Below are 227,792 nucleotides of genomic sequence, written 5' to 3'. Positions count from 1 at the left end.
AGAAACTAAAGTCGCCTTCGATGTATAAAGTTTTACTATTAAATGACGATTACACGCCCATGGAATTTGTGGTGATGGTCATTCAGGAGTATTTTAATAAGGATCATGAGACAGCTACACGGATCATGTTGCAGGTTCATTTGGTTGGTAAAGGTATTTGCGGTTTATTTACACGTGATGTTGCAGCAACAAAAGTGCATCAAGTTATAGAGCTCTCGCGCGAAGCGGGTCACCCACTACAGTGCACTATGGAGGAAGCATGATTGCCCAGGAATTAGAAGTCAGTTTGCACATGGCGTTTGTTGATGCGCGAGCTTCAAGACATGAATTTATTACGGTGGAGCATTTGCTTGCCGCCTTACTAGACAACGCGACTGCAGTGGAGGTTTTAAAAGCCTGCGCTGTCAATATTGCTGAGCTTCGTGCTCAGCTCAAAAATTTTATTAACGACAATACGCCTGTGGTTCCGGGCAGCGATGAAGTTGATACCCAGCCAACCCTAGGTTTTCAGCGAGTGATCCAGCGTGCCATCATGCACGTGCAATCCACTTCAAATGGGAAGAAGGAAGTTACCGGGGCAAATGTACTCGTAGCTATCTTTGGTGAAAAAGATTCTCATGCAGTGTATTTCTTGCAACAGCAAGGTGTCACTCGTTTGGATGTGGTGAACTTTATTAGTCACGGTGTGCGTAAAGATCAAGCTGAGAGTGTGAAGCCTGCTGAGGCTGCCCAAGAGACCGAGGATGCATCGTCTGGCGGCAAGGAGAGCCCCTTAGAGCAATACACCCAGAACCTTAATGTGCTGGCTAAGCAGGGTAAGATTGATCCGCTGATTGGGCGCGATAGTGAAGTTGAGCGCGTGATTCAAGTACTGTGCCGTCGCCGTAAAAATAATCCGCTATTGGTGGGTGAGGCGGGTGTGGGTAAGACTGCGATTGCTGAAGGTTTAGCTTGGAGAATTGTGAAGGGTGATGTCCCTGAGATCTTGGCTGATGCCACAGTCTATTCATTAGATATGGGTGCGCTATTGGCGGGTACCAAGTACCGCGGTGATTTTGAGCAACGTTTGAAGAGTGTTCTCAAGTCTTTAAAAGACAGCGCCCATGGTGTTTTATTTATCGATGAGATTCACACCTTAATTGGTGCGGGTGCTGCATCGGGCGGCACATTGGATGCGAGCAATTTACTCAAGCCTGCTCTATCGAATGGCCAGCTCAAGTGTATCGGTGCAACCACCTTTACTGAGTACCGTGGCATTTTCGAAAAAGATGCAGCTCTGTCGCGTCGCTTCCAGAAAGTGGATGTGGTTGAGCCAACTGTTGATCAGACCGTACAAATCTTGCGTGGCTTGAAGTCACGCTTTGAAGAGCACCACGGTGTTAAGTACGCTTCCGCTGCATTGGTTGCTGCAGCCGAATTATCTTCACGCTACATTAATGATCGCCATTTGCCGGACAAAGCAATTGATGTGATTGATGAGGCCGGTGCAGCGCAACGTATCTTGCCGAAGTCCAAACAGAAGAAAACCATTGGTCGTCCTGAGATTGAAGAGATCGTCGCGAAAATCGCTCGCATACCGCCACAATCTGTCACTGTGGACGATCGTAGCAAGCTTCAGACCTTAGATCGGGATATCAAGAGTGTGGTGTTCGGTCAAGATCCTGCCATTGAGGCTCTAGCGAGCGCAATCAAGATGACTCGTGCTGGTCTTGGCAAAATCGATAGACCAATTGGTTCATTCCTGTTCTCAGGTCCAACTGGTGTGGGTAAGACAGAGGTTGCGAAGCAGCTTGCTTATATATTAGGTATCGAGCTCCTGCGCTTTGATATGTCTGAGTACATGGAGCGTCATGCTGTCAGCCGCTTAATTGGCGCTCCTCCAGGATATGTAGGCTTTGATCAAGGTGGTTTGCTCACTGAGGCCGTTAATAAGAAGCCGCATTGTGTTCTCTTGCTTGACGAGGTTGAAAAAGCACATCCAGATATTTTCAATATCCTCTTGCAGGTCATGGATCACGGTACTCTCACCGATAACAACGGTCGTAAAACCGATTTCCGTAATGTCATCATCATCATGACAACCAATGCTGGTGCTGAAGCAATGCAGAAGTCCACCATTGGCTTTACTAATGCCCGCGAGTCTGGTGATGAGATGGCGGATATTAAGAAGTTCTTCACACCAGAATTCCGTAATCGTTTAGATGCAATTGTTTCCTTTAAGGCGCTGGATGAGACCATCATCATGCGCGTGGTGGATAAGTTCTTGATGCAGTTAGAGGAGCAACTCCATGAGAAGAAGGTGGATGCTACATTTAGCCCAGCATTGCGTGCGCATTTAGCTAAGCATGGCTTTGATCCGCTCATGGGCGCAAGACCAATGCAGCGAATTATTCAAGATACGGTACGCAAAGCACTTGCCGATGAATTGCTATTTGGTAAGTTGGCGCAGGGTGGTCATGTGGATGTCGATATTGATGCCGATGGCAAAGTTCAACTTCAGTTTGATGCCCCAGTAGTTCCGGGTAAGCGCCCAAAAGCTGATGTAGCGCCGGTTGAAGAAATTTGATGCTTCTGAAGTCTGGATGATCTAGTTAGGAAAAACTGAAGGGATTGAGCTTGGTGCAGTACCAAGTTCAATCCCTCAACCATTTTTATCAGTACCAGCTTCGATAGGCGCTACTAGAGCTCAATTGCTCACTCGGCAATAAAGGTATTTTCTAGTTTTCCAATTCCGCCCATTTCAACCACAACCACATCACCGTTTACTAAATATTTTGGTGGTTTAAATCCAATGCCAACTCCTACTGGGGTGCCAGTGGCAATGAGATCACCTGGATACAGAGTGATGCCTGCTGAAACTGTAGCAATCATATTGGGAATATCAAAAATCAAATCCTTGGTATTGGAATTTTGTCGCAATTCTCCATTGACCCAGCATTTGACAGATATATCGTTTGCATCTACTTGATCTGCTGTCACAACCCAAGGGCCCATGGGGCAGAAGGTATCAAAACTTTTTCCCAGAAACCACTGTTTATGACGTTGTTGCCAGTCGCGAGCAGTGACGTCATTGATTGCGGTATAACCCCAAACATGGTTCATTGCATCTGCTTCGCTAATACCTTTTCCACCTTTACCAATCACAATGGTTAGCTCAGCCTCGTAATCAATGGCTGTGGATACGGCAGTAGGAATGATGACATTCGTGTTAGGACCGGTTACGGATTCTGGTGGTTTGGTAAAGAATATGGCGTGACTAGGAATATCTTCCCCCGGTTTTGCACTGCTATCAAAACCGCTATTAGAAAATTCTTTGGCATGCTCATGGTAATTTTTGCCAACGCAAAAAATATTTCTGCGGGGTCTGGGAACTGGTGCAAGTAGTCGAATATCGCTAAATGCATAAGTAGCTATGGGCTTTGGTAACTGACCCTTTAAATCAGCGCGCAAAAGAGCGACAACACCATCCTCGCTGAGGTTCACTCCAAGATCAAATTCTTCAACTGTTGTGCCGTCAGGTGAAATCGATCCAACCCGTGTTTTGCTGGGTTCGCTAATTAAAGAAAAGGCTGCATATTTCATATTTTTCTCCATTTGGGGTTTGTCTCTAGGGGCCCCCTTGTTTATTTAACTCAATCAAACTTATAGTAGGATAAATAATAACCACATAACTAACACGAAGAGGCAGAAATGAATATTAGCCGCCAACTGATTTGCTTAGCTAGTTGCTTGCTCTTGACTTCAGCATTTGCGCAAACATCTGAATCATGGCCTACAAAATCCATCAATATGGTCGTACCATTTCCACCAGGTGGCGTAGCGGATACCGTGGGGAGGCCTGTTGCTGATGCCCTTTCCAGGATTCTAGGTCAGCCAGTAGTTGTTGAGAATAAACCGGGTGCTGGCGGAGGAATTGGCATGGCGGCAGTAGCTAAATCGAAACCTGATGGTTACACCATTTTGATGGCCCTATCTTCAATCTCCATCATTCCTGAGGCGGATAAAATTGTTGGGCGTGAGCAATCTTTTCAGTTAAATCAATTAAAGCCAATAGCGCGCTTTACTGCCGATCCGACCGTTTTAGTGGTTAGGGCAGATAGTCCATGGAAAGATTACAAGTCTTTTGCCGCTGCTATGCGCTCTAATCCTGGTAAATATAACTTTGGCTCTTCTGGAAATTACGGCACGATGCATGTGCCCATGGAAATGCTCAAGTCTTCCGAAAAGTTCTATATGGTACATATACCTTACACAGGAGCGGGCCCAGCTATCGTGGGTCTATTGGGTGGTCATGTTGATGCAATTGCTACAGGACCTTCCTCAATTGTTTCACAGATAAAAGCTGGCAAAGTCCGCGCTCTTGCACATTGGGGTGATGGTAGATTGGCTAGCATGCCTGACGTGCCTAGCTTTAAAGAAATGGGAGTGAAGATTGAATTTTCTCAATGGGCTGGGCTCTTTGTTCCTAGCGCCACCCCAGAAAATATCACCAATCGCTTACGTGAGGCAGCTAAGCAAGCCGCTAATGATGAACGCGTTCGCTCGGTGATTAATGCTGCTGGAAGCCCCATCCAATATCTAGATGCACCTGAGTTCAAGGTTTATTGGGACAAAGAGTCTGCTCAAATGGGCGACATCGTTAAGAAAATTGGTAAGGTGGAGTGACGGCTTAATTAACTGCGGCCTGTACTTCCAAACCCGCCAGCCCCACGACTACTCTCAGTAAACTTCTCAACGACTTTGAGTTCCACCTGTTGTACTGGCATCACTACCAGTTGCGCTAAGCGCTCCATGGGCTCGAGTTTGAATGCTGTAGAGCCACGATTCCAAGTACTCACCATCAGTTGGCCCTGGTAATCCGAATCGATCAATCCCACTAAATTTCCGAGAACGATTCCATGTTTATGGCCAAGACCAGAACGCGGCAGGATAAATGCAGCATAGCGTGGATCTTCTACATAAATCGCTAAACCTGTTGGGACGAGGATTGTTTGTCCAGGAGCAATTTCAATTGCTTCATCAATGCAGGCGCGCAGATCTAATCCAGCACTACCAGGAGTTCCATATGCGGGTAATTGGTCGCGCATACGCTCATCGAGAATTTTGACTTGAAGTTGTTGCATGGGATTTCCTAAAACTGGGTTTGATTGTTATATTTTTTTAGCAACTAGTTGAATGAGCTGACGTGCAAGTTGAAGCTTTTCGGCTTTCGCCATTTTCTTGCTACCGCTTGCATCGACGATGAGTAGTTGGTTGAGATCGCTGCCAAAAGTATCTGGACCAATATTACCGATAATCATCGGAATGCCTTTACGTTTACGCTTTTCTTCCGCATACTTTTGGAGCTCAGTAGACTCTGCTGCAAAGCCAACGCAGTAGGGATATGGCTTCCCACCTTTAGTTTTAACCGTTTTTACTACATCAGCAAGAATGTCGGGGTTGGCGACAAATTCTAAATTTGGAGCTTGTTTACCTTGGCGCTTAATTTTCTCTTTTGCAGGCTTGGCAATACCCCAATCAGCTACTGCAGCTACTGCAAAGAAAATATCGTAGTCAGTCGATTGCATGGTGGCTGCATGCATTTCTTTGGCACTAACTACATTGGTGCGGGTAATTTTTCCTGCTGCCTCTAATGGTGTGGTGAGATCGCATGGGCCTGCTACTAAGTGTACTTCTGCGCCAGCCTCAAGAGCTGCGCGGGCAATAGCAAAGCCCATCTTGCCTGAGCTACGGTTAGTGATACCTCGCACTGGATCAATGGCTTCAAAAGTGGGTCCAGCTGTAATCAGTACACGTTTTCCAAGGAGTGGCTTCTTCTGAAAGAAAGCAATCAATTGCTCGGTGATCTCTGCGGGCTCAAGCATGCGCCCAAAGCCGACTTCACCACATGCTTGGAACCCGCTTGCAGGGCCGAGTAAGGTGACTTTGTCTGCAATGAGCCGCTCTGCGCTTCTTTGTGTGGCAGCATGCTCCCACATTTGCTTGTTCATGGCGGGGGCCAGGAGTAGTGGGCAATCTCTTGCCAAGCACAAGGTGCTGAGCAAGTCATCAGCCAATCCGAGGGAAAGTTTAGCCATCAGATCCGCACTTGCGGGCGCAATCAAAATCGCATCGGCAGATCTAGAGAGTTCAATATGCGCCATATTGTTAGCAATGCTGCTATCCCATTGGCTGGTATAAACGGGATTGCCCGTGAGTGCCTGCATCGTGACAGGTGTTACAAATTGCTGAGCAGCTTCTGTCATCACCACTTGGACGCTGGCACCTTCTTGCATCAATTGTCGTGCTAGCTCGGCAGATTTATAGGCCGCAATGCCACCAGAAATGCCGAGAACGATTTTCTTATTTAAAAGTGATTGCATGACGCCAGCTTAAAGGGATTGGGAGGTTTTGCCAAATGACTTGCGCAACTCGCCCCAAATGATGAGAGCTGCACCAATACAAATGGCGCTATCCGCAATATTGAAGGCTGGCCAATGCCAATTAGCATAATGCAGGTCAATAAAGTCCACCACAGCGCCATACATGATGCGGTCTAAGACATTCCCTAGTGCACCGCCTAGGATGAGGCTCAAAGCCCAGCAGAGTATCTTGTCGCCCAAGCTCTTTCGTAGTAGCCAAAAAATGTAAGCAGACGCCGCTAACCCAAGGATCGTAAAGAACCAACGTTGCCATCCAGAGCTTTGCGCTAAAAATGAAAACGCTGCTCCTGGATTAAATAGTAACAACCAGTTCATAAATGGCAAAACAGGTTCAGGCACGCCCAGCTGTAAATTACTCAAGGCAGACCATTTACTCAGCTGGTCTAGCAATAGCGTAACGGTTGCAATCGCTAGATAACGGAGAAAAGAGAGATTTGTGCTCATGATGTGATGGCGATCTTTTTACTATGTTACTTATGCAAATAGACGGGATTCACCGCTTCCGAAAAGATTACTGATGCAGCGACCACATAACTCTGGATGTTCAGTGTTGAGGCCAATATCTTGAGTGTGATGCCAGCAACGACCACATTTCTTATATTGACTACCGCGAACAAGCACTTCGAGACCTGCATTGCTGAGTTCTAGATTGGCGCTAGAGGTGATGGTCACAAAACGCAGATCGTCTTCGAGAGAATGCAGAATTGCAAAATCAACATCAGCTACTTTGATAGTCAGCTCGGCTTGCAGTGAAGAACCTACATTGCCTGCTTCACGCTCAATCTCAATGGCCTTGGTTATCTCGGAGCGGATTTCTCGAACACGATTCCATTTGGCAAGGAGCTCAGTAGCCTGGGTAATTTCTGGGAAGGTGCCGAACTCTTCCATGAAGATGGATTCGCTTGGTTTCTCATTCGCACCATGCGGGAAAGACAGCCAAGCTTCTTCAGCGGTAAACGAGAGGAAAGGAGCAAGCCACTTCAGTAAGTTGCGAGTGATGTGGAAAAGGGCGTTCTGCGCTGCACGACGCTCTCTCGAATCTGGGGCGCTCGTATAGAGGCGGTCTTTCAGAATATCTAAGTAGAAGCCACCCAAATCTTCTGAGCAGAAAGTGAGCATACGCGCTACAGCAGGCTGGAACTCGTAAGCTTTATAGTGCGCTTGTACATCTTGCTGCAACTGATTAGCCAGTGCAACAGCATAACGATCAATCTCTAGCCATTCGCTTGCAGGCATTGCATGCTGGCTTGGGTCAAAGTCAGATAGGTTAGCCAACAAGAAGCGTAATGTATTGCGAATACGGCGATAGCTTTCCACTACACGTTTCAGAATTTCATCGGAGATGGTCATCTCCCCAGAGTAGTCAGTAGAAGCTACCCACAAACGAATAATCTCCGCACCCAACTTATCAGCAACTTGTTGTGGGGCAATCACATTACCTACCGACTTACTCATCTTGCGGCCTTGGCCATCAACGGTAAAGCCGTGTGTCAACAGCGCCTTGTAAGGCGGCTTACCATCGAGCATGGCACCAGTCAGTAAAGAAGAGTGGAACCAGCCGCGATGTTGGTCTGAGCCCTCTAGATAAAGGTCAGCTAAACGACCATCTGCATTTTCAGCTTCAGGACGATAAAGTTCCGCACGATGTGAGCCACGAATCACGTGCCAATGCGTAGTGCCAGAGTCAAACCACACATCCAAGGTATCGCGATTCTTTTCATATTGAGCTGCTTCTTCACCCAGTAGTTCAGCTACTTCCAGTTTTTGCCAAGCCTCAATACCTTCTTTTTCAACACGCTTCGCAATTTCTTCGAGCAATTCAACGGTGCGAGGATGTGGCTCGCCACTTTCTTTGTGAACAAAGAAAGCCATTGGTACACCCCATTGGCGTTGACGAGACAAGGTCCAATCAGGACGGTTGGCAATCATGCTGTTTAAGCGCTGCTTGCCCCATGCCGGGAAGAACTCAGTGCTTTCAATGCCGGCTAAGGCTAATTCACGCAGACTGGCTTTGCCATCGGATGGTTTTTTATCCATACTCGCAAACCACTGCGAAGTCGCACGATAAATAATCGGCGACTTGTGACGCCAGCAATGCATGTAAGAGTGAGTATAGGTCTTATCTCGCAAGAGGCTGCCTGCTTCACGCATGGCTTCAACAATCTTCGGATTGGCTTTCCAAATATATTCATTGGCAAAGAGCGGCAACCAAGAGGCGTAGACACCATTGCCCATGACTGGATTCAAGATATCCTTATCTGCGAGTTTGTTGGCTTTGCAAGACTTAAAGTCTTCCTCACCATAGGCTGGTGCAGAGTGCACAACACCAGTACCAGTATCGAGCGTGACGTACTCGGCAGGATAGATTGGTGAAAGACGCTTATAACCATCATGCAATGGTGCTAGCGGGTGCCAGAAAGAAATCTTGGCTAACTGATTACCTAAACAAGTGGCGATGACTTTGCCCTCGAGACCAAAATCTTCCAAACAAGTTTCCACACGATCTTCTGCCATGATGAGTAACTTGTCACCAGTGTCGACTAAAGCGTAGCTGAGTTCAGGGTGAACATTCAATGCTTGATTAGAAGGAATAGTCCAAGGAGTTGTTGTCCAGATCACAATCATTCCAGGCTTGGCTGGGATCTCACTTAGACCAAATGCTTTGGCGAGTTGTGGACGCTGCCCATCATCAAAAGCAAATCCCACATCTACTGTTGGGTCAGTCTTGTCTTGGTATTCCACTTCAGCTTCTGCTAATGCGGAGCCGCAGTCGAAACACCAGTTCACTGGTTTGAGGCCGCGGAAAACATATCCCTTTTCCCAGATCTTCCCAAGTGCACGAATTTCATCGGCCTCATTACGGAAGTTCATGGTCAGGTAAGGATTATTCCAGTCACCCAAAACACCCAGGCGCTCAAAGTCGATCTTTTGCTTGTCTACCTGCACTTTTGCATACGCACGTGCTTTAGCTTGTACTTCAGCCGTCGGCAGATTTTTGCCAAACTGTTTCTCAATCTGAATCTCAATCGGCATACCGTGGCAATCCCAGCCGGGAACATAGGCAGAGTCGAAGCCCATTAACCAGCGGGACTTTACGATCATGTCCTTGAGAATCTTATTAACCGCATGACCAATATGAATATCACCATTTGCATAAGGGGGGCCATCATGCAAAATGAACTTCGGTTGATTGGCATGCGCTGCACGAATCTTTTCGTAGAGTTTATTTTTCTGCCACTGTGCAACCCATTGTGGTTCACGTTTCGGCAAATCTCCCCGCATCGGAAACGATGTTTCTAAAAGATTAACGGGGTAAGAGTTTTCTTTTTCAGACATAAGATTTTTTCAGGAAATAATTTCTGGCATGCGCTGCATCAGATGCAATCGCTTTGGTAAGTGTATCGAGATCAGAGTACTTCGCCTCATCACGGATTTTTTCTAAGAGCTCCACGGTAATAATTTTTCCGTAGACATTGGCGTTGTAATCAAAGATATGGGTCTCAAGCAATACGCGACCTTCATCTTCCACTGTCGGCCTCACGCCTAGACTGGCTACCGCAGGCAGTGGCTTCTCTCCAAGTCCCAGGACTTGTGCAGTAAAGATCCCGGAGCAGGCAGGTTTACGGTGATGCAAGTGATTAGCAACGGCGAGATTCAGTGTGGGGAAGCCTAAAGTGCGGCCCAGCTTTTGCCCATGAATGACGTGGCCAGAGATACCGTAAGGACGACCTAGTAATTTACTAGCTTGATCCATATCCCCATCAGCCAAGGCATTGCGCAATGCTGAGCTAGAAATTCTTTCGCCATCTTCTTGTACGGTGTGAATACTAGAAACTTCAAAACCAAATTGTTCGCCTGCCGCTTTCAGGCTTGCAAAGTTGCCAGCGCGTTTTGCGCCATAGCAAAAGTCATCACCAATCAAAATCCATTTGGCATTGAGCTGCTTCACAATAATTTCAGAAACAAATTCTTCAGGAGTCAGGCGGGCGAATGCGGAATTAAAGTGCTCCACTACTATGCGATCGATACCAATGTTGGCAAAGGCAGCAAGCTTGTCACGCAAATTGAGAATTCTTGGAGGCGCTTGTTCTGGAGAAAAGAATTCTTTAGGGTGCGGTTCGAAAGTCATGACGCAACTAACTAAGCCGCGTTCTTGCGCGCCATCTTTCAGTTCTTTGAGCAGGGCGTGATGACCCCTGTGCACGCCATCGAAATTGCCGATGGTTAAGGCACAAGCCGGTCCTGCGGAAAACTGGGTAGGGCCACGGAATACGTTCACTAAATCACTTTCAGGGTCGCTTTCGGGGTAACCATCAATTATATTGTGGGCATGCCATCTATCGTCACCTTAATCTCTGGCCGCGGATCTAATTTCGAGGCTATCGTCAAAACAGCTCAAAAAGAGCAGTGGCCGGTTACTTTTGCCGGGGTTATTGCAAACCACTCTGCCGCCAAAGGCCTTGATTTTGCTCGATCTCAGGGCATTCCGGCCTTTGCCATCGAACATCGGGAGCACGCTACTCGAGAGTCCTTTGATGCCGCTCTCATGGCGAAAATCGATGAATTAGGCGCTGATTTAGTGGTTCTAGCGGGTTTTATGAGGATTCTGAGTCCAGGCTTTATTCGCCATTTCGAAGGTCGCCTGATCAATATTCACCCCGCCTTGCTACCAGCCTTCCCAGGATTGCATACCCATGAGCGCGCTTTGGCTGCTGGAGTAACTGAACATGGCGCTAGCGTGCATTTTGTTACCGAGGGTGTGGATGAGGGCCCCATCATCTGCCAAGCCTCAGTTCCAGTGCTTCCCAGTGATGATGCGGATAGCTTGGCAGCGCGAGTTTTGGCTGCTGAGCATCAGATTTACCCGCGGGCCGTAAAATGGTACCTAGATGGACGATTGCGAATAGAAGGTAATCAAGTTCAGGTTAAACCACCGGAGTCGCAATTAATAAAATTATGAGTAAAGAACGTTCATCCCGTGCAGCTAGCGCTGGCAGTAAATCTGGATCAAGATCCGAGTCACGCTTAGGCCCACAAAAAAGTTATGCCGCTAAATCAAAAGATCCCTTGCGTCGCCCAGAGCGTCGCAATGCGAGTGGCAACATCATTGCACCAGAAGGCCAAAAAAACTTTTCTAATGCGAAGGCTTTGCCTCAGCATGCAATTCATTTAGAGCGTCTGCTTCCAGAGTTGCTGAATTTCGAACAACCAGCTGACCGTGTAGTGAGTCGCTATTTTCGCTCTGAGCCTCAGCTGGGTAACCGTGATCGCGCCTTGATTGCAGAAAGTGCTTTTGCGATCCTGCGTCGCAAAAATGAGTTCTCGCAATTTGCTTCCAGCGGCGAGGGTTCGCAGGCTAGACGCTTAGCCCTATTGGGTTTGCTGTCCGCTTTGTCTGAAGGTGGCTTAGGTTCTGCTAACCGTGCTGAGAGTGCTATTGCCGACTTAGCTCACGTATTGAAGACAGGCGAGTACGAATGGTTGCAACGTTTTGCCACGGTCGATCCATCAGCACTCAATCCCTTAGTTCAGAATAATTTGCCTGAATGGCTTTGGGATGCGTTTGGAAAATATCCCGGTGAAGAATCACGTGAAGCATTAGCTAAGTCACTCATGCATCCAGCCCTTTTGGATTTGCGTGCCAACACCATGAAAACGACTCGCGAGCAATTGCTGGCCGAGATGAATGCTTTAGGTGGTCGATATCAAGCTATCCCAACTCCGTATGCGCCGGATGGTGTTCGCATTATGGGTAAGCCCGCCTTACAAAATACTGTCAGCTTTAAGACGGGCATGTTTGAGGTTCAAGATGAAGGTAGTCAGTTATTGGCTTACTTACTTGCGCCTAAGCGTGGCGAGATGGTGGTGGACTTTTGTGCTGGCGCCGGCGGTAAGACTTTAGCCATTGGAGCGATCATGCGCTCTACTGGCCGTTTATATGCCTTGGATACATCAGAGCGTCGGTTAGCTAATTTAAAGCCTAGACAAGCCCGCAGCGGCCTCTCTAATGTTCATCCCGTGTGGATTGATAGTGAGAATGACTCCAAGATCAAGCGCTTGGCTGGGAAGATTGATCGCGTCCTAGTGGATGCTCCTTGTAGTGGCATGGGTACTTTGCGACGTAACCCGGATCTCAAATGGCGCCAGACTCCAGAAGGCGTTCTGGAGCTCAATCAAAAGCAGATGAATATTTTGGCCTCTGCAAGCCGCTTACTTAAGCCAGGTGGCCGCTTGGTTTACGCAACTTGCAGCCTGTTGCCACAAGAAAACCAGCAAATTGCAGAGGATTTCTTGGCAAAGCATCCTAATTTTGAGGTTGTTCCAGCAGCTGAAGTTCTTAAGCCATTGTTTCCAAAGGATAAAATTCCTTTAGGATGCAGTCCTGATAACCCTTGGTGGCAGTTATGGCCCCATATTCATGGGACTGATGGTTTCTTTGGGGCTGTTTTTCAGAGAAAAGCAGCCGTTTCTGCGCTAACTGTCGATAAAGGTGATGAAAAGTCGGTAAAAGTCAAAAGCAAGAAAGCGGATAAAGAACTAAAATAAGGTTTTAGACCTTTCTGGGAATCCCCTTTTGAACACAGCTTCTAGTTTTGATTTATTCCTGAATTGGCTTTCCAATGGTTATTTAAATTGGGCTTGGTGGCAAATCCTTGTTTTTACCCTGGTTGCCACCCACATCACCATTGCTGCGGTGACTATTTTCCTGCATCGTTGCCAGGCGCACCGAGCTTTGGAACTGCATCCATTCATGTCCCACTTCTTCCGGTTTTGGCTATGGCTAACCACTGGTATGGTGACCAAAGAGTGGGCAGCGATTCATCGCAAGCATCACGCTAAGTGTGAGACTGCAGATGATCCACATAGCCCACAAGTTTTGGGTATCAATACCGTGCTTTCTCGTGGTGCTGAGTTATATAAAAATGAGTCACGCAATCAAGAGACCTTAGATAAGTTTGGTCACGGTACTCCGGATGATTGGCTTGAGCGCAATATCTATGCAAAGTATTCATGGCAAGGCGTAGCTTTGATGTTGATCATCGACGTACTCTTATTCGGCGCAATTGGCTTGACTGTGTGGGCAGTGCAGATGCTGTGGATTCCGATTACTGCCGCTGGAGTTATTAATGGCATTGGCCACTTCTGGGGTTACCGTAATTATGATTGCGAAGATGCTTCAAGAAATATCATTCCTTGGGGTATTTTGATTGGTGGAGAAGAGTTGCATAACAACCACCATACCTTCGCTACAAGCGCTAAGCTTTCTAGTAAATGGTATGAGTTTGATATTGGTTGGATGTATATTCAAATCATGAGTGCTGTTGGTTTGGCGAAAGTAAAAAAGACTTCTCCTAAGCCCGTGCTGAGCGACTTACGCCCTGCAGATCAAAACACACTCGAAGCCATCATTGCCAACCGTTATGAAATCATGGCACGCTACAGTAAGACCTTGAGTACTTTCTTTAATAATGAAGTTCAGCACATGCAGGTATTGGCGGCTCACTTAAAAGATGCCCGTGCTTGGCTGGGTAAAGATGAATCTCGTTTGACTGTAGAAGAAAAAATTAAACTTGAAGAGCTGATGGCAACTAATGCGCAGTTACGAAAGATGATTGAGATGCGTCGTGACTTGCATGCTATCTGGGGTCGATCTAACGCCACTGGCGATCAACTACTGACTCAGTTGCATGTATGGTGTCAGCACGCTGAAGAGAGTGGTTTATCGAGTCTGCGTGACTTCTCTTTGAGGTTGCGTCGCTACGCTTAAGAGAAAAATCTAGGCAATAAAAAACCCGCTGATGTAGCGGGTTTTTTATTTGCTACAAATAAATATCGAATCGATAAATTACTTGAGCTTGGTTTCTTTGTAAGCAACGTGCTTGCGAATAGTTGGATCAAACTTCATGATCTCCATTTTTTCAGGCTTAGTACGCTTGTTTTTTGATGTTGTATAGAAGTGACCAGTACCAGCTGATGACTCTAATTTAATTTTTTCTCTGCCGCCTTTAGCCATTTGTGCGCTCCTTAAATTTCGCCACGTGCACGGAGATCGGACAACACGGCATCAATACCGTTCTTGTCGATAACGCGCAAACCAGCATTGGTTAAGCGCAAGCTAATCCAACGGTTTTCAGATTCAACCCAGAAGCGACGATTTTGCAAATTCGGCAAAAAGCGACGTTTCGTTTTATTGTTTGCATGGGATACATTGTTGCCAACCATCGGCTTCTTCCCAGTGACTTGGCAAACTTTTGCCATGACATAACTCCATTAATTGCGAAAAAAGAAGATTGTATCAGTCTCCGAGTACTTTGATCTAGCCCTAAATGGCTTTAGTTTTGAGGGTGAGGAAAAATTGTTCTCAATATGGTTCAAAACAGACCATTAAGTTAGTATTCACTTCTATTTAAGGTCATTTTTCATAAGACCCTCATCTGAAAATGAGAAAAACCCACCATGACTTACGATGCAATGATCAAGTAGGGGGATATCTACCAGCTGCAAGGCTTTAGCTAGTGTTTTGGTCAATTCTCGATCAGCAATGCTGGGTTGTGGGTTTCCGCTGGGGTGGTTATGTGCCACGATTAGAGCGCTAGCGTTCCTAGCAAGAGCTTCCTTGAGGATTTCTCGCGGGTACACCGCGGTGTGGCTTAGAGAGCCTCTAAAGAGCTCCTGGCACTCAATCAGTCGTAGGCGGGAGTCTAGGTATAGGCATAGGAAGACTTCGTGTGGCAAGCGTCCAAATCTGGCCTGCAAGAACTCTCGGACGTAGCCTGGTGAGCTCAGGACAGACTCCTGGGAAAGACTTTCCTCAAGGCTGCGCTTGACCAGCTCGTAGGCCGCCTGGATTTGCGACCACTTAGAAATGCCCATGCCATGAATCTGGGTTAATTCTTCAGGGGTGCAGGACATGAGGCGCGGCAAATTGCCGAAATGGTGGAGCAGGTCCTCTGCTAGAGCTACGGCAGTTTTGCCTTTGACGCCAACGCGCAGAAAGATCGCCAGTAATTCGGCGTCACTAAGGGCTGCCGCACCAAGAGCACGCAGTTTTTCGCGAGGCTGCTCCATTTTTGGCCAATCCGTAATCGGCAGGTGCACGCTACGGTCAGGCCTAGATACAATTACCTTATGACTAAGCTTACGGTTTTGCCCAACTCCTTCCTGACCCTCAACTATCGGCTGACTTTGCCTAGTGGGGATGACTACATCAATACTTTTATCGATCGCCCTGCGACGGTGTTGATGGGTTCTGGACAATTTGCGCCTTGTTTTGAAAAGGTATTAATCGGATTGGGTGTGGGTGATAAGAAAAGTGCCTTATTGCCCCCAGAAGAAAGCTTTGGGGAGCGTAAAGAAGAATTAATTCAGTGGGTTTCTTTGAACGCGCTCAAAGCAGGTCGCGATGATGATGCGGAATTCAATCCTGGTGATGTCATTGAATTTAATGCGCCTGGTGGCGCCCAATACGCAGGTGTATTGCAATCGATTAACGAAGAGGGTGCTTGGTTTGATTTCAATCACCCACTTGCTGGAAGGCCTGTTACCTTCGAAGCTCAAATTGTTGCGATTTTGTAGCCGATGAATAAGCAAACTATTACTCAAACAGGCGCAGACAGCGCTGGTGAAATTTTGATGGCACAGCCCCGTGGCTTTTGTGCGGGTGTTGATCGTGCAATCAATATTGTGAATGAAGCGCTTACACGCTTTGGTGCTCCAATTTATGTACGTCATGAGATTGTTCACAATGCTTATGTCGTGAACGAACTGCGTGAAAAAGGCGCTGTGTTTGTTGAAGAGCTGCATGAAGTTCCTAAAGGCGGCATTGTGGTGTTTAGTGCCCATGGTGTCTCTCAAGAAGTTCGTCAAGATGCTGAGACGCGTGGCTTGCAGGTATATGACGCAACTTGCCCCTTGGTTACAAAGGTGCATGTTGAGGTCATCAAGATGTGTAAGGATGGTTTTACAGTGTTGATGATTGGCCATGCGGGGCACCCGGAGGTCGAAGGTACGATGGGGCAGGTTAAGGAAGGTGTTCATTTGATTGAGAAAGTGGCAGATATTGCTAAGCTGCCTTTTACTGAGAATGAAAAAATTGCTTTTGTCACGCAAACGACACTCTCCGTCGATGAGACGAAAGAAATCGTCGATGCCTTAATTCAAAAATTCCCGCATATCGTGCAACCCCGCAAGCAAGATATTTGTTATGCCACTCAAAATCGCCAAGATGCTGTGAAATTTATGGCTCCTCAAGTTGAGGTAGTTATTGTGGTCGGAAGCAAGGCCAGCTCGAACTCGAATCGCCTGCGTGAATTGGCTGAAAAACTGGGTGTACCAGCCTACATGGTCGATGCACCAGAGCAGCTTCAGGCTGAATGGTTTATTGGTAAGAGGCGCGTAGGACTCACTGCAGGCGCATCAGCCCCTGAAAGCCTGGCCCTCTCGATTGTGGCAAAGATACAAGAATTTGGGCCGCGCAGCATTCGTAATCTAGAAGGCGTAGTGGAGGATGTCATATTCTCACTGCCAAAGAATTTAGTGGGCTAGCAAGTATCACCATAGTTGGGGTGATTGCCGCATTAAAAGATAAAGGGGCTTAGAGCCCCTTTATTACATTTAATCTGAGTATTGTTTAGCTAACTTGCTTGAGCAACTCTCTCAAGATCTTGCACATCTGACGGATTTCATCATCAGAAACATTGAGTGCTGGCATAAAGCGCAACAGATTGGGTCTTGGCGAGTTAATTAATAGCCCTTCTGGAGTTCTATCGCGAGCTAGTTCAACCAGTTTGGCGCCAATATCACTACTCAACATCAGGGCGCGTAATAGTCCTTCACCGCGCTCACCATCCAGATTAAATTCTGCGGAGATGGCAAGGAGTTCCTTGCTAAGCAACTCACCCTTGGCGCGAACAGACTCTAGGAAGCCTGGTGCCAATAATTGCTCGATCACGCTGATACCTACTGCGACCATCAGTGGATTGCCGTTATAGGTGCCACCCTGATCACCAGGTACAAAACAAGCAACTGCATCGGTTGCCATCAATGCAGCTAATGGCACGCCACCACCAATACCCTTGCCCAAGGTCATGATGTCTGGTTCGATGCCATAGTGCTGATAAGCAAAGAGAGTGCCAGTACGACCGCAGCCGGCTTGTACTTCATCGACGATCAACAGAATATTATTTTCTTTGGTGAATTTACGCAGGCTTTGCATAAACTCTTTAGTGGTGGGGATCACGCCACCTTCACCTTGTACCGGCTCAAGCATGACCGCGACTGTTTTATCGGTTACCAGTTTTTTGACGGAATCCAAATCATTTAAATCTGCTTTTGGAAATCCAGGAACTTGTGGGGCAAACATCGTGTCCCAGCCCGGTTTACCGGATGCGCTCATTGTCGCTAATGTACGACCATGAAAACTGTGATCAAAAGTAATGATTTCAAAGGCGCCTGATTTATTCAGCTGCCCCCATTTGCGTGCCAACTTAATCGCGCCCTCATTGGCTTCAGCTCCGCTATTTGCAAAGAATACTTTGTTAAAACAGCTATTCTCAGTCAGAAGATTCGATAAGCGAATCATTGGCTCGTTATAAAACGCTGGACTTGGATTGATGAGTTTTTTTGCTTGCACGTTGAGCGCTTCAATCATGCCGGGGTTGCTATGACCGAGACAGTTCACTGCCCAGCCTTGCAAGAAATCCAAATAACGCTTGCCATTGTTATCAGTCAGCCATGAGCCCTTACCCTCAACCATCGTCACCTCTGGTCGTGGGGTAATAAACATCACTGAGTGGGCATCTACGGATTGGGCTGGCTTATTCATATCGTATGCAAAGTGAAATCAAATGAGGTTTCTATTATCACGCTTAGCAGGCTAGTTTGTCGCGAGGTCAGCTGCACTGGTAAAGGAGTCTGCAAAGAATTCCTCTTCGGGCAAGCTGCACTGGGATGCAAAGTCCTGGCGGGCCGCATTGACCACTACAGGGGCGCCGCAGGCATAGACCTGGTAAGGGCTCATATTGAGATGGTCGGCCATCACGGCTTGGTGCACAAAGCCTGTGCGCCCAGTCCATTGGTCCTCCGGTAGTGCATCTGATATGACCGGGATGTACTTGAAGTCAGGAATATCTTTTGCCCATGCCTCACAGAGCTCATTAAGGTAGAGGTCGCTAGGGCGCCGTCCGCCCCAATACAGATGAATCGGGCGCTGGATCTTTTTGAGCCGCATTTGCTCGATGATGGATTTAATCGGTGCAAAGCCAGTACCCGCCGCAACAAAGATGATGGGTTTCTTAGAATCTTCTCTTAAAAAGAAGCTGCCCAATGGACCTTCAAAACGCAGAATATCTTTCTCTTTTAAAGCGGGGTCTTTTGCACCAAAGACTGGATCGGTAAAGAGCCCGCCCGGCAAGTGTCGAATATGTAGCTCGAGTGGACCCTCTTGATCAGGGGCATTGGCAATGGAATAAGCACGGCGCTGACCATCTTTGAGTAGAAACTCTAAATACTGGCCAGCTAAAAATTGAAAGCGCTCGGCAGCTGGTAATTGCAATTGAAGAATAGCCACATCTTCACTCGGTTTTACGATGGTGTTGACGCGACAAGGTACTTTTCGAATGGCGATATCACCAGCACCCTGAACTTCACGAGCTTCAATGAGAAGGTCTGATTTAGGGTGGGCGCAGCAAAACAAGGTGCCACCGGTGGCTTCATCAGTCGGGCTTAAGGCTGCGGCGCTATGCTGACCATGCTCTACCTGACCTTCCAGAATCTTGCCTTTACAGGATCCACAGGCACCATTTTTACAACCATAGGGCAGGGTGATGCCCTGCTGTAAGGCTGCCTCCAGGAGGGTCTCATCCTTCTGCACAGTAAATTGTTTGCCGCTCGCCTTGAGCGTGACTAGATAAGACACTCTCATTCCTTTCAATAAATCGTTACGATGTGATCTATGCAATCTTTTGGTAAATCTCGAATCCTGATCGTTGGCTGCGGTGACATTGGTCTGCGCGTTGCTAAGCAGCTCGCTCGAAGTCATCGCGTGTATGCCTTAACTTCCCAGAAAACCCGTTTTCAGGAGTTGAGGGCGGTTGGCGCGATTCCGATTTTGGGGGATCTGGATAAGCCCGATAGCTTGTGGCGTTTAAGTGGATTAGCGCAAACCGTGATCCACTTAGCACCACCCCAAAATACAGGTCATCGTGATTGCCGAACTCGCAACCTCCTCCGAATTTTAGCCCAAGGCTCCAATACTGTTGGGCGCCTGATTTATGTGAGTACCACGGGTGTTTATGGTGATCACGCGGGTGCCAAGGTAAGTGAAGTAACACCAGTTAAACCCCAAAGCGAGCGAGCCAAGCGACGGGTAGATGCAGAAAACTGCCTACGTCTTTGGGCCCCAGCTCATGGAGTCGCCCTCACTATTCTGCGTGTACCTGGCATCTACGCTGCCGACCGCTTGCCGGTTGAGCGCATCCAGGCGGGAACGCCCGCCTTAATTGCGGCGGAGGATGCCTACTCGAACCATATTCAGAGTGATGACTTGGCAAGATTGGTTTGTGCCGCCGTCTATCACGGCAAGCCACAGCGTGTCATTAACGCCTGTGACGGTGGTGAAACCAAGATGGGTGATTACTTTGATGAAGTAGCTGATGCGTTCGGTTTGGAGCGACCACCCAGATTACCAGCTGAGCAGTTGGAGAAAATCGTATCCCCTATGCTGTGGTCGTTTATGCGGGAGTCACGGCGCGTAACGAATGTGCGACTCTCGGAATTGAAAACCCCGCTACGCTATCCCAGCGTCGCAGAGTTTCTAAAAACTATTTCCAAGCATCCTTAAGTCCGACCGTACGATTAAATACCGGTTGTCCTGGTTTTGAATCGCTTTGATCCGCAACAAAGTAGCCATGGCGCTCAAACTGAAAGCGATCTTCTGCTTTAGCGTCTTTCATACAAGGTTCTAAGTACGCAGTAATCGTTTCCTTCGAGTGAGGATTGATTGCCTCAAGGAAATTTTTATCTCCACTATCGGGGTGCGGGTCATTAAATAGGTGATCGTAAAGGCGCACTTGTGCAGGCACAGCCTCTGCCGCGCTGACCCAATGAATATTGCCCTTCACCTTGTAATTATTTGACCCAGAGGTACCACTCTTACTATCTGGAAAGTGCGTTGCATTAACTTGAATCACATTACCATTCGCATCCACTTCAAAGCCGGTGCACTCAATTACAAAGCCATGACGCAAACGCACGCGTCCACCAACTTGATCACCAATTGGTGGATAGAGTCTGAAGAATCCTTTGATTGGCTCTTTCATAAAATCATCTTCTTCAATCCACAATTCTTTTGTGAAATGAAACTCGCGATTACCCCACTCGGGGTGTTGTGGATGGCGCGGTGCTGAGCAAGGTTCACTCGCGGACGCATCCCAGTTCTCAATAACGAGCTTGAGTGGCTTAAGGACCGCTGTGGCCCTTGGAGCCTTGGCCTCAAGATCATCCCGTAAGGCTTGATCTAGGGTGCTCATGTCAATCCAACTATCCGCTTTAGAGACACCAATGCGTTCACAGAACAGACGAATACTCTCAGGCGTATAACCTCTGCGACGAATACCTACGATGGTTGGCATCCGTGGATCATCCCAGCTATCCACATGTTTTTCTTCCACCAATTGCAGTAGCTTGCGCTTGCTAGTGATGGTGTAAGTTAAGTTGAGGCGAGCAAACTCGTATTGATGTGGAACGGGATTTTTGAAGATCCCCAGCTCCGCTAATGAGGCAACAATCCAATCGTAGAGCGGGCGATTATTTTCAAACTCCAAAGTGCAAATAGAGTGCGACACATTTTCTAGGGCATCAGAAATGCAGTGTGTGAAGTCATATAAAGGATAGATGCACCACTTGCTGCCAGTGCGGTGGTGATCCGTATGACGAATACGATAAACCACGGGATCGCGCATCACGATATTCGGATGCGCCATGTCGATCTTTAAGCGCAGTACATGCTCACCATCTTTGTATTTACCATCACGCATCTCGCGAAATAAAGCTAGGTTTTCATCGGGCGTGCGATCGCGGTACGGACTATTCTTTCCAACTTGGCCAAAATTTCCACGATTAGTGTGGATGTCATCCGCACTCTGACTATCAACATAGGCTTTGCCATTTTGAATCAGAATTTCGGCAAACTCATAGAGTTGATCAAAGTAATCACTCGCGTGATACAAATGTGTGCCCCAATCAAATCCAAGCCATTTGACTGCATCCAAAATGCTGTCAGCGTACTCAATATCTTCTTTGACTGGATTGGTGTCGTCTAAGCGCATATTACAACGCGCACCACCTGATTGATTGTTGTAATCAGCTGCTAAGCCAAAGTTCAGGCAAATACTTTTAGCATGGCCAATATGAAGATAGCCATTGGGTTCCGGTGGAAAGCGCGTAATGATGGAGGGGATAGCTTGACCATCTCGATTGCTACGGTTCTGGTAGGCGCCACTTGCCAGGTCATGATCGATGATCTGGCGCAAAAAGTTGGAGGGCTCAGCAAGAGTGCCGGCAGGCGTTTTAGATGGTTTGCTATCTTGGGACATGCGCTCATTGTAGAGAAAACCCCCGCCTATAAAGAAAAAAGCCCGCAAACTGCTGCGGGCTCGTTTCTGGGAAGTGCTCGAGAATTACTCTTCTACGAAAGCCTCTTCACGGGTTTTCTTAACCGCAGGCAAGGCCACGATCACAACTAAGAGGGCTGCTGCGATGAGCAAGCCTAAAGAGAGTGGACGGGTTAAGAAGGTTGTGAAGTCACCACGTGACAGCAAGAGGGCGCGACGGAAGTTCTCTTCCATCATCGGCCCAAGCACGAAGCCAAGGAGAAGTGGAGGAGGCTCACAACCTAACTTGAAGAAGAGGTAACCAATTAAACCAAAGGCTGCGGTGACATAAACGTCAAATACAGTGTTGTTGACGGTATACACACCGATACAGCAGAACACCAAAATTGCTGGGTAGAGAAAGCGATAAGGAATCTTCAAGAGCTTTACCCAAATACCGATGAGTGGCAAGTTCAAGAGAATCAACATCACGTTACCGATCCACATCGAGGCAATCAGACCCCAGAACAAGGCTGGGTTGCTAGTCATCACTTGTGGACCAGGCTGAATGTTATGAATCGTCATCGCACCAACCATCAAGGCCATCACAGCATTCGGTGGGATACCTAAGGTCAGCAATGGGATGAAGGAGGTTTGAGCGGCAGCATTGTTTGCTGCTTCAGGACCTGCTACACCCTCAATCGCACCCTTACCAAATTCGTGGCTGTACTTAGAAGACTTCTTTTCAACTGAGTAGGCGCCAAAGGCTGCCAAAGCAGCACCACCGCCTGGCAGAATCCCCAGAATAGAGCCAATAGTTGTGCCGCGCAAGATCGAAGGAATCATGCGCTTGATATCAGTCTTGGTCGGCATCATGGTGGTGAGTTTGTTGAGGAAGCCCTCGTCATCACCAGTCTTTTCCAGATTGCCCATAATTTCCGCAAAACCAAAGACGCCCATAGCAACGGCCACGAATCCAATGCCATCACTCAATTCAGGGATGTCAAAAGCATAGCGTGACACACCAGAGTTCACGTCAGTACCAATCAGGCCCATCAAGAGACCGAGGATGATCATGCCGATCGCTTTAATTAAAGAGCCTGAGGCCAGTACGACCGCACCAATCAGTCCTAGAACCATTAAGGAGAAGTACTCAGCAGGGCCGAACTTAAATGCTAACTGGGAGAGTGGTGCAGCAAATGCAGCCAAAACTAATGTTGCTACGCAACCAGCAAAGAATGAACCCATACCAGCAGTAAAGAGGGCTACACCTGCTCGACCATTTCTGGCCATTTGGTAACCGTCAATCGCCGTCACTACCGAGGACGTTTCCCCTGGGATGTTGAGCAAAATCGCAGTAGTAGAGCCACCGTACTGTGAGCCGTAGTAAATACCGGCCAACATAATTAAAGCTGCAATTGGAGGCAATGCATAGGTGGCTGGCAGAAGCATCGCAATGGTTGCGATTGGGCCTAAGCCTGGCAAAACGCCAATTAATGTACCTAAAATACAGCCAATCAGGCAGTACATCAGGTTTTGTAAGGTAAACGCTGTATCGAAACCGAGCGCTAAATTAGCAAATAAATCCATTTTGAAGAGTCCCGGTTCGTTATTGTTGCAAGAAGAAAGGTAGCAGTGGGAACTGAAGCTTAAGACCCAAAACGAAGACTGAGTAAGTGAAGGTTACTAAAAAGGCGGCATTAATTGTGGTGCCTTTCCAGGTAAATTCCTTACTCGCGCTTGCCGATACAAATACCAGAACCACTACAGCCACTAAAAAGCCCATTTTAGGGAGCAGCAAGCCGTACAGGACTACCGCACCAGTAATTTGCGCAATGATCTTCCAGTTGAACTTGGGAATAGACTCAATTGCAGCTTTAGCGCCCATAGACTTAATTAGCACTAGGAGCCCTAAAAGCGTCATCAATATGCCAAGCCAAAATGGAAAGTAGCCAGGACCCATTTTCGCGGCGGTACCCATAGGGTACTGAGTGGCCACTATGGTGAAGAACAGGCCGATAACCATATACATGATTCCGGCACCAAAATCCCGTTGATTGCGAATTTTCAAGTTGAGCTCCTTATATCGACTTAAAGGTCGATCTATTTATTAACGTTACGGGATTGTAAGGCAGGATTGAGGTGGTTTACCAAGGGTTTGCCCCCGACTAGTGCCAATGCGATAATTATTCGCATGAAAGTCTCTCAAATTCGCCAGGCGTACCTGGACTACTTCGCCCAAAAAGGTCATCAAATCGTCCCATCTAGCCCAGTGGTGCCTGGAGACGACCCGACACTGTTATTTACTAATGCGGGGATGAACCAGTTTAAGGACGTATTTTTAGGCTTTGATAAGCGCCCGTATAACCGAGCCACAAGCGCTCAGAAATGTATTCGTGCTGGTGGTAAGCACAATGACTTGGATAACGTTGGCTATACAGCCCGTCATCACACCTTCTTTGAAATGCTGGGTAACTTCTCCTTTGGGGATTATTTCAAGAAAGATGCCATTCAGTTTGCTTGGGGTTTGCTGACTGAGGTCTTTCAACTGCCAAAAGAAAAGCTGCTCGTCACGATTTATGCGGAAGACGATGAGGCTTATGAGATTTGGAACAAACAAATCGGCGTTCCGGCAGAGCGCATCATTCGCATCGGTGATAACAAAGGCGCTCGTTACGCTTCAGACAACTTCTGGATGATGGGTGATACAGGACCCTGCGGCCCTTGTACTGAAATCTTCTATGACCACGGCCCACATATTGCTGGTGGCCCTCCTGGTAGCCCTGATGAAGATGGCGATCGCTATATTGAGATCTGGAATAACGTATTCATGCAGTTCAATCGCGATGAAGCGGGCAATATGAATCCATTGCCCAAGCCAAGCGTCGATACGGGTATGGGCCTTGAGCGTATTGCGGCAGTGTTACAGCACGTGCACTCGAACTATGAGATTGATCTCTTTGTGAATTTGCTCAAAGCAGCTAAAGAGGCTGTTGATGCAGCAGGTGGTGAGAATTGCGATCTAAGCAGTCCATCCCTTAAAGTCATTGCCGATCACATTCGCGCTTGTAGTTTTATAGTGGTGGATGGTGTGATTCCGGGTAATGCAGGTCGTGGCTATGTCCTTCGTCGAATTACACGCCGTGCGATTCGTCATGGTTATAAATTGGGCGCACGAAAACCTTTCTTTTATCAACTTGTTCCCGCCCTCGTAAAAGAGATGGGTCAGGCTTATCCAGAGTTGCAGGCGGCGCAAGATAAAGTGAGTGAAGTGATTAAGCAGGAAGAAGAGCGCTTCTTTCAGACTATCGCCAATGGTATGGAGATTTTGGAGGGCGCGCTTGCTAGTGGCGCTAAGACGGTTGATGGTGAGACTGCCTTCCGTTTGCACGACACTTTTGGATTCCCATTGGATCTGACTGCTGACGTGTGCCGCGAGCGCGATGTTACGGTTGATGCTGAAGGCTTTGATTTAGCAATGCAAAAGCAGCGCGATCAAGCAAGGGCGGCCGGTAAGTTCAAAGTGGCTCAAGGCTTAGAGTATTCCGGTAAGCCAACTCAGTTTCATGGCTACGACACCTTGAAGCATGAGGGTGCCAAAGTCACCGCGCTCTATGTTGATGGTTCTGCAGTGCAGTCCATCAAGGCTGGTGATGCAGCCGTGATTGTGTTAGACAACACGCCTTTTTACGCTGAGTCTGGTGGACAGGTTGGAGACAAGGGTGAGTTAAGCAATGAAGTAGTTCGCTTTGCAGTTGAAGATACTTTCAAGATTCAGGCAGATGTTTTTGGGCATCAGGGCGAAGTGCAAGAGGGGGAGCTCAAGGTGGGCGATGCGCTGAACGCCTTGGTAGATGCTCAGCAAAGAACAGAAACGATGCGAAACCATAGTGCTACGCATATTTTGCATAAAGCATTGCGTGAAGTCTTGGGTGACCATGTGCAGCAAAAAGGTTCTCTGGTAGATGCTAGTAAAACCCGTTTTGACTTTACTCACAACGCACCCATTACTGCTCAAGAAATTCGTCGGGTAGAAGATATTGTGAATGCCGAGATTTTGGCTAATACTGCGACCTCTGGAAAAGTGATGTCCTTAGACGATGCTCAGAAAACTGGTGCCACGATGCTCTTCGGCGAAAAGTATGCAGACGAAGTGCGCGTACTAGAAATCGGTACTTCTAAAGAGTTATGTGGCGGAACTCACGTTGGACGTACGGGTGATATCGGAAGCTTAAAGATTGTTTCTGAAGGTGGGGTTGCGGCTGGCATCCGTCGCGTTGAGGCGGTGACTGGCAAAAATGCCCTGAACTTCTTACAAGGTTTAGAAGACAAAATTAATGAAGCGGCTGCAGTGCTCAAAACTCATCCCGGCGATTTAGTGAGTCGTGTTACTCAACTTCAAGATAGTTTGCGTCAGGCTGAGCGTGAGTTGGATAAGGTCAATTCCAAGCTCGCTGCTAGCCAAGGTGATGAGTTGGCAACGCAAGCAGTTGATGTCAATGGCCTCAAGGTATTGGCCGCTCGCTTAGATGGTGCTGATGCGCAAGTCTTGCGTGAGACCATGGATGCCCTGAAAGCAAAGTTAAAGACTGCAGCAATTGTCTTGGCTTCAGTGCAGGGTGATAAGGTGAGCCTGATTGCTGGCGTGACTGCGGATTCGATTGCTAAGGTAAAAGCAGGGGACTTAGTGAACTTCGTTGCCCAGCAAGTTGGCGGTAAGGGCGGTGGCAAACCGGAGATGGCGATGGCCGGCGGAACTGACCCAAGCAAGTTGGGTGCGGCATTGGCTGGCGTAAAAGATTGGGTGGCATCTAAATGAGCGATGTGATCGAATTTAATCTCGAGGTTGATGCGATTGGTATGAATTGCCCGCTCCCAATCTTGCGCACCAAGAAAGCCCTAGCGACTATGCAATCAGGCGAGGTTCTGAAAGTGAAGGCTACGGATGCTGGTGCCGCCCATGACTTTCCTGCATTTGCAAAGCAGACCGGTAATGAACTGCTCTCTAGCACTACAGAGGGTGATGTTCTAGTGTTCTTTTTAAAAAGAAGATAAAGCTGATTTAGTATTTCCGGCTCTTAGCCCTAAAGAAAAAGGCAGAAAGTGATTTCTGCCTTTTTACTTTTCTCGCCAAAGAGATTGACTATGAACCTTAGCTTAAAGAGCGGCTCTTTAAGTAAGCTGCAAACTCAGTACTGACTTCTGGATGCCGCAATGCAAATTCTACTGAAGCCTTGAGGTAGCCTAGCTTGCTACCGCAGTCATAGCGCACCCCATCGTATTCATAAGCAAAGACTGGCTCTTCTTTAAGTAATGAGGCAATCGCATCAGTAAGCTGGATTTCACCACCGGCACCGGGTTTGAGATTACGAATGTGATTAAAGATATCTGAAGAGAGAACATAGCGACCCACTACTGCTAAGTTGGATGGCGCATCCTTAGGCTGTGGTTTTTCCACAATGCCATTTAAGCGATAGATACCTTTGGATACTTCTGCTCCGGAAATAATGCCGTAGGAGCTACTTTTAGAGGGGTCGATTTTCTCCACCGCTAAGACGGAGCCATTTTGCTCATCAAATACTTTGAGCATTTGCTTTAGTACTGGTGGCTGACCATCGAGCAAGTCATCCGCCAGGATGATGGCAAAAGGCTCATCACGTACGAGCTTTTCTGCGCATAGGACTGCATGACCCAAGCCCAATGCCTCTGGTTGACGGACATAGACGCAATCCACATGGCTGGGCTTAACGCTACGAACAATCTCCAGTAAAGCAGTTTTATTCTTGGCTTCGAGTTCAGCCTCCAACTCATAAGCTTTATCAAAGTGGTCCTCAATTGCACGCTTACTACGACCGGTTACAAAAATCATTTCAGTAATGCCTGCCGCAATGGCCTCCTCAACCGCATACTGAATAAGCGGCTTATCCACCACATTGAGCATCTCTTTGGGGCTAGCCTTGGTGGCTGGCAAGAAGCGTGTGCCCAATCCTGCAACAGGGAAGACAGCTTTGGTAACGGCTTTAGTGCTTAATGGCATTGCAATTCCGATCAGTTTTATTGATGCTTTATTTCAGTCGTTCTAATTGTGCAACAAGCTTCTCATGGTTTTGCTCAAAGCCAGCTAGACGTTGTTTTTCTTGGGCAACCACCTCTTCTGGGGCGCGAGCTACAAAGCTTTCGTTACCAAGTTTGCTGCGTGCTTTGGTAATCTCATTAGCTAAGCGCTCGATTTCTTTACTTAGGCGAATTCTTTCGGCTGCCACATCCACTTCAATTTTGAGTAATAACTTCAGATTGCCAACTAGGGCCATTGGTGCGCCAGGGGCATCCTTTTCTAAAGCAGACTCATCATCGTAGATTTTGACTTCAGAAAGCTTGGCCAAAGCAGTCAGGTACGGACTTGCATTTTTCAAGAAATCTTGCGGGCCACTAATCCAGAGGGGAACTTTAAGTGCAGGAGAAACTTGCATCTCGCCACGTAGATTGCGGCAGGCATCCACAATTGATTTAATCTGGGCGACCCAAGCTTCGCTTTGCTCGTCAATCTTATCGAGTTGAGCAACTGGGTATGGTTGCAGCGCAATAGTTTGCTTATCTTGTTTGGCTAGCTCTTTACCAACCTTCGGTCCAACAGTTTGCCAAAGGCTTTCGGTAATGAATGGAATGAGTGGATGCGCCATGCGCAAGATGGTTTCTAAAACACGTAAGAGGGTACGACGAGTGGCGCGTTGTTGTGCAGGCGTTCCAGTTTGGAGTTGTACCTTGGCTAACTCTAGATACCAATCGCAATACTCATCCCAAACAAATTGATAGATGCTCGTAGCAATATTGTCAAAGCGATAGTTTTGGAAGCCTTTAGCAACATCAGCTTCGGTTCTTTGTAGTAAAGAGACAATCCATCGATCTGCTGGAGAGAAATCTAGCTGCCCTTCTGGACCGCATTGGCTGTCACACGGTGCAAAGCCGTTCTCTTGCTCATTGCCAGGGCAATTCATGAGAACAAAACGAGTGGCATTCCAAAGTTTGTTGCAGAAGTTGCGATAGCCTTCACAGCGCTTCTGGTCAAAATTAATATTTCGCCCAAGTGACGCAAGGGAGGCGAAGGTGAAGCGCAGAGCATCTGTACCAAATGCAGGAATGCCTTCTGGAAACTCTTTCTTAGTTTTTTTACCAATGCTTTCAGCTTGCTTGGGATTCATCAAACCGGTTGTGCGTTTAGCAACTAGATCTTCAATCTTGATGCCATCAATGAGGTCAATGGGATCCAAAGTATTGCCTTTGGATTTACTCATTTTCTGACCTTCAGCATCACGGACTAAGCCGTGCACGTATACGGTATGGAAAGGTACCTTGCCAGTGAAATGGCATGTCATCATGACCATTCTGGCTACCCAGAAGAAAATAATGTCAAAACCAGTAACCAAGACTGATGACGGTAAGAAATGGTTTAAGGCAGGCGTTTCTTCTGGCCAACCTAATGAGCTAAATGGCACCAACGCGGAGCTAAACCAAGTGTCCAAGACATCAGGGTCACGAGTGAGTTGGCCGGTATAGCCGGCAGTAGCAGCCTTAGTTTTAGCTTCTTCTTCAGAGCGAGCTACAAAGATCTGCCCATCATAGCCATACCAGGCCGGGATTTGATGGCCCCACCAGAGTTGGCGTGAGATACACCAGTCCTGAATATTTTCCAACCACTGAGAGTAGGTGCTAATCCAGTTTTCAGGAACTAGTTTGATGTCACCATTTTTGACTGCATCTAGCGCAGCGCCAGCAATAGAAGAGCCTGGTTGATATTGGTTATCTGGACTTGGTTTGGAAACTGCGACAAACCACTGGTCAGTGAGCATCGGCTCAATAATGGTTTGGGTACGATCACCACGTGGCACCATTAATTTATGTGGCTGCACTTTTTCTAATAGGCCAGATGCATCTAAGTCAGCAACGATTTGTTTGCGGGCAGTAAAGCGCTCAAGACCTTGATACACCGCAGGTGCATTCTCATTAACCTTGGCATCGAGAGTCAAGATATTGATGAGTGGCAATTGATGGCGTTGTCCAACGGCGTAGTCGTTGAAGTCATGCGCAGGCGTTACTTTAACTACACCAGTACCAAAGGCTAAATCAACATAGTCATCGGCAATGATCGGAATCTCACGATTGCACAGCGGAAGTTGCACCGATTTACCAATAAGGTGTTTATAGCGCTCGTCTTCTGGGTTGACCATGACGGCTACGTCGCCCAATAAAGTCTCTGGGCGTGTGGTAGCAACGGTCAGGTGTCCGGAGCCATCTGCCAATGGATAGCGGATGTGCCACATCGAGCCATCTTCTTCTTCGCTTACCACTTCTAAATCGGAGACGGCAGTTCCTAAAACTGGATCCCAGTTCACTAAACGTTTACCGCGGTAAATTAATCCTTGCTCATGTAAACGAACAAATACTTCTACAACCGCTTTGGACATCTTGCTGTCCATCGTGAAATATTCTTTACCCCAGTCAATCGAGGCGCCTAGGCGACGAATCTGCCGGGTAATCGTGTTGCCAGAAGTTTCTTTCCACTCCCACACTTTTTCTAAGAATTTCTCACGACCTAAATCATGGCGAGAAATCTTCTGTGCATCGAGTTGACGCTCAACGACAATTTGCGTAGCGATACCAGCATGGTCTGTACCTGGAACCCACAAGGTATTTTTGCCAGACATGCGCGCATGTCGCACTAAGCCATCCATGATGGTTTGATTAAACGCGTGACCCATATGCAAGGTGCCAGTCACATTCGGTGGCGGCAGCTGAATCGAGAAATCCCCCTTGCCCTCGTCTAGGGTGGCGTCGGCAATGCCTCGGCGTTCCCATTCCGGACCCCAATAAGCTTCAATCGGGGCGGGTTCGTAGGATTTGGCTAGTTCGTCTAAAGAACTAGTTAATGGGGAGTCGGGTGAATTAGGGGTATTCGAAGCATTTGGCATAAGAGGCAAATTATAATTGGGGCGATGTACTCAGACCTACTCGCAAACCTTAATCCAGAACAACGCGAGGCAGTGACCCTCCCGCCGGTAAATGAAAATGGCCAGGCCCAGTCAGCCCTGATTTTGGCTGGCGCTGGTAGCGGAAAGACCCGCGTCCTCACGACCCGTATAGCTTGGTTGATCCAAACAGGCCAGGTTTCGCCGATTGGGGTCTTGGCGGTGACCTTTACCAATAAGGCCGCTAAAGAGATGATGTTACGTCTGAGTGCCATGCTGCCCATTAACACCCGAGGCATGTGGATCGGTACTTTCCATGGTCTTTGCAACCGTTTATTGCGTGCGCATCACAAAGAAGCGGGTTTGCCGTCCACTTTTCAGATTTTGGATACCCAAGATCAGCTTTCTGCCATTAAGCGGCTTTTGAAGGGTTTAAAGGTCGATGATGAGAAATATCCCCCTAAGCAGTTGCAATATTTCATTGCCCACGCCAAAGAGCGTGGTCAGCGGGCCAAAGAATTATCGGTAGGGGATGACTTCCAGGCCAAGATGGCCCAGTTGTACGAGGCTTATGACGAGCAGTGCCAGCGTGAAGGCGTAGTCGACTTTGCAGAACTCTTGTTACGCAGTTATGAATTACTCAAACATAACGAGTCCATTCGGACGCACTACCAAGAACGTTTCCGTCATATCTTGATTGATGAGTTCCAAGATACCAATGCCTTGCAATACGCTTGGCTCAAATTACTCTCTGGTCACGACGCTAGTCGTGTCAATGTCAGTGGCATGGGAAGTAGTGCGGTGTTTGCGGTAGGTGATGATGATCAAAGTATTTATGCTTTCCGTGGCGCAGATGTTGAGAACATGCGTCTGTATGAAAAGCAATACCACCCGATGATGGTCAAGCTTGAACAGAACTACCGCTCGCATGGTCACATCTTGGATACCGCTAATTACCTCATCTCTAACAACACAGATCGTCTTGGTAAAAACTTGCGTACTGATGCAGGTCATGGCGAGCCTGTTCGCATCTATGATGCGCCGAGTGATCACGCTGAAGCTGCATGGCTTGTAGATGAAATCAAAGCCTTAGTCAGTAGCGGTATCAAGCGTACTGAAATTGCCCTGCTCTATAGAAGTAATGCTCAGTCACGCATTATTGAGCACGCCTTATTTTCTGCGGCGATTCCGTATCGCGTGTATGGTGGACTTCGCTTCTTCGAGCGTGCAGAGATTAAGCATGCCTTAGCGTATTTACGTCTGCTAGAAAATCCAAATGACGACACTTCTTTCTCGCGCGTAGTCAATTTCCCGACACGCGGTATTGGGGCGAGATCGATTGAGGCTGTCCAAGATGCAGCTCGTGCACAAAATAGTTCTTTGTATTTGGCGGCATCGACATTAGACGGCAAAGCTGGTGCCTCCTTGGGTGGCTTTGTACGCCTCGTTGATCACATGCGTGAAGCTACTCGTCACAACACCTTGCCTGAGACAGTGGAATTCGTGATTCAAAATAGCGGCCTGATTCAGCACTATCTCTCAGAGCGCGAAGGTCAGGACCGCGTAGAAAACTTACAAGAATTAATTAACGCTGCAACCGCATTTATTGCGGAAGAAGGTTATGGTCAAGATGCCACTGCTGCCACACTGCCGGGTGAGAATGCGCCTGGCGTAGTCGAGGTCTCACCATTAGCCGCATTCCTCTCGCATGCTTCACTTGAAGCCGGTGATAATCAAGCTCAGGCAGGCCAAGACGCTGTGCAGTTGATGACGGTGCACTCTGCTAAGGGCTTGGAGTTCATCTCTGTATTTATTACTGGCTTAGAAGAGGGATTATTTCCGCATGAGAACAGTATTAATGAGCAGCATGGTTTGGAAGAAGAGCGACGCTTAATGTACGTTGCGATTACTCGCGCAAAAGAACGTCTTTATCTATCCCATACGCAGTCACGGATGTTGCACGGTCAAGTTCGTTACAACATGCCATCTCGCTTCTTGGAAGAGTTGCCATCGGATTCACTGAAGTGGCTCACTCCCAAAGTGAAAGATGCTCGTTGGGGTGGTACTAGCAATGGCAATGGTGGCCGCTCTGGGTCGACTTGGCAAGATGGTTATACCCGTCAGCGCGAGCTTGGATCGAATGATTTCTTTGATAGCGGTAACGAGCGTGAGCGACCTGCAAGGCAAATTGGCCGAGTAGGCTCTGCCTCAACCGCCGTGACCAGAATGGCCTCGCCACCTCGTGGCAACTACCCATTTACGATTGGGCAAAATGTATTCCATACCAAGTTTGGTGAAGGGCGCGTTACAGGCCTAGAGGGTAATGACGCTGATGCGCGTGCTCAGGTGAATTTCAAGCGCCATGGCGTTAAATGGCTACAGCTCAGCATTGCCAAGCTGGCTGCGATCGATTAAGCGATTAAGGTAGCTGATTCTTTTTCAGCAAAGCATGCTTTCCAGGTGGCGAAGAAAGAGCAGTGCATTACTGTGAGACCCGCCATGGAAATAGGGGCGACGATAAATGATGCGGCTTGACCTAAGTCGAGAGCATCGAAGATGGAGCCAATCGTTAAAGGAATGGCGATTAAGATCGCGCCCCAAATCGCGAGATATAAAAAGAATGCGCCTCGATTAGTCCAGCAAGCAACAGCACTGGAAAAGAGTGCTTGCGCTATAGACATATCAGCCCAAGCAACGAGAACGGGAGAAAACCACATCAACATTGCCACTGGCACATAAAGCAGGCCACCAAAAAAGAGAATCAGATAAATCTGATTGATGGCTTCTGAGGTAATGGGCTTGTCATTAGTCATTAGTGGAATGAGCAACTCAAAATCTACCAACAAACTTAAGATAAAGCTTAGAGCAAGTATGAGTGCGGCATAGACCAAACCCAATTGGAGAATGCGTTTGCGAATCAAGGGAGTAGATTGCAGTGCAATCACGTATACCGAGGGTCGAATGCGTTCTTTTTGAATCGCCAGGCGGCAGGCAGTCATAAAGCCCACTGATAAGGTAGGTGTGAGTAATAAGACGGCAAAAATACCAATCACGGGTACGAGTACTGCAAGTTGTGCTGCAAATATGTACATGAATACCAGCATCAAAAAACCCAAAGGATTTTGTTTAAAAAGCCAAATGCCTTGACGTATCCAGGTGTAACCCTCTTTTGGAGTAACGGAATTGAGTTTCATATTACCTTGCGACTTAAAAGAATATTTTCAAAATGACGGGGGTCGTGCGGGGTAAGCATTTGCGCATCACGTGGCAAATAAAAATCCCACAGGCGGGAGATCCAAAAACGCAGAGCTGCAGCGCGCAACATGAGTGGCCAACTTGTTTGTTCTTCAGTGGTGAGTGGTCGAACAGATTGATATGCATCCATCAGCGCCTTGAAGCGAGCAGGATCTAAATCTTGTTTATTGTCAGCAAGACACCAGTCATTTGCAGTAACTGCTAAATCAAATAACCACTTATCTGTTCCAGCGAAATAAAAGTCGAAGAAACCACCCAGCTGATCTTGAGAGCTATCATTTGCACCCTGAGGATCAAATAGCACATTATCCCTAAAGAGGTCGCAATGACTTGCCCCTTGTGGCAATGATGTATAGGCCTCAGAGGCAAAGAATTGCTCTTGAGTTAAGAGCTCGCTAGTCAGTAATTCTTTTTGTGTGTCACTTAAGTGTGACAACACTTGAGGAACTGTTTTTTGCCACCAAGCAAGACTGCGAAGATTCTCTTGAGTGTGCTTAAAGTCGCTGCTGGCCAAATGCATTTTCGCTAAATACTCGCCAACCAAGGCGCAATGCTTGGCTTCGGGAGCAAGCCTAGAAAGGCCGGGAAGCTTGCTCACAATAGCTGCGGGTTTCCCTTTAAGGGTAAATAAAATTTGCCCCCGCTTATTTTCAAGCGGCTTTGGTACGGGAATACTTTTATTGGCCAAGTGGCGCATTAGCTCTAGGTAGTACGGAAGTTGCTCTGCAGAGAGTCTTTCAAAAATAGTCAAAACATATTCTTGTTTCTTGCCATCTTTCTCGGTGTCGAGAAAGAAATTGGAATTCTCAATGCCACCATGAATTCCACGAATATCAATGGCCTGCCCAATATCAAAGTCCCTCGAGATCCAAGTAGAGATATCGCTTAGTTCAATGGGAGTAAAGACGGCCATGAGTAAAGATTAAAAAGGAACTCTGATACTCGGTACGCTGATCAGGTCAGTTTCTTTTGGTACGCCAGGCATGACTGTTGCCGGAGGGGCCATTTCGTAGTTGGTATAACGCGTCTTCACATCTACCTGTGTGGGTGCATTGGTATCTTTGTATTCAGTAATTTCAGTGCCGGTAGCTTCTTTGTGTTGAAAGCTCGGTTTGCGACCTTCAGGCGCGCTGGTGGCTTGAGAGGCACTCACCGGAGGCGCTAAGGGCTGATTATTAATGCGCTGTAACTCGGAGGGGCTCAGCGCTTGAGAATTGTTTTGGGCGTGTGCCAAATTCAGGCCAAAAGAAGCAAAAGCTACTAAAAAGCTTGTCAGAACAAGGGTTTGGCTCAAAGAAGAGTGGAGTAAGTTAGTTAAAGCATGCATCATTTTTCACCTTTTTAGGCCTCTTTTCAGGAGGATTTGATCCTGATCTGTAGGCGGTTAGCAACTAGATTGTACGATTGCGGTATGACTAAACATAGACTCTTGTTGGTAGACGGCTCTAGCTACCTCTATCGCGCCTTTCATGCCATGCCAGACCTCAGAAATGGGGCAGGCGACCCAACGGGAGCTATCTATGGGATGGTAAATATGATGCGCCGGGCTCGCTCAGAACTCAAGGCTGATCACATTGCCTGTGTTTTTGACGCCAAAGGTAAGACTTTCCGGGACGAAATGTATCCCGAGTACAAGGCGCATCGATCCCCTATGCCTGAAGATTTGGTAAAGCAGATTGAGCCAATCCATGCCATGGTGAAAGCGTTGGGCTGGCCAGTATTAATGGTTTCTGGGGTTGAGGCCGATGATGTGATTGCCACCTTAGCTAGCCAAGCAACCCAAGCTGGCTGGGAAACGATTATTTCTACTGGTGATAAAGATTTGGCCCAGTTGGTGAACGCTTCTGTCACCTTAATTAATACGATGACTAATGAGAGGTTGGATATCAATGGCGTCATTGAAAAATTCGGAGTGCCTCCAGAGCGCATCGTAGATTACCTTTCCATCATTGGTGATGCGGTTGACAACGTGCCAGGCGTTCCTAAAGCCGGCCCTAAAACGGCAAACAAATGGTTAGCCGAGTTTGGTGATTTGGATAACTTGATAGCAAACGCTGACCAAGTAAAGGGTGTTGTTGGCGAGAACTTGCGAAATAGTTTGGAGTGGCTGCCACAAGCGCGTCAACTTATTACCGTCAAAACCGATTGCGATTTATCGCCCCATCTTCCAGGCTTGGATGACCTGCATGCGAAACCAGAGGATGCACCACTCTTGCGCGAGTTATTTGAACGCTATGCATTTAAGACTTGGTTGCGTGATGTGGAGAGGCAGTTGGGGGGTGTGACTCCTGAGTCCGTTAGAGATTTTGATTTGGCCGGTAGCCCCATCAAAAATACTACCGAAGAAAATGTAAAAAGCGAGGCTAAGAGATTTGGCCCCACTGCTACAGAAGCGACAACTGCCTTGTCGCAAGAAACAACGGATCTGCAAGGTGCGATTGCAAAACACTATGAGTGTGTAGTGGATCAAGTGACACTGGATCGTTGGATTAAAAAAATTGAAGGCGCTGCTCTTACGGCGGTTGATACGGAGACTACGAGCTTAGATGCACTGGCTGCTGAGTTAGTTGGTATCTCGCTTTGTGTTGCCCCTGGGGAGGCTTGTTACATTCCGGTAGCACATCGCAATGGAGAGGCTCAGCTCAGCCGTGAATTGGTTTTGGCGCGTATGAAGCCCTGGCTAGAAAGCGCTACCCATCTCAAGGTGGGGCAAAACCTGAAGTACGACAGTCACATCCTTGCAAACTACGACATTACTTTGCGCGGCATTGCTTTTGACACCATGTTGGAATCTTATGTGCTTGAATCGCATATGCCGCACAACATGGATAACTTAGCTGAGCGACATCTTGGCATGAAGACCATTAAGTATGAAGCGGTATGCGGTAAAGGTGTCCATCAGATTGGCTTTGATCAAGTAGATCTAAAGATCGCCACCGACTACGCCGCAGAAGATGCTGACATTACCTTGCGATTACATCAAGTATTGTGGCCACAAATTCAGGCAAGCCCTGGCCTTCTTTACATTTATGAAGATATCGAGATGCCAGCAATGCGGGTTCTGGGCATCATGGAGCGTAATGGAATTCGGATTGACTCTGCCTTGCTATCTCAGCAAGGTCAAGAAGTTGGCAAACGTCTGTTAGCTCTAGAGGGAGAGATTCATAAGCTAGCTGGGCAACCATTTAATATTCAATCTCCTAAGCAGATCGCAGAGATTTTATTTGGGCAGTTAGAGCTCCCTGTAATTAAGAAGACACCATCCGGTGCGCCATCGACTGATGAGGAAGTGCTGCAAAAGTTGGCAGAAGACTATCCCTTGCCTGCGCGTATCTTGGATTACCGTAGTCTCGCTAAATTGATGTCGACCTACATCGAGAAGCTCCCACGTATGGCAGACCCTAAAACAGGGCGCGTTCACACGAGTTTTTCTCAGGCAACTGCGGTAACGGGGCGTTTGGCTTCAAGCGATCCGAACTTGCAGAATATTCCTGTGCGCACGGAAGAAGGTCGTCGAATTCGGGAGGCGTTCATTCCGGCTGATGGTTGTAAGTTGCTTTCAGCAGACTATTCACAAATTGAATTGCGCATCATGGCGCACATTGCTGAGGATGAAAACCTATTGGCTGCATTCGCTGCTGGTAAGGATGTGCACCAAGCAACTGCCGCTGAGATTTTTGGCGTGCCGCTCGAGAGCGTTAATTCTGAGCAGCGTCGCTATGCCAAGGTCATTAACTTTGGATTAATTTATGGCATGAGTGCCTTTGGTCTAGCCGGTAATTTAGGTATTGAGCGCTCAGCAGCCCAAAACTATATTGCCAAATACTTTGATCGTTATCCAGGGGTTGCTCAGTATATGGAGCGCACTCGCCTGGAGGCTAGGGAGAATGGTTATGTTGAAACGGTCTTTGGTAGACGACTATGGCTCCCAGAAATTAAGAGTAGCGGTCCTCGCCGCCAGGGTGCAGAGCGGGCTGCAATTAATGCGCCAATGCAGGGAACGGCAGCCGACTTGATTAAATTGGCTATGATTGCTGTCGAAAACTGGTTGGAAAAAGAGCAGCTCAAGACTCGCATGCTGCTCCAGGTTCATGATGAGCTGGTATTTGATGTGCCACTGGATGAGCTGGCGCTTTTGCAAGCAAAACTACCTGATTTGATGTGTAAAGTAGCTGAGCTGAAGGTTCCGCTGGTGGTGGGTATTGGGATTGGCGATAATTGGGAAGAAGCGCACTAAATTAGGAGACTAAGAGATGACAACAAAAAAAGATCAGAATTCAAAAATGGTGTCTGGCGATAGAAGAGGTTTTATGAAAGCCTCTGCCATTACAGCAACCACTATAGGAATTGGTTTTGTAGCCGCTTCTGAGCCAGTCATGGCCGCAGCGATCGAAACCGATTTCAACGGTATTAAAGCTGGTGAGCAAATGATTCCAGTGGGAAGTTTTCAGATGCCCGCTTATGTTTCTCGTCCAGAAAAAGCCAAAGGTAATTTGCCGATTGTGATTATTGCCAGCGAAATATTTGGTGTACACGAATATATTGCTGACGTTACTAGACGTTTTGCTAAATTGGGTTACCTGGCCATTGCCCCAGAATTCTTTACACGCGCTGGCGATCCGAACACTTACGGCACTATTGCTGAGATTCAAAAAAATATCGTTGCCCCAACTGGTGATACTCAAGTTCTTAATGACTTACAGGCAGCTTTAGTATGGGCCGGCAAGAACGGCGGCAACTTGAAAAAGGTTGGTGTTACTGGATTTTGCTGGGGTGGTCGTATTACTTGGCTATCAGCCACACTGCCTCAGGTTAAGGCTGGTGTAGCTTGGTACGGCCGCGTCATTGGTGAAAAAACAGAGGGTAATCCGCGCCATCCAGTCGATATTGCTGCTGAGCTCAAGGCACCAGTGCTTGGCTTGTATGGCGGCGCTGATACTGGCATCTCCCTAGAGAGTGTTGAGCAAATGCGTGAAGCGCTTGCAAAAGCAGCCCCCAAAAATCCAGCAGCCAAAGCATCTCGTTTTGAAATCTACCCTGATGCACCGCATGCTTTCCATGCTGACTACCGCGCTACCTATCGCGAAGGTCCTGCAAAAGATGGCTGGGAAAAATGCATTGCCTGGTTTAAACAAAACGGGGTTGCCTAATTCCCATGTCAGTACTGCAAAGCATTTTGTTGGTAACAGCGCTAGCGGGAACCACTAGCGTTCTCATTGCCGCAAGTTTTTCTTTGTCTTTGCTATCAAAGATGGTTCATAGCATGGTGAGTGTGTCAGTAGGTATTTTGCTGGCCACCGCCTTGCTACATTCATTACCTGAGGCATTCACGATGCCGGGTGTGAACCCTCAGCTCTTATTTGCTACCTTGCTTGCAGGCCTCTTGGGCTTTTTCTTGCTCGAGAAAATTTCTTTATTACGTCATAGCCATCATCACGAAGGGGATGGCCATGATCATCACCATGGTCATGATGCAGAAGTCGCAGGTAGAAGCGGTTGGATGATTTTGGTCGGCGATGGCATACACAATTTTGTTGATGGTGTCTTGATTGCCGCCGCCTTTATGGCGGATTACCAGGTGGGTATCTTTACTGCGATTGCCATCATTGCTCATGAGATCCCGCAAGAGATTGGTGATTTCATCGTATTACTGAATGCTGGATTTACCCGTACTCGTGCTTTGATGTACAACTTGATTTGTGGCTTAGCTGCGGTATTGGGTGGCGTATTGGCTTACTTCTTTTTGGAGAGGGCTCATACGGCAATGCCTTACTTATTGGTCATCGCCTCAAGTAGTTTTATTTATATTGCGGTGAGCGATCTGATTCCACAAATGCACCGGCGCCCACATTGGGCTGAGTCCTTACGTCAAACGATTTTGATTGCAGGCGGCGTTGGCTTGGTCATTCTGCTCTCACTCTTGCATTAAAGAGCTACTGGTCGGCCTGGGTCGGCACACCATTCGCTCCAGCTACCTGCGTAAACACGTGAACCCTTGAGGCCAGCGATTTCCATAGCTAGAAGGTTATGACAAGCCGTCACTCCGGAGCCACATTGATGAATGACGTCAGAAGCTTTGGTTGAGCCCAAGAGATCTACAAAGTCTTTGAAGAGTTGCTCTGGGGCCTTAAAACTTTTTCTTGAAAGATTTTCTCTGAAGCAGTAATTAACTGCGTCGGGAATATGTCCGCCAACAGGATCTAAGGTTTCATTTTGACCATGGAAGCGATCATTTGCACGAGCATCAACAATGAGATTTGTTTTAGCTTTGAGATTGTGTACAACCTCCTCTACTGTCACTAAGCCAACATAAGGCATTGAGGGCACCGGCGTTGTTGTTGGATTTGCTTCGCGTGGCAATGTGCCGATGGGGCCATTCCAGGCATCTAGGCCACCATCTAAGACTTGAACATGGGCATGGCCAGTAGCTTTGAGCATCCACCAGAGGCGACTGGCATATACAGAACCCTGATTGTCGTAGGCAATCACCAAGGTGTTTGGGTCAATGCCGAGGCGAGATTTGGTTTGGGCCCAGGCTTCTGGGGTGGGAAGTGGGTGACGACCATTTTTACCTGTCTTTTCACCAGATAAATTGTGGTCTAGATCAACATACAGTGCGCCTGGAATATGGCCTTCTAAATAAGACTTGCGACCGGCTAGTGGGTCGACTAAATCAAAGCGGCAATCACAGACCAATACATTCTCACCACTGTTAATCATTTCTTCTAACTGGTTTGCAGTAATGAGTGGCGTCATGATGGCTTCCTATAGGGGGCGAAGTGGAGGTTACTGAATTATGCGCCTTGATAGTTCATGGCACGACGGTACCATTCATGAAAATGTTGCATACCGTCTTCCATGGGGCTTTGGTATGGCCCCACTTCATTTTGACCACGGGCTAGCAGGGCAGCGCGACCCGCATCCATGCGCTCTGCAATTTCATCATCCTCAATGCAGGTTTCCATATAGGCTGCGCGTTCTGCTTCTACGAATTCTCGTTCAAAGAGTGCGATTTCTTCTGGGTAATAAAATTCCACCACATTACGTGTTTTATTAGGGCCCAATGGATGTAATGTAGAAACACATAAAACACCTGGGTACCACTCGACCATCACATTGGGATAGTAGGTAAGCCAGATAGCGCCATGTCGTGGTGTCTTGCCTTGATGATGGCGCAACACTGCCTCATGCCACTTTTGATAGATGGGTGAGCCAGGTTTCTCTAAGTTCTTGTGAATACCAACCGTCTGCACGCTGTGCCAGTCACCGAATTCCCAGCGTAAGTCCTCGCAGGAAACAAACTTACCCAAGCCTGGATGAAACGGTACAACGTGATAGTCCTCAAGGTAGACCTCAATAAAAGTCTTCCAGTTGTAATTGCACTCATGGACCTCAACATGGTCTAGAACGTAGCCTTCAAAGTTGAGATCATCAGCTACACCAAGCTTAGCCAGATCGGTACGCACATCACGTGGACCTTCAAATAGAAGTCCTTGCCAATTTTGCAAAGGTGATTTACCGAGATTGAGGCAGGGCTTATCTTCAAAATGGGGTGCGCCCATGAGTTGACCGTTTAAATCGTAGGTCCAGCGATGCAAGGGGCAAACAATGTTGTCTGCTCTACCTTTGCCATTCAGCATGAGTGCTTGGCGATGACGGCAGACATTGGAGAGGAGTTCAACGCCCACTTGGTTTCGGACCAATAAGCGGCCCTCATTCTCGGATGCCAAGGTTTGGTAGGAACCTATCTCGGAAACCATGAGTTCGTGACCAACATAGCCTGGCCCCTGCTTAAAAAGCAGTTCAATTTCACGCTGATAGAGATCAACGTCAAAATAGGCCGAAACCGGCAGTTGTAAGTTGGACGGCGCAAGCTGCTGCGCGGTAGCCAGATTAGTCATTCTCCCCACCCCCGAAAACGTCAGCCGAAGCTAAGCGGAATAACCAATCCAACTATCGACGGATCGATATTGGAAAGGAAGGAAGCGATTATACCCATCTGACCCCCATCTCGCTTTAATATATGGGACTACATCTCTTAGAAATTTGAAGGAAATAAGCCAATGCCAGCAAAGAAATCTGAAGATCAGAAGTCCGGTCTTGAGCTACAAATCGACCCTAATTTGCGTTATGAGCAGGCTGTTAAGGAGTTGGAAAAGCTGATTTCTGACATGGAATCAGGCAAATTCTCTTTGGAAGAGACGCTTTTGGCTTATCAACGTGGCGCAGCACTCCTAAAACATTGCCAGGCCATGCTTGCTCAAGTTGAGCAGCAAGTTCGGGTATTCGAGGCTTAAGCTGCCCTAAGACTTTACCTTTATGAACAACGTACTTTCATTTGAAGATTGGGTTCGTGCTCACGGGCAGCGAACTGAATTGGCTCTCGATAGTTGGCTTGATGCAGCGAATGCCAACCCCGCACGTTTGCATGAAGCTATGCGTTATGCCGCTCAAGGTGGCGGTAAGCGCATTCGTCCTTTGTTGGTTTATGCCGCTGGTGAGCTAGGTGATGATTTCAATGAAGAGAAAAATACTGCTTTAGATTCCGCTGCGTTTGCAATTGAATGTATTCATGCCTATTCCTTGGTGCATGATGATTTGCCTTGTATGGATGACGATGATTTACGCCGTGGACGTCCTACTGTGCACAAGGCTTATGACGAGGCGACCGCTTTATTAGTTGGTGATGCATTGCAAACTCGCGCATTTGAGGTTTTGGCAAACACGCAGTGCGATGCTGATACGCGCTTGGCAATGATCGGTGCATTGGCTAGTGCGTCTGGTTCGCGCGGTATGGCTGGTGGTCAGGCGATTGATCTGGAGAGCGTGGGCAAAAAATTAGACTTAGCTGGCTTAAAGCAAATGCATGCTATGAAAACAGGTGCTCTGCTTTCTTGCTCGGTTCAGATGGGTGGTATTGCGGCCAAGTTGAATCCAACTCAAATGCAGCATCTCAAAAACTACTCTGAAGCCTTAGGCTTAGCTTTTCAAATTGTGGATGATGTTTTAGATGCCACTGCAGATAGTCAAACCTTGGGTAAAACCGCAGGAAAAGATGCGGCAAATGACAAGCCGACCTATGTGACCTTGATGGGTTTAGACTATGCCAAGCAAGCAGCAGCCGATTTACAAGAAACGGCGATTGCTAGCTTAGAGAGTTTTGGCGCTAAAGCCGGGGCCCTGAAAGATTTGGCTCTATTAGTGGTTAACAGAGGCAAATAAGATTACTAAAGATTTGATGACTTTAAATTCCATTCATTCCCCTACAGACCTCAAAAAACTTTCGCGCGAGCAGCTCCCTGCGCTTGCAGATGAATTACGTCAGTTTGTTTTGGATTCAGTATCTAAGACGGGCGGACATCTTTCCTCTAACTTAGGCACGGTCGAGTTATCCATTGCCTTGCACTATGTATTTGACACACCGCATGATCGGATTGTGTGGGATGTGGGTCATCAAAGTTATCCACACAAAATTTTGACTGGTCGTCGTGAGCGAATGAGTAGCTTGCGCCAGTTGGATGGTTTGTCAGGCTTTCCACGTCGTGCTGAAAGTGAATACGATGCCTTTGGTACCGGCCACTCTTCAACGAGTATTTCTGCGGCGATGGGCATGGCTCGCGCTTTTCAAACTAAGGGTGAGAAGCAAGTTGCTGTTGCGGTGATTGGCGATAGCGCCATGACTGGTGGAATGGCATTTGAAGCCATGAACAATGCGGGTGTGTATGAAGACCTTCCATTAGTAGTCATTCTGAATGACAACGATATGTCGATCTCGCCAGCGGTTGGCGCTCTCAATCGACACCTCGCTAGACTATTGAGTGGCAATATTTACTCTGCAACGAAGAAGGGTATTGATAGTGTTTTATCTATTGCGCCGCCTTTGCGGGAGTTTGCTAAACGCTTAGAAGATCATGCTAAGGGCATGGTTTCTCCATCCACTATTTTTGAAGAGTTTGGTTTTAATTACTTTGGCCCAATCGATGGCCATGATTTAGACGCTCTTATTCCGATGTTGCAAAATGTTCGCCGCTTGGCGCTTGAGGGGCGCGGCCCCCAGTTCTTGCATGTAGTCACCCGCAAAGGTCAGGGCTATGAGTTGGCTGAAGCAGACCCAGTGCTGTATCACGGCCCAAGTAAGTTCAATCCGGAAGAGGGTGTGAAGAAGTCTGCCGCGCCTTCTCAAAAAACCTTTACTCAAGTGTTTGGTGAATGGCTGTGCGATATGGCGCACGCTGATCCATTACTTATTGGCATTACACCTGCAATGCGTGAAGGCTCTGGTCTAGCGGAATTTGAAAAGAATTTTCCCAAGCGTTATTACGATGTGGGTATCGCTGAGCAGCATGCAGTCACGTTTGCTGCTGGCATGGCATGCGAAGGTATGAAACCCGTAGTGGCGATTTACTCAACATTCCTGCAGCGCGCTTACGATCAACTGATTCATGATGTCGCGATTCAGGATCTGCCAGTCTTGTTTGCTTTAGATCGTGCCGGCTTGGTTGGTGCAGATGGTGCAACCCATGCTGGTGCATATGACATCCCGTTCTTACGTTGCATTCCGAATATGTTGGTCTTGACACCGGCAGATGAAGCGGAGTGCCGTGATTTATTGACGACTGCATTTCATCAGCCGCATCCTAGCGCTGTGCGCTATCCGCGAGGTGCTGGTGTTGGAACCATTCCTTCAAAAGAATTACGCACTGTGCCACTAGGTAAAGGTGAAGTGCGTCGTAAGTCGAGTACGCTTGCGGGTCAGCGCATAGCGATCTTGGCTTTTGGAACTTTGCTCTACCCAGCACTTGAAGTGGCTGAACAAATCGATGCCTCAGTTGCCAATATGCGCTTTGTTAAACCATTGGATCTTGAGCTACTCAAATCCTTGGCACAAGACCATGATTATTTTGTGACGATTGAAGATGGTGCGATTCAGGGTGGTGCTGGTAGTGCGTGCTTAGAGGCACTTTCTGCAATGGGGATAAACAAACCCCTTTTGCAATTAGGTCTTCCTGATGTATTCGTGGAGCATGGCGATTACAAACTCCTGATGAGTCAGTGTGGCCTGGACGTTGCGGGGATTGCAAAGGCTATTTCCCAACGTTTTCTACTTAAAACTGCAACAAATCCTGTAGCCGTGGGCAAATAAGTCATCTCTCAAGCCATGCTAGACATTCAGTTCTCGCATGATGAGCGTATTTTGTCTTTAGTAGTTTAGGTTGAGAATTTTGAATCGATTCACAACCATAGTGCCTACGCCAAAATTAGTCTGAATAAGTAATAAATTCAGCAATAATCTAGGTAAGATTATTGCTCGCCAAATCCCAGCGGGGTTTGATATCGAAAGCACCTGAAGTAGTTGAGCCATTATTTTCTGCCAACATACGCAGCGCTCCAGCAAATGCAATCATCACGCCGTTATCAGTACATAGATCGACTGGCGGATAGTGCACTTCAAATCGATTCTTCTTAGCGCTCGCATTAAGAGCTGCGCGTAATTGCAAATTGGCACCCACACCGCCTGCCAGCACTAGATGTTTGCAGCCAGTTTGCTTCAGTGCCTTCTCTGATTTACTGACGAGTACTGCAACTAAGGAATCGACAAAGCTTCGCGCAAGATCCGCATGAAAAGTTGCTATCTCATCTGGATCAGTAATGTCTAATGCCTCAAATTTTTTCACCTGGTTCAGCACTGCTGTTTTGAGTCCGGAGAAAGAAAAGTCCAAATCCCCTGAGTGCAGCATTGGCTTGGGCAAATCAAATCTTCCGGATTGCCCTTTTTCTGCCAATTTAGAGATAGCAGCTCCGCCCGGGTAGTCCAAGCCGAGTAATTTGGCTGTTTTATCAAAGGCTTCGCCAGCAGCGTCGTCCAAGGTTTCACCTAGAAGTTGGTACTTACCAACTCCGCTCACCAGCATCAGCTGGGTATGTCCGCCTGAGACTAGGAGGGCGATAAAGGGGAATTCCGGTACAGAGATCCCTAAAAGTGGTGAAAGCAGGTGTCCTTCAAGGTGATGCACCCCAATTGAGGGAAGATTGAGGCCCTGGGCAAGGGATTTGGCAAAAGCACTACCTACGAGCAGTGCGCCAGCCAATCCAGGCCCCTGGGTATAGGCGACCGCATCAAGATCCTTTAATTTGAGTCCAGCCTCATGCAAAGTGTCGTCCAGAAGAGGTAAAACCCGTTTTATGTGGTCTCTAGAGGCTAATTCCGGGACAACACCTCCGTAGTCCCGATGCATTGCAATTTGGGAGTGCAGCGCCTGTCCTAGGATGCCCTGATGGGCTGGGGCGTGGTTTTCCCAGGGGGCGGTGTCGTATACGGCCACCCCGGTCTCGTCACAAGAAGTTTCTATGCCTAAAACAATCATTTTTGTATTTGGTCGTGCTAGAATCGCATTTCAGTTAATTTATCGATATTTTTCGAGCATATACGAGTTAAACAAGTATGACTACAGTCCGCCTCCGTGAGAACGAACCTTTTGAAGTGGCATTGCGCCGTTTCAAGCGCACCATTGAAAAGAATGGCCTTTTGACAGACTTGCGTGCACGCGAGTTCTACGAGAAGCCAACGGCTGAACGTAAGCGTAAAAAGGCTGCTGCTGCTAAACGCCATTACAAGCGTATTCGCAGCCAGATGTTGCCTAAAAAGCTTTACTAATCGAATTTAAAAGCTCTCCTCACCGAGAGGCTTTGAAACCCGCTGACGGTGAAACGCAGCGGGTTTTTGCTTTTGAATCGCCAGCAATGTATGAGATATTGAATACAGGGGAAAAATACCATGAGTCTGAAAGATCAAATTACTGAAGATATGAAAAACGCGATGCGTGCAAAAGCAGTGGCGCGTCTTGGAACGATTCGCCTTCTATTAGCAGCCATCAAACAGCGTGAAGTGGATGATCGCATTGTGATGGATGATGCCAGTGTCATCGCTACCATTGAGAAGATGATTAAGCAGCGCAAAGATTCGATTTCTCAATTTGAGAAAGCCAATCGTGATGATTTAGTTGCAATTGAGGCAGCCGAGATGGTCATCCTGCAAGACTACTTGCCAGCACAGTTATCTGATGCAGAAGTAGCGGTAGCGGTAGCTGCAGCAGTGGCATCCACTGGTGCTGCTGGTCCGCAAGATATGGGTAAAGTGATTGGCGTTCTCAAAGGTCAATTGGCTGGTAAGGCTGATATGGGTAAAGTTTCTGGTTTAGTAAAAGCGGCACTAGCTAAGTAAGTTCACAAGCTCAGCCTCATCCCATACTGATGGCTCTCATACCCCAATCCTTCATTGCCGATTTACTAAATCGGGTCGACATCGTGGATGTGGTTGGGCAGCACGTGAAGTTAAAAAAAGCGGGTGCGAACTTTCAAGGTTTGTGCCCCTTCCATTCAGAAAAATCCCCTTCATTTTCTGTATCACCTACCAAGCAGTTCTATCACTGCTTTGGTTGTGGGGCGCACGGTTCTGCTATTAGTTTTCTGATGGAATATTCTGGTCTTGGTTATGTAGATGCTATTGAAGACTTGGCGCGTTCCGCAGGATTGGATGTGCCGCGTGAAGAGCGCACTGCAAATGATATTGCCCGCCAACAGCAGACCATGGCATTGAGTGAAGTGATGAGTGCAGCTGCCGATTGGTATCGTCAGCAACTCAAAGTTGCTCCGCGTGCAGTGGAATATCTCAAAGGGCGTGGCCTTACTGGTGAGATCGCTAAACGGTATGCCTTGGGCTATGCGCCCGATGGTTGGCAAGGCCTGGAGGCAATCTTTGGGACTTATGCCAATGATGAAGTAGCGAAGACTTTGCTGGAGGGTGGCTTACTCATCCAGAGTGAGCAGACCGAAAATAGCCAAACTGCCAGACGCTACGATCGCTTTCGTGATCGCATCATGTTTCCGATTCGCAATTCTAAGGGGCAGACCATTGGCTTTGGTGGACGCATCTTGGATCAAGGTGAGCCCAAGTATTTAAATTCTCCTGAGACACCATTGTTCTCTAAAGGTAATACCTTGTACGGCCTGTTCGAAGCTAGACAGGCTATCCGCTCGCAAGAATATGTTCTTGTATGCGAGGGTTATATGGATGTTGTAGCACTCGCGCAATTAGGTTTTCCTAATGCCGTAGCTACATTAGGTACGGCCTGTACTGCAAACCACGTGCGCATGTTGTTGCGCCAAACCGATAAAGTCGTGTTTTCATTTGATGGTGACTCTGCTGGGCAGCGTGCGGCGCAACGTGCGCTGGAAGCATGCCTCCCATTAATGTCCGATGATAAAGAAATTCGCTTCTTGTTTTTACCTACAGAACACGACCCCGATAGTTATGTCCGAGCCTATGGTGCACCTGCCTTTGAAAAAGTCATCAAAGAAGCGATGTCGATCTCAAGCTTCTTCTTTAAGATTGCAAGTCAAGACCACGAGTTAACAACGCCTGAGGGAAGAGCGCAAACACATCATGCAGCAAAACCAATGTTGCTATCCATGCCGCCAATTGCTCTGCGTACGCAAATATTGCGTGAGCTGGCTATTCGCACTAATTCAACACCTGCAGAGTTAGAGTCTTTTTGTGGATTGACGATAGTGCCTGCACCAGTGCAGCAGGGTTCTTATGCAATAACAAATCAACGCGCACCTAATTTTGTGCAAGCTAATAGCGGTAACCGGACCCAGGGCGCGCCTTGGCAGGCCTCTAAGGGTTCAGCGAAAAGAGCGCCTGTACTCAACATTCCACCTCCGCAAGCTCCTACAGATTTGGCGGAGCAGATGTTGCGAGTCTTGATTCAGTTTCCCCATTTAGGAAAAGCTTTGGATGCTAATAAGAGGACGCTTGCTTTACAGGCTTCCGCGCTGCGCTCAGAAAAAGCATTGGAGCTCATGAAGGATTTATTGACTCAATGTGATCAGGTTGAATTGATTCCCGGTGAAAACGGTAAGCCACCAGCAGTAGGTGCCGGCGCATTTGCTTTATTCCAAGAGCAGCTATCTCGCAGCGAGTTGGCTCCGCTCTATGAGGTGTTAAGAAAGCGGGTCATGGGCTCCGATTTAGAGATTGAAGGAGCGATGGCAGATTTAGATGGCGCCTTTAAAAAGCTGGAGCTTACCCACCTGAAAACAGAAATGACAGAAATTGCTCAAAAGATTGCTGGCAGCATTGCTACAGAGCAAGATCGAGCTCGATATCGCGAACTGGGCGAAAGACTGAAATTCTCCTAGGAATTTTCTGATTTAAGCCCAGAAAAACCCGAAATTTACCCCGTATTTTGAGTATGGATGGGGGTAAAAAAGTCACAATCGACTATAATCCTCTATTCCCAGAAAAAAAACGATTTAATTCAGCCACTTGCGCTTTATTTTGAAGAAATTTGGGGCAAGTGGACTAGTGGCTGCGCCTAAGCAGTCGAGAACAATCATCAGTAACGTGAGTAAGTGCTAATAAATGCCTAATACCAAGAAAAAACCAGCAGCTAAACCAGCCAAGCCAGTAGCGAAAGCCAAAGCAGCAGCCAAGCCAGTGGCCAAAGCCAAGGCGCCTGCTAAACCAGTGGCCAAAGCCAAAGTACCATCTAAACCAGCCAAGCCAGTAGCGAAAGCCAAAGCACCAGCAAAGCCAGCTGCTAAAGGAAAAGCGCCTGCTAAACCAGTAGCTAAAGCTAAAGCACCAGTAAAAGCAGCCAAGCCAGCAGCTAAAGCAAAGACGCCCGCTAAACCAGTTAAGCCAGTAGCTAAAACTAAAGTACCAGCTAAGCCAGTGAAGGCCCCCGCTAAAGCAGCAAAAGCTCCAACAAAGACCGCAGCAAAGCCAGTAGCGAAAGTTAAAGCTGTTGCTCCTAAGCTTGAGTTAAAGCCAGCCAAGGCCGCTAAAGCGGTTAAGGAAGTTCCGGAAGCTAAAGAAGCTAAGGGTAAAAAAGCAAAAGTAGTTGAGCCTGGGACTGAGCTTGTTAAGACTGAGGAGGTAAAAAAAGGTCGTAAACCCAAAGCGGATGCTCCTGCAGAAGGTGCTGAGCCAGTTCTGACTGATCGTCAAAAAGCGCGTGAGCGTAAGGCCAAAGAAAAGGCACTCTTAAAAGAATTCGCAGCACAACAGTTAGGCTCTGAAGAGCAGCAAGAATTACGTCGTACTCGTCTGAAGACATTGATCAAGATGGGTAAGTCCAAGGGTTACTTAACTCACGGCGAGATGAATGACGTGATGTCAGATGAGTTGTCAGATGCCGATGCATTAGAAACATTGATCAGCCTCTTAAACGATATCAACATTACTGTGTATGAGCAGGCCCCAGATGCTGAGACGCTCCTCCTTAATGAAAATGCTTCTGCAACCACTTCCGAAGAAGAGGCTGAAGAAGAGGCAGAAGCCGCTTTAGCTACTGTCGACTCAGAGTTTGGTCGTACAACTGATCCAGTGCGTATGTATATGCGCGAGATGGGTACTGTGGATTTGCTGACTCGCGAAGGCGAAATCGTAATTGCGAAAAAGATTGAAGCAGGTCTTAAAGATATGGTGATGGCCTTGGCCGCTTGCCCTGTCACCATTGGTGAGATCTTGGCTAACGTAGACAAGATTGCTAGCGGCGAGATGGAGATTGATCAATTTGTAGATGGATTAGTTGATCCTAACGCTGAAGATATTAAGCTTGGACCGGAAGAGCCAGAGATTGACCCAGATGCTGAAGTGGGTGACGAAGAAGGCGTTGAAGATGAAGGTGGCGGTGGCGGCGGCGCAGCTACTGCAAACGCTAAGCAACTAGAGGAGTTAAAGCAGATCTCTCTAGAGAAGTTTGCAATTGTGCGTACCCAGTCTGACAAGATGCGTCGTGCTTTTGATAAGGAGGGTTATAACTGCCCGGCTTATATCAAGGCGCAAGAAGCTATTCGTGGTGAGTTACTTGGTTTCCGCTTGACTGCAAAGAGTGTCGAGAAGTTATGTGACACCATGCGCTCACAAGTGGATCAAGTTTGGAAGCTCGAGCGGGGCATTGTGAGCTTGTTGGTAGACAAGGTAGGCGTTAATCGTGGCGAAGTATTAAAAGACTTCCCAAAAATGTCGATGAATCTAGAGTGGGTAAACAAGCTACTCAAAGAAAACAAGCCGTACACAGCATTGCTACAGCGTAACGTTCCAGCGATTCAGGAATTGCAGCAGAAGTTAATCGATATTCAGACGCGGGTTGTATTACCACTTCCAGAATTAAAAGAAGTAAACAAGCAGATGACTGCTGGTGAGAAGCGTGCGCGTGAAGCTAAACGTGAGATGACTGTCGCCAACTTACGCTTGGTAATCTCGATTGCTAAGAAATACACCAACCGCGGTTTGCAGTTCTTGGACTTGATTCAGGAAGGTAATATCGGTTTGATGAAGGCGGTAGATAAGTTTGAATACCGTCGTGGTTATAAGTTCTCTACCTATGCAACCTGGTGGATTCGTCAGGCGATTACCCGTTCTATTGCTGACCAAGCACGTACGATCCGTATCCCAGTCCATATGATTGAGACGATCAATAAGATGAACCGTATTAGCCGTCAAATCTTGCAAGAGACTGGACATGAGCCAGATGCTGCAACCTTGGCTCTCAAAATGGAAATTCCTGAGGATAAGATTCGCAAGATTATGAAGATTGCTAAAGAGCCAATCTCCATGGAGACACCAATTGGTGACGATGCGGACTCAAACCTGGGTGATTTCATTGAGGATAGCAATACCTTGGCTCCAGCTGAAGCAGCCTTGCATGAATCGATGCGCGATGTAGTGAAGGATGTCTTGGATTCATTAACACCACGCGAAGCAAAAGTATTGCGTATGCGCTTTGGTGTTGAGATGAGCACAGACCATACCCTCGAAGAAGTGGGTAAGCAGTTTGACGTGACTCGTGAGCGTATTCGTCAGATTGAAGCCAAGGCCTTGAGAAAGATGCGTCATCCAAGCCGTAGCGACAAACTCAAGACCTTCCTCGAAGAGGATTGATAAAGAATTTTTTAAGTGATGCAAGCCTTAAGTCTACCTACATCCTGTGAAGTTCGTCACGGTTGAATCGGAAGTTTTTAGGAAGACGTCCTCGGAATTTTTTTAGTTTGAGAAAACGCTCTTTAAGCGAAATTTTATTTTTCATAAAAGAATCTTACTTAACTAGCATTGCTAAGTGTAATAACCCTATTAGTTGTAATAAATAGGGCGCAGTTTTAGGGCCTATAGCTCAGTTGGTTAGAGCAGAGGACTCATAAGAAAGAAGCCCTAGGGGTCTTGTAACAAAGACCTCAATAGATTCAAGAGGTTAGTGGTGAATTAGGCGGTATATATTCACTACACACCGCTTACACACCGGAGCAAAAACCGAGGTGTGTAGTAAATGCGGTTTTAGTGTGGTTTTGAAGTAAAAAACATCAGCAGTAAGGTGTGTAGTAAACGTAAAGTTTTAGGGCCCATAGCTCAGTTGGTTAGAGCAGAGGACTCATAGCGAAAGTTGTGCCTTATGCGTGGAAACTGCATAAGGGATGGTGTCAAATTCGGAGAAAGCTAAATGTAGCCAAAAGCTGCACAAGCTAACGCCGAGCGAAGCTTAGTAGAAATACTTTGAACGTGTAGAGACTAGACGGCACCCATCTAAGTCGAGCAATCGATATGATGAAGGCATAGTCCAGGGAGTAATGAAAATTACACAAACCGGAATCCTTTGGTCCCAGGTTCAAGTCCTGGTGGGCCCACCAGAAAAGCAAACCCCAGTTAGAGATAGCTGGGGTTTTGTCTTTTTGAGCGTTACTTTAAGTAACGCTTGTTAAGATCATGTACCTATGCTAATATGCATGAAATTTCAATAAAAAATCATGCAAAAAGAGCCTGTAAAACCTCCCTTAAATACTTCGCCTGAATTACGCAATAGCGCATTGGGGAGACTTCTCTCGCGTCTTAAGAAGGGTCATGTTTATAGAAGAGAGGATCTTTTAGGAGACTCCAATGCGGTTGACCGTCATTTAAAACAATTGGTTGATGCGGGTGATTTAGAAAAGCTGGCGCAAGGGCTGTATTACGTACCTAAGTCCTCCACTTTTGGCAGGGTGCCTCCGAAAGACGATGAGCTAGTAGAAGCTTTTTTAAAAGACGAGAACTTTTTGTTACTTTCACCTAATAGCTACAACTCCTTGGGTCTAGGAACAACCCAGCTCTATAACAAAACTGTGGTGTACAACCATAAACGCCATGGCGTCTTTAAATTGGGTAATAGAAGTTTTGAATTTCGGGTAAAACCGCGCTTTCCAAAAAAGCTGGATAAAGAATTCTTATTGGTGGATCTATTGAATAACCTAGATTCGCTTGCCGAGAATAAAGATGATGTATTGGCTAAGGCAGAGAAGCAGTTAAATAAGTTTGAAACTGCTAAATTGCAAAAAACAGTTAGTGCTTATGGGGCAGGGAGAACGAAGAAGCGGGTTTCATCTTGGTTGCGTGATACGCAGAGAGCGAGTACTTAGTGCTTTTGCATGAACATAAGGATTTCAAAGATCTGATTGCTACTGAATCAGATAATATGGGTATTGATCCCACATTGGTTGAAAAGGATTATTGGATCATGCATTGCCTTTGGGGATTGCAGCAACAAGGATTTACATTTGAATTGAAGGGTGGAACTTCATTATCCAAGGGGTTTGGATTAATCCATCGCTTTTCCGAAGATATTGATATCCGCATTGAGCCGCCAGTAGGCATGGATGTTAAGACTGGCAAAAATCAAGATAAAGAAGCGCACATAAAATCTCGATCTGACTTTTACGACTGGGTTGCCAGTAAGATGAAGATTCTTGGTATACAAGATGTTGTGCGAGATCATGCATTTGATGACTCAGAAAAAATGCGCAGTGGTGGGGTCCGCTTAAATTACCAATCAATAATGCCATCGTTGGGTGGTTTAAAGCATGGTGTTTTATTAGTGTTAGGCTTTGACGATACGGCACCCAATCAGCCGGTAGATATTTCATCATGGGCATACGATTATGCAATTAAGTACATCAAAGACATTGATGATAATAGAGCCAAAAATGTCTTGTGTTACTTGCCTGAATATACTTTTGTGGAAAAACTGCAAACAATCTCTACGAAGTATCGCCAATACAAAGATGGCAAAGGATTTCCTAAGAACTTCCTAAGGCATTACTACGACGTATATTGTTTATTGGATTACCCATCAGTGTTGGAATTTATTAAGACTGATAGGTATCAGACTAGGAAGGTAGAGCGTTTTCCCAAGTCCGATAACTTAATCATTTCTCAAAACCCAGCTTTTCTTCTGAGTGATTCGGAAGACCGAAAGTTGTTTGAATCAGAATATCAAAAAGTAGCTAGCCTATATTACAAAGGCCAGCCAAATTTTCCTGATCTATTAAATCGGATAAGTCAGCATCTAAAGGCTTTGTAGGTAAATCCATTTTGGAGCAACGAAGTGCTAGATAGTTGCTCCAAAATTCCTTTGGTTTTCGAAACCAAAGAGCGAGATAGTGTTTGTTGTGATCTTATTAATCTAGTCACACAAAAGCTCACACACCGATATTTAGGCGACGTAAGCTCTTGAAATCCTAGTGGTTTTCTTTGGATGTCTGCTCTCATAATCCTTTGGTCCCAGGTTCAAGTCCTGGTGGGCCCACCAGAAAAGCAAACCCTCATCAGAAATGGTGGGGGTTTTGTCTTTTGAGTGTTACTTAAAGTAACGGCTCATCAATATTTTTTCTTTACTGCTAAATAATACTTTTGATTAATTCTAGATCCTAAGTGTAAGAAACTTAGATTGAATTCTTTTTATAAATAGCAAACAAATCATCATGTCCAATTTCACAGTGTTGAGATTTGGAACGTTGCTCGCCCCATTGTTTCGCAATTTCATGGCTAACCAAGTGAGTCTCAACTACTGCCTTTGCAGTGCCGGCTGCTAATTCTTGAATTAATGAGGCGTCATTCGGATTAAGTATCCAAGGACTTGATCCGGTTTCTACGTGAAACCCTTCTTTTTTTAGTAACTGCTCCATTGTTTTAAAGGCTAAAGGCCCTAAAGCATTTCCAAAGCCCTTATCTGAACCTTGGTGATGATGAAATGCCTCAAGAATTTCGGTATCCCTGGGGTCTGATGGTAGCCAGGTTTCCTCGCCGTTATAAGTTAAAACTGTATAAATGGAGGTTTTTAACACGCTACAAAATTGAACTAACCAGTCCAATGCGATTAAATCAAAAAAAGCTGCTGCAGTAATTAAATCTGCTGATTCGAAGAGTTTAGACTGAAGATTACTAGCAAGATCTTTTTGTAAAAATTGCACAGTGATCTCATAATTATTTTTAACTAAAGTTACGGGTCTAGTGACATCGTTATCATGGTCTTTATTGTGCGCTTTATCAGTGATGTAATCTGCCCATATACAAATTTTTTCACGAGCTGCTGTTAAAAGCAGTGGATCGTAATCAATTAGCGTCCAATTTTGATTGTGGTGAATTAATGGTGCGAGGGCACGAAGATTGGAGCCTGTGCCTGATCCTAAGTCGACAATATGAATTGGGCCGTTCTTGAGGTTACTAATTTTCTCCAGATACCTAAGTACTTGCTCTTGTAAAACAGGATTTCGTGAGCGATGGTCTGCGCTTTCACGTAAGCTTAACCAATCAGTTGAAAATGAAGTCATAAGTGTAATTAAAATAAATAGATGCAGTCCTGATTATGGATGCTGTAATCCCAATTGGATATTGACCATTTCATTAAATTGACTACTTTTCTCACAAAGAGATTGATAGGTTCCAGCCTCGACAATCTTACCGGCCTTCATCACTAAAATCATATTTGCATTTTTAATGGTGCTGAGCCTGTGTGCAATGACTAAGGTGGTCCGAGAACGTATCACCTCATTCATTGCCTTAATTAAGCTTTCTTCAGTAGCGCTATCTAATGCGCTAGTAGCCTCATCTAAAACGAGAATAGGGGGATCCTTCAGTAAAGCACGTGCAATGGAAAGACGTTGCCTCTCGCCTCCAGATAAAATTCGCCCTCTTTCACCGATAATAGTATCAAAACCCTCAGTCCGATTTTCAATAAAATCAAGAGCTTGCGCTCGTTGACAGGCTTGTCGTATCTCTTCTTCACTCGCGTTTGGCGCACCAACCAGAAGGTTTTCAGCAATAGAGCGATTAAATAACAAGGGCTCCTGAAAGACCACGCCAATATTTCTGCGCAGTGCTGTTAGATCAAATTTTTTGACATCAATACCATCAATAGTAATCCGTCCAGACTGGGCATCAAAGGCGCGATACAGCAGGCTCAGCACAGTAGACTTTCCAGCCCCAGAAACGCCAACCAGAGCAATTGTCTCACCTGGATTTGCAGTAAAACTCACCCCATCAATCGCTTTATTCCGATTGTTATAACTAAAGAAGACTTCATTAAATTCGATCAAACCAACACATCGCCCCGGATCTATTGCATTCGGAGTATTTTGAATATCTGGAGATGTATCCAAGATGTTAAAAAACTGCTGTAATCTGGGAGCGTCTATTGCTAACTTATTGGCAAACGTTACTATTTGTTCTAGGCGACCAATAAAAATGCCTGCAAAAGCAATAAAGGTAACTATTTCACCTAATGTTATTAGTGACTTCGTGTAAAGCCATGATCCTAAAACAACGATACAGAGAATACTGAGTGTTGTTGCAGATTTTGTGAGTACCGTTACTATTGCCCACCATGACAGAACGGGCAACTGAGCATTCAGCACCTTTTGGCTGATGCTCTTCAGGGCCTTCACTTCAAGCTGAATTCTAGAAAAACTCTGTACTAGCGCAATATTACTGAGGGTGTCAGAGGCTAATTCCGCTAAATCTGAATGGTGGCTTTCAATGGCTTGCTGAAGATCTTGAGTTTTTCGTAAGATAAAGTGGGTCAGCAATCCAAAAAATAGACAGAGACCAATGAGCACTAAAGCCAGTCGCCAATTCATGTATAGCGCTAGTGGAATGAGTATGACTAGAGAGATGAAAGCGGCTAGATGTTCACGGAAAAAACTTAGCCATAACCACCAAAGGGTGTCTGTGCCTGCGATCATGATTTTCATCAAACGACCAGAGTGAGTTTGTGACTGCTGTTTCAGAGGCATATGTAATACATGCTCGAAATATTCACCAAAAACTTTGTGGCGTTGTCGGTGTGCTAGACGATCGGAAAATAGGGCAACGAGTGTTGAAGTGCCAATCGTAAAAAATCCAAAAAGTATCCAAATCACTAGTAAAGGTGCAACTTCATTCCATAAGGAGGTAGCTTGCGATGTTTCAGTACTAGCTAGTGTGTTAACAACCTTGCCAAACAATATCGGTTCTGCAAAAAGCGTAATAGCAAGTGCCGCATTAGCAAGTGCCAAAATCCAAGCAAGCCTACTATCAGAGTCAAGTTTTTTTAATGCACGTGTATAGGTTCTAACAAGGCTCATGAGGATGCTTAATTACTGTGGTGATGATGTAAAGCTTTTAGGCGGAGGGGTATCAATTCCTCTGGCGTAGTAATTTCTTCTGGAGAGGATAAAAGTTTATATTTCATCATGAGATTACCTAGCCAGGACTGCGACGTTATCACTGCTAATGGTATCGACACTAATAAGCCGCCAAAAAATAACAAACCAAAGTAGGTAGTATCTCTATGGCTGAGATACAGCGTCAAGAATAGAGTAATTCCTAATGCCGTATGTGGCCAAAATTGCTTGACTGCATTCCAAATGTTGACGGTATGGTCATCCCTCGCCTGTGCTGCCCAACCTCCTTGACGTCCCAAGGCAAGATTCATCATAAAAATAGTGTGATTAAGCCAGGCAATAGGAGTCATCAATAGAGAAAACATCGTTTCAAGTAGGAGGCTAACGATAAAACGCCATCGACCACCAAAGCGATGGGATTCTTTTGTACTGAGTAAGACATTGAGAGCCCCGGCAACTTTTGGTAGGTACCACATCAAAAGAGTAAGCCAAATAAAGGTATGAAAATAAACTCCGCTGGCAGTTTCTTGAATGGATGGAAAAGTAGCGATAGAGAGAGTACAGATAATCATCAGCGCAATCCATGCTGGTGAGCCCAGAAACATAAATATTGCTAAAACAAGTTGTATCCTACTAATTAACTTGAGATTGGGAAGGGTGAGGAGATGAATGTATTGAAGATTTCCTTCGCACCATCTTAAATCTCGACGAATATATTCCGTCAGGGTTGGCGGATTTTCTTCCCAGCTACTATCTTCACATGGATAAACGCGTACTTCAAAATCAGCACGACGCATGAGTACTGCTTCGACTAAATCATGGCTAAGTATCTGTTTCGTATACCCTGAAGCAGTCTTAATCTCTGAAAGCTGACAGCGCTGCATAAAAGGATCAAGGCGAATAATTGCGTTATGACCCCAATAAGGACCAAAATCAGATTGCCACCATGCTGAGCCCATGGTGTATGAGCGCATTCCAAGACGCATGCCGTATTGAAAAAGACGAGTGAAGGCACTGCTTGATGGTAGACCAATAACAAGACCTTGCAATATCCCTAGTTGCGGATTCGATTGCATCATTTGAACGAGTCTTTTCATTGCCGTAGCCGTCATAAAGCTATCAGCATCCAGCGTGATGGCAAAGTGATGCAATTTTCCATACTTCTGACAAAAGTTAGCAATATTTCCTGCCTTATATCCTTCATTATTTTCGCGACAGCGATAGACGATATTAATTCTTTGTCCATACTCTTTATTTAATTTCTCGAAAAGCGCACTCTCAGATTGTCTAATGGTTTCAGTAGTGCTGTCGCTAAGGATATAAACATAGAAATATTTTTCAATGCCTGCATTGATTAGACTTTCAATCATAATTTGCAGATTACGAACTACCCTTGATGACTCTTCATTTCGAATGCACAGTAAAAGAGCTGTAGAACTATTTAAAGGACTATCTTCGCAATCTTGCATATTTCTAGGTAGAACGATAGAAAGTGGATTCTTTACTAAAAGACAAATTAAAAAGCCAATAACTGCATTCCAGAAACCAATCACCATCCAGGGTAAGGTGAGCGAAAAAAGGACTACTAATGACCAGAGAATTGGGGTGGGGAAATGCTGATGTAGTGTCTGATAAAAAAGCCACAGCAGGAATACTGATGTGAGTATGAAAAGTAAGCAGAAAATAGCTCGACGAATCGACACTGCTTTTATGGGGTGTTTATTTACTGAGATCTTCAATTTATCCTAAGCTCACCTATACTATGAACAACGCATCAGCAGTATAGGTTAGCAAGCACATTTTCACTTTTCCTACTAAGGATTTTTACGTGGATCATCCTTTGGACTCAGTCGTCAGTCAATCTTTGTGGTATGTGGCTCCTGAACGTATTGAGATTCGCTCAGAAATTCTTGGCCCCTTGCCTAAAAATAATGTTCAAGTGCGTACTTTATTTAGTGCGCTCAGTCGTGGTACAGAATCTCTCGTATTTAAAGGGCTTATCCCCGAGAGTGAATACAGTCGTATGGGGGCGCCATTTATGGGTGGCAAGCTCCCATTTCCAGTCAAGTATGGGTATTCCAATGTAGGTAGGGTCGAGCTTGGCCCCCCTGAACTAATCGGACAGCTTGTATTTAGCCTCATGCCCCACCAATCGATTTTTCAAGCCGATGCTAACAATATCCTAGTGATTCCTAGAGAAATCCCAGCCCAACGTGCAGTGTTAGCCGCCAATATGGAAACAGCTTTAAACGCTGTTTGGGATGCATCTCCAGGGCCTGGTGACCGTATTGTGATTATTGGTGCGGGTGTACTCGGTTGCTTAATCGCCTATTTATGTGGGCATCTTCCTGGTGCTGAAGTAACCTTAGTCGACATCAACTCTGAGCGTGAAGATATCGCAAAAAAACTGGGTGTTCAGTTTAGCCCTCCTGAATTAGCGCCAAAAGATTGTGATCTGGTGATTCACTGTAGTGCGAGTGCCGCCGGCCTTTCAACTGCAATTTCGTCAGCAGGTGAGGAAGCAATAATTCTCGAACTGAGTTGGTATGGCTCAAACAAAGTTGATGTGTCTTTGGGCGGCGCTTTTCATAGTCGTCAGTTAAAACTCCAGTCTAGCCAGGTTGGACATATCTCTTTATCTCGCAGACCACGCTGGAACCATCGTCGTAGACTTGCCGCTGCACTAGCAATGTTGAGCGACTCTCGTTTAGATGTTCTCCTGACTAAGCCAATCAGCTTTGAAGCCTTACCATCAGAGCTACCACAGATCTTTAGCGCTCAGAGTTCTGCGCTGTGCTGTTTGATTCAATATTAATAAGGAAAAATATATGTTTACAGTTGAAGTTCGCGATCACATCATGATTGCCCATTCTTTTAAAGGTGAAGTTTTCGGGCCGGCACAAGCTTTGCATGGCGCAACTTTCGTAGTTGATGCTGCTTTCATTTCACAAGAGCTTGATGAAAACGGTATTGTGATTGATATTGGCTGCGCCTTAGATGTTCTGAAGGCAACTTTAAAGCCCTTAAATTATGCCAACCTAGATATTCTTCCGCAATTTAAAGGTATGAATACAACTACAGAATTTTTAACTAAATATATCTTTGATCAACTCGCTACAGCAGCGAAAGCAAATAGTTTGGGTCGTCCGATGAGCGAATTACACGCCATTCGCGTGACTATTTCAGAATCACATATAGCAAGAGCGTGGTACGAAGGTAAGCTGCATTGAGTACAACATCTCCTTCATGTGTGAATGCTTTCGTTTTCGCATACCCTGGAGATTTACAAACAGTCAGCGGCGGCTACATATACGATCGTTATATTATTAAAGAGCTAAGTACTCAGGGTTGGGAGATAGAGTTGCTGAGTCTAGGGCCTAGTTTTCCTTTCCCAGATCAGGAAACGCTCAATAAAGCAGGGCACCTTTTATCTCAGATAGAGCCTGGCAAGCCCATTGTTATAGATGGTTTAGCGCTTGGTGTCATGCCAGAGGCCATTGCTCAGGCGTCCGTTAATCATCCTATTATTGCTCTGATACACCATCCATTAGCTTTTGAGTCTGGTTTGACTACAGATCAACAAGTAAAGTTTCAGAGGAGCGAGAAATTAGCGCTTTCATATGCGAATCACGTGATTGCGAACAGTCCATTGACGGCTCAAACTCTGATGGAATCATTTGGGGTTGATGGCAAAAAAATAACTACCGTAATTCCGGGAACAAATCAGGTATCCCCTCCTTTGTATCAAGTGAGGAGTCACTTTACAAGTCAAAACGAGTTCAAGTGGCTCTCTGTCGGGAGCATCATTCCCCGTAAGGGTTTTGACATTTTGATCGCAGCCCTTGCCCCCTTAAATGAAATGCCATGGAGTTTGTCTATTGTTGGCGATAACACTCGTGATGTGAAAGCCTACTCTGATTTGCTTAAGAGCATTGCACATTTTCAATTGCAGGACCGAATACATATTCATGGTGTTGTCGATAGCATGCACTTAGATTCTTTGTATCGAGAGGCTGATGGGTTTGTGCTCGCCTCCCTGTTTGAGGGCTACGGGATGGCATATGCTGAAGCTCTGTCATATGCACTTCCAGTCGTGGGAACCAGTGGTGGCGCAATTAGTCAGACTATTCCAGACTCTGCCGGGATACTGATTCCTCCGGGTGATGTAACAAGTCTTACAGCAGCTTTGAAGCTGGTAATGCTTGATTCGCATCGATGCGAGCAATTGTCTTTAGGTGCAAAAGAAGCTGCCGAAAAACTACCTACTTGGATAGAATCTGCAAAAGTATTTGCAGATGTTATTAAAGCCTATAGAGCTAATTAGTTGGATTGTTGATTAATTTAACTTAGTGCGTGATGAGCTGAGGTCGCAGTCAAAAAGCACATCACTACCCAGTAAATGTGTTTTTACATTTAACCGTGATGCTTGATCCATGTGTTCAATCGCTTTTAAATTAAAGCTAGCTCTTCCAGAACCCATAATAATTGGGGCAACAATGACATGAAGGCGGTCTAAGCAATTTGCTTGCAAAAAACGAGAAACGGTTTCTGCGCCTCCCTCAATCAAAATCCTCTTGAGACCCTCTAGACTTAAGCTTTTTAAGATCATTACCGGTTCAATATGACCCTTGGTAATAGGTAATGAAATGATTTTTACTCCCTCAGGGGGTTCTAAATTGAGTCCATCTGAAACAATCCATAATCTTTTAGCGTCATCATTCTCCCAAATACGTGCCTTTGGGTCTAGCCTCCCTTTGGGGTCAATGACAACACGTGCTGGATTTTTTCCCTCGACGAGCCTTACGTTGAGCTGTGGGTCATCTGCCAATACGGTTCCAACTCCAACAACAACCGCATCTACGAGCGCCCTTAACTGATGAAGGTGCATAAGGCCGGAGTGGCCGTTAATGTACCTGGATTGACCGGTAACAGTGGCAATACGTCCATCAATGGTTTGTCCCAACTGACCAACCACCATCATTGAGTCAATCGTGGATATTCTGATGGGATCAAAAACGGCTTTGAGTGTTGAATTTGCGATTGCTTGAGATGAAAAAAATTGGCTCAAAAAAATAGGCCACTGCTCAATTGCCTCTGTATCGAGCTCTACTTTTATATCTTGAGAATTTGGCTCTAGAGTGGTCACAAAGAAGCTTCTTTAAGGTGATGAAATGCGGTAAAACTAATTTACCATAAGGTGTAATAATTAGTTTATTCATACTTTTCTACTTTCACCAACATGTTAATGCTTGATCCCCTGATAGAAGTTGACCGAGTCATTTCAGAGCTCCGTAGAGGCGGTATGGTTCGTGTAGAGCATTTGGGCAGCAGTATCGTAATGCTGGCAGTGGATGCCTTGAATGCCGACAATTTCAAATTACTGTCACAGTTTGATGCTAGCCCTCTTGGCCTAGTCTTAACCGGTACCCGACTCAATGTCTTGGGTATCGATAAATCAGATCGACCAATTAGCGTTTTAACTGTCGCAGACGGTCTTTCAATTGAGCTGGTTGAATTTCTGGCTAATCCATTATCTATGATGATGAGTCCTCCCAACTTAGATGGTCTCAGTATTAGAGATGCCAATTCATTAGAGGCCTCTTGTATTACTCTCGCCAAATTATCTAGATTACTACCAGCTGCGCTAGTGATTCAGAATTTGCCATTGACAGATATTCCAACGGTCAAAGCATCTTTAATTGATGACTATATGAAAAATGCAGCCAATTCTCTTACGCAAGTGAGTCAGGCTCGTGTACCGCTAGAGAACGCTGAGGATGCTCAAGTGATTGCCTTTCGTCCTCGAGATGGCGGCATAGAACATCTCGCTATCATGATCGGTAAGATTGACCCACTCAAACCAGTATTAGTTCGTTTGCATTCAGAATGCTTTACCGGCGACCTGGTCGGATCCTTGCGTTGCGATTGTGGAAGTCAGCTGAGGGGTGCTATTTCAGAAATGTCCAAATCAGGTAGCGGCATTCTTTTATATCTCGCGCAAGAGGGGCGTGGAATCGGCCTCGTTAATAAACTTCGAGCTTATCAACTTCAAGATTCAGGGTTTGATACCGTGGATGCTAATCTTCAACTTGGTTTTGATGCGGATGAGCGCAACTATCTTCCAGCTGCACAAATGCTCCAGATGCTTGGAGTCCATAAAGTTCGACTCATGACAAATAATCCTGCAAAAGTAGATTCATTGCAAAAGTGTGGCATTGAAGTAACCGAGAGGGTTCCTCACATCTATCCCTCAAATAAGCATAACGACGAATATCTTCGTGTGAAAGCCAAAAAAAGCGGACACTTATTTGAGATTTAGTGCTTTCAAGAAAATCAGGCTTCGGTAAATAAGCTAAGCCTAGTTCTTTTTATCAAACCAGATTCTTTGAAAAATACCATCCCGCTTGATGATGAGGTGATTAAGGCCGGCTACGATATGTAAGAGTACGATTGCTATGAGCGTCATTGCTAGCAGTCCATGAATTTGGAAGATCTGCTTGGCAATCAGTTCGCTCTTCGGTATGCCTGGCATGGCTGGCAGTGAGTATCCTCCTAGAGTAATTAAAGCTGGATATGCTGTAACGCCGGCCCACCCCAGCATAGGCACCATAAATAATAAGCCGTAAAGCGTGTAGTGCACTATCGATGCAACTTTGACCAAAGAAGGCGAGACGGTATTGGGATAGGGGGGTGTTTTAGAATTTAGCTTGAGACAAAATCTAAAGATCGTAACCAGTAAGACTGTAAAGCCGATCAATTTATGCCATCCATAGAGTGTATTGGTTAGGTTGTCCCATAAATTAGCTGCAGCCCTTTGGGTCATCCAAAAGCCTAAAATTACCAGAGCGAGTATGGCCAATGCTGTAAACCAATGTATTACGCGAGCATAGCTTGAGTATCTATTAGTCATCGCTTCCCTCATAATTTGTGATGAATTCTAGCTTGAGTCTCAATACCCAAAAAAGCTTAAATTTACGACTTCAGCATGTATTTAATTTACATGATTTGATACAAATAGGGGGGGTGGTAGTTCGGTTTAGCCAACTTTGGGTGACTTTTTTTGGGCGTTACTTTAAGTAACGGTTGCAAATCATGTAAATAGTAATTTGGAGCAAGGAATTACCAGATGATTGCTCCAAAAATCCTGTGGTTTCGAAAACCAAAGAGCGAGCCAGTGTTTGTTGTGATCTTGTTAATCTAGTCACACAAAAGCTCACACACCGATATTTAGGAGAAGTAAGCTCTTGAAATCCTAGTGGTTTTCTTTGAGTGTCTGCTCTCATAATCCTTTGGTCCCAGGTTCAAGTCTTGGTGGGCCCACCAATGAAATCAACGACTTAGGGAGAAATTCCTAAGTCGTTTTTCTTTCTATGCCGCTAAGTGTGTAAGCAATCTCCCGATATCTTCTGCTGTAAATCCAATAGATATATATGGGTCTTCAGTTCGAGTAATGAGCTACTGTTGGTTTGTTGTGTGTATTTTCAGGAGTTGCATCAGCTATTAAAGGCGATTGATGGCAAGAGCTTGATTGGCGGTTGACACTATTTTTCTATTACAGTCTTAGTGAGAGTTAAAAAATTGTTGTTTTTATTTTAAGGCTTAGCCCCATGCTCAAGAAAGCACTCAAGCGAACTACGCTATTACTGATGGCTTTAATCGTACTGGCTGGAATCGTATTCTGGACTCCAGATAAATCTAGGGTAGAACTTGAAAACGTCTATGGCTCTCCAAAAAATAGCTATCTCACTGCCTTAGGGGTCAAAATATATTATCAAGATACGGGACCTGCTAAAAATTCCATCCCAATTTTATTCTTGCATGGCTTTGGATCCAGTTCGCACACTTGGGATGTCTGGGCGAAGGATTTGAGTAGCGAATACCGCGTGATCTCCGTCGATCTTCCGGGCTTTGGATTGACGGGGGAGGACCCCAGTGGGATCTACACGGATCAGAGAAGTGTTGAGGTCATAGAGGCTTTTCTGAAGGAGCTTCAGATTCCAAAGGTAGTCCTAGTGGGCAATTCTATGGGGGGTAAATTTGCCTGGCAATTTGCTGCCCAATACCCAGACCAAGCAAGTAAGTTGGTGTTAATTTCACCAGATGGCTATGCAAGTCCTGGAATCGAGTACGGCAAAAAGACTGAAATATCCGCGATTGCGAACCTCTATCGTTAATTCTTTTCGAAGTCATTCTTAGTAATGAATCTAGAACCGGCTTACGCCAATCCTAAATCCTTAAATGAAGATTTAGTAAATCGCTATCACGACTTAATGCTTGCACCAGGGGTGAGGGGCGCTATTTTGGATCGAATGCAGCAAACAGTTTTGCAGGATCCAGTACCATTCCTATCGAAGATTCAGACGCCCACTCTATTAATGTGGGGCGAGAAGGATACTTTTATTCCAGTCTCTAACTCTGAAGATTATTTAAAGGTAATGCCGAATGTAACAAGAGTCATCCTACCCAATATTGGTCATTTGCCTCAAGAAGAGCAAGCTAGGGTTGGCCTCCAAACCCTAAAAGAGTTTTTATAAATCAGGCAACGTCGGCTAATTGGCTTAACCGGGCTCATTCCAAAGTCCGATAACTTAATTTTTCCTCAAACCCAGCTTTTATTCTAAAAGTAGCTAGCCTATATTACAAAGGCTAGCAAAGTTTTTCTGAGCTGCTAAATAAGATTAGCGATGGTTTGTTTTTTATATTTTATGATTTGATAGCAATCAAAATTAATCCAAAAAATGATCAAAAGATTATTTTTTCCAAACACTTGCTAACCATGGCTGTTGTTCAATGGGTAGTCCACTTGGCCTATAGAAATGTTCAATTTCGGTGAACTGTGCATTGGTCATAAAAGATCTCCAAGTTGCTAGATCGTGATAAGAGGCAAAGCGATCTCCGTACCAACTTTCCTCGTTGTTACCGCGAGGATTCGAGCTAAAAAGAATGCCATTGGGTTTTAAGCATGCCCATAAATTACTTAACACCATAGGCAATAGCTTATTAGGAATATGAAATAGTGAAGCATTGGCAAAAATACCGTCGAATGTATTGTCTGGCAAAGATAGGTTAAAAAAATCCTGGACTAAAATTTCGCAACCACTTTTAGTTCTAGCTATTTGAGCGGCTTGTTGACTACCTTCAAGCCCAATAGCGACATGACCAAGTTTGGTAAAGGTTTGAAGATCTCTTCCTGGGCCACATCCAAAATCAAGAATATGAAACGGTGGCTCAGTCTTGATTGCTCTTAATAGAGCATCAATATTTTGACTGACATCATGATCTTTTGTACCCTCGTAATAAGAAAAGGCGTTTTGATCATAATGCGCAATGGTTTTTTGTGAGATTAAAGCAGATTCATTTGCAAGATTTTTGAATGAAGACATAGTGAGTTGCCAGAAATATCGCTGTTAGAGTTGATGCTTAAATTAAGACTATTCTTTTGACGCCTCGATTACTATGCTTAAGCTTATCTCATCGCCAACAAATGGTACATATTTTCCTAAATCAAATTCTGAGCGGCTTAACTTCGCGCTTGCGTTAGCCCCGCACATATATTTAAAGGTAATAAAGTTACGGCTACAGGCAAAGTTGCTTACTTCAAGATTAATGGGCTTGGTGATACCCTTGATGGTTAGCTCGCCTGATAGCGATGTAATGGCCTGATTATTAAATATAAGCTTATCGGATGTGAATTTAGCTACAGGAAACTTTTCTGAATAAAAGTAATCTTCGGTTCTCAGTAGCTTATTAAAGGTATCGGAGCCTGTGCTGACTGAGCCGGTCTCAATTGCAATATTTATAATGCCGCCATCCATTTGATCATTGAGCGTAATGGTGCCATTCACCTTATCAAAACGACTAGTTTGAATTGAATAACCCAAATGCTTGTAGCTAAAGCTAACAAAGGTGTGCTCAGGATCAGTAATATAAACTTCTGCTGCTTGGACTGAAGAGGTTACTAAGGCCAGGAGAAGGGCATTTATATAAAAAAAGTTCATTAGACATTTTAGGTGTTCATATGAGTATGTGCTGAAAAATCATGCTATCCCCAACTGCAGGCCTAAATGCCATATTTTTTCGGTATTTCCGTCAACCGAAGCATCAATACAGTTTTCAAAAGATAAGCAAGTGCAAGCATAAAATCAATTTATATGAGTTAATTCATGTAATGAACGCTTGCATCAATCGTAATCCTGAAATTACCACATAAATAATCTTAAGCAATGCCTCTCCGCAATTCACCAAGTCAAATACGAGACCTAGATGATCTAAGTCAATTAAGTGATATTGTTTCTGACAAGCGTAGGGGTCAACGCTCATTAGCCAAGAAGTCAAGGCGTAATCGACATTACGAAAAGCAATTTATTCGCAATACGGTTCTGCGTGCACCTATCAATTCATCTGAAGAGCAAGTGGATTCTTAAGCGGTATTTGTATATTTAATTAATTCAATAGGAAGAATCATGTTTAGTCACATTATGCTGGGTGCAAATGATTTAGAAGTTTCAAGAGGCTTCTATGATGCTGCTCTAGGAGCGTTGGGTATAAAGGCTGGGAGCTTTAGTCATGACAAATACTTTTATCGCGGTCCCGGTGGTGTCTTTGCAATTACCAAGCCTATCGATGGTAATGAAGCGACTCATGCCAATGGCGGCACAATTGGTTTTAGTGCTAAATCAATGGCTGATGTAGATGCATTCCATGCCATTGGCGTTGCTCATGGTGGAACTTCCTGTGAGGGTGATCCAGGCTATCGAGAGGGTGTCGCTGGCACTATTTATATTGCTTGGCTCAGAGATCCTGCTGGCAACAAAATCTGCGCAATGCATAGACCACCCAAATAAAAGCTTGCTTCGCTTGGCTAAAACTCCAGGGTAAGTTGTGGGCTTGCTTCTGTAGTTTTCACTTTAGAGCTCTTGCGGTCAGTCATTTTTGCTCGAGACGCATGTTTATCAATCACTGATTTTTTTCCAGCCCGAACGTCTGATAAGTTACGCCTAGCATGTAAGCGATCCTTAGATGCTTTTGTAGCAATAGCAAGATCCACTATTGGCTGCGGAATATCTTTACCTACATAAATGCCGATATTTTTTTGCTCTTCTTGAGTCATCTGCCACGGCTCAAAAAGCCATAAATCCGGTACTTGACGCATGCGGGGAAGCCACTTTCTAACAAAAAAGCCCTTTTGATCATGATCTTGCGCTTGCTTAATTGGGTTATAAACACGCGTCAGATTGATTCCGGTCGTACCTGATTGCATTTGTAGTTGACTCCAGTGTATTCCGGGCTCGTAGTCCAAAAACTGGGTAGCCAACCAATCCCCTACTGGTTTCCAGTGCAACCACAGTGGATAGGCTGCAACTGAGACCAGCATTGCGCGCATTCTAAAATTAAGCCATCCCGTTTCACGCAGCATACCGACACAGGCGTCCACCATGGGCCAACCCGTCTTGCCATCCTTTAAGGCATTAAAGTGGTCGTCATTAAATTCATTCTCGCGTAATGCATCATATCCACGGTGCATATTTCGCCACTCGATTTCAGGTTCGCTCTCCAGCTTTTGAATGAAATGACAGTGCCAATATAAGCGACTCATGAAAGCAACTAAGCCTGATTTTCTTCTGCTTGCATCTGGCGACATTTGAAGCAGCTCTTCGTTGGTTGCCTGTACCACTTCCCTGATGCTAAGACACCCATAACTTAGATATACCGACAATCGGGAGCATGCATCTGGCGCTGATAGAGGTGATGAGATCCCGCCTCGGTACCACATGCTCCTCTGCTTCAAAAAACTATTGAGCGTTTTGAGTGCATGAGATCTTCCGCCGCGTTGTCTTAGGGGTGGATTATGTTTCAGGTGCACAGGCGCCTGCATCATGGACGGCGTCAAATAAGGAGCGCTAGAGTTCGGTGTTAGCGCGCTAGAGAGTGGTGCCCTCCAAAATTGAATCGTCGGAAGTTCACATAAAGGTGCTTCCATATGCTTTTGCCAATGAGCATGCCATTCATTACGATTTTTTAACCCTCTTGCGACACCAAACTGGGGATACTCACCCCACTGAATGCCATGAGACTGACACCATTTACCAACCTCTTGATCTCTGGAATACGTAAATCCATTGCCAGTTTCTTGATGAGAATGCAAACCTTGAAAAGTGCTGGCTTGCCAAATTTTACTCAGCACTTCAGTGACTTCACCTTCATGCACCTCCAAAGTGCCACCAAGTAAATGCAGTTGGGCGCCTAGATCATGAAGACATTCTCGAATGAACTCAAAATGTTGGAGAGCCACATCTGGCTGCATCCATAATGTTGGCTCAAGCACATAAATGCAGCGAATGGGGCCAAGCTTTGCAGCCTCGACAAGAGCGGCATGGTCCTCACAGCGCAAATCACGCTTAAACCAAACCAGTTGATAACTCATAATTCAGCAGTATTAGAAATTAATCTTTTTAAAAGACAGTTATTAATCATAAAAGCCTTTGGCTAATTTTGCATAACTAGTAAGATTACTTTATGGCGCCACTTTGCTAACCTAAGGGCTCTACTAAGACCGTAGCCTTTTACTCTTACGGGCCCGTTCAAAAAAATCATCTGGCTTTAAACGAACCCACTTTATAAAATCTGCCATGTCGGTTTGTAGCTTGAGTTGTTCGACGGTGTTGTATTGACGTGCTAGCTCGGTTTCGGTGAGGACAGCATGGATCTGTCGATGGCAAATACGATGTAATACCGCCGTTTGACGACCCCCATGGGACTTAGGAACCAGATGGTGCTCATCACGTTGAGATTTTGGAACGGCTCTATCACAAAGTGGGCAGATCAATAATTCTGATTGTTGATCTGGTGTATTACTCAACTCAGACAGAATCAATTTTTTCTTGATGCGTCCGGTCATAACATGAGTAGCCTAAAAACCAGGTTTGCTTATTAGGTTGCTAAATCAACAATCACAAATCCTACTGCGACAATATGCGCCAAGGTAATAACAACAGATAAACCATGCAACACTAAAAAACGCTGCTTTAGTTTTGCATCTGTAGCTGCATTAATTGCAGGCATTAAGATTTGACGAGTGGGAAGGGTAGATAAAGCAATGAGTGCCAATATGCTGGCACTAAATAAGCTACTCGCTAGGGCTAGTAATGCTGCAATGAGTGATGCGATCATCACAAAAATATAAAAGGAAGGAAAGGCCTTGCGTATTAATGTACGTGCCTCTGCTGGTGGTAAAGATTTAAGTAAAAAAGCAGCAAAGCTCGCGGAAAAAAATAACATGCCTCCAAAAAGTAAGGAGGAAGTTAATAAAGCAGATATGTGAAGAATGGTTTCAAACAAAGGGTAGCCTCGAGATTAGGTGGGCGGTAAGCAGTGCTGTTGTGATAAAAATGCAATTAAAAAATAGTAATGCATTGCGGTGAATTAAGTTGGACCTTGAACTGCGTAATGATTTCAGCAGATCAGTGAAGTGCCGAGCTGATCTTTAAGTTTCTTGCTCTTTTTTCCGCTGATTTTTTTCTCGCTCTTTTCGGAGATCGCGTAATTGCCACCAAGCAAATAGTAAAACCCCTCCAAACACCATTACCACTTCAATCAAAATAACAGAACCAAAGCTACTCATATATTTCCTAAATCCTATGTAGTCATTTTAGGATCTGTAATACAAGCCTTCATCGCCTTTAACTCTATAGTCTTGAACCATTCAGGCTTTGCTTTTGGATTCATAACTAATTCATTAACTTGCCGATTTGAAGCATTTTTAGAAATGAAGTCGGCTTGGCAGCCGCAATAAGCGGTAAAGTCTTCTTCAGTAAGCGCTTTGCCTTTAATGCCTTGATGCTCAGCTACTTGCTCACGAGCACAATTCTTTTGATAGTCTTTAGAGATTGCCTGGGCGTATGACTGGTTAGACACAAGCAAGAAAAATCCCAAGAGTGCAAAACTTCGAAATATAGACATAGTGCTTTTCCTTTAGAGTTGCCTCGATTAACTAGCGGCTATTCTTGGATAGCGCACCAAGGTGAAATTTGAGTTTGGCCACCATCTTGGCTAACCCAAACTTTATAACGAAACACGGTCAAGTGCATTTAGGGTTGCCTAAAAAGGGTTATGAGCCCAATAAATGGTTCAAATGACGCTTGGCATACGCTTTGCGGGCATCAATTAATGCTAAGACCAAATTATTAAGAAACTGTTTGAACTGTGTCATTTAAAGATCCTTTAGTTATATGCATTAGGGTTAATACTTAGTTAGTATGCGCTCAATTTTTTGATATTGCAGAGCCGTAAAAACCCCTTTGTTAGTAGTTTTAAACATAAAAGCTCTGATAGGTAGAGAATGATTCATGTCTTCCGACTCGTATTCAGGGTCCTTAAGTCGCTTTTGGGCGACTTCTTTTTTGAGGTGGATACATAGAGAGCGCGAAGAACCAAACTAGAGACACAAAAAGTAAAAAAACTAGACCCCACCTCCAGATTTGATTTCAGAAATTACCTTCATAGCCAAAAATGAAATTCATACAAAAAATGCGACAGTTTTATGACGAGATAGTCAGTTACATCAGGGCATGTTTAAGATGAGCGCTGTGATTGAGTCCGGCATAGCTCCATATTCTGAATACCTAGAGCGAGAGCTTCGATCTGATCATGCGGGTGAAACAGGCGCTGTCTTTATTTATAAAGGAATCATTGCTATTGCAACCCTGTTTAAGGATCAGGAGTTCATCTGTTTTGCAAAAGAACATGGAGCTACTGAGGCAGAGCACTTGCGGCTAATAGAGGCTATCTTTGAGGAGAAGTATCGTAGCCGTTTGTTAGGGCCATGGCGGATAGCGGGATGGCTAACAGGAGCCATACCAGCACTATTTGGCAGAAAAGCAGTCTATGCCACTATTGATGCAGTTGAGACATTTGTAGAGCAGCACTACCAAGATCAGATTAATCACCTCAAAACACATGGCGGCCATGAGCAATTACTTGAGCTCTTAATCCGTTGCCAAGCCGATGAGATTGATCATAAAAATGAGGCACGATCAAAAGTCTCCCCCTCACTACCCTTAGCTCTAAGAGCATGGTGCGCTATGGTGGGTAGCGGCTCGGCGGCGGCAGTTGTGCTGGCAAAACGTATCTAAAAAATTAATGAATGTAGTGAATTACTAAAGGTAAAAATACAATGATTCAGATTCAGGTCTGGGCTGACTTTGAATGTCCATACAGTTATTTTCAAACTATTGTTCTTGAAAAAATACAAGCGCAGCATCAAGATAGAGTGGAGATAGTGTGGAGGGCATTTGAGTTAACTCCAGTCGATGGCAATATTTTGCCGTCAAAGTTCTATATCAATACTTTTGATGAGGCCAAGCTAGAGCCCATTGTTGTAAATGAGGGGCTTGAGCTCTTAGCGCCAAAATTTCTGACCTATACATGGCTTGCACAAGAGAGTGTGTACTTTGCTAATTCGCAGGGGTTATCACTAAAGCTTGCTAGAGCATTATTCGATGCGTTCTTTTTAGAAGGACTTGATATTGGTAATGAAGAGGTGGTCATGCAAATTGCTTCCCAGAGTGGAATTGATTGCCAACTATTAAGGCAGGCTCTTGAAAGCGGTGAGCTGACTAAGCACGTCATGTCTGATGAACAAGAATTTAAGACCTATGGTTTCCAGGGCTTGCCAGCAATGTTAATCGGTGAGAAAGATTTTTCGCCCAAAAGCTTTATGCCCATCACTGGATATAAAACATTTGATGAATTATCTGCAATTGTTTTGAGTCTTAATATCTAAGAGCGCCACTGGTCACTTAAATTCTACATAGCCTACTAGTTGGATCTCCTACGTTTATTCCATGTATAGGGTTCGCCGTTTGGGAATTTACCGTCAGAGATGCCGTCCACTCCAAACTTTCCCGCAATTTCAAGATCGTTAAATTTGATCGTAACAAACTCACCAAGCTGCTTAGCCCATTCCATAGCTTCATCAAGGGTTTTGAATTCATGGGTATTCGAATTATGTTCTATCGTTATCACTTCAAGCTAGGCTATGTTCATGGGATTTAGAATGTTTAGTAGTTTCTAGCTTAGCCTGCTTTAATAGGTTAGAGTTTTTTCATTTGGGCGCTACATTAAGTAATTCTTTCTATGGCAGCATCTGTAGACTATGGACATAAGCTTTGATCAGATTTTTACGATCAATAATAAACTTTGAGTTAAGAGGTTTAAAGTGTTCTCAGGTCTAGGAAGCACCTTAGAGTCGCGTTGGGCAGGCCAAATACTCTTTGTACCCATTCTGTAATAAATATTTAATAAACCACCACTAATATTAATTTTTATCTTTTCAAGAGACTTAGATGGCAACGTACAGCATCTATCATGCAGGTATATCCTTAAATACCTTTCAAAAGTTCACCCTAGCGCAAGAAATTACCAAGATTCATGCAAATGTCACAGGTGCTGAGGCTTACTTTGCTCAAGTTATCTTTAAAGAGCTAGATCTTCATGACTGTTTTATCGGGGGCGTCTTGCTCGATGAGCCCCATATCTTTTTAAGTGGCCAGATTAGAAATGGCCGAAGTGAGCAGATCAAAAAGCAACTGTTAGTTGAGATCGAAATTGCGATTCAAAAAATCACCAAGCTTGCCGGTCATCAAATATGGGCATATCTTGATGAACTTGCACCATCTCTGATGATTGAATACGGACAAATTTTGCCATCCGTGGGTAGTGATAAGGCTTGGTTTGCAACATTGCCAGTTTCCATACAAAACAAATTAACCCGTCTTAATTCCTAATCTTATAAATCATGATTGATCGTCAGCAAGAAGAAATAATTTGAATTATCTATTAAGAGGTTTTCATGCCATGCATTACCGTAGTACAGTTTTTAAAATATTCCCCCTCTTGCTAACGCTTTTGTTCAATCAGCATTCTCGAGCAGATCAGAGTTCATCCTCATACGATTTAAAAGTCAGCATTGATAGGGTGGGCGCTGGATTTTCTATTGAAGCAAGTTACATTGCCAGCGTCAGTCAGTGTGAGGCATATGTTTTTCTAACGGACTATGAGGATGTTAGGATGACGCCCGGTTTGATTCAATCTAAAGTTAAAAAGAGAGAAGGCAATAAAGTCACCATAGAAAGATTGATTGAGGAAAGGGTGCTCCTTTTCCCCTTAAGGATGCATTCCGTTCTTGAGTACACAGAACAGCTAAATCAAGGTTTGAACTTTGTTCAAACGAAGGGCGATAGTAAGGCTTATTCAGGTAGTTGGCGTCTTAAAACAGGTGATAAGGGAGTTCAGGTGCGTTATCAAGCATTTTTAGAGCCCAACTCTTCGGTCCCTAAGGGGGTTATTGAGTATTTTATGAAAAATAATATGCAAAAGAGCTTTGAGAATATTGCTCAAGCAATGGATAAGAATCGTGATGCTCTTAATCTAGCCTGCAGGTAATATTAATGGTGCCGGTCAAGATCTAAGTAAGCTTTCTAAATAGGGGCTCACCCATACGAATAGCGTCCCCTAGTTTAAGGTTCTCAAGTAATCGGTAGTTACTTGGTGCAAAGACAATAATGGTTGAGCCATGTTGGAACCAGCCCATTTCTTCGCCTCGGTTAAATTGAACATCGCATTCAATAGTATTCGGACCTTGGTATTTAAGATGTAAAAGAAGATTAAGACAGTGGAGGCGAATGCTAGCAACTAGAATTGCTGCAACTGGAACAATGGTCAAAGTGGCTCCCGTACCTAAGCCATTCTGATCGGTGAGCTCGCATTCAAGAACCGCTCTTTCATTTTTGCAAAATAGTCGCTCGACTCTTTTTAGTGCAATAGGATTGACATTCCAGGTATCCCCAGAAATATAGGTCACTCTTTTCATGCGCATTGAGCTTGGTGAATGGAAGCGGTGATACATGCTAGAAGTGAGCCTGAGAGTTACATAATCACAGCCTTCGTATTGCATGGCCAAAGAGGGGGTGGGTATTAAATCTTTGATGGTGTATGGAAACCCCTTGGCTTGAAAAACTTCCCCGCCCTTGACTTGGCCAAATGCACCCACTAATGCATCACAGGGGCTATTGAGGATATCTGGGTCCTGATGAATTGGTCTTGCATCGGGCTTTAGCTCGCGCGTAAAACAGGCATGCATGCTTTTAAAGTGGGTGTTTTTTGCTTCTGTTAGATCCAAAGCAGAGAAGAATTGCCAAATTTTGATAGAGGCATAGGCGATCAAGGGATTTTCGATTTTACTAAACCACCCAATAAAGCGAGTCAGGGTATTTCGAGGAATGCGATTGGTTAAAAGAAAATTCAGATCTTCCTGGGATAAGAGATTTTGTATGGTTTTCTTGATTGACATATTTGTGTCAAATAAATGAAGTAAAAGTGTAATGAATATTAATGGGAGTATTAATGGAAAACCAACTTGTACTAAGTATATTCGGTGCTGGCCTCGGTCTTTGGATTATTAAGAAGGTTTATACAAGACTGCAACTTTCTATGGCAAAACATCCTTCATTGGCTGGGCATTCTAGAATGGCTAAGCGGGTGGCTCGTTTAATTCCTCATTACTCATTTAATCAGGACGTCTTTTTTAAGGTTGATGGAGCTCCTGAGGAAATCGCGCTTTTGAGAGAGGCGGGCTTTATGCGTCTGTCAAAAGCCTATAAAGAGCGTTTTACAAAATCCGTTGAGCTGACTAATCAAGCTGCTGAAGTGATATCAGATCTTCAATTTACAGGCAGATATCGAGTCCCCTTTCAATTTAGTGATCTCGTTAGTAAGCATCTAAAGTCCGGCAGTTTCATGCAATCGTCCTCTGGCGTTTCTATGACAGATTTAGACGGAAATATATTTTATGATTTGACTGGCTCCTATGGCGTCAATGTTCTTGGATACGATTTTTATAAGAACGCAATAGAGGAGGGAGCAAAGCGAGTGTCCGATCTAGGCCCTGTCTTAGGGTTTTATCATCCTATCGTTGCAGATAACGTCAAGCGCTTAAAAGAAGTTTCTGGACATGATGAGATCTCTTTTCATATGTCGGGTACAGAAGCAGTTATGCAGGCGGTCCGTTTAGCCAGATATCACACTAAAAAGAGTCATGTTGTCAGGTTCTGTGGAGCCTATCATGGCTGGTGGGAGGATGTTCAACCAGGCATAGGCAATCCACTTCCTCCGCGGGAAACCTATACGCTCAAAGAGGTTGATCGGGATACGCTGCGCGTTCTTCGTAATAAAAAGAATATTGCTTGTGTGTTAGTGAACCCACTTCAGGCCTTACATCCCAATAAGGGCGCTCCCGGCGATTCATCCCTTTTAGACAGTTCACGCAATGCATTTTTTGATCGTGAAGCCTATACAAAGTGGCTCAAGGAACTCAGGCAGGTATGCAGCGATAAAGGTATCGTCTTAATTTTTGATGAGGTTTTTGTAGGCTTTCGTTTGGCACTAGGCGGCGCGCAAGAGTACTTTGGGGTTAAGGCTGATATGGTGACCTATGGAAAGACTTTGGGCGGTGGTTTGCCAATCGGCGTCGTTTGTGGCAAAAAAGAACTGATGATGCGATTTAAAGCAAACAAGCCCGCTGATATCTGTTTTGCAAGAGGCACCTTCAATTCTCATCCTTATGTGATGGGTGCTATGCAAGTTTTCTTAGAGAGTCTAGATACTGATCCGGTTAAAAAGATTTACTCTGACTTGGATGTCGTATGGGACCGTCGCGCAAACGATCTGAACGAAAGTCTTCTAACACTCAATTTGCCTGTCAAGGTGGTGAATATGTCCAGTATTTGGACTATTTGCTATACAGAGCCATCCCGTTACAACTGGATGTTCCAGTACTACCTTAAGGAGCAGGGTTTGGCACTCAGTTGGATTGGGACTGGAAGATTTATCTTTAGCTTGAATTACAGTGATGCGGATATGGCTATCGTGCAAGAAAAATTCATTCGCGCCGCTCAAGCCATGAAGCAGGATGGTTGGTGGTGGAATGAAGGCGGCTTGACAAACAAGATCATCAAGCGACAAATTCTCAGAGAAATGATTTTTGGTAGGAAGTCCTAAATCATTTCTCTAGCGGAGAATTTACTGAGGAAGCGGTTCTTCCTCATAGCTGCCATGATCCATTGGATCAATTAATTGACCCTTCAGTAAATATAGTGGGGAAGTTGCATAAATCTTTGCATCATGAAACGGATCAGTCATGATTTTTGTCATCCAGGCAAAGGCAGCTTCCACATTATGAATAAAGAATAAGTGGAATGTGCGGAACAAAACCCCGCCAACGCCAAGCCAAAGCCATAGCAACCCTGTCTGTCTTATGAATCCATCAGTATTTGTGAAGGTATTTAGGGCAACAAATTTTTGCAACCATATTGGGTTAGCCCAGACTAGCAGTGGGATTGCAGCCCATATCGACAGAAGAACTACCTTTCTGTTAAGGTTGTAGCCCACTTTAATTTTCTCTTTATATTCGTGTGTGGCTTTATTTACTTCGTCGTAACCTTTTGGCTCGAAGAAGAAGTGACCACTTTGTCGTGTTGTCATGGCAACAAGCCATGCAAGCAATGATGCTGCAATAGGGTCTATAAAAAGTAAAACATAAGCAGTCAAAAAGCTAATTGCACTAACCAAGTGTAATGACTGGTTAATTCGGCTGTGGTGATAGTAGCGATGATCATCCCATCGTTGCTTTTTTAAGGTTTCTAGAAAATGAATCAATTTAGTTTCCAATGCTTAAAGGTAAAAATCATGATAAAATAATGACGACTACGCAATATTTACAGTTTAAATATGACAGTATCAAGACAGTCAGGACTGAGACTGTCATAAAACTGTTATGAAATTAACGAATACTCAGTCAATGACTTGCGTAGATAACCATCTAGAAAATAATGCTCTTTTAGTAGAGCCCTTAAATATCTCCATCGTCACAGAAACCTATCCTCCGGAGGTGAATGGAGTTGCAAGCACCTTAGCCCGCTTCATTTGTGGCTTAAGGGATTTGGGCCACCATGTCACGCTCATAAGACCGCGTCAAGGAAGGAGTGATAGTCCCATAACCCAGACTCATTTTCAGGAAATATTGACCCAAGGAATTCCAATCCCCGGTTACAGCTCCTTAAAAATTGGCCTGCCAAGGCGAGGGATGTTCATCCAGCAATGGTCAGTGAATCGCCCTGATCTAGCCCATATCGTGACAGAGGGCCCTCTTGGTTGGTCAGCGCTAGAGGCCGCTAAGAAACTAGGCATTCCTATTTGCTCAGATTTCCGAACTAACTTTGATGCTTATTCATCTCATTACGGTTTGAGTTGGCTAAAAAGCCCTATCCAGAAATACATGAAGTATTTTCACAACCGAACAAACTTCACAATGGTGCCGACCCAAGGGCTTAAAAATCAGCTTCAAAATGCTGGTTTTGAGAGGCTTAGAGTATTAGCCAGAGGGATTGATACTGACTTATTTAATCCCTCCAAGCGTTCAAGAGCATTAAGAGAAAGCTGGGGCGTTAAGGGGGATGAAGAAGTCGTTGTCTACGTTGGCAGACTGGCGTCAGAGAAAAACTTGCTGGTGACTGTGAGCGCCTTTAAGGCGATGTTAGCCATTCAGCCAAATCTGAAGATAGTATGGGTTGGCGATGGGCCACAAAAAAGTTTTTTAGAACTAACATGCCCCAATAGTATTTTTGCAGGTATTCAGTCTGGAGAAAGTCTCGCTCAGTACTATGCTAGTGGCGATATATTTCTTTTCTCAAGCTTAAGTGAAACATTCGGGAATGTTACCTTAGAGGCAATGGCTAGCGGATTAGCGGTTTTGGCATATGACTACGCAGCTGCTGGTCAAGTTATTCAGAGTGGGGTAAACGGAATGTTGGCTGACTGCAACCAGCCAAATAGCTTCGTTAATCAAAGCTTGGAATTGTTAAAGAAGGGTCCCGAGTTGGATGCTTTAAGAAAAAATGCTCGACAAACTACCTTGAGTATTTCCTGGGAATCTGTCACGGCTAAATTAATTCAAAATTATTACGAGCTCTTGCACAGTCATCCTCTACAAGAAAAAAAGATGAATGCCCTTGCTTTAAGCGAGGCCTGCATTAAATAATGAATCGTGTTTTCTACGTTGTTGCTTCATCACAATTTCTATCTTCCCTAGCAGACAACGCTCTACTGATTGCATCCATTGCTTTGTTGGTTCAAATGAGTGAGCCAGGTTGGTTTTCTCCGGCGCTGAAAATTTTCTTTGTTGTTCCTTATGTGATTTTTGCGCCTTTCGTTGGTGCATTCGCAGACTCAAGACCTAAGGGTCAGGTCATGCTAGTTTCTAATATCCTTAAAACAGGTGGTTGCATATTGATTGTTTTTGGTTTGCATCCATTGTTGGGTTATGGAATCGTTGGAATTGGTGCGGCTCTTTACGCTCCCGCTAAATATGGAATCCTAGTTGAGCTACTTCCTTCGGATAAATTGGTGGCTGCTAACGGCTGGATGGAGGGTTTGATTATCGCCGCCATTATTTTTGGTGCTTTACTGGGTGGATTTCTCATTAGCGATACCCTGAATCAATCACTAGTCAAATTCACTCCTGAACTTTTGCAAACGGGTTCGTACGGCCTTACCGAGATTGCCATCTGTTTTATTGCCTGTTTATATTTACTCGCAGCGTTTTTAAACTTACCGATATTTAATGTCGGATTGACATTTAACAAGCTAAAGCTGGATTACAAATTCCTTTTAAAGGAGTTTGCAGTCTGTTTGACAGCATTATCCAGAGACCATCTTGGAAAACTGTCTTTGATGGTAACCGCTTTATTTTGGGGTGCGGGGGCGACACTGCAATTTATTATGCTGAAGTGGGCTCAATATGCTTTACACATGAATCTCGCTGAGAGTGCTGCACTTCAAGCTGTTTCAGCAATTGGTGTTGCCGCTGGTGCAGTTTATGCTGCGTGTACTGTGTCACTTAAAAGCTCTACCAAGGTTTTGCCCTATGGTGCCATGATGGGATTCGTAGTCTGTGCAATGTCGATCTATCATGATGGGCTTCTGCCCCCAACTGTGATCTTCAGTCTCCCTTCGATAGCATTGACTCTGAACCATCTTCCCGCCTATATCTTGCTCATGCTTTTAGGCTATTTATCTGGTTACTTTGTTGTTCCTATGAATGCCTTATTACAATCTAGGGGCTATGCACTAATGTCTACTGGTCAGTCAATTGCAGCTCAAGGGTTTTGTGAAAATATTGCTGTTTTGTTGATGTTGTTAATTTACTCGGCACTCTTATGGTTTGATGTGAGCCTTCCACTGATCATTTTAGGCTTTGGTGGATCGGTTACTGTATTAACGCTATTGATCATGTATCAATATTTTCGCTTAGGTAAACGAGCGGTAGATCCAATAGAAAATCAAATAGCCTAGACTTTTTTACTATCGGGCAAGTGGGCTGCTCACATCACAACGGCAATATGTACAGTTTGAATCGATAACGGTAATTTTTTGGTCGCGTATCATTTGATTTGGAATACTACAAGTATCATTCATCACTTTCAATTTTAGTTATTCAATGAGTGGCTAAGACAAAGCACTAACAAATTGTTTACATTTTTTCTTTAAAAATATCGTCGAATTGCCATCAAGCGGTCACAAATTAAAATAAAAATAAGAGTTTATTTCAAATTTGAGGGTGTTATGGGTATTTGCTTAGCAAGGATTTTATGTTTGCAGCTTCTGCTAATACCACTTACCTGTTTTGCTGCCAATGATGGAGTGCCTTTTGATTTAAAGGTATTTGTAGGAAGATCCGGTTCTGGTTTTCAAGTGCAAGCTACTTACGTGGCTCCAGTTAATGAGTGTCAAGCTTATGCTTTTTTAACCGATTACGAGGGTGCTAAAAATATCCCTGGTATTAAAGATTCCAAGGTACTTTCTAGGGCCGGTAATAAAGTTCAGGTTGAAAGGATTGCAGAAGAGAGAGTGTTGTTTTACCCAATTCTCCTACGCTCAGTCTTAGAGTTTTCGGAAGTTTCGGATAAGCGTCAGGAATTTATTCAGATAGAAGGTGATGCAAAATCCTATAAAGGTAGCTGGACTATTGAGCCCGATAAAAATGGTACCCGTTTTACACATCATGCAACATTTGAACTGGAAACATCTATCCCATTCTTTTTAATTAGATTCTTTATGGAAAATAGTGCTACCAAGCGCTTTGAAATGATGGCCGATCGTGTGATGCTGCAAAAAAATACCTTGGGTGGGAGTTGTGGGAAATTTGCTTCATTGTGACCTTATAAATAGGATCACAAATTTTGCATTATGATTTTCTATGAGGAATAATCAAAATTATATTTGAGTGGTAGAGTAGTCTGAATTGCTGACGAGGGTCACGATGCATACAAGATTTTTGTACCTCTTACGACATGCTAAGGCTGAAAGTGCAACTCTTCAGTCTTCAGATGAGGATCGCGCCTTATCTAATAGAGGTATTGATGATGCTAAAAAATTGGCTACAAAACTCATTAAAAAAGAAATTAGATTTGATCTTATTCTCACAAGTCCCGCAATTCGAGCCATCACAACTGCTCAAATAATATCGAATCAACTTGATCATAAGCAAAGATTTTTAGAAGTTGATAAAAAGTTATATCAAGCAGATTCCACATCATTGTTGGCGATAGCAAGAAGAGTGCATAAGAAAATCAAAAGTGTCATGCTTGTAGGCCATAACCCTGCATTAGAGGATTTCGTTTTATTAATTGCCGGCGAATCAGTTTTAATACATACCTGTGGATTGATAGAGCTTTCCTTCGAATTTAAAGATTGGAAGGATCTAGATAAAGCATCATTAGTCAAAATGAGGCTGCTAAATTAAGTCCCGTTAATTTTTAGCTCCAATTCAATCTTTGCAGTCGGATTAATGCTAACCAATTTCGCTTACCAACAGTCATTTGCTCTTTAAAAAAAGTTACTGGTGTTGGTGGCTGAAGTATCAAATTTGCCTCTGAATCACCCATCATATTGCGTGGCACTAAGCCGTGCTTTTCACAGAGACGTTTTATGGGGCGATTCCAACTGATGCAATGCATAAATAGATAGTGGTAATGGCGGTTGCGAGCCCAGGTAATAGCTTCGTCCATCATGGTGTCAGCTACACCTTGCTTACGATATTTAGGGCTCACAATGACACCAAACTCTATTTCAGTCCCACTCGAAGCAATATGAATAGTACCTGCCCACTTACCATCGATCTTTGCCACTAAAAAATGGTTATTTTTAGGATCATTCGCAAACTTTTTGACAAGGTTATCAATGGATTTCTTGCCCATTGAATGACCAAAATAGTCATGTAAAGTTTGTGGATCTTGGGCTTTTAACCAAGATCCATATTTTGAATACTGATTTCGTAAGAGAAACTCAGTAGTCAGCATGGCATTATTCAATATGACTATGCGTGCTGTAATGCTTTGCTTGCTGGGCTCTAGTCTCTACCCATGCGGACCAAAGGTTTTGAATTACTCGTTCAATTTTTTTCATAATTTAAAGCCCTCTTGAAGTGGTGAATTGATACAGGTAGTCACGAGTGAGTTCTTCAACTTGTTGATGGCTATTGGGGTTGTGGCTATTAATGAATTGCTCTAAATCGATGCTTTTGGAGTGGTCACCAAAAACTTGATTGAAGAGGCTCAATAATTTTGTCATTTAAGGCTCCTTTGTCTAAATGTATTAGGGTTAATACTTATATAGAGTACCACCTTAAAAAGTATGTTGCATGACAGCAAAGTAACTTTTGCCGATAAAACCCCTTTTTTTCGTATTAAAAAGCAATATTTCTAATTAAGGTCCTAAAAAAGTGAAAAGGGGATTAATTTGATCTTGACCCTGACTATGTCAACATAAAGTTACAGGATAGAATGGAAAGCCAACCCTACATATATAAGAGAGGAGATTCATATGGGCGCATTACAAGAAACTGTTGAGAAATTAAAAGAGACTGGAACTATCGGGCTGGAAGACTTTAGAAATCTCAAAATGAAAGAACTTGAAGTCCTCACTGAGGAAATCAAAGAGTGGTGTCTTTATGGCAACGGCAGGCCTGAAAAATTAGGCAAGAAACATAAAGAGCATTAAATCCTAATCTTCCAAATCCTCGCTACTGTCATCTACTCGGTATTCCAACTGTATTTTCTTTAATACCGGATGTAAAAGTGGGCTCGCATCCTTTGGCGATGGATCGGTTAAGTGGTAGAAGCCATAAAAGGGGATGGGTTCTTTTTCAGCAAGCTCGCGATCTTCAGTGGTAAAGGTAGTCATTAGCGCTCTCCCTAAATAATTAGAAGTGGTTACCTATGGGCTGTTAGAGCAAACTGAGGAGACCGGAAAGGAGCAGAATTGCTCTTCATCTCCCATAAGTAAATTACATTCTCAATCAATAAATGTGACAAATCTATCGTTAACTAAAATATTGAGAGATAAATTTTAAGAGGTGAAATTGTCACATTTGGCCTTGATAAAACAGCCTCCAATGTGACAAAGAGTGTCAGGTATTCACAGAGATGTCATGAGAAAAGTGGAGCATTACAGTCAAGTTCAATAAAAATTGAAGGAGATAAAAAAATGCTAAATCAAAGTCTAAGTGACAAAATTATCAATCTCAGGAGAATGTCTGCTGAGTATTATCAAAAGGCGGCATGGAATCAGTTATTAGCATTAGATAACTACAGGGAAAATAATTTCATAGCTGCAGAGCGTTTTGCGCAACTGTCATTTGAAGACCAGATGAATGCGACGGAATATGCAGAGCTAGCTGACGCAGAATTTTGCTTGCATCTAGAGCTGGAGTTTGAATAAAAAAAGCTAAAGGTTAATTCTGGGGCATATGTTTTAAGGCTATATTTACACTAATTGCCTTCATCTTCAAATCTTTTGTTAGTCGAGATTTAACTCAAAATCATCATCAAAAAATTGGTATTCCAAATCAAGTTGTTTTCGGGCTCGGTGTTGCCATACGAGTCGTTCTTTTAAAAGATCGTGCTTAATTGAATCTGTATACTCCTCAAATGAATCGTCATACTCACTAAAATAATGATGAATTGTCATTGCTTACTCCAGGATCTATTAAGGTTTTTGACCTATAGACTAAAGAGAGCAGGTATTACTTTTTTAATGTAATTACTTTTACTCTCAGTCACCTTGCTAGCGGAAGTGTGATCATCTAAAAATTACACGTCTATCGTGACGATAAAAATTTCTTGTTTAAGCGCTAAGATGATGGTTAAAAACGACAATTGAGAGATGTGGGATTCCTGAATTAACTAAGATAGTATTTGTAGGGCTGTTAACACTTATCCATTTCCTTAATCTCTAGCTAAACTCTTTTATCTTGGGGGAATAGCCACTTGAATTTTTAATTGCTTTATGACAACTGATTGACTATCAAGTTACTTATTGACATATGGCTATGTTAAATTAACTGACGAAACACGGAAATAATGTAGTTAAAGAAATAAACGCCATATGAATAAAGTAGAGTTAACAGAGTTGATTTCAGCGGGGGCAGATATCCCAAATGCTGCCGCTAAGCTTGTATTGGAGTCGATCGTATATCGAATTGTGGAGGCAGTTAGCGCAAATGAAGTAGTTCAGATTGGAGGTTTGGGATCGTTTCTCCAAGTTAATCGAAGTGCTCGAATGGGGCGCAACCCTTCCACTGGGCTTTCAGTGCAAATACCAGCTATTAAATCAGTTGGCTTTAGGGCTAGCGCAGCTTTCAAAAGACAGGTTAATCATTCTTAATCTGATAGATGCAAAGTGAGGCTTTAATGAGTACATTATCGATTGCAGGAATGAGAATTATTGGCTGACTCTTTGAGTAACTTTAAGCCAAGTTATTTAAGTCCAGTTAAAGTCTAGCCAATTGCCCGCTAATTTTGGCACCTTTTTCAATCGTAATTTCTTGGTAAAAAATATTGCCTGTAATCACTGCGCTTGCCCGAATCGTAAGGGCGATATGAACTTGAAGACCGTTTTCAACATTTCCAGCAATATCTGCTAATTGACAATTGACTTCGCCTTGGACTCTACCTTCTTTCCCAACTAATAGTTCTGTCGTAGTAAGGCTGCCTTCAATTAACCCGGTTATAGTAGTTTTATTGGGGACGTTGAAACTGCCTCTTAAGCAAACCCCTTCGCCAACAACTAGATTTCCTGCATGCCTTCTATTTTGCTCTTCTGGCAAAGTTGGCACACTTTGGATTACTTCACCAATCTCCTCGCTATGAGGCAAGTCTTCAGCGAGAATCACCTCTGATGATGTATTTGGGGTTGCTTCTATCTCCTTTTTAAAAAACATAGTCACTACCGCTTTCAGTTAATGATTAGTAATAAAACTGTCAATTGCTTACTTTAGCATCGGTTTGTTACAACTCTTTAATCAGCCTCTATGATTCTAAAACCCAAACCGAAGGTAATCATTGTGATTCTCAAAGAAGTTTTGAAGGTAGCACGTGAGGAGCGAGGTTTAGGCTATGAAGAACTTGCTAAAGCTGTCTGCTTAAAAAAGTGGCACATAAGAGAGATTGAAGAAGCTGAAAGTTTTTCCACCTTTTACACAATGAACATCAAAATACAAGCTGCTAAGAAGATCGGCAATTATCTTGGCCTTTCAGAAGATCAGTTTCTATCTTCAAGTGAGTCAATAGGTTGAGTAATGTATTGGACTATTAAAGTTCGTCATTTTGATGAAAGTGGATCACATAGCTCAAAGATCAGAATACATGGAGAGAGTTTGAGAGAAGCTATGTCCAAGGTTCAAGATATATATCGAAAGTCGATGCTTATCTCTTATCAGGTGGAAGACGGGCCTGAAATTGAGTTTGAAAATTTAAATTAAAGTCTGAAATCTATTATTAGTTAAAACGGTCAATAATTGAAAAGGGCTTGGTTGTCATCAGCAAATTGAGCGTTACTTTAAGTAACACTTATTCCTTTAAAAAGTACTTTGGAGCAACGAAGTCTTAGATGCTTGCTCTAAAAATCCTTTGGTCCCAGATTCAAATCCTGGTGGGTCACCAGAAAAGCAAATCCTCATCAGAAATGGTGCGGGTTTTATCTTTTAGCTTTTTTGAATCAGCTCTTTAAATGCATTTACGAATGACTCGGGAGGCTGGGCTCCTTGCAAAAGATATTGGTCATTCAGAATGATTGAAGGAACGGAGCTGATACCTGCATTTGTGTAGGTAGATTCTTCTTCACGAACTTCTTTAGAAAACTCATTATTTTGGAGTACCTCTTGAGCTCTATCTTTATCTAGGCCAGAACGAGTTACCGCAGCTATCAAGTTTTCTTGGTCATCTAAACTCACTGCCAGGCAAAAGTAAGTATTGAGTAATTCTTTTTTGAGGGTTGCTTGCTTCTCCACTCCAAACTCCTGTCCCGCCCAATGTAAAAGACGGTGAGCATCAAATGTGTTGTAAACCCTTTTCCGTCCCTCTGGATGAAACTCAAATCCTGCCTCTAAAGCTTGGGCTCGTATATTTGCTTGGTTGGCTTGGACCTGTTCTACGGTTAAGCCATATTTTTCGGTGAGATGCTCAATGGCATCCTGTCCACCCAAGGGCATCTTAGGGTTGAGCTCAAAGGGTCGAAAATGAACTTCAAAATTTGCTTTATCACTTAATTGGGCAATTGCCTGATTAAGATTGCCTAAGCCTACGGCACACCAAGGGCAAGCAACATCCGATACAAAGTCAATTTTGATTGTTGGTTTCATGCGCTTTATTCTACAGAAGCCAAGTTATTGGGATTGAAATATTCACTTTTGACTGTGGTGCTAGAGTTGGACCCCTAACTGCCTCACTAGTAACATTAATGCTAACTCTAAGGTTGGCATTTTTTGTATGACATTAAATTAAAAGCCCACACAAATCAGCTTAGTATTACTGTAGATTAAATCAATAGACGAATGGTACTTATGTCATCAGATGCATTATTTCCTGGATTCCAGGCGCGTGTTTTTGAAGTCAATGGGATTCAAATTGCCGGCCATGTGGGTGGGACTGGCTCACCACTATTGCTGCTGCATGGACATCCCCAAACTCATGCCATTTGGCATAAGGTTGCGCCAGAGCTCGTGAAGAGGCACACATTGGTGATGACAGACCTACGGGGTTATGGAGACTCTTCAAAACCACAGGGTACAAGTGACCATAGTAATTATTCAAAGAGAGTAATGGCGCAAGATCAAGTGGAAGTCATGCAGCAACTTGGATTTAATCGTTTTGATGTGCTAGCACATGATCGCGGTGCGAGAGTCGCACATCGTTTGGCGATGGATCATGTTGCCTCAGTCAGAAGCTTGATCATGCTCGATATTGCTCCCACCCTCTCTATGTATGAAAAAACCAACGATGCATTTGCTAAAGCCTACTGGCACTGGTTCTTTTTAATACAGCCTTCGCCCCTGCCGGAGCGACTCATTGAAGCGGATCCTGCAGCTTATATTCGGGACTTAATGGGAAGGCGCCATGCCGGACTAAAGCCTTTTGATCCTAAGGCTTTGGCTGAGTATATGCGCTGTATTGCCTTGCCTGGAGCAGCACATGGGATGTGCGAAGATTACCGCGCTGCCGCTGACATTGATTTGATTCATGATCGCGAAGATATTGCGGCTGATAGGAAGTTAGAGATGCCCACGATGGTGCTGTGGGGTGCTGACGGAGTGGTTGATAAATGCTTTAAACCCCTCCAAGAGTGGCAGGCGATTTGTCGAAGTGTGATTGGTGAGACCTTGCCTTGCGGGCATTATCTTCCAGAGGAGGCTCCAGATATTCTGCTGGAAAAAGTGATGTCATTTTTAAATCGAGATAATTAATGAGCGCTAAAACTCTGTATCAAAAATTAGTGGACTCTCATACGGTAGTGAAGTTGGATGAGGAGAACGTACTACTCTTCTGTGATTTGCATTTGATGAATGAATACACTAGTCCACAAGCATTTTCAGGTCTGGATGAAAAAGACCGTGAAGTGCTTATGCCGGGGCAAAACATCTCTGTTGTGAGTCACATCATCCCAACCCATAATGAAATGCCCAGACAGATTGCTGATCCAGCCTCTTCATTACAAGCCCTCAACCTGAAGAAAAATTGTGTGAAGCACAATATTCCTTTGTTTGATACCAATCATCCATTGCAAGGTATTGAGCATGTCGTATCACCCGAGCATGGCATGGTGCGTCCGGGTATGGTGATCATTTGTGGCGATAGCCACACTACCACTTACGGAGCCTTAGGGGCTTTAGGTTTTGGTATCGGCACATCCGAAGTTGAGCATGTTTTGGCTACCCAAACTTTGGTATACCGCTTGGCTAAAAATATGCGCATCCAGATCAATGGCACATTGCCAGTTGGCACCACTTCTAAAGACATGATATTGAACATCATTAGTCAGATTGGTGCTAAGGGTGCAATTGGCTATGTAGTCGAGTTCAGTGGGTCTGCACTAATAGATTTGAGTACAGAGGCGCGCTTTACTTTATGCAATATGGCAGTGGAGGCAGGCGCTCGAGGGGCCTTAATTGCACCAGATAAAACAGCTATTGATTACGTCTTAGCAAGATGTCCTGATATTGTGGGCGATATGAAAGACCGTGCATTAGAGTATTGGGCAAGCTTATATTCAGATAAAGATGTGCAGTTTGAAAAAGAATATGCATTTGATGCAAGTAATATGGCGCCCTTTGTAACTTGGGGAACCAGTCCGGATCAGGCCATTGCAATTGATGCCGCTATTCCAACCAAGAATTCTATTCAAGACCCGATTGATCAGTTGAGTCTTGAGCAAGCGTTGAGATATACCAAGTTATCTAATGGTCAAACATTGGAGGGCACACCAATTGACCACGTGTTTATCGGTTCTTGCACCAATGGGCGTATTGAAGATTTACGGAATGTGCTTGCCGCAATCGGCGATCGCAAAGTAGCGCCTGGTGTTCGAGCGATGGTTGTGCCGGGCTCTGGCGCCGTCAAAGCCCAGGCTGAAAAAGAGGGGATTGCCGATAAGCTGATTGCCGCTGGTTTTGAATGGCGTAAGCCCGGTTGTTCTATGTGCCTTGCCATGAATGACGATGTTCTGACTTCTGGCACACGCTGCGCCTCCACCACTAACCGCAATTTTGAGGGTCGTCAAGGTAGGGGTGCAATTACCCACTTGATGAGTCCTGCGATGGCAGCAGCTGCTGCAGTGACGGGCAAGATTACAGATGTGCGTAAATTACAAGGAGCTATCAATGCATAAGCTATCCAAAATTCATGGTCATGCTGCCGCATTGCGTATTGCTAATTTTGATACTGATCAAGTCATGCCAAAACAGTTTTTACGCGGTATCGATAAGTCTGGTTTAGCGCAGGGCTTATTTTATGACCTGCGCTTTGATGAGCATGGAGAGCCAAAGCAAAACTTCTTTTTAAATCAAGCTGCTTATGCAGGAACTGATGTTTTGATCGCAGGCTCAAACTATGGCTGTGGCTCTAGTCGTGAACACGCTGTCTGGGGGATGCAGCAGTTTGGATTTAAGGCAGTCATTGCTTCTAGCTTTGCAGAGATTTTCTACTCCAATGCAATGGGTAACGGCTTATTGTTGGTTGTTCTACCTGAAGATCAAGTGCAAGCTTTAATGAAAGAGGCTGATGATAAAGGTGCACCAATCAGCCTGGATATTGATATTGAGAACCTCACAGTTCGCACTATCCATCATGAGTTCCCATTTGTCATGTCAGCAAGACATCGCCGTATGTTCCTAGAGGGCTTGGATGTGATTGGTCTTACCTTAAAGTACAAGACTGAAATTGACGCTTTTGCCCAAAAGCACTGGAATAAGCAAGCTTGGGTAAAAGATGTCGCAAGAAAAGCGATGGATAGGCTCAGTTGACTTTATTGAGTGTCTGTTTAAATTGCTTGCTATGCTTACACATCTTTTTAAATACCTGAATGCATTAAATGAATATCAACTCTGACTACAGCAAGAGAGTCGTCATGAATCATCATGATCTACCTTGGGTTCCTAGCCCTGAGGCAGGTATTGAGAGACGTATGCTGGATCGTGTTGGTGATGAAATTGCAAAGGCAACTTCGATCGTTCGCTATTTACCTAATGCTCATTTTCAAGCGCACACTCATGAATTTGGTGAAGAGATCTTAGTGCTGGATGGGGTCTTCAGCGATGAAGCTGGCGATTATCCTGCTGGTACCTACATCATGAATCCCCCTGGATCCTCTCATGCACCTCATAGTCAATCTGGCTGCACTCTTTTTGTAAAACTACGACATCTTGGTGTTGAGCATGTGGAGCGAGAGCTCATCGATACAAAAACAGCCCCTTGGCATCAAGGTATGGTGCCTGGCCTTCATGTGATGCCGCTCATGCGGCAGGGCAATGGTTCCACTTTAGTTCGATGGGCTCCCCAAACCTATTTCAATCCACATAAGCACTATGGTGGCGAAGAAATCTTTGTGGTAGATGGTGTGTTTGAGGATGAACATGGGCGCTATCCCGCTGGCTCATGGATCAGAAGCCCTCATCTGAGCTTGCATCAGCCTTTCAGTAAAGAGGGATGCACTATATTTGTCAAGACTGGGCATTTATTAGATTGATTGTATTTATAGGATTTTTATGAAAAATGTATTTAAGGTATTTTTATCAGCCCTATTTTTGATTGGCTTAACTCCCTTGTGCGTTCAAGCAGCTCCACCACTTCCTCTCTTTTATGAAGCTGTCACAAAAATGACCCCTGAGGGAAAATTAGGGCAAATCGTAAAGCAAGAGAAAATTAAAACATCAGTGAAGGGCGCGCAAGCATGGAGAATTGCTTACATTTCATCTGATGTAGCTGAGCGCAAGACTATTACTACGGGGGTCATTATTGCCCCTCTGGGAGCTGCCCCAAAAGAAGGAAGGCCTATTTTGGCCTGGGCGCACGGCACTACGGGATCGGCTCAAAATTGTGGCCCATCCCAAGTAGTTGATCCAACCGCGCCTTTGAATGAATATTTTTTGGCGGATGGTAACTCGTGGACCGACTACGGCATTCCAAATGTTGAGCAGTTCATCAAAGAAGGCTATGTGATTGTTGCCACGGATTATCAGGGGCTGGGCGGTGGTGGTAAACATCAATATGCGATTGCGGGGACCAATGGCAGAGATGTTATTAATTCTGTAAGAGCAGCAAGCTCAATGAAAGAGCTCGGTAGCAGCAAGAGGGCGATTGCTTATGGTTGGTCGCAGGGTGGTGGAGCAATTCTGGCTGCTGCAAGTTTGCCCGACTACCAGGCCCTTAAAGGAACTGTCGCAGACAATCTTCAATATCTTGGGTTTGTTGGCTTGGCGCCAGATGATCAAGCTGCCATGCTCCGTAACCCGCCGACCGATGAGGCTGGTGCGAATAAGTTGATTAATGAATTTACTCAAGCCAATGTCCCGAATATATTTTTATTCGCCCACTATGTAATGGGTCTTTGGGGTACTCAAGCCGCATATCCACATCTCAAGTTAACAGACATTCTGACTAATGAGGGTGCCAAGTTTGTGGATAAATTGGCCAGCAATAAGTGCGTGCATGTGATGGCGGATTCTTTTAATTATGCTTATGGAGACAAGTACAAGTCTTTATTGAAGCCTCAGGCTAGCAACTCCTTGGCCTGGGTGAAAGCGTTAATTGATGGCAGTGTTAAACCAGTTAAGCCTGTTGCACCAGTTGTTATTTACTGGGGTACTAAAGACACTGCAGTTCCCCCAATTGAGCATGAGCTATATCAAAAGCAGATGTGCGCAATGGGTGCAAATGTTCAGAGAATTCAGTTACCAGGAGAGCAAACTCACTTTTCCACTCCCGGTGTCTCAGCTCCTATGTATCTTGCTTGGATTAAAGATCGCATTGCTGGAAAGCAGGTGGTTAATGGATGTCCGGCAAATTAGATTGGTGCTCAATTCCAAGCAGGCTAAAAGAGCGTAATTTATTAAAACACTGCCTATTTGAGGGTAAATATGGAGCCATTATCAAAGTTAAAAGTGATTGAGATGGGCCAGCTAATCGCTGGTCCATTTGCCGCTAAAACGCTGGGTGATTTTGGTGCCGATGTCATTAAGATTGAGCCACCGCATACAGGCGATGCTCTACGAAAATGGCGTTTGCTAAAAGATGGCACTTCAGTTTGGTGGCAAGTTCAATCGCGCAACAAGCGCTCTCTTTCATTGGATTTAAAGCAAGCTGAAGCTCAGGAAATTGTTCGTACCTTAATTGCAGAAGCGGATGTCCTGATTGAGAATTTTCGGCCAGGCACGCTAGAGGGCTGGGGTCTTGATCCAGAGAGGTTGCTAGAACTCAACCCTAGACTGATTGTGTTGAGAATTAGTGGCTATGGTCAAACTGGACCTTACCGAGATAAGCCGGGATTTGGTGTAGTGGCAGAGGCGATGGGTGGTTTGCGACATTTAACTGCTGAGCCAGGAAGGGTGCCTGTTCGTGTCGGCATTAGCATTGGCGATACATTAGCATCGCTGCACGGTGTGATCGGAATTTTGTTAGCACTTCAAGAGCGTCACCAGAGTGGTAAAGGTCAAGTAATTGATATTGCTTTATATGAAGCAGTCTTTAATTGCATGGAAAGCTTGATGCCTGAATACAGCGCCTTTGGTGAAGTTAGACAGGCGGGTGGCAGTGCCTTACCTGGTATTGCCCCAAGTAATGCCTACCTTTGTGCCGATGGCGGTTATGTACTGGTTGCTGGGAACGGCGATAGTATCTTTAAGCGTCTGATGAACTTGATTGGCCGAGCAGATTTAGCGAATGACCCAGCGCTTGAAAATAATGATGGCAGAGTGGCTCGTGTTGCAGAATTGGATCAGGCAATTGGTGTTTGGGCGCAAACAATGACGACTGATCAAGCTTTAGAGTTGCTCGATACGGTGGCCGTTCCTGCTGGCAAAATATATACCGTGGCTGATATTGCTAGCGATCCGCATTACAAAGCTCGAGGCAATATCGAAAGCATCCAGATGCATGATGGGACTAAATTAGATGTTCCAAGCGTGCTTCCCAAGCTCTCGCGTACCCCTGGATCCATTAAAACTTTGGCTCCGAATATTGGAGAAAATACCGATGAAATTCTGCGCAGCCTTGGTTTAACCGAGGCTCAGGTAGCATCCTTAAAAGAACGTGGCATTGCATTCACTAAATAACCAGCAATTTAAGCAAATGGTTCAATCTTATGACTAGAATTTATTTCAATGATGTTGTGACTAGGGACGGATTTCAGATTGAGCCCAATTTCATTCCGACGGATGACAAGGTTAAGCTGGTAGATGAGCTTAGCCAGTGTGGATTCGCCAAGATTGAAGTAACTTCATTTACATCGCCTAAAGCTATTCCAATGCTACGTGATGCAGAAGAGGTCATGGGAAGAATCACGCGTGTACCTGGTGTTGAATATACGGTCTTAGTGCCAAATTTACGTGGTGCGGAGCGTGCCTTTGAATCTCGTGCAGATGAATTCAATCTAGTGATGTCTGCTTCTGAAACCCATAACTTAGCTAATTTGCGAATGGGCCGAGAAAAAAGTTTTTCCGGATTGGCTGAAGTCATCCAGTATGTAGATAGCAGAACCCCTATTAATGTTTCCATATCTACCGCATTTGGTTGTCCCATGGAAGGGGATGTGCCACAAAGCGTAGTAGAAGAGTTTGTTCAGCGCTTTGCAGATCTTGGTGTGCGTGGCCTCACTATTTGCGATACAACCGGAATGGCACATCCTGCTCAGGTTGCAAAAATGGCAGAGGATTTGCAAAAAAAGTTTAGTAACTTGCAGTTAACCTTTCATTTTCACAACACACGTGGAATGGGATTAGCAAATGTGCTTGCAGCAGTGCAGTCAGGCATCACTCGGTTTGATGGTTCGCTCGGTGGATTAGGTGGATGTCCTTACGCACCAGGCGCTAGCGGCAATATCTCTAGCGAGGATGCTATTCATATGCTCGATGCTATGGGTTACGATACAGGCATCAATATCTCTAAACTAATAGGTCTGGCTCGTGAGCTTCCCTTGATTGTGGGACATCCCGTTCCTGGACAGGTTGCTAAGGCTGGTAGTACCTGTGATTTACATCCGGCCCCGGCTTTTATCGATGAATTACCTTGATTCGTTTTTATGTCAATTGAAGCTGATAGATAGAGACTTGGATTAGATGATCGATCATGTAGGTTACTGGGTATTAAAAACTACTAACGAGATGAGCTACCTCAGGTGACTAAAGAGCAATTTCTAAACATGCTAGTCTTGGATGGCTTTCCGGAGCCAACCCTAGTGGAGCGAGAGGCGGATGGGTTTCTGGATACCCATACACATCCCTTCGAGGTCAAGGCCTTAGTGGTTTCTGGGCAAATTGATTTAGTGGTTGATGGTGTGAGGACATCTTATATTTCTGGCGAACTGTTCCATCTATTGGAAAATCAAGTTCACACTGAGTGCTATGGAAATAATGGCGTTCAATACTTGGCAAGTAGAAAAAATAGTTCTGAGAGTCATTGATCAATATCGAGCATTGATTCTCTAGGCTCGTAAATATCCCCACGGGCGTGCATCTCCTCAAAGAGGGTCAGTCAACTGTATTGCTGTTGAAAATGAAGTGCAGTTTGAATGGTCTGAAAATGAATGTCTACAGTCGACTGAATTTCTTTCCCATATCCGCCTGCCATACTAAAAGCAATTGGAATCTGGCGATCTAAGCCATACTGAAATACAGCTTCATCTCGCTGCCGCATTCCTGTTTGAGTCAGGCTGAGCTTGCCTAAGCGATCTCCCTCATGGGGGTCGGCCCCAGCTAAGTAAATAATGCAGTTGGGCTTAAAGCGTGTATCTACTATTTCTAGGCTTTGATGAAGCGCTGCTAAATAGGCCGCATCTCCCGTTTTGTCTGGGAGGCTAACATCAAGATCGCTATGCTCTTTTGTAAAGGGGAAGTTATTCTCTCCGTGGATTGATAAGGTAAATATAGAAGCATCATTTTCTAAAATGGAAGCGGTACCATTACCCTGATGAACATCCAAATCGATGATCGCAACCTTCAGGTGCGGATTGATTTCTTTCTGAAGTGCTCGAGCGGCAATCGCAGAGTCATTAAAGACGCAAAATCCACTCCCTTTATTGCGGTAAGCATGATGCGTACCGCCAGCGAGATTGGCTGCTAAGCCCTCATTGAGTGCCACCTTCGCAGCGGCAAGGGTGGCACCAGCAGAGCGACGTGAGCGCTCCACCATGAGCTCGCTCCAAGGAAAGCCAATGTCTTGCTGCTCCTTAGGGCTTAAATTACCTGAGAGGATTTTGATGAGATAGCTGGGATCATGCGCATACAGAATCTGAGTATCAGAGACGGCGGGAGCCTCTACCAGATCTAACCCTCCTAGCTTACTCACTAAATCACGCAGCTGGCTGTACTTTTCCATCGGAAAGCGGTGTCCCGGCGGAAGTGGTAAAACATAGTGGTCGGTATAAAAGGCTTTCAATTCGATCTAGTCTTTTCTTGGATTTTGAATGAGTTGAATAGTCTATTCGTTTTTGAATAGGTAAGTATGGCTCGAGCTGAAAAATTGGGTTTTAAAGGAAACAAATCATTTCTGCCTAGTAAGACTTGTGTGGTCTGCGGCAAAGAAATGACTTGGCGTAAGTCATGGGCTAAAAATTGGGATGAGGTGAAGTATTGCTCTGATGCTTGCCGCTCTAAAAAATCAACTACAAATACCGCAGCTAGCACTAGTAGAAAGAATCAGTGACAGTCATCATTTATTGGTTTCGAAATGATTTGCGTTTGGCAGATAATCCTGCATTTGTACAAGCATGCCTAAAAGCGGACCAGCTCTTGCCGGTTTATGTACATGATCCAAAGGAGCAGGAGAAGGTTTATGGCTTTGAGCGACAAGGAGGCTATCGGCAGACTTTTTTAAGGGCATCCTTGGATGATTTAAAGGCTCAGCTTCAAACTCAAGGGTCAGACCTATTGGAGTTGTCTGGCAAGTCAGCAGAAGTATTACTGCAACTAGCCAAAGATACTGCTGCAATCGCAATCTATTGCGAGCAAATCGAAGCCCCTGAAGAAATTGAACAAGTCAGAATAATGCAAGAGCAGGGTGTTGATGTTGAAGAGTTTTGGCAATCGAGCATGTTAGATCCACAAGACTTTCCATTCTCCTTAGAAAAAATGCCCGATGTATTTACGGCATTTCGTCGTGATGTAGAGCGGGCACAACTCAAGTTCGCTCAGCCCATCAATGCGCCTCAGCAGATTCCGATGTTGCCGGCAGCCTTACCTCAGAGTTCAATATCGTCCTGTACTCCCCAATCTGAGGCTCACTCTTTCTTTTTAGGGGGCGCTACTGCTGCACAGGCACATCTCAGTCAATATCTAGAGCGACGCCTTCCTGATAGTTATAAGGAGACCCGCAACCAACTCATTGGTAGAGATTATTCCAGCAAGTTTTCAGCATGGTTGGCTTTAGGTTGCATTTCAGCACGGGATATCGCAGCGCAAATCAACGAGTATGAAAATCACTTTGGCGCCAATGATGGGACCTATTGGCTTTGGTTTGAATTACTTTGGCGTGACTACTTCCGTTTTATTCATTTCAAGTATGGCCAGAAGTTGTATCGCGCCAGTGGTTTAACTGGTGTACCCGTAAAACCATCGTATGCACCCAGCTTTGAACAATGGCGCACGGGCACCACGGGCACTGCTTTAGTTGACGCAGGTATGCGCGAGTTACAGCAGAGTGGTTATCTCTCTAACCGTATGCGTCAGATTGTGGCTAGTTATTGGATATACGATATGAAAGGTGATTGGCGCGCAGGTGCGGCGTGGTTTGAGTCTCAGTTAATTGATTATGATGTCTATAGCAATCAAGGAAATTGGCTTTACATTGCTGGACGCGGAACGGATCCTAGGGGTGGTAGACCCTTTAATGTAGTCAAGCAAACTCAAGACCACGATCCAAAAGAAATCTACCGCAAACTTTGGCTCTCACCTCAATAGGGTTTTATAACTGCTCTACCGCTGCATATTGTTCTAGTACTTCTAGCGAGACTTTCTCCAAAGCTTTGATGTGCGTACTCTCTAGCTTAATCCTAGGCGCACAGTTGGCTTCTAAGGCCTCAATCCAGCGGTTCAAACAAAGACACCACTGATCTCCAGCAATCAGTCCTGGAAACTGATATTCAGGACGTGGGGTAATGAGATCGTTGCCACGTTTGAGGCTAAATTGCAGAAAGTCATTGCTCACAATCGCGCAGACTAAGTGACTACCAAGATCTTGTTCATTAGTCTTGCAGCAACCATCTCTAAAAAATCCAGTGAGCGGATCAAATGAGCAGGCAACCAAGGGTTGGCCTAAAACATTGAGGGGTAGTTCAGTAGACATGAATGTTCTTTAAGTGGTGATGTGTGAATGGCTGATAGATTGATGTATCAAGTTACGGGCTAGGGTAGAGCCTATGGGACAAAGCTTGACCGGATGAATTTACTTTAACCAAAACCATATCCCCTGAATTAACAACCTTGCCGGTAAAGGATTGGATATTCACATGGTGAGTCACCATGATGATTGGTGCCTTAGGATATTTGATACGCTCATCCTGAATCAGCTTGGCTAAATCATCAGTTTGTTTTTTGGCCTGACTCATATCATCGAAAAAAGAACCTAATGCTGCCTCTTTGGTAACGGCACCCTTATTCAGAAGAATTGCCGTATCAAAGCAACGACACCAAGGACTGCTATAGACCTGCGCTTTGCTAATGCCCTGCTTGGCTAGCCATTCACCAGTCAGCTGAGCCTGGCGCTTACCTGCTTCACCTAGATTGCGTTGGGTGGAGCACTGGGTTAATTGATAGCCTCTAGGGTCTCCATATCCTGGTGCATCGGCATGCCGCATGAGTAAGACGTGCTGACCATCTTGCATTGCGCTGGCCAACTCAGTTTGCGCGAGAGCACTACCTTGAGCTCCAATGAGGGTTGTTAGTGCAATAAGTAATGGGGGTAAAAATTTCATCATCATGATTGGGTTACCAAGGTAACTTTTCTCCAGAGTAACTCAAAAAACTACCTGAATCAGTTTTTTGAAGTGAGAGTAATACCGCAAGCATATCGCTTCCAGCATCTAAAGCAGGCCTACCTATTTGCTCGCCTTTAAAGAGCCTGGATAAACGAGAGTTTACCGTCCCCGGATGCAAGGCCACTAAGGCCGTATTGGGTTTGGTTCTAGCAAATTCAATTGAGGCTGTTTTGATCAGCATATTCAGGGCCGCCTTAGAAGCGCGATAGCTAAACCAGCCTCCCAATCGATTGTCCTCAATGCTACCTACTTTAGCGGAGAGAGTTGCCATAACGGATCCCGCTGGGTCGAGTAATTTGGAAAAATACTTGATTGTTAGTCCAGGGCCAATAGCATTGGTCTGCATCAACATCTGTAGCTGTTCGGCGTTGAGATCATCTAATTTCTTTTCAGGCATCCAGTGCTCAGAATGTAGTACACCAATCGTATTGATAATGAGCTGAAAAGGGCCCTCTTGAATAAGACTAGCTGCAGCAGCCTCAATCGTAGCGAGATCTTGATAATTGATTGGCTGCGCCGAATTTCGATTTAGGCCGCAAACAATCTCGCAATTAGGGGAGGCCTCTAATAACTCCATAAACGCCGTTCCAATGCTTCCAGAGGATCCAATAATCAAAGCACGAAAGGGTTGCGGAACTAGGGGCATAAATAAAGAGGCTCAAGTATCTGATAAAAGCGGGCTCAGCTAGTTTATTGAATAAGTCTTAAACTTGCTTGATGGGCACTAAGATAACTCAAGCACTCTCCGCTGCCGATCTCTCGCGGGTGATCGAGATGGCATGGGAAGATCGCACGCCATTTGATGCGATTGAGCAACATTTTGGACTATCCGAGCCACAAGTGATTGCGCTGATGCGCAAAGAGCTTAAGAGAGGCTCATTTAATCTATGGCGTCAGCGGGTAACCGGTAGGGCAACCAAGCATGTTGCCTTAAGAAGTAAGTTGGTAACCCGCGCCTATTGCTCGATGCAATACAAGCAGAAGTAAGGATCATGAAGAAACTTACTATGTTCTACGATGGCCTTTGTCCTCTATGTCAGGCAGAGATCCTGTTTTTGTCTGACCGTAATCAAGCGGGTTTGCTCAGTTTTGTAGATGTCAACTCAAATCGCTATAGTGCTGAAGAAGTTGGTGTATCTTGCCAACAGGCCTTAGATTCGATGTACGCTCAGTATGACGATGGCGAATTGATTAATGGTGTGGATGTTTTCTCGGCCGCCTATGCGAGAGCAAATTTACCGAAGTTAGCTTGGTTGTTTTCTAGACCAAGCCTGCGCCCTATATTAACCAGGGCCTATCGATTTTTTGCTAAAAACCGACATGCTATTTCAGGTCTATTTGGACCACCTGCTTTATGGTTGGTGAATGCAACTCGTAAAGATAAATGAAGGGGCGATGATGAAAATAATTTCACAAGGTGGTGTTGCCCTATGGCTGTCTTTAGCCCTGCTGAGTAGTCCTGTATCGGCCAAAAGCTTGGCGCACATTGAGGGCGTCATTAATCAAGTGCAGCCTCAGGGTGCTGGCCGTCTAAATTTTTGGGGCTTTCATGTTTACGACGCGACTCTGTATCGCCCTGCGAACAAGGATTCTGCGGAATTTGCTCTGGATATCAAATATCAAAAATCATTTTCTGGAGCGGCCATCGCAAGTCGTACTGCTGATGAAATGAAGAGCATTGGCGTATCTGAGGCGCAGTCCGCCATTTGGGGGAAAGAGCTTGCCGCAGTTTTGCCCAATATAGAGCCTGGACAAACGCTCACTGGGGTCTACTCACCAAGACAAGGCACCACTTTTTTTTATGACGGTAAGAAAATTGCTCAATTTCCGGGGGCAGATTTTTCAAAGGCATTCTTCGGGATTTGGCTTGATTCCAAAACGAGCGTACCCAAGCTGAGATCTGAATTACTGGGCAACGGTTGCCCACCCCCACTAATTACTGGAGCCTGTTAATGTCTAAGATCTATTTTGTTAAAAAGTATCTAACTATTTGTTTGATTGCATTTGGTCTATTAGCTTGCTCCTCACCTTCAGTCAATCAATATGTACAAGAAACACCCAAGCTTGATCTAAGTGAATACTTCAACGGCACGATTGATGCGTATGGGATCTTTACCGATCGTAGTGGTGAAGTTAAAAAACGCTTCACCGTTTTATTGGTTGCTAAGTGGTCGGTTGTGAATGGTAAAAAGACGGGTATTTTGGATGAGAGCTTTGAGTACTCCGATGGTACGAAGCAAAAGCGCATTTGGACTTTAGTTGAAACGGCTCCCGGCAAATACATTGGTACTGCAGATGATGTCATTGGTGAAGCTTTGGGTGAATCCGCCGGCAATGCATTGAATTGGGCTTACACATTGGCCCTGCCCGTAGATAACTCCATCTACCATGTGCAATTTAATGACTGGATGTACCTGGTCACGCCTAAGGTGATGATCAATAAGGCGCAAATGAGCAAATTTGGTATCAATCTCGGTGAAGTGACTCTCAGTTTTTACAAGCGCTAAGTGGTCCTAGGATGTTGCGCACTTTATGCCCAGTACTTAGCATCTCTTTGAAAGATTTGAATTGAAAAAGCTTGTTCTCATTCTGGGTGACCAGCTTGATATCGATAGCCCGATATTAAAAAACCTGAATCCTAAGACTGAGCAAGTCGTCATGATTGAGTCTATCGATGAGGCTCAGTATGTTTGGTCGCATAAGGCCAAAATCGTTTTGTTCTTATCTGCGATGCGGCATTTTGCCAAGCAAATAAAAGAGCGGGTTTTGCCACTAATCTATATTGAGCAGTCCCCGCAGTCGATTAGCGATACGCTACGAGAGTTGATTACCAAGAAACAATTTACACACTTGGTATGTCTTGAGGCAGGAGAGTATCGACTCAAGTGCGAAATAGAGAATTTAGCATCTGAATTAAAGATCGAATTAGAAATGCAAGAAGATCCCCATTTCTATTGCTCACGTCATGAGTTTGAGAGTTGGGTTGCTGGCAAGAAAGAATTGCGTTTGGAGTATTTCTACCGACTGATGCGTAAGACCCACAATATCTTGGTTGATAAAGAGGGTAATCCTGAGGGTGGGCAGTGGAATTTCGATCGAGACAATCGCAAGCCGTTTCCGAAAAAAGGACCGGGCTTAATTCCGCCGCCGGAGTTATTTGAGCCCGATGACATTACTCAAGAAGTGATTGCATTGGTTGAGAAAAAATTTCCCAAACACCCTGGATCTCTGGAGCACTTTCAGTGGCCAGTGACCCGTCAAGATGCGCTTCAAGCTCTGGCAGGATTTGTTGAGCACCGCTTAGCAACGTTCGGCATCTATGAGGATGCGATGTGGACGGATACACCGTTTGGTTGGCACTCACTGCTGTCGAGTTCACTGAACTTAAAGCTACTCAATCCCAGGGAAGTGATTGATGCCGTTTTAGTTGCCTGGAAAAAGTACGATTTGGAGTTGGCGACGGTAGAGGGGTTTATTCGTCAAATCCTAGGTTGGCGAGAATTTGTGCGGGGCATGTACTACCTTGATATGCCGCAAATGGCGCTTGATAATTTTTATGATCATCAGAATGCCTTGCCTGCTTGGTATTGGACTGGCAATACCAAGATGAAGTGTATGCAACAGGCGATAGGTCAAACGCTGGAGTATGGTTATGCCCACCATATCCAGCGTCTGATGGTGACTGGTAACTTTGCATTGCTCGCAGAAATCTTGCCAAAAGAGGTTTGTGATTGGTATTTGGCGGTGTATGTTGATGCGATTGAATGGGTAGAGCTACCCAATACGGCGGGCATGGCCTTATTTGCCAGTGGTGGCCGATTTACTAGTAAGCCTTATATTGCGAGTGGTGCCTACATTAAGAGAATGAGTAACTATTGTGGCTCCTGCCAATACAAGCCTGATATTCGATTTGGAGAGGGTGCCTGCCCGATGACTACCCTCTATTGGAACTTCCTTATTAAGCATCGCACCCAATTTGAGGCAAGCCCACGTACCCGCCTGATGACAGCCAATTTATCCCGAATTAGTGAAGAAGATCAGCAGGCCATCAAACTCCATGCCAAAGGCCTTCTGGGGGATTTAAACTCCCTATAAGAGCCTTACCTTATTTGTAGCTGGAAAAAACGCATTTTGTGAATTTGTGTCACACTTTCACCATATAAATCAGCAGGTTAAAAAGTTATGAGAATTGAAGATACTGATCCAGCACGGCATGCTGGCATTGAATATCCCATGGAAGTGGGTGCACCTGTATTTGCACCGATTAAGGTCTTGGAAGAAAAAGACAAGGCAGTCAATGTCGCGCGCCAAAACGCCAAGCTTGAATACGATCGCATCATGGAGCAGGCTGAAGTCTTAATGAAGCAGGCACGCTCTCTTCAGGCTCGTTTAGATGCTACAGAAATGGTTCATAGTGCCAAATTTAGTTTTAATCCCCTCCATGGAAAAACCTACCATCTCTACTTCGATAGCCGCATTGGCACTAATGTATTAATTCAGAATGGGCCGGATCAATGGAGTTGCGGTATTCCGGATGCCTGGACTTATTCGATGGCAGTCAAAAAGCTTGGGGATAGCACCTGGGCTATCGTTGAGGAGGATGAGACCGTCTCTTCCTCGCTTGCAGTAAGATAATTTTTTTATAAAAATAATAAGGTGACTTGTGACAACTGCTCGAATTGTTAGTCTTTCAGAACTCGGTAACGCCGATGTGATTCAATTAATCGATAAAGAGCTTCCAGCTCCAGGTAAAGGTGAAGTGCAACTTCGTCAAACTGCTATTGGTTTTAACTTTATTGATGTGTACCAGCGCTCTGGTGTTTATCCCTTGGAATTACCAACGGGCTTAGGTCACGAGGCGGTCGGTGTAGTTGAGGCGCTTGGTGAGGGCGTTACACGATTCAAGCTAGGTGATCGTGTGACTTACATGAATGCCGGTATCGGCGCCTATGCCAGTGCGCGTAATGTTGCAGTAGATAAATTGGTTTCAGTACCAGATAATGTATCTGATGAAGTTGCTGCTGCTGTGTTTTTCAAAGCAATGACTGCCCAGTACTTAGTTCAAAAAACCTACAAGGTGAAGTCTGGAGACGTCGTCTTAGTTCACGCTGCCGCTGGTGGTGTAGGCCAAATCCTATCGGGATGGGCAAAATCTTTGGGTGCCTTTGTAGTGGGCACAGTAGGATCTGAAGCCAAGTTTGCCGCTGCAAAAGAGGCAGGCTGTGATGCTGTGGTGGATTACTCAAAACCCAATTGGGTCGAAGAGTTTATGAAGGCAACGGGCGGCCGTAAAGCAAATGTAGTGTATGACTCAGTTGCTAAGACCACTTTCTTGGGCTCACTCGATTGTGCTGCACCATTTGGCACGGTGGCTTTATTCGGCGCCGCCTCTGGACCTGCTCCAGAGATACAGCCGGAGATTCTGAATAAGAAGGGCTGCCTCTTCCTAACTAGACCTTCTGTATTCCCGCACAACGCTACTCCCGAGTTGCTTCAGGAAAATGCTCGCGCAGTATTTGATGCGATTGCCCAGGGTCGTGTGAAAGTGCAGATTGGCGCCAAGTTTAAGCTCGAGCAGGCTGTTGACGCTCATAAAGCTGCGGAAGGCAGAAAAGTTTCGGGCGCGATCGTCATTACCCCGTAAAAGAAATGCTGAGTTATGAGAGCCCCGCTACGGCGGGGTTTTTTATTGGAGATATGCAGTGCCTATAAATTGATGCAGTGCCGTATAAAAACCCAGTTCCAAAAACTCCATTTCCACTTTCTCCGCTATAGTTTCAAAAGATAAATCGTAAAAACTCGGAGGCAGTAATGCGTAAATATATTTTGTTGGACTCTTTTCTAGTTGGGATTGCTGCTGCATTTTTAATGGCTTCCTCAGTATCTGCCCAAGCTCAAGCGCCTAGTAAATCTAATGCACAGTCTGCGACAGAAGTTCTGTGGTTAGGGCAGGCTGGATTTCGCATTAAAAGTCCTGGTGGCAAGAACATTTTGATCGACCCATGGATTACGGGCGGCCCTAAAACCCCGGCTATTTATAAGAACGATTTGTCTGCAATTGGCCCGATTGATTTGTTATTGGTAACACATGCTCACGTCGACCATATTGGTGATGCACCTGCGCTTGCAAAAATGAACAACACCAAGTTGTATGGACCTGCAGATATGGTGACCCCATTAATTACTTTGGGAATATTACCGGCCGATCTTGGTTATCGTTTTAACAAAACTGGTCGTGTTACACCATTACCTGGTATTAAGGTGACGGCAGTGAAGGCTGAGCACTCCTCCTTGCTGGTGTGGAAAAATCCGGCAACTGAGAAGGTGGAGTCTCACGCAGCAGGTGAAGCGATGGGCTACATCATTGAGCTAGAGAATGGCTTCAAAATTTGGCATATGGGTGATACAGGACTTTTTGGTGATATGAAATTTATTGGTGAACATTACAAGCCGGATTTAGTCATGATCCCCATTGGTGGTAATTTCACTATGGCACCAGATGATGCTGCCTACGCCTTACGTACCTGGGTAAAACCAAAAATGGTGATACCAATGCATTACAACTCCAATCCATTGGCGAAGGGTACCTTGGCAGAATTTCAAGAGGCCATGAAGGGTAGTGCAATTAAGATTATTCCCATGACTGAAGGGCAGACAGTTCAGTTCTAATGAATGGAACGCGCTGTTAAATAGGAATTTTATGAGCTCTATTTCGCCTGAAGTCAGGATGCAACTTGCGCCTAATGGCGTTCTGTCTGCTGCGGTGTATTTAGGCAACTTCTTATTGGTTACCGGTCGGTCGTCTTCTGGCGAGCCTACCGGGATTGCGCCTGATATCTGCCGAGCGATTGCAAAAAGTTTAGGTGTCGAAATAAGCTTGCTGGGCTTCAACACGCAAGACGAGGTTGTCGAGGCCGCTGTCAGCGGAAGATGTGGCATTTCTTTATTAGGCTCTGACCCCGCGCGCGCTCAGAAAGTCACTTTTACTCCTGCTTATGTCGAGCTAGAGGCTAGTTATCTAGTTCCTGCCAACTCCTCCATCACTGAATTGTCACAGGTAGATCAGCCAGGAGTGAGGATTGCCTCTTTTTACAAAAGTGCTTATGACTTATGGTTACAGCGTAATCTTAAACATGCCAGCTTGGTACACGCTGATAGTGTGAAAGCCAGCAATGAATTGTTTGTTAGCCAGAAATTAGATGCTTTAGCAGGCTTGAAAACTGGCCTAGTTGCTGCTTCTCAAGATATTCCTGGCTCCAAAATTTTGGATGGTCAATTTACTGGAATACAGCAGGCGATTGCCACACAAAAAACTAATCTAGCATCGATTGAGTTTTTGAATACTTGTGTAGAAGAATTCATTAGGTCTGGTTTGGTGGCTGATCTCATTCGTCAATATCAGGTGCAAGGTCTATCAGTTGCGCCACTCCCTTAATTATCATCAGAAAAATAATATGCAAAAGTTATTCATGGCCCTCATTTTGGGCTCAAGTTTATTTACGCAAGCTGCGATTGCTCAAGTGGCCACTTATCCAAATCATCAAATTAAAATCATCTCTCCATTTGCTACTGGCGGCATCGCGGATGGGTTTTCACGAATCATTGCCCAAGGATTAAGCGAGGCTTTTGGGCAGCCGGTGATAGTAGAAAACAAAACGGGTGGTGGAGGTAATATCGGGGCTGATTTTGTGGCTAAATCACCGGCAGATGGCTACACCTTGATCATGGGCAGTATTGGTACCCATGCAGTAAACCCTTATCTAGTAAAGAGCATGCCCTATGACCCCTTCAAGGATTTTGTACCAGTAGCTTTTGTGCTGGATGCCGAAGGTTTGTTAGCGGTCAATCCTAGCGTCCCGGTAAAAAATGTCAGTGAACTCATTGGCTATATCAAAGCTAACCCAGGAAAAGTATCTTATGGGTCGGGTGGCATCGGTACCGCTAGTCATTTGGCGGGAGAGGTTTTTATTCTCACGGCAAAGGTGGATATGACGCATATTCCTTACAAAGGAAATGCATTAGCGATTACGGATTTGATTGGCGGCCAAACTCAATTGATGTTCGCTACGATGCCTACAATTCTGCCTTATGTGAAGAGCGATAAATTACGTGGCTTAGCGGTAACAGGTGCCACCAGAGATCCTTCGATGCCGGATTTGCCGAGTATGAGTGAGACGCTACCTGGATTCGATGTCAAAAATTGGATTGGTTTGTTTGCTCCCGCAGGCACTCCCCCTGCAATTGTGAAGAAGCTCAACGCGGAAGTGGGAAAAATCATGCAACAGCCTGCTGTGCAGAAAAAGCTAGAGTCAGAGGGTGCGAAGTATTACGCCATGTCACCCGAGGCTTTTGGAGCGTTTCAGAAGAAGGAATCAGTCCGCTGGGGCAAGATTATTAAAAGTGCCGGTATTAAGCCTGAATAGCATCATGATTCAAGTGAGGGGTGCCTTCCCCTCACTCCGCATATAATTGTCTAAGCGATTGAATTAAAAGAAATTTATTCTTTAAATACTGTTTTAGGTGGTTTGACAGCCCCCAGTAGGTCTTGGACAATGCCTGGGGTGGTTTGATTCAAGCCATTGCATCCAATGACAACGACCAACACCTCCATCCCAGAATCTGCAATCGCAGCCCTCGAGGCTCGGAAGATCACTTGCGTGCGCGGTGATAGGCAGCTTTTCTCAGGCTTTGATCTACAGTTATTTGCTGGACAGTGTCTCCATATTCGTGGCGAGAATGGCGTTGGTAAAACGAGCCTCTTGCGCTTGCTCACTGGCTTGGCTTCTCCTGAGTCTGGAGAGGTGCTTTGGTGTGGTCATCCCATCAAAAAACAAGCATCGGAATATCACAGCAAACTCTTATTTTTGGGTCATCGCGATGCTCTCAAAGAGGACCTGAGTGCGATTGAAAATTTGCGCATGTATGCAGCGATTGATGGTATTGCGCTCTCCGAGCAAGATGCTTTTGCTAGCTTATGGCGATTTGGTCTGAAAGGGCGCGAAGATTTGCCTGTCAATTGTTTATCAGCCGGACAGAAGAAACGTGTTTTGATGGCGCGCATGCTAACGCGACGGGCGCAGGTCTGGATTTTGGATGAACCCTTTAACGCCCTAGACACCCATGCCGTGGGAGAGTTACAAGATTTGATTGTCGAGCATCTTCAGGGTAATGGCTTGGTCGTACTGACCAGTCATCAGCCCTTGGCTATTTCCGGTCTGCGAGTATTGGATCTATGAACGCCTTTATCGCCATTGTCCATCGTGATCTATTGCTAGTAATGCGTCGCAAGAGTGAGGTCCTCACGGCATTGTTTTTCTTTGTCATTGTGACAAGCTTATTCCCATTGGGGATTGGTGCTGATACTGCCTTGTTGAGAAAGATTGCGCCTGGCGTGATTTGGGTGGCGGCTTTGCTCTCGACCTTGCTGGGTTTACAGCGGATGTTTGCAGCGGATTACGCAGACGGTACCCTAGAGCAACTGATCTTATCCCCGAATTCATTTACAGCCTTAGTATTTGGCAAGATTGTCGCCCATTGGCTGGTGTGTGGACTGCCCTTGGTTTTATTGGCGCCGGTGATCGGTATTCAGTTTGACTTAGATGCCCAGTCTTTAAGGGTGCTGATGGCAGCCTTATTGCTCGGAACACCTGTTTTATCATTGCTAGGCTCAGTTGGGGCTGCCCTCACTCTGGGGGTAAGGGGTGGTAGCGTATTGATGAGTCTGTTGATCTTGCCGCTCTATATTCCAGTGTTAATTTTTGGGGCAGGTGCCGTATACGCTAGTAGCGTAGGGCTCGATATCACGGGGCATTTTTCACTGTTAGGCGCTTTATTGATTTTGGCATTAGCATTTGTACCTTGGGTTAGTGCGAGTGCTGTAAAGATTGCTATCGAATGAGTAATGTAAACAATTTATATTCTGGTCAGGTAATGAGCTGGTTCAAATTCTCGAGTCCGAGTGCTTTTTATCCACTGGCTGGAAAAATGATTCCTTTGTTTTGGGCGCTCACCATTATTTTTGGAGCTGCCGGCTTGTGGGTGAGTTTCTTTGTAGCGCCAGTCGATGCAGTGCAGGGTCAGGGATATCGCATTATTTTTGTTCACGTACCCGCATCTTGGATGTCCATGTTCATCTATGTGGTGATGGCTGCATGGGCGGGATTAGGTCTGATATTTAATACTCGTCTGTCGGCCATGATGGCTCAGGCCTTGGCTCCGATCGGCGCCTGGATGGCTTTCTTATCACTGTGGACTGGTGCATTTTGGGGTAAGCCGATGTGGGGCGCTTGGTGGGTATGGGATGCACGCTTAACTTCGGAATTAATCCTACTCTTTTTGTATCTTGGTTTTATCGCCCTGCAGGCCTCTATTGATAATGTCCGCCGTGCCGATAAAGCGGGTGCCATCTTAGCCCTGGTAGGCGTGGTGAATGTACCTATTATTTATTTTTCAGTGAAATGGTGGAACACCTTGCATCAAGGCGCTTCTGTTTCGCTAACTAAAGCACCAGCCATGGCTCAGACCATGCTTTGGGGGATGTTGTTAATGGCTTTATGCTTATGGATGTACTCAATTGCAGTAGGGTTAATGCGTGTGCGCGCCATCATTTTGGAGCGCGAGGCTCATACTGATTGGGTTAGGCAATTAAATGAGGTGAAGCAGTAATGTGGAATAGTTCGACTGAATTCTTTGCCATGGGTGGTTATGCCCTCTATGTATGGTGCAGCTTTGGTGCTTGTGCTTTGGTGTTCTTATTAGAGCCCCTAGCTGTTCGCGCTCGCCATAAGACAATCGTACGCAGACTGCAACGTGAAGTTTTAGCGGAGCAGTTTGATCAAAAGGGTAGCAAGTGAAACCAAGACATAAGCGAGCTGCCATTATTGTTGGCGCACTGATTGCCATCAGCATCGCAGCAGTATTAATTTTGAATGCCCTCAATAGCAATATTGCGCTATATGTCACCCCGAGTGAAGTGGCTGCTGGTAAGTCGCCGGCTGGTCAAGTCTTCCGTATTGGTGGCATGGTCAAAGATGGATCGGTCAAGCGAGATGGCTTAACCGTGAACTTTGTGATTACCGATATGGCGAAAGATATTTCTGTGGCCTACACTGGCATTCTTCCGGATTTATTTAAAGAGGGTAAGGGCGCAGTCATTCAAGGTCGCCTTGATCCAAGTGGAAAATTCGTTGCGAGTGAAGTATTGGCTAAGCACGATGAGAACTATATGCCTCCAGAGGCAAAGCATGCTTTAGAGCAGGCTCAAAAAAATGGAAATAAACAATGATTCCTGAATTTGGGCATTACGCACTCATACTGGCCTTATGTGTCGCCATCATTCAAGGGACACTTCCACTGGTCGGCGCACATCAAAGTCGCCGTGAATGGATTATGTTAGCAAGGCCAGCTGCGCAAACTGTTTTCTTATTACTTGGTATTGCATTTGTGATTTTAGCCTGGAGCTTTTACTCAAATGATTTTTCTGTTCTCTATGTAGCAGAGCATTCCAATTCACAAATGCCTGTTATTTACCGCTTGGGTGCGGTATGGGGCGGTCATGAAGGCTCTCTATTACTTTGGGTTTTCTTGCTTTCGACCTGGACATTTTTAGTAGCCCTGCTTTCGAAGGCGCTAGATGAATTTATGGTGGCGCGCGTAATTGGCGTGTTGGGTTTGGTGACTACCGGTCTACTGTTGTTCGTGATCGCTACCTCCAATCCTTTTGAGAGACTGCTACCAGCCGCTCAGGATGGGCGATCTCTCAACCCTCTACTGCAAGATCCGGGCTTAGTGTTTCATCCGCCAATGTTGTATATGGGATATGTGGGCTTTTCAGTAGCGTTTGCCTTCGCGATTGCCTCTTTGTTATCCGGACGTTTAGATGCTGCTTGGGCACGCTGGTCTCGTCCATGGACAACGGCTGCTTGGGTATTTCTCACGCTTGGTATTGCGCTGGGTTCTTGGTGGGCTTATTACGAACTCGGTTGGGGTGGCTGGTGGTTCTGGGATCCCGTGGAGAACGCATCATTCATCCCTTGGCTTGTTGGCACCGCTTTGCTCCATTCGCTTGCGGTCACCGAGAAGCGGGGCGGCTTTAAGAGTTGGACGGTATTGCTAGCCATTACCGCTTTCTCACTATCGCTTTTAGGAACATTCTTGGTTCGATCTGGAGTGCTCACTTCAGTGCATGCATTTGCGACTGACCCTACACGCGGCGTCTTTATCTTGATTTTCTTGGTACTGGTGGTGGGCTCTTCTTTAACGCTTTACGCTTGGCGCGCCCCCAAAAGTACCCTTGGCGGTAAGTTCAGCTTAACCTCGCGTGAAACTTTTATCTTGCTTGGTAACGTTTTCTTGGTAGTGTCTGCTGCATCGGTACTCTTGGGTACTCTCTACCCTTTACTGATTGATGCTCTGCATCTAGGAAAGATCTCAGTAGGGCCTCCATATTTCAATAGCGTCTTCGTGCCCATCATGATCCCTTTGTTAGTGCTGATGGGAATTGGGCCTTGGACAAGCTGGAAGAACTCGAATCTCTTGGATGTGATCAAGCGCTTATGGATTGCAGCCCTAGTCGCAGTGATTGCGGCAGCTTTAATCCCGTTTGTTATGGGTGAATTTACTTGGCTTAGTAGCCTTGGTTTCTTACTGGCTTTCTGGGTGATTACTTCTGGCGTACTACAAATTATTCGCCAAGCAAAAGCAGGCAAGCCAACGCGTTCATTTATTGGTATGCAGGTAGCGCATTTGGGGATCGCAGTTTTTACGATTGGCGTCACCATGGTGGGCGCCTATCAAGAGGAAAAAGATGTGCGTATGCTTCCCGGTGAAAGCGTGAGTGTCGGTGGCTACGATATTCAGCTTCAGGGTGTTAGCCCTGTTCCTGGCCCGAACTATAAAGCGATGCAAGGTACTTTCTTATTAACTCGCAATGGGCAGCTGGAAGCGACCATGTACCCAGAAAAGCGTAATTATTTTTCATCAACGATGCCTATGACCGAGGCGGCGATTGATGCAAGTCTTACTAGAGATATTTATGTTTCATTGGGCGAAGAGTTAGATGACAAAGCCTGGGCAGTCCGAGTGTATTACAAGCCGTTTGTTGATTGGATTTGGGGTGGTTGTGTATTGATGGCTCTGGGTGGTTTACTGGCGATGTCCGATAAGCGCTATCGCATGAAGTTGAAGAAGGTAGCAGCATGAAAGCCAAGTTTTTAATCCCACTGATTTTGTTTGTCATTTTGGTTGGATTTTTAGCGGTAGGTTTAAATCGTGATCCACAAGAAATACCTTCACCACTAATTGGTAAGCAGGCGCCTGCCTTTGAATTACCTCAGCTAGCAGATGCCCAAAAAACCTTTTCACCAGAGAGTATGAAAGGCAAGCCTTGGATTTTGAATGTCTGGGCCTCTTGGTGCGTTGCCTGCCGTGAGGAGCACCCCGTTCTGGTTGAACTGGGTAAATTGCAAGTGGCGCCCATTATTGGATTAGATTACAAAGATAAGCGTGACGATGCAATGGTCATGCTTGCTCGTCAAGGCAATCCGTATCTATTGTCGGCTTTTGATGCCAATGGCCGAGTGGGTATTGATTATGGTGTCTATGGCGTTCCAGAGACCTACGTGATTGACAAGGCTGGCGTCATTCGGTTTAAACATATTGGACCAATCACAATGGAATTACTTCGTAAGAAGATCATTCCTTTATTGGATGAGCTCAAATAATGCTCCGAAAGACGCTCCAATCTCTCTTACTCACTTTTTTTGTACTGTGTTCCATCAGTGCGTCTGCTAAGGATGCAGTCCCGTTAGCTGATGACCCAATCACAGAGCAACGCCTGATTGTGATTTCAGAAGAAATGCGCTGCTTAGTTTGTCAGAATGAATCTCTTGCAGGCTCACGCTCTGATTTAGCAAACGATTTACGCCGAGAAATTCGCATCCTCATTACTGAGGGCAAGACGGATGAGCAAATTCGGAATTTTATGGTGGAGCGTTATGGCGATTTTGTCCTATATCGTCCGCCTGTGAAGCCAATTACTTGGCTCCTGTGGATAGGCCCTTTTATAATTTTGCTCGCCGGAATCATTGGTTTGATGGTGTATCTGCGTCGCAGAAACAAAGCCGTACCTAGCACCACGCTATCTGAAGCGGATAATCGTCGCATTGATGCGCTACTTCAGGATGCTAAGTCCAGTTCAACAGAAAAATAACATGACTAGTTTTGTAATCTCCGCTCTTCTTTTATTGATCCTAGTCTTGGTGCTGTTATTACGCCCATTATTTTTTCCTGCAAAAGAATCCTCAACCTCGCGCCGTCAGATGAATGCAGCCATCTATCGGGAGGAGCTTGATAAGCTTGAGGCTGATCGTTTGGCGGGTACTGTAGATAGCGATAGCTATGAGCAAACTCATGCAGAAATGCGTCAGCGGCTTTTTCAGGATACGGATGAAGCTGATGATCATGCAGTGCTGGGCTCTCCTAAGAAAACCATTATTGGGATTTGTCTTTTTGTGGCAATACTCTCGGCGGGTTTCTATCTCTACCTTGGTGATGCCGCTCAGATTGCCCAGAAGAGTCCTGAGAAACCAATGACTCAAGAGTCAGTTGAAAAGATGGTTGATGAGTTCGCTGCCAAGATGGACAAGGAGCCTGACAATCTCAAGGGTTGGGCTATGCTGGCGCGCTCCTATCGGATTTTAGGTCGCAATACTGAAGCTGCAAATGCCTATGCCCGTGCCGGCTCTTTTGTTGATTCAGACCCACAATTATTGGCTGACTATGCCGATGTATTAGCAGCCAATGCGAATGGTAATTTCGCTGGTAAGCCACAGCAACTCATTAATAAGGCATTAGCCCAAGATCCAAATAATTTATTGGCCCTTTGGCTTTCTGGAACTGCTGCTTTTAATGCGCAGAACTATAAAGCTGCAGTGCAGTCCTGGGAGAGGTTAGCAAAGCAATTGCCTGCCGATTCTGATGAGGCGCGTGCGATCGCAGCTTCTATTGCAGAGGCGCGTAGCAAGGGTGGCCTTGCGCCGGCTAGTAAGCCCGTAATCAGCAATCAAGGCGCAGGCGTGACTGGGCAAGTAGAGATTGCGCCAGAACTGAAGTCTAAAATTAAAGCAGGTGATGTTTTGATGGTGATTGCCCGTAAGCCAGGAGAGCGTATGCCAGTGGCTGTTCTCAAAACCCCTGTTACTGCATTCCCGATCAGCTTTGTTTTGAATGATGCCTTGGCGATGAGTCCCAATGCATTGATTTCTCAACTGCCTGAAGTATCAGTTGAGGTACGTATTTCTAAAACAGGAATGGCAATGCCAGAATCTGGCGATTTGATATCTGCACCGCAAACAATCAAGGTAGGCACATCCAATGCCCGCCTCATTATTGGACAGATTAGGCCTTAATTAGCCCCGACCAACAAATGGCATATTGCTTGCCATGATGGTCATCGAGAGAATATTGCTCTCCAAAGGCAGTTGAGCCATCTGCAGGACGGCTTGTCCAACATGATCTACATCCATGAGTGGCTCAACCTTCTTTGAGCCATCTGGCTGCAAAATGCCGGCAGCCATCGGGACAGTCATTTCAGTGCCGGCATTACCTATATCGATCTGACCGCAGGTAATGTTAAAAGGACGACCATCTAATGCAATAGATTTAGTTAATCCAGTCATGGCATGTTTAGTGGCGGTGTATGGGGCAGACATCGGACGGGGCGCATGTGCAGAGATCGAGCCATTATTAATAATTCGGCCACCTTGCGGAGACTGAGCCTTCATCATGCGGATGGCCTCTTGAGAGCATAGAAAAGCGCCGCAGAGATTAGTGTTGACGACATTCATCCACTGTTCGTAACTCAGCTCTTCCATAGGGATTGCGGGTGCGCCCATGCCGGCATTATTAAAGAGCACGTCAATGCGGCCAAACTCTTTTTGGACTTCTGAAAATAACTTTTTTACTTGTTCTGGTTTGCCGACGTCGCAGCTCACTGCTAGGCAGTTTTGACTGTTCCCACCAATATCATGAATGGCTAAATTGAGCTTCTCCAGATTTCGACCGGTCAGAACAACCCTGAATCCACCCCGCAACAGTGCCTTTGCTGCAGCTTTTCCGATCCCCGTTCCAGCGCCTGTGACCAGGGCTACTTTGTTGGCAGCTGAATTCATGATTGTCCTAATGGTTCTTTAAAACCCCCATCTTATCCCGAAATAATTCGAATCAATTCATTCCGCTCTAGATCCTTGGGCTCGGGGCATAATGACAAAAACAAGCAGAATTCTGATGAACTTCATACGCAAAAATATCTATAACCCTGTTGCGGTTGGCATAGCCTTTTTGGGTCTAGTGGCCTTACTGTTTGCCACACTCTGGGTGCTCGTGCCGCCTCCACCGAGATCGATTGAATTGGCCACAGGTTTCCCAACCGGCCTGTATCAGCAATTTGGTGAAAAGCTCCAAAGTGAGCTTGCCCAGGAGGGTATTTCTCTCAAGTTACGAACTACTGGTGGAACAAGTGATAACTTGGCGCTATTAAAGGACCCGCACTCTGGAGTTGACTTTGCCATGGTTCAGGGTGGCGTAGCAGACTTATCCAAGTATCCTGATTTCATTTCTATCGCCGGCGTTTTTTATGAGCCGGTATGGGTTTGGTACAGGGAGTCCAGCTTTCCAAGTGAATCTGGGCGCTTAGGTTTATTGAGTCAGTTAAAAGGGAAGCGAGTGTCCATCGGCAATGAAGGTAGCGGCACGCTATCCCTGACCTCTCAATTACTTTCTGCAAGTGGATTGAGCCTTAGCGATATTCGTGCTGAAAAATTAAAGCCACTTGATGCATTAGAGAAGTTCAAAAAAGGGGAGCTAGATGCTGTATTTTTGGTAAGTGCTGCGGAGGCTCCTGTAGTCAAAAAGTTTTACGAAACTCCCGGCATTCGCTTAATGAACTTTGAGCAGGCTGAAGCCTATGTTCACTTATTTCCTTTCCTCTCAAAAGTAACGGTGCCACGTGGCGTCGTCAGCATTGCCTATGATCTTCCGCGTCAAGATATTCAGGTACTTGCAGCAACAGCTACCTTGGTGAGTAAGAATGACATTAGTCCTGCATTGGTAACACTATTGCTTAGCTCTACCTACGATATTTTAAAAACGTATTCCTACTTACAAAAGCCGGGAGAGTTTCCATCTGGAACTGGTCTTGATTTTCCTTTGCATGTTGATGCTGAAATCTACTTAAAGGATGGCCCGTCTTTCTTATATCGCCATTTACCTTTCTGGACAGCGGTATGGATTGCACGCTTCGCAAAAATTGTGATTCCACTACTGGTGATTTTGATTCCTTTATTTACCTATATTCCTGCAGCCAAAAATTTGCTTTTACGACTGAAGTTAGCTCAGGTATATGAAGAGCTTAAGGTGGTAGAAAGAAATGCCTCTAATCCAGACTTAAAAGAAAAGAATCTGAAGGACTTAGAGCTTATTGAGCGAAGGGTGGGTAATATCAAAGTGTCCATGTTGGATGCAAAAGAGTTGTACGACTTAAAAGGTCATGTGGGAGAGGTGCGCAGCCGTTTGAAGCTGTATCCCTAAATGGATTGGTATGCGCCTAAAATAAACCCATGACTCTTTCCAGCCTTTTGCCCCCACTAACGCCCGCTAAGGAGTTAGTTCAGTCTTTACGAGATGATGGTTTTGCAGTTGTCTCTGCTCAGGATGTTGCACAAATTGCACATGTGGATCTTGATCAGCTACGCAATCTCACTCAGTTCTGGGAGGGCTTGCCTAGAGATCCCTATCTTAAGGATGGTGGGCGGTATCGCTTTCGCCGTCATTCAAGCTTTGAGATCAAGGATGCATCTTTGGCTAGCGTGCCGCATCGTGCCCACTGGCAGTCTGTCAATTACAACGCCCTGCATGGCGGTATCGAGCGTTGGTTTGAGCCTTCCCAAACTGAGCTCACTAGCAATCCTGCTTGGCATGCTCTTTTGCTGGGATTAACTCATATTCTGGATGGCGTTAAGCAAGTCAATACCTGGTTTATTGAGGCACACCAATTTCGGATTGATACGACCGATGGGATTGGGCGACCAACGCCTGAGGGGGCTCATCGTGACGGTGTTGATTTTGTAGCTGTCTTTTTAATCAATCGAGTCGATGTCAAGGGTGGCGAGACCCGAATTTTTAGTGCAACTGGTTCTACTGGTTTGCGATTTATCCTCACAGAGCCTTGGTCTTTATTGCTCATGAACGATGAAAGAATGATTCATGAATCTACTCCCATTCAGCCCTTGGGGCAGTACGGCTATAGGGATACTTTGGTACTCACGTTCCGCTCTAACGGCTTCCAGGATTCCCCCAGCAGTAGTCAGCAGTAATTTCTAATGCGTTTAAAGCCTGCTGGTTACACACCCCTGATGCTGATGGCGCAAACTTGTGCGCTATTGGGTTTTGCCTGTTACGCGGTAGTGTTAACCACACTGCAAGATGAATGGCATCTGAGTAATTTACAGTCCGGCTTAATTGCTAGTGCTTTCTTCTTTGGTTACATGCTGATGGTTCCATTGGCAACCGCTCTCACCGATCGCGTTGATGCAAAAAAAGTCTATCTCGTAGGGGGTCTTTCAGCGACCTGTGGATTACTCGGTATGGGCCTCTTTGCCTATAACTTTTGGACCGCCTTAATATTTATGGCGCTCAATGGCGTCGGTTTAGCGGGTACGTATATGCCTGGCTTAAAAATTCTGTCAGATCGTATTAAAACCGGAGAACTGACTCGCCACATTGCTTTTTATACCGCATTCTTTGGTATTGGCACTGGCTTCTCTTATCTTTGCTCTGGTTGGATCTTAAATAGTTTGGGCTGGCGCTATGTTTTTGGAATCATCGCCTTAGGCCCATTCACAGCATTGTTGATTGTGCTCTTATTTATTCCTGCGCTCACCCATAAAAAGTGGCATGGCCCAATACGTATTCGCTTACATGATATTTTTCCGGTGGATAAGTGGCGCTTAGTCTTGCAAGATAAAACAGCCTCAGGATTTATCTTTGGCTATACCGCCCACTCCATCGAGTTGTTCGCTTGCCGTAGTTGGATCGTAGCCTTTTTTGGTTTCTGTGCCATTGTGACCGGCGACCCCTTTCTATTAACTGCAACCACTCTTGCGGGCGTGATTAATTTCTTTGGTGTTCCTGCATCCATCATTGGAAATGAGATTGCCTTAAGAATAGGGCGTCAAAAATGGATTTTCTTTGTCATGTTATCTAGCGCAGCATTTGGTGTGGCGCTCGCTTGGTCAACAGGACAATCTTGGTGGTTAATTATTGCCTTAGCAGTAGGACATACAATTTTCATCATGGCTGATTCTTCCACCTTAACTGCAGGCTTAGTCATTAGTGCCAAAGACAATATTAAAGGTGCTGCAATGGGGCTCCATTCCCTGATGGGCTTTGGGGGAGGGTTGTTGGGCCCAGCTATTTTTGGTTTTGTACTTGATTTAACTGGCTCACGTGCCTCGCAAATATCCTGGGTCTGGGCCTATGCTGCGGTGGTCGTTTGGGGTGTTCTGTTTGTACTGTATGAGCGCCGTAACGGCTGGGTTGGTGGGTATATCACCCGCAAGTCATGATTCATTCATGAACTCTAGCCTACCAAGTAGTAGTTGTTATCACTGCGGTAGCTTTATTTTTCCGAACGATTATTACGAGCTTGAGCTTGCCGGCATCAATAGAAAATTCTGTTGTGCTGGTTGCATGGCAATTGCACAAACAATTCATGGCGAAGGCTTAGAAGTATTTTATGCGCGCCGTGCACAGTCAAGCGATAAGCCCGCAGCTTACCTTGCTTCAAGTGAAATACCTGACAGCCTTGCCCCTTACGACGATCCCTCTTTGCTTAGTCGATACACTCGCCCGAGCAGTGATGGCAGCTATCTAGAGACCACTCTTCGGCTAGAGAAGATTCGCTGCGCCGCTTGCGTGTGGTTATGCGAGCAGCACTTACGACGTATGCCTGGTGTCAAAGAAGTGCAGATTAACTACGTAAGTCAAAAGGTCAAGGTGGAATTTTCACCTGAGAAAACCAGTCTTGCTCGCTTACTCTTTGAAATAGAACGCATTGGTTACGAGGCGTGGCCTTTTGAGCCCTCACTATCCATTGAGAAATCTAAAAAAGAACGTCGGCAATTGCTTACTAGACTCGGAGTTGCATTACTAGGCATGATGCAAGTCATGATGTATGCCTGGCCAAGCTACGTTGGTGATAGTGATATTACGGTGGAATATGACCTGCTTTTAGGCTGGACTAGCTGGATTCTCACGGTTCCAGTAATGACTTATTCAGCTGGCCCGATTTTCCGGGCAGCTTGGAGGAGTGTTGCTTCGTTTCGGCAAGCGCATATATTGGGTATGGATGTGCCAATTGCTTTGGCTCTAGCCCTAGCATTTAGTGCGGGCACCGTAAATCTCGTAACAGGCTCAGGTCAAGGCTATTTTGATTCCATCACCATGTTTGTTGCCTTTATTTTGGCGGCACGTTTCGTAGAGTTATTGGCACGACAAGATGCGCAGGGTGGAGCAGAGGCGCTGGCAAAACAACTACCTGCCACGTGTGAGAGGGTGCCGAACTATCCCACGTCTTTGCAGGTTGAAATTGTGCCAGTGGTTCGCTGTAACCCTGGTGAAGTGATTCGTGTTCCTCCAGGTGATGTGGTTCCGGCTGACGGCATTTTGATTGAGTATGAGAGCTCTCTAGATGAGTCACTGCTTACTGGTGAATCTAAGCCGATTGATAAGAAGATTGGTGATCGAGTGTATGCAGGTACGCACAACATCCTCAATCCTGTATTGATGAGAATCGATGCTGTAGGTCAATCTACTCGTATTGCAGGTATCGCCTCATTACTGGATCAAGCATTGCAAGCCAAACCTGTCATGGTAAGTCTCGCAGAAAAGTGGGCTGGATATTTTGTAGGCTTTCTGTTGATGATTGCTTTTTTATCTTCAGCAATTTGGTACTACGTCGACCCGAGTAGAGCCTGGACTGTTTTGGTCTCTGTGCTGGTTGCTAGTTGCCCTTGCGCCCTTTCTCTTGCTGTACCAACGGCGATGGCTGCAGCCCAAGGGGCTGTAACAAAGCTCGGTTTGTTGATTGTGCGTGGCCATGTACTGAAAGGTTTGGTCAAGACAACAGATTTGGTGCTGGACAAAACTGGCACTCTCACTATGGGTCAACCAGAATTAAAAGAAGTTCTAGTTGCCCGCTCAGATTTTTCTCGAGTAGATGCATTGAAAATTGCCGCGTCCATGGAGGTAGGTCAAAAACATCCTCTTGCGCTATCACTATTGCGTGCTGCAGAAGCTGACAATCTTTCGCTAAGCACCTTGCCTGAGGCAGTGATTAATCAATTGGGTAAAGGCCTGAGCTCAGGTATTTATCGACTGGGAAGTGCTGCGTGGGTGGGTGCTCAGCAGATTGTGCAAGACGGTCAATATGGGCAAGTACATCTAGCAGATGACCAGGGGTTGATTGCGAGCTTTCTATTCTTAGATACTCCAAGAGCGGGATTGGAAAAGTTATTAACTGCAGCGAGGTCTCGCAAGATTGCGGTCCATTTGGTTTCAGGAGATGATGAAGTGACGGTGGCATGGTGGGCGCACCATGTTGGTATCGATCAGTTCAAAGGTGCATGCTCTCCAGAAGATAAATATCGCTATATTGAGAGCCTACAAAAAAAGGATCGGGTTGTTTGGGCAATTGGTGATGGTATTAACGATGCCCCTTTATTGGCGCGAGCGGATGTTTCTATTGCGGTCGGAGCGGGTGCACCCCTCGCTACAGCGGGTGCGGATGCGATCTTGACTGCAAGCTCCTTAGCTCCTTTAGCCCAATCGCTACTACTGGCTGATAAAACGCAGCGGGTGATTAAAGAAAACTTGATTTGGGCGCTGGTCTATAACTTGCTAGCCATTCCAGTAGCGATGATGGGGTGGGTCAACCCCTGGGTTGCTGGTATTGGTATGTCTCTATCCTCCTTGGCGGTTACATTAAATGCCTGGCGTCTTAGAAAGGCCTAGACTAGAGGGATGGAAAGCCTTTTTCTCTTAATCCCCATTTCCCTGCTGTTGATCGGCCTCTTGGCTTGGATTTTCTTTTGGTCTGTGAAAGCAGGTCAATTTGATGATCTAGAGGGACCAGGGGAGGCGATTTTGATGGATGATGACACGCCTAAATCCAAGAATATAAGTGATCACTATAAAAAATAACTCTATTTTTTTAAGTAGTTAGGTAGTGTGAGCAACTCAATCTAGTTGCAAAAAGCGTAAATGCACGCATCCTTTTTGATATAGATCAAAACGACCTTTCATCCTAACTTTGATAATCAATCTAGCCTGTTTGGGCTATTTCGCTGTTAGGTCGCAAAAAAGGAGAGACCATGGGGCTTACCGTGGGGAGCAATCAAGATACTTTCAATTACAAAGTTGTCAGCCAATTTGCCATCGTTACGGTGCTTTGGGGAATTGTGGGCATGCTTGTGGGAGTCGTCCTTGCTGCACAGCTAATTTGGCCTGATATCACTTTTAATATTCCCTGGTTAAGCTATGGCCGCTTACGCCCATTGCATACCAATGCGGTCATTTTTGCATTCGGTGGATCGGCCTTATTTGCGACATCTTATTACATCGTGCAGCGCACATGCCAGGCAAGACTTTTTTGTGACAAGCTAGCCACTTTTACTTTTTGGGGTTGGCAGTTAGTGATTGTGCTGGCCGCAATTACCTTGCCTCTGGGCATATCAAGCTCTAAGGAATACGCAGAACTAGAGTGGCCAATTGATATCCTGATCACCTTGGTTTGGGTTGCCTATGCTGTGGTTTTTTTTGGCACCATTATGAAACGTAAAACAAAGCATATTTATGTTTCCAATTGGTTCTTTGGCGCGTATATCCTGACGATTGCCATTCTGCATATTTTTAACAATTTGGAAATGCCTGCAAGTATGTGGAAATCCTATTCCGCATATGCCGGTGTACAAGACGCCATGGTGCAGTGGTGGTATGGCCACAATGCAGTTGGGTTTTTCTTAACGACCAGCTTCTTAGGCATGATGTATTACTTCATTCCCAAGCAAGCAGAGCGTCCAATCTATTCATATCGCTTATCCATCGTTCACTTCTGGGCTTTGAACTTCACCTACATGTGGGCGGGCCCTCATCATTTACAACACACGTCTTTGCCTGACTGGGCTCAGTCACTCGGAACTGTATTCTCTATTATTTTGTTGGCTCCATCATGGGGCGGCATGATCAACGGCATCATGACTTTATCTGGTGCTTGGTCTAAATTACGCACCGATCCCATCTTAAAATTCTTGGTAGTGGCATTGTCTTTCTATGGCATGTCTACGTTTGAAGGTTCAATGATGTCTATCAAGACTGTTAATAGCTTGTCGCATTACACCGACTGGACTATTGGCCACGTTCACTCAGGCGCCCTCGGATGGGTTGCCATGATTACGATTGGCTCCCTGTACTACCTTTTTCCCCGTTTAGTTGGACAAAAAGACATGTATAGCATCCGCTTAATTGAGATGCATTTCTGGATCGCCACGATCGGTGTGGTGCTTTACATTGCTGCGATGTGGATTGCCGGAGTAATGCAAGGTTTGATGTGGAGAGCATTTGAGCCAGATGGCACATTAACTTACAGCTTTGTTGAGTCTGTAAAAGCAACCTATCCTTTTTATGTGATTCGTTTGTTAGGCGGCCTCTGTTACTTAAGCGGCATGCTCTTGATGGCATATAACGTTTATAAGACGGTAATTGGTAAAACATTCGTCAATGCTCCTATTCCACAAACATCAGCAGCTATTCGCTAAGGGGAGGAAAAATGTCTAATGAAAATAAATTCTTTTCTCACGGAACCCTTGAAAAAAATGTTGGCTGGTTAATTATTGCCACCATCATTGTGGTGTCTATCGCTGGTTTAGTGCAAATTGTTCCTCTATTTTTTCAGCACACCACAACTGAACCAAGCCCTGGGGTAGCACCATACACAGCATTACGTTTGGCTGGTCGTGACATCTACCAGCGTGAAGGTTGCGTTGGCTGTCATTCACAACAGATTCGTACATTACGTTCAGAAGTTGAGCGTTACGGCCCTTATTCCTTGGCTGGTGAGTCAGTATTTGATCGTCCTTTCCTATGGGGTAGTAAGCGTACTGGCCCTGATTTAGCTCGGGTTGGTGCTCGTTACTCTGATGATTGGCATCGTATCCACTTGCGTAATCCGCGTGATGTCGTTCCTGAGTCCAATATGCCTGGATATCCTTGGTTGCAGAAGAGCGCTGCTGACGCTTCCTCGATTCAGTCTCATATGATGGCAATGCGTCGTTTAGGCGTTCCTTACGCTGATGAAATGATTGCTGAGGCACCTAAGGATTTGGAAGGTAAGACTGAAGAGGATGCCTTGATTGCCTATCTGCAAGGTTTAGGCATCAATCGTCGCTACATCATGGTTGATGAAGTTGTGGCGAAATAAATCAAATGGAACAGATCACAGCTTATCTTTCCGCTCTTTCGACCGTCATTGGACTCGCCTTTTTTGTAGGGATTGTTTGGTGGGCTTGGTCTCCAGGTAGAAAGTCTGCCAATGAAGAATCAGCCGAACTTCCATTTGATCTTCCGGATGAATTTAGTAAGGACAAATCATGAGCGACTTTTTTAATAGCGGTTGGAGTAATTACATCGCGCTAGTTTCATTAGTCGGTATTGTTTGGTGTATTTGGCTTCTGGCTTCACAACGTAAGGCTAAGGTAATCCATACAGCAGATGGTGCAGTAGCAGATACAGGTCATGTTTGGGATGGCGATTTGCGCGAACTCAACAATCCATTGCCACGCTGGTGGGCGTGGATGTTCTTGTTATCTTGCATCTTTGCCTTGGTCTACCTAGTGTTATTTCCGGGTTTAGGTTCATTTCCAGGGGTAGTTGGCTATACCACTGACGGCGCTTTGATGAGATCTATGACGGAGGCAAATGAAGAGTTAAAGCCTGTGTACGCTAAGTATGTGAAGATGGATATTGAGGAAGTTGCTGCAGATCCGAAGGCGCGTGAAATGGGTCAGCGTTTATTTTTAAACTCCTGTGCTCAGTGCCATGGTTCAGATGCGGGCGGCGCAAAAGGTTTTCCGAATTTGACCGATGGAGATTGGCTCTATGGCGGTTCCCCAGAAAATATTAAGACGACCCTCATTAATGGACGCAATGGAGTAATGCCTGCATATGGACATCTCGAGGCTACGCAGATTGTAGATTTAGCCAACCATGTTCGCAGCTTATCTGGTCTAACTGCTGACGATACAAAAGTCGCTCGTGGCGCAGAATTATTTAAATCCAATTGCGTAGCTTGTCATGGTATAGAGGGTAAAGGCAATATTGCCATGGGAGCACCTAACCTGACTGATAAGACTTGGCTATATGGTGGATCAGAGGCAACCATTGTGGAGACTCTCACTAAAGGCCGGATGGCTATGATGCCGTCTCAAGATAAAGTATTGAGCCCTGAAAAGATTCATCTTTTAACGGCTTATGTTTGGGGTTTATCCAAGAACAAGATGGCTGCAGCTAAGTAATCAGTGTCAGATCATTCGCCGGTAGGTAAGCCTATTCCGATAGATGTGATTGAGCAATCTCTTTACGAGATCCGGCGAAAGATTTACCCACGATCTGTTAGTGGCTTATTTGCTCGCTGGCGTCTCATCTTGGTATTTGCAACGCAATTATTGTTTTATGGTCTGCCTTGGATTAGCTGGAATGATCGTCAAGCAGTACTCTTTGATTTAATTCAGCGTAAGTTTTATATCTTCGGCCTCGTGCTGTGGCCACAGGACGTCATTTATCTCACGCTCCTGTTAATTCTCTCTGCCTTAGCTCTCTTTTTATTCACGGCGATTGCGGGTCGATTATTTTGTGGCTACGCTTGTCCCCAAACGGTCTATACCGAAATTTTTATGTGGATCGAGCGTAAGGTTGAAGGCGATCGTTTTGCGCGGATTCGCTTAGACGGTGAAGAATGGCCTTGGGGTATTTGTAAGTGGCGCCTCAAAATTACTAAGCATTTCCTGTGGTTCTTGATTGCTTTTTGGACTGGTTTTACTTTCATTGGCTATTTCACTCCAATTGAAACCCTCAGCACCTCCATCTTACATCTTTCTTTGGGACCATGGCAAACCTTTTGGTTGTGTTTTTATAGCTTTGCAACCTGGGGTAATGCGGGCTTCATGCGCGAGCAAGTGTGTAAATATATGTGTCCATATGCACGCTTCCAAAGTGTGATGGTAGACAAAGATACTTTCTTGGTCACCTACGATAAGGTTCGGGGTGAGCCACGGGGTAGCCGTAACAAGTCAGCAGATCATACAACTCTGGGTCTAGGTGATTGCGTAGATTGCAGTATTTGTGTGCAAGTCTGCCCAACCGGCATTGACATCCGAGATGGCCTGCAATACATGTGTATTGGATGTGGCGCCTGTATTGATGCTTGTGATCAAGTAATGGAAAAAGTGGATTATCCAAAAGGCTTGATTCGGTATACAACCGAGCGAGCCATTGAAGAAAAAGAAACCAATCAAAATGCACTACGTCATATCTTACGACCACGTGTTTTGATCTACATCGCTTTTATTACTGTACTTACCAGTGCCTTCTTGATCTCATTGCTGACCCGAAATCCCTTAAGGGTTGATGTCATGCGTGATCGTGGAGCATTGGCTCGCGAAGTGGATGGTGTCCGTATTGAAAATATTTACCGTATTCAGATCATGAATGCATCAGAAAATAAGATGAATGTACAGCTCAAGGCAAGTGGCCTATCGGATTTAAGAATACTTAATTCTCAGGGAGAGTTGCTTACGGAGGTTGCGGTAGGACCAGCCAGTAATCTTTTGATTCCGATTAAAGTAAGTACTACTGTAGGTGCGCATGAGTCTGGTAATTACCCAATTTACTTTGATGTCATTGGTCAAGAGCTATCTGGTGGCGAGTGGATTACCAGGACCCGCGATGAAAAATCAAGTTTTATTATTCCCCGCTAAGCTATATACCGAAGGATAGAGAGAGGATAAATATGTCAGAACATGAAGCTAACAAGCCTTGGTTTAAACAGCTGTGGCCCTGGCTGCTGATTAGTGGTCCAGCACTTGCTGCCATTGGATGTGTGATTACTATTTATTTGGCGGTCAATCTCTACTCAGATAAGCCTGTACGAGATGGTGTGGTGAAGCGTGGACTCAAAGTGGAGCAGCTTAAAGTGGAGCAGGACCGCAAATGAAGTATCGCCTATTCATCTGGATTATGTGGCCTTCATTCTTGGCCTCCATCTTGGCTGAAGGCCTACTCTTTAGCATTGTGCATCCTGCTGAGTTGTTATTTTTTGGTCATCACCCTAATATCTCTGACGAGGGTATTTACACCATCGGATTTTTTGTTATCTGGATCTTTTGCTCATTTTCGAGTGCTCTGACAGCCTATATTCTTCCGGGAATTCATGCTGACACTAAGAACTCGGATACAAGCTTAATATAGACTTCAATTAGCACATGGCTTGATCTGTACTGTACGTTCAGGGTTTGGGATGCCGGCCAGTTCATGCAGTCCGTCCATGTCTATGAGTTTGATATGACGTTGTTTAATTTGAATAAGTCCTGATTCGGCAAAGCGTGAGAGCATCCGGCTCACTGTTTCAATCTGAATACCGAGATAGCTGCCAATTTCTACGCGACTCATGCGCAAATCAAATTCATTATTGAGGTAGCCTCGTGCAGCCAAGCGCTGAGAAAGATTGAGCAGAAAAGTTGCTAAACGCTCCTCAGCACGCAAGCTACCGAGTGAGAGTAGGTGACGTTGATCTTGGGTGAGTTCACGGCTCAAAATGCGGTGAAACTGCTTTTGCAGTGCCGGAATTTGGTGTGCTAAGTCCTCAAATGCCTCATAGCGAATAATGCACACCTCACTCTCTTCCAGAGCAATCGCTTCAGATTGATAGCTGCCGTCTCCAATACCATCAAGCCCTAAGATCTCACCAGGTAGATGAAAGCCGATGACTTGTTGACGCCCATCCTCCAAGCCATACTCAGTCTTGAGAGTGCCATAACGAATGCTGTAGACCGCAGAAAGTGGGTCACCATGACGGTAGAGGCTCTCACCTTTTTGTAGATGAACCCGTTCTTTTACAAGAGTGTCAATCTTAGCGATGTCAGTTGGGCTAATGCCCACTGGCAAGCAAAACTGACCTAGTACACAGACTGAGCATTTGCCACTGGGGACATCTGAGTTGGTGTAATTCATATTAGATCGGTTTATTCTACTCGGATAATGTGCAATTTTAATATTTCTCTCGAATGCTGACTGCCAGTCTTCTGTTGGCTGTCTTCTTGGGCGCTCTAGTTAGTGGGTGGCACTGCGCTTTGATGTGTGGCGGTATTGCTGCCGCAGTTGAGCGTCAAGGTAACTCTAGTGGAGTGACTTATGCTCCATTGCAAAGTAAGTCAGAGCTGTTTTATCTTCAGATCATCATGCACGCTGGACGTTTAACGACCTATGTTTTGCTCGGTACATTGGCTGCTTGGGCTGGAGCAGTTCTTTGGCAGCAGAATATAGTGCCCATTCAGCGCCCTTTGTTTGCCATTACATCACTTATTTTATTGCTAATGGGTTTACGTCTACTGCATCCAAGACCAAATGGCTCTCCATTTTTAGGTAAGTGGCTTGGCGCACGAATGGCTACTTACTGGGCTCAGTATTTAGGGAGTTTCACAGGCCGTTCATTCCGCTGGTTTAGTGGGATGGTATGGGGTCTTGTTCCTTGTGGTTTGGTCTACAGTGTTTTACCGCTCGCCTTTTTATCGGGGGATGTCTTAACGGGTGCAGCGCTAATGCTGGCGTTTGGTTTGGGCACTTTGCCTAATCTATTGTTGATTTCAAAATTTTCAGCAGCTCTGACACAACTTAGTCAATATGCTGTGGTGAGATACATTGCTGCAGGTCTTTTGTTGTCAGCCGCTCTATTTGGGCTTTATCGTGCCTGGTATTTGCCGGACGCTTTACTGAAGGGCGGTTTCTGTATCGGTTAATGGGATTGGCTGATCGCTCTAGCGATGCCTTGCTGCAGGTCTGGGTAGATGCAATCGATAGGTAGGCACTCGAAGAGGCCTGCTCGAGTGGCCATCTCGTAGGGTTGATGTGCTAGACCACAAATGATGAGTTTGATATTCCGATTTTTACAAACTGTTTCAAGTTCAAGTACAGCGTCCATACCAGAAACGTCGATGTAGATCACGTTCTTGAGGTCAAGTATCAATACTTGTGAGGGCAATTCGTTTTCAATGTTCTCCAGAATTTTGACTGCACCAAAAAAGATAGCGCCATAAATTCTGAATGCAGCAATCCTTCCCTGATACTGCTGTAGCTCTGGAAAATCAGCGAGATTGACCGGTTCATAGCGTGACAAACTGGAGATGCGATAAATGAAGGTGACGAAAGCAAGCAGCAAGCCTACTTGTATTGCAATAGTGAGATCTAACACGATGGTCAGAGCAAATACACTCAACATCGTTAAGCGATAGGGCAGGCGAAATTGCTTGAGGTCTGCAAACTTTCTCCATTCGCCCATATTCCAGGCAACAAACATGAGGATGGCAGCTAGGCAAGCCAGAGGAATATTTTCTGCTAGCGGAGCTCCAAATAAAATAATCACTAGCAATGTTACTGAGTGAATGATTCCAGCAATTGGAGTACTTCCCCCGCTCTGTATGTTGGTAACCGTTCTGGCAATCGTTCCTGTAGCCGGCATGCCACCAAAGAATGGGGTGACTACATTGGCAACACCCTGAGCCATCAGCTCTTGATTAGATTCATGACGATCATGAATCAGTCCATCAGCAATTCGGGCGCACAGTAGCGACTCAATCGCTCCAAGTAGAGCGAGGGTAATTGCAGGCGCAATCACAAATTGTGCGGTGCCCCAGCTGATCGGGATCCATTCAAAACTCGGCAGACCAGGGGGGATGCCGCCAAAGCGACTGCCAATGGTATCTACTGGCAGATTAAATGTACTCGTGATTATGGTGGCGGCAGCCATGGCAATGACGGTGCCTGGCAGATGACTCAGCTGTCCCAGCTGTTTTTGAAAGACTCTCCAAGCAATTAAAAAGGCGAGAGTTCCGCTGGATAGCATGAGTGCGATAGGGTTAACCGTATCGGCAGCAGCATACAGAGTTTGAATTGCTTGAAAAAACTCAGCAGGCATTTTGGTAATTTGAAGGCCAAAAAATTCTTTTACTTGAGATAGTCCAATCAGCACGGCGATGCCGTTGGTAAAACCAATAATGACCGCTATTGGAATAAAGCGAATTAATGTCCCCAGCCGAAAGAGACCCATCAGAAATAAAAATACTCCAGACATGACAGTAGCTAGGAGTAAATTGGCAAGGCCATAGTGCTCAACAATGCCGTAAACAATCACGATGAATGCGCCAGCCGGCCCGCCAATTTGGACGCGGCTGCCACCCAAGACGGAAATGAATCCGCCAGCAATGATAGCGGTAAAGATACCTGCCTCTGGTTTGAGCCCACTGGCAATCGCAAATGCCATCGCTAAAGGTAGTGCAACTACTCCAACCGTGATGCCTGCCAATATATCTTTGCTAAAAAGGGCGCCGTTATAGCCCTGAAGGGTATCGAGTAGTTTGGGGTGAAAAAAACGCATGTGCGAAAGGCTCTTAAGCCATCCGATTGCCAACCCAGTAGGCAATCGTTGCGGATAGTGCAGTAACAGCAGATCCCCAGGCAATGTCTACAAATGCTAAGCGCATGGGAAAGTCGCGAATCACTGCAAGATTCGTGAGGTCGTAAGTCATATAACAAAAGAAACCAAATAGGGCGCCATACTGCGCCGCATATATCCAGGACTGTTTTGAAATCGCTGGAAAGATCACGAAAATCGATGCCCCAAGCGCGTACAAGAGATAAAAGGCTAGTCCTGCCCATAATTTTGGCTCACTAGCCATCAGGGAGCCCATCTCGTCACGATAGAGATTTCTAGCGATGCCAAGAAGCCAAATTAAATCAATGATGATCAGTGTTAAGAGAAACGAAAAATACACTGCAAGGTACTTGAGCAATTTAGTTTCCTTTTTTATGCTTTTACAGTTGAGCAATAAAGATTATGATGGAATGAAAGGTATTACGGTTAATTTAACAGGAGTCAATATGTTCAAGCATTTATTAGTACCCGTTGATGGTTCAGATGTGAGTAAAAAGTCCTTAAAAAAGGTAGCTGAGCTTGCAAAGGCCGATAAAGCTGCCGTGACGTTGGTTTATGTTTCTGATCCAATGCCACCAATGGTGTATTCCGATAGCTCGATGGGCTACGGAATTTCTCAAAAAGACCATAAGAAGGTCTGCGAAGCTTATGCAGCAGATGTCTTCAAAAAGGCTTCTCTTTTATTGGGCACTAGCGTAAAAGCAAGCAGCCTTCATATCCCTAATAGCAATTTATCAGAGGGTATTTTGGATGCTGCTAAGAAATCGAAAGCTGACGTGATTGTGATGGCCTCACATAAGCGTACAGGCATTAAGAGCGTCTTACTAGGTAGCGAAACGCACGAGGTGATTGTGCACTCTAAGATACCAGTATTGGTGCTTGGTTAAGAACTAATGTATCTAAAAGTGAAGGGGTCCTATGGACCCCTTTTTAATAGCGGATTTGCGTCTCCTAATTCATGGGTGGCGAACCCAGTAATAGAATTTCTCGAGTGAGTAAGCCACTATCGCTATCGCGCATATTCCACAAATCCAGCTGGGTTTTTACTGCGTAGGGATCAACATAGACCCCATCCTTTCTCAATTCAAAATGGAGATGGGGGCCTGTGGAGCGTCCAGTCGATCCGACATAGCCAATCTCAAGACCACGCCGTACCTCATTGCCCACCTCTAGCTCAGCGTTGTAGCCGCTCAAGTGAGCATAGTAGGTGCGGTAGTTGCCGGGATGCTCAAGAATGATGAGGTTGCCAAACGCGCCGCTATAGCCTAAATGCACTACCCTGCCTGTAGCTACGCTAAAGATTGGCGTCCCAGTTGGTGCTGAATAATCAATGCCCATATGGGTGCGATATCTTTGTTTGGGAGCAGCAACAACAGCGCTACCGTTCTTTGGCGGCGCAGCTTTTTTGCTTGATGCTCTGACACTACCAACCCCGCGGGAGATACGTCGATAGCTCAGGGGATTGGTCCAGAAAGTACGCTCAATCGATTCACCGCTGGAGGTATAAAAGCCCCCGGGGATATCATTTCTTTCGACCCAAAAAGCGCTGGCAAATACTTCATTTGAGGATGGTTCAATAATTTCTACAGCCCAAATTTGAGCCCAACGTTCCTTATCGCCAAAATCTACAATCAGTCGAACAATGCTGTTGGTATTTTCAAGCGCATTATTTTCTTCGGGGTAAATTTGCTTGATGATGGAGTTCAGCTCCCAGACCAATTCAACGGGTAATTTATCCCCTACTTTTTTGGGATCATATAAAACAGCGCTCAGGGGCAATTGAATTTCCGTAAAGCGCTTAGACTCCTCTCTGAGGTAGTCCTGCTGAATTAAGAAGTTACCCGCTGCTGATGGTGTAAAAGTCCAAATCTCAGTCTTGGCATCCTGTATCGGGCCATTCATGACGCTTAAGGATTCGAAGCGGTTGCGGTTGCCGAGGGCTAATGCATAAGGAATGCAATTGCCCCGCATTCGATTAAAAAAACCTTTAGTTTGAGATTTGAAGAATTCATTGAATTCTCGATTGTCCACGCCCAGACTAGCTGGAAGATTCTCTTCGTTAAAGCTACGACGTAGGCAACCACGTTGGACGCGATAGTCTAGATTCGCACCACTTTCATTGCTATCTGTACTCTCAATCCGTTTAAATAACTCAGGATTTAAGTTCATGCTTTTACTAGAGCGATTGAGTGAGTTTTCTTTCAGCTGAATACCGGCCTGCTTATTATTGGCGCTGACCGCTTTTTGCTTTACCTGAGGAGTTTTGTTAGTTTTACTCGTTGAACTTGCTTGTTGAGCTTGCACACTAGAAACCAGCACGATCAGAGAGAGTCCGGCAATGTTGATGACGTTTCTTAATAAGTGAGGTAATTGGCTCGCTATTTTTTTCACCGCTCAATTATCCAATATTGTTGCCCAGCCCCCCGTTTTTTATGTTGTAGTGCAGCAATTTTCTATTGAAGTTGGTCAAGGAAAGTAGCAAAAGTTGTAGATACAATAAATTTTTATCAAAGGAATTCTCATGCCCATTATTGAGTCAGTATCAGTTGCTGCAGTAGCAGTGCCTCTAGATAAGGTCACCTCCTTTTCTACTCGAACGGTTTCAGAGCGGCATTATTGCTTGGTTAAAGTGCGGGGCAAGGATGGTAATGAGGGTATTGGGTTTTGCTATGTCGGCAGTGCGGGTGGAGATATTGCCAAGATTGCCGTTGAGCAATTACTAGCCCCAAAACTGATTGGTCAAAATAGTCATCGCAGCGAAGGTCTGTGGATGGACATGTATAACGAGTCTATCTTGCAAGGGCGCGCTGGTGCGGTGATGCGTGGCATCTCCATTCTTGATACGGCACTTTGGGACTTGAATGCCCGTGCCGCGAAATTACCTCTTCATCAATACCTAGGATCAGTTGTAGATGATCGCGTTCCGGCTTATGCCAGCGGTGGTTACTACCTTGATGGTAAAACGCCCGCCAAGTTGGGCAAAGAAATGGAGTCCTACGTAAAACAGGGCTTTAAGGCTGTCAAAATGAAAGTAGGGCGCCTATCTCCAAGAGAAGAAGAAGCTCGTGTTAAAGCTGCTCGTATGGCCGTAGGCGAGGACGTTTTGCTGACCCTAGATGCCAATAACGCTTGGCGTGACCTGCCGACTGCTCTTGAATATATTCGCCGCTTTGAGGCTTACAACCCCTATTGGATTGAAGAGCCATTTTCTCCAGATGCTATCGACCTGCATGCGGCGCTAGCCCGTCAGACTAAGATCAATGTTGCTACCGGTGAGATGGAGGCAGGACGCTGGCGTTTTAGGGAGCTCATCGAAGCTGGTGGCGTTACTATTTTGCAGTCTGATGCGGCAGTCTGTGGCGGTATTACGGAGTGGCGTCGTATTTCTGCTTATGCGGATTTAAAGGGAGTGATTGTTTGCCCACATTGGATGCATGATCTTCATGCTCCTTTGGTGGCAGCAACGCCAAATGCACGTTTTGTAGAGTTCTTCTTGGATGATCAGGTCTTGAACTTCCGCAGATTAATTAATAAGCAGCTCACCTTCAAGAATGGCGATTTGATCTTACATAAGACGCCGGGATTAGGATTTGAGTTTGATGAAACTGCTATCAAAAAGTATGCTGGTAAGGCTGCTTGGACAAAGATTATTTAAAGTATTTAAATTCTCAGTAATAAAAAATCCCGCTCAAGAGGCGGGATTTTTGATGGTCATGAACTACTTCAATAGTTTCAGGTGGATTTGGGATTGAGTTTGTAGTGAGTAATCAGTTGGGTGACGAGCACCAAAGCAAAACCAATAAAACCAATCAGATCAGCTTCGGTGGAGGGATAGGCTAAAGCCACCCCGGAGATCACCATGATGACGCGCTCAAAGACTTTGGTTTTTTCAATAAACCAACCCTGTAAGCCACCGGCCAAACAAATGATGCCAACTACGGCAGTAAATGAAATCCAGGCAATCTGCGTCCAGTCAGCCTGTTCCAGAGCGCTAGTAGATCCCATCAGGAGCAAGCTCACGCCTGATTCATCGAGGACAAACATAAATGGTACTAAGATCGCTGGGGCAACATACTTCCATGTCTGTAGTGTTGTCTTATAGGGGTTGCCTTTGCAGATTGCCGCTGCTGCAAAAGGAGAAAGTGCAGTTGGGGGCGACACCTCTGAAAGCACGGCGTAATAGAAGATGAACATATGCGCGGCAAATGCAGGTACACCTAAGTTAATGAGTGCCGGTGCAGCGATCACAGCGCAAATAATATAAGAGGCAGTTACTGGTACTGCAAGGCCAACGATCCAGACAATCAATGCTGTAAAGATGGCCGTTAGCAACAATGAGCCTCCTGCATACTGAATCACGATGGAGCTAAATTTGAGACCTAGGCCAGTGAGGGTGACAGTACCCACGATGAGGCCTGCACCCGCACACGTTGCTGCAATCGCTAATACGCCTGTAGAGCCAGACGAGAGCGCCTTCGATAAACTGGAATTGTAAAGGCCAGAGAGTATGGGTTCTTTACCTTTAAACCAGGCCCATGGAATGATCGCGGTATCTTCGCGCAACATACTAGACAGTGCAGAAACAACGGTAGCCCAAAAGACTGACATCACTGGCGAGAAGCCAAACATCATAAAAACGACAATAGAAATTAAAGAGAAAAAATGAAACCAATATTTCTTGGTTAATTGCCAAGCGCTTTCTGCGGATGGGAAATGAATATTTTTCATACCGTACTTCCGTACGTCGATTTCCACCATAACAAACAAGCCAAGGTAGAACAGAATCGTAGGGATGGTTGCCATGAGCAACACATCTAAGTAGGAAATTTTGAGGAAGTCGGCAATCAGAAAGGCTGCCGCTCCCAATACTGGTGGTGAGATGATCGCACCAAGTCCACCTGCAGCCAAAAGACCACCTGCGGCATTTTTCTCGTAACCTACTTTTTCAAGCATGGGCGCAGCTACAGAGCCAACCGTAACAGTAGTTGCCACACCGGATCCTGATGGGCCGCCCATGAGGAAGGAAGACAAAACAATCGTTCTACCTACCCCAGATGATTTGCCGCCCATTGCAGCAAAAGAGAAGTCGATGAAGAATTTTCCTGCGCCAGTAAATTGTAAAAAGGCACCAAAGATAGTGAAAAGAATAATCAGGGTTGCAGAGACGTCGACGGCGGTGCCATAGATACCCTCAAGACTCATGTACATATAACCTACGAGTCGATCTAAGTCATAACCTTTATGAGTCCATGGGGCGGGAAGGTAGTTGCCAAAGAAAGCATATAACAAGAAAAGTACTGTAACGGTGACGAGCACCATGCCATTGGTTCTTCTCACGCCCTCAAGGATGAGCAGTATGAGAGCGATACCAACCATGACGTCAGTAGAATTTGGGGCGGTGTTTCTGTCCATGAGATCGTCGCCGCCGGACAGAATGTAATAGGCGATAGCAACTGAGCCTATGGCAAATAAAACATCCCAAAATTTCAACTGGTTTTTAAAACGAGCAGCAATAGGAAAGCTTAAGAACACTAAAAACAAGACTAGGGCAACGTGGATGACTCTGAGTTGATGTGTTGGAACAATCGAGTAGGCTGCATATAGATGGAATAAAGACATGCCTATTGCCACCAGCGTAATGAATATAGCTAGCAGACCTTTATAGTCATTAGAATCACCCTCTTCTTGCTTAATGAAGGCATCTAATTTTGCTTGGGTTTCGTTATCAATTACATTTTGATTCATGTCTTTATCAGTCTATTTTTATATTTACATACAGCCTTAAAGCAAAAGGGGTGAGATTAACTCACCCCGATATGACTTAGTTTACTTTGACACCTTTTTCTTTAAAGTACTTTAAAGCGCCTGGATGATAAGCAATCGGTGAAGCATTCGCTTTTTGGTTCTCTAGCTTGATATTTCTGTACTCAGCATGTGAGCGGACAAGTTCAAGCTGATTATCAAAAATAGCTTTAACAATTTTGTATGCTTCTGCATCAGACATAGAGGCGTTTACAACCAAAAGATTGGCAACCGCTGCAACTTTATTATCTTTCTCCATACCGCTATAAGTTTGCTTGGTAATGACGGATGGGAAATAAAGATTGCCATATTTTTTATTCATAGCGGGAACTTCAGCAGTAGTGTCTACCATGACAATTTTCATGCCAGGACTGTTTGCTAAATCGGTAACAGCGGCAGTTGGTAATCCGCCTACCCAAAAGAAGGCATCAATCTTGCGGTCTTTTACAGCATTGACAGATTCTGCAACGCTCAAGCGCTCACGCTTGACATCTTTGTCTTTATCCAGACCTGCAGCCTCTAATAAGCGAAAAGCCATGACTTCAGTAGCACTTCCTGGTGCGCCTGTACTGATGCGCTTACCTTTGAGATCTTTCATGGTTTTAATGCCAGTCGATTCGACGGTAGCAACGTGCATGAGGTTTGGATACAGTATGAGTAAGTTGCGTAAATCAACTGGCTTATCCTTGAATTTATCCTCACCATCTTTAGCATCTTTCGCAGCATCAGCCATTGAGAAACCAACGTAAGGTTTACCAGTGCCAACGAGCTTTAAATTATCAACCGAGCCACCTGTCACTTCAGCAGTTGCTGACATTCCTGGTACATGCTTGGATAACACTGAGGCTAAACCACCACCCATTGGGTAGTAAACACCACCAGTACCACCGGTTGCGATAGAAATGTTTTGCGCTTGTGCGGCACCAAAAAACATCGTGATAGATATGGCAATCGTTTTTATAAGCTTCATTTTTGTCTCCTGTTTTGCATCTATGAAATTAAAGGCCTGGCATGCTGAAATTCATTTTTTGTAGCTCGCCCAATAACTTTGCTTGCTGGTCTGCGCTCAGTTGCATGAGTGGTGGGCGTACGCGCAACCACTCTGGATCCTTACTGTAATGCGCAACTGCAGTTTTCATACCAGCAATCATTTGATATTGAGCAAAAATGGAGCGTACTTGATCTAGAGCAGTTTGGTGTTGATCTGCATCAGATTCTTGCCAATGGGATGCTAATTGAGCGATCGCTTTAGGGTTTACGTTAGCTGTGGCGGAGATGCAGCCTACGCCACCAGCGTGCAAGGTACGCATGAGAAAGACTTCGCTACCAGCATAAACGCGGAAACCGGAGGGTGCCAATAGTTTAATGACAGATTCCGTATAAGCCCAATCGCCAGAACTATCTTTCATACCAACGATGGTTTTTGGATAGGCTTTTGCGAGGCGCTCTAATAAAGAGAGGCTTAAATTAATCTTAGTAACTGGTGGAATGTTGTAAATATAAATTTGTAAACCAGCATCACCCACTTTTTGAATGACTTCTGAGTAAAAGGCAAACAAACCATCATCTGTGACATCTTTGTAATAGAACGGAGGCAGCATTAATACGCCAGCACATTTGTGTTGAACGGCATGACGGGTCATCGTGACAGTGGCATCAATCGAAGTGGCGCCAGTGCCAGGCATCATATGGGCGGGATTCAGACCGCCTTGAATGAGTGCTGTTAGGGCATCCATTTTTTGTGGTGCTGAAATGGAATTGGCTTCTGAATTTGTGCCGAAGATTGCTTGGCCAACACCATTGGCTTCGAGCCATTGGCATTGCTTGAGTAATTTTTGTGTATCTGGGCTACCGTCAGCTTTAAACGGAGTCAATACAGGCGAGAGCACCGCAGGAAGTGTTGAGGGGTGTAGGGTAATGGTCATACTTGCTCCGTTTTAATTTTTTACTTCAGTCAGAAGTGGTTTTTTATTATAGAAAGCTTCTAAGTTATCTATTGCTAAATTTGTCATTAATTGCCGTGTTTCAGAGGTTGCACTACCAATATGCGGAGTTAATAGAACATTATCGAGATTTAAGAACTCTGGGTTTGGATTGGGTTCATTTTCAAATACGTCAAGCGCTGCCCCGGCAATCCATTTTTGCTGCAGTGCAACTAAAAGTGCAGTCTCATCCACCACGCTACCACGAGCAATATTGATCAGATAACCCTGTGGGCCAAGTGCCTTTAGGACTTCAGCATTGATCATTTTTTCTGTTTCTGGCGTGGCAGGGCAAGCGAGAAACAGGACGTCAGATGCCTTTGCCAAAGATTGGATATCAGGAAGGTACTCGTAAGGCAGGTCTTTTCGGGTTGGGCCGGTGTAAGCCAAATTCACCTTAAAAGGCCCTAAGCGTTTTGCCAGATCCTGCCCAATACGACCCATTCCTACAATCCCGACCTGCTTGCCGGCAAGCGTTGTGGTGACGGTAAATAAACCCTTGGACCAGGCGGCACTTTTGACAAACTCGTGAGCTTGGGGAATGCGACGTAATAAGCCAAAGAGCATGCCAATCGCTAGCTCGCAAACCGCGTCATTTAAAACGCCCGGGGTATTACTCGCCTTGATTCCATGGGCCTTCAGGTAGTCGAGGGGAAGATTGTCATAACCTACGCCACAGGTAGCCACCATCTTTACCGTCGGGAGTTTCTCAAGTAATTGGGCAGGTAGTTGGGTGTTTGAGCGAATCAAAATACTCTCAAAAGAGCCTGGAGGTAGATCGGCATTGAGGTCGGGAAAGCGAACCGGGCTAATGCGCCGGTCAACTGCCGCTTGCATTACCTCAGGAAATTGCCCGACCTGCAGCACTGAATTGACTGGGATCATGTCTCACTTACTTTTTTATTGGAATAATGAAGGCATTGTAAGAGGATTTGTGATCCTTATCTTGCCCCCGAAGGAGAAATTGAGATGTTATTTACCCCATCCGAAACTAAGGTCGTCATCGTTGGCGGCGGCACTATGGGTGCTGATGTAGCAGCGGTTTGCGCGCGCGGGGGTTGTGCGGTTCAGGTAATGGAGCCTACTACCGAACGCCGTGCACTTTTGCCGGATTATTTTGCCAACACCATGATCGACCTGGGGTATGAGCACCGCTTACATTTACTCTCAACAGCTAGTTCCCTAGAGGAGATAGATTGGTCGGAAGTTGATTTGGTGATCGAGTGCGTGCCTGAACGCTTGGATATTAAGCAAGAGTTATTTGCCAAGCTAGAGCAATATGCAAAGCCAGAAGCGGTCTTGGCGAGTAATAGCACCAGCTTCCCAATTAGTGATATTTCTGCAGGACTAAAAACAGCGGCACGGATGATTGGCTTGCATTTCTTCATGCCTGCACACTTAGTGCCTTGTGTAGAAGTGGTCTACGGTGCAAAGACTTCGCCGATGGTGGGCGAAAGTCTTTCTCGTTTGATGACGGCTTGTGGCATGGTTCCCGTAACCGTGAAAAAAGATTTACCAGGCTTCTTGGCAAATCGCTTACAGCATGCCTTATCGCGCGAAGCTTTCGCCATGGTCGACGCTGGCATTGCTAGCTTAGAAGATATCGATAAGGCCGTACGTTTTGGCTTTGGCTTTCGTTACATCGCTGCAGGCCCTGCAATGCAGAGAGACCATGCTGGACTCGATGTGCATGGTGCCGGTGGTACCACGATTTATCCGACTCTCAATAACTCCCCCGATATTGCCAAATGTTTAAGTGATCGCATCGCTAGTGGCAAGCTGGGTATGAAAACCGGTGAGGGTTTTTATTCTTGGACTGCAGAGACCATGAAGGCAGAGCGAGAGCGTTACCAGGAGGCCTTGCGTGAAGGTCTGAAGATTATTCAAAAAGATTTGCCTCAGATTGACTAGGTTAGATCCTTAAGATTGAGTTTTCTGAGTTGAGGCGCAAGCTTGTAGGTCAGCAAGACAACTAGCAAGGTCGCTCCTCCACCAAATACGATGGATGGAACAAGCCCCATCAGACTGGCTGCAATGCCAGATTCAAGTGCTCCCAATTCATTAGAGGAGCCAATAAATATCCCATTGATTGCACTGATCCTGCCCCGCATCTGATCTGGGGTAGTCAATTGCATAATGCTGCCACGGATGACTACTGAGATAGAGTCAAAGCAACCAGAAATAAATAAGAAGAGTGCGCAAAGCCAAAGATTATTAGAAAGTCCAAAGGCAATAATGGCAATTCCAAAACCGCCGACTGATAACAATAAATGTCTTCCAGAATCTTGTAGCAAGGGTCGACGTGCCAAGTAAAGGCCTGTAATGACAGCTCCAGCTGCTGGCGCTGCCCTGAGAATTCCTAGGGTTTCAGGACCAGCATTGAGAACCTCTTTCACAAAGGCGGGGAGTATGGATACTGCGCCACCGAATAGCACGGCAAACACATCTAGCAGCATGATACTGACAATCAGTTCATGTTTTCGGACGTAATGAAAGCCTTCCAAAAAGCTGTTTAAGAAATCATTGCTCATGCCTTCTGACTTTTCATGTTTGATGCGAATGAAGCTCACTCCATAGAGGCCGATAGCTCCACTCAACGCAGCCAGAGCATAGGTCCACTCCAACCCAGCAAATCCAATCATGAGTCCGCCTAGACCTGGTCCAGTTACCACGCAAATCTGAAATGCAGATGATGCATAAGCGGTATAGCGCGGCATTTGATCTCGGGGAATAATTTGTCCAAAGATAGCCTGATAAGAAGGGCGTAATAGTGCACGAGCTAAACCTAAAAAAGCTACTGCTAAATAAATCAAGGGAACGGGCGGCGCCAACCAGTCAAGGGCTATTGCAACTAGAAACAAGGCAACGACAATATGAAAGGTGCAGGCAATCGCAGCGATCCATTTTCGAGAATGGCGATCTACTGCATGGCCAGCATAGAGGGCTAATGCAAAGTAGGGAATGAGTTCCGCAAGACCAATTAGACCTAGGGAAATGACGCTGTTGGTAATCTCATAGATATGCCAACCTACTGCAACCATCATGATTTGATAGCTCAGGGTTGCGCCTATACGGTAGAGCAGTAGAGTTTTAAAGGCTTGGCTAGTTTTCATGAATTTTTCTTATTTTAAAGGGGGCAGTGATTTATGCTTTAGATATGAAAAAAATCATCCGCGTCTGGGATTTGCCGATTCGCCTGTTTCATTGGCTTTTGGTAGTCGGCATTATTTTGAGTTTTGTCACTGTCAAGATCGGCGGTAATGCAATGAGTTGGCATGCGCTTTCTGGTTACTGCGTGCTGAGCTTGATTGTCTTCAGAATCCTGTGGGGCTTTGTCGGCTCTTACCATGCACGCTTTATTCATTTTGTGCCGAGTCCAAAGGGTTTAATACATTTCTTAATGGGTAAAGCCAAAGCAGGGTTAGGTCACAATCCCTTAGGCGCTTTATCTGTTCTGGCCTTACTCTTTTCAGTTGGTCTTCAAGCAGTAACCGGTCTTTTTGCAAATGACGATATTGCTTTCGAAGGACCTTTTGCAAAATTTATTTCTAGTGGAACAGTTGAGCTGCTCACTTCAATTCATCGTCAGAACCAAATAGTCTTAATGATTTTGATTGCGCTGCATCTGTGCGCAATTCTGTATTACCAAAAATTCAAAGGTGAGAATTTAATCAAGCCTATGTTGGTGGGCGATAAAGAAATTGACCCAAGCGAAACAGAAATGAATCTCTCTGCAGACTTGGGCCATGCTTCCAAGGATGGAAGTTGGCAAAGAGGCTTTGCGCTATTGCTGCTCAGCCTTATTGCGCTAACTCTGGGTTACTTCATTACTAGCTGATTACTTTTTCTTAAAGTCATCATGACAAGTTTTGCAGGTAGCACCAGCTGCACCAAAAGCCTTTTTGATTGCCTCTTGATCGCCTGATTGCGCAGCAGTATTGAGGCTAGCAACAGCTAACTGCATTTTTTCTCCAGCAGCTTTAAATTTAGCGTTATCTGACCATACGACTGTAAGTGCATTACCACCTTCTGTGCCCGGACCAAATGCTTGCCATGGCAAGGTCGAGATCATAGCAACGACTGCCGCGTTCTTCGCTACTTCATCTTTATTGAATGGTGCTTCGCCTTTAACAACTGCACCAATTTTCCCAAAAGAATTGGCCATCACAGTAAAAGCACTTTGACGATATTTAATGGCGTCTTCTGGTTTTTTAAATTGCGCATAAGCAATGCCTGTTCCGGCGACTAGTGCGGGGGCAATGGCGGCAAAAATCAAATGTTTCAGTTTCATAGTTAAGCTCCAGTGAGGTCAGTGAGTTATTACTAATGCGTTCAAATTTTGAGGATACTTCAGAAAAGCATTTGCAGGGGCAGTGTGACAAAGTAAACAACACTCTTAAAAAAGGCCGTCAAGGGCTCCATCCAAAAGCTGCCAATGACGCCCGTAAAGATGAGGGCCAAAACAATAAAGAATCCGTAGGGCTCTAGTTTTCCAAAGGCGATGGATTGTCTTGCTGGTAATAAGCTCGCCAGAATGCGACCACCATCTAGTGGAGGCAGAGGGAAGAGGTTAAATACTAGTAAAACTAAGTTCCAGGTGATCCCCGCTTGAGCCATGGCCAAGAGAAACCGCTCATTCACGCCAAAACCATAGAGAGTAATCAAAAAGATGGCCCAAATGAGGGCTTGGATGAAATTAGAGCCTGGGCCAGCTAGGGCTACCCAGATAGAGTCAATTCGGGGATTACGTAGGCGCCCAAAATTGACTGGTACTGGCTTGGCATAGCCGACTAAAAAAGGGGATCCACTCAGAATCAACAGCAGGGGAATCAGTATCGTCCCCACCAGATCTATGTGTTTAATGGGGTTGAGGCTGACTCTCCCGAGCATATAGGCGGTATTGTCGCCAAATAGACGGGCCGCATAGCCATGGGCAGCCTCATGAATAGTGATGGCAAAAATCAAAGGAATAGCATTAATGGCAACGGCTTGGATAGAATAGTCAGTAATCATGAGAATATGATATCTATAGGAGCAAAAAGTGACTGACGATAAAAAACCTGAATCAAAGACCCCCGCTAAGCCCATAGCAGCTAAGCCAGCAGCCCGTCCACCAGCCCCAAAAGGTCCGTCTGGCCCTGGCGGCAGGCCTCAGGCAGGCTTTGGGGGTGGAAAAGCCATGATGCGCAAGGCTGGCCGAGGCCGATAGTGGATAATTGCACTATCAAATAATGAGCTTAATAGGGGTTTAGCATGAACGAATGGCATAAAGAGTCGAAAGAAGAAATTAATAAGAAAATCATCACTTTGATCGTGATGTTGGCAGCGGCTACTAGCTTGGCTATTTTGTTTGCATTGGTTGCAGCTCACACTGGCTACGTATTCGGCTAATCTGCAGTAATGACTAGCCATCGCCAACCTGCAGTATTTGCTGGTCATGGCAGTCCGATGTACGCCATTGAGCCCAATCGCTATACAGCTGCTTGGGCCAATCTAGGTAAATCACTTAAACGCCCAGATGCTATCTTAGTCATCTCGGCCCATTGGGTAACCCGCGGAGTCTGGATTACTGCAATGCCAAAACCTAAAACTATTCATGACTTTGGCGGATTTCCGCAAGCCCTGTTTGATATTCAATATCCAGTACCCGGAAGTCCGGCACTGGCAGACCGCGTAAAAGAATTGTTGGATGTTCCCGTAGTACTTGAAGAGAATGAGTGGGGCATTGATCATGGTGCATGGTCTGTTCTGACATACCTCTATCCCAATGCAGATGTGCCGGTAGTGCAACTGAGTCTAGATGGCTCTATGTCTGCCGCTGAGCATTACGAGCTTGCTAAAAAATTACGTCCTTTGCGCGACGAGAATATCTTGATCTTGGCTAGCGGTAATGTTGTGCATAACTTGCGCACTATTCATTGGGAGGATGGTGCGGCACCTTATCCCTGGGCTAAAGAGTTCAATGATTTTTTTGTTTCTGAGATTCGTGCCAATCATCACGATAATTTAATTCATTGGGAGCAGTACGGTGACGCCGCGCATTTATCTATTCCGACCCCTGAGCACTATTGGCCAGCTTTATATGCGCTTGCTCTTCAAGAGCAAGGCGAGACCCCTAAGGTATTAATTGATGGAGTAGAAATGGGCTCCATCAGTATGCTCACTTTCTCAATCCAATAAATATCTAATATGTGGCCATCTATCTTTGCAATTTTTTGTGGCGCCGGTCTTGGTGCTTTACTAAGGTCGGGCTTTAATCTCGCAACAGTCAACCTTAGCTCAACCCTTCCATTGGGAACGTTTATTTCCAATATGGTTGGCGGATATTTCGTCGGAATTGCTGTAGCTTTCTTTGGTAACAACCAAAGTCTCTCCCCTGAATGGAAGTTATTCGTGATCACAGGTTTTCTGGGAGGCCTCACCACCTTCTCCAGCTTCTCTGCTGAAGTAGTTGGTTTTATGCAGCGTGGCGAAGTCAGTTGGGCGCTAGGTACTGCGCTCTTACATTTAGCTGGCTCACTAGGCCTAACCTTTTTAGGTATTTTGACTTACCAAGCGCTGAAGTAAGTTTGCGCATCTAACTTACTCAGGCTTAATATTTCCAGCTTTGACTACAGCACTCCATTTTGCAGCCTCTGATTTAATGAGGGCTGCAAAATCGGCAGGACTACCGCCACCAATCTCATTTCCTTGGGAGAGCATTAACTCTCTAAGCTGTGGATCTTTCAACGCCTCATTAGCAGCTTTATTTAATGTGTCGATAATAGATTTAGGTGTGCCAGCAGGCGCAATAAATCCTTGCCAATTGAGTACTTCAACCTTAGGGTAAGCAAGTTCTGCAAAACTAGGCACGTTCGGAAAGAGTGGCGATCTCTTTTTGCTGGTGATGGCAATAGCACGTAATTTATCTGCCTTGATATTAGGAACTGCAGAGTACATCTGATCAAACATCATATCGACATTACCTGCCATCAAATCAGTCAGTGCAGCAGAGCCACTTTTGTAAGGTACATGAATCATTTGGATGCCAGCATTCTGCATAAATAGCTCAGCTGAGAGTTGATGGCTACCACCGATTCCTCCCGAAGAGAATGTCAGAGTGCCTGGTTTTGCCTTAGCTGCTACAACAATATCTTGAATGGTTTTGTATGGCGAATTTGGGTTTACTACTAAGATCAGCGGGCCCTTTTCTATCAAGATGATGGGGGTAAGAGCAGTTTCTGGGTCATAGCGTAAGTTTCCAAAAAGCGTTTTGTTTACCGCCATGGGTGCAAAGTTTCCCATACCAATGGTGTAGCCATCTGGGGCAGATCTTGCGACAAACTCAGTGCCGATATTTCCACCGGCACCGGGTTTGTTATCAATCACAATCGGCTGCTTCAGAATGACACTCATTTTCTGAGCCAGTTGTCTACTCCGAGAATCTGCGCTCCCGCCTGCACCATAAGGCACTATTAAATTAATAGATTTACTAGGGTAGCTATTTTGAGCTTGCGAAGTTAGCGCCCATGAGAGCGCTGCACCGGCAATCGTAATACTCAGAAGTGAAGTCAGTTTCATATCAATCCCATTGTTCCAAGGGCTGCGCCCAGTGCAATTAAATATAAAGGATGCCAGCGGGTAAAGACTGTCAACCCAATAGTCAGTAGAGTCAATCCATAGGCAGCATAGCTATGATTGATTTGTAATGCAATCTGCCACGCAGAAGAAAGCACTAAGCCAATTGCCAGCGCGGCAGCAGCGTACTGAATCGCCTTCTTTTTTTGTTCATCATTCATACTCAGGATCAGCCGTTGTACAAAGTAGACCAAAATAGATGATGGCCAGGCAATAGCAAAAGTAGCGAGTAGTGCCCCTGGGACCCCTCCAACATGCCAGCCTATCAGAGTGACTGTCATGAAATTCGGGCCGGGAGCAGCTTGGGCAATCGCAAAGTAATCAGCAAAAGTTTGTAGGTCGATCCACCGCTCTTGATAAACCGATAGCTCCAAGAGGCTGGGAAGTAGCGCATTGATTCCGCCGAAGGCAATCAGAGAAAAAGCAGAAAGCTTTAAAAATAGACTGAGAAGTATGCCCATCACTTACGAGCCTTCTTGAAGGCTAATAGCAAAGCAAGCGGAGATATAAGGAGAACAACCCAGCCAAGGCCTAGATGGAAGTAACTTGCGGCAGTCATTGTCAGGGCTACGACCAAAAGCATGGCGGGGTATTTAAACTCATCACGCATCATTTTGATGCCGGTAGAGGCAATGAGTCCCACGCCCACTGCAGAGATGCCTCTGAGTAGACCTTGAACACTTTCTAAGTTGCTGTAATGCTGATACAAGACTGCTAGCAACATCACAATACAGATTGGTCCAAGAGTCAGGCCAAGCGCTGCAGCAAAGGCGCCCTTAGCGCCACATAGACGTGAGCCAATGCAGACGGCAAGATTCAGAATATTGGGCCCTGGAACAATTTGGCATATTCCAAGAATAGCGCTGAATTCTTCTGAACTGAGCACCTTGTCTTGCTCTACCAGGGTGCGGCGAGCCCAGGGTAGCACTCCACCAAAACCAGACATACCGATCTTGCTAAAGGTAATAAATAATTCTGTTGGAGTGAGTGTTTTCAAAGGCGTTAAGACTGATATGGATGGGGTACTGGTTTTTGATCCAACCATGCTTCCAGAGTTTCAGTAATCCCTTGAGAGAACATGTTGAATACAGGCTCAGCAATAAAACCTAGGTGGGGAGTTGCTAATAAATTTGGGGTACTACGTAAGGGATCATTCGATGGCAATGGTTCAACATCAAATACGTCCACAGCAGCTTGGCCTGGGCAACCTTTTTTGAGGGCGGCGCTTAAGTCGGACATATTAATTAATGCAGAGCGCGAGGTATTGACTAGAAGGGAGTCCGGGCGCATTAAAGCAAGTTGATCAGCGCTGATCAGGCCTTTAGTTCCGGGACCCGCTACTAAGTGCAGGGTAACAACTTTTGATGTACGTAGTAATTCCTCAAGACTGACGGAAGTGGCGTTTTCAATTGCAGCGCGTTCCGGGGTCATGTTGGGACTCCAGGTGACAATCTCCATACCGAATGCCTTGCCAACGCGAGCAACAGCACTGCCGATGGCGCCAAGACCAAGAACGCCCAAGCGCTCACCAGAGAGCATGGGTAGAACAGAGAGTTCATCGCGCCAGCCACCAGTGCTCACGAGATTATTTTGGCGAACCAATTGTTTTGAAGCGCCCAAAATTAATGCCCAAGTTAACTCGGCAGTAGTCTCTTTCGAAGGACCTCCTGGCGTGCAGGCAATTGGAATATTGCGAGAAATAAGGGCGGCGCTATCTAGCGTGCCATTTCGCTTGCCTGTGAACATCAATAATTTGAGTTTTGGCAGTCTTGCAATCATGGCCTCGTTAAAAGGGGATCGGTCACGTACGATGGCAATGACATCTGCGTCTTTTACCGCCTCATATAGGGCCTCATCTCGCAATGGCTCATGATGAATTGTGAGATTTGAATTTTTCTCTATCCGATCCCACTGAGAGAAGCGACGCAGGGCTCGCTCATAATCTCCGAGGATGACGATATTCGGTAGCTTGGTCATGATGACTGATTTCTTCTTTAGGGGTGAGTTAGTCGGGAGTGCAAAGACTCAATATTTTCTTGAGATCAGGTGCGCTTCCTAGATCCCATAATGCTGCAATCAGTTGAGCAGTTTTTTCCTTGCCAATGACTGGCTCAGTCAAGCTAGTAAACTTTTGCTCTAAATTAGCGTCGCTCATTGGATTCTCAACAGACCCAATTGCATTTTTAACGAAGATGTGGACTTCTCTCCCATCCTTCAGAATCGCTTTGACGTCCACCGATGCTTCGCTGATAGAGGTATCAGTTGTGGCGTTTACTTTGGCGCGCAAGGCAACTACATCCGGACGATTAACAATATCATCGGCATATTCACCTTCACCTGCTTGACCGAAAATTAAGCCGACGGCACAACCATGGTAGACACTGAATTTACCTTCTAGACCATCTTTAGGTGTTTTCTTGCCAGTTAATTCTAAGACGAGTGGATGAGCGCGTAATTCAATACGCTCCACTTCCTCTGCTTTAACGCCTTGTGCTTTGAGTTGCGCACACGCATCAATGGCTGGGTGGATCACAATTCCACAAGCGAATGGCTTATAGGTATTCAATGAAATCTCAAATGATTTTCCAAGCTCTCGATCAATCTCTGACCAGTCGCATTTAGTTGAAACGGTTTGCATATAGCCACGGCCCGCTTCTAGAGCTTTAGGGCTAGCAGTAAAGCCATGCTTTGCCAATAGGGCAGAGAGTTGTCCTGCGCGTGCAGCGCCGCCCGGGTGAAAGGGTTTTGTCATCGTGCCAAATTGCTCGCGCATACCCACTGGCTGTGATGCTGCGATGCCCAATGCCATAGTGGTTTTCTGGAGATCTAGTCCCATTAAACGTGAGCAAGCTGCAGCAGAGCCCAGCATGCCAGTAGAGCCAGTGATATGCCAGCCACGATGGTAGTGGTCTGGATACATAGCATTACCAATACGGCAAGCAACATCAATTCCTAAAACGAGTGAATCCACTATTTGACGTCCTGTGACATTCGTATGTTCACCTAAAGCGAGAATGGCAGAAGCAACAGGCCCCGCTGGGTGAATCACCGTTTTAAGATGCGTGTCATCAAAGTCAAAGGTATGTGAGCTAATGCCATTGATGAGCGCTGCGCCACCCATGTCAACGCGATCCTTTCGACCAAGAATACTTGCCTGAGGTGCTGGTTGAAATTCGCGGATAGCAGCCAATGAAGATTCAACACTCTCGTGATTAGCTGCGCCAATTGCGCATCCTAGCCAATTTAAAAAAGTGCGATGCGCCTCATGGTCTACCTCAGCACTCCAGCCTTGACTGGCGTGTGAAGTAACAAACTCAGCCAATATTTTAGTGACTGGTGGTGCATTCAGATCGGCTGCTGCTTGAATAGCGTGGGACATGTTATTTCCTGTTTTTTGTAAGTATTGGATTTGATAAGAATGGGTAAGGAAATTTATTCCAACTCAATATTGCGTTGTTTGGCAACCTTAGTCCAGCGAGCAATATCTTCTTTAATGTAGCTTTCAAATTGTTGCGGAGACATTGGCATCAGTGTCATCGCTTCATTTGCCATTTGCTCAGCAAATTCTGGTGCGGCTAATACCTTATTTAATTCAACATTGAGTTTTTTAACAACATGGTCAGGTAGGTTTGCTGGTCCTGAGACTCCATACCACTGTTGACCATCAAAGCCGTTGTAACCTAGCTCCTTAAAGGTTGGAATGCTGGGATCTGCTGTGCTTCGTTTTTGACCAGTTACTGCCAAAGCCCTGACGCGATTAGATTTCAAATACGGCATAGCAGCATACAGCGTTGGCAGCATGACCTGTGTTTGTCCGGCCAGTAGGTCAGTAAATGCAGGGCCTATACCTCGGTAAGGGATATGCACCATAAAGATGTTGGAAGCAAGCTTGAACTGCTCTACCCCAAGATGAGTAAGTGTTCCGGGTCCCGCTGAGCCATAACTGATTTTCGCTGGATTTTTTTTGGCGTACTCAATAAACTCTTTCAAATTTTTTACCGGTAAGTCGGGGTTAATAATGAGAGTATTGGGGGTCGCGCCAATCATACCGATTGGTGTGAAATCTTTAATAGCGTCGTAGGGTAATTTGCGAACAGCTGGGTTTGTGCCATGGGTTGCAACATAGGAGATCATGAGGGTGTAACCATCAGGACTTGCTTTTGAAACTGTCTGTGCAGCAATTGTTCCACCACCACCACCGATGTTCTCGACCACAATGGGTTGCCCTAGATTTTTAGATAATCTTTCGGCCACCTTGCGCGCAAGATTATCTAGACCGCCTCCTGCTGCTACTGGAGCAATCAACTTAATTGGCTTGTTGGGGTAGCTCTGTGTTGATTGCGCTGCAGCATTGAAACTTGCTACTGAGCACATGCTTGAAAAAATCAGGGCAGATAAAAAAATCGGCATTTGCCGATGGAGAGAATTAGACATGTCTAGAGTCCAGATATTGTTTTAGATTAAGCTTCTTCATCAATGAATTTTACTATCGTTATAGAAATACTTTTTAAAAAGGAAGCACCATGATTTTAGAGCACTGCGATATAGAAATTGACCCAACTAAGGCTGCTGAGTTTGAGGAGGCCATTTTGCGTGGCGTCAATACGGTGATAGCAAAAGCTAAAGGATTTCGTGGATTTAAGGTGAATCACAGTATTGAAAGTCCTACCCGTTATTTATTGCTGATTTACTGGGATACCCTGGAGAACCATACGGTGGACTTTAGGGGATCTGAAGCCTTTGCGGACTGGCGAGCCATTGTTGGCCCATTCTTTGCAAAACCACCTTTTGTTGAGCACATGACTTTGGTGGGTAAGTCAGACTAATACCTTCAGTAGTTATGCACTTTGTTTTTTTCGGATCGAGCGTTCAAGTGGGATGGTGTCTAGATTAGGTTCTAGCGCTTCCCGTTCATCAAATACGAAGCAGCTGCCGGTGTAGTGTGCGGAACCAACGTCTTCAAAGTACTTGAGGATGCCACCCTCTAGCTGATAGCTGTGTTGCATGCCAATTTCACGCATGTAAAGTCCAGATTTTTCACAACGAATTCCACCGGTACAAAAGCTCACCAAAGTTTTATCTGCTAACTCGTCTTTATGAGCTGAAATAGCATCAGGAAATTCTGTAAATTTCTCGATATTGAAATGCAGTGCATTTTCAAAAGTCCCATACTCGACCTCAAAAGCATTGCGTGTGTCCACCATGACTACCGGGCGTCCCAAATCATCTGTTCCACGATCAAGCCACCCTTGTAATTTTTTCGGTGTGATGAAGTTTGCGCGACCCTCTTCCGGACGAATCGCTGGGTGATTCATTCGAATGATTTCATTCTTAATTTTCACCAACATCTTTTTAAAGGGCTGCGTTTCAGACCAGCTATCTTTTGTTTGAAGGGGTGCAAAGCGCGGATCCTGGCGCAAGTCATTTAGAAAGCCGCGCAATTTAGGTTCGCTACCGGCTAGGAACATATTGATGCCTTCACCAGTCAAGAGAATGGTGCCCTTTAACTCGCCAGAATTGCACTCATCTAGGATCTTGGTGCGTAGCTCAGTTAAATTGTCTAGACTGACAAATAAGTAGGCGGCCACATTCAAAATTGGTTTCATAGGTAATCTCATCTTGCTCCGGCATCCATTATCAAACAAGCGGCGAGGATGGGTGGTAATCTTGCAGTCTTAATCGAGGGAGATGATGTATGCCGATTTACTTGAAAATAACTAAAAAAGCCCTTTTATTGGGCTTATTGATGATGTTTGCTGGTTCTTTTGCTAGCGCTCAAACTGCCGGTGTGGGCGCTTGGCCCACCCAAAAGCCGATTCGCCTGATTGCTGTTTTTCCGCCAGGTGGCTCTGTGGATCAAGTGGCGCGTACCTTGGCCCCAGCTTTACAAGCAGAATTAAAGCAAAACGTCATTGTTGAAAATATTGGCGGGGCATCCGGTGTCATTGGAACTGCTGCCATGACCAGGTCAGATCCCGATGGTTACACCTTTGCTGTGGTATTTGACACGCACGGTGTCAATCCAATTCTCAAAGATAAGCTCCCATATGACACGATTAAAGATATAGCACCTGTGACCTTAATTGGTACTTCACCGATGGTATTAGTGGCCAGCAAGAATTCTGGGATCACCAGCTTTAAGCAGTTGGTAGACCTGTCTAAGACTGGTAAGCAATTTAGCTATGGATCTATTGGCATTGGTAGCTTGGGTCATTTAGCTATGGCGCGTTTGGCTAAGCAAGCAGGCTTTGATTGGAATCACGTTCCTTACCGTGGTGGAGGCCCATTGATGCAAGATGTTCTGGGTGGCCAAGTTCAATTGGCTGTTGGCTCAGAATTCTTAGTCAAGCCCCATATTGAGAGTGGTGGCGTCATCCCATTAGTAATCACTACTGCCAAAAGATCCCCTGAGTTGCCCAATGTGCCAACGATTGCTGAAAGTGGTTTCCCTGGATTTAATGCACCAGCATGGTGGGCAGTTTTGGCCCCAGGAAAAACTCCACCAGCAATCGTCAATGCCATGAACTTGGCTGTCACTAAAGCATTAAAAACACCAGCTGTATCCGAGAAGCTGAAGTCACAAGGGATTCAAATTGTGGCTGGTAACCCAGAAACTTTGCGTGACTTTATTGGTAAGCAAATCGCGGTATGGGGCAAGTTTGTGATTGAAAACAATATTAAAGAAGCGCAATAAGGAATTGATATGAGTGAACGTTTAATTCCCTATCAGCCGATGGACTTAGCTGAGCCTGCAGAGTTGGTAGCAGCTATTCGTAAAAGACGTGGTGGCCAGTTCATTAATTTGGATCGTATGCTTTTACATAGCACCCCTATTGCTGAGGGCTGGAATCATTTTGTAGGAGAGATTCGCAATAATCTCTCCTTGGATCCAAAGCTGCGTGAGCTTGCGATGTGCGGGGTAGCTGTTCTTAATGGCGCTGAATATGAGTTTTTTCACCACGCTCCACCTTTTATCAAGGCTGGGGGCACTGAAGAGCAAGTTCAGGCGCTGCGTTTAATTGGCCAACCAAACTTTCCTAGTGCCTCATTCTCTGCTGTAGAGAATGATGCTGTAGAACTCACGTTTCAGATGACGCGCAATATTCAGGTGGATAGCGATCTGATGAAGCGCTTGCAGGCTGCTTTGGGTAATACCGATACCGTTGAGCTTGTCACTGTAGTGGCAGCTTACAACATGGTTTCTCGGTTTTTGATCGCCTTGGATGTTAATCCTGAGGAACATCCTCCTGCGTAATTCATGAATCAGGGTAGCTCCATTTACTGGGAAGAGGGTGGCCGGAATTGCTCAGCAGTTTGGCATTCTGAAAATGGCATAGCAGCACATAAAAAAGTGGTGACTGCCGACGATACATTAACGGCAGATGATGCCTATCATTTGGCATGTGAAGGTACGGCTATTCTTTGGAAGGGCGATTTCCAAAATGCTAGACAGTTATTGCAGGCCTTAGTTCGTCGTATAGATAAACCATCCAAAAAATCAAAGCGTGCCGGCAAGAGGGTGGATAAGTCTACTGATGCCACCCCCAAGAAAACAGCAAAAGATATTTTTAATCAACACCGCCTGATTCAATCTCAGCGTGCTCGAATACTAGGTATGTTATTAATCCAATGCAATCCGGATCACACTATCTCCTTACGTCGTGCGCCCGATATTACGCAAGCATGTTCAGAAGCGTATGGCACCGTTGATCATTCTTATGTAGTTTCTTTGCGCGAACTTTTGGGCGTGATTAGCGCTCATGAGTGGCGCAAGAATGGATTGCCTATTTTGGCTGATGAAAATGGCGAGCCAATTTACATTCATCCACATTACGGCGTTTTCTCACCGGTTCGCGGTGAGTACATTGAGTTAGTTTGTAGCGCCCCTTTGCCCAAATCCCTTGATGGGGCATCCACAGCTTTTGATATTGGCGTGGGTACTGGTGTGCTGTCGATTATTTTGGCAATGCGGGATGTGCAAGAAATTGTTGCCACTGATCAAGATGATCGAGCGCTTATATGTGCCAAAGAAAATATTGCACTCCTAGGCTTGGGTTCTCAAATAGACATTGTGAAGGCCAATTTATTTCCAGCAGGAAAGGCTTCATTAATTATCTGTAACCCACCATGGGTGCCTGCAAGACCTAGCTCCCTATTAGAGCATGCAGTCTATGATCCAGAAAGTCAGATGCTCAAAGGATTTTTAGCGGGATTGAAAGAGCATTTGTTGCCCCAAGGCGAGGGCTGGTTAGTTCTGTCTGATTTGGCAGAGCATCTTGAGCTCAGAACTCGAGAAGAGCTACTCTCTTGGATTGAAGATGCCGGATTAGTTGTTCTTGAACGTATCGATACCAAGCCTAAACATCCGAAAGCATTTGATGATTCAGACTCTCTTCATTTTGCAAGAGCAGCTGAAATCACTTCACTTTGGCGCTTACAAATTCATCAGAAGTATTAGTTTCACCTATCCAGCTCCCTGAATACCCTTTGAGCCTGCGGGCTATTAATTTAAAGGGTTGTTAGCCGGCAGAACATCTAATAAAATAAATGAGAATGATTATCATCTTTCATTTTTGAGTTGATGTATGTAAGGGTTTTGTTTCTTGATGGGAAAAAAATTAAAGATTAGTGTATCTAGACTTATTCCTCTTTGGGTGATTGGGGTGCATATTTCCATCATTGTTGGAATGGGAGTATTTCAAGATAGGACTCCACAAACTTTTGCACCAGATAGGCTAACTCTCAGCTTGAGGGACTCACTTGATCATCGCGCCATAGCCAAAGTATCAAAACAAACTCAGGACATCAATGTCACTCCAAGTTACATTGCCTCAACGATTGCGAGGGACCTCAGTAAACATGAGTCGAGCATATCGTCTCCGGTAGTGAAAACTTTTCGTGATAGAGATATTTTTTTAAATCCCAAACCGATTTACCCCCTTTTAAGCAGGCGCATGCGTGAACAAGGTGCCGTTCAACTCAAGTTATGTATTGATGGTCGAGGGCGCGTGGAAAATGTTCAGTTGATCAAAAGTTCTGGCTATGAAAAACTAGACAGATCTGCCATTGAGGGCGTCAGAGAGTGGAAATTTTCTGCGCTAGAGTCTCAGGATCAGGCCATATCTCACTGCTACCATCTCCCGATCCACTTCAGGTTAGAGACTTAAATTGAAATCAGATTTAAATGTCTCGGTAGCAGATTTTGTGAGCCCTCAATTGATTTTAAATAAAGTGATTGCTAGTACGACTTTGTTTGGTAAAGAGAAAACCGTAGTCATCATCCATGATGGCGAAAGATATATTTTAAGAATTACTAAATTAAAGAAGCTCATTTTGACTAAATAGTGATGAGCTGTTTAGCCTAATTTATTAGCCAGCAAAAGTATTTTGATATGCGATTAGCCAGCGATTGGATGTTTTTATCTCTGGAGATTGCATATGAAGCAGAAAAAATTGGCTTGGGCTTTACGCTTGGCCTTAGTTTGCGGGTGTTCCTTGAGCTCAGGTATTCAGGCTAAGGAAATAGAGTTACCAAGAATAGATATTGTCGGCAGCGAGGAAAATGCGCGTTCGAAAATTCCAGGTACGGTCGATGTGATTAATCAAAAGCAGTTAGAGTTACTTCAGCCCTTATCTATTCAAGATGCCCTGAAGACTATTCCGGGTATCAATATCCGAGGTGATGAAGGTGGCTTAGGCTCTATTCCGAATATTGGTATTCGAGGACTCAATCCCAGTCGTAGTCAGAAAGTGCTATTACTAGAGGATGGGGCACCTATTCACCCCAGCCTATTTATTTCTAGCGCCTCTTATTACAGCCCGCCTGTTGATCGCATGAGTGGCATTGAAGTTTTAAAGGGGGCATCAGGCTTGCAGTATGGCCCGTCCAATATTGGTGGAGTGATTAATTACCTTACCAAGACTCCAGAGGAGGGCTTTAAGCTTTCCGGTAAGGCGGGTAATTATGGCTATCAATTGGCTCAAATTGAGGCCGGCGGAAAGTCGGAAAGTAATGGAGCGATCGCAGGTATCAACATCATTAAGTCTGAGAGTGATGGATACCAAGGCAATGGCTTTAAGATGTATGACATTCTTTTTAAGGGCGGGGTAGCGATTGATCAAAATCAATGGCTAAGCCTTAAATATACCCACTATGACAATAATATTAATACCTCATATGTTGGCTTGAGACCAAATCAATATGCCGCTCGATTTTCAGGAAATCCCGCTCCTAATGATTACTTTGTTACGCAGAGAAATGCCGTTGATCTGAATCACTCTTGGGAGCTCGGCACTGGGACAAAACTGAACACATTGCTGTACTGGAGTCGCTTAGATCGAGATTACTGGCGTCAAGTCGTCAGTGGTCGTACTTCGGATAAAACGAGTTTTACTCCGTGCAATGGTGATAATGATTGTATGTTTGGGCGAAATCGTGAATTTCAAATGCTCGGAGTAGATTCACGAGTGACTCATACCTATGAGGCAATGGGCATGAATAATGAGTTTGAATTCGGACTGCGCTTACATACTGAGTCGCAATCAAACCAGCTAGTAGCATCCCGAAGCTTGGCTAAGTCTGGCAGAGTGTCTAGTCACGAGGAAAATAAAGCAAATTCAGTGGCTCTGTTTGCGCAAAATAGATTTTTGCTATCGAAAGACTTTGCAATTACTCCGGGGGTGCGCATTGAAAGTTATAACCAGTCTCGAAATAATGTCCTGACTGAAAGCTCAGGGAGCGCAAAGAATTTAGAAACTGTGCCGCAAATTGGAGCAAGCTGGCAATTGATTCCAGAACTACAGCTTTATTCGAGCGTATATAAAGGATTTGCACCCGCTCAATTAGCAACTGCCATTAGTGAAAAAGGCGTAGATCAACAATTGGATCCTGAGAGGTCAACCAATTTTGAGTTTGGTCTACGGGGTGTCAATTATGGCTTTAGCTATGATGCAGCGATATTCAGCATGAACTTTAGCAATCAAATCGTTAATCAAAGTCTTGCTGCGGGCATTACTAAAGCCAACGGCGGCAAGAGCCTACATCAGGGCATGGAATTATCTTTAGGGTATGGACTTGAATCTGGATGGGGTCTGAGTGGGAATCTAACTTATATTCCAGTTGCTAAATTTGTTGGTAATTCATCTATGGGGAAAGATGGTAACCGTATCCCATACACATCAGAGTTGGTATCGAATTTAGGTGTCAGCTATCAGAAAAATGGGCTCAACACTTTAGTTAGTCTAAATTACTTATCGTCTCAATTTGCTGATTCGGCAAATACCGCTTTACCAAACTCTATTGGGACTCTAGGGGAAATTCCTGCCATCACTACTGTTAATTGGAGCGCGAATTATGCAATCAATAAAAGTTTGAAAGTATTTGGTGTGGTGAATAACCTGTTAAACAAGCGCTATATTTCCAGTAGAAGTCCTGATGGGATTTTTGCTGGAGCACCCATCAATTTTCAGGCGGGAATGAGTTACCAGTTCTTCTGATGTAGTAGATAACTTGTACTCAGTTTTTCTATCTCGGCCAATTATTTAGCAAATAGCTGGCTGGGATCCTCAAATGCCTTGAACTCCAAGGCATTACCAGCAGGATCGAGAAAGAACATGGTGGCTTGCTCGCCCACTTTTCCTTTGAAACGAATTTGTGGTTCGATGATGAACTTCATGCCACTACTGCTTAATTTATCGGCCAACGCATGCCAATCTGGCATGGTCAGCACTACTCCAAAATGTTTTACGGGAACTTGATGTCCGTCAACCTCATTTGAGGCTGCATGGTTGCATTCTTCAGGTGCAAGGTGGGCAACTAATTGGTGCCCAAAGAAGTCAAAATCAATCCATTCATCGGAGCTGCGACCTTCCGCACAACCTAGGGTGCTACCGTAAAAAGTGCGAGCGGCTTCTAGATTGTCTACAGGAAAAGCCAGATGAAAAGGTTGAATATTTGACATAGCGGTCCTAGGCAAGATGTGGAATTGAGCTCAGTAAGCTTAAATGGATGTAATGACAAAGTTTAGTATATTGAGAGCATAAATATAAAACTGTGACACGGAGACAAAAATGATCACTTTTCAGTTGGGTAGGCTTTGCCGTTCTATTACTCAGGCAGCCCTAATCCTTACCTTTTCTGGTTTGGTGCATGCCGCTTATCCAGACAGGCCAATCAAGCTCATCGTGCCTTATCCTCCAGGTGGGGCTACCGATGTGATTGGACGCATTCTAGCCAAGAACTTAGGCGAATCTTTGGGTCAGCAAGTGTTAGTTGAGAATCGCGGTGGAGCTGGTGGCAATATCGGTGCAGAAGCGGTAGCTAAGGCAAATCCAGATGGGTACACCTTATTGATGGGCGCAGTTACCTCTCATTCCACTATGGCCACGCTTGAAAAGGGCAAGTTACGTTACGACCTCTTGAAGGATTTCACTCCAGTCATGATTGTGGGTTCTGTGCCTTTGGTGGTGGTGGTGAACCCCAACGTACCTGTAAGAACCTTAAAGGGCTTGGTGGATTACGCAAAAGCCAATCCAGATAAATTAAATTACGCCTCCTCTGGTGCAGGCGCACCGCAGAGAATGGGTGCAGAAATTTTCCAAAAAGAAGCGGGTCTCAAAATCACGCACGTGCCATACAAGGGTAGCGGCCCAGCTATGACTGATTTAGTTGCAGGACAAGTCAACATGATGGTGGAAACTGTTCCAGCTGCATTACCATTTATCAATGCTGGGCAATTGCGTCCTTTAGCGGTGACAACGGCAAAACGCATTTCGATGTTGCCTGATGTTCCAACGACCGCTGAATCTGGCATGCCTGCGCTAGAAGTGAGCTCTACCTTTGGTGTTTTAGCGCCAGTCGGTACACCCATGCCTATCGTGGATCAGTTAAATAGTGCTATCGCCAAACTATTACTCAATCCCGAAGTCAAGGAAGCATTCTTAAAGCAGGGTGTTTACGCTGCAGCGCCAACCAATCCCAAGAAATCAGCCGAGTTGCTGGCTGCTGAGGTGAAGCGTTGGGAAAAAGTCATTAAAGAAGCTGATATCAAAGCTGAGTAAAAAAACCATTTATTTTTTCAAGTTAAAGAATGATTTATGACAAGTAATTCAAATAAAGAAAAAAAACAGCCCACAGAGAGTGGTTTACGTAAGGGCTTAACCAGTTATGGTGATAAAGGCTTCTCCTTGTTTTTGCGTAAAGCATTTATCAAGGGTGCTGGCTACACCAATAGTGCTCTGGACCGCCCCGTCATTGGCATTATCAATACTGGCAGTGCTTACAACCCCTGTCATGGCAACATGCCGCAACTGATTGAGGCTGTAAAACGTGGCGTGATGTTGGCTGGTGGCTTGCCGATGGATTTCCCCACCATCTCGATTCATGAAAGCTTTGCCGCTCCTACCAGTATGTATTTGCGTAATCTGATGTCAATGGATACAGAAGAGATGTTGCGTGCTCAGCCGATGGATGCGGTGGTGATGATTGGTGGTTGCGATAAAACCGTACCTGCTCAAATGATGGGTGCTGCCTCTGCCGGTCTTCCGGCAATTCAGTTGATTACTGGCTCCATGTTGACAGGCTCCCATCGAAGTGAGCGTGTGGGTGCATGCACTGACTGTCGTCGCTATTGGGGGAAATTCCGCGCTGGCGAAATTGACGCAGCTGAAAAAGATGAGGTGAATGATCAATTAGTAGCCAGTGTAGGTACCTGCTCAGTCATGGGTACTGCTAGCACGATGGCTTGTATTTCTGAAGCCCTTGGTATGACTGTGCCTGGTGGAGCAACACCACCTGCAGTCACTGCCGACCGTATTCGGATCGCAGAAGAGACTGGTACTCGCGCTGTGCAAATGGCAAAAGATGGCTTAACGATTGATAAGGTATTAACAGCAGATGCTTTTGAAAACGCAATGCGTGTTTTATTAGCGATTGGTGGCTCGACTAACGGCATCGTACATTTAGCTGCTATCGCTGGTCGCATGGGTCTAGAGATTGACTTGGATGCACTCGATAAGATGGGTGATGAGACGCCGGTATTGGTCGACTTGAAGCCCTCCGGTGATCACTACATGGAGAACTTCCATGATGCTGGTGGTATGACCACGCTGCTACGTGAACTTAAGCCTTTATTAAAACTCGATGCGATGACGGTAACGGGTCGCACTTTAGGTGAAGAGATTGATGCAGCCCCACCAAGCTTTAAGCAAGATGTAGTGCGGAAGTTCGATAACCCGATTTATCCACGTGGCAGCATTGCAGTGTTGCATGGCAACCTAGCGCCCGGTGCTGCCATCATTAAACAATCAGCGGCCAATGAAAAACTGATGGAGCATGAGGGTCGCGCTGTTGTGTTTGAAAACAGTGAAGACCTAGCCAATCGTATTGATAGTCCAGACTTAGATGTAACAGCAGATGATATTTTGGTGCTGAAGAACATTGGCCCCAAAGGCGCACCCGGTATGCCTGAAGCGGGGTACATTCCGATTCCGATGAAGCTTGCTCGTGCTGGTGTAAAAGATATTGTGCGAATTTCTGATGGGCGCATGAGTGGTACGGCGTTCGGAACCATTGTGTTGCACGTCACTCCAGAGGCTGCAGTTGGCGGGCCACTGGCGTTTGTACATAATGGTGACCGCATCCGTTTGAGCGTAAAGAATCGTGAGATTAGTTTGTTGGTCTCCGATGAAGAGTTGGCTAAGCGTGCAAAAGCAAATCCAGTAATAGAGCCCACTGCAGAGCGTGGCTACCTAAAGCTATTCTTAGATACAGTCACGCAAGCAGACAAGGGCGTTGACTTTGATTTCTTGAGGGCAGTGAAGATCGTTGGTAAAACGCCGAAGCGTTAATCGAATTTGATATCAACCTTATTTTGAAATCAAATCAATGTAAGGTTGATAGCTAAAACTGCGGTTGCGAGATTGGCCTGTGACCTCAGTAACAATCCCAAGTCCCTCTAGAGTTCTAGCGGCAGCGTTCGCAGTTGGAAAGGTTGTCTTTAGCTCTGCCTTAATACGATCAATCGTAAAGCGCGGCATCATTGGTAACAATTCAAAGAGACGCAAGCTTGCAGGGCTTGCGCTTTGAGACGCAAGCAACAGACGCCTATCAGCTGACACTCTAGATGCCACGTCAATGATTCCTCTTTCGGCTGACGTAGCTGCTTCAGTAATGCCTTCTAAAAAGAAGCTTACCCAGGACTCCCAATCACCCTCAGTTCTGATGGCGCCAAGTAAACGGTAATACTCCATTTGATGTTCTTTTAAGTAAGAGCTTAAATACATCAGAGGCTCTGGTAACAAGCCAAAGTATTCCATCAATGCTGCAATTAATAAGCGGCCAATACGACCATTACCATCTAAGAATGGGTGAATGGTTTCAAACTGGGCATGCGCAAGGGCGATATTTACCAGACGCGGTAGACCATCATCTTCCTTGTGAATAAATTGCTCGAGATTGGCTAGAAGCTGAGGCACTTCATCTGCTGGTGGCGGAACGAACATTACGTTACCCGGCCGCGTGCCACCAATCCAGTTTTGGGATTTACGAAGCTCACCAGGTTGTTTGCCTGTACCCCTTACGCCATTGAGAAGTAGCTGATGGGCGCCACATAAAAGACGAACACTTATGGGTAGACCAGCCTCATCGCGCAAGTTTTCCCTAACAAACCGAAAGGCTTGCATGTAGTTGGTGACCTCTTCAATGTCATCAGCATTCTTAATATCTAAGCCGGCTTCATCATCAAATAAGTCGGTAAGTGTGGCTTGTGTACCTTCAATCTGGGAGGTTAGCAAAGCCTCTTTACGGATGGCGCCATAAAGCAGCCAATCAATCGATGGCACTAAACCTGTTACACCAGATAGGCGCGCCAATGCTAGCTCAGCAGCCTGATTCTGTTCTACATAGCAGGTAGGTGAGAGCGCTGGATCTTTAGGTGGCAGCGGCGCAGGAATAAATGCCTTAACGGGTTCGCTAAGGGTGGTCGTTATAAGGTAGGCACCAGTTATTCGATTCATATTAAAGAGTTCTTTAATGTAAATATGTATATTAAAGTATTCTTTAATAAAGAGTCAAGCTATTAAAACCCCTATTAATTAGCGGTAAAACAATGCTCTAGAAGCATTTAGGTTGACGAAGCTCTTAATCCCTTTAATCCGTAAGCTTCCCAGAAATACCCCCAACCATGTTTTTGACTCTGTTCGATTTTGCTCTGATACCCCCAATAATACCCCCAGCGTATTTGGATACAGCAGAATCTAAAAAGACCACAATGGGCGTACAGCCCTTTATCTAAAAGAAAAACGCCACCCTGGTGGGTGGCGTTAGACTGTTACATACTTCAAAATGGTGGAGTCGGCGGGAATCGAACCCGCGTCCGCAAATCCTCTACAACAAGTTCTACATACTTAGTCATATCATTTAATTTAGCTAGCTAGTCACAGACTGACATGTTCCACGCTGGCGATTCACTAAGTTTTCGAATCATTCCCCGTGACATGAAATGATCTTATCTCTTGTAAATGACCCTGATCTAGCTTTCGCTAGCTGACCCAAGAGAGAATCAGTTCAGGGGCAACCGCAATTAAGCGGCTAGTGCGAAACGTTCGTCGTTTGCAGTTATTACATTCCCATTGATTTACGAGATAACGGGTCCTCGGTATGCCCTTGATGCTTTGTAATCCACGTCGAAACCATGTCGACCCCGGAGTTCATGCATTGGAAGCTCTATTTTAAGGCGCTTGCCCCTAAATTGCTTGTTATCTTTTTATCTCCCTACTGCGGGAAGATGATTTCCATTAATTCTTTTGGGTGGTACACAAGATAATCCGCACCCCAGGCCTCTGGAGGCTCCTCACAGCCGCAGTATCCATAGGCTGCTGCGATCGTCTTCATACCCGCCGCCTTGCCTGCCACGATGTCTCTAATGTCATCACCGACATATACCGATTTAGTTGGGTCAATATTGGCGAGTCTAGCCGCGTGCAAGATAGGTTCAGGATGGGGTTTTGAGTGAGGGGTGGTGTCACCAGAAACTGTTGATGCTGCTCTTTGGCGTAAGCCCATTAACTCAGTTAGGGGATTGGTAAAGCGCTCGCTTTTATTGGTAACAATGCCCCAAGGTAGCTTTGCGCCATCTAATTGATCAAGCAAGTGGTCAATACCATCAAAAATGATGCTGTTGACTATGAGTGCTTTTTCATAATTTGAGAAGAACTCATCTCGAAGCGGAATGAAATCGGGATGATCGGTATCGATCCCAAATGCCCCTTTAATCAGCCCACGAGCCCCTGCCGAAGCACGGGGACGTAATACCTCATATTGCATAGGTGGAAGATTGCGAGCGACGAGAAGTTGGTTAGCAGCTGCGACAAGGTCTGGAGCTGTGTCAGCAAGGGTGCCATCCAGATCAAAAAAGATGCCCTTGTAAGGACTTACTAACCCGCTACTCATTTACGCACAACTATCATATAGTTCACATCCACATCCTCTCCCAATTTGTAGACTTGCGTGATGGGGTTGTATGTCATCCCCTTCATGCCAAGCATTTCTAATCCGGCGTGACGGGTAAATGCGACCAATTCAGAAGGCTTAATGAATTTGGCGTATTCGTGGGTACCTTTGGGGAGTAGTCGCAAGATATATTCAGCGCCAATAATGGCAAATAAGTAGGACTTGGGATTGCGGTTCAGAGTGCTAAAAAAGAGGGTGCCACCTGGTTTACACAGCTTTGCACAGGCACGGACTACAGATGAAGGATCTGGCACATGCTCAAGCATCTCCATACAGGTCACAACGTCATATTGTTCTGGCTCTTCCTCAGCCAGAGCTTCAGCTGAAATAGAGCGATATTTGAGGATGGCGCCTACCTCTAGAGCATGTAACTCAGCGACTTTCAGGGCCTTTTCGGATAAGTCGATGCCACAGGTGTCAGCCCCTGACTGGGCAATCGACTCCGCCAGAATCCCGCCACCGCAACCGACATCTAGAACCTTCTTGCCTTGGAGATCAACAAAAGACTTGATCCAATTCAGGCGTAGGGGGTTGATGGCATGCAAAGGCTTGAATTCGCTTTGGGGATCCCACCAGCGATGGGCTAGGGCACTAAATTTAGCGATTTCAGATTGATCGACGTTCATAGGAATAAATAGCGCGGTAAGCGCGTTGGAATAGATTAATTACGAATATAGCGGAAATAAAAAAGCCCGGCAGAACCGGGCTTTTTTACAAGTAAAGAGAATTACTTAACTGCAGCTGTACCAACAACTTCGATGTCGGTGCGGCGGTTCTTAGCGCGACCTTCAGCAGTTGCATTGCTTGCAACTGGATTGCTCTTGCCTTTTGATTCTGTGTAAATACGGCTACCATCAACACCTTTGCTTACTAAGTAAGCTTTAACTGACTGAGCACGACGCTGGCCAAGAGCCATATTGTATGCATCAGTACCAACGCTATCAGTGTTACCAACAGCAATAATTACTTCCAATTTGATCTTACTTAAGTCTTTAGCAATTTTGTCTAAAGTTGCTTGACCTTCTGCCTTCAATGTTGCTTTATCGAAGTCATAGAGTGTGTCAGCTTGCAATGTGATCTTGCTTTGAGTAACGCTTGAAGCAGGAGCAGCAGCTTTAGGAGCCAGGAAGCCATCGCAACCCTTTGCAGCAGTAGCAGGAGTCCAGCTAGCATCACGCCAGCACAAAGTGCCGTCACCGTTTTTCCAAGATAAACCACTTGAGTTGACCCAGTTGTCAACGTTTTGGGCGGAAGTAGCAGTAGCAGCAACAGAAATTACGCCAGCAAATACCAGTTTTAGGGTTTTGTTCATTTTTAGTCCTCAAAAATCTTTTTTAATTAAAGTCAAACTTAAATGTAATTCGCCCTACTTTGAAGCAAATAACCGCAAAGCGACACATCTCAATTTCGTACAAACTAACAGAATCTTAGCATAGGGGCTATCAGTCATCAAAATGATATTATTTCTAAATGGAACAAGCCGCTAAAGAAACACTACCAATATCCCTAGAAGACGAAATGCGGCGGTCCTATTTGGACTACGCAATGAGCGTCATTGTCGGCAGAGCCCTGCCAGACGTACGTGACGGCCTCAAACCGGTCCATCGCCGGGTCTTATTTGCGATGTATGAATTAAACAACGATTGGAACCGTGCTTACAAAAAATCTGCCCGTATAGTTGGCGATGTGATCGGTAAATACCATCCCCATGGCGATTCTGCGGTGTATGACACCATTGTTCGCATGGCCCAGGACTTCTCCCTGCGCTATATGCTGGTTGACGGGCAGGGTAACTTTGGCTCTGTAGACGGTGATAACGCTGCTGCAATGCGGTATACAGAAATCCGCCTTCGCAAGATCGCCCATGAGTTATTGGCCGATTTGGACAAGGAAACCGTGGATTTCGGGCCAAATTACGACGGTAGCGAGAAAGAACCCCTGATTCTTCCTGCAAAAGTGCCTAATTTGCTGATTAACGGCAGCTCAGGCATTGCTGTGGGTATGGCGACCAATATCCCTCCCCACAACTTGGATGAGGTGGTTACAGCCTGTTTGCACGTATTACACAACCCAGAATGCACGATTGATGAGTTGATTGAGATCATTCCAGCGCCAGATTTCCCGACCGCCGGCATTATTTACGGTGTCCAAGGGGTTCGTGAAGGCTATCGCACCGGCCGTGGTCGTGTGGTGATGCGGGCTAAAACCCACTTTGAGGACCTCGATAAGGGTGCTCGTCAGGCCATCATCGTCGATGAGTTGCCATACCAGGTAAACAAAAAGAACTTGCTCGAGCGTATTGCTGAGTTGGTGAATGAGAAAAAAGTAGAAGGCATTTCTGATTTGCGTGATGAGTCAGACAAGTCAGGTATGCGTGTAGTCATTGAATTAAAGCGCGGTGAAGTACCTGAAGTGGTTCTCAATAATTTGTACAAGAGCACTCAACTGCAAGATAACTTCGGTATGAACATGGTGGCTCTGGTGGACAACCAGCCGCGCCTGTTGAATCTGAAGCAAATGCTGGAGTACTTCTTGCAACATCGTCGCGAAGTAGTGACGCGTCGTACGATTTTTGAATTACGTAAAGCACGCGAGCGTGGCCATGTCTTAGAAGGTTTGGCAGTTGCGTTGGCAAACATTGATGAATTTATTGCCATCATCAAAGCCGCTGCAAACCCAGTAGTTGCTAAGCAAGAATTAATGAGTAAGCCTTGGGACTCTTCCATGGTGCGCGAGATGTTGGCGCGTGCCGAGACAGATACTCCAGGTGGTCGCAATGCCTACCGTCCTGAAGGTTTGTTGTCGGAGTACGGTATGCAAACCACTGGTCTCTATCGTTTATCGGATAGCCAAGCGCAAGAAATTTTGCAGATGCGTTTACAACGCTTGACTGGCCTTGAGCAAGACAAGATCGTCAATGAGTACAAAGATGTGATGGCGGAGATTTCTGATTTGCTCGACTTGCTTGCTAAGCCTGAGCGTGTCACTCAAGTCATTGAGTCTGAGTTGAAGGAAGTGCAAGCCGAGTTTGGTATTGCTGGTGGTGACTCTGGTCGCCGTTCATTTATTGAAATGAATGCAACCGAGTTATTCACAGAAGATTTGATCACGCCACAAGATATGGTGGTCACACTTTCTAATACTGGTTATATGAAGAGCCAGCCTCTGAGTGAATACCGTGCGCAAAAACGTGGCGGTCGTGGCAAGCAAGCTGCAGCTACTAAGAATGAAGATTGGATTGAAACACTCTTCGTTGCGAATACGCATGACATCATTCTGTGCTTCTCTGATCGTGGGCGTATGTATTGGCTCAAAGTGTGGGAAGTTCCACAGGGTAGTCGTAATTCACGCGGCAAGCCAATCGTGAATATGTTCCCCTTGATTGAAGGCGAAAAGATTACGGTGATTCTCCCGATTAAGGGGTATCAAGATGATCATTACGTATTCATGGCAACAAGCTTGGGTACAGTGAAGAAGACGCGTTTGTCTGACTTCTCTAATCCACGTAAGGCCGGAATTATTGCTGTCGATTTAAACGAGAATGACTTCTTAGTTGGTGCAGCGATTACCGATGGTCAGCATGATGTAATGTTGTTCTCCGATGCTGGTAAAGCAGTGCGCTTTGATGAGAATGATGTGCGTCCAATGGGTCGTACAGCGCGCGGTGTACGTGGTATGAACTTAGGTGAAGCTCATCAAGTCATTGCTATGTTGGTTGCCCCAGCTGAAGCTGCTGAAGGCGCTGAAGCGGCTGTTGTTGATGCGAATGGTCTCGCAATTCCGAGTAGCGTACTCACTGCAACTGAAAATGGTTTTGGTAAGCGCACTCCGATTGGTGAATACACCCGTCATGGTCGCGGTACCAAAGGCATGATTGCGATTCAGACAACTGAGCGCAACGGCAAAGTAGTTGCCGCTGCTTTGGTATCTCCTGAGGATCAAATTATGTTGATTACTACTGGCGGTATCTTGGTGCGCACACGTGTTTCAGAGATTCGTGAGATGGGTCGCGCCACACAAGGCGTCACCTTAATTAACGTCGATGAGGGCACTCGCTTGTCTGGCTTGCAGCGTATTGCTGAAAGCGATTCTGATGATGAGAATGATTTGGATGATGGTGAAGACGGTGAGGGTGGAAATGTTTCCGCTGATCCAGCGCTTGGTTCCAATTCTACTGAAGCTGGCGATGCCTAATTGGCATCCATATAAGGTCAATTAACTCATCATGACGTTTGACCGCCGCATTTTCAATTTCGCTGCGGGGCCTGCTACCCTGCCTGAAGAGGTATTAAAGCAGGCTGCTGTAGAGATGTTGAATTGGCGGGGCTTGGGTGCCAGCGTCATGGAAGTGAGTCATCGGGGCAAAGAGTTCATGGCCCTGTATGAGGAAGTGCTGCAAGACTTACGCACTCTCATGGGTATTCCGGATTCCTATGAAATATTGATGCTTCAAGGTGGTGGCTTGGGTCAGAATGCTGCCATCCCTATGAACCTGATGCCTTTAGCCAAAAATGGTCCCAAGGCAGATTTTTTAGTAACTGGTATTTGGTCAGAAAAGTCGTATAAAGAAGCGGACAAGTATGGTGTTGCTCATTTGGCAGCCTCTTCTGCGACTGAAAAATTCAACACGATTCCAGATCGTTCTAGTTGGCAGCTATCAGATGATGCTGCTTACGTTCATTATTGTGCGAATGAAACTATTGGCGGCGTAGAGTTTCCAGCTGTACCTGATGTCAATGGCAAGCTCTTGGTTGCCGATATTTCTAGCAATATCCTTTCTAGAGAAATCGACATCACAAAGTGTGGCGTTTGGTTTGGTGGCGCACAAAAAAATATTGGCCCATCCGGTGTAACCATTGTGATCGTACGCAAAGACTTGATGGGGCACAGTATGAAAATTACACCATCGATTTGGGATTGGTCTAAACAGGCAGTTACTGACTCCATGTTGAATACGCCGCCTACTTTCTCGATTTATATGGCTGGACTAGGATTTAAGTGGTTACTCAAGCAGGGCGGTGTAAAAGCGATTGAGAAGCGCAATCAAGAAAAAGCAGACTTGCTCTATAACTTCCTAGATCAGAGTAGCTTGTATGAGAGCCGCGTTACCAAAGAATATCGTTCCAGAATGAATGTCACATTCTTTTTGAAGGATGAGAACTTAAATGCCCAGTTCCTGGAGCAATCCAATGCAGCAGGCTTAGTTGCCTTGCGCGGTCATAAGGCGGCAGGAGGTATGCGCGCTAGTATTTACAACGCAATGCCACTAGAGGGCGTCAAGGCCTTGGTGGAATTTATGCGTGACTTTGAAAGGCGTGCCTAATGAGCTCCAAAGACCAGAGTACTGAAGAACAGCGTCTAGCGCCAATCCGCGACAAGATTGATGCACTGGATGCGCAGATTTTAGATTTGTTATCACAGCGTGCAAAAGCTGCTCAAGAGGTCGGTCACATTAAGGGTGGGTTTTCATCACCTGTGTTTAGGCCGGAGCGTGAACGTCAAGTTGTCGCTCGCTTACAGGAACTCAGCAAGGGCCCACTTCTATCTGATGGTATCGCCGCAATTTGGAGTGAAGTGATGTCTGCTTGTCGCGCTTTAGAGGCTCGTCAGACGATTGCCTACCTTGGGCCAGTAGGAACTTTTTCAGAGCAAGCAGCACAAACCTATTTTGGCCACTCGATTGCCGGTCTTCCTTGCAACAGCTTGGATGAAGTATTTAAGGCGGTAGAGAAGGGCGCAGCGCAGTTTGGTGTTGTGCCCGTAGAAAATTCTAGCGAGGGTGCCATCTCTCGCACTCTAGATTTACTTCTGGATTCTCCGATGCGGATTAGTGGTGAAGTGGTGCTGCCTATTCGCCACCATCTTCTCACTAAGAGTGGGAGCTTAGATGGTGTGACCACGGTTTGTGCCCACGCTCAGGCCTTAGCGCAATGTCAGCAATGGTTGAGTTTGCATGCTCCCCAATTAAAGCGTCAGGCAGTGAGCAGTAATGCAGAGGCTGCTCGTATGGCTGCCAATGATCCGACTTTGGCAGCGATTGCTGGAGACCCCGCGCAAGAAGCTTATGGATTGCAGGCGGTAGCTGCACAGATTCAGGATGATCCACAAAACCGTACCCGTTTTGTGGTGGTCGGTACTTACGAGTGTCAACCTACTGGCAAAGATCAAACATCTTTGGTGCTTTCAGTAGATAACCAACCAGGTGCCGTGCATCGTTTATTGGAGCCTTTGGCTAAGCATGGTGTTTCCATGAATCGCTTTGAATCTCGCCCTGCTCGCAAGGGAACTTGGGAGTACCACTTCTATATTGATGTAGCGGGACACGCTGAAGACACAAAAGTAGCCAAAGCATTGGAAGAGTTAAAAACGACAGCTGCTTTTTATAAAAACCTTGGCTCATATCCTCACTCAGCATGACATCAAAATCTAATATCGGTTTAAAGCATATTCATGCGATAGCACCCTATGTCGGCGGGCGACCGATTAGCGAAGTTGCGCGTGAGTATGGCCTTGATGAAAACAAGATTGTGAAACTCGCGTCTAATGAAAATCCTTTGGGTATGCCAAAGTCGGCACAAGACGCGATGCTCAAGGCTGCTAGTGACTTGGGTCGCTATCCAGACTCCAATGGTTTTGAATTAAAGCATGTTTTGTCAGCGCGTTTAGGCGTTCCAGCAGATTGGATCACCTTGGGCAATGGCAGTAACGACATTTTGGAGTTGGCTGCACGCGCAGTAGCTCAAGCTGGCGACGAGGTGATTTTCTCTAAACATGCCTTCGCGGTTTATCCATTAGCAACACAAGCTGTTGGCGCTAAGGCGATTGAAGTGGCTGCAACTGCAATGTATGGTCATGACCTGCCTGCCATGCTGCAAGCAATTAAAGCCTCAGGTGATAAAGCCAAGTTGGTGTTTGTGGCCAACCCAAATAATCCAACCGGTAGCTACTTAACGGCTAGGGAGATCGAAGGGTTCTTAATGGCTATACCTGCTCATGTGGTGGTTGTATTGGATGAAGCTTATAACGAGTACCTCACCCCGGAGCAGCGCTACGACGCGATTGCTTGGGTGAAGCGCTTCCCAAATATGATCTTGTCGCGTAGCTTTTCTAAAGCATATGGCTTAGCAGGTTTACGAATCGGATATGGCGTGGCTCAGCCTGCCTTGACCGATTTACTCAATCGCATCCGTCAGCCATTTAACGTCAATAGCCTGGCGCAAGCAGCAGCTATCGCAGCATTTCAGGATTCCGCTTTCTTACAGCAAGGCTTTGAATTGAATCGCGCTGGTTTAGTTCAGCTGACGCAAGCATTTAATGCGCTTGGCTTAACTTACCTTCCTTCAGCTGGCAACTTTGTGTTGGTGAGGGTGGGTGAGGATGATGGCGCTGGTGCTCGCATTAATTTAGAGTTGCTTAAGCGCGGCATTATTGTGCGCCCCGTCGGCAATTACGGTTTGCCACAATGGTTACGTATCTCTATCGGTTTATCCGAAGAGAACGCAGCCTTTATTGCCGCCCTTAAAGATATTTTGGCGCAGCAGTAATTCAATGCTAATTAGACAAATCCCATAAGCCAATGGCCATTATTAATCCATCTAGTAATTACGGTACCGTCGCGATTGTTGGTGTTGGTCTCATTGGCGCTTCCTTAGGTCTAGCATTAAAAAAAGCGGGCGTGGTCAATCAGGTATTGGGGGTCGGCCGTAGCGCACCGAATCTAGATCAAGCGCTCAAGATGGGTGCTATAGATGCTGTAGTTGACTTAGTTGAGGCCGCTAAGCAAGCTGACGTGATGGTGTTGTGCATGCCAGTGGCCCAGATGCGTGCAGCCTTTGAAACCATCGAGCCTCATCTCGAACCCAGAACAATGATTACCGATGCGGGCAGCACTAAGAGCGATGTGATTTTGGCTGCCAAAGAAGTCTTGGGTAAAAAAGCTTGTCAGTTTGTACCGGCACATCCGATTGCAGGTGGTGCGCAACATGGTGCTAGCGCTGCGAAAGCGGATTTATTTGAAGGCAAGCAAACGATTCTTTGCCCCCTACAAGAAAACTCTCCACAAGATACCGATTTAATCGAAGGATTTTGGCAGTCAGTTGGCTCTGTTATTAAAAAGATTTCTTGTGTGCAGCATGATGCGATCTATGCAGCAGTCTCTCATTTACCGCATCTCTTGTCTTATGCATTAATGGCCAGTGTTGTGAACTCAGAAGACGCCGATCAAAAGCTCAGCCATGTGGGCGCAGGCTTTAAAGATTTCACACGCATTGCAGCTTCGAGTCCAGAGATGTGGCGTGATATTTGTTTGGGTAATCGCAGCGCAGTTCTCAAAGAGCTTGATCAATATTTACTCATCGTGACCCATATGCGTAAATTGATTGCTGAGAATGATGGTGCTGGCTTAGAGAAGTTATTCAACAAGGCTAGCAAAGCACGCCAAGATTTGGATGGGCTTTGATGAGTGGCTTGCCAGATATCAAAATTGGACCATTCAAGCGAGCGCAAGGCTCGATAGTCTTGCCAGGCTCTAAGAGCATTTCTAATCGAGCTTTATTGCTGGCCGCCTTATCTTCAGGCACAACAACCCTCAAGAATTTACTAGATGCTGACGATACTCAGGTGATGCGTCATGCGCTTCGCCAATTGGGTTTGTCTGTAACTGATCAAGCTGACAAAGTCTGTGTGGTTGAGGGATGTGGCGGTAAGTTCCCTATCCAAAATGCAGATCTCTTTATGGGTAATGCGGGTACAGCTATTCGTCCATTAACGGCAGCTCTTGCAATGCATGGTGGTCACTATCGTTTATCTGGCGTACCTCGTATGCATGAGCGTCCGATTCGCGATTTAGTGGACGGTTTGCGCCAAGTGGGTGCAAAGATTGATTACGAATTACAAGAAGGTTATCCGCCGATCAAGATTCTTGCTGCTGATATTGAAATTAAAGATGTAGTGAAGGTACGCGGCGATGTCTCTAGCCAATTCCTAACTGCCTTGTTGATGGCCTTGCCTTTGGTAGCAAAAGAGCCCGTCAAGATTGAGGTCATTGGTGAGTTGATTTCTCGTCCTTATATCGACATCACGCTCAAGCTGATGGCGCGCTTTGGTGTGAAGGTAGCTTGCCCTGATGCCCAGTCGTTTGTGATTCCCGCCAAGACCTCTGAGGCGGTATATCAAAGTCCTGGAGTGCTTTCTGTTGAAGGCGACGCATCGTCTGCTTCTTACTTCTTAGCACTTGGTGCGATTGGTGGTGGACCAGTGCGTGTCTTAGGTGTTGGAAGTGAAAGTATTCAGGGTGATGTGGCTTTTGCTGATGCGCTCGCTTTAATGGGTGCGAAGATTTCATCGGGCGAAGATTGGATTGAGGTTGCTGGCGTTCAGAATGCTAATGGCAAGCTCAATGGCATCACGATCGATTGCACGGAGATTCCGGATGCAGCGATGACTTTAGCTGTTGCCGCTTTGTTTGCCGAAGGCCCTACGCGCTTGAACAATATTGCGAGCTGGCGCGTGAAAGAAACTGATCGTATTGCGGCAATGGCAAAAGAGCTGAAAAAAGTTGGGGCTCTCGTTGAGGAGGGTGCTGACTATATCGTGGTGCGAGCTCCTCAATCGACCGCTGACTGGAAGTCTCCTGCAGAGGGCATCGATACTTATGATGACCATCGCATGGCCATGTGTTTCTCTTTGGCTGCTTTTGGTCCTAATCCCCTCAATATCAATGATCCCAATTGCGTTGCTAAAACCTTCCCCACTTACTTTGCTGAATTCGCAAAGATTGTTTCCTAAAAGTTTTTTTGATGAATCTGCCTCCAGTCATTGCCATTGATGGACCTACCGCCTCTGGAAAAGGCACGGTTGCCTCCTTGGTGGCTCAAAAGCTGGGCTTTCATTATCTGGATAGTGGAGCGCTCTACCGGCTTGTTGCTCTTGGGAGTGAAAAAGCATCTGTTGATCCTCAAAATGGCCTGGAATTGGGTTTTTTGGCCAAAAAACTGGTGATTTCGTTCAAAAATGGCCAAATTCTGCTCAATTCTGAAAATGTGACGGATGCGATTCGCACAGAAAGTATTGGTTTGCGTGCTTCTGCAATAGCGGTGCATCCTGAAGTTAGGCAGGCCTTAGTGGCTGTTCAGCATGGTTTTAGGCTTGCCCCAGGCTTGGTTGCTGATGGTCGCGATATGGCCAGCGTGATATTCCCAGATGCAGTTTTGAAGATTTTCCTTACTGCGACAGCCCAAGCTAGAGCTGAACGTCGGTATAAGCAATTGATAGCTAAGGGAATTTCTGCTAAACTAGAAAACTTGTTGCATGATTTGCAAGAGCGCGATGCCAGAGACAGTAGTCGAGGCGCCGCACCTTTGTTAGTCGCAGACGGCGCCAAAGTGCTAGAAACATCGGATTTATCGATAGATCAAGCAGTTAAGACGGTTTTGGATTGGTATCAATCAAAAACAGCTTAATTTTTGGTGAGCAGTAAATAGCAGTAGAAGTTGTTTTGGCGTCTTAAGGAACTCTACAACGCGATTATCTAATTTAGCGTGTTTCTTGGGGCTTTTTTAACCTAACCCGTCAGGCCTTCTGGCGGCACAAAGTGAATATATAAATGTCTGAATCATTTGCAGAGCTATTTGAAGAATCATTAACCCGATCGAATATGAAGACCGGCCAAGTTATTTCGGCTGAAGTACTTCGCATCGACCATAACTTCGTCGTTGTTAACGCTGGATTGAAATCCGAAGCGTTTATTCCTGTTGAAGAATTCCATAACGACGCTGGCGAGATTGAAGTAGCTCCTGGCGATTTCGTTTCTGTTGCTATTGACGCTCTAGAGAACGGCTATGGCGACACCATCCTTTCCCGTGATAAAGCGAAACGCTTGGCATCATGGATGAACTTGGAAAAAGCGCTTGAGCAAGCTGAGATCGTTACCGGTACTGTTACTGGTAAGGTTAAAGGCGGCTTGACAGTGATGGTTAACGGTATCCGTGCATTCTTGCCTGGATCACTCGTTGATACACGCCCAATCAAAGACACCAGCCCTTACGAAGGTAAGACGATGGAGTTCAAGGTTATCAAGCTTGACCGTAAGCGTAACAACGTAGTGTTGTCACGTCGTGCGGTTGTTGAAGCTAGCCAAGGTGAAGAGCGTGCTAAGTTGATGTCTAACCTTAAAGAAGGTAGCGTTGTTCAAGGTATCGTTAAGAATATTACTGACTACGGCGCGTTCGTGGACCTCGGTGGTATCGACGGCCTCTTGCACATTACCGATTTGGCATGGCGTCGTGTGCGTCACCCAAGCGAGATGTTGACTGTTGGTCAAGAAGTTACCGCAAAGATTTTGAAGTTCGATCAAGAAAAGAACCGTGTTTCACTCGGCGTGAAACAACTTGGTGATGATCCATGGGTTGGTATCGCTCGTCGTTACCCGCCAAACACCCGTTTATTCGGTAAGGTAACCAACCTGACTGATTACGGCGCGTTCGTAGAAATCGAATCTGGTATCGAAGGTTTGGTACACGTTTCTGAAATGGACTGGACTAACAAGAACGTTGCTCCAAGCAAAGCTACTGCATTAGGAACTGAAGTTGAAGTGATGGTTCTGGATATTGATGAAGACAAGCGTCGTATCAGCTTGGGTATCAAGCAGTGCAAAGCAAATCCATGGGAAGAGTTTTCACGTGGACAACAAAAAGGCGACAAGTTAACTGGTGCAATCAAGTCTATTACTGACTTTGGTGTGTTTATTGGCTTGCCTGGCGGTATCGATGGTTTAGTTCACCTCTCAGACATTTCTTGGAATGAGCCAGGTGAAGAAGCTGTTAAGAAATACAAAAAAGGCGATGAAGTTGAAGCTACTGTATTGGCCATTGATGTTGAGAAAGAGCGTATCTCTCTCGGTATCAAGCAATTGTCTGGTGACCCATTCAATAACTACACATCCGTAAGCGACAAGGGTAGCCTTGTAACTGGTACTGTGAAAGCTGTTGATGCTAAGGGTGCGACCATTCACTTGGCTGATGAAGTTGAAGCTTACTTGCGTGCTTCTGAGATCTCAACAGATCGCGTTGAAGATGCACGCAATGTATTGAAAGAAGGCGATAGCGTAACTGCAATGATCATTAATATTGATCGCAAGTCACGTGTAATCAATCTTTCAATCAAAGCTAAAGACAGCTCTGACCAACAAGATGCTATGAGCAAGCTCCAAGGTGATGCGCAGTCCGGCACAACCAATTTGGGCGCTTTGTTAAAAGCAAAAATGGACAATCAAGGCTAAATCAATATCGCCGCTTTCCACTAGGGGAGCGGCGGTTTTTTATTGATAGATATGTCAGATCAAGAGCAACAAGCAATTACTCGCTCCGAACTCGTGGAGAGCTTGGCGGAACAGTTCCCCCAGCTATTACCTAGAGATGTGGAGTTGGCAGTAAAAACATTGCTAGACACCATGACTCATGCTTTGGCCGAAGGCAAGCGAATTGAGTTACGCGGTGTGGGTAGCTTTGTTTTGCATCACCGTCCTGCGCGCACTGGTCGCAACCCAAAATCTGGTGAGAAGGTATTAATCCCAGAAAAGCGTGTGCCCCATTTCAAGCCAGGTAAAGAATTGCGTGAGCGCGTTGATTACAAGCCTCTGAAGCAGGTGAGCCCTAAAGAGGGTTCTGGTGCCTAGTCACATAGCGCATATTCAGTGGTCCATTCGGACCATTTTTTTATTTAAATTCTGCACAGCATGATTCAGATTGCAACCTCCTGGCTGTTGTTAATACCAGTCATGTTTGGCATTGGTTGGTTAGCTAGTCGCTGGGATCTGCGTCTTGAGAATCGGATGGATGAGCGTGAGCGTATGCGTCAGCAGCGTTCAACCTTTAAAGGCTTAAGTCTCTTATTAAATGAGCAGCCTGATCAGGCAATTGAAACCTTAGTCAAGATCGCTCAGCTTGATCCCGAAACAATCGATCTTCACTTTGCTTTAGGTAATTTATTCCGTCGCCGTGGTGAAACTGAGCGGGCGATTCGGGTTCACCAACACCTGGCTAATCGCGATGACCTAAAGCCACGTGATCGAGATCATGCTGCCTATGAACTAGGCCGTGATTTTCTACGTGCTGGTCTATTAGATCGCGCCGAAGCATCATTAAATCGCGTGGGTGAAGGCAAGTTTGCAGCGCCTGCAAAAGAGAGTCTGCTGGAGATGTACCAGATTGAGCGGGACTGGAAAAAAGCCATCATTGCTGCAAGCGAGCTCGAGGCCTTGCAAGGAAAGTCACATCACACCGAGATTGCACAGTTTCATTGTGAGCTTGGTCAAGAAGCATTGCGTCGCAAAGATTTGCCGGCGGTTGAGCAGTCTGTTCAGTTGGCATTACAAGCGGTTCCTCACCATGCACGTGGACTTATTTTGCAGGGTGATTATCTAATTGCTATGGACCGCCCAGCTCAAGCAATCGAGGTATGGGCAGTCATTGCTAAAACACATCCTGCTTATATGCATTTGCTTGCAGATCGCTGGATGGCAGCACATACTTCGCTAAATAAAGCTGATGAAGGTTTAAGTGCGCTTTGCGAGTTATTAAAAACCCAAGCCTCTGGTGAGTTACTCGATATTGTGCAAAAGCATATGACCCAAATTCGTGGGGCTCAAGCTGCTGAGGTGATGCTAGTTGAAGTGATGCAACACTCACCAAGTTTGAGTGCGCTCTCAAAATTGGCGGAGACCCGTTTGGCATTAGCTGAGAGCAATGGCACGCCAGAGAGAGTGTCTGATTTACAGGCAACATTGAGTTTATTGAAGCAGCGTACGACCAGTTTGGCCCGTTATACCTGTGGTAACTGTGGTTTTCGCGCGCGACGTTTTTACTGGCAATGTCCGGGTTGTAATCATTGGGAGGCATACTCCCCAAGACGTAGCGAAGGTTCCGTGTCTAGCGGTCCATCGATGTAAATGAACTAAATAAGTTAATTAAACCGTCATCAAATAGTATTTTAATGATGGTATAGAAACCATAGCGATTTGGAGATACCTTGAAAGTTACTATCATCGGCAGCGGTTACGTAGGTCTTGTCACCGGCGCTTGCTTAGCAGAGCAGGGTAATAATGTCTTTTGTGTAGACGTAGATTCTAAAAAGATTGAGATCCTCAACTCAGGCGGTGTTCCCATTTATGAGCCAGGCCTCAAAGAGATGATTGAGCGCAATCGCGCTGCTGGCCGCCTGCAGTTCTCTACCGATATTGCTGCCTCAGTTGCTCATGGCGACATTCAGTTTATTGCTGTTGGCACCCCTCCAGATGAAGATGGCTCTGCTGATTTGCAATACGTTGTAGCAGCCGCTCGCAATATTGGTCGTCATATGAGTACTCCTAAAGTTATCGTCGATAAGTCGACTGTGCCGGTGGGAACTGCTGATAAGGTGTCAGCTGCTATTACCGAAGAGCTCAATAAAAGAGGTCTCTCACCAGAGCTTTGTTCAGTAGTTTCCAACCCAGAGTTCCTCAAAGAAGGTGCCGCTGTAGAAGACTTCATGCGCCCGGATCGCATTGTGATTGGTACGCAAAATACTCCAGCAGGTCTGCGCGCTAAAGAGCAAATGCGCAAACTGTATGCCCCATTTAATCGCCATCATGAGCGCACCTATTATATGGATGTGAAGAGTGCTGAGCTCACCAAATATGCAGCCAATGCCATGTTAGCTACCCGCATCTCTTTTATGAATGAGTTAGCCAATCTGGCTGACTTAGTCGGTGCTGATATTGAAGCAGTACGCCAAGGCATTGGTTCAGACTCTCGCATTGGTTATGGCTTTTTGTACTCTGGTACTGGATATGGTGGCTCTTGCTTTCCCAAGGATGTTTCAGCCTTATCTAAAACTGCTATTGAGCATGGACGTGATCTGAAAATCCTAGATGCTGTCGAAGCAGTGAACGAAGCTCAAAAGTACATCCTTGTAGAGAAGATTGAAAAACGCTTTGGTAAAAATCTGGCTGGCAAGAAGTTTGCTATGTGGGGCTTGGCATTTAAGCCAAACACTGACGATATGCGTGAAGCCCCCAGTCGAGTCATTATTCAGGAGCTGGTTAAGCGGGGTGCCCAAGTAGTAGCTCATGACCCAGTAGCGATGCCAGAAACTAAACATTGTCTTGAAGTGGACTTCAAAGGCAATCCAGAAGGTCTCAAGCAAGTGTCTTTGGTAGATGATCCGATGGCGGCCACCCAAGGTGCCGATGCCCTAGTAATAGTAACCGAGTGGAAAGCCTTCCGTAGCCCGGACTTTGATCTTCTCAAAGCCAAACTGAAGAACCCTATCATCTTTGATGGCCGTAATCTGTATGAGCCACAAGCTATGCAAGAATTAGGTATTGAGTACCAAGGTATTGGTCGTCATAATTAATTAGCAGTACAAAAAGAATTCCTTAGAGAGATTAGTTACATCGTGGAAAAAGCTAACCGAGAACAATTTTCTAAAGCCCGCTTATTGGTAGTGGGTGATGTCATGCTTGATCGCTATTGGTTTGGCGATACGAGTCGAATTTCTCCTGAGGCGCCTGTGCCGGTAGTTCAGGTAGGTAAGATTGATGAGCGTTTAGGTGGCGCTGCCAACGTGGCTCGTAACGTAGCCGCTCTTGGTGCCAAGACCACGATTTTGGGTGTGATTGGTGATGATGAGGCAGGGCGACGCGTTACAGATCTCTTGAAATCTAGTGGTGTGAATAGTCAATTAGAGATTGATAGCAAAGTGCCGACGACTGTGAAGCTACGCGTCATCGCAAGACAACAGCAATTGATTCGCTTGGACTTCGAGGAAGCTCCAAGTGAGGCAGCTTTGGCCCACAAACTCGAGCGTTATGAGAAGTTAGTTGGTGATGCTGATGTGGTGATTTTGTCTGACTACGGCAAGGGTTCATTAGGTCAAGTAACTTTGATGATTGAGCAGGCTCGCGCTCAAAAGAAAATGATCCTAGTCGATCCTAAGGGTGACGACTACGCTAAATATCGTGGCGCTACTGTGCTCACTCCAAATCGTAGCGAGCTCCGCCAAGTTGTGGGTAAATGGACCAGTGAAGAGGATCTCACCAAGAGAGCGCAAGATCTCAGAAAGTCATTAAACCTAGAAGCGCTTCTTCTCACTCGTTCCGAGGAGGGTATGAGCTTATTTACCGATGCTGGTGTGAGCCATGTAAAGGCGCAGGCACGTGAAGTATTTGATGTATCAGGCGCGGGCGATACCGTTATAGGTACGCTAGCAGTCGCATTAGCAGCTGGCTGGCCACTGGAAAGGGCGATGGCTTTGGCTAATCGGGCTGGTGGTATTGTGGTTGGTAAGTTGGGTACTGCCACTGTTACTTCTGAGGAATTGCAATGACGATTATCGTAACCGGCGCTGCTGGGTTTATTGGTGCCAATATTGTTCAAGCGCTCAATGCGCGTGGTGAGAAAAATATTATTGCAGTTGATGATTTACGCCCGGCTGATAAATATCGCAATCTAGCAGATCTAGACATCATTGATTACCTTGATAAAGACGATTTTCTGAAGGCATTTAGAAGCGGTCGCCTTGGTAAAGTGAGGGCAGTCTTTCATGAAGGGGCTTGCTCCGATACGATGGAAACGGACGGCATCTTCATGATGGCGAATAATTTCCGTTACACCATGGATTTACTCGATATCTGCACAGAACAAAAAGTACAACTACTCTACGCCTCTTCAGCGGCAACCTATGGTGGTTCTGATGTGTTTGTAGAGAGTCGTGAGCACGAAAAGCCGTTGAATATTTATGGCTATTCTAAGTTTCTATTTGATCAAGTGATGCGCAAGCGCTTTACTGAAAAAGCCAATACTGCACAAGTAGTTGGTTTCCGCTACTTCAATGTCTACGGTCCACGTGAATCACATAAAGGTCGCATGGCTTCAGTGGCATTCCACCAATATCACCAGTACAAAGCCAACGGCAAAGTTAAGCTCTTTGGTGAATATGGTGGCTATGGCGCAGGGGAGCAAAGCCGTGACTTTGTATCAGTGGAAGATGTGGTGAAGGTAAATTTATATTTCTTGGATCATCCAGAAATCAGCGGTATCTTTAATCTCGGCAGTGGCCGTGCACAACCATTTAATGATGTTGCTCATGCGGTAGCCAATGCTATGCGTAAAATTGATAATGCCAACCCTGCGAGCCTAGAAGAGTTGGTTAAAGAAAAGGCGATTGAGTATATTCCTTTCCCAGATGCACTCAAAGGTAAGTACCAGTGCTTCACGCAAGCAGATTTAACTAAGCTGCGTGCTGCTGGATACTCAGAACCCTTCCTCAATGTGGAGCAGGGTGTCAGTCGTTATGTTGCTTGGCTATCAGCCAATGCGGATTTTTTGGCAAGCCCACTTTAGGAAGCTAAAAGCAGTCAACCGACTGAATCTTTATTCGTTGTAACTAATCCACTTGTACTTTGTGCGGGTGGATTTTTTATTAACTGATGGAGATTAAATGAATCAATTATTAAAGTCTTTAGTATTTTCAGTATTTGTAGCTGTCTCAGGTTTAGCTGCTGCCTCGCCAATCAATGTGAATACTGCAACCCAGTCTGAACTAGAAAGCATCAAAGGAATTGGGCCGTCTAAGGCGAAAACAATTATTGCCGAACGATTAGATGGTGGGCATTTTCAGGATGCCAATGACCTCCAAAAACGGGTGCGCGGCATTGGTATGAGATCCGTAGAAAAGATGGTGGATAACGGCTTAACTATTGAGGCGCCAAGTTCTTTTCGTGAACCGCATGGCCGCACCAATAAAGAGGGCCCCAAGGCTAGCAGACGTGGTTCACGCAGTCAAAGTGGTGCGCGCCATCATTCGGATCGTGCGGAACCAAGTCGCCGAAATTAAACCCTTTTACGTCTAGCCTAGCTTATGGCTAAAATGGTTTCATGAACATACCCTCTTACTTAACTATTTCACAGACCGTGGGCAATACACCCCTGGTTCGTTTGCAACGCATTCCGGGCGCTGAAAACGACTCCAAAAATAATCTGATCTTAGGAAAGTTAGAGGGTAACAATCCAGCGGGGTCGGTAAAAGACCGACCTGCGCTGTCGATGATCCTGCGCGCACAAGAGCGTGGCGAAATTAAACCTGGCGACACCCTGATTGAAGCTACCAGCGGTAACACTGGCATTGCTTTGGCAATGACTGCTGCAATGTTAGGCTACAAGATGGTCTTGGTGATGCCTGAAAACCAAAGTATTGAACGTCGACAAAGTATGGCTGCCTATGGAGCGGAACTCATTCTGACAGCAGCTTCTGGTGGCATGGAATTTGCGCGTGACTATGCATCGCAATTACAGAAGGAAGGTCGTGGCAGATTATTGGATCAATTTGCAAATCCAGATAATCCACGTGCTCACATTGAGACAACTGGCCCAGAAATCTGGCGCGATACCCATGGTCAGGTGACGCACTTTGTCTCATCGATGGGTACTACTGGAACCATTACCGGAGTCTCCACTTATTTAAAAACCATGAACCCCAATATCCAGATTATTGGCGCGCAACCAGAAGAGGGTTCGCAGATTCCAGGTATCCGTAAATGGGCTCCAGAGTATCTGCCTAAAATTTACCAAGGCGATAGGGTTGATCGTATTGAGTATGTAAGCCAAGCAGATGCCGAAGAAATGGCGCGTCGTCTTGCGGCCCAAGAGGGTATCTTCTGCGGCATTTCAGCTGGCGGTGCTTTGGTAGTTGCCTTGCGAATCGCTCGCCAGGTAGAAAACGCCACGATTGTCTTTATCGTTTGCGACCGTGGTGATCGCTATCTATCTACTGGAGTTTTTCCGGCGTAAGACATTCAAACTTCAGTATTAAGTCTGCTTTGGTTTTTTCTTATTGGCAGTTTTCTTAGGTTTGGGTTTTACTGATTCACTCGCCTTTGTTTCAGATTTTGTTTTAGGTGTACTGACCGGTACTACGCTTTGGTTCTTGTAGCCCAGAGCTTCTGCAAACTCTGCAACACTTTGCGCGTAAAAGTAACTGCGGTTGTATTGCACAATCGTCAGGAAGTTATTTAAGCCAACAACATAGCGTACCTGATCGTTATCATCTTTATCGGGGTAAGGCAGGTCAACAATGAGAGCCTTACTTTGTGGTTCAACGCCACCAGACTGAAGGTCGCCTCGCTCATTGGTGAGAATACCTTTTGTAATGAGTTCTTGAATAGAGTATTTGAGTTGAGGCTCACCATCAGCTAGCATTCCTGCTTCGCTGATCGCCGCTTCCTGTACCGGGAAGTAAATGGGCATACCAGGCTGCCAACCATGTTTTTTCATGAAATTGCCCACACTAGCGATAGCATCTTTAGGGCTTTGCTTAAGGTCAATGCGGCCATCCCCATCGCCATCCACCGCAAAGTTACGGATGCTGCCAGGCATAAATTGCGGCAAGCCAATGGCGCCTGCATAAGAGCTATTTTGATTGAGGCAGCTATTAAAGCGAGATGGACTCAAGCCTTGATTGCTATTATTTGCCGGCAAGCTGCCACCGCCCTCAGTCCAGCACATGAGGACGAGTTCTTGAAGCTGATCTTTAAATAGTTGCTCTCTGCTTGCTTTATTGGGGGTATCGGGATAGCTGAAGGCTAAGGTAGAAAGCACGTCCTTAACTCGAAAATTGCCAGTTTGACGGCCATAGATGGTTTCAATACCAATAATGGAGACAATGACTTCAGCTGGAACTCCAGATTCTTGTTCAACTTTACTTAAGAATGCTTGGTTTTGCTCCCAAAAAGCCTTGCCAGCCTTCAGGCGAACTGGCTCAATAAAGCGCTTGCGATAGGCCACCCAATTCTTTTTGAAGTTGCCAGACGGGGGTAATACCAATTTGCGTATGGACGGAATTGTTTTAGCATCTAAGAAGCCCGCTTCCAGAATGGCTTGAGGGATTCCCTGGGTTTGAGCAATTTGAGTAATTAATTGGTTGAGACTTTGGCTAAAACGGACTTCTATCGCAACATCCTCAGACTGGTTTACGATAGTCTCTGTAGGACTTGCTTGCTGAATAGGGGTACTGGAACAAGCGCCAAGTAGTAGCACTATTAATAGTGTTGAAGCAAGGTAGAAGACACGAAAATTCATGGATATAAGGATGGGTTTTTGAAGAGTTGGCAGATTTAATTAAATTATAAAAACTATAGTTTTGCTATTGAGGATTTCCAGCAATGACAACAGGATACATAACTCACCCCGATTTTCTGAAACATGAGATGGGTAGCCATCATCCTGAGTGTCCGGAGCGTATTCAGGCAATCAATGATCAATTAATTCGAAGTGGCATTGATCGCTTTCTACACCACCTCGATGCCCCTTTGGCAACTGAAGAGCAGCTAGAGTTAGTTCATAGCCCAGATCACGTTGCCTTTGTTAAAGAGCGCTCACCAGCGAGCGGCTACTTTATGCTCGATGGTGACACCATCATGAACCCCCATACTTGGAGTGCTGCGCTACGTGCGGCCGGTGCTGCTATTGCGGGTGTTGATGCGGTAATGAAGGGTGAGGTTGAAAACGTGTTTTGCGCAGTTCGTCCCCCCGGACACCATGCAGAGCCAACCCGCTCGATGGGATTTTGTGTTTTTGATAACGTTGCCGTAGCAGCGCGATATGCAATAGAGACATACGGTATTGAGCGCGTGGCCATCATTGATTTCGATGTTCACCACGGCAATGGTACTGAAGCAGCATTTTTTAATGACCCTAATGTACTCATGTGCAGTTTCTTTCAGCATCCGTTTTATCCATACAGCGGCTTAGATAGAGCAAGTAATATGGTGAATGTTCCGCTTCCAGCATCTACGCGTGGTGATGTGGTGCGCTCCATAGTGGAAGAGCAATGGCTGCCACGTCTTCGGGACTTTGAGCCTGAACTCATTATCATTTCTGCAGGTTTTGATGCTCATCGTGAAGATGACTTGGGTCAGATGGGTTTGGTAGAAGATGACTACGCCTGGATTACCAAACAGTTAAAAGGCGTTGCAAGCCAATATGCTCAGGGTCGTATCGTCAGCTGCCTGGAGGGTGGTTATAACCTTTCTGCTTTGGGCCGTAGCGTGGTGGCGCATGTCAAAGCTCTTGCTGATATTTAATTGCAGTCAGACTCCAGAAATCTAGAAGCAGAGAAGATCCATATCCAAGGAACGCATGGCTAATATTTTTGAGCAGGGCTTAGAGCGCAATCCTGCAAACTTCACTCCGATTACCCCTTTATTGTTTCTGGAGCGATCCGCCCAAGTCTACCCAGATCGCTTGGCGGTCATTCATGGCAAGCTGCGTCAGACTTGGGGTCAGACTTATGAGCGCTGTATTCGCTTGGCAAGCGCCTTGCAAAAACACGGTATTGGCCTGGGTGATACGGTTGCCGTGATGTTGCCCAATACGCCGCCCATGGTTGAGGCGCATTTTGGAATTCCAATGTCTGGGGCGGTATTAAATGCTTTAAATACGCGCCTTGATCCCGAGTCAATTGCTTTTATGCTTAATCATGGCGAAGCAAAAGTCGTGATTGTAGATCCCGAATTTTCGGGAGTGATGAAAAAAGCCCTTGAGATAGCTAAGAAAGAAAGTGGTCGCGAGTTTCTGGTGATTGATATCGAGGAAAAAGAGTTTGATGTCCCCGGCGACAAGCTCGGCAAACTCACTTATGAAAAGTTCTTATCTGAAGGCGATCCTCAATTCGCTTGGCAAGTCCCTGCAGATGAATGGCAAGCCATTTGTTTGAACTACACCTCAGGTACTACGGGCAATCCAAAGGGGGTGGTGTATCACCATCGCGGCGCAGCGATCAATGCGATCTCGAATATTTTGGACTGGGATATCAGCAAGCACCCCACCTATCTCTGGACGCTCCCGATGTTCCATTGCAATGGCTGGTGCTTTCCATGGACGGTAGCGGCACGCGCTGGTATTAATGTATGTCTACGTCGAGTAGATGCGCAGCATATATTTGCCGCCATTAAAGATTATGGCGTCACCCATTACTGCGCTGCTCCCATTGTGCATAACCTATTAGTCAATGCCCCCGATGAATTAAAACAAGGGGTGCCTGTAGGCGTAAAGGGCTTAATCGCAGGCGCTGCACCACCCGCATCCATCATTGAAGGAATGGAAAAGCTAGGGTTTGATTTAACCCATGTCTATGGATTAACGGAGACTTACGGACCAGCAGCGGTATGCGTCAAACAAGATGAATGGAATGACCTTGAAATTGGTGAGAGAGCTCGCCTCAATGCGCGGCAAGGTGTTCGCTATCACCTGCAGCAGGCGATTGCCGTCCTTGATTCCGTAACTCTTAAGCCAGTTCCTGCCGATGGCGAGACGATGGGCGAAATTATGTTCAAAGGCAACATTGCCATGAAGGGTTATCTCAAAAATGAGAAGGCAAGTAAAGAGGCTTTTGAGGGTGGTTGGTTTCATTCGGGTGATTTGGCGGTAATGAATCCCGATGGCTATGTGAAGATGAAGGACCGTAGCAAAGACATCATCATCTCTGGTGGTGAAAACATCTCCTCTGTGGAAGTTGAGGATGTTCTTTATCGCCACCCAGCTGTCATGGCTGCTGCAGTAGTTGCTAAGCCAGACCCTAAGTGGGGAGAGACACCTTGCGCCTTCCTGGAAATTAAGCCGGGAATAGAGGTTACGCCTGCTGAGATCATTGCACACTGCAAGCAGCATCTAGCTGGCTTTAAGGTACCAAGAGCCATTGTGTTCTGTGAGCTACCAAAGACTTCTACTGGCAAGATTCAGAAGTTTGAACTTCGCAAGCAGGCGGGCTCGGCTTCAGCAATCGACGTCTAGCCCCAAATAGCGTTGGGCGGATAAAATAGAAGAGTTACTCAAAAAATAGAGATCCAGCATGAAAATCATAGTGGCAGTAAAGCGGGTTGTTGATTACAACGTCAAAATTCGGGTCAAATCAGATCACTCTGGTGTAGATCTAGCGAACGTCAAAATGAGTATGAATCCATTTGATGAGATCGCGGTAGAGGAGGCGGTTCGCTTAAAAGAGGCTGGTGTTGCTACTGAGATAGTAGTGGTTTCTGCTGGCCCCACTCAATGCCAAGAGACCCTGCGTACTGCATTAGCGATTGGCGCGGATCGTGCCATCTTGGTAGAGACCGATACTGAATTACAGCCTTTAGCTGTTGCAAAAATTCTTAAAGCGCTTTCTGAAAAAGAGCAGGCTCAGATCATTATCTTGGGTAAGCAGGCGATTGATGACGATAGTAATCAGACGGGACAGATGCTAGCTAGCTTAATGGATATTCCCCAAGCAACTTTTGCTTCTAAAGTAGTAGTTGCCGACGGTAAAGCGAACGTGACTCGTGAGGTGGATGGCGGCTTGGAAACCATTGCGATTACTTTGCCCGCAGTCATTACTACTGACCTACGTTTGAATGAGCCACGTTATGTGACTTTGCCAAACATTATGAAAGCTAAAAAGAAGACTTTAGAAATCGTGAAGCCTGAAGAGCTTGGCGTTGACATTGCCCCACGTCTCAAAACCCTCAAAGTAGAAGAGCCGCCAAAGCGTTCTGCTGGTGTAATGGTGGCTGATGTGGCAGCTTTGGTAGATAAACTTAAAAATGAAGCGAAGGTGATTTAAATGGCTGCACTCGTTATTGCTGAACACGACAATCAATCTTTGAAGGCAGCTACGCTCAATGCAGTAGCTGCAGCTCTTCAATGCTCTCCCGAGGTAGATGTATTAGTGGCTGGTAGCGGTACTGATGCTGCCGCTTCTGCTGCCGCTCAAATCGCAGGAGTGCGTAAAGTGATTCAAGTGGATGCTGCATCTTTAGCTGATCAACTCGCTGAACCCTTAGCTGCACAGATTTTCTCTATTGCTGGTGGCTATAGCCACATCCTTGCTCCAGCGACTGCTAACGGTAAGAATGTCTTGCCGCGTGTTGCCGCTAAGTTAGATGTAGCGCAATTATCCGATGTCATCAAGGTTGTCTCACCCGACACCTTTGAGCGTCCAATTTATGCTGGTAATGCGATTGCTACTGTGCAATCTGCTGACCCAGTTAAAGTCATTACGGTTCGCACAACCGGTTTTGATCCTGTTGCTGCAAGTGGAGGATCCGCTGCAGTAGAAAAGCAAGCTACTACTGAGGTTTCTGGTGGATCTTCATTTGTAGGCCGCGAACTCACGAAGTCAGACCGTCCTGAACTCACTGCCGCCAAAATCATCGTGTCTGGTGGTCGTGGTTTAGGCTCTGGTGAGAAATATCAAGAAATTATTGCGCCCTTGGCCGATAAGCTCGGTGCAGCACTAGGCGCATCTCGCGCTGCAGTCGATGCAGGTTATGTTCCAAACGACTATCAAGTAGGTCAGACCGGTAAGATCGTGGCTCCACAGCTGTATGTTGCCGTTGGCATCTCTGGTGCGATTCAGCATTTAGCAGGCATGAAGGACTCTAAGGTCATCGTAGCAATTAATAAAGATCCTGAGGCGCCAATCTTTAGTGTTGCTGATTATGGTTTAGTTGCAGATCTCAATACCGCCGTCCCTGAATTAACTAACTTACTTGCTTAAGACTTTTAAAAGATCTCTGTAACTATCCCCACTTCCGATCTATAGGAATACCTATGCCGTATATAGCCCCAGTAAAAGACATGCTATTCGTGATGAACGAACTAGCAGGTCTATCTGAAGTGGTTTCCTATCCTTCTTATGCTGAGGCTGGCGCTGATGTAGATTTAGCCCCGGCGATTTTGGAAGAGTCTGCCAAATTTAATCAAGATGTTGTAGCGCCTCTCAATTGGCCTAGTGATCAAAAGCCTAGCTCACTAAAGGATGGTGTCGTCACCACTTCCCCTGGCTTTAAAGAGGCTTTTGAGCAATTTGCTGCAGCAGGTTGGCAAGGTGTCGTGCACCCTGCAGAGTTTGGCGGCCAGGGCTTACCCAAGCTAATTGCCACTGCCTGCTTTGAGATGGTGCATTCAGCGAGCTTGTCATTTGCTTTGTGCCCCATGTTGACTGATGGTGCGATTGAAGCTTTATTGACTGCAGCAAGTCCTGAGTTGCAAGAGCGTTATGTGCCTAAGATGATTTCTGGGGAGTGGACTGGATCGATGTGTCTCACAGAACCTCAAGCAGGTTCCGATCTATCGATGGTGCGTTCTCGCGCCGTCCCTGAATCTGATGGCACGTACAAAATCTTTGCTACCAAGATCTACATCACCTATGGTGAGCACGACATGGCAAAAAATATTGTTCATCTCGTACTAGCTAGAACACCAGATGCACCAGAGGGTGTGAAAGGTATTTCCTTATTTGTAGTACCGAAGTTTTTGGTAAACGCAGATGGCTCGCTTGGTGAGCGTAATGATGTGTACTGCGTCTCGATTGAGCACAAGCTGGGCATTAAGGCTAGCCCAACTGCAGTCTTACAGTTTGGCGATCATGGTGGCGCAACTAGCTATTTAGTAGGCGAAAAAAATCGTGGCCTGGAATACATGTTCGTCATGATGAATGCTGCCCGCTTTGCGGTCGGTATGCAGGGTATTGCAGTTGCAGAGCGCGCCTATCAAAAAGCAGTGCAATATGCCAAAGACCGCGTTCAGAGTCGCGACCTTGCTGGGTCGCCAGGTCCTGTAGCAATTATTCATCAGCCTGACGTGAAGCGGATGTTGATGACTATGCGTGGCTATATTGAGGCGTCCAGAGCTTTAGCTTATTACGCGGCAGCTGCTTACGATACTCAGCATGCCTCGCCTGATGAAGCGGCTCGCAAGCAGAATCAAGCGGTATATGAATTTCTGGTACCGATTGTGAAAGGTTTTTCAACTGAGATGTCGATAGAGGTTGCAAGCTTGGGTGTTCAGGTGCACGGTGGTATGGGCTTTATCGAAGAGACGGGCGCCGCACAACACTATCGTGATGCTCGTATCCTGACCATTTATGAAGGCACTACAGCGATTCAGGCAAATGATTTGATTGGCAGAAAGACAGTGCGTGACGGTGGAGTAACTGCGAAGCTGTTCTCGGACAGAATCCAGCAAACTGAAAAAGATTTAGCAAGCAGTGGCACCGCAGATGCAAAAGCGGTATTGAAGCAGCTAACCCCAGCTCGTGAAGCGTTTGAAGCTTCAGTGGCTTACATTGTGGCGAATGTAAAGACAGACATTAAATCAGTGTATGCAGGTAGTTTTGCCTACTTGCGATTATGTGGCTTGGTATTAGGGGCATGGCAAATGGCACGCGCTTTACTGGCCGCACAAGAGTTGCGTGCAGGAGACCCGAATTTCTATGATGCCAAGATTGCTACTGCACGATTCTTTGCAGAAAATCTATTGCCACAATCTCAAGCTCTTGCAACCTCGATATTAGAGAGTGGCCAATCCACTAATGCGCTGACAGCGGAACAGTTTTAAGAGTTAAATAACTATCGCCACCTATCGATAGTTGTCGATCAAAAAGCTATCCGTATTACTGGGATAGCTTTCTTGCTTCCTGAAGTTGGGAGATGAAAAATTGTTCAAATGCAATTGCCAAGAAGGTCATCATCACACCAGCACCCAAGACCAAAGAAAAAATCACCGTCAGCACAACCGGCCAACCAGACTGAGTTGCTCTGCTAGGTTCTAAGCCTGGATTAAATTGGGCGTCCCATCTTTCATCAGGGCGTAAGCCATAGGTGATAGTGGTCAACCAACTGGCTTCAAGGGTAATGAAGCCGAAGGTGATGAGCACCCAACCCGGTGCAGAGTGAAAGTGCGCCTCTTTCAGAAGGAGCCATCCAGCGATTCCGCCAATGAAAGAAAGTAGTTGTGCCCAACCCCAGAAGGATTTCAATCCTTGTAAATAAAAACAGTTCAAGCCGGTCCCAGGAAAAAATAATCCAAGTGAGCAGAATAGGAGTTTGTATTTTTTCATTCAGACTTTCAGTAGTGAGCTATTTTTTTATTTTGATGAAATATTTTTTTGCATGAAACTTAAAACTTCGCGATCTGCGCCAATCATTAGTAGTTGGTCGCCGTTACGCACAATCGAGCGGTAATCATTTAATTCGTAAAGGAAATCATTTTCTAATTCCATGCGTTGGGGCGCACAGGCCATCTTTGTGCTGACAATTTGATCAAGCGTAAATCCTCTGGCATCTTCAGTGATGCGTGCGGTAAAACGATTGCAGCCGGTAGATCCACTGATCCTCTCACCGTTGGCGTCAAAGATGATTTGGATGGGGTTGCTATTGTCACCCTGAGGAATTTGCCGGGCGCGTACCTCACCTTTGCTATTGGGTGCGAGATTCCAGCGAACGAGCTCCCATTTAGTATTTCGAAACTCGCTGCTTGGAGGACTGGTTTTGGCGTTGCAGGGTGGAATGACATTAGCGCAGGCGGTCAAAAGACCTAAGCCGAGACAAGAAAGCGTGAGAAAAAAGCGCTTTATAAGGCCTTTAGAGGGTCTAAAAGTGGCTATTCTCATGGTAATATTTCTGTAAGCTATTGTTTTTAATAATAATTTTATAATTCACTGGATACCATTCTACTGTTGAAGCTAAAGAGACGTTCGCTTAAATAGGTGGATCAAGTAGGGGTTTTCGTCTAGAATATGAGGTTTTCCGCTATACCGTGCATTTGTTTTGTTAATTTGCGCTATAGCTGGAGCCCAAGATTTTGTAGTAATTTCATTGGGTTGTACTCAACCTGTTTTCATTTTAGATTTTAAGGAATAAGTATGGTCGTCATTCGACTGGCACGCGGCGGTTCAAAGAAGCGCCCTTTTTATAGCATCGTGGCTACAGACAAGCGCAATCGTCGCGACTCGAACTTTATCGAGCGTATTGGTTACTTCAATCCACAGGCAGCAGCGACAGAGCAAGCAATGCGTATTGCTCAAGATCGTTTGACCTATTGGACTGGTGTTGGCGCGCAGATCTCTCCAACTGTAGTTCGCTTGATCAAAAATAATCCTGCGGTTTAAAGACTTCAATTCCAAAGACTCTCTCTTCGCGATAAAGTCTTTGGTAACAGAATTTACTGGTAGTGATATTTGGGGAATTGAGGTGGCTTCAATATGAATACACCTTCCCTAGATGATTTGATTGAGCTCGGTGCAGTTCAAGATGCTCAAGGCTTACAGGGTCAGATTAAGGTTCGACCTCATTCCTCCGATCCCGTAGCCCTCTTATCTAGCAAAGAATTGTGGTTATCTCTCATTCCTCGTCGGAGTGCGGGTGTTGCTGCGTCTCATGAGCAGGCCTCATTGACTTTGTATAAGGTGAAGCAAGCGAAGATGCATAGCGGCACGGTAGTGATTGCTTTGGATGGTATTAATGATCGCGATCAGGCGGAGGCCTTAAAAGGTGCTCGCATCTTAGTTACGCGTGAGGTATTTCCCAAGACAGATAGCGATAGTTATTACTGGGTTGATCTGATCGGTTGTAAAGCAATCAATCTTCAGGGCGAGAGTCTGGGTGAGGTGCTTGATGTCAACGATAACGGCGCTCATGGAATCATTGCCCTAGGTGATGCGCAAACTAAAACGGTAAAACAGTTGGTGCCTTTTGTAAAAGAAGCGGTGCAAAATATCGACTTGCCTAATAGGCTGATTACGCTAGACTGGCAATCCGACTGGTAATCAGATAAGTCATTGATCCCCCATATGCGCTTTGATGTAGTTACCTTATTCCCTGAAATGTTCTCCGCTTTAACGCAGTGGGGCATTACTGGACGTGCCTGCGAACAAGGCCTTGCCAATATTCATCTTTGGAATCCTCGGGATTATTGCTCTGACCCTCGCAAGACAGTGGATGATCGGGCATATGGTGGTGGTCCGGGCATGGTCATGATGGCAAAGCCGCTGGAAGATACGATATCTGCTCTTAAAGCGGCTCACCACTCTCAAAACGTCGTTTCTGGACCAGTCTGCCTCCTTGCTCCCCAAGGAGAGGTCTTTTCTCAGAAGATCGCGACAGATATTCTGAGCTGTGGCAATTTCATCTTTATTTGCGGTCGATATGAGGCTGTTGACCAGCGTTTTGTTGATCGAAACGTCGATTTGCAGCTTTCAATAGGTGATTTTGTGGTTTCTGGCGGGGAACTGCCCGCTATGACCATGATGGATGCCGTCATTCGGCTCATTCCAGGCGCCCTGGGTGATGGCGAATCTGCTGTTCAGGACAGCTTTATCAATGGCCTTTTGGACCATCCACACTACACCCGCCCTGAAATATATGAAAATTTATCGGTTCCGGACGTGCTTTTGGGCGGACATCACGCTAAAATAACAGATTGGCGTCGGCAGAAGTCTTTAGAGCTGACGTTAAGGCTTCGACCTGATTTAATTAAATCAGCAAGAGCTAATGGGTTGCTAAGTAAAGAAGATGAGCAATTTCTTCGAACGCTGTAAGTAATTATGGTTTTGAATGAAGTGTTTGTGTTTTGATTTAGTGAAATGGTTTTAACTGCATCCTCTGTCTGGTCCGTTGATGAAAGTCTCGGGATTAAACGCTGACAAGATGTTTAAGGATTAATAATGAATTTGATCGAAAAAATTGAGCAAGAAGAAATTGCTCGCTTAAGTGTTAACAAAGTACTTCCTGCTTTCGCTCCTGGCGACACAGTCGTTGTTGGCGTAAACGTAGTTGAAGGTACACGTAAGCGTACCCAGGCCTTTGAAGGCGTTGTGATTGCTAAGCGCAATCGCGGACTGAACTCCAGCTTTATCGTTCGCAAGATTTCATCTGGCGAAGGTGTAGAGCGTACATTTCAAACTTACTCACCATTGATCGCTAGCATTGAAGTGAAGCGTCGCGGTGATGTACGTCGCGCGAAGTTGTACTACTTGCGTGATCGTTCAGGTAAGTCTGCACGTATTAAAGAAAAACTTCCTGCTCGCAAGGTCAAGGCAGTTGCTGAGACAGCAGCGGAATAAGGTTTGCTTTAATCCAAAAAGAAGGCGGCCTAGGCTGCCTTTTTTATTGCCCTAAAATAAAAGCCGATGCCAAAGAATTTCAAACCCCAAGAGCCAGAATTGAGTATTGCTACGCCATTGAATTTTGATGCGCAGGCGATTCCAATCCATGAGGTTTGTACCGCTCAGCCCAAAGTGATTGCGCATCATTTGGATCCATCCAGCCTAAAGCATCGCTTTCAGAATCCGCCTGTTTGGCAGCCAGAGATTACTGATGAGAATCGACACGTTATCGCTGCAGATATTATTTCCAAGCGTCAGGCCGCTGGAAAGGTGACGCGGGCAGCTGTCTTAATCCCCCTGCTCCTAAAGAAGGATGGGCTATCCGTGTTACTGACCCAAAGAACAGATCATTTACACGACCATGCTGGTCAAATTAGCTTTCCAGGTGGGCGGATGGATCCGAGTGATTCAGATCCTAATCACACTGCTTTACGGGAAAGTGAAGAGGAAATCGGTTTGGACTCACAAGGGGTCGAGATCATTGGCCATTTACCTCAATATTTAACGGTTTCGGGCTATAGTGTGACGCCGGTTGTGGGCTTGGTAAAACCTCAGGCAGAATACGTATTAGATGCATTTGAAGTGGCGGATGTTTTTGAAGTGCCTTTACATTTTTTAATGGATCCTGCAAATCATCAAGTGCGGGTCTGGGAGAGTGATCAGGGTAGTCGTCGGTTTTATTCAATGCCCTATGAGAATCGTTTTATCTGGGGCGCTACTGCTGGAATGTTGCGTAACCTTTATCATCTATTAAAAGTATGACTTTCTTTTCTATTCTCTTCGCCCTCATTGCTGAGCAATATCGCCCAGTAACCTCGAGCCATTGGATCGCGCGCATGAGCGCTCGCTGGCTTGATTGGGTCGCTGGTGAATTCGGTGGCAAGACTGAGCAAGGTGCAAGCCCTGTAGGTGCGCGCATGGCCTGCTTGGTGGCATTCATCCTGCCAACATTCTTGGTCTTTGTGCTGTACGTTGTTTTCATGGTGACCTTCCCAATTCTGGGATTCCTATGGAATGTATTAATTGCCTATCTATTTTTTGGCTTTCGCCAATTTAGCCACTCCTTCACGTTGGTTCACGAAGCGATTGCAAATCATGATTTGCCAGCAGCTCGCTTAGCATTAGCTGAGTGGTATGGCCCTGAATTAGATGCTTCTGAGCTCACCGAGACTGAAGTGATTTCACTTGCACTAGAGCGTGCCATTATTGGTTCACACCATCATGTATTTGGTGTACTGTTCTGGTTCTTAATGCCGATGGGTCCTGCAGGCGTAGTGTTGTATCGCTTAGCTGATACTGCTGCTCAGCGCTGGTCAGAAAAAGGTGACTTTAATTTGAGTGAGTCAGCGCGCCATTTCTTCTACGTATTAGATTGGGTGCCTGCACGCATCACTGCAATGGGCTTTGCGATTGTGGGTAACTTCGAAGGCGCTGTCTACGCATGGCGTCACCTGACTGGCAAATGGTCTGACTCTCTGTCAGCAGTGATCTTGGCATCTGGAAGCGGTGCCTTGGGTGTTCGCTTAGGCGAGCCCATGAGCGAACCTGATAGCGACGAAGCTTTGCGTATGGCCGAAGCTGGTGAGCCTGTTTTTTACGAAGTAGGTCTAGAGCCAAATGAGCGTACTATGCGTTCCGCTGTTGGCTTGGTATGGCGTTTAGTTATCGCTTGGATGGCTTTATTGCTAATGCTGACCATCGCTCTTTGGCTTGGCTAATGCCCTGAATTTGTGTATCGGCGGTTTTTGAGTCGGAACGCAACTGTCTAAATAGCGCTAGTCTCTCAGGCGCAATTTCATTTTTGTCGACAGCTTCTCGTATTGCGCAATCTGGCTCTGATTGGTGCGCACAGTTATGAAAGCGACACTTGCCTAGCAGATCATGAAACTCCCTAAAGGCGTGCTCTAGCTCGCTCACTGACATGTGTGCCAAGCCAAACTCCTGAAAGCCCGGCGAATCAATTAAAGCGCCTAATTTGCCACTAGCATCACGCCCCCACGCCTCGGGTAGCTCAAAGTAGCGGCAAGCGGTGGTGGTGTGTTTGCCGGTATCTAGGCGTACTGAATATTCTTGGGTAATCGCTGCTGCATTAGGTACCCAGGCATTGAGTAGACTAGATTTACCCATGCCAGATTGACCAACGAACACAGATACTTTGCCGCAAATGGCAGGACGCAATGCTTCGATGGAGGCCTCATCAAACTTGGCGGAAACCTCAGTGACGGGATAGCCCATACGAGCGTAAGGCGCAATGATCTTACGAGCGTGTTCCAAGTTATCCTTGAGATCACATTTATTCAGCAAGATATGCAAACCAATTTGATTGGTCTCTGCAGCAACAACCGCTCTTCCTAATAGATCGGGAGAGAAAGCCGGTTGCGTAGCTAGCACGACCAATATTTGATCGACATTGGAAGCAATGAGCTTGCTTTTAAAAGCATCGGATCGATAGAGTAAATTTTCTCGTGGCTCGATGCGAATAATCCGCGCCTGGTCCACCGAGGTCATCTCCAACAACATACGATCGCCCACGGCGCCAATGTGCTGCTTCGCTGGCGTACTGACTTGAAGTAATTCACCGGCAGGGGATTCATTTCCACGCTCGTCTTTAACTAAGCGCTGCGCTAAATAATGCCTTCCATAGGAGGCAGTCAGTAGCGCATGAAATTGTTCCATTAAATAAACAATTCCAGATTACTTAATTAAATCGTTTGAGATTAGCAATGCGCAATGGAGCTGGTGGATGCGAGCTATAAAAAGCGGTATAGATCGGATCTGGCGTTAAGGTCGATGCATTATCTTGATAGAGCTTAACTAGGGCAGAAATCAAATCGCTTGCAGAAGATTTATCTGCAGCAAAACCATCTGCCTCATATTCATGTTTGCGTGATGCCAGGCTAGATAGCGGTGTTAGGAAGAAGCTAAATACTGGTGCAATGAGCATGAAAAGTGCCAAAGCCAAACCACCGTTATAGCCGTTCAGATTGGGCATTACCCCCAGATCGCTGTAGAACCATGGCTGTGTGCTGATCCATCCCAAGAGTGCAAATGTCAGAAAGCTCATCGCGAATGAGACCAGTAAACGCTTGCGGATATGGTTGCACTTGTAGTGACCCAGTTCATGAGCCAGAACGGCCTCTACCTCGCCGGGATTGAGTTTCTCAATTAAGGTATCAAAAAAGACAATACGCTTGGCTTTACCCATGCCTGCAAAAAATGCATTGCCGTGCGCACTGCGCTTACTACCATCCATCACAAATAAACCTTGGCTAGCAAAATCACAGCGGCTTAATAAAGCTTCAATTTGGGTTTTCAGTGGCCCCTCTTCTAGCGCTTCAAACTTATTAAAGATCGGTGCGATGAAGGTCGGAAATATCCACTGCATTAATAGACTAAATACAGTGAGCACGCCCCAAGCCCACAGCCACCAAAATTCACCTGCTTGAGCCATCAGACTGAGGATGACCCAGAGGAGGGGAACGCCAATTGCGCCACCAACACCCAAGCCCTTAAACATATCGCTGAAAAAGAGTTTGGCATTCATGCGATTAAAACCGAAGCGCTCTTCTAGGTAAAACTGTTTGTACCAAGAGAAAGGCAGGTCGAGAATTCCGGAAATCAAGACGATGGATATCAGCAGTGCCATTTGCTGAGCAATTCCCTCGCCCAATAGTTGCAAAAGCGATAGATTTAAGATCTGTAAACCACCCAAGAGCGTGAAGCCGATGAGGATAATTGCACTGACGCCATTCTCTAAAATACCTAGGCGCAGTTTGGCAAGCGTATAGTCGGCAGCCTTTTGATGTTCGGCCAAAGAGATCTGGGATACAAACTCAGCAGGCACCATATCGCGGTTGATTGCGACGTGCCGAATTTGGCGTTGGGATAACCAGTGGCGTAGACCAAAGCTGGCGATGAAGGCGATTAGAAAAACAATTGTGAATGTCATGAGATGATTATAGATATGAGTGAAAAAACAAGTACTCCAGCGCCAAAGGTGGCGCCAGCCAATGAGCACCTGATTTGGGTAGATATGGAGATGTCAGGCCTAGATCCTGAAAAAGAGCGTATTTTAGAAATTGCGGTGATCGTGACCGATGCGCACCTCAACACTATCGCTACCGCCCCTGTTTGGGTGATCCGCCAGGAAGACGCCTTATTGGAGGCGATGGATGCCTGGAATAAGGGTACTCACGGCCGCTCTGGCCTGATTGACAAGGTCAAGGCCTCAACCACGGATGAAGCCACTGCTGAAGCTGAATGCATTGCCTTTTTGAAAAAATACATCAAGCCTGGTATTGCGCCAATGTGTGGCAATACCATTGGTCAGGATCGACGCTTTATGGCGAAGTACATGCCAAAACTAGAGGCCTTCTTTCATTACCGAAATATTGACGTTTCAACACTCAAGGAGCTCTGCAGGCGTTGGCATCCTGAGTTGGTCAAGGGTTTCACCAAAAAGCAGGCGCATACCGCCTTGGCCGATATTGAGGAATCTATTGAAGAGCTTAAGTACTACCGAGAAAAGTTCATCGTGCCTTTGCCGGAGTAATTCTGTATTCAAAACCATCGCCCACCTTATTTCTTAATAGCGCTCTTGGGCCTAAAAGCTTTGATGATGGTCTCATCGGTTTCGATATAAGGGCCACCGATCAGGTCGATGCAATAGGGTACGGCAGCAAAGATACCTGGAACAATAGATTTGCCCTCGGCGTCCTTTAAGCCTTCAAGAGTTTCTTTGATGGATTTAGGTTGACCTGGCAAATTAATGATGAGGGTGGTGTGCCCCTCGATTTCTCGTAAAACTGCGGTCTGGCGTGACAAGATAGCTGTAGGTACAAAGCGCAGGCTAATTTGGCGCATTTGCTCGCCAAATCCGGGCATTTCCCGGGTTCCAGCGTCCATTGTGGCCTCAGGGGTGAGATCTCTGCGTGAAGGGCCTGTACCGCCTGTGGTGAGGACTAAATCACAGCCGAGATCGTCGGATAGCTCCACTATCGTTTCTGTGATGACCTCCCGCTCATCCGCAATTAGACGCTCATGAAAGACGCAGGGACCGCTGATAGCGGTTTCTAGCCATAATTGCAGGGCAGGGATGCCCTCATCGGTATAAACGCCTTTACTCGCTCTATCGGAGATCGAAATTAGGCCGATTTTGATTTCGTTGGGGGAGGATCTTTTCCAGGCTTCGGTATGCTTCATGTTTCTATTCTAGCTATTATTAGGGCATGCTTACACACTCATCAAATCAGTTTCAAGAAATCATCGATTTCATGCTCACAGAAGCCAAAAGACGCGGTGCCTCAGATGCCGTAGCTGAAGTTTCTGAAGGCCAAGGTCTCTCCGTTACCGTTCGCAAAGGCGAGGTCGAGACAATTGAGCAAAGCCTAGATAAGCAGGTTGGCGTCACGGTATTTTTAGGCCATCGTCGAGGCAATACTAGCACTAGCGATTTCTCCAAGGATTCTTTAAAGGCGACTGTAGAGGCTGCGTACCATATCGCCCAACATACGGCCGAAGATCTGTGCGCTGGTCCTGCTGAAAAAGAACTGCTCGAAAAACATCCGCTCAATCTCGATTTATTTCATCCATGGGACTTAGACTCAGCGACGGCAATCGATATTGCTCGAATTGCTGAGGGTGCTGCCTTTGCAGTCAGTAAGCAAATTCAAAATAGTGATGGCGCTTCAGTATCAGCACATCACGCACATTTTATGATGGGGACCAGCCACGGATTTATGGGGGGCTACCCATTCTCACGCCACTATATTTCTTGTGCACCAATTGCAAATGAGGGCGGTAAAAAGTCACTCATGCAAAGAGATGATTGGTATTCCAGCTCACGCATTCCTGGGGAGTTGGCTGATCCAGCTGCCATTGGTAAATATGCAGCAGAGCGTGCGCTTTCACGCCTTAAAGCAAGGTCGCTCAGTACGCGCCGTTGCCCAGTGATATTTGAAGCCCCCTTAGCAGCAGGTCTACTGGGCGGCTTTGTGCAAGCAGTATCTGGTGGTGCTTTATATAGACGCTCTAGTTTTCTATTGGATAGCTTGGGCAAGCAAGTGCTACCAAAGCACATTAGCGTCTTTGAAAACCCTCACCTCAAGGCAATGACGGGAAGCGTACCTTTTGATGAAGAAGGTGTGAAGACCTCGGCGAGAACCGTGGTTGAAAAAGGGATTTTGCAAGGCTATTTCTTATCCACTTATTCCGCCAGAAAGCTCGGTATGAAGACTACTGGCAATGCGGGAGGCTCGCATCATCTGACATTACAAAGTCGCAAGACGCCAAAGGGCGGATTGCCTGCACTTCTGAAAGAGATGGGCACAGGCTTGCTAGTTACCGAACTCATGGGGCAGGGCGTGAACTACGTCACTGGTGATTACTCGCGCGGCGCCTTTGGCTACTGGGTAGAGAAGGGTGAGATTCAATATCCGGTCGAGGGTATTACGATTGCCGGTAACCTGCGAGACATGTTGATGGATATTGAGATGATTGGTAGTGACACACTGATTCGGGGTACCAAAGAAACAGGTTCCATCCTCATTGGATCCATGACTATTGGTGGTAAGTAAAGCAATAACATCATCAAAGTACAGAGAACATCAATAAGAAAAAACTATCTTGGAGGAGAAGACGATGCAAAGACGTTCCTTTTTAAAAAAAGCCACTATCGGTGCAGGCGCAGCAGCATTAGCAGCACCATCAATTGCTCAGAGTTTGCCAACCTTAAATTGGCGTTTGGTCTCCAGCTTTCCTAAATCCTTAGATACTTTATTTGGTACCCCAGAAGTCTTTGCCAATGCCTTGCGTAAAGCAACTGATGGTAAGTTCAATGTCAAAGTATTTGCCGCCGGTGAAGTAGTTCCAGCCCTACAAGTATTGGATGCCGTTCAAAACGGCACAGTGGAGTGTGGCCATACCGCCAGTTATTACTACTTAGGAAAAAACAGCGCATTTATTTTTGATACGGCAGCGCCTTTTGGTATGACAGCACGTCAACAAACTGCTTGGATGTTGCATGGCAACGGTATGAAGCTGATGCGCGAGCTCTATGCCAGTTACAACATTGTTAATTTCTTAGGCGGACAAACTGGTACCCAGATGGGCGGTTGGTTTCGTAAAGAAATTAAATCTCCAGAAGATCTTAAAGGGCTCAAATTCCGTATCGCTGGTTTTGCAGGGCAAGTGCTGGCAAAGTTAGGTGTAGTGCCACAACAGTTACCTGCCGGTGAGATTTACTCAGCATTAGAAAAGGGCACGATTGATGCTGCAGAATTTGTTGGCCCCTATGATGATGAAAAGTTGGGTTTAGCTAAGGTTGCGAAAAACTATTACTACCCTGCATTTTGGGAGGGCGCGGCTGGACTCTCATTCTTGGTGAATAAGAAGCAGTGGGATTCATTACCTCCTTCATATCAAGCAGCATGGGAGGCGGCCTGCTTTGAAGCGCATGTAGATATGTGCGCTAAATACGATGCCTTAAATCCACCAGCATTACAGCGCCTCATTCAGAATGGCGCGGTCTTGCGTAAGTTCAATACCTCCATAATGGATGCCTGCTTTAAGGCAAGCCAAGAAACTTATGCCGAAGAGTCCGCTAAGAATCCCCAATTTAAGAAAATCTTCGAGGACTACCGTGTATTCAGAAATATGGAAGCGCAGTGGTTCAATGTTGCTGAGCAAGCGTTCTCTCAATATAGTTTTGCTAAGAAGCTTTAAGGTCTAATTTGTGAGCATAAAAATTTAGCTGCAGATACAGAAAAACCACTCTAGAGTGGTTTTTCTTATAAAGTAAATGAAAGTATTTTTTTACTGCTTCTTAAATACCTGTTTTCCATTGACCCAGGTTTCATTCACTTCAATATCTCGAATTTTGTAGGCATCTGTTTTCATTGGATTCTGATTCATGATAGCGAAGTCAGCATATTTGCCTTCCTGAATCGATCCAATCTTGTCATCCATTTTCAGCTGATAAGCGGCATCAATTGTGATGGCTTTTAAAGCATGATTAATGGAAATCTTCTGACTTGGATTCAGCACTTTTTGGGGTGAGACTTGCCATAAGCGAGCAGCACCTTCAGAGGCATACCTGAGTGGATGTATTGGTGATACAGGTGAGTCGCTATGATATGCAAAACGCATACCCCTTTTAATCAAGCTCGCGCTAGGGTCAATTTGATCCGCTCTTTCAGGCCCAATGAGGTGATTATGAAACGCCTCACCCCAATAGTCAGTATGTCCAATGGTGAACCCAGGAACAACGCCAAGCTTTGCTGCTTTATCAATCTGCGCTTCAGTTGGTACAGTGAAGTGCTCAATTCTTAATCTAGTTTTAGCATCAGCTGGTTTCGTAACTAACTTTGCAAAAACATTCAAAGTCTGCTCAATTGATCTATCACCATTTGAGTGAACGGAGAGTTGCCAGCCCTGATCAAATCTTGGCTTGGCGAGATCATATAGCTCTTGCTCGGTAAAGTTGAGAGTGCCCTTATTGCTTGTACCGGCTGGATAGTCGTACGGCTTACTCATTGCACCGGTTAGCCCTTGATTGGAGCCATCAGCCACAATTTTGACACCGATTAATTTAAAGGTGTCATCACCTTGCCCTGGCTTGTACTTATTGTTCGTGGTCGGGTATGCATTCGAATACATATAACCTCTCACCCGAACTGGAAGCTTGCCACTTTGGGTCATTGCATTAAACAGGGCATATTCCTTATCAACGCCAAGGTAACCGCCTACAGTGATTTCTGCTGAAGTAGTGACGCCTTTGCTGACCAGTCTTTGACCAACCTTAGCAACAGCTTGTTCAATTACCTCTTGAGTGGGTGGCGGCATCTTATCAAGGAACAGATAAAAAGCAGGCGCTTCATAAACTACACCAGTTAAGCGCCCCTTGCTATCTCTAAGCAACTTTCCGCCCTTGGGATCGGGGCTGGAATCAGTTAATCCTGCCATTTCTAGAGCCTTATGATTCACGTAAGCAATATGCATACTTTGATTCATAACAAAGATAGGCTTGGTGGTGGATACCTTGTCTAGTATGTCCGCGGTTAATTCAGACATAAATGGTTCTGTTCTAGATGGATCAACGCCAAAGGCATTAATCCATTCACCATCTTTAAAGTTTTTACTATAGGCAGTTAGCTTTGCCACCAAACTATTTAATGTGTCATGGGGCATCGTGAAGTTGGAGAGATTGAGGAAAATCTCTTCTGAAAATGCGGTGCCTATGATGTGTACATGTGGTTCAACTAAACCAGGCATCAAAGTTTGCCCATTCAAGTTAATCAGCTTTGTATCTTGTCCTTGCAGAGTCTTGAGCTTAGCTAGAGAGCCAACCTTGATGATTTTTCCATCTTGAACCGCTACAGCCTCTGCAGTAGGGTGTGATTTATTCATCGTGACAATATCGCCACCATAAAAAATCATGTCTGCCTCGCTTTTTGCGAAAACAAACGCACATTGGACTATCAATAGGGCGGAAAGTAATTTTGATGAAAATTTCATAGATACTTCCTTTTGAAAACTGATTTAAAGACGGGTAACAGATTAAGCGGTATCTTTATCTACGCTCAAGCGTAATAAAATGAAATGTAATTTCACCTTCAGATGCGGGGGTGCGCTCCACTTCTTTCCATTCGGATTGATTAGGAACTTCAAAGAAAGTATCGCCACCCTCTACATCGATATCAATTTCGGTGATGAAAAGGCGATCTGCTTTGGTGAAAGCTTGAGTAAAGAGTTGCTCTCCACCAATCACAAATACTCGGGGAAATTCATTTAAGGTTGCGAGTGCTTCTTCAAGGGAGTTGACCACTTCCGCACCAGCCAACTGGAGATCAGCATTACGACTCACCACAATATTGCGACGTCCCGGAAGAGGGCGGCCAATAGACTCCCAAGTCTTGCGACCCATGATGACAGGGTGACCCATTGTTACTTTTTTGAAGAACTGCAGATCAGCAGAAATCTTCCAAGGCATTTGATTGTCTTTACCAATCACGTAATTACGTGAGCGGGCAACAATCATGGAGATGGCAGGGTTTTTAGCTACGGTCATGAGGATCTAATTTCTTAAACAGCTACTGGAGCTTTAATGGCGGGATGAGATTCATAGCCAGCGATTTCAAAATCTTCGAATTCGTAATCAAAGATGGAGTCTGGTTTGCGCAAAATATTGAGCTTAGGTAGCGGGAAAAAATCTCTCGAGAGTTGAACATCAACTTGTTCTAAATGGTTGCTATAGAGATGGCAGTCGCCACCAGTCCACACAAAGTCGCCCACCTCTAAATTGCACTGCTGCGCCATCATGTGAGTCAGTAGAGAATAGCTAGCAATATTGAAGGGTACACCCAAGAAGATGTCCGCACTACGTTGATAAAGTTGGCAAGATAGCTTGCCATCAGCAACATAAAACTGAAAGAAAGCGTGGCAAGGCGCCAAAGCCATGCGCGGAATATCTGCCACGTTCCAAGCGGAAACAATAATACGACGAGAGTCTGGATTCTTTTTAAGGGTTTCTACAACTTCAGCGATCTGGTCAATATGCTCACCATTCGGTGCTGGCCATGAGCGCCACTGATAGCCGTAAATCGGGCCAAGGTCGCCGTCTGGAGCTGCCCATTCATTCCAAATGGAAACACCACGCTCTTTAAGCCAGTTGTTGTCGGTGCTGCCTTTGAGGAACCAGAGTAATTCCAAAATAATGGACTTCAGATGCAACTTCTTCGTCGTCACCATCGGAAAGCCCTCGGCCAGATTAAAGCGCATCTGATGGCCGAAGATGGAGATAGTGCCGGTACCGGTTCTATCGGATTTTTGGACGCCCTTTTCAAGGACTTCCTTCATGAGATTGTGATATTGACGCATAGGTTTACTCAGTCAAATAATTCAGTGATATTAAGAGCTTACTCGAATGTCGCTGGGCTGACCCCAAGCGCCTTATGAAGCTTTGGGGATGTGGTGGTGTATTGGAGTTGAATCTGCTTTTCAGGGGCCAGATAGGCGGCTGCAGCAAAGGCCGCTAAGGCTGCCTCATGAAAGCCTGACAAAATCAGTTTTTTCTTGCCCGGGTAGATATTGATATCCCCAACGGCGTATATGCCAGGAGTGCTAGTCTGAAAGCAGGCAGTATCCACAGCAATTTGCTTACGGTCGATATCTAACCCCCAGTCGGCGATAGGGCCTAATTTGGGTGAGAGCCCATAAAACAATAAGAGTGCATCTAATGCAATCATCTGAACTTCGCCATCAATATTGGCAACGGCAATTTCAGTCAGTTTGTCAGCGGAGGATTCAAGGCCCGTAATTTGCCCAATGATGAGTTGCATCTTGCCAGCTGCACAAAGAGCGCGCATCTTGGCAACGGATTGGGGGGCTGCTTTGAATTCATCTCTGCGATGAATGAGTATCACGCTGGCTGCTCGCTCTGCAAAATGCAATGCCCAATCCAGTGCGGAATCTCCACCACCGCAAATCACGATGCGCTTACTGGCAAATTGCTCAGGATTTCTGACGCGATAAAAAATTTGTTTATCGACAAAAGCCTCAATGCCATCTAGGTTGAGCGTGCGCGGTTGAAATGCACCAACACCGGCAGCTATAAAAATCGCTCTACTCAAAAATTGCTGATCTTGGGATGTGCGAATCAGAAAACGACCATCAGCCTGTTTCTCAAGGGTAGAGACTTCCTGGTTTAAGTGAAACTGTGGTTTGAATGGCTCAATTTGTTTCAGTAGATTACTAACTAGCTCACGACCAGTGCAAACCGGAATCGCCGGAATGTCATAGATCGGTTTATCTGGGTAGAGCTCGATACATTGACCGCCCACTTCAGGTAGGGAGTCAATGACATGCGCTTTAATTTCTAAGAGACCAAGTTCGAAGACTTGGAAGAGCCCCACCGGACCGGCGCCAATAATGACTGCATCGGTTTCAATGGGGAGGTGCAATTTACTTTACCAGCTGATCAATTTTGTTTTTAACGTCTTTCCATTCATCAGCATCTGGAAGGGCTGCTTTAGATTTGGTAATCGATGTCCATCCCGATGAAAGATCAGCATTCAATTTGATGAAGGACTGTTGATCTCCTGGTACATCATCTTCTGCATAGATAGCATTGACTGGACACTCTGGTACACAGACTGCGCAATCGATACATTCATCTGGATCGATCACTAAAAAGTTAGGACCTTCGCGAAAACAATCGACTGGGCAGACATCAACGCAATCAGTGTATTTGCAGCGAATACAAGCTTCGGTAACAACGTAAGTCATGATGGTTTGCAGGTAAGGAGTCCAAGTGAATGGACTACCAAGTTATAAAAGTTCATTTTAGCCGAATCAGCTTATTTTTCAGGCGAAAGCCTCAATTTACTTGAGGTAAAGTCACGTTATGAACACTCCAGAAAATACCTCCAAAAGCATCCCAAAACCCAAAATTTTGGTCGCAAGGGCCATTTTTCCTGAGGCGCTAGCCAAATTAGAGGACCTCTATGAGGTTCAATCTAACCAGTCCGACAAAATATTAAGCCCAGAAGAGTTGCAAAAAGCGCTTTCAGAAGTCCAGGGCGCCCTAGTAGCAGGAAGCGAGCGAATTGACGCTTCCGCTTTAGCTCAAGCCAAAAATTTAAAGGTGGTAGCGAATATCTCTGTTGGCTATAACAATTTTGATATCCCAGCCATTACTGCTGCTGGGGTCATGGCTACGAATACCCCTGACGTTCTTACGGATACAACCGCTGATTTTGGTTTTGCCTTGTTAATGGCAACTGCTAGGCGTATTACGGAATCCGAGCATTGGGTGCGAGCGGGCAAGTGGGATCAATGGTCGATTGTGAATAATCCACTGGGCATGGACTTGCATCACAGCACAGTCGGCATTATTGGTATGGGTCGTATCGGCCAAGGGATTGCAAAACGTGCCTTAGGTTTTGGTATGAAAGTGATTTATCACAACCGCAGTCGCTTATCTTCTGAAGATGAACAAGCTTGTAGTGCAAGCCATGTTTCCAAAGAGGAGTTATTACGTATTGCCGACCATGTGGTGTTGGTACTACCTTACACAGCTCAAAATCATCATACGATTGGCGCCGCAGAAATTGCGCTGATGAAACCCACCGCAACCCTGATTAATATAGCTCGTGGCGGTATTGTGGACGATGCGGCCTTAGCAAAAGCGTTGCAAAGTGGCAAGATCTTTGCAGCGGGCTTGGATGTTTTTGAAGGCGAGCCTCAAGTACATCCAGAGTTACTCAAGTGCAGCAATATTGTGTTGGCTCCGCATATTGCCAGTGCTACAGAAAAAACACGTAGAGCGATGGTGGATCTTGCGGTGGAAAATTTGCGAGCCGCGCTGGATGGGAAGAAACCACCAAGCCTAATTAATACAGAGGTATTTACAGCCTAGCTGAAAACTTAATCTGCTTCAATTTCTTCTGGGAGCTCACGAAGAGCAAGTTCAATGCCACCAAATTTACCTGCAACCCAGTTGTAGACTTTGCAAGCAATCCATAGCAAAGCAAAACCCAGTAATGCGTTGAGGATTAATGCAGAGAGAACGGTAAATCCAGGAATGGCACCGTCACGAATGAAGGCTACAAACAAGGCTAGCAACACAATTGGTACAGAAAAGCAAAGGTAAACCAAAACCAGAGTTTTGGCGGTATGCATTGGGTCTACGAAGGCAATTTCTTTTTTGGTGAGTTTCATGAGGTGCAATCTTAAAGCAGTCCGTCGAAAAGCGCCACATCTACCCAGTCACCGGCCGCAACATTTCCTTGGTCGTGAGGCAGGATGACAAAGCAATTTGCCTCGCTCATCGAGCGTAAAATTCCAGCACCTTGGCTGCCGGTCAGCTTGACCGTGGGCTTCCCGTCGGGGCCACGCCCCATAATGGCACGCTGAAATTCTGTTCGACCCGGCTTTTTCCGAATCGGTGCCTCGGCAATTGCTTGGGTCATGAGCTGCTCAGTTTGGTTTGCGCCGTTGAGTTGCAATAAAGCTGAGCGGACGAATTGGTAGAAGGTCACCATGACGGCTACTGGGTTGCCGGGCAGGCCAAAGAAAAGAGTTTTGCGGCTGGAATCACCAACAGGCTTGAGCATCCCAAAGGCCATGGGGCGTCCTGGGCGCATGGCAATCTTCCAAAAGCCTACATCACCCAGTTCTTGCATGATTTGCTTAGTAAAGTCTGCCTCACCAACAGAGACTCCACCAGAGGAGATCAGAACATCTGCTTTAGAGGCTGCATCTACGAAGGCAGCTTTCAGCGAGACAGGATCATCACGCACAATGCCGCAATCAATAATTTCTAGATTGAGTCGATTGAGTAAGCCTGTCAGGCTATAGCGATTACTGTCATAAATACTGCCCGTATCTAGAGCTTGACCCAGGGGACGTAATTCATCTCCAGAGGAAAGAATGGCCACCTTGAGTTTGCGATGCACTTTGAGGCTGGCGATGCCCAAGGACGCAGCTAGGCCAAGATCGGAGGGTCGCAATAAGCGACCAGCTGCAATAGCAGCTTTACCGTTTTGCAAATCTTCGCCACGTAAGCGGCGATTCTCTCCACGCTTTACTTGGTTTTGTTTAAAACCGACACTTGACTCGCTTACGGATTCCGTAAACTCTTGAGGAATGACGGTATCACAGCCATTGGGCATGAGGGCGCCAGTCATGATCTTGAGGCATTCGCCTGGACCGGTAGTCCCTTCGTAAGGTTTGCCGGCATAGGCTGTACCAACAATCTTCAAGGTAGCTATGGCTTCGCTATTTCCCAGGCAATCGCCATTAAAGGCAAAGCCATCCATGGCGGAGTTATCAGCAGCAGGGACATTAATTGGGGAAAGCAAATCTTCCGCCAAAATACGATTAATCGCTTGATCCAAAGTGACTAACTCAATATCACTCGCATTGTTTAGCTTGCGAGACTCTAGAAGTAATTCATTGACTAGATCTGAGATAGCCTTGCGCGCCTCATCCACATGAAGTGAAGCAGTCAAGAGAATAGGGCTATTAGGGGAGTGCTTAATTGAATCGGTCATGACGATATTTTTTCTAAGGCAGCTAATTCTTCCGGTGTGTTGACGTTGGCAAATGCTTGAGCATTTTCAAATACAACGGTACCAGAGCGCAATTCTTTAAACCAGCGGTCAATCTTCAAATCACCTTTACTTAGAAAGACATTTAAAGAGTCTTGTAAATCACTTTTCATTAGGCAGAAAACCGGTTGGGACCATGTCTTGCCGTCACCCTCTTTTGAGGAAGCAAAGACAAGTTCTAAATTACCGCCTTCCAATTGATGCGCCATCTTTTCGGCAAGATCGGTCGGCAACAAAGGAGAGTCGCAAGGCGATGTTAGTAAGTAGGGCGTTTTGCAATGCTTCAGTCCAACTGAGAAGCCAGCTAGTGGGCCAGAAAAATCCGGAGTTTCATCCATGAGTACTGGGTAACCATAGTGGGAATACTTTGTAATGCTACGGTTAGCATTAATCAGAATAGTGCTGACTTGGGGTTTGAGTCGACTGATGGCAGATTCAATCAGGGGCTTGCCATGAAAAGGGATTAAACCCTTATCAATACCACCCATTCTTTGGGCGCGGCCCCCTGCCAAAATGAGTCCAGTAATGTGTTCTGAGCTAATCATTACCCGCCGATGTAAGACATCTCTACTTTGCGAGCGGATTTTGATCCAGCAGTATTGGATCCCCGAATTTCTGAGTAGTGATCATTGCGCCCTGACCATGTCGACATGATGGCGTTGGCAATTTCTAAATCACTCCTACCGGAACGCAATAGCGTTTTGAAATCAAAACCTTCATTTGCAAACAGGCAAAGATAGAGCTGGCCATCTGTGGAGATACGCGCGCGAGTGCACTCATGGCAGAAAGTTTGTGTAACACTAGAAATAAAGCCAATTTCACCGGAGCCATCAAGATAGCGCCAGCGCTGAGCTACTTCACCAGAATAGTTAGCCTCTATAGCTTCTATCGGAAAGACGGCATGAATACGATTAGCAACTTCCTGCGAGGGGAGTACTTGAGACATATCCCAGCCGTTAGAGCTACCTACATCCATAAATTCAATAAAGCGCAGTGTTACGCCAGTGCCTTTGAAGTGCTTAGCCATACCAATAATCTCTTGGTCGTTTGTGCCCTTCTTAACCACCATATTGACTTTGAGATTAGTAAAGCCAGCCTCTTTAGCTGCTGCAATGCCATCAAGCACATCAGTAACTGGAAAGTCGACATCATTCATTTTTTTGAAGACATCATCATTTAGGCCGTCAAGGCTAATGGTGAGGCGATGCAAGCCTGCGGCTTTTAATGCAGCCGCTTTCTTGCGCAAAATACTGCCATTCGTAGTTAAGGTGAGATCAAGGGGTTGATTTGTCGTAGTACGAATCTTGGCTAACATCTCAATCAGTACTTCGAGATTTTTGCGCAACAAAGGCTCGCCACCAGTGAGGCGAATTTTTTCTACGCCCAGTGAGGCAAAGATAGTTGTTAAACGGGTGATCTCTTCAAAGCTGAGTAATTCATTATGAGAGAGATAGGGGTAGTCTTTGTCGAAGATTTCCTTAGGCATGCAGTAGGTGCAGCGGAAATTACAGCGATCAGTGACAGAGATGCGTAAATCTCTTAGCGGGCGTCCGCGGGTATCTTTGGTTGAGGTACTCGCAGCTAAGAGCTGTCCTGGTATGGACGGCATCAGGCCTTTACCTTCATCTAAACGTATAGGGATTACTTTTTCAACCATGCGTAATTATGGCCGTGAAACCGTGTTTCTGCCAAACTGCCAAATATCCTTGTGGGATAAATAGCAGTCTGGAGAAATTGGATTAAACCGTTTTTTCTTGGCCGCCGGTTTCAACTAAAACCATTGGACCATTTTGCAAGCTAACAGGTGCTTTAGGAGTTCTGCCTGTTGGCAAAATTTCTGGCTCTGCTTTGATTTGTGATTGTGCTTCTTGATGCTTACTGGAGTCCGTTGCAACCCAGACCATACCGGCAGACTGAACTACGCTGTGCAATGGAGTCTCTTCAAGTGCCTGGAAGGCAACCTTAGGTAGCTCAGGCATCGGTTTAGCAATCACTTCCATTGCTGGAGCTGGTGCAGCTACTGGAGTAGATGCTGGAGCAGCATTCTCTGTGCGATTACTTTGACGTGGTGCACGTTGCTCTCTTGGTTCTCTAGGCGCACGCGGTGCACGCTCTTTCACTTCGTTAGAAGCTACAGGCGCAGTCGTATGTCCAAAGCTTTGGGCAAGGTTCTGAATCGGCATTGAAGCAGACGCTCCCGCCATACCTACTGGAGGACCCGAGAATGAAGTTGCTACTGCAACAACTGAAGCAATTGCTGCATCGCCATTGGACTCAGTGCGCTCGCCACGTTGACCACGACCACGACCACGACGGTTGCGGCCACGACCACGACGCTCCTCGCCATCTGCGTTAGGAGTGATGTCAGTTCCAGGAGCAGCTTCCGTAGCTGGAGTTACCGCAGCTTGATTTTCTGGCTTTGCATTTTGATTGTTCTGGTTGCGATTACCGTTATTTCCGTTACGGTTACGACCGTCTTGACGGCCTCTACCTGAGCCTGCCTCGCGTGGCGCATTTGCACCTTCAGTGCTTGCTGCACCTTCGGCTGGACGCTCAGCGCGATCGTTACGCTCACCACGACGACCACGATTGCGATTGCGATCGCCATTACGGTTGTTTGGATTGCGACCACGTGGTGCGCTAGGAGTAGGCTGCGCTTCTGATTTAGGCGCTGATGAGAATAGACCCTTAATGAATCCGAAGAATCCACCAGTGCTAGCAGTTTCTGCAGCCGCCTTTTCAGTGCGTGCAGGACGTGGCTGACTTACTGGAGCTGGTGCATTTGGCGTAATACCTTTGACAGCAGCTTCAGGGCGAACTTTAACGTCAGCATCTTTACGGCTTACAGCTGTATCCGTTTCAAGTTCACGCGCAGCTTCTTCAGCCATCACGTAACTGGCCTTTTGATCGTCAAGACGTGGATCATCGTGACGTAAACGCTCAAGCTTGTAATGTGGTGTTTCTAAATGCTTATTCGGAATCATCAAGACGTTCACTTTAAAACGTGACTCAATCTTGATGACTTCAGCACGCTTCTCATTCAGCAAGAATGCAGCCACTTCGACTGGAACTTGCGTATGAATGGCGGCAGTGTTTTCTTTCATTGCTTCTTCTTGGATGATGCGCAAGACTTGCAAAGCAGAAGATTCGGTATCGCGGATATGGCCTGTGCCGTTACAACGTGGGCAGGTTACATGGCTACCCTCAGAGAGTGCGGGGCGTAAACGCTGGCGTGACATCTCCATCAAACCAAACTTGGAGATCTTGCCCATCTGAACGCGGGCACGGTCATGACGCAAAGCATCGCGAAGACGATTCTCAACATCTTTCTGCGCCTTGCTAGATTCCATATCAATGAAGTCGATCACGATCAAACCACCCAGGTCACGTAAACGCGCTTGACGGGCGATTTCATCGGCAGCTTCTAAGTTGGTGCGAGTAGCGGTCTCTTCAATGTCAGAGCCGCGGGTTGCACGTGCAGAGTTGACGTCAACTGAAACCAGAGCTTCGGTATGGTCAATCACAATCGCGCCGCCCGAGGGCAATGGCACGGTACGTGAGTATGCAGTTTCAATTTGGTGCTCAATTTGGAAGCGGGAGAACAATGGAACATCGTCCTGGTAACGCTTCACTCTTGGCAGGTTATCTGGCATCACTACTGACATAAATGCCGCAGCTTGTTCGTAGATGTCATCGGTATCGATGAGGATCTCACCAATATCTGGCTGGAAATAATCACGAATCGCACGAATCACTAAGCTCGATTCGAGATAGATCAATAGTGGTGCTGAATTGCCTTTAGCGGCTTCGTCAATCGCTGTCCATAACTGCATGAGATAACTTAAATCCCATTGCAATTCAGTAGCATCGCGGCCAATACCTGCGGTACGAGCAATGATGCTCATGCCATCCGGTACTTCTAATTGAGACATCGCCTCACGGAGTTCTTGACGGTCTTCGCCTTCAATACGACGAGAAACACCGCCTCCACGTGGGTTGTTTGGCATCAATACCAAATAGCGACCTGCCAAGGAGACGAAAGAGGTCAGGGCAGCACCTTTTTGGCCACGCTCTTCTTTTTCTACTTGAACAATAATTTCTTGGCCTTCGCGTAAGGCATCTTTAATAGAGGCATTACGGACATCAATACCTTCTTTAAAGTAGGTGCGGGCCACTTCTTTAAATGGCAGGAAGCCATGGCGTTCTTCGCCGTAATTTACAAAGCAAGCTTCGAGCGAAGGCTCAATGCGAGTAATAACACCTTTGTAAATATTGCCTTTACGTTGTTCACGACCGGCAGCTTCGATATCGATATCGATGAGTTTTTGACCATCGACGATGGCAACTCGCAACTCTTCTTGTTGAGTTGCATTAAATAACATGCGTTTCATAACACTCTCCTATTGGGAGTGCGTCGTTGCGCGCTGCGTTAGGGACAAGTTAGGTACCGCTTGGGGCATAGCCCATTGGCGGCTTTGTAGTGTGGATCAAACAAATCCAGGCATTTACTGCCTGGTACACCAGGTTTAACGTTGTTTAACCGGTGCCACACTTGACGATCGCCGCAGAGACCTCCTTTAGGTCATCAATGCAGGCGCGCGCCTGAAAACTGTCTTCTAATCGCGGGTCGCGGCATACGGCACACCAACCCTGCGCCTCATTACAACGGGGGAGGGGCAACCCCGGGAGTCTATTAAGGGCGACTCCAAGCTCCACGATCTAAACCTGAATCAGGTCTGTCTCGGGCCAATAAATTGGCTAGAGCGTTGATTATACGGCACAAGTTGAAGGACAATGGGGTATCGTTAAGTCCCTTGTCGACCCCCGTCGGGGTGGCAAGAGAGATAAATCATGAAATCCGAACCTATTTCCAAGCCCTTACAGGTCAAAACCAGTGCCCCAGCCGCTGTTCATCTTCAGACTATTGGTCCAGAAGAGGCTGGCCAGCGCCTAGATAACTATCTACTACGTTGGGCAAAAGGGGTTCCCAAAAGCCACGTTTATCGGATTATTCGCTCCGGCGAGGTGCGGGTGAATAAGAAAAGGGCTGAGCCGACTACGCGCTTAATTGAGGGGGATGTCATCAGAGTCCCGCCAGTTCGTCTTGCTGAGCCTGCCCAAATGGCGGCCGTCAATACCGCTCAAACAAAGTCCCGGGCGCAGGGGTATTCCGACAAAATGCCCATTTTGTTCGAGGATGAAGCTCTATTAATAGTAAATAAACCAGCAGGTTTGGCAGTTCATGGAGGTTCAGGAATCGCCCTGGGCGTGATTGAGACCCTGCGCATTACCCGCCCCGAACTCAAATTCTTGGAATTGGTTCACCGTTTGGACCGAGATACATCAGGCGTACTGCTTCTGGCTAAAAAGCGGAGCGCTTTGGTGGAACTGCATCGTCAAATTCGCGAAAGGCAAACAGATAAACGTTATTACTTGCTGGCCCATGGGGAAATTGCTCAGGGCGCAGGCACGATGCAGCTTAAGTTTGCATTACATAAATACCTATTAGCCAATGGCGAGCGTCGCGTTCGTGTTGACCCAGATGGTCTGCCAAGTCATACCGCATTGCGCGTCACTAAAGTAATGAAACGTGGAGAGGTGGCAATCACCCTAGCCGAGGCTCAACTGAAAACCGGACGCACTCACCAGATTCGAGTCCACTTACAAAAACTAGGCCACTCGATTTTGGGTGACGATAAATATGGCTTTGAAGATCAAGACAAGATTGTGAAGTCCAAGCGCCTATATTTGCACGCCCACTTAGCAGGCTTTACTCATCCACGTACTGGCGAGAAAATGCGTATCGAATCACCACTACCCACTGAATTTACCGCGATGATAAAAACTTTTGAAGTGCCTAACAATGTCTGAAGAGCAAAAGCCCGATAGACGTTACGACCTGATCGTCTGGGATTGGGATGGAACCATCATGGATTCCACGCCGACAATCGTCGACTGTATTCAGCAAGCTTGCCGTGATTTAGGTTTCAAAGAGCCCGATGACACTTTGGCTAGTTCGGTCATTGGTTTGGGTATTCAGGATTCACTCAGAAGAGCGGTGCCTTGGATTGAGCCAGCGCATTTCCCTAATTTAACGGAGCGCTTTCGATTTCACTATCTGGCTAAAGATCACGAACTCGATTTATTTCCAGGTATTCGTGAATTACTCCAAAGCCTACGCGAGGATGGTTATCTATTAGGTGTTGCCACTGGAAAGTCTCGCGTTGGACTGGATCGATCTTTAAAACATCATCAGCTAGAGCAGATGTTTCATGAGACCCGTACTGCGGATGAATCTTTCTCGAAGCCCCATCCCGGAATGCTCTTAGAGCTCTCGGATGTGATGCAAGTACCCATGCGCCGTATGCTGATGATTGGTGATACCACCCATGATTTAGATATGGCAGCTAATGCAGGAGTTGATGCGGTGGCGGTTACGTATGGCGCGCATCCTCCGAGTACTTTAAAAGAAGCACCATCACTGATGCATGTGGATGATGTCGCGCAGTTGGCAACTTGGCTCAGTCAGAATCTCACTGTTAAAAACTAGTTAGTAAAAAGGATTAAAAAGATGGATCAAAATCAATCTGAGAATGCGAATCAAAATTGGGAGCGTCAAGCCCTTGAGCATTTATTGCTAGAGAATTTAAAAGAGACTCGCAAGGCGCGTCGCTGGAAAGCAGTGTTTCGTATCCTCACCCTTCTGGTCTTTGTCGGCGTAATACTGGCGGTATTTGATTTTCATCTGCCAGGGCGCGGTATGGGTACGGAAAAACATACCGCCTTAGTCACGCTGGAAGGGGAGATTTCTTCGAGTTCGATGGCTAATGCATTAGATATCAACTCATCACTGACTGCCGCTTTTGAAAATGATAATAGTGCAGGGGTAGTCTTGCGTATCAATAGTCCAGGCGGTTCTCCAGTTCAGGCTGGCATGATGAATGATGAGATTCATCGCTTACGCAAACTCTATCCAGGTAAGCCGTTTTATGTCGTAGTGGAGGATATCTGTGCTTCAGGCGGTTACTACGTAGCTGTTGCAGGCGACCAAATTTTGGTGGACAAGGCGAGCTTAGTTGGATCTATTGGCGTGATCATGGAAGGCTTTGGTTTTACTGGCCTGATGGATAAGTTGGGCGTGACTCGTCGCATGATCACGGCTGGCTCCAATAAGGGCATGATGGATCCATTCTCCAAAGAAAATCCACAGCAAGTAGAAATGATTAAAACGATGATTGATGAGATTCATCAACAATTTATTGCGGTAGTCAAAGCAGGTCGTGGCGATCGTCTAAAAGAAACCCCGGAGATGTTTTCGGGCCGCGTTTGGAATGGCGAGCAAGCAATCAAAATTGGTTTAGTGGATGGTTATGGAACGGTAGAGACCGTGGCACGCGATGTCTTCAAGGCGCCAGATATTCTGGACTACACCATGAAAGAGAATTTTGCTGAGCGTGTTGCTAAACGTTTCGGCGCTGAAGTTGGCGCTGCAGCAGGTAAGGCTTTAATTAAGACCCCTGATCTAAAGTAAAAACGATAGATTAATTAGGTAACAAAAGCACCTAGGCCAGCAATAGAAATACTGCTGGCCTATTTTGTAATGAAGCGCAGGCAGCCTCATTTGGAAAGCGCTTGCGCCAATCTGCAATTGATAGCGTAGTGATCATCTCAGTTGGCAAGCTCAGATCCATTCCCATGCAAAGCATGGATTGCGGTGACAGCGTATTCAGGCATGCCATCAGCATCGCAGTATTGCGATACGGTGTCTCAATCCAAATTTGAGTCTGATGTAATTTTCTAGATTCCACTTCCAACTGTTTCAGTCGCGCAGTGCGATCTTGAGCATCATGTGGAACATAACCCTGAAACGTAAAGCGTTGACCATTTAAACCACTGGCCATCAGGCCCAGCAGAATAGAGCTTGGGCCGACCAAAGGCTTCACTTTGGCACCCAGCTTATGCGCTGCCAGTACGAGTTCTGCACCAGGATCCGCCACCCCCGGAACGCCAGCCTCTGACATAAGCCCCATGTCTTTGCCGGCAATGAGGGGCTGGAGTAAATCCATCGGTTTAACAGCGTCACCATACTTAGCATTGCGTGCAACGCCACGCCACTCACTCATCTGCATTTCTTGAATAGTGCAAGCTAAGGGTGAAACGCTATCGACTGCTTTTAAAAAAGCACGGGCAGTTTTTGCATCCTCCACAATCCAGTGGGTGAGCTTGGCAGTGTGGGAAATAGTTTCGCTTGGTAAAACCCAAGGCAATTGCTCCACGCGAGCATCATCACCCAAAGTATTGGGAATTAAAAAGAGGGTGCCTAGTGTTGAACTCATTATTTTTTACCTGGAATAACAAAGCCCGCTTCACGCAATAAGCTACTCAGTGCGATCAATGGCAAGCCAATTAATGCAGTGGGATCATCGCTTTTGATGGACTCCAAGAGTGAGATTCCGAGGCCTTCAGACTTGGCGCTACCAGCACAGTCGTAGGGCTCTTCGGCATGGAGGTATGCCTCTAGAGCATCATCCGATAGTTTTCGAAAGGTCACTTCCGTAGGAATATTGATTGTTGTTTCGACATCGCCATGCATCAGACAGAGCGCCGTTTGAAAAGTCACAGTAGCACCGCGCATGAGTTGTAGTTGCGCCATAGCGCGCTCAAAGTTTCCTGGTTTACCAATAGCAGCTCCACACAGATCGGCTACTTGATCCGAGCCAATGACCCATGCCTCGGGGTGATCTTTCGCAACTGCCGCAGCTTTCGCCTTGGCTAAGCGCAAGGCTAAATTTACAGTGTCTTCTCCTGGGAGGGGGGTTTCATCCACCTGGGGAGAGATGACATCAAAGGGAATACGCAGGCGCTCTAAGAGCTCCCGACGGTAGACCGAGGTGGATGCCAGAATTAGTTTTTTTGCAGAATTACTCATCGCTACTCGTACTTTCGCTAAAGCCTTCATTTAGACTGATGTCATGAATCGTAATCAAGTTTTACCTCAAGTTGAGCTATCCGCCGATCCCAAGGCTTTGAGTCGGATCGACTTTTGCGCCCCTCAGTCCTATAAAGGGACAGGATTTTTAGAGATTTCAGCCCTGCCTAGGCTGACTGAAGAGGCCTCTAGTATTGAGCAGGGCGATGGCTTTCATTGGGAATTAAAGACCCATTTTGCAGATTCTCCTGGTTCTGAGCCCCGGCAAATTCTGAAATTGGCTGTAAAAGGCCGTATTCACCTAGTTTGTCAGAGCTGTTTGCAGGATTGCGGACTGGATTTGGTTCAAGAGAGTCGATTTGTCATGGTGGCCACCGAGGAGGAAGCTGACGCCTTTCCTATGGAGGATGATCAACAAGAGCCTTTGGTAGCAAGCCAGCACTTTGACCTTCTAGGGCTAATTGAGGATGAAATCCTCCTTTCCATGCCCTTAATTCCAAAGCATCCAGAGGGTGCTTGCCAGCCCCATACCTCGTCATTTGGCGAGGTTGGCGAAGCTTTGGATGCCTCCGACAAGCCTCAGAACCCCTTTAACATATTGAAAAATATGAAGAAAAATTGATTTGATCCCATTTATTGGGAGCGGTATTCCAAATCCGTTTTATCAACAAATCAGGCATTTATCTCAATTTACATGCTAGAATGTCGCCTTGCTTAGGAGTTCAATATGGCCGTCCAACAGAATAAAAAATCACCATCCAAACGTGGCATGCACCGTGCGCACGACTTTTTGACCGCACCTGCTACGGCTGTTGAAGCCACAACTGGTGAGGCTCATTTGCGCCACCACATTTCACCAAACGGCTACTACCGTGGCCGTAAAGTTGTTAAAACAAAAAACGACTAGTTCTTTAGTCTAAAAGATAGAAGCGGCTCCAATAAAAGCCGCTTTTTTCTTTAAAAAAACCACTTGCAGCAATACCTGATTTTATGAGCGTCACACTTGCTATCGATGCCATGGGCGGAGATCACGGGATAGTCGTTACTGTTCCCGCTTGTTGTGATTTTCTCGAAAAACATACTGATGTAAAGATTGTTTTAGTTGGCAATTCGGAGGCACTCGAGCAAGCCTTGAGTCAATTTCCCAAAGCGCTGGTGGAACGCATCCAAATCATTTCTGCTAGTGAAGTCGTCCTGATGGATGACCCCATTGAGGTGGCATTGCGTCGTAAAAAAGATTCTTCCATGCGGGTTGCCATCGAGCAGGTTAAAGATGGTCTGGCTGACGCGATCATTTCCTCTGGTAATACTGGCGCCTTGATGGCCATATCCCGCTATATCCTCAAAACGCTGGACGGTGTGGACCGTCCTGCAATTGCTACTGCGATCCCGAATGAAAAAGGGCGCGGTACTACGATGTTGGATCTTGGTGCTAACGCAGACTGCGAGCCTATGCATTTGGTGCAATTTGCACAAATGGCTAACGTGATGGTTCAAGTTGTCGACGGCAAACAAAATCCCTCCATCGGTCTTTTGAATATTGGTGAGGAAGTCATTAAAGGTAATGAAGTAGTGAAGCAGACGAGTGAGTTGCTACGCCAAACAAACCTCAACTTTTATGGCAACGTAGAAGGTAATGACATTTTTAAAGGCACTACGGATATCGTGGTGTGCGATGGTTTTGTGGGTAACGTTGTCCTGAAGGCCAGTGAAGGCTTGGCAAAGATGATGAGTGGTCTAATTAAACAAGAATTTAATCGCTCATGGCTGACTAAACTCATGGCGATCTGTGCCATGGTGCCCTTATTACGTGTTCGCAAGCGTGTGGATCATCGCCGCTATAACGGGGCGGTATTATTGGGTTTACGTGGTTGCGTGATTAAGAGCCACGGTTCAGCGGATCGTTTTGCATTTAGTTTTGCGCTTGAGCGCGCATATGAAGCAGCAAAAAATCGCATGGTAGAGCGGATCGCTCAAGCTTTTGCGGCGGAGACAAAGCAATCATGAGTACTTATTCACGAATAGCCGGAACTGGAAGTTATCTTCCGGAACAGCGTTTGAGCAATCAAGACTTAGTTGAGCGTTTAGCGAAGATTGGTCTTGAAACTAGCGATGAATGGATTGTGACTAGAAGTGGAATTTCTGCTCGTCACTTTGCTGCAGAAAACCAACTCACGAGTGACCTAGCAGTCAAGGCAGCCCAAGCGGCATTAGAGGCGGCTGGCTGTACTTCTGAAGATCTTGATTTAATTATTTTGGCGACATCGACACCAGATCATTTGGGCGGTTTCCCCAGTACGGCTTGTGTAGTGCAAGACAAGTTGGGCGCTCATACCAATTGCGCAGCATTCGATGTCCAGGCAGTCTGTGCAGGCTTTACTTATGCTCTCGCAATTGCGGATGCATTTATTCGTACGGGCACTTACAAAAAAGTATTAGTTCTCGGCGCAGAAACTTTCTCCCGCATTTTGGATTTTCAGGATCGCACCACTTCTGTTTTATTTGGCGATGGTGCTGGCGCAGTTGTATTAGAAGCTTCTACCGAGCCAGGCATTTTGGCTACGGCCTTGCATGCGGATGGCAGTCAACGCGATATCCTGTGTGTGCCAGGGCGCGCTAAGCAGGGTGGTGTAGAGGGAACCGCTTACTTAACCATGGATGGCCCTGCAGTGTTTAAGTTGGCTGTCAAAGTACTTGAGCAAGTCGCTCATGAAGCTTTAGAAAAAGCCAACCTCAAACCAGAGCAAATTGATTGGTTGGTTCCGCATCAAGCCAATATTCGCATTATGGAGAGCACGGCTCGCAAGATGGGTATGTCAATGGATAAGGTCATTGTGACCGTCCATGAGCACGGCAATACTTCTGCTGCCTCTATCCCGCTTGCGCTCGATGTCGGCGTGCGCTCTGGTCAAATTCAACGTGGCCAACATCTTTTACTAGAGGGTGTGGGCGGTGGCTTTGCTTGGGGCGCAGCAGTTATTAAGTACTAAAGCAAAAATATCAATAACCATTATTCAGCGATTATTCCTATGACATTTGCATTTGTATTCCCTGGCCAAGGTTCCCAATCTGTTGGGATGCTCAACACTATTGCTGATCGCCCTGAAGTCCGTGCGACTTTGCAGGAAGCTTCAGAAGCCTTAGGTGAAGATGTTGCAAAACTCATTGCTGAAGGCTCCGCTGAGGCATTGTCTCTAACGACTAATACGCAACCTGTGATGTTGACTGCAGCGATTGCGTTTTATCGCGCTTGGTTAGCCTCTGGTGGCGCCGTTCCTCAGATGATGGCTGGTCATAGCTTGGGTGAGTACTCTGCTTTGGTTGCTGCAGGCGTCATTGATTTTAAAGATGCTGTGCCTTTGGTTCGTTTTCGTGCTGAGGCGATGCAGACAGCAGTGCCAGTAGGTACTGGTGGTATGGCCGCTATCTTGGGTTTAGATGATGCGATTGTGAAGACGGTTTGTGCTGAGGCTGCTGCAGCCTCAGGTGGTGTAGTGGAGGCTGTGAACTTCAATGCTCCAGGGCAAGTCGTCATTGCCGGCGGCAGTGATGCGGTAACTAAAGCCTGTGAATTGCTTAAGGCGGCTGGCGCAAAACGTGCTCTGCCATTGCCAGTGTCAGCGCCATTTCATTCATCATTATTGCAGCCTGCCTCTGAAAAACTCAAAGGCTACTTGGCTGGTATTGAATTTAAGGTTCCGACTATCTCCGTAGTCAACAACGTGGATGTCAATGTATTGAATGATCCTGCAGCCATCAAGGACGCCTTAGTGCGTCAAGCTGCCAAGCCTGTGCGTTGGCAAGAGACTATTAATGCGATGGCACAGCAGGGAATTAATCAAGTAGTGGAGTGCGGTCCCGGTAAGGTATTGGCTGGATTAACAAAGCGTATTAATGAGAATGTCACTGGACTGCCTATCTTTGATGAAGTCAGTCTCAATGAGGCATTGGCTGCGGTAAAGTAAAAAAGAAACAACAAAGAAATAACAAAGAAACAACGGAAGACAAATATGAATCTCGACTTAAGCGGACAAATTGCATTAGTGACCGGCGCATCGCGCGGTATTGGCCAAGCCATTGCGGATGAGTTGGTGAAATGTGGTGCCAGGGTAATTGGTACCGCTACGTCTGAGGATGGCGCCAAAGCAATCAACACCCGTTTACAAGCGAGCGGTGGTCGTGGCGAGGTATTGAATGTGACTGATCCTAAGGCTTGCGAAGACATTATTGATTTGATTGTCAAAGATTTTGGCGGTATCAGTATTTTGGTCAATAACGCAGGCATCACTCGCGATAACCTAGCGATGCGCATGAAAACAGATGAGTGGACCGATGTGATCGATACCAACTTAAGCGCAGTTTTCCGTTTATCGCAAGCTGTAATGCGCCCCATGATGAAAGCGCGCGCTGGCCGCATTATTAATATCACTTCGATTGTTGGCCATATGGGCAACCCTGGGCAAGCTAATTACGCTGCTGCTAAATCCGGTGTTTCAGGCATGACCCGCGCCTTAGCTCGCGAAATCGGTAGCCGCAATATCACTGTCAATTGTGTGGCTCCTGGCTTTATTGACACAGATATGACCCGTGCTTTGAGTGAAGAGCAGCAAAATGCCCTAAAAGCGAATATTCCTTTGGCGCGTCTGGGTAGCCCAGAAGATGTAGCCCAAGCAGTGGCGTTTTTAGCCTCTCCAGCGGCCGGATATATCACTGGAAATACCTTGCATGTCAATGGCGGACTCTATTTAGCCTAATAACAAAGCAGGAATTGATCATTTTTTGGCGGATTTACTAATTTAGCCTGCCAAGCTGATAAAATCCTTTTCATCGTTTTTTTACAACCCTTGGGGGAATTAATGGATAACATCGAACAACGCGTTAAGAAGATCGTCGCTGAGCAATTGGGCGTCGCAGAAGCAGAGATCAAGAATGAATCTTCTTTTGTGAATGACTTAGGCGCAGACTCTCTTGACACTGTTGAATTGGTAATGGCTTTGGAAGATGAGTTCGGGATTGAAATTCCGGATGAAGAAGCTGAGAAAATTACTACTGTTCAGCTTGCTATCGATTTTGCTCAGTCAAAAGCTCAGGGTTAATTCCCTAGCTTAGTCAAAAGCTATTACTGTGTCAGCATCAAATGGCCGCCGCCGGGTTGTGGTTACCGGTTTAGGCCTGATTTCACCAGTTGGTAACTCGGTTGATGTAGCTTGGTCTAATTTGCTCGCGGGCAAATCAGGCATTGCCACCATCACGAAGTTTGACCACACTCCGCTCAGCGTGCACTTCGCTGGCGAGGTGAAAGATTTCAATGTCGAAGAATATGTTTCTGCCAAAGAGGCGCGCCACATGGATACCTTTATCCATTTCGGTATCGCAGCTGGTACACAAGCGATTCGCGACAGTGGTTTACAGATAACCGAAGAGAATGCGGAGCGTGTGGGCGTTATGGTTGGTTCAGGCATTGGCGGTTTGCCGATGATTGAAGAGACTGGCGCTGAGTTGTTAGCTCGTGGTCCTCGTCGCATCTCCCCATTTTTTGTGCCAGGCTCAATCATTAATATGATTTCTGGTCATCTCAGTATCTTGTTTGGCCTTAAAGGTCCAAACGTGGCTGCAGTGACAGCTTGTACTACTGGCTTACACAGCATTGGATTGGCCGCACGTTTGATTCAGTATGGCGATGCTGATGTGATGGTTGCTGGTGGAGCTGAATCCACTATCTCTGCATTGGGCGTTGGTGGCTTTGCTTCAGCTCGTGCACTATCCACTCGCAACGATGATCCTGCAACTGCTTCACGCCCATGGGACAGAGACCGTGATGGTTTTGTTCTAGGTGAGGGCGCTGGTGTTGTCGTGCTCGAAGAGTACGAGCATGCTAAAGCGCGTGGTGCAAAAATTTACTGTGAGCTCTTGGGCTTTGGTATGAGTGGTGATGCGTATCACATGACTGCCCCAAATATGGATGGTCCACGTCGCTGTATGGTCAACGCCATGCGCGATGCCGGTTTAAATCCAGATCAAATTCAATACATCAATGCACACGGTACCTCTACACCTTTAGGTGATAAGAATGAAACCGGTGCAATTAAAGCTGCCCTTGGCGATCATGCTAAGAAGACGCTGATCAACTCTACTAAATCGATGACCGGCCACCTTTTAGGTGGTGCTGGCGGTTTGGAATCTGTATTTACGATTCTGGCGCTACATAACCAGAAGTCTCCACCAACAATCAACATCTTCAATCAGGATCCAGAGTGCGATTTGGACTACTGCGCCAATACTGCTCGGGATGTGAAGATTGACCATGCCGTGAAAAACAACTTTGGCTTTGGGGGTACTAACGGTACCTTGATTTTTGGCAAATTGACCTAATATCCTTATTAGGCAGTTCCCTTCTCTTATTTCTTCAATTATTGGTTTTTACCAAGCAGGTCTATAGCACTATGAAAAAGTATTTAATTGCGCTCTTAGCTATCTTTAGCTTGGGGCAAATTGCGCTCATCCCCCAGGCCCGCGCCCAAAGCCCGCGTGTCTCTATTCCTGATTTTGCCGACTTAGTTGAGCGAGCTAGTCCTGCGGTGGTGAATATTCGAACTACTGAAAAAGTTATGCAGCAGCAAGCTCAGGGCGGTATTCCGGGGATGCCTGATGATCAGGCCGAGTTCTTCCGTCGTTTCTTTGGGGTGCCTATTCCAGGATTGCCTGGTGGACCTAAGCAAGCGCAACCTAATCCTGGCAAACCTCAAGAGGCTGATCGCGGCGTAGGTTCTGGCTTCATTATTGAATCCAATGGCTTAATTTTGACCAATGCTCACGTGGTCGAGGGCGCAAATACCATCTACGTCACCTTGACAGACAAACGCGAGTTCAAAGCCAAATTATTGGGTATGGATAAGAGAACCGATATGGCGGTTGTCAAAATCGATGCACGTGATTTACCTAAGTTGCCACTAGGTGACTCTTCTCGAGTGAGGGTGGGCGAGTGGGTATTGGCAATTGGATCCCCATTTGGCTTAGAAAACACCGTGACTGCTGGCATCGTGTCTGCCAAGAGCCGTGACACCGGGGATTACTTACCCTTCATCCAGACTGACGTCGCTGTTAATCCTGGCAACTCGGGTGGACCGTTATTAAATACCGCAGGACAGGTGATTGGTATTAACTCGCAAATCTTTAGTCGCTCTGGTGGATATATGGGCATCTCTTTTGCCATTCCAATAGATGAGGCGATGCGTGTTGCAGAGCAACTGCGCACTAATGGAAAAATGACTCGTGGTCGCATCGGTGTTGCTCTGGGGGAGATGACCAAGGAGATTGCAGAGAGTTTGGGACTGGGTAAACCGCGTGGAGCCTATGTTCGCAATGTGGAGCCAGGCGGCCCAGCGGCGGCGGGTGGCATTGAGTCTGGAGACGTGATTCTGAGCTTTAACGGTCGTGACATTGGTAAATCGACTGATCTGCCAAGGGCCGTTGGGGAAACCAAGCCAGGAACCAGCGCTAACGTCCAGGTTTGGCGTAAAGGCTCAACTAAGGACATGATGGTCTCTGTGGTGGATACCGAAGCAGGTCAAGCTGCCGTGAAAAAGTCAGATAACACCGGTTCATCTGGTGGAAATGCCAATTTTCTTGGGGTGGCAGTTTCTGAGCCCTCCGATAGCAAGAAAAAGGAACTCAATATTCGCGGCGGTGTTGAGGTTACCGGTCTAGGGGATGGCCCCTTGGCGCGCTCAGGGGTGCGCCCTGGGGATGTCATTATCCGAATTGCCGATGCCGATATTACTGGGGTAAAGCAGTTTGAGGGTCTTGTAAAGGGTTTGGATGCTAATAAGTCGGTTCCGGTCTTTGTTCGCCGAGCTGATAGCACTCTGATTATTCCGGTAAAGCCAAAATAAGCCAAAACCTTGTTTTTGGATGAAATAAGGGGGTTTGGCGCTAATTTGGCGCCACCCATTACAATCATCTCAAGACGACTTTTTGCAGCGCATCATCGTGGTGCGTTCTGACAAGGCGTTTTTTGAAGACTACACAAGACGCTATGGATTTAATCCGCAATTTTTCTATCATCGCCCATATTGATCACGGCAAATCAACGCTTGCTGATCGCATTATTCAGCTCTGTGGCGGTCTTACTGATCGTGAAATGGAAGCCCAGGTTCTGGATTCGATGGATATCGAGCGTGAGCGTGGGATTACTATTAAAGCGCAGACAGCTGCACTGACTTATAAGTCCAAAGACGGCAAAACCTACAACATCAATTTGATTGATACCCCAGGGCACGTTGACTTCTCCTATGAGGTTAGTCGCTCCTTGTCAGCATGCGAGGGTGCATTACTAGTAGTGGATGCCAGTCAAGGTGTTGAAGCCCAAACAGTCGCTAATTGCTACATGGCCCTAGAGTTGGGTGTTGAAGTGGTGCCGGTGCTCAATAAGATTGATTTGCCACAGGCTGATCCTGAGCGTGCTAAACAAGAGATTGAAGATGTCATTGGTATCGATGCATCGGAAGCAGTGACCTGTTCAGCTAAAACGGGATTAGGTGTGCAGGATGTCATTGAAGAAATGATTGCTCGCGTACCCCCGCCAAAAGGGAGTGCGACAGATCCATTGCAAGCATTGATTATTGATTCGTGGTTTGATAATTATGTTGGTGTAGTGATGTTGGTGCGTGTTGTTAACGGCACCCTCAAGCCAAAAGAAAAAATTACCTTGATGTCCAATGGCTCGAGTCATCTAGTAGAGCATGTTGGTGTCTTTAGTCCAAAGTCTGTGGATCGCCCAGAGCTGTCTGCTGGTCAGGTGGGCTTTGTAATTGCTGGCATTAAAGAGTTAAAAGCTGCTAAGGTGGGTGATACGGTCACGCATACACCAGGGCAGCAAGGCCGCATTCCTGCCACAGCACCACTTCCAGGTTTTAAAGAGGTTAAGCCTCAGGTCTTTGCGGGGCTTTACCCAGTGGAGTCGAGTGAATACGATCAACTTCGTGAATCTTTAGAGAAGTTACAGTTAAATGATGCCTCGCTCTTGTATGAGCCTGAGGTATCACAAGCGCTTGGTTTTGGATTCCGTTGCGGCTTCTTGGGCTTACTCCACATGGAGATCGTACAAGAGCGCTTAGAACGCCAGTACGGCATGAACCTCATCACGACTGCGCCAACGGTGGTGTATCAGGTGGAGCAATCTGATGGAAGCATCTTATCGGTCGATAATCCATCGAAGATGCCCGAGGCCAGCAAGATCAATACGATTCTTGAGCCAATTGTGACAGTCAATCTGTATATGCCGCAAGAGTATGTGGGCGCGATTATTACCCTGTGCGTTGGTAAGCGTGGTATTCAGATGGATATGAATTACCTTGGTCGCCAAGTGAAACTTACTTATGAGTTGCCGATGGCGGAGATTGTTTTGGATTTCTTTGACAAAATGAAATCCATTTCTCGTGGCTATGCATCAATGGATTATGAATTCAAGGAATATCGTCCAGCCGATGTAGTTAAAGTTGACATCCTCATTAATGGCGAACGAGTTGATGCGCTGTCGGTGATCGTTCACCGCAGCAATAGCCAACATCGTGGTCGTGAAGTGGTTGCCAAGATGCGCGGCATTATTCCGCGTCAAATGTTTGATGTGGCTATTCAGGCGGCAATTGGTAGCAACATTGTTGCTCGCGAAAACGTCAAAGCCTTGCGCAAAAACGTATTAGCCAAATGTTACGGCGGTGACATTTCCCGTAAGCGCAAATTATTAGAGAAGCAAAAAGAAGGTAAGAAACGCATGAAGCAGGTAGGTAACGTGGAGATTCCGCAGGAAGCCTTCTTAGCCATTTTGCAGGTAGACGACTAATGAACTTTGCCCTCATCCTCTTTATCTTGGTAGTAGTCTCCGGTGTTGCTTGGATTGCTGACCGCTATTACTTTGCTCCGCAAAGACGTAAAGCAGGTATCGATCGCATGCCATTGTGGCTGGAATATACGGCTGGGTTCTTTCCAGTAATTTGTGCGGTCTTTGTATTGCGCTCATTTATTGTGGAGCCTTTCAAAATTCCTTCGGGCTCAATGATTCCAACCTTGCAGATTGGTGACTTTATTCTGGTGAATAAATTTACCTATGGCATTCGTCTACCAGTGATTAATCAAAAGGTCGTCGAGCTAGGCTCCCCAAAACGTGGTGATGTCGTGGTATTTCGCTATCCTCGTGATGAATCGATTGATTACATCAAGCGTGTTGTGGCTTTGCCAGGCGACACCATTACTTATCAAGACAAACGTTTAACAGTAAATGGTCAGCCGTTGCAATACAGTGGTGGTGAGAATTACCTAGATCCAGAAAACATGCGTTACGCCAAACGGTTTTCAGAATCCTTCCCCGCAGATTTAGGTGGCAACAAGCATGAGATTTTGAATGATCCTGATCGCCCTGCTGGTATGTTCCCTGCAGAGCGTTTTCCTGGATTTGAAAACTGCCAATACATTAATGCTGGACTCACTTGTACTGTTCCAGCAGGACATTACTTTGCTATGGGCGATAACCGCGATAACAGTGCTGATTCTCGTTACTGGGGATTTATACCGGATAAGAATATTGTGGGTAGGGCATTCTTTGTTTGGCTAAATCTCGGAAATCTTGGCCGTATTGGCGGCTTCGAATAAGACCATGAACGCCCGCGCCGCTATCGAAACTGCACCGCTGCAAGCGCAACTAGGCTACACGTTTAAAAAACTAGAGCTGCTGAATCAAGCTCTAACGCACCGTAGTCACAGCAAGAAAAATAATGAGCGTCTTGAGTTCCTAGGCGACTCGATTCTCAATTGCGTTGTTGCTGAAATGCTTTACGAGCGCTATTCAGATTTAGATGAAGGCGATCTTTCTCGCGTGCGGGCGAACTTAGTCAAGCAGCAAGCGCTCTATGAGATTGCTCAAACATTATCGCTATCAGACTACCTGCGCTTGGGTGAAGGGGAATTAAAGAGCGGTGGTTTTCGTCGCCCATCTATTCTGGCTGATACGCTTGAGGCAGTCACAGGCGCAATATTTTTAGATGGTGGGTTTGATGCAGCCAAGACCTGTTTGCGTAAACTCTACTCAATCATCCTAGTCAACGTTGACCCTAAAACCTTAGGTAAAGACGATAAGACTTTATTGCAGGAGTGTTTACAAAGCTATCAGTTACCACTGCCTACCTATAACGTCACAGGTACTTCTGGAGCAGCCCACAATCAGCAGTTTGAAGTGGAATGTTTAATACCG

General features: G+C 45.9%; 236 protein-coding genes, 1 other RNA gene and 1 pseudogene (2 of these 238 only partly in view). 149 read left to right on the top strand and 89 right to left on the bottom strand.

Translation table 11 applies throughout. The annotated features are described in order from the left end of the window. Both clpS and clpA read left to right on the top strand, forming a co-directional pair. Window positions 1–263, top strand: partial view of an ATP-dependent Clp protease adapter ClpS gene (gene clpS / locus C2758_RS08995; protein ID WP_215330240.1) — the 3' portion only. Its footprint begins 94 nt before the window's first position; the window shows 263 of its 357 coding nt (coding positions 95–357); its start codon lies beyond the left edge, outside the window; the stop codon is at window positions 261–263. Next, a complete protein-coding gene (gene clpA / locus C2758_RS08990; protein ID WP_215327906.1) occupies window positions 260–2,566 on the top strand; it encodes an ATP-dependent Clp protease ATP-binding subunit ClpA in 2,307 nt (768 codons plus the stop codon). The genes clpS and clpA overlap by 4 nt, the downstream gene beginning before the upstream one ends. Before the next feature lie 128 nt (window positions 2,567–2,694). Here clpA and C2758_RS08985 read toward each other — a convergent pair whose 3' ends face one another. Beyond that, on the bottom strand, window positions 2,695–3,582 hold the full coding sequence (locus C2758_RS08985; protein ID WP_215327905.1) for a fumarylacetoacetate hydrolase family protein: 888 nt from the start codon (window positions 3,580–3,582) through the stop codon (window positions 2,695–2,697). A gap of 108 nt (window positions 3,583–3,690) precedes the next feature. Between C2758_RS08985 and C2758_RS08980 the strand changes: the two genes are divergently transcribed. After that, entirely contained in the window at window positions 3,691–4,665 is a 975-nt protein-coding gene (locus tag C2758_RS08980) for a tripartite tricarboxylate transporter substrate binding protein (protein ID WP_215327904.1), read from the top strand. Between the two features lie 8 nt (window positions 4,666–4,673). Here C2758_RS08980 and dut read toward each other — a convergent pair whose 3' ends face one another. Genes dut through C2758_RS08955 form a run of 5 tightly spaced genes read right to left on the bottom strand, consistent with a single transcriptional unit; the run spans window position 4,674 to window position 10,701 of the window. Continuing rightward, the gene (gene dut, locus C2758_RS08975) at window positions 4,674–5,123 is read right to left on the bottom strand and encodes a dUTP diphosphatase (protein ID WP_215327902.1); all 450 of its coding nucleotides are present in this window, start codon (window positions 5,121–5,123) and stop codon (window positions 4,674–4,676) included. Window positions 5,124–5,150: 27 nt separating this feature from the next. Beyond that, window positions 5,151–6,362 (bottom strand): bifunctional phosphopantothenoylcysteine decarboxylase/phosphopantothenate--cysteine ligase CoaBC, encoded by a 1,212-nt coding sequence (coaBC, locus tag C2758_RS08970; protein ID WP_215327900.1) that lies wholly within the window; start codon window positions 6,360–6,362, stop codon window positions 5,151–5,153. A gap of 9 nt (window positions 6,363–6,371) precedes the next feature. Beyond that, window positions 6,372–6,866, bottom strand: a complete 495-nt coding sequence (gene lspA, locus C2758_RS08965) for a signal peptidase II (protein ID WP_215327898.1) — start codon at window positions 6,864–6,866, stop codon at window positions 6,372–6,374. A 30-nt stretch (window positions 6,867–6,896) separates the two neighbouring features. Then, entirely contained in the window at window positions 6,897–9,758 is a 2,862-nt protein-coding gene (gene ileS, locus C2758_RS08960) for an isoleucine--tRNA ligase (RefSeq protein ID WP_215327896.1), read from the bottom strand. Continuing rightward, window positions 9,751–10,701, bottom strand: coding sequence for a bifunctional riboflavin kinase/FAD synthetase (locus tag C2758_RS08955; protein WP_215327895.1), 951 nt, complete (start codon window positions 10,699–10,701; stop codon window positions 9,751–9,753). The genes ileS and C2758_RS08955 overlap by 8 nt, the downstream gene beginning before the upstream one ends. A 51-nt stretch (window positions 10,702–10,752) precedes the next feature. Between C2758_RS08955 and purN the strand changes: the two genes are divergently transcribed. The 3 genes from purN to C2758_RS08940 are packed head-to-tail and all read left to right on the top strand — an operon-like array spanning window position 10,753 to window position 14,190. After that, window positions 10,753–11,382, top strand: a complete 630-nt coding sequence (purN, locus tag C2758_RS08950) for a phosphoribosylglycinamide formyltransferase (RefSeq protein WP_215327894.1) — start codon at window positions 10,753–10,755, stop codon at window positions 11,380–11,382. Further along, window positions 11,379–12,968, top strand: coding sequence for an RsmB/NOP family class I SAM-dependent RNA methyltransferase (locus C2758_RS08945; RefSeq protein ID WP_251369190.1), 1,590 nt, complete (start codon window positions 11,379–11,381; stop codon window positions 12,966–12,968). Before purN ends, C2758_RS08945 begins: the two co-directional genes overlap by 4 nt. 28 nt (window positions 12,969–12,996) lie before the next feature. Beyond that, window positions 12,997–14,190, top strand: a complete 1,194-nt coding sequence (locus tag C2758_RS08940) for an acyl-CoA desaturase (protein ID WP_215327893.1) — start codon at window positions 12,997–12,999, stop codon at window positions 14,188–14,190. A gap of 78 nt (window positions 14,191–14,268) precedes the next feature. Here the strand turns inward: C2758_RS08940 and rpmG are convergent, their stop codons facing one another. From rpmG to radC, 3 genes are all read right to left on the bottom strand, one after another. Continuing rightward, window positions 14,269–14,436 carry a 50S ribosomal protein L33 gene (rpmG, locus tag C2758_RS08935; RefSeq protein ID WP_015421876.1) on the bottom strand — a complete coding sequence of 56 codons (168 nt, stop codon included), beginning with the start codon at window positions 14,434–14,436 and terminating at the stop codon, window positions 14,269–14,271. A gap of 11 nt (window positions 14,437–14,447) precedes the next feature. Then, the gene (gene rpmB / locus C2758_RS08930) at window positions 14,448–14,681 is read right to left on the bottom strand and encodes a 50S ribosomal protein L28 (RefSeq protein WP_011903570.1); all 234 of its coding nucleotides are present in this window, start codon (window positions 14,679–14,681) and stop codon (window positions 14,448–14,450) included. Between the two features lie 144 nt (window positions 14,682–14,825). Further along, window positions 14,826–15,521 carry a DNA repair protein RadC gene (gene radC, locus C2758_RS08925; protein ID WP_371817696.1) on the bottom strand — a complete coding sequence of 232 codons (696 nt, stop codon included), beginning with the start codon at window positions 15,519–15,521 and terminating at the stop codon, window positions 14,826–14,828. A gap of 30 nt (window positions 15,522–15,551) precedes the next feature. Here radC and C2758_RS08920 point away from each other — a divergent pair, with 30 nt between their 5' ends. Next, a complete protein-coding gene (locus C2758_RS08920; RefSeq protein ID WP_215327892.1) occupies window positions 15,552–15,998 on the top strand; it encodes a peptidylprolyl isomerase in 447 nt (148 codons plus the stop codon). Window positions 15,999–16,001: 3 nt separating this feature from the next. After that, window positions 16,002–16,967, top strand: coding sequence for a 4-hydroxy-3-methylbut-2-enyl diphosphate reductase (gene ispH / locus C2758_RS08915; RefSeq protein ID WP_215327891.1), 966 nt, complete (start codon window positions 16,002–16,004; stop codon window positions 16,965–16,967). An 85-nt stretch (window positions 16,968–17,052) separates the two neighbouring features. Here the strand turns inward: ispH and C2758_RS08910 are convergent, their stop codons facing one another. Together C2758_RS08910 and C2758_RS08905 are read right to left on the bottom strand one after the other, a co-directional pair. Further along, window positions 17,053–18,246: an acetylornithine transaminase gene (locus C2758_RS08910; RefSeq protein ID WP_215327890.1), complete on the bottom strand. Its 1,194-nt coding sequence runs from the start codon at window positions 18,244–18,246 to the stop codon at window positions 17,053–17,055. A 51-nt stretch (window positions 18,247–18,297) separates the two neighbouring features. Then, window positions 18,298–19,338, bottom strand: a complete 1,041-nt coding sequence (locus C2758_RS08905; RefSeq protein WP_215327889.1) for a CDP-6-deoxy-delta-3,4-glucoseen reductase — start codon at window positions 19,336–19,338, stop codon at window positions 18,298–18,300. 36 nt (window positions 19,339–19,374) lie between these two features. Here C2758_RS08905 and C2758_RS08900 point away from each other — a divergent pair, with 36 nt between their 5' ends. After that, window positions 19,375–20,262: an SDR family oxidoreductase gene (locus C2758_RS08900; RefSeq protein ID WP_215327888.1), complete on the top strand. Its 888-nt coding sequence runs from the start codon at window positions 19,375–19,377 to the stop codon at window positions 20,260–20,262. On the opposite strand, the gene C2758_RS08895 is transcribed toward C2758_RS08900, so the two are convergent. The 3 genes from C2758_RS08895 to C2758_RS08885 form a co-directional block, all read right to left on the bottom strand. Beyond that, window positions 20,243–22,015, bottom strand: a complete 1,773-nt coding sequence (locus C2758_RS08895) for a glutamine--tRNA ligase/YqeY domain fusion protein (protein WP_215327887.1) — start codon at window positions 22,013–22,015, stop codon at window positions 20,243–20,245. The two genes, C2758_RS08900 and C2758_RS08895, sit on opposite strands and share 20 nt — an antisense overlap. A gap of 84 nt (window positions 22,016–22,099) precedes the next feature. After that, window positions 22,100–23,602, bottom strand: a complete 1,503-nt coding sequence (locus tag C2758_RS08890; protein WP_215327886.1) for a tripartite tricarboxylate transporter permease — start codon at window positions 23,600–23,602, stop codon at window positions 22,100–22,102. 19 nt (window positions 23,603–23,621) lie between these two features. Beyond that, window positions 23,622–24,083, bottom strand: a complete 462-nt coding sequence (locus tag C2758_RS08885; protein WP_215327885.1) for a tripartite tricarboxylate transporter TctB family protein — start codon at window positions 24,081–24,083, stop codon at window positions 23,622–23,624. A gap of 123 nt (window positions 24,084–24,206) precedes the next feature. On the opposite strand from C2758_RS08885, the gene alaS reads away from it, so the two are divergent. Both alaS and C2758_RS08875 read left to right on the top strand, forming a co-directional pair. Beyond that, window positions 24,207–26,831 carry an alanine--tRNA ligase gene (gene alaS, locus C2758_RS08880; RefSeq protein WP_215327884.1) on the top strand — a complete coding sequence of 875 codons (2,625 nt, stop codon included), beginning with the start codon at window positions 24,207–24,209 and terminating at the stop codon, window positions 26,829–26,831. 8 nt (window positions 26,832–26,839) lie between these two features. Next, on the top strand, window positions 26,840–27,067 hold the full coding sequence (locus tag C2758_RS08875; RefSeq protein WP_215298710.1) for a sulfurtransferase TusA family protein: 228 nt from the start codon (window positions 26,840–26,842) through the stop codon (window positions 27,065–27,067). Between the two features lie 97 nt (window positions 27,068–27,164). On the opposite strand, the gene galU is transcribed toward C2758_RS08875, so the two are convergent. Beyond that, window positions 27,165–28,049 (bottom strand): UTP--glucose-1-phosphate uridylyltransferase GalU, encoded by an 885-nt coding sequence (galU, locus tag C2758_RS08870; protein ID WP_215327883.1) that lies wholly within the window; start codon window positions 28,047–28,049, stop codon window positions 27,165–27,167. Between the two features lie 28 nt (window positions 28,050–28,077). Then, window positions 28,078–30,978, bottom strand: coding sequence for a valine--tRNA ligase (locus tag C2758_RS08865; RefSeq protein ID WP_215327881.1), 2,901 nt, complete (start codon window positions 30,976–30,978; stop codon window positions 28,078–28,080). Window positions 30,979–31,002: 24 nt separating this feature from the next. On the opposite strand from C2758_RS08865, the gene C2758_RS08860 reads away from it, so the two are divergent. After that, a complete protein-coding gene (locus C2758_RS08860; RefSeq protein WP_215327879.1) occupies window positions 31,003–33,390 on the top strand; it encodes a UvrD-helicase domain-containing protein in 2,388 nt (795 codons plus the stop codon). On the opposite strand, the gene C2758_RS08855 is transcribed toward C2758_RS08860, so the two are convergent. From C2758_RS08855 to C2758_RS08845, 3 genes are read right to left on the bottom strand one after another with little or no spacing between them, the layout of a single operon-like run. Further along, window positions 33,387–34,169 (bottom strand): BPSS1780 family membrane protein, encoded by a 783-nt coding sequence (locus tag C2758_RS08855; protein ID WP_215327877.1) that lies wholly within the window; start codon window positions 34,167–34,169, stop codon window positions 33,387–33,389. The genes C2758_RS08860 and C2758_RS08855 overlap by 4 nt on opposite strands. Beyond that, window positions 34,166–35,143: a homoserine kinase gene (locus C2758_RS08850; protein ID WP_215327875.1), complete on the bottom strand. Its 978-nt coding sequence runs from the start codon at window positions 35,141–35,143 to the stop codon at window positions 34,166–34,168. Before C2758_RS08850 ends, C2758_RS08855 begins: the two co-directional genes overlap by 4 nt. A 9-nt stretch (window positions 35,144–35,152) precedes the next feature. Further along, entirely contained in the window at window positions 35,153–35,560 is a 408-nt protein-coding gene (locus C2758_RS08845; protein ID WP_251369188.1) for a hypothetical protein, read from the bottom strand. Between the two features lie 81 nt (window positions 35,561–35,641). Here C2758_RS08845 and polA point away from each other — a divergent pair, with 81 nt between their 5' ends. The 3 genes from polA to C2758_RS08830 are packed head-to-tail and all read left to right on the top strand — an operon-like array spanning window position 35,642 to window position 40,159. Further along, window positions 35,642–38,467 (top strand): DNA polymerase I, encoded by a 2,826-nt coding sequence (gene polA, locus C2758_RS08840; RefSeq protein ID WP_215327873.1) that lies wholly within the window; start codon window positions 35,642–35,644, stop codon window positions 38,465–38,467. 16 nt (window positions 38,468–38,483) lie between these two features. Beyond that, window positions 38,484–39,380 (top strand): dienelactone hydrolase family protein, encoded by an 897-nt coding sequence (locus C2758_RS08835; protein WP_215327871.1) that lies wholly within the window; start codon window positions 38,484–38,486, stop codon window positions 39,378–39,380. 5 nt (window positions 39,381–39,385) lie between these two features. Continuing rightward, window positions 39,386–40,159 (top strand): ZIP family metal transporter, encoded by a 774-nt coding sequence (locus tag C2758_RS08830; RefSeq protein ID WP_215327870.1) that lies wholly within the window; start codon window positions 39,386–39,388, stop codon window positions 40,157–40,159. On the opposite strand, the gene C2758_RS08825 is transcribed toward C2758_RS08830, so the two are convergent. Beyond that, window positions 40,156–40,986 carry a sulfurtransferase gene (locus C2758_RS08825; RefSeq protein WP_215327868.1) on the bottom strand — a complete coding sequence of 277 codons (831 nt, stop codon included), beginning with the start codon at window positions 40,984–40,986 and terminating at the stop codon, window positions 40,156–40,158. The genes C2758_RS08830 and C2758_RS08825 overlap by 4 nt on opposite strands. 38 nt (window positions 40,987–41,024) lie before the next feature. Further along, window positions 41,025–42,131 (bottom strand): aromatic ring-hydroxylating dioxygenase subunit alpha, encoded by a 1,107-nt coding sequence (locus C2758_RS08820; RefSeq protein ID WP_215327867.1) that lies wholly within the window; start codon window positions 42,129–42,131, stop codon window positions 41,025–41,027. 162 nt (window positions 42,132–42,293) lie between these two features. On the opposite strand from C2758_RS08820, the gene xseB reads away from it, so the two are divergent. Genes xseB through dxs form a run of 3 tightly spaced genes read left to right on the top strand, consistent with a single transcriptional unit; the run spans window position 42,294 to window position 45,373 of the window. Further along, entirely contained in the window at window positions 42,294–42,527 is a 234-nt protein-coding gene (gene xseB / locus C2758_RS08815; protein ID WP_215308331.1) for an exodeoxyribonuclease VII small subunit, read from the top strand. 22 nt (window positions 42,528–42,549) lie between these two features. Then, window positions 42,550–43,452 carry a polyprenyl synthetase family protein gene (locus C2758_RS08810; protein WP_215327866.1) on the top strand — a complete coding sequence of 301 codons (903 nt, stop codon included), beginning with the start codon at window positions 42,550–42,552 and terminating at the stop codon, window positions 43,450–43,452. A gap of 16 nt (window positions 43,453–43,468) precedes the next feature. Beyond that, window positions 43,469–45,373, top strand: coding sequence for a 1-deoxy-D-xylulose-5-phosphate synthase (gene dxs / locus C2758_RS08805; protein WP_215327865.1), 1,905 nt, complete (start codon window positions 43,469–43,471; stop codon window positions 45,371–45,373). Window positions 45,374–45,521: 148 nt separating this feature from the next. Here the strand turns inward: dxs and tsaD are convergent, their stop codons facing one another. Beyond that, on the bottom strand, window positions 45,522–46,595 hold the full coding sequence (gene tsaD / locus C2758_RS08800) for a tRNA (adenosine(37)-N6)-threonylcarbamoyltransferase complex transferase subunit TsaD (RefSeq protein WP_215327864.1): 1,074 nt from the start codon (window positions 46,593–46,595) through the stop codon (window positions 45,522–45,524). 77 nt (window positions 46,596–46,672) lie between these two features. Here tsaD and rpsU point away from each other — a divergent pair, with 77 nt between their 5' ends. The 6 genes from rpsU to C2758_RS08770 all read left to right on the top strand — a co-directional run bounded on the left by rpsU (window position 46,673) and on the right by C2758_RS08770 (window position 54,623). Continuing rightward, window positions 46,673–46,885 (top strand): 30S ribosomal protein S21, encoded by a 213-nt coding sequence (gene rpsU, locus C2758_RS08795; RefSeq protein ID WP_011903537.1) that lies wholly within the window; start codon window positions 46,673–46,675, stop codon window positions 46,883–46,885. Window positions 46,886–47,005: 120 nt separating this feature from the next. Continuing rightward, the gene (locus C2758_RS08790; RefSeq protein WP_215327863.1) at window positions 47,006–47,452 is read left to right on the top strand and encodes a GatB/YqeY domain-containing protein; all 447 of its coding nucleotides are present in this window, start codon (window positions 47,006–47,008) and stop codon (window positions 47,450–47,452) included. A gap of 29 nt (window positions 47,453–47,481) precedes the next feature. Then, entirely contained in the window at window positions 47,482–49,431 is a 1,950-nt protein-coding gene (gene dnaG / locus C2758_RS08785) for a DNA primase (protein WP_215327862.1), read from the top strand. Between the two features lie 223 nt (window positions 49,432–49,654). Further along, on the top strand, window positions 49,655–52,180 hold the full coding sequence (rpoD, locus tag C2758_RS08780) for an RNA polymerase sigma factor RpoD (RefSeq protein WP_215327860.1): 2,526 nt from the start codon (window positions 49,655–49,657) through the stop codon (window positions 52,178–52,180). Between the two features lie 857 nt (window positions 52,181–53,037). Beyond that, a complete protein-coding gene (locus tag C2758_RS10760) occupies window positions 53,038–53,682 on the top strand; it encodes a DUF6088 family protein (RefSeq protein WP_251369187.1) in 645 nt (214 codons plus the stop codon). Then, complete coding sequence (locus tag C2758_RS08770; RefSeq protein ID WP_371817695.1) at window positions 53,682–54,623, top strand: nucleotidyl transferase AbiEii/AbiGii toxin family protein; 942 nt, start codon at window positions 53,682–53,684, stop codon at window positions 54,621–54,623. Before C2758_RS10760 ends, C2758_RS08770 begins: the two co-directional genes overlap by 1 nt. Before the next feature lie 361 nt (window positions 54,624–54,984). Here C2758_RS08770 and C2758_RS08765 read toward each other — a convergent pair whose 3' ends face one another. The 3 genes from C2758_RS08765 to mdoH are packed head-to-tail and all read right to left on the bottom strand — an operon-like array spanning window position 54,985 to window position 59,441. Continuing rightward, entirely contained in the window at window positions 54,985–55,872 is an 888-nt protein-coding gene (locus tag C2758_RS08765) for a class I SAM-dependent methyltransferase (RefSeq protein ID WP_215327858.1), read from the bottom strand. 33 nt (window positions 55,873–55,905) lie between these two features. Further along, the gene (locus C2758_RS08760; RefSeq protein ID WP_215327857.1) at window positions 55,906–57,663 is read right to left on the bottom strand and encodes a glucan ABC transporter ATP-binding protein/ permease; all 1,758 of its coding nucleotides are present in this window, start codon (window positions 57,661–57,663) and stop codon (window positions 55,906–55,908) included. An 8-nt stretch (window positions 57,664–57,671) separates the two neighbouring features. Further along, window positions 57,672–59,441, bottom strand: a complete 1,770-nt coding sequence (mdoH, locus tag C2758_RS08755) for a glucans biosynthesis glucosyltransferase MdoH (protein ID WP_256441898.1) — start codon at window positions 59,439–59,441, stop codon at window positions 57,672–57,674. Window positions 59,442–59,542: 101 nt separating this feature from the next. Here mdoH and C2758_RS08750 point away from each other — a divergent pair, with 101 nt between their 5' ends. From C2758_RS08750 to C2758_RS08740, 3 genes are read left to right on the top strand one after another with little or no spacing between them, the layout of a single operon-like run. Continuing rightward, entirely contained in the window at window positions 59,543–60,517 is a 975-nt protein-coding gene (locus C2758_RS08750; protein WP_251369185.1) for a zinc-binding alcohol dehydrogenase, read from the top strand. Window positions 60,518–60,530: 13 nt separating this feature from the next. Beyond that, window positions 60,531–60,932 (top strand): 6-carboxytetrahydropterin synthase, encoded by a 402-nt coding sequence (locus C2758_RS08745; RefSeq protein ID WP_215327855.1) that lies wholly within the window; start codon window positions 60,531–60,533, stop codon window positions 60,930–60,932. Continuing rightward, on the top strand, window positions 60,929–62,026 hold the full coding sequence (locus C2758_RS08740; RefSeq protein ID WP_215327854.1) for a glycosyltransferase family 4 protein: 1,098 nt from the start codon (window positions 60,929–60,931) through the stop codon (window positions 62,024–62,026). The genes C2758_RS08745 and C2758_RS08740 overlap by 4 nt, the downstream gene beginning before the upstream one ends. A gap of 12 nt (window positions 62,027–62,038) precedes the next feature. Here the strand turns inward: C2758_RS08740 and C2758_RS08735 are convergent, their stop codons facing one another. Further along, the gene (locus C2758_RS08735; protein WP_251369184.1) at window positions 62,039–62,848 is read right to left on the bottom strand and encodes a RibD family protein; all 810 of its coding nucleotides are present in this window, start codon (window positions 62,846–62,848) and stop codon (window positions 62,039–62,041) included. A 99-nt stretch (window positions 62,849–62,947) separates the two neighbouring features. On the opposite strand from C2758_RS08735, the gene ribA reads away from it, so the two are divergent. Then, window positions 62,948–64,021 (top strand): GTP cyclohydrolase II, encoded by a 1,074-nt coding sequence (gene ribA, locus C2758_RS10755; RefSeq protein WP_251369183.1) that lies wholly within the window; start codon window positions 62,948–62,950, stop codon window positions 64,019–64,021. Between the two features lie 39 nt (window positions 64,022–64,060). Here the strand turns inward: ribA and C2758_RS08725 are convergent, their stop codons facing one another. Beyond that, a complete protein-coding gene (locus C2758_RS08725; RefSeq protein WP_215327853.1) occupies window positions 64,061–64,612 on the bottom strand; it encodes a cytochrome b in 552 nt (183 codons plus the stop codon). Between the two features lie 697 nt (window positions 64,613–65,309). Between C2758_RS08725 and C2758_RS08720 the strand changes: the two genes are divergently transcribed. Together C2758_RS08720 and C2758_RS08715 are read left to right on the top strand one after the other, a co-directional pair. Then, window positions 65,310–65,876, top strand: coding sequence for an alpha/beta fold hydrolase (locus C2758_RS08720; protein WP_215327851.1), 567 nt, complete (start codon window positions 65,310–65,312; stop codon window positions 65,874–65,876). Window positions 65,877–65,900: 24 nt separating this feature from the next. Then, on the top strand, window positions 65,901–66,236 hold the full coding sequence (locus tag C2758_RS08715; protein ID WP_215327849.1) for an alpha/beta fold hydrolase: 336 nt from the start codon (window positions 65,901–65,903) through the stop codon (window positions 66,234–66,236). A gap of 216 nt (window positions 66,237–66,452) precedes the next feature. Here the strand turns inward: C2758_RS08715 and C2758_RS08710 are convergent, their stop codons facing one another. After that, window positions 66,453–67,085, bottom strand: a complete 633-nt coding sequence (locus C2758_RS08710) for a bifunctional 2-polyprenyl-6-hydroxyphenol methylase/3-demethylubiquinol 3-O-methyltransferase UbiG (protein WP_215327848.1) — start codon at window positions 67,083–67,085, stop codon at window positions 66,453–66,455. Between the two features lie 48 nt (window positions 67,086–67,133). Beyond that, entirely contained in the window at window positions 67,134–67,700 is a 567-nt protein-coding gene (locus tag C2758_RS08705; protein ID WP_215327847.1) for a YceI family protein, read from the bottom strand. A 225-nt stretch (window positions 67,701–67,925) separates the two neighbouring features. Between C2758_RS08705 and C2758_RS08700 the strand changes: the two genes are divergently transcribed. Then, the gene (locus C2758_RS08700) at window positions 67,926–68,126 is read left to right on the top strand and encodes a hypothetical protein (RefSeq protein WP_215327846.1); all 201 of its coding nucleotides are present in this window, start codon (window positions 67,926–67,928) and stop codon (window positions 68,124–68,126) included. A 39-nt stretch (window positions 68,127–68,165) separates the two neighbouring features. Beyond that, entirely contained in the window at window positions 68,166–68,546 is a 381-nt protein-coding gene (locus tag C2758_RS08695) for a VOC family protein (protein ID WP_215327845.1), read from the top strand. 17 nt (window positions 68,547–68,563) lie between these two features. On the opposite strand, the gene C2758_RS08690 is transcribed toward C2758_RS08695, so the two are convergent. The 5 genes from C2758_RS08690 to C2758_RS08670 all read right to left on the bottom strand — a co-directional run bounded on the left by C2758_RS08690 (window position 68,564) and on the right by C2758_RS08670 (window position 71,661). Next, complete coding sequence (locus C2758_RS08690) at window positions 68,564–70,126, bottom strand: cryptochrome/deoxyribodipyrimidine photo-lyase family protein (protein WP_215327843.1); 1,563 nt, start codon at window positions 70,124–70,126, stop codon at window positions 68,564–68,566. A gap of 123 nt (window positions 70,127–70,249) precedes the next feature. After that, a complete protein-coding gene (locus C2758_RS08685; RefSeq protein ID WP_251369182.1) occupies window positions 70,250–70,600 on the bottom strand; it encodes an HNH endonuclease in 351 nt (116 codons plus the stop codon). A 32-nt stretch (window positions 70,601–70,632) separates the two neighbouring features. Then, window positions 70,633–71,040, bottom strand: coding sequence for a DUF4149 domain-containing protein (locus C2758_RS08680; protein ID WP_256441897.1), 408 nt, complete (start codon window positions 71,038–71,040; stop codon window positions 70,633–70,635). Between the two features lie 145 nt (window positions 71,041–71,185). Further along, window positions 71,186–71,323: a hypothetical protein gene (locus tag C2758_RS08675; RefSeq protein ID WP_215327842.1), complete on the bottom strand. Its 138-nt coding sequence runs from the start codon at window positions 71,321–71,323 to the stop codon at window positions 71,186–71,188. A gap of 14 nt (window positions 71,324–71,337) precedes the next feature. Beyond that, window positions 71,338–71,661 (bottom strand): hypothetical protein, encoded by a 324-nt coding sequence (locus tag C2758_RS08670; protein ID WP_112209607.1) that lies wholly within the window; start codon window positions 71,659–71,661, stop codon window positions 71,338–71,340. Between the two features lie 608 nt (window positions 71,662–72,269). Here C2758_RS08670 and C2758_RS08665 point away from each other — a divergent pair. Both C2758_RS08665 and C2758_RS08660 read left to right on the top strand, forming a co-directional pair. Then, entirely contained in the window at window positions 72,270–72,833 is a 564-nt protein-coding gene (locus C2758_RS08665) for a demethoxyubiquinone hydroxylase family protein (RefSeq protein WP_251369180.1), read from the top strand. Between the two features lie 41 nt (window positions 72,834–72,874). Next, window positions 72,875–73,483 carry a DsbA family protein gene (locus C2758_RS08660; protein ID WP_215327841.1) on the top strand — a complete coding sequence of 203 codons (609 nt, stop codon included), beginning with the start codon at window positions 72,875–72,877 and terminating at the stop codon, window positions 73,481–73,483. Window positions 73,484–73,518: 35 nt separating this feature from the next. Here C2758_RS08660 and C2758_RS08655 read toward each other — a convergent pair whose 3' ends face one another. Further along, on the bottom strand, window positions 73,519–73,668 hold the full coding sequence (locus C2758_RS08655; RefSeq protein ID WP_215327840.1) for a hypothetical protein: 150 nt from the start codon (window positions 73,666–73,668) through the stop codon (window positions 73,519–73,521). A gap of 377 nt (window positions 73,669–74,045) precedes the next feature. Between C2758_RS08655 and C2758_RS08650 the strand changes: the two genes are divergently transcribed. Together C2758_RS08650 and C2758_RS08645 are read left to right on the top strand one after the other, a co-directional pair. Further along, window positions 74,046–74,486, top strand: coding sequence for a tautomerase family protein (locus tag C2758_RS08650; protein WP_215327839.1), 441 nt, complete (start codon window positions 74,046–74,048; stop codon window positions 74,484–74,486). 40 nt (window positions 74,487–74,526) lie between these two features. Continuing rightward, on the top strand, window positions 74,527–75,144 hold the full coding sequence (locus tag C2758_RS08645; protein WP_215327838.1) for an SRPBCC family protein: 618 nt from the start codon (window positions 74,527–74,529) through the stop codon (window positions 75,142–75,144). Between the two features lie 22 nt (window positions 75,145–75,166). Here C2758_RS08645 and asd read toward each other — a convergent pair whose 3' ends face one another. Beyond that, window positions 75,167–76,051: an archaetidylserine decarboxylase gene (gene asd / locus C2758_RS08640; protein ID WP_215327837.1), complete on the bottom strand. Its 885-nt coding sequence runs from the start codon at window positions 76,049–76,051 to the stop codon at window positions 75,167–75,169. 53 nt (window positions 76,052–76,104) lie between these two features. Between asd and C2758_RS08635 the strand changes: the two genes are divergently transcribed. Then, window positions 76,105–77,757, top strand: a complete 1,653-nt coding sequence (locus tag C2758_RS08635; protein ID WP_251369179.1) for an aminotransferase class III-fold pyridoxal phosphate-dependent enzyme — start codon at window positions 76,105–76,107, stop codon at window positions 77,755–77,757. 21 nt (window positions 77,758–77,778) lie between these two features. Here C2758_RS08635 and C2758_RS08630 read toward each other — a convergent pair whose 3' ends face one another. Then, entirely contained in the window at window positions 77,779–78,414 is a 636-nt protein-coding gene (locus C2758_RS08630) for a hypothetical protein (protein ID WP_215327836.1), read from the bottom strand. Between the two features lie 118 nt (window positions 78,415–78,532). Here C2758_RS08630 and C2758_RS08625 point away from each other — a divergent pair, with 118 nt between their 5' ends. The 4 genes from C2758_RS08625 to C2758_RS08610 all read left to right on the top strand — a co-directional run bounded on the left by C2758_RS08625 (window position 78,533) and on the right by C2758_RS08610 (window position 82,558). Then, a complete protein-coding gene (locus C2758_RS08625) occupies window positions 78,533–79,795 on the top strand; it encodes a glycosyltransferase family 1 protein (RefSeq protein ID WP_215327834.1) in 1,263 nt (420 codons plus the stop codon). Then, complete coding sequence (lplT, locus tag C2758_RS08620; RefSeq protein ID WP_215327832.1) at window positions 79,795–81,108, top strand: lysophospholipid transporter LplT; 1,314 nt, start codon at window positions 79,795–79,797, stop codon at window positions 81,106–81,108. Before C2758_RS08625 ends, lplT begins: the two co-directional genes overlap by 1 nt. Before the next feature lie 270 nt (window positions 81,109–81,378). Continuing rightward, window positions 81,379–81,972, top strand: coding sequence for an SRPBCC family protein (locus C2758_RS08615; protein WP_215327830.1), 594 nt, complete (start codon window positions 81,379–81,381; stop codon window positions 81,970–81,972). Window positions 81,973–82,075: 103 nt separating this feature from the next. Continuing rightward, window positions 82,076–82,558, top strand: coding sequence for a histidine phosphatase family protein (locus tag C2758_RS08610; RefSeq protein WP_215327829.1), 483 nt, complete (start codon window positions 82,076–82,078; stop codon window positions 82,556–82,558). A gap of 13 nt (window positions 82,559–82,571) precedes the next feature. Here C2758_RS08610 and C2758_RS08605 read toward each other — a convergent pair whose 3' ends face one another. After that, window positions 82,572–83,114 carry a GNAT family N-acetyltransferase gene (locus C2758_RS08605; RefSeq protein WP_215327828.1) on the bottom strand — a complete coding sequence of 181 codons (543 nt, stop codon included), beginning with the start codon at window positions 83,112–83,114 and terminating at the stop codon, window positions 82,572–82,574. Between the two features lie 109 nt (window positions 83,115–83,223). Further along, window positions 83,224–83,385, bottom strand: a complete 162-nt coding sequence (locus C2758_RS08600) for a hypothetical protein (protein ID WP_215327827.1) — start codon at window positions 83,383–83,385, stop codon at window positions 83,224–83,226. A 252-nt stretch (window positions 83,386–83,637) separates the two neighbouring features. Between C2758_RS08600 and C2758_RS08595 the strand changes: the two genes are divergently transcribed. Then, on the top strand, window positions 83,638–83,814 hold the full coding sequence (locus C2758_RS08595) for a hypothetical protein (protein ID WP_215327826.1): 177 nt from the start codon (window positions 83,638–83,640) through the stop codon (window positions 83,812–83,814). 3 nt (window positions 83,815–83,817) lie between these two features. Here C2758_RS08595 and C2758_RS08590 read toward each other — a convergent pair whose 3' ends face one another. Then, a complete protein-coding gene (locus C2758_RS08590) occupies window positions 83,818–83,997 on the bottom strand; it encodes a hypothetical protein (protein ID WP_215327824.1) in 180 nt (59 codons plus the stop codon). Window positions 83,998–84,300: 303 nt separating this feature from the next. On the opposite strand from C2758_RS08590, the gene C2758_RS08585 reads away from it, so the two are divergent. Together C2758_RS08585 and C2758_RS08580 are read left to right on the top strand one after the other, a co-directional pair. Continuing rightward, window positions 84,301–84,534: a hypothetical protein gene (locus C2758_RS08585; RefSeq protein ID WP_215327822.1), complete on the top strand. Its 234-nt coding sequence runs from the start codon at window positions 84,301–84,303 to the stop codon at window positions 84,532–84,534. A gap of 666 nt (window positions 84,535–85,200) precedes the next feature. After that, window positions 85,201–85,479 carry an HU family DNA-binding protein gene (locus C2758_RS08580; RefSeq protein ID WP_215327821.1) on the top strand — a complete coding sequence of 93 codons (279 nt, stop codon included), beginning with the start codon at window positions 85,201–85,203 and terminating at the stop codon, window positions 85,477–85,479. Window positions 85,480–85,585: 106 nt separating this feature from the next. On the opposite strand, the gene C2758_RS08575 is transcribed toward C2758_RS08580, so the two are convergent. After that, entirely contained in the window at window positions 85,586–86,035 is a 450-nt protein-coding gene (locus C2758_RS08575) for a polymer-forming cytoskeletal protein (RefSeq protein WP_215327820.1), read from the bottom strand. A 123-nt stretch (window positions 86,036–86,158) separates the two neighbouring features. Here C2758_RS08575 and C2758_RS08570 point away from each other — a divergent pair, with 123 nt between their 5' ends. Further along, a complete protein-coding gene (locus C2758_RS08570) occupies window positions 86,159–86,389 on the top strand; it encodes a helix-turn-helix transcriptional regulator (protein WP_215327819.1) in 231 nt (76 codons plus the stop codon). 408 nt (window positions 86,390–86,797) lie between these two features. On the opposite strand, the gene C2758_RS08565 is transcribed toward C2758_RS08570, so the two are convergent. After that, complete coding sequence (locus tag C2758_RS08565; protein WP_215327817.1) at window positions 86,798–87,454, bottom strand: DsbA family oxidoreductase; 657 nt, start codon at window positions 87,452–87,454, stop codon at window positions 86,798–86,800. A gap of 201 nt (window positions 87,455–87,655) precedes the next feature. Between C2758_RS08565 and C2758_RS08560 the strand changes: the two genes are divergently transcribed. The 8 genes from C2758_RS08560 (at window position 87,656) to C2758_RS08525 (ending at window position 95,262) form a co-directional block, all read left to right on the top strand. Further along, window positions 87,656–88,555, top strand: a complete 900-nt coding sequence (locus C2758_RS08560) for an alpha/beta fold hydrolase (protein ID WP_215327816.1) — start codon at window positions 87,656–87,658, stop codon at window positions 88,553–88,555. Continuing rightward, a complete protein-coding gene (leuC, locus tag C2758_RS08555) occupies window positions 88,555–89,976 on the top strand; it encodes a 3-isopropylmalate dehydratase large subunit (RefSeq protein ID WP_215327815.1) in 1,422 nt (473 codons plus the stop codon). The genes C2758_RS08560 and leuC overlap by 1 nt, the downstream gene beginning before the upstream one ends. Beyond that, window positions 89,969–90,610, top strand: a complete 642-nt coding sequence (gene leuD, locus C2758_RS08550; RefSeq protein ID WP_215327814.1) for a 3-isopropylmalate dehydratase small subunit — start codon at window positions 89,969–89,971, stop codon at window positions 90,608–90,610. The genes leuC and leuD overlap by 8 nt, the downstream gene beginning before the upstream one ends. Window positions 90,611–90,678: 68 nt before the next feature. Then, window positions 90,679–91,332: a cupin domain-containing protein gene (locus tag C2758_RS08545; RefSeq protein ID WP_215327813.1), complete on the top strand. Its 654-nt coding sequence runs from the start codon at window positions 90,679–90,681 to the stop codon at window positions 91,330–91,332. A 19-nt stretch (window positions 91,333–91,351) separates the two neighbouring features. Then, window positions 91,352–92,653 carry an alpha/beta fold hydrolase gene (locus tag C2758_RS08540; RefSeq protein WP_215327812.1) on the top strand — a complete coding sequence of 434 codons (1,302 nt, stop codon included), beginning with the start codon at window positions 91,352–91,354 and terminating at the stop codon, window positions 92,651–92,653. 69 nt (window positions 92,654–92,722) lie between these two features. Further along, window positions 92,723–93,916: a CaiB/BaiF CoA-transferase family protein gene (locus tag C2758_RS08535; RefSeq protein WP_215327811.1), complete on the top strand. Its 1,194-nt coding sequence runs from the start codon at window positions 92,723–92,725 to the stop codon at window positions 93,914–93,916. 29 nt (window positions 93,917–93,945) lie between these two features. Then, window positions 93,946–94,872: a hydroxymethylglutaryl-CoA lyase gene (locus tag C2758_RS08530; protein WP_215327810.1), complete on the top strand. Its 927-nt coding sequence runs from the start codon at window positions 93,946–93,948 to the stop codon at window positions 94,870–94,872. A 129-nt stretch (window positions 94,873–95,001) separates the two neighbouring features. Continuing rightward, window positions 95,002–95,262, top strand: a complete 261-nt coding sequence (locus tag C2758_RS08525) for a cupin (protein WP_251369178.1) — start codon at window positions 95,002–95,004, stop codon at window positions 95,260–95,262. Window positions 95,263–95,333: 71 nt separating this feature from the next. Here the strand turns inward: C2758_RS08525 and C2758_RS08520 are convergent, their stop codons facing one another. After that, window positions 95,334–96,242, bottom strand: a complete 909-nt coding sequence (locus C2758_RS08520; RefSeq protein WP_215330217.1) for a histone deacetylase — start codon at window positions 96,240–96,242, stop codon at window positions 95,334–95,336. 60 nt (window positions 96,243–96,302) lie between these two features. Between C2758_RS08520 and C2758_RS08515 the strand changes: the two genes are divergently transcribed. Next, window positions 96,303–96,503 (top strand): DUF2256 domain-containing protein, encoded by a 201-nt coding sequence (locus C2758_RS08515; protein WP_215327807.1) that lies wholly within the window; start codon window positions 96,303–96,305, stop codon window positions 96,501–96,503. Next, on the top strand, window positions 96,500–97,756 hold the full coding sequence (locus C2758_RS08510; protein ID WP_215327806.1) for a DASH family cryptochrome: 1,257 nt from the start codon (window positions 96,500–96,502) through the stop codon (window positions 97,754–97,756). The genes C2758_RS08515 and C2758_RS08510 overlap by 4 nt, the downstream gene beginning before the upstream one ends. A 4-nt stretch (window positions 97,757–97,760) precedes the next feature. Here the strand turns inward: C2758_RS08510 and C2758_RS08505 are convergent, their stop codons facing one another. From C2758_RS08505 to C2758_RS08495, 3 genes are read right to left on the bottom strand one after another with little or no spacing between them, the layout of a single operon-like run. After that, a complete protein-coding gene (locus tag C2758_RS08505) occupies window positions 97,761–98,141 on the bottom strand; it encodes a DUF2237 family protein (RefSeq protein WP_046330671.1) in 381 nt (126 codons plus the stop codon). A 52-nt stretch (window positions 98,142–98,193) separates the two neighbouring features. After that, window positions 98,194–98,775, bottom strand: a complete 582-nt coding sequence (locus tag C2758_RS08500; protein WP_251369177.1) for a histidine phosphatase family protein — start codon at window positions 98,773–98,775, stop codon at window positions 98,194–98,196. 7 nt (window positions 98,776–98,782) lie between these two features. Next, on the bottom strand, window positions 98,783–99,478 hold the full coding sequence (locus C2758_RS08495) for an SDR family NAD(P)-dependent oxidoreductase (RefSeq protein WP_215327805.1): 696 nt from the start codon (window positions 99,476–99,478) through the stop codon (window positions 98,783–98,785). Window positions 99,479–99,549: 71 nt separating this feature from the next. Here C2758_RS08495 and C2758_RS08490 point away from each other — a divergent pair, with 71 nt between their 5' ends. The 19 genes from C2758_RS08490 to ccmI all read left to right on the top strand — a co-directional run bounded on the left by C2758_RS08490 (window position 99,550) and on the right by ccmI (window position 114,239). Further along, window positions 99,550–99,819: a TIGR03643 family protein gene (locus C2758_RS08490; RefSeq protein WP_215305008.1), complete on the top strand. Its 270-nt coding sequence runs from the start codon at window positions 99,550–99,552 to the stop codon at window positions 99,817–99,819. Between the two features lie 5 nt (window positions 99,820–99,824). Then, window positions 99,825–100,220 (top strand): thiol-disulfide oxidoreductase DCC family protein, encoded by a 396-nt coding sequence (locus tag C2758_RS08485; RefSeq protein WP_215327804.1) that lies wholly within the window; start codon window positions 99,825–99,827, stop codon window positions 100,218–100,220. A 7-nt stretch (window positions 100,221–100,227) separates the two neighbouring features. Next, entirely contained in the window at window positions 100,228–100,785 is a 558-nt protein-coding gene (locus tag C2758_RS08480) for a chalcone isomerase family protein (RefSeq protein ID WP_251369176.1), read from the top strand. Further along, window positions 100,785–101,339, top strand: a complete 555-nt coding sequence (locus C2758_RS08475) for a DUF3833 domain-containing protein (RefSeq protein ID WP_215327803.1) — start codon at window positions 100,785–100,787, stop codon at window positions 101,337–101,339. Before C2758_RS08480 ends, C2758_RS08475 begins: the two co-directional genes overlap by 1 nt. A gap of 61 nt (window positions 101,340–101,400) precedes the next feature. Next, a complete protein-coding gene (locus C2758_RS08470) occupies window positions 101,401–102,927 on the top strand; it encodes a cryptochrome/photolyase family protein (RefSeq protein WP_215327802.1) in 1,527 nt (508 codons plus the stop codon). A gap of 87 nt (window positions 102,928–103,014) precedes the next feature. Next, window positions 103,015–103,467, top strand: coding sequence for a DUF2452 domain-containing protein (locus C2758_RS08465; RefSeq protein ID WP_215327801.1), 453 nt, complete (start codon window positions 103,015–103,017; stop codon window positions 103,465–103,467). Between the two features lie 28 nt (window positions 103,468–103,495). Beyond that, window positions 103,496–104,476, top strand: a complete 981-nt coding sequence (locus C2758_RS08460) for a quinone oxidoreductase (protein WP_215327799.1) — start codon at window positions 103,496–103,498, stop codon at window positions 104,474–104,476. 167 nt (window positions 104,477–104,643) lie between these two features. Further along, window positions 104,644–105,501, top strand: a complete 858-nt coding sequence (locus C2758_RS08455; RefSeq protein ID WP_215327798.1) for a metal-dependent hydrolase — start codon at window positions 104,644–104,646, stop codon at window positions 105,499–105,501. A gap of 31 nt (window positions 105,502–105,532) precedes the next feature. Further along, window positions 105,533–106,267 (top strand): transporter substrate-binding domain-containing protein, encoded by a 735-nt coding sequence (locus C2758_RS08450; RefSeq protein ID WP_215327797.1) that lies wholly within the window; start codon window positions 105,533–105,535, stop codon window positions 106,265–106,267. Between the two features lie 19 nt (window positions 106,268–106,286). Continuing rightward, window positions 106,287–107,255 carry a tripartite tricarboxylate transporter substrate binding protein gene (locus C2758_RS08445; protein ID WP_215327796.1) on the top strand — a complete coding sequence of 323 codons (969 nt, stop codon included), beginning with the start codon at window positions 106,287–106,289 and terminating at the stop codon, window positions 107,253–107,255. A gap of 165 nt (window positions 107,256–107,420) precedes the next feature. Then, window positions 107,421–108,068, top strand: a complete 648-nt coding sequence (gene ccmA / locus C2758_RS08440) for a cytochrome c biogenesis heme-transporting ATPase CcmA (protein WP_215327795.1) — start codon at window positions 107,421–107,423, stop codon at window positions 108,066–108,068. Continuing rightward, the gene (gene ccmB, locus C2758_RS08435) at window positions 108,065–108,730 is read left to right on the top strand and encodes a heme exporter protein CcmB (RefSeq protein ID WP_215327794.1); all 666 of its coding nucleotides are present in this window, start codon (window positions 108,065–108,067) and stop codon (window positions 108,728–108,730) included. Before ccmA ends, ccmB begins: the two co-directional genes overlap by 4 nt. After that, the gene (gene ccmC, locus C2758_RS08430) at window positions 108,727–109,497 is read left to right on the top strand and encodes a heme ABC transporter permease CcmC (protein ID WP_215327792.1); all 771 of its coding nucleotides are present in this window, start codon (window positions 108,727–108,729) and stop codon (window positions 109,495–109,497) included. Before ccmB ends, ccmC begins: the two co-directional genes overlap by 4 nt. Beyond that, complete coding sequence (ccmD, locus tag C2758_RS08425) at window positions 109,497–109,685, top strand: heme exporter protein CcmD (RefSeq protein ID WP_215327790.1); 189 nt, start codon at window positions 109,497–109,499, stop codon at window positions 109,683–109,685. Before ccmC ends, ccmD begins: the two co-directional genes overlap by 1 nt. After that, on the top strand, window positions 109,682–110,116 hold the full coding sequence (gene ccmE / locus C2758_RS08420) for a cytochrome c maturation protein CcmE (RefSeq protein ID WP_215327789.1): 435 nt from the start codon (window positions 109,682–109,684) through the stop codon (window positions 110,114–110,116). The genes ccmD and ccmE overlap by 4 nt, the downstream gene beginning before the upstream one ends. After that, window positions 110,113–112,032 (top strand): heme lyase CcmF/NrfE family subunit, encoded by a 1,920-nt coding sequence (locus C2758_RS08415; RefSeq protein WP_215327788.1) that lies wholly within the window; start codon window positions 110,113–110,115, stop codon window positions 112,030–112,032. The genes ccmE and C2758_RS08415 overlap by 4 nt, the downstream gene beginning before the upstream one ends. Continuing rightward, a complete protein-coding gene (locus C2758_RS08410) occupies window positions 112,029–112,553 on the top strand; it encodes a DsbE family thiol:disulfide interchange protein (protein ID WP_215327787.1) in 525 nt (174 codons plus the stop codon). The genes C2758_RS08415 and C2758_RS08410 overlap by 4 nt, the downstream gene beginning before the upstream one ends. Further along, on the top strand, window positions 112,553–113,041 hold the full coding sequence (locus tag C2758_RS08405; protein WP_215327786.1) for a cytochrome c-type biogenesis protein: 489 nt from the start codon (window positions 112,553–112,555) through the stop codon (window positions 113,039–113,041). Before C2758_RS08410 ends, C2758_RS08405 begins: the two co-directional genes overlap by 1 nt. A gap of 1 nt (window position 113,042) precedes the next feature. Then, window positions 113,043–114,239 carry a c-type cytochrome biogenesis protein CcmI gene (ccmI, locus tag C2758_RS08400; RefSeq protein WP_215327785.1) on the top strand — a complete coding sequence of 399 codons (1,197 nt, stop codon included), beginning with the start codon at window positions 113,043–113,045 and terminating at the stop codon, window positions 114,237–114,239. Here the strand turns inward: ccmI and C2758_RS08395 are convergent, their stop codons facing one another. Next, entirely contained in the window at window positions 114,240–115,001 is a 762-nt protein-coding gene (locus C2758_RS08395; protein WP_215327784.1) for an SDR family oxidoreductase, read from the bottom strand. A 115-nt stretch (window positions 115,002–115,116) separates the two neighbouring features. On the opposite strand from C2758_RS08395, the gene C2758_RS08390 reads away from it, so the two are divergent. From C2758_RS08390 to C2758_RS08335, 12 genes are all read left to right on the top strand, one after another. Then, window positions 115,117–116,418, top strand: a complete 1,302-nt coding sequence (locus tag C2758_RS08390) for a TAXI family TRAP transporter solute-binding subunit (protein ID WP_215327783.1) — start codon at window positions 115,117–115,119, stop codon at window positions 116,416–116,418. A gap of 29 nt (window positions 116,419–116,447) precedes the next feature. Next, a complete protein-coding gene (locus C2758_RS08385) occupies window positions 116,448–117,203 on the top strand; it encodes a 2OG-Fe dioxygenase family protein (RefSeq protein WP_215327782.1) in 756 nt (251 codons plus the stop codon). A 6-nt stretch (window positions 117,204–117,209) separates the two neighbouring features. Continuing rightward, complete coding sequence (locus tag C2758_RS08380) at window positions 117,210–118,454, top strand: MFS transporter (protein WP_215327781.1); 1,245 nt, start codon at window positions 117,210–117,212, stop codon at window positions 118,452–118,454. 7 nt (window positions 118,455–118,461) lie between these two features. Then, window positions 118,462–120,900, top strand: a complete 2,439-nt coding sequence (locus C2758_RS08375; protein WP_215327780.1) for a heavy metal translocating P-type ATPase — start codon at window positions 118,462–118,464, stop codon at window positions 120,898–120,900. A gap of 9 nt (window positions 120,901–120,909) precedes the next feature. Continuing rightward, window positions 120,910–121,089, top strand: a complete 180-nt coding sequence (gene ccoS / locus C2758_RS08370) for a cbb3-type cytochrome oxidase assembly protein CcoS (protein ID WP_215304965.1) — start codon at window positions 120,910–120,912, stop codon at window positions 121,087–121,089. A gap of 170 nt (window positions 121,090–121,259) precedes the next feature. After that, complete coding sequence (ccoN, locus tag C2758_RS08365; protein ID WP_215327779.1) at window positions 121,260–122,702, top strand: cytochrome-c oxidase, cbb3-type subunit I; 1,443 nt, start codon at window positions 121,260–121,262, stop codon at window positions 122,700–122,702. A gap of 11 nt (window positions 122,703–122,713) precedes the next feature. After that, a complete protein-coding gene (gene ccoO / locus C2758_RS08360; RefSeq protein WP_215327777.1) occupies window positions 122,714–123,364 on the top strand; it encodes a cytochrome-c oxidase, cbb3-type subunit II in 651 nt (216 codons plus the stop codon). 5 nt (window positions 123,365–123,369) lie between these two features. Continuing rightward, window positions 123,370–123,537: a cbb3-type cytochrome oxidase subunit 3 gene (locus C2758_RS08355; RefSeq protein WP_371817694.1), complete on the top strand. Its 168-nt coding sequence runs from the start codon at window positions 123,370–123,372 to the stop codon at window positions 123,535–123,537. Beyond that, window positions 123,534–124,457, top strand: a complete 924-nt coding sequence (ccoP, locus tag C2758_RS08350) for a cytochrome-c oxidase, cbb3-type subunit III (protein WP_215327775.1) — start codon at window positions 123,534–123,536, stop codon at window positions 124,455–124,457. Before C2758_RS08355 ends, ccoP begins: the two co-directional genes overlap by 4 nt. Window positions 124,458–124,460: 3 nt before the next feature. Continuing rightward, window positions 124,461–125,918 (top strand): cytochrome c oxidase accessory protein CcoG, encoded by a 1,458-nt coding sequence (ccoG, locus tag C2758_RS08345; protein WP_215327773.1) that lies wholly within the window; start codon window positions 124,461–124,463, stop codon window positions 125,916–125,918. Between the two features lie 32 nt (window positions 125,919–125,950). Further along, window positions 125,951–126,154 (top strand): FixH family protein, encoded by a 204-nt coding sequence (locus tag C2758_RS08340; RefSeq protein WP_215327771.1) that lies wholly within the window; start codon window positions 125,951–125,953, stop codon window positions 126,152–126,154. After that, the gene (locus C2758_RS08335; RefSeq protein WP_215327770.1) at window positions 126,151–126,408 is read left to right on the top strand and encodes a hypothetical protein; all 258 of its coding nucleotides are present in this window, start codon (window positions 126,151–126,153) and stop codon (window positions 126,406–126,408) included. Before C2758_RS08340 ends, C2758_RS08335 begins: the two co-directional genes overlap by 4 nt. 3 nt (window positions 126,409–126,411) lie before the next feature. Here the strand turns inward: C2758_RS08335 and C2758_RS08330 are convergent, their stop codons facing one another. Further along, window positions 126,412–127,170, bottom strand: a complete 759-nt coding sequence (locus C2758_RS08330; protein WP_215327769.1) for a helix-turn-helix domain-containing protein — start codon at window positions 127,168–127,170, stop codon at window positions 126,412–126,414. Window positions 127,171–127,223: 53 nt separating this feature from the next. On the opposite strand from C2758_RS08330, the gene C2758_RS08325 reads away from it, so the two are divergent. Continuing rightward, on the top strand, window positions 127,224–127,955 hold the full coding sequence (locus tag C2758_RS08325) for a sulfite exporter TauE/SafE family protein (protein WP_215327768.1): 732 nt from the start codon (window positions 127,224–127,226) through the stop codon (window positions 127,953–127,955). On the opposite strand, the gene C2758_RS08320 is transcribed toward C2758_RS08325, so the two are convergent. Further along, a complete protein-coding gene (locus C2758_RS08320; RefSeq protein WP_215327767.1) occupies window positions 127,952–129,589 on the bottom strand; it encodes a SulP family inorganic anion transporter in 1,638 nt (545 codons plus the stop codon). The two genes, C2758_RS08325 and C2758_RS08320, sit on opposite strands and share 4 nt — an antisense overlap. Before the next feature lie 13 nt (window positions 129,590–129,602). Then, complete coding sequence (locus C2758_RS08315) at window positions 129,603–130,004, bottom strand: DUF2177 family protein (RefSeq protein WP_215327766.1); 402 nt, start codon at window positions 130,002–130,004, stop codon at window positions 129,603–129,605. An 88-nt stretch (window positions 130,005–130,092) separates the two neighbouring features. On the opposite strand from C2758_RS08315, the gene C2758_RS08310 reads away from it, so the two are divergent. Beyond that, window positions 130,093–130,533: a universal stress protein gene (locus C2758_RS08310; protein ID WP_215327765.1), complete on the top strand. Its 441-nt coding sequence runs from the start codon at window positions 130,093–130,095 to the stop codon at window positions 130,531–130,533. Window positions 130,534–130,597: 64 nt separating this feature from the next. On the opposite strand, the gene C2758_RS08305 is transcribed toward C2758_RS08310, so the two are convergent. Next, on the bottom strand, window positions 130,598–132,037 hold the full coding sequence (locus tag C2758_RS08305) for a M23 family metallopeptidase (protein WP_251369175.1): 1,440 nt from the start codon (window positions 132,035–132,037) through the stop codon (window positions 130,598–130,600). A gap of 130 nt (window positions 132,038–132,167) precedes the next feature. On the opposite strand from C2758_RS08305, the gene C2758_RS08300 reads away from it, so the two are divergent. After that, on the top strand, window positions 132,168–133,301 hold the full coding sequence (locus C2758_RS08300) for a mandelate racemase/muconate lactonizing enzyme family protein (RefSeq protein WP_215327764.1): 1,134 nt from the start codon (window positions 132,168–132,170) through the stop codon (window positions 133,299–133,301). 77 nt (window positions 133,302–133,378) lie between these two features. On the opposite strand, the gene C2758_RS08295 is transcribed toward C2758_RS08300, so the two are convergent. The 4 genes from C2758_RS08295 to C2758_RS08280 all read right to left on the bottom strand — a co-directional run bounded on the left by C2758_RS08295 (window position 133,379) and on the right by C2758_RS08280 (window position 138,315). After that, complete coding sequence (locus tag C2758_RS08295) at window positions 133,379–135,391, bottom strand: TRAP transporter fused permease subunit (RefSeq protein ID WP_215327762.1); 2,013 nt, start codon at window positions 135,389–135,391, stop codon at window positions 133,379–133,381. Between the two features lie 76 nt (window positions 135,392–135,467). Continuing rightward, a complete protein-coding gene (locus C2758_RS08290) occupies window positions 135,468–136,418 on the bottom strand; it encodes a TAXI family TRAP transporter solute-binding subunit (protein WP_215327760.1) in 951 nt (316 codons plus the stop codon). Between the two features lie 28 nt (window positions 136,419–136,446). Next, entirely contained in the window at window positions 136,447–137,373 is a 927-nt protein-coding gene (locus C2758_RS08285; protein WP_215327759.1) for a dihydrodipicolinate synthase family protein, read from the bottom strand. A gap of 12 nt (window positions 137,374–137,385) precedes the next feature. Further along, window positions 137,386–138,315 (bottom strand): 2-hydroxyacid dehydrogenase, encoded by a 930-nt coding sequence (locus tag C2758_RS08280; RefSeq protein ID WP_215327758.1) that lies wholly within the window; start codon window positions 138,313–138,315, stop codon window positions 137,386–137,388. 84 nt (window positions 138,316–138,399) lie between these two features. On the opposite strand from C2758_RS08280, the gene C2758_RS08275 reads away from it, so the two are divergent. After that, a complete protein-coding gene (locus C2758_RS08275; protein ID WP_215327757.1) occupies window positions 138,400–139,341 on the top strand; it encodes a 3-hydroxyacyl-CoA dehydrogenase family protein in 942 nt (313 codons plus the stop codon). On the opposite strand, the gene C2758_RS08270 is transcribed toward C2758_RS08275, so the two are convergent. Then, window positions 139,338–140,543 carry an MFS transporter gene (locus C2758_RS08270; RefSeq protein ID WP_215327756.1) on the bottom strand — a complete coding sequence of 402 codons (1,206 nt, stop codon included), beginning with the start codon at window positions 140,541–140,543 and terminating at the stop codon, window positions 139,338–139,340. The genes C2758_RS08275 and C2758_RS08270 overlap by 4 nt on opposite strands. 44 nt (window positions 140,544–140,587) lie before the next feature. Here C2758_RS08270 and C2758_RS08265 point away from each other — a divergent pair, with 44 nt between their 5' ends. After that, window positions 140,588–141,268 (top strand): cytochrome b/b6 domain-containing protein, encoded by a 681-nt coding sequence (locus C2758_RS08265; protein ID WP_215327755.1) that lies wholly within the window; start codon window positions 140,588–140,590, stop codon window positions 141,266–141,268. Here the strand turns inward: C2758_RS08265 and C2758_RS08260 are convergent, their stop codons facing one another. Together C2758_RS08260 and C2758_RS08255 are read right to left on the bottom strand one after the other, a co-directional pair. Further along, window positions 141,269–141,721 carry a cytochrome c gene (locus C2758_RS08260; RefSeq protein WP_215327754.1) on the bottom strand — a complete coding sequence of 151 codons (453 nt, stop codon included), beginning with the start codon at window positions 141,719–141,721 and terminating at the stop codon, window positions 141,269–141,271. A 59-nt stretch (window positions 141,722–141,780) separates the two neighbouring features. Continuing rightward, window positions 141,781–142,443: a site-2 protease family protein gene (locus C2758_RS08255; protein ID WP_215327753.1), complete on the bottom strand. Its 663-nt coding sequence runs from the start codon at window positions 142,441–142,443 to the stop codon at window positions 141,781–141,783. A 28-nt stretch (window positions 142,444–142,471) separates the two neighbouring features. On the opposite strand from C2758_RS08255, the gene C2758_RS08250 reads away from it, so the two are divergent. Genes C2758_RS08250 through crcB form a run of 4 tightly spaced genes read left to right on the top strand, consistent with a single transcriptional unit; the run spans window position 142,472 to window position 143,997 of the window. Continuing rightward, window positions 142,472–142,639: a hypothetical protein gene (locus tag C2758_RS08250; protein ID WP_215327752.1), complete on the top strand. Its 168-nt coding sequence runs from the start codon at window positions 142,472–142,474 to the stop codon at window positions 142,637–142,639. 44 nt (window positions 142,640–142,683) lie between these two features. Then, on the top strand, window positions 142,684–142,821 hold the full coding sequence (locus C2758_RS08245) for a hypothetical protein (protein ID WP_215304924.1): 138 nt from the start codon (window positions 142,684–142,686) through the stop codon (window positions 142,819–142,821). A gap of 9 nt (window positions 142,822–142,830) precedes the next feature. Beyond that, window positions 142,831–143,610 carry a 4,5-DOPA dioxygenase extradiol gene (gene ygiD / locus C2758_RS08240; protein ID WP_215327751.1) on the top strand — a complete coding sequence of 260 codons (780 nt, stop codon included), beginning with the start codon at window positions 142,831–142,833 and terminating at the stop codon, window positions 143,608–143,610. A 9-nt stretch (window positions 143,611–143,619) separates the two neighbouring features. Further along, window positions 143,620–143,997 (top strand): fluoride efflux transporter CrcB, encoded by a 378-nt coding sequence (crcB, locus tag C2758_RS08235; protein ID WP_215327750.1) that lies wholly within the window; start codon window positions 143,620–143,622, stop codon window positions 143,995–143,997. A 15-nt stretch (window positions 143,998–144,012) separates the two neighbouring features. On the opposite strand, the gene C2758_RS08230 is transcribed toward crcB, so the two are convergent. The 6 genes from C2758_RS08230 to C2758_RS08205 are packed head-to-tail and all read right to left on the bottom strand — an operon-like array spanning window position 144,013 to window position 149,481. Next, entirely contained in the window at window positions 144,013–144,990 is a 978-nt protein-coding gene (locus C2758_RS08230; protein ID WP_215327749.1) for a tripartite tricarboxylate transporter substrate binding protein, read from the bottom strand. Continuing rightward, window positions 144,987–145,508 (bottom strand): chromate transporter, encoded by a 522-nt coding sequence (locus C2758_RS08225; RefSeq protein WP_215327748.1) that lies wholly within the window; start codon window positions 145,506–145,508, stop codon window positions 144,987–144,989. The genes C2758_RS08230 and C2758_RS08225 overlap by 4 nt, the downstream gene beginning before the upstream one ends. Then, window positions 145,508–146,044, bottom strand: a complete 537-nt coding sequence (locus C2758_RS08220) for a chromate transporter (RefSeq protein WP_215327747.1) — start codon at window positions 146,042–146,044, stop codon at window positions 145,508–145,510. Before C2758_RS08220 ends, C2758_RS08225 begins: the two co-directional genes overlap by 1 nt. Window positions 146,045–146,049: 5 nt before the next feature. Beyond that, the gene (locus tag C2758_RS08215; RefSeq protein ID WP_215327746.1) at window positions 146,050–147,024 is read right to left on the bottom strand and encodes a D-2-hydroxyacid dehydrogenase family protein; all 975 of its coding nucleotides are present in this window, start codon (window positions 147,022–147,024) and stop codon (window positions 146,050–146,052) included. Window positions 147,025–147,052: 28 nt separating this feature from the next. After that, window positions 147,053–148,426 carry an MmgE/PrpD family protein gene (locus C2758_RS08210; RefSeq protein ID WP_215327745.1) on the bottom strand — a complete coding sequence of 458 codons (1,374 nt, stop codon included), beginning with the start codon at window positions 148,424–148,426 and terminating at the stop codon, window positions 147,053–147,055. A gap of 53 nt (window positions 148,427–148,479) precedes the next feature. Further along, the gene (locus C2758_RS08205; RefSeq protein ID WP_215327744.1) at window positions 148,480–149,481 is read right to left on the bottom strand and encodes a tripartite tricarboxylate transporter substrate binding protein; all 1,002 of its coding nucleotides are present in this window, start codon (window positions 149,479–149,481) and stop codon (window positions 148,480–148,482) included. A gap of 89 nt (window positions 149,482–149,570) precedes the next feature. On the opposite strand from C2758_RS08205, the gene C2758_RS08200 reads away from it, so the two are divergent. Next, entirely contained in the window at window positions 149,571–149,873 is a 303-nt protein-coding gene (locus tag C2758_RS08200) for an antibiotic biosynthesis monooxygenase (RefSeq protein ID WP_215327743.1), read from the top strand. A gap of 12 nt (window positions 149,874–149,885) precedes the next feature. On the opposite strand, the gene C2758_RS08195 is transcribed toward C2758_RS08200, so the two are convergent. Then, on the bottom strand, window positions 149,886–150,653 hold the full coding sequence (locus C2758_RS08195) for a sulfurtransferase (RefSeq protein WP_215327742.1): 768 nt from the start codon (window positions 150,651–150,653) through the stop codon (window positions 149,886–149,888). Between the two features lie 89 nt (window positions 150,654–150,742). Between C2758_RS08195 and C2758_RS08190 the strand changes: the two genes are divergently transcribed. The 6 genes from C2758_RS08190 (at window position 150,743) to C2758_RS08165 (ending at window position 156,543) form a co-directional block, all read left to right on the top strand. Continuing rightward, entirely contained in the window at window positions 150,743–151,741 is a 999-nt protein-coding gene (locus C2758_RS08190; protein ID WP_215327741.1) for a tripartite tricarboxylate transporter substrate binding protein, read from the top strand. Window positions 151,742–151,750: 9 nt separating this feature from the next. Continuing rightward, the gene (locus C2758_RS08185; protein ID WP_215327740.1) at window positions 151,751–152,302 is read left to right on the top strand and encodes a carboxymuconolactone decarboxylase family protein; all 552 of its coding nucleotides are present in this window, start codon (window positions 151,751–151,753) and stop codon (window positions 152,300–152,302) included. A 3-nt stretch (window positions 152,303–152,305) separates the two neighbouring features. After that, window positions 152,306–153,505: a class I SAM-dependent methyltransferase gene (locus tag C2758_RS08180; protein WP_215327739.1), complete on the top strand. Its 1,200-nt coding sequence runs from the start codon at window positions 152,306–152,308 to the stop codon at window positions 153,503–153,505. Between the two features lie 148 nt (window positions 153,506–153,653). Beyond that, window positions 153,654–154,214: an energy transducer TonB gene (locus C2758_RS08175; protein WP_215327738.1), complete on the top strand. Its 561-nt coding sequence runs from the start codon at window positions 153,654–153,656 to the stop codon at window positions 154,212–154,214. A gap of 37 nt (window positions 154,215–154,251) precedes the next feature. Beyond that, window positions 154,252–154,392 (top strand): hemin uptake protein HemP, encoded by a 141-nt coding sequence (gene hemP, locus C2758_RS10815; RefSeq protein ID WP_371817719.1) that lies wholly within the window; start codon window positions 154,252–154,254, stop codon window positions 154,390–154,392. A gap of 93 nt (window positions 154,393–154,485) precedes the next feature. After that, window positions 154,486–156,543 carry a TonB-dependent receptor domain-containing protein gene (locus C2758_RS08165; protein WP_215327736.1) on the top strand — a complete coding sequence of 686 codons (2,058 nt, stop codon included), beginning with the start codon at window positions 154,486–154,488 and terminating at the stop codon, window positions 156,541–156,543. Between the two features lie 41 nt (window positions 156,544–156,584). On the opposite strand, the gene C2758_RS08160 is transcribed toward C2758_RS08165, so the two are convergent. After that, window positions 156,585–157,007 (bottom strand): VOC family protein, encoded by a 423-nt coding sequence (locus C2758_RS08160; RefSeq protein ID WP_215327735.1) that lies wholly within the window; start codon window positions 157,005–157,007, stop codon window positions 156,585–156,587. 109 nt (window positions 157,008–157,116) lie between these two features. Between C2758_RS08160 and C2758_RS08155 the strand changes: the two genes are divergently transcribed. Together C2758_RS08155 and C2758_RS08150 are read left to right on the top strand one after the other, a co-directional pair. Then, window positions 157,117–158,106, top strand: coding sequence for a tripartite tricarboxylate transporter substrate binding protein (locus tag C2758_RS08155; RefSeq protein ID WP_215327734.1), 990 nt, complete (start codon window positions 157,117–157,119; stop codon window positions 158,104–158,106). Between the two features lie 36 nt (window positions 158,107–158,142). Next, window positions 158,143–159,894 carry an IlvD/Edd family dehydratase gene (locus tag C2758_RS08150; protein ID WP_215327733.1) on the top strand — a complete coding sequence of 584 codons (1,752 nt, stop codon included), beginning with the start codon at window positions 158,143–158,145 and terminating at the stop codon, window positions 159,892–159,894. 18 nt (window positions 159,895–159,912) lie between these two features. Here the strand turns inward: C2758_RS08150 and C2758_RS08145 are convergent, their stop codons facing one another. From C2758_RS08145 to ompA, 5 genes are all read right to left on the bottom strand, one after another. After that, a complete protein-coding gene (locus tag C2758_RS08145; protein WP_215327732.1) occupies window positions 159,913–161,061 on the bottom strand; it encodes a Fic family protein in 1,149 nt (382 codons plus the stop codon). A gap of 329 nt (window positions 161,062–161,390) precedes the next feature. Next, window positions 161,391–161,749: a transfer-messenger RNA gene (gene ssrA, locus C2758_RS08140) on the bottom strand. Between the two features lie 69 nt (window positions 161,750–161,818). Continuing rightward, the gene (locus C2758_RS08135) at window positions 161,819–162,496 is read right to left on the bottom strand and encodes an HAD family hydrolase (RefSeq protein ID WP_215327731.1); all 678 of its coding nucleotides are present in this window, start codon (window positions 162,494–162,496) and stop codon (window positions 161,819–161,821) included. Continuing rightward, window positions 162,493–163,182, bottom strand: coding sequence for a bifunctional 2-polyprenyl-6-hydroxyphenol methylase/3-demethylubiquinol 3-O-methyltransferase UbiG (gene ubiG, locus C2758_RS08130; protein ID WP_215327730.1), 690 nt, complete (start codon window positions 163,180–163,182; stop codon window positions 162,493–162,495). The genes C2758_RS08135 and ubiG overlap by 4 nt, the downstream gene beginning before the upstream one ends. 101 nt (window positions 163,183–163,283) lie before the next feature. Then, complete coding sequence (gene ompA, locus C2758_RS08125) at window positions 163,284–163,868, bottom strand: outer membrane protein OmpA (RefSeq protein WP_215327729.1); 585 nt, start codon at window positions 163,866–163,868, stop codon at window positions 163,284–163,286. 158 nt (window positions 163,869–164,026) lie between these two features. Here ompA and gyrA point away from each other — a divergent pair, with 158 nt between their 5' ends. The 15 genes and pseudogenes from gyrA to cysM all read left to right on the top strand — a co-directional run bounded on the left by gyrA (window position 164,027) and on the right by cysM (window position 181,380). Continuing rightward, the gene (gyrA, locus tag C2758_RS08120; protein ID WP_215327728.1) at window positions 164,027–166,750 is read left to right on the top strand and encodes a DNA gyrase subunit A; all 2,724 of its coding nucleotides are present in this window, start codon (window positions 164,027–164,029) and stop codon (window positions 166,748–166,750) included. 31 nt (window positions 166,751–166,781) lie between these two features. Then, the gene (gene serC, locus C2758_RS08115; protein ID WP_215327727.1) at window positions 166,782–167,879 is read left to right on the top strand and encodes a 3-phosphoserine/phosphohydroxythreonine transaminase; all 1,098 of its coding nucleotides are present in this window, start codon (window positions 166,782–166,784) and stop codon (window positions 167,877–167,879) included. After that, the gene (gene pheA, locus C2758_RS08110) at window positions 167,879–168,973 is read left to right on the top strand and encodes a prephenate dehydratase (protein WP_215327726.1); all 1,095 of its coding nucleotides are present in this window, start codon (window positions 167,879–167,881) and stop codon (window positions 168,971–168,973) included. Before serC ends, pheA begins: the two co-directional genes overlap by 1 nt. Then, window positions 168,970–170,100 carry a histidinol-phosphate transaminase gene (gene hisC / locus C2758_RS08105; RefSeq protein WP_215327725.1) on the top strand — a complete coding sequence of 377 codons (1,131 nt, stop codon included), beginning with the start codon at window positions 168,970–168,972 and terminating at the stop codon, window positions 170,098–170,100. Before pheA ends, hisC begins: the two co-directional genes overlap by 4 nt. 32 nt (window positions 170,101–170,132) lie before the next feature. Then, a complete protein-coding gene (locus C2758_RS08100; protein WP_215327724.1) occupies window positions 170,133–171,014 on the top strand; it encodes a prephenate dehydrogenase/arogenate dehydrogenase family protein in 882 nt (293 codons plus the stop codon). Window positions 171,015–171,022: 8 nt separating this feature from the next. Next, on the top strand, window positions 171,023–172,342 hold the full coding sequence (gene aroA / locus C2758_RS08095; RefSeq protein WP_215330206.1) for a 3-phosphoshikimate 1-carboxyvinyltransferase: 1,320 nt from the start codon (window positions 171,023–171,025) through the stop codon (window positions 172,340–172,342). Between the two features lie 11 nt (window positions 172,343–172,353). Continuing rightward, complete coding sequence (cmk, locus tag C2758_RS08090) at window positions 172,354–173,016, top strand: (d)CMP kinase (protein WP_215327723.1); 663 nt, start codon at window positions 172,354–172,356, stop codon at window positions 173,014–173,016. Window positions 173,017–173,159: 143 nt separating this feature from the next. Further along, window positions 173,160–174,833, top strand: coding sequence for a 30S ribosomal protein S1 (gene rpsA, locus C2758_RS08085; RefSeq protein WP_215327722.1), 1,674 nt, complete (start codon window positions 173,160–173,162; stop codon window positions 174,831–174,833). A gap of 51 nt (window positions 174,834–174,884) precedes the next feature. Further along, window positions 174,885–175,181 (top strand): annotated as a pseudogene (locus C2758_RS08080) (integration host factor subunit beta); the annotation flags it as partial. A 108-nt stretch (window positions 175,182–175,289) separates the two neighbouring features. After that, window positions 175,290–176,501, top strand: a complete 1,212-nt coding sequence (gene lapB, locus C2758_RS08075; protein ID WP_215327721.1) for a lipopolysaccharide assembly protein LapB — start codon at window positions 175,290–175,292, stop codon at window positions 176,499–176,501. A gap of 80 nt (window positions 176,502–176,581) precedes the next feature. Further along, the gene (locus tag C2758_RS08070; RefSeq protein WP_215327720.1) at window positions 176,582–177,946 is read left to right on the top strand and encodes a UDP-glucose/GDP-mannose dehydrogenase family protein; all 1,365 of its coding nucleotides are present in this window, start codon (window positions 176,582–176,584) and stop codon (window positions 177,944–177,946) included. 42 nt (window positions 177,947–177,988) lie between these two features. Further along, complete coding sequence (rfaE1, locus tag C2758_RS08065; protein WP_215327719.1) at window positions 177,989–178,918, top strand: D-glycero-beta-D-manno-heptose-7-phosphate kinase; 930 nt, start codon at window positions 177,989–177,991, stop codon at window positions 178,916–178,918. Beyond that, window positions 178,915–179,934: an ADP-glyceromanno-heptose 6-epimerase gene (rfaD, locus tag C2758_RS08060; protein WP_215327718.1), complete on the top strand. Its 1,020-nt coding sequence runs from the start codon at window positions 178,915–178,917 to the stop codon at window positions 179,932–179,934. The genes rfaE1 and rfaD overlap by 4 nt, the downstream gene beginning before the upstream one ends. 97 nt (window positions 179,935–180,031) lie before the next feature. Continuing rightward, window positions 180,032–180,427, top strand: coding sequence for a helix-hairpin-helix domain-containing protein (locus tag C2758_RS08055; RefSeq protein WP_215327717.1), 396 nt, complete (start codon window positions 180,032–180,034; stop codon window positions 180,425–180,427). A gap of 41 nt (window positions 180,428–180,468) precedes the next feature. Beyond that, window positions 180,469–181,380 (top strand): cysteine synthase CysM, encoded by a 912-nt coding sequence (gene cysM, locus C2758_RS08050; protein ID WP_215327716.1) that lies wholly within the window; start codon window positions 180,469–180,471, stop codon window positions 181,378–181,380. Between the two features lie 18 nt (window positions 181,381–181,398). Here the strand turns inward: cysM and C2758_RS08045 are convergent, their stop codons facing one another. Beyond that, a complete protein-coding gene (locus tag C2758_RS08045; protein ID WP_215327715.1) occupies window positions 181,399–182,667 on the bottom strand; it encodes a lytic transglycosylase domain-containing protein in 1,269 nt (422 codons plus the stop codon). A gap of 83 nt (window positions 182,668–182,750) precedes the next feature. Here C2758_RS08045 and C2758_RS08040 point away from each other — a divergent pair, with 83 nt between their 5' ends. The 5 genes from C2758_RS08040 to C2758_RS08020 are packed head-to-tail and all read left to right on the top strand — an operon-like array spanning window position 182,751 to window position 188,964. Continuing rightward, complete coding sequence (locus C2758_RS08040; protein ID WP_215327714.1) at window positions 182,751–183,671, top strand: histone deacetylase family protein; 921 nt, start codon at window positions 182,751–182,753, stop codon at window positions 183,669–183,671. 55 nt (window positions 183,672–183,726) lie between these two features. Continuing rightward, complete coding sequence (locus C2758_RS08035; RefSeq protein WP_215327713.1) at window positions 183,727–185,379, top strand: acyl-CoA synthetase; 1,653 nt, start codon at window positions 183,727–183,729, stop codon at window positions 185,377–185,379. 58 nt (window positions 185,380–185,437) lie between these two features. Further along, a complete protein-coding gene (locus C2758_RS08030; RefSeq protein WP_215327712.1) occupies window positions 185,438–186,187 on the top strand; it encodes an electron transfer flavoprotein subunit beta/FixA family protein in 750 nt (249 codons plus the stop codon). After that, the gene (locus tag C2758_RS08025; RefSeq protein WP_215327711.1) at window positions 186,188–187,123 is read left to right on the top strand and encodes an electron transfer flavoprotein subunit alpha/FixB family protein; all 936 of its coding nucleotides are present in this window, start codon (window positions 186,188–186,190) and stop codon (window positions 187,121–187,123) included. It abuts the gene before it with no gap. Between the two features lie 53 nt (window positions 187,124–187,176). Further along, entirely contained in the window at window positions 187,177–188,964 is a 1,788-nt protein-coding gene (locus tag C2758_RS08020) for an acyl-CoA dehydrogenase (protein WP_215327710.1), read from the top strand. Between the two features lie 55 nt (window positions 188,965–189,019). Here the strand turns inward: C2758_RS08020 and C2758_RS08015 are convergent, their stop codons facing one another. Both C2758_RS08015 and C2758_RS08010 read right to left on the bottom strand, forming a co-directional pair. Next, on the bottom strand, window positions 189,020–189,466 hold the full coding sequence (locus tag C2758_RS08015; RefSeq protein ID WP_215327709.1) for a hypothetical protein: 447 nt from the start codon (window positions 189,464–189,466) through the stop codon (window positions 189,020–189,022). A gap of 27 nt (window positions 189,467–189,493) precedes the next feature. Next, window positions 189,494–190,018 carry an META domain-containing protein gene (locus tag C2758_RS08010; RefSeq protein ID WP_215327708.1) on the bottom strand — a complete coding sequence of 175 codons (525 nt, stop codon included), beginning with the start codon at window positions 190,016–190,018 and terminating at the stop codon, window positions 189,494–189,496. Between the two features lie 252 nt (window positions 190,019–190,270). Between C2758_RS08010 and rpsP the strand changes: the two genes are divergently transcribed. The 6 genes from rpsP to C2758_RS07980 all read left to right on the top strand — a co-directional run bounded on the left by rpsP (window position 190,271) and on the right by C2758_RS07980 (window position 194,229). Next, complete coding sequence (rpsP, locus tag C2758_RS08005; RefSeq protein ID WP_011902362.1) at window positions 190,271–190,516, top strand: 30S ribosomal protein S16; 246 nt, start codon at window positions 190,271–190,273, stop codon at window positions 190,514–190,516. A 93-nt stretch (window positions 190,517–190,609) separates the two neighbouring features. Further along, entirely contained in the window at window positions 190,610–191,173 is a 564-nt protein-coding gene (gene rimM / locus C2758_RS08000) for a ribosome maturation factor RimM (protein WP_215327707.1), read from the top strand. A 24-nt stretch (window positions 191,174–191,197) separates the two neighbouring features. Then, a complete protein-coding gene (gene trmD / locus C2758_RS07995) occupies window positions 191,198–191,944 on the top strand; it encodes a tRNA (guanosine(37)-N1)-methyltransferase TrmD (RefSeq protein ID WP_215327706.1) in 747 nt (248 codons plus the stop codon). Window positions 191,945–192,070: 126 nt separating this feature from the next. Beyond that, entirely contained in the window at window positions 192,071–192,469 is a 399-nt protein-coding gene (rplS, locus tag C2758_RS07990; RefSeq protein ID WP_215304837.1) for a 50S ribosomal protein L19, read from the top strand. 66 nt (window positions 192,470–192,535) lie between these two features. After that, window positions 192,536–193,273 carry a CoA pyrophosphatase gene (locus C2758_RS07985; RefSeq protein ID WP_215327705.1) on the top strand — a complete coding sequence of 246 codons (738 nt, stop codon included), beginning with the start codon at window positions 192,536–192,538 and terminating at the stop codon, window positions 193,271–193,273. After that, on the top strand, window positions 193,270–194,229 hold the full coding sequence (locus tag C2758_RS07980) for a CobD/CbiB family protein (RefSeq protein WP_215327704.1): 960 nt from the start codon (window positions 193,270–193,272) through the stop codon (window positions 194,227–194,229). Before C2758_RS07985 ends, C2758_RS07980 begins: the two co-directional genes overlap by 4 nt. Here C2758_RS07980 and rsgA read toward each other — a convergent pair. After that, complete coding sequence (gene rsgA, locus C2758_RS07975; RefSeq protein ID WP_215327703.1) at window positions 194,174–195,187, bottom strand: ribosome small subunit-dependent GTPase A; 1,014 nt, start codon at window positions 195,185–195,187, stop codon at window positions 194,174–194,176. The two genes, C2758_RS07980 and rsgA, sit on opposite strands and share 56 nt — an antisense overlap. Before the next feature lie 22 nt (window positions 195,188–195,209). Beyond that, complete coding sequence (locus C2758_RS07970; RefSeq protein WP_215327702.1) at window positions 195,210–196,460, bottom strand: M48 family metallopeptidase; 1,251 nt, start codon at window positions 196,458–196,460, stop codon at window positions 195,210–195,212. A 15-nt stretch (window positions 196,461–196,475) separates the two neighbouring features. On the opposite strand from C2758_RS07970, the gene orn reads away from it, so the two are divergent. Beyond that, complete coding sequence (gene orn, locus C2758_RS07965) at window positions 196,476–197,063, top strand: oligoribonuclease (RefSeq protein ID WP_215327701.1); 588 nt, start codon at window positions 196,476–196,478, stop codon at window positions 197,061–197,063. Between the two features lie 26 nt (window positions 197,064–197,089). On the opposite strand, the gene mog is transcribed toward orn, so the two are convergent. After that, window positions 197,090–197,713 carry a molybdopterin adenylyltransferase gene (gene mog / locus C2758_RS07960; protein ID WP_215327700.1) on the bottom strand — a complete coding sequence of 208 codons (624 nt, stop codon included), beginning with the start codon at window positions 197,711–197,713 and terminating at the stop codon, window positions 197,090–197,092. A 26-nt stretch (window positions 197,714–197,739) separates the two neighbouring features. Here mog and pmbA point away from each other — a divergent pair, with 26 nt between their 5' ends. Both pmbA and C2758_RS07950 read left to right on the top strand, forming a co-directional pair. Next, complete coding sequence (gene pmbA / locus C2758_RS07955) at window positions 197,740–199,086, top strand: metalloprotease PmbA (protein WP_215327699.1); 1,347 nt, start codon at window positions 197,740–197,742, stop codon at window positions 199,084–199,086. 64 nt (window positions 199,087–199,150) lie between these two features. Then, entirely contained in the window at window positions 199,151–200,233 is a 1,083-nt protein-coding gene (locus tag C2758_RS07950) for a TRAP transporter substrate-binding protein (protein ID WP_215327698.1), read from the top strand. A gap of 90 nt (window positions 200,234–200,323) precedes the next feature. Here C2758_RS07950 and C2758_RS07945 read toward each other — a convergent pair whose 3' ends face one another. The 5 genes from C2758_RS07945 to fdxA are packed head-to-tail and all read right to left on the bottom strand — an operon-like array spanning window position 200,324 to window position 204,793. Beyond that, entirely contained in the window at window positions 200,324–202,024 is a 1,701-nt protein-coding gene (locus C2758_RS07945) for an amidohydrolase (RefSeq protein ID WP_215327697.1), read from the bottom strand. A gap of 55 nt (window positions 202,025–202,079) precedes the next feature. Then, window positions 202,080–202,577 (bottom strand): dihydrofolate reductase, encoded by a 498-nt coding sequence (locus tag C2758_RS07940; RefSeq protein ID WP_215327696.1) that lies wholly within the window; start codon window positions 202,575–202,577, stop codon window positions 202,080–202,082. Between the two features lie 14 nt (window positions 202,578–202,591). Continuing rightward, window positions 202,592–203,386, bottom strand: a complete 795-nt coding sequence (locus C2758_RS07935; protein WP_215327695.1) for a thymidylate synthase — start codon at window positions 203,384–203,386, stop codon at window positions 202,592–202,594. A 38-nt stretch (window positions 203,387–203,424) separates the two neighbouring features. Then, on the bottom strand, window positions 203,425–204,468 hold the full coding sequence (locus C2758_RS07930; RefSeq protein ID WP_215327694.1) for an NAD(P)/FAD-dependent oxidoreductase: 1,044 nt from the start codon (window positions 204,466–204,468) through the stop codon (window positions 203,425–203,427). A 1-nt stretch (window position 204,469) separates the two neighbouring features. Next, the gene (fdxA, locus tag C2758_RS07925; protein WP_215327693.1) at window positions 204,470–204,793 is read right to left on the bottom strand and encodes a ferredoxin FdxA; all 324 of its coding nucleotides are present in this window, start codon (window positions 204,791–204,793) and stop codon (window positions 204,470–204,472) included. Between the two features lie 118 nt (window positions 204,794–204,911). Between fdxA and C2758_RS07920 the strand changes: the two genes are divergently transcribed. After that, complete coding sequence (locus C2758_RS07920) at window positions 204,912–205,925, top strand: D-glycerate dehydrogenase (RefSeq protein WP_215327692.1); 1,014 nt, start codon at window positions 204,912–204,914, stop codon at window positions 205,923–205,925. 8 nt (window positions 205,926–205,933) lie between these two features. Here the strand turns inward: C2758_RS07920 and C2758_RS07915 are convergent, their stop codons facing one another. From C2758_RS07915 to C2758_RS07895, 5 genes are all read right to left on the bottom strand, one after another. Continuing rightward, the gene (locus C2758_RS07915) at window positions 205,934–206,227 is read right to left on the bottom strand and encodes a hypothetical protein (RefSeq protein WP_015421612.1); all 294 of its coding nucleotides are present in this window, start codon (window positions 206,225–206,227) and stop codon (window positions 205,934–205,936) included. An 11-nt stretch (window positions 206,228–206,238) separates the two neighbouring features. Further along, window positions 206,239–207,561, bottom strand: coding sequence for a gephyrin-like molybdotransferase Glp (gene glp, locus C2758_RS07910; protein WP_215327691.1), 1,323 nt, complete (start codon window positions 207,559–207,561; stop codon window positions 206,239–206,241). Continuing rightward, window positions 207,558–208,163, bottom strand: a complete 606-nt coding sequence (mobA, locus tag C2758_RS07905) for a molybdenum cofactor guanylyltransferase MobA (protein ID WP_215327690.1) — start codon at window positions 208,161–208,163, stop codon at window positions 207,558–207,560. Before mobA ends, glp begins: the two co-directional genes overlap by 4 nt. Then, window positions 208,163–209,275: a GTP 3',8-cyclase MoaA gene (moaA, locus tag C2758_RS07900; protein ID WP_215327689.1), complete on the bottom strand. Its 1,113-nt coding sequence runs from the start codon at window positions 209,273–209,275 to the stop codon at window positions 208,163–208,165. The genes mobA and moaA overlap by 1 nt, the downstream gene beginning before the upstream one ends. 82 nt (window positions 209,276–209,357) lie before the next feature. Next, window positions 209,358–212,009, bottom strand: a complete 2,652-nt coding sequence (locus C2758_RS07895; protein ID WP_215327688.1) for an Rne/Rng family ribonuclease — start codon at window positions 212,007–212,009, stop codon at window positions 209,358–209,360. 460 nt (window positions 212,010–212,469) lie between these two features. Between C2758_RS07895 and C2758_RS07890 the strand changes: the two genes are divergently transcribed. The 3 genes from C2758_RS07890 to C2758_RS07880 are packed head-to-tail and all read left to right on the top strand — an operon-like array spanning window position 212,470 to window position 215,149. Then, window positions 212,470–213,489, top strand: a complete 1,020-nt coding sequence (locus C2758_RS07890; RefSeq protein WP_215327687.1) for an RluA family pseudouridine synthase — start codon at window positions 212,470–212,472, stop codon at window positions 213,487–213,489. After that, window positions 213,482–214,168, top strand: coding sequence for an HAD-IIIA family hydrolase (locus C2758_RS07885; protein ID WP_215327686.1), 687 nt, complete (start codon window positions 213,482–213,484; stop codon window positions 214,166–214,168). Before C2758_RS07890 ends, C2758_RS07885 begins: the two co-directional genes overlap by 8 nt. Window positions 214,169–214,189: 21 nt before the next feature. Further along, window positions 214,190–215,149 (top strand): S49 family peptidase, encoded by a 960-nt coding sequence (locus tag C2758_RS07880; RefSeq protein ID WP_215327685.1) that lies wholly within the window; start codon window positions 214,190–214,192, stop codon window positions 215,147–215,149. A 31-nt stretch (window positions 215,150–215,180) separates the two neighbouring features. Here the strand turns inward: C2758_RS07880 and C2758_RS07875 are convergent, their stop codons facing one another. Together C2758_RS07875 and C2758_RS07870 are read right to left on the bottom strand one after the other, a co-directional pair. Next, complete coding sequence (locus C2758_RS07875) at window positions 215,181–215,954, bottom strand: SAM-dependent methyltransferase (RefSeq protein WP_215327684.1); 774 nt, start codon at window positions 215,952–215,954, stop codon at window positions 215,181–215,183. Next, window positions 215,954–216,547 (bottom strand): Maf family nucleotide pyrophosphatase, encoded by a 594-nt coding sequence (locus C2758_RS07870; RefSeq protein WP_215327683.1) that lies wholly within the window; start codon window positions 216,545–216,547, stop codon window positions 215,954–215,956. Before C2758_RS07870 ends, C2758_RS07875 begins: the two co-directional genes overlap by 1 nt. Window positions 216,548–216,590: 43 nt before the next feature. Between C2758_RS07870 and C2758_RS07865 the strand changes: the two genes are divergently transcribed. From C2758_RS07865 to rnc, 12 genes are all read left to right on the top strand, one after another. Further along, window positions 216,591–217,169, top strand: a complete 579-nt coding sequence (locus C2758_RS07865) for a YceD family protein (RefSeq protein ID WP_215327682.1) — start codon at window positions 216,591–216,593, stop codon at window positions 217,167–217,169. A 105-nt stretch (window positions 217,170–217,274) separates the two neighbouring features. After that, window positions 217,275–217,454 (top strand): 50S ribosomal protein L32, encoded by a 180-nt coding sequence (gene rpmF / locus C2758_RS07860; RefSeq protein ID WP_011902241.1) that lies wholly within the window; start codon window positions 217,275–217,277, stop codon window positions 217,452–217,454. Between the two features lie 83 nt (window positions 217,455–217,537). Next, window positions 217,538–218,554, top strand: coding sequence for a phosphate acyltransferase PlsX (plsX, locus tag C2758_RS07855; protein ID WP_215327681.1), 1,017 nt, complete (start codon window positions 217,538–217,540; stop codon window positions 218,552–218,554). Continuing rightward, entirely contained in the window at window positions 218,551–219,537 is a 987-nt protein-coding gene (locus C2758_RS07850; protein ID WP_215327680.1) for a beta-ketoacyl-ACP synthase III, read from the top strand. The genes plsX and C2758_RS07850 overlap by 4 nt, the downstream gene beginning before the upstream one ends. A gap of 39 nt (window positions 219,538–219,576) precedes the next feature. Beyond that, window positions 219,577–220,512: an ACP S-malonyltransferase gene (gene fabD, locus C2758_RS07845; RefSeq protein WP_215327679.1), complete on the top strand. Its 936-nt coding sequence runs from the start codon at window positions 219,577–219,579 to the stop codon at window positions 220,510–220,512. A gap of 45 nt (window positions 220,513–220,557) precedes the next feature. Continuing rightward, entirely contained in the window at window positions 220,558–221,301 is a 744-nt protein-coding gene (gene fabG, locus C2758_RS07840) for a 3-oxoacyl-ACP reductase FabG (RefSeq protein WP_215327678.1), read from the top strand. A gap of 102 nt (window positions 221,302–221,403) precedes the next feature. Beyond that, window positions 221,404–221,643 (top strand): acyl carrier protein, encoded by a 240-nt coding sequence (gene acpP / locus C2758_RS07835; RefSeq protein WP_046330561.1) that lies wholly within the window; start codon window positions 221,404–221,406, stop codon window positions 221,641–221,643. 28 nt (window positions 221,644–221,671) lie between these two features. Continuing rightward, window positions 221,672–222,919, top strand: a complete 1,248-nt coding sequence (gene fabF, locus C2758_RS07830) for a beta-ketoacyl-ACP synthase II (protein ID WP_215327677.1) — start codon at window positions 221,672–221,674, stop codon at window positions 222,917–222,919. Window positions 222,920–222,990: 71 nt separating this feature from the next. Further along, on the top strand, window positions 222,991–224,439 hold the full coding sequence (locus C2758_RS07825; protein ID WP_215327676.1) for a DegQ family serine endoprotease: 1,449 nt from the start codon (window positions 222,991–222,993) through the stop codon (window positions 224,437–224,439). Between the two features lie 143 nt (window positions 224,440–224,582). After that, a complete protein-coding gene (gene lepA, locus C2758_RS07820; RefSeq protein WP_215330204.1) occupies window positions 224,583–226,388 on the top strand; it encodes a translation elongation factor 4 in 1,806 nt (601 codons plus the stop codon). Beyond that, a complete protein-coding gene (gene lepB / locus C2758_RS07815; protein WP_215327675.1) occupies window positions 226,388–227,194 on the top strand; it encodes a signal peptidase I in 807 nt (268 codons plus the stop codon). Before lepA ends, lepB begins: the two co-directional genes overlap by 1 nt. Before the next feature lie 4 nt (window positions 227,195–227,198). Next, window positions 227,199–227,792 carry the 5' portion of a ribonuclease III gene (rnc, locus tag C2758_RS07810; protein ID WP_215327674.1) on the top strand. Its footprint extends 198 nt past the window's final position, so 594 of the gene's 792 nt are visible here — the first part of the coding sequence; the start codon lies at window positions 227,199–227,201; its stop codon lies off the right edge, out of view.

Origin of the sequence: Polynucleobacter sp. AP-Sving-400A-A2 (assembly GCF_018688155.1) — a bacterium.
Taxonomy (GTDB): Bacteria; Pseudomonadota; Gammaproteobacteria; order Burkholderiales; family Burkholderiaceae; genus Polynucleobacter.
The sequence above is the reverse complement of the archived record's forward strand: the minus strand, read 5'-3'. Positions and strand labels throughout refer to the sequence as shown.

Bases quoted from the DNA above. Each gene is read 5' to 3' on its own strand.
- clpA (WP_215327906.1), top strand. From the start codon at position 260: ATGATTGCCCAGGAATTAGAAGTCAGTTTGCACATGGCGTTTGTTGAT.
- C2758_RS08985 (WP_215327905.1), bottom strand. From the start codon at position 3,582: ATGAAATATGCAGCCTTTTCTTTAATTAGCGAACCCAGCAAAACACGG.
- C2758_RS08980 (WP_215327904.1), top strand. From the start codon at position 3,691: ATGAATATTAGCCGCCAACTGATTTGCTTAGCTAGTTGCTTGCTCTTG.
- dut (WP_215327902.1), bottom strand. From the start codon at position 5,123: ATGCAACAACTTCAAGTCAAAATTCTCGATGAGCGTATGCGCGACCAA.
- coaBC (WP_215327900.1), bottom strand. From the start codon at position 6,362: ATGCAATCACTTTTAAATAAGAAAATCGTTCTCGGCATTTCTGGTGGC.
- lspA (WP_215327898.1), bottom strand. From the start codon at position 6,866: ATGAGCACAAATCTCTCTTTTCTCCGTTATCTAGCGATTGCAACCGTT.
- ileS (WP_215327896.1), bottom strand. From the start codon at position 9,758: ATGTCTGAAAAAGAAAACTCTTACCCCGTTAATCTTTTAGAAACATCG.
- purN (WP_215327894.1), top strand. From the start codon at position 10,753: ATGCCATCTATCGTCACCTTAATCTCTGGCCGCGGATCTAATTTCGAG.
- C2758_RS08945 (WP_251369190.1), top strand. From the start codon at position 11,379: ATGAGTAAAGAACGTTCATCCCGTGCAGCTAGCGCTGGCAGTAAATCT.
- rpmG (WP_015421876.1), bottom strand. From the start codon at position 14,436: ATGGCTAAAGGCGGCAGAGAAAAAATTAAATTAGAGTCATCAGCTGGT.
- rpmB (WP_011903570.1), bottom strand. From the start codon at position 14,681: ATGGCAAAAGTTTGCCAAGTCACTGGGAAGAAGCCGATGGTTGGCAAC.
- C2758_RS08920 (WP_215327892.1), top strand. From the start codon at position 15,552: ATGACTAAGCTTACGGTTTTGCCCAACTCCTTCCTGACCCTCAACTAT.
- ispH (WP_215327891.1), top strand. From the start codon at position 16,002: ATGAATAAGCAAACTATTACTCAAACAGGCGCAGACAGCGCTGGTGAA.
- C2758_RS08910 (WP_215327890.1), bottom strand. From the start codon at position 18,246: ATGAATAAGCCAGCCCAATCCGTAGATGCCCACTCAGTGATGTTTATT.
- C2758_RS08900 (WP_215327888.1), top strand. From the start codon at position 19,375: ATGCAATCTTTTGGTAAATCTCGAATCCTGATCGTTGGCTGCGGTGAC.
- C2758_RS08895 (WP_215327887.1), bottom strand. From the start codon at position 22,015: ATGTCCCAAGATAGCAAACCATCTAAAACGCCTGCCGGCACTCTTGCT.
- C2758_RS08890 (WP_215327886.1), bottom strand. From the start codon at position 23,602: ATGGATTTATTTGCTAATTTAGCGCTCGGTTTCGATACAGCGTTTACC.
- alaS (WP_215327884.1), top strand. From the start codon at position 24,207: ATGAAAGTCTCTCAAATTCGCCAGGCGTACCTGGACTACTTCGCCCAA.
- galU (WP_215327883.1), bottom strand. From the start codon at position 28,049: ATGCCATTAAGCACTAAAGCCGTTACCAAAGCTGTCTTCCCTGTTGCA.
- C2758_RS08865 (WP_215327881.1), bottom strand. From the start codon at position 30,978: ATGCCAAATGCTTCGAATACCCCTAATTCACCCGACTCCCCATTAACT.
- C2758_RS08860 (WP_215327879.1), top strand. From the start codon at position 31,003: ATGTACTCAGACCTACTCGCAAACCTTAATCCAGAACAACGCGAGGCA.
- C2758_RS08855 (WP_215327877.1), bottom strand. From the start codon at position 34,169: ATGAAACTCAATTCCGTTACTCCAAAAGAGGGTTACACCTGGATACGT.
- C2758_RS08850 (WP_215327875.1), bottom strand. From the start codon at position 35,143: ATGGCCGTCTTTACTCCCATTGAACTAAGCGATATCTCTACTTGGATC.
- C2758_RS08845 (WP_251369188.1), bottom strand. From the start codon at position 35,560: ATGATGCATGCTTTAACTAACTTACTCCACTCTTCTTTGAGCCAAACC.
- polA (WP_215327873.1), top strand. From the start codon at position 35,642: ATGACTAAACATAGACTCTTGTTGGTAGACGGCTCTAGCTACCTCTAT.
- C2758_RS08835 (WP_215327871.1), top strand. From the start codon at position 38,484: ATGACAACAAAAAAAGATCAGAATTCAAAAATGGTGTCTGGCGATAGA.
- C2758_RS08830 (WP_215327870.1), top strand. From the start codon at position 39,386: ATGTCAGTACTGCAAAGCATTTTGTTGGTAACAGCGCTAGCGGGAACC.
- C2758_RS08825 (WP_215327868.1), bottom strand. From the start codon at position 40,986: ATGACGCCACTCATTACTGCAAACCAGTTAGAAGAAATGATTAACAGT.
- C2758_RS08820 (WP_215327867.1), bottom strand. From the start codon at position 42,131: ATGACTAATCTGGCTACCGCGCAGCAGCTTGCGCCGTCCAACTTACAA.
- xseB (WP_215308331.1), top strand. From the start codon at position 42,294: ATGCCAGCAAAGAAATCTGAAGATCAGAAGTCCGGTCTTGAGCTACAA.
- C2758_RS08810 (WP_215327866.1), top strand. From the start codon at position 42,550: ATGAACAACGTACTTTCATTTGAAGATTGGGTTCGTGCTCACGGGCAG.
- dxs (WP_215327865.1), top strand. From the start codon at position 43,469: ATGACTTTAAATTCCATTCATTCCCCTACAGACCTCAAAAAACTTTCG.
- tsaD (WP_215327864.1), bottom strand. From the start codon at position 46,595: ATGATTGTTTTAGGCATAGAAACTTCTTGTGACGAGACCGGGGTGGCC.
- rpsU (WP_011903537.1), top strand. From the start codon at position 46,673: ATGACTACAGTCCGCCTCCGTGAGAACGAACCTTTTGAAGTGGCATTG.
- C2758_RS08790 (WP_215327863.1), top strand. From the start codon at position 47,006: ATGAGTCTGAAAGATCAAATTACTGAAGATATGAAAAACGCGATGCGT.
- dnaG (WP_215327862.1), top strand. From the start codon at position 47,482: ATGGCTCTCATACCCCAATCCTTCATTGCCGATTTACTAAATCGGGTC.
- rpoD (WP_215327860.1), top strand. From the start codon at position 49,655: ATGCCTAATACCAAGAAAAAACCAGCAGCTAAACCAGCCAAGCCAGTA.
- C2758_RS10760 (WP_251369187.1), top strand. From the start codon at position 53,038: ATGCAAAAAGAGCCTGTAAAACCTCCCTTAAATACTTCGCCTGAATTA.
- C2758_RS08765 (WP_215327858.1), bottom strand. From the start codon at position 55,872: ATGACTTCATTTTCAACTGATTGGTTAAGCTTACGTGAAAGCGCAGAC.
- C2758_RS08760 (WP_215327857.1), bottom strand. From the start codon at position 57,663: ATGAGCCTTGTTAGAACCTATACACGTGCATTAAAAAAACTTGACTCT.
- C2758_RS08745 (WP_215327855.1), top strand. From the start codon at position 60,531: ATGTTTACAGTTGAAGTTCGCGATCACATCATGATTGCCCATTCTTTT.
- ribA (WP_251369183.1), top strand. From the start codon at position 62,948: ATGCTTGATCCCCTGATAGAAGTTGACCGAGTCATTTCAGAGCTCCGT.
- C2758_RS08725 (WP_215327853.1), bottom strand. From the start codon at position 64,612: ATGACTAATAGATACTCAAGCTATGCTCGCGTAATACATTGGTTTACA.
- C2758_RS08720 (WP_215327851.1), top strand. From the start codon at position 65,310: ATGCTCAAGAAAGCACTCAAGCGAACTACGCTATTACTGATGGCTTTA.
- C2758_RS08715 (WP_215327849.1), top strand. From the start codon at position 65,901: ATGAATCTAGAACCGGCTTACGCCAATCCTAAATCCTTAAATGAAGAT.
- C2758_RS08710 (WP_215327848.1), bottom strand. From the start codon at position 67,085: ATGTCTTCATTCAAAAATCTTGCAAATGAATCTGCTTTAATCTCACAA.
- C2758_RS08705 (WP_215327847.1), bottom strand. From the start codon at position 67,700: ATGAACTTTTTTTATATAAATGCCCTTCTCCTGGCCTTAGTAACCTCT.
- C2758_RS08700 (WP_215327846.1), top strand. From the start codon at position 67,926: ATGCCTCTCCGCAATTCACCAAGTCAAATACGAGACCTAGATGATCTA.
- C2758_RS08695 (WP_215327845.1), top strand. From the start codon at position 68,166: ATGTTTAGTCACATTATGCTGGGTGCAAATGATTTAGAAGTTTCAAGA.
- C2758_RS08690 (WP_215327843.1), bottom strand. From the start codon at position 70,126: ATGAGTTATCAACTGGTTTGGTTTAAGCGTGATTTGCGCTGTGAGGAC.
- C2758_RS08685 (WP_251369182.1), bottom strand. From the start codon at position 70,600: ATGACCGGACGCATCAAGAAAAAATTGATTCTGTCTGAGTTGAGTAAT.
- C2758_RS08675 (WP_215327842.1), bottom strand. From the start codon at position 71,323: ATGAGTAGCTTTGGTTCTGTTATTTTGATTGAAGTGGTAATGGTGTTT.
- C2758_RS08670 (WP_112209607.1), bottom strand. From the start codon at position 71,661: ATGTCTATATTTCGAAGTTTTGCACTCTTGGGATTTTTCTTGCTTGTG.
- C2758_RS08665 (WP_251369180.1), top strand. From the start codon at position 72,270: ATGTTTAAGATGAGCGCTGTGATTGAGTCCGGCATAGCTCCATATTCT.
- C2758_RS08660 (WP_215327841.1), top strand. From the start codon at position 72,875: ATGATTCAGATTCAGGTCTGGGCTGACTTTGAATGTCCATACAGTTAT.
- C2758_RS08655 (WP_215327840.1), bottom strand. From the start codon at position 73,668: ATGGAATGGGCTAAGCAGCTTGGTGAGTTTGTTACGATCAAATTTAAC.
- C2758_RS08650 (WP_215327839.1), top strand. From the start codon at position 74,046: ATGGCAACGTACAGCATCTATCATGCAGGTATATCCTTAAATACCTTT.
- asd (WP_215327837.1), bottom strand. From the start codon at position 76,051: ATGTCAATCAAGAAAACCATACAAAATCTCTTATCCCAGGAAGATCTG.
- C2758_RS08635 (WP_251369179.1), top strand. From the start codon at position 76,105: ATGGAAAACCAACTTGTACTAAGTATATTCGGTGCTGGCCTCGGTCTT.
- C2758_RS08625 (WP_215327834.1), top strand. From the start codon at position 78,533: ATGAAATTAACGAATACTCAGTCAATGACTTGCGTAGATAACCATCTA.
- lplT (WP_215327832.1), top strand. From the start codon at position 79,795: ATGAATCGTGTTTTCTACGTTGTTGCTTCATCACAATTTCTATCTTCC.
- C2758_RS08615 (WP_215327830.1), top strand. From the start codon at position 81,379: ATGGGTATTTGCTTAGCAAGGATTTTATGTTTGCAGCTTCTGCTAATA.
- C2758_RS08610 (WP_215327829.1), top strand. From the start codon at position 82,076: ATGCATACAAGATTTTTGTACCTCTTACGACATGCTAAGGCTGAAAGT.
- C2758_RS08605 (WP_215327828.1), bottom strand. From the start codon at position 83,114: ATGCTGACTACTGAGTTTCTCTTACGAAATCAGTATTCAAAATATGGA.
- C2758_RS08600 (WP_215327827.1), bottom strand. From the start codon at position 83,385: ATGACAAAATTATTGAGCCTCTTCAATCAAGTTTTTGGTGACCACTCC.
- C2758_RS08595 (WP_215327826.1), top strand. From the start codon at position 83,638: ATGGGCGCATTACAAGAAACTGTTGAGAAATTAAAAGAGACTGGAACT.
- C2758_RS08590 (WP_215327824.1), bottom strand. From the start codon at position 83,997: ATGACTACCTTTACCACTGAAGATCGCGAGCTTGCTGAAAAAGAACCC.
- C2758_RS08585 (WP_215327822.1), top strand. From the start codon at position 84,301: ATGCTAAATCAAAGTCTAAGTGACAAAATTATCAATCTCAGGAGAATG.
- C2758_RS08580 (WP_215327821.1), top strand. From the start codon at position 85,201: ATGAATAAAGTAGAGTTAACAGAGTTGATTTCAGCGGGGGCAGATATC.
- C2758_RS08575 (WP_215327820.1), bottom strand. From the start codon at position 86,035: ATGTTTTTTAAAAAGGAGATAGAAGCAACCCCAAATACATCATCAGAG.
- C2758_RS08565 (WP_215327817.1), bottom strand. From the start codon at position 87,454: ATGAAACCAACAATCAAAATTGACTTTGTATCGGATGTTGCTTGCCCT.
- C2758_RS08560 (WP_215327816.1), top strand. From the start codon at position 87,656: ATGTCATCAGATGCATTATTTCCTGGATTCCAGGCGCGTGTTTTTGAA.
- leuC (WP_215327815.1), top strand. From the start codon at position 88,555: ATGAGCGCTAAAACTCTGTATCAAAAATTAGTGGACTCTCATACGGTA.
- leuD (WP_215327814.1), top strand. From the start codon at position 89,969: ATGCATAAGCTATCCAAAATTCATGGTCATGCTGCCGCATTGCGTATT.
- C2758_RS08545 (WP_215327813.1), top strand. From the start codon at position 90,679: ATGAATATCAACTCTGACTACAGCAAGAGAGTCGTCATGAATCATCAT.
- C2758_RS08540 (WP_215327812.1), top strand. From the start codon at position 91,352: ATGAAAAATGTATTTAAGGTATTTTTATCAGCCCTATTTTTGATTGGC.
- C2758_RS08535 (WP_215327811.1), top strand. From the start codon at position 92,723: ATGGAGCCATTATCAAAGTTAAAAGTGATTGAGATGGGCCAGCTAATC.
- C2758_RS08530 (WP_215327810.1), top strand. From the start codon at position 93,946: ATGACTAGAATTTATTTCAATGATGTTGTGACTAGGGACGGATTTCAG.
- C2758_RS08525 (WP_251369178.1), top strand. From the start codon at position 95,002: ATGCTAGTCTTGGATGGCTTTCCGGAGCCAACCCTAGTGGAGCGAGAG.
- C2758_RS08515 (WP_215327807.1), top strand. From the start codon at position 96,303: ATGGCTCGAGCTGAAAAATTGGGTTTTAAAGGAAACAAATCATTTCTG.
- C2758_RS08505 (WP_046330671.1), bottom strand. From the start codon at position 98,141: ATGTCTACTGAACTACCCCTCAATGTTTTAGGCCAACCCTTGGTTGCC.
- C2758_RS08500 (WP_251369177.1), bottom strand. From the start codon at position 98,775: ATGATGATGAAATTTTTACCCCCATTACTTATTGCACTAACAACCCTC.
- C2758_RS08495 (WP_215327805.1), bottom strand. From the start codon at position 99,478: ATGCCCCTAGTTCCGCAACCCTTTCGTGCTTTGATTATTGGATCCTCT.
- C2758_RS08490 (WP_215305008.1), top strand. From the start codon at position 99,550: ATGGGCACTAAGATAACTCAAGCACTCTCCGCTGCCGATCTCTCGCGG.
- C2758_RS08485 (WP_215327804.1), top strand. From the start codon at position 99,825: ATGAAGAAACTTACTATGTTCTACGATGGCCTTTGTCCTCTATGTCAG.
- C2758_RS08480 (WP_251369176.1), top strand. From the start codon at position 100,228: ATGATGAAAATAATTTCACAAGGTGGTGTTGCCCTATGGCTGTCTTTA.
- C2758_RS08475 (WP_215327803.1), top strand. From the start codon at position 100,785: ATGTCTAAGATCTATTTTGTTAAAAAGTATCTAACTATTTGTTTGATT.
- C2758_RS08465 (WP_215327801.1), top strand. From the start codon at position 103,015: ATGAGAATTGAAGATACTGATCCAGCACGGCATGCTGGCATTGAATAT.
- C2758_RS08455 (WP_215327798.1), top strand. From the start codon at position 104,644: ATGCGTAAATATATTTTGTTGGACTCTTTTCTAGTTGGGATTGCTGCT.
- C2758_RS08450 (WP_215327797.1), top strand. From the start codon at position 105,533: ATGAGCTCTATTTCGCCTGAAGTCAGGATGCAACTTGCGCCTAATGGC.
- C2758_RS08445 (WP_215327796.1), top strand. From the start codon at position 106,287: ATGCAAAAGTTATTCATGGCCCTCATTTTGGGCTCAAGTTTATTTACG.
- ccmA (WP_215327795.1), top strand. From the start codon at position 107,421: ATGACAACGACCAACACCTCCATCCCAGAATCTGCAATCGCAGCCCTC.
- ccmB (WP_215327794.1), top strand. From the start codon at position 108,065: ATGAACGCCTTTATCGCCATTGTCCATCGTGATCTATTGCTAGTAATG.
- ccmC (WP_215327792.1), top strand. From the start codon at position 108,727: ATGAGTAATGTAAACAATTTATATTCTGGTCAGGTAATGAGCTGGTTC.
- ccmD (WP_215327790.1), top strand. From the start codon at position 109,497: ATGTGGAATAGTTCGACTGAATTCTTTGCCATGGGTGGTTATGCCCTC.
- C2758_RS08415 (WP_215327788.1), top strand. From the start codon at position 110,113: ATGATTCCTGAATTTGGGCATTACGCACTCATACTGGCCTTATGTGTC.
- C2758_RS08410 (WP_215327787.1), top strand. From the start codon at position 112,029: ATGAAAGCCAAGTTTTTAATCCCACTGATTTTGTTTGTCATTTTGGTT.
- C2758_RS08405 (WP_215327786.1), top strand. From the start codon at position 112,553: ATGCTCCGAAAGACGCTCCAATCTCTCTTACTCACTTTTTTTGTACTG.
- ccmI (WP_215327785.1), top strand. From the start codon at position 113,043: ATGACTAGTTTTGTAATCTCCGCTCTTCTTTTATTGATCCTAGTCTTG.
- C2758_RS08395 (WP_215327784.1), bottom strand. From the start codon at position 115,001: ATGAATTCAGCTGCCAACAAAGTAGCCCTGGTCACAGGCGCTGGAACG.
- C2758_RS08390 (WP_215327783.1), top strand. From the start codon at position 115,117: ATGAACTTCATACGCAAAAATATCTATAACCCTGTTGCGGTTGGCATA.
- C2758_RS08385 (WP_215327782.1), top strand. From the start codon at position 116,448: ATGACTCTTTCCAGCCTTTTGCCCCCACTAACGCCCGCTAAGGAGTTA.
- C2758_RS08380 (WP_215327781.1), top strand. From the start codon at position 117,210: ATGCGTTTAAAGCCTGCTGGTTACACACCCCTGATGCTGATGGCGCAA.
- C2758_RS08375 (WP_215327780.1), top strand. From the start codon at position 118,462: ATGAACTCTAGCCTACCAAGTAGTAGTTGTTATCACTGCGGTAGCTTT.
- ccoS (WP_215304965.1), top strand. From the start codon at position 120,910: ATGGAAAGCCTTTTTCTCTTAATCCCCATTTCCCTGCTGTTGATCGGC.
- ccoN (WP_215327779.1), top strand. From the start codon at position 121,260: ATGGGGCTTACCGTGGGGAGCAATCAAGATACTTTCAATTACAAAGTT.
- ccoO (WP_215327777.1), top strand. From the start codon at position 122,714: ATGTCTAATGAAAATAAATTCTTTTCTCACGGAACCCTTGAAAAAAAT.
- C2758_RS08355 (WP_371817694.1), top strand. From the start codon at position 123,370: ATGGAACAGATCACAGCTTATCTTTCCGCTCTTTCGACCGTCATTGGA.
- ccoP (WP_215327775.1), top strand. From the start codon at position 123,534: ATGAGCGACTTTTTTAATAGCGGTTGGAGTAATTACATCGCGCTAGTT.
- C2758_RS08340 (WP_215327771.1), top strand. From the start codon at position 125,951: ATGTCAGAACATGAAGCTAACAAGCCTTGGTTTAAACAGCTGTGGCCC.
- C2758_RS08335 (WP_215327770.1), top strand. From the start codon at position 126,151: ATGAAGTATCGCCTATTCATCTGGATTATGTGGCCTTCATTCTTGGCC.
- C2758_RS08330 (WP_215327769.1), bottom strand. From the start codon at position 127,170: ATGAATTACACCAACTCAGATGTCCCCAGTGGCAAATGCTCAGTCTGT.
- C2758_RS08325 (WP_215327768.1), top strand. From the start codon at position 127,224: ATGCTGACTGCCAGTCTTCTGTTGGCTGTCTTCTTGGGCGCTCTAGTT.
- C2758_RS08320 (WP_215327767.1), bottom strand. From the start codon at position 129,589: ATGCGTTTTTTTCACCCCAAACTACTCGATACCCTTCAGGGCTATAAC.
- C2758_RS08310 (WP_215327765.1), top strand. From the start codon at position 130,093: ATGTTCAAGCATTTATTAGTACCCGTTGATGGTTCAGATGTGAGTAAA.
- C2758_RS08300 (WP_215327764.1), top strand. From the start codon at position 132,168: ATGCCCATTATTGAGTCAGTATCAGTTGCTGCAGTAGCAGTGCCTCTA.
- C2758_RS08295 (WP_215327762.1), bottom strand. From the start codon at position 135,391: ATGAATCAAAATGTAATTGATAACGAAACCCAAGCAAAATTAGATGCC.
- C2758_RS08290 (WP_215327760.1), bottom strand. From the start codon at position 136,418: ATGAAGCTTATAAAAACGATTGCCATATCTATCACGATGTTTTTTGGT.
- C2758_RS08285 (WP_215327759.1), bottom strand. From the start codon at position 137,373: ATGACCATTACCCTACACCCCTCAACACTTCCTGCGGTGCTCTCGCCT.
- C2758_RS08280 (WP_215327758.1), bottom strand. From the start codon at position 138,315: ATGATCCCAGTCAATTCAGTGCTGCAGGTCGGGCAATTTCCTGAGGTA.
- C2758_RS08275 (WP_215327757.1), top strand. From the start codon at position 138,400: ATGTTATTTACCCCATCCGAAACTAAGGTCGTCATCGTTGGCGGCGGC.
- C2758_RS08270 (WP_215327756.1), bottom strand. From the start codon at position 140,543: ATGAAAACTAGCCAAGCCTTTAAAACTCTACTGCTCTACCGTATAGGC.
- C2758_RS08265 (WP_215327755.1), top strand. From the start codon at position 140,588: ATGAAAAAAATCATCCGCGTCTGGGATTTGCCGATTCGCCTGTTTCAT.
- C2758_RS08260 (WP_215327754.1), bottom strand. From the start codon at position 141,721: ATGAAACTGAAACATTTGATTTTTGCCGCCATTGCCCCCGCACTAGTC.
- C2758_RS08255 (WP_215327753.1), bottom strand. From the start codon at position 142,443: ATGATTACTGACTATTCTATCCAAGCCGTTGCCATTAATGCTATTCCT.
- C2758_RS08245 (WP_215304924.1), top strand. From the start codon at position 142,684: ATGAACGAATGGCATAAAGAGTCGAAAGAAGAAATTAATAAGAAAATC.
- ygiD (WP_215327751.1), top strand. From the start codon at position 142,831: ATGACTAGCCATCGCCAACCTGCAGTATTTGCTGGTCATGGCAGTCCG.
- crcB (WP_215327750.1), top strand. From the start codon at position 143,620: ATGTGGCCATCTATCTTTGCAATTTTTTGTGGCGCCGGTCTTGGTGCT.
- C2758_RS08230 (WP_215327749.1), bottom strand. From the start codon at position 144,990: ATGAAACTGACTTCACTTCTGAGTATTACGATTGCCGGTGCAGCGCTC.
- C2758_RS08225 (WP_215327748.1), bottom strand. From the start codon at position 145,508: ATGGGCATACTTCTCAGTCTATTTTTAAAGCTTTCTGCTTTTTCTCTG.
- C2758_RS08215 (WP_215327746.1), bottom strand. From the start codon at position 147,024: ATGACCAAGCTACCGAATATCGTCATCCTCGGAGATTATGAGCGAGCC.
- C2758_RS08210 (WP_215327745.1), bottom strand. From the start codon at position 148,426: ATGTCCCACGCTATTCAAGCAGCAGCCGATCTGAATGCACCACCAGTC.
- C2758_RS08205 (WP_215327744.1), bottom strand. From the start codon at position 149,481: ATGTCTAATTCTCTCCATCGGCAAATGCCGATTTTTTTATCTGCCCTG.
- C2758_RS08200 (WP_215327743.1), top strand. From the start codon at position 149,571: ATGATTTTAGAGCACTGCGATATAGAAATTGACCCAACTAAGGCTGCT.
- C2758_RS08195 (WP_215327742.1), bottom strand. From the start codon at position 150,653: ATGAAACCAATTTTGAATGTGGCCGCCTACTTATTTGTCAGTCTAGAC.
- C2758_RS08190 (WP_215327741.1), top strand. From the start codon at position 150,743: ATGCCGATTTACTTGAAAATAACTAAAAAAGCCCTTTTATTGGGCTTA.
- C2758_RS08185 (WP_215327740.1), top strand. From the start codon at position 151,751: ATGAGTGAACGTTTAATTCCCTATCAGCCGATGGACTTAGCTGAGCCT.
- C2758_RS08180 (WP_215327739.1), top strand. From the start codon at position 152,306: ATGAATCAGGGTAGCTCCATTTACTGGGAAGAGGGTGGCCGGAATTGC.
- C2758_RS08175 (WP_215327738.1), top strand. From the start codon at position 153,654: ATGGGAAAAAAATTAAAGATTAGTGTATCTAGACTTATTCCTCTTTGG.
- C2758_RS08165 (WP_215327736.1), top strand. From the start codon at position 154,486: ATGAAGCAGAAAAAATTGGCTTGGGCTTTACGCTTGGCCTTAGTTTGC.
- C2758_RS08160 (WP_215327735.1), bottom strand. From the start codon at position 157,007: ATGTCAAATATTCAACCTTTTCATCTGGCTTTTCCTGTAGACAATCTA.
- C2758_RS08155 (WP_215327734.1), top strand. From the start codon at position 157,117: ATGATCACTTTTCAGTTGGGTAGGCTTTGCCGTTCTATTACTCAGGCA.
- C2758_RS08150 (WP_215327733.1), top strand. From the start codon at position 158,143: ATGACAAGTAATTCAAATAAAGAAAAAAAACAGCCCACAGAGAGTGGT.
- C2758_RS08145 (WP_215327732.1), bottom strand. From the start codon at position 161,061: ATGAATCGAATAACTGGTGCCTACCTTATAACGACCACCCTTAGCGAA.
- C2758_RS08135 (WP_215327731.1), bottom strand. From the start codon at position 162,496: ATGAGTAGCGGGTTAGTAAGTCCTTACAAGGGCATCTTTTTTGATCTG.
- ubiG (WP_215327730.1), bottom strand. From the start codon at position 163,182: ATGAACGTCGATCAATCTGAAATCGCTAAATTTAGTGCCCTAGCCCAT.
- ompA (WP_215327729.1), bottom strand. From the start codon at position 163,868: ATGAACAAAACCCTAAAACTGGTATTTGCTGGCGTAATTTCTGTTGCT.
- gyrA (WP_215327728.1), top strand. From the start codon at position 164,027: ATGGAACAAGCCGCTAAAGAAACACTACCAATATCCCTAGAAGACGAA.
- serC (WP_215327727.1), top strand. From the start codon at position 166,782: ATGACGTTTGACCGCCGCATTTTCAATTTCGCTGCGGGGCCTGCTACC.
- pheA (WP_215327726.1), top strand. From the start codon at position 167,879: ATGAGCTCCAAAGACCAGAGTACTGAAGAACAGCGTCTAGCGCCAATC.
- hisC (WP_215327725.1), top strand. From the start codon at position 168,970: ATGACATCAAAATCTAATATCGGTTTAAAGCATATTCATGCGATAGCA.
- C2758_RS08100 (WP_215327724.1), top strand. From the start codon at position 170,133: ATGGCCATTATTAATCCATCTAGTAATTACGGTACCGTCGCGATTGTT.
- cmk (WP_215327723.1), top strand. From the start codon at position 172,354: ATGAATCTGCCTCCAGTCATTGCCATTGATGGACCTACCGCCTCTGGA.
- rpsA (WP_215327722.1), top strand. From the start codon at position 173,160: ATGTCTGAATCATTTGCAGAGCTATTTGAAGAATCATTAACCCGATCG.
- lapB (WP_215327721.1), top strand. From the start codon at position 175,290: ATGATTCAGATTGCAACCTCCTGGCTGTTGTTAATACCAGTCATGTTT.
- rfaD (WP_215327718.1), top strand. From the start codon at position 178,915: ATGACGATTATCGTAACCGGCGCTGCTGGGTTTATTGGTGCCAATATT.
- C2758_RS08055 (WP_215327717.1), top strand. From the start codon at position 180,032: ATGAATCAATTATTAAAGTCTTTAGTATTTTCAGTATTTGTAGCTGTC.
- cysM (WP_215327716.1), top strand. From the start codon at position 180,469: ATGAACATACCCTCTTACTTAACTATTTCACAGACCGTGGGCAATACA.
- C2758_RS08045 (WP_215327715.1), bottom strand. From the start codon at position 182,667: ATGAATTTTCGTGTCTTCTACCTTGCTTCAACACTATTAATAGTGCTA.
- C2758_RS08040 (WP_215327714.1), top strand. From the start codon at position 182,751: ATGACAACAGGATACATAACTCACCCCGATTTTCTGAAACATGAGATG.
- C2758_RS08035 (WP_215327713.1), top strand. From the start codon at position 183,727: ATGGCTAATATTTTTGAGCAGGGCTTAGAGCGCAATCCTGCAAACTTC.
- C2758_RS08030 (WP_215327712.1), top strand. From the start codon at position 185,438: ATGAAAATCATAGTGGCAGTAAAGCGGGTTGTTGATTACAACGTCAAA.
- C2758_RS08025 (WP_215327711.1), top strand. From the start codon at position 186,188: ATGGCTGCACTCGTTATTGCTGAACACGACAATCAATCTTTGAAGGCA.
- C2758_RS08020 (WP_215327710.1), top strand. From the start codon at position 187,177: ATGCCGTATATAGCCCCAGTAAAAGACATGCTATTCGTGATGAACGAA.
- C2758_RS08015 (WP_215327709.1), bottom strand. From the start codon at position 189,466: ATGAAAAAATACAAACTCCTATTCTGCTCACTTGGATTATTTTTTCCT.
- C2758_RS08010 (WP_215327708.1), bottom strand. From the start codon at position 190,018: ATGAGAATAGCCACTTTTAGACCCTCTAAAGGCCTTATAAAGCGCTTT.
- rpsP (WP_011902362.1), top strand. From the start codon at position 190,271: ATGGTCGTCATTCGACTGGCACGCGGCGGTTCAAAGAAGCGCCCTTTT.
- rimM (WP_215327707.1), top strand. From the start codon at position 190,610: ATGAATACACCTTCCCTAGATGATTTGATTGAGCTCGGTGCAGTTCAA.
- trmD (WP_215327706.1), top strand. From the start codon at position 191,198: ATGCGCTTTGATGTAGTTACCTTATTCCCTGAAATGTTCTCCGCTTTA.
- rplS (WP_215304837.1), top strand. From the start codon at position 192,071: ATGAATTTGATCGAAAAAATTGAGCAAGAAGAAATTGCTCGCTTAAGT.
- C2758_RS07985 (WP_215327705.1), top strand. From the start codon at position 192,536: ATGCCAAAGAATTTCAAACCCCAAGAGCCAGAATTGAGTATTGCTACG.
- C2758_RS07980 (WP_215327704.1), top strand. From the start codon at position 193,270: ATGACTTTCTTTTCTATTCTCTTCGCCCTCATTGCTGAGCAATATCGC.
- rsgA (WP_215327703.1), bottom strand. From the start codon at position 195,187: ATGGAACAATTTCATGCGCTACTGACTGCCTCCTATGGAAGGCATTAT.
- C2758_RS07970 (WP_215327702.1), bottom strand. From the start codon at position 196,460: ATGACATTCACAATTGTTTTTCTAATCGCCTTCATCGCCAGCTTTGGT.
- orn (WP_215327701.1), top strand. From the start codon at position 196,476: ATGAGTGAAAAAACAAGTACTCCAGCGCCAAAGGTGGCGCCAGCCAAT.
- mog (WP_215327700.1), bottom strand. From the start codon at position 197,713: ATGAAGCATACCGAAGCCTGGAAAAGATCCTCCCCCAACGAAATCAAA.
- pmbA (WP_215327699.1), top strand. From the start codon at position 197,740: ATGCTTACACACTCATCAAATCAGTTTCAAGAAATCATCGATTTCATG.
- C2758_RS07950 (WP_215327698.1), top strand. From the start codon at position 199,151: ATGCAAAGACGTTCCTTTTTAAAAAAAGCCACTATCGGTGCAGGCGCA.
- C2758_RS07945 (WP_215327697.1), bottom strand. From the start codon at position 202,024: ATGAAATTTTCATCAAAATTACTTTCCGCCCTATTGATAGTCCAATGT.
- C2758_RS07940 (WP_215327696.1), bottom strand. From the start codon at position 202,577: ATGACCGTAGCTAAAAACCCTGCCATCTCCATGATTGTTGCCCGCTCA.
- C2758_RS07935 (WP_215327695.1), bottom strand. From the start codon at position 203,386: ATGCGTCAATATCACAATCTCATGAAGGAAGTCCTTGAAAAGGGCGTC.
- fdxA (WP_215327693.1), bottom strand. From the start codon at position 204,793: ATGACTTACGTTGTTACCGAAGCTTGTATTCGCTGCAAATACACTGAT.
- C2758_RS07920 (WP_215327692.1), top strand. From the start codon at position 204,912: ATGAACACTCCAGAAAATACCTCCAAAAGCATCCCAAAACCCAAAATT.
- C2758_RS07915 (WP_015421612.1), bottom strand. From the start codon at position 206,227: ATGAAACTCACCAAAAAAGAAATTGCCTTCGTAGACCCAATGCATACC.
- glp (WP_215327691.1), bottom strand. From the start codon at position 207,561: ATGACCGATTCAATTAAGCACTCCCCTAATAGCCCTATTCTCTTGACT.
- mobA (WP_215327690.1), bottom strand. From the start codon at position 208,163: ATGATTAGCTCAGAACACATTACTGGACTCATTTTGGCAGGGGGCCGC.
- moaA (WP_215327689.1), bottom strand. From the start codon at position 209,275: ATGGTTGAAAAAGTAATCCCTATACGTTTAGATGAAGGTAAAGGCCTG.
- C2758_RS07895 (WP_215327688.1), bottom strand. From the start codon at position 212,009: ATGAAACGCATGTTATTTAATGCAACTCAACAAGAAGAGTTGCGAGTT.
- C2758_RS07890 (WP_215327687.1), top strand. From the start codon at position 212,470: ATGAAATCCGAACCTATTTCCAAGCCCTTACAGGTCAAAACCAGTGCC.
- C2758_RS07885 (WP_215327686.1), top strand. From the start codon at position 213,482: ATGTCTGAAGAGCAAAAGCCCGATAGACGTTACGACCTGATCGTCTGG.
- C2758_RS07880 (WP_215327685.1), top strand. From the start codon at position 214,190: ATGGATCAAAATCAATCTGAGAATGCGAATCAAAATTGGGAGCGTCAA.
- C2758_RS07875 (WP_215327684.1), bottom strand. From the start codon at position 215,954: ATGAGTTCAACACTAGGCACCCTCTTTTTAATTCCCAATACTTTGGGT.
- C2758_RS07870 (WP_215327683.1), bottom strand. From the start codon at position 216,547: ATGAGTAATTCTGCAAAAAAACTAATTCTGGCATCCACCTCGGTCTAC.
- C2758_RS07865 (WP_215327682.1), top strand. From the start codon at position 216,591: ATGAATCGTAATCAAGTTTTACCTCAAGTTGAGCTATCCGCCGATCCC.
- rpmF (WP_011902241.1), top strand. From the start codon at position 217,275: ATGGCCGTCCAACAGAATAAAAAATCACCATCCAAACGTGGCATGCAC.
- plsX (WP_215327681.1), top strand. From the start codon at position 217,538: ATGAGCGTCACACTTGCTATCGATGCCATGGGCGGAGATCACGGGATA.
- C2758_RS07850 (WP_215327680.1), top strand. From the start codon at position 218,551: ATGAGTACTTATTCACGAATAGCCGGAACTGGAAGTTATCTTCCGGAA.
- fabD (WP_215327679.1), top strand. From the start codon at position 219,577: ATGACATTTGCATTTGTATTCCCTGGCCAAGGTTCCCAATCTGTTGGG.
- fabG (WP_215327678.1), top strand. From the start codon at position 220,558: ATGAATCTCGACTTAAGCGGACAAATTGCATTAGTGACCGGCGCATCG.
- acpP (WP_046330561.1), top strand. From the start codon at position 221,404: ATGGATAACATCGAACAACGCGTTAAGAAGATCGTCGCTGAGCAATTG.
- C2758_RS07825 (WP_215327676.1), top strand. From the start codon at position 222,991: ATGAAAAAGTATTTAATTGCGCTCTTAGCTATCTTTAGCTTGGGGCAA.
- lepA (WP_215330204.1), top strand. From the start codon at position 224,583: ATGGATTTAATCCGCAATTTTTCTATCATCGCCCATATTGATCACGGC.
- lepB (WP_215327675.1), top strand. From the start codon at position 226,388: ATGAACTTTGCCCTCATCCTCTTTATCTTGGTAGTAGTCTCCGGTGTT.